211 protein-coding genes, 2 tRNA genes and 3 rRNA genes (2 of these 216 cut by a window edge) are annotated in these 230,686 nt (G+C 55.4%); 85 read left to right on the forward strand and 131 right to left on the reverse strand.

Going from position 1 to position 230,686, the window contains the following annotated elements; translation table 11 throughout:
* Nucleotides 1–312 carry the 5' portion of an acyl-CoA dehydrogenase family protein gene (locus AC2Q8J_RS05280; protein WP_204996940.1) on the reverse strand. It extends 876 nt beyond the left edge of the window, so 312 of the gene's 1,188 nt are visible here — the first part of the coding sequence; it begins with the start codon at nt 310–312; the stop codon falls past the left edge of the window.
* Nucleotides 313–560: 248 nt separating this feature from the next.
* Here AC2Q8J_RS05280 and AC2Q8J_RS05285 point away from each other — a divergent pair, with 248 nt between their 5' ends.
* Nucleotides 561–995, forward strand: coding sequence for a Zn-ribbon domain-containing OB-fold protein (locus tag AC2Q8J_RS05285; RefSeq protein WP_424144287.1), 435 nt, complete (start codon nt 561–563; stop codon nt 993–995).
* A gap of 28 nt (nt 996–1,023) precedes the next feature.
* Entirely contained in the window at nt 1,024–2,211 is a 1,188-nt protein-coding gene (locus AC2Q8J_RS05290; protein WP_486452310.1) for a lipid-transfer protein, read from the forward strand.
* 76 nt (nt 2,212–2,287) lie between these two features.
* On the opposite strand, the gene msrA is transcribed toward AC2Q8J_RS05290, so the two are convergent.
* Nucleotides 2,288–2,929 carry a peptide-methionine (S)-S-oxide reductase MsrA gene (gene msrA / locus AC2Q8J_RS05295; RefSeq protein ID WP_424144286.1) on the reverse strand — a complete coding sequence of 214 codons (642 nt, stop codon included), beginning with the start codon at nt 2,927–2,929 and terminating at the stop codon, nt 2,288–2,290.
* Nucleotides 2,930–3,143: 214 nt separating this feature from the next.
* On the opposite strand from msrA, the gene speD reads away from it, so the two are divergent.
* The 6 genes from speD to AC2Q8J_RS05325 all read left to right on the forward strand — a co-directional run bounded on the left by speD (nt 3,144) and on the right by AC2Q8J_RS05325 (nt 11,078).
* Complete coding sequence (speD, locus tag AC2Q8J_RS05300) at nt 3,144–3,599, forward strand: adenosylmethionine decarboxylase (RefSeq protein WP_027872911.1); 456 nt, start codon at nt 3,144–3,146, stop codon at nt 3,597–3,599.
* Nucleotides 3,592–4,446, forward strand: a complete 855-nt coding sequence (speE, locus tag AC2Q8J_RS05305) for a polyamine aminopropyltransferase (protein WP_204996937.1) — start codon at nt 3,592–3,594, stop codon at nt 4,444–4,446. Before speD ends, speE begins: the two co-directional genes overlap by 8 nt.
* 155 nt (nt 4,447–4,601) lie before the next feature.
* Nucleotides 4,602–6,866, forward strand: coding sequence for an Orn/Lys/Arg family decarboxylase (locus AC2Q8J_RS05310; protein ID WP_486452311.1), 2,265 nt, complete (start codon nt 4,602–4,604; stop codon nt 6,864–6,866).
* Nucleotides 6,867–7,041: 175 nt separating this feature from the next.
* A complete protein-coding gene (locus AC2Q8J_RS05315) occupies nt 7,042–7,257 on the forward strand; it encodes a hypothetical protein (RefSeq protein WP_486452312.1) in 216 nt (71 codons plus the stop codon).
* Nucleotides 7,258–7,353: 96 nt separating this feature from the next.
* Entirely contained in the window at nt 7,354–9,336 is a 1,983-nt protein-coding gene (locus tag AC2Q8J_RS05320) for an OmpA family protein (protein WP_486452313.1), read from the forward strand.
* Between the two features lie 56 nt (nt 9,337–9,392).
* On the forward strand, nt 9,393–11,078 hold the full coding sequence (locus tag AC2Q8J_RS05325; protein WP_286838505.1) for a ShlB/FhaC/HecB family hemolysin secretion/activation protein: 1,686 nt from the start codon (nt 9,393–9,395) through the stop codon (nt 11,076–11,078).
* Between the two features lie 71 nt (nt 11,079–11,149).
* Here the strand turns inward: AC2Q8J_RS05325 and AC2Q8J_RS05330 are convergent, their stop codons facing one another.
* Nucleotides 11,150–12,313, reverse strand: a complete 1,164-nt coding sequence (locus tag AC2Q8J_RS05330) for a type III PLP-dependent enzyme (protein WP_486452314.1) — start codon at nt 12,311–12,313, stop codon at nt 11,150–11,152.
* Nucleotides 12,314–12,492: 179 nt separating this feature from the next.
* On the opposite strand from AC2Q8J_RS05330, the gene AC2Q8J_RS05335 reads away from it, so the two are divergent.
* A complete protein-coding gene (locus tag AC2Q8J_RS05335; RefSeq protein WP_204996932.1) occupies nt 12,493–12,675 on the forward strand; it encodes a hypothetical protein in 183 nt (60 codons plus the stop codon).
* Here the strand turns inward: AC2Q8J_RS05335 and AC2Q8J_RS05340 are convergent.
* On the reverse strand, nt 12,650–13,585 hold the full coding sequence (locus tag AC2Q8J_RS05340; RefSeq protein ID WP_424145996.1) for a type II secretion system F family protein: 936 nt from the start codon (nt 13,583–13,585) through the stop codon (nt 12,650–12,652). The two genes, AC2Q8J_RS05335 and AC2Q8J_RS05340, sit on opposite strands and share 26 nt — an antisense overlap.
* A gap of 124 nt (nt 13,586–13,709) precedes the next feature.
* Here AC2Q8J_RS05340 and AC2Q8J_RS05345 point away from each other — a divergent pair, with 124 nt between their 5' ends.
* The 5 genes from AC2Q8J_RS05345 (at nt 13,710) to AC2Q8J_RS05365 (ending at nt 17,254) form a co-directional block, all read left to right on the forward strand.
* Nucleotides 13,710–14,192: a DnaJ domain-containing protein gene (locus AC2Q8J_RS05345; RefSeq protein ID WP_486452315.1), complete on the forward strand. Its 483-nt coding sequence runs from the start codon at nt 13,710–13,712 to the stop codon at nt 14,190–14,192.
* A gap of 166 nt (nt 14,193–14,358) precedes the next feature.
* A complete protein-coding gene (locus AC2Q8J_RS05350) occupies nt 14,359–14,643 on the forward strand; it encodes a hypothetical protein (RefSeq protein ID WP_204996929.1) in 285 nt (94 codons plus the stop codon).
* Nucleotides 14,644–14,727: 84 nt separating this feature from the next.
* Complete coding sequence (htpX, locus tag AC2Q8J_RS05355) at nt 14,728–15,615, forward strand: protease HtpX (protein WP_353743894.1); 888 nt, start codon at nt 14,728–14,730, stop codon at nt 15,613–15,615.
* 2 nt (nt 15,616–15,617) lie between these two features.
* Nucleotides 15,618–16,268 (forward strand): class II aldolase/adducin family protein, encoded by a 651-nt coding sequence (locus tag AC2Q8J_RS05360; RefSeq protein ID WP_288364542.1) that lies wholly within the window; start codon nt 15,618–15,620, stop codon nt 16,266–16,268.
* A 206-nt stretch (nt 16,269–16,474) separates the two neighbouring features.
* Entirely contained in the window at nt 16,475–17,254 is a 780-nt protein-coding gene (locus AC2Q8J_RS05365; protein WP_486452316.1) for a putative porin, read from the forward strand.
* Between the two features lie 59 nt (nt 17,255–17,313).
* On the opposite strand, the gene AC2Q8J_RS05370 is transcribed toward AC2Q8J_RS05365, so the two are convergent.
* Genes AC2Q8J_RS05370 through AC2Q8J_RS05405 form a run of 8 tightly spaced genes read right to left on the reverse strand, consistent with a single transcriptional unit; the run spans nt 17,314 to nt 26,018 of the window.
* Nucleotides 17,314–18,378: an alkene reductase gene (locus AC2Q8J_RS05370; protein ID WP_486452317.1), complete on the reverse strand. Its 1,065-nt coding sequence runs from the start codon at nt 18,376–18,378 to the stop codon at nt 17,314–17,316.
* Nucleotides 18,378–18,998, reverse strand: a complete 621-nt coding sequence (locus tag AC2Q8J_RS05375; RefSeq protein WP_204996924.1) for a nuclear transport factor 2 family protein — start codon at nt 18,996–18,998, stop codon at nt 18,378–18,380. Before AC2Q8J_RS05375 ends, AC2Q8J_RS05370 begins: the two co-directional genes overlap by 1 nt.
* Nucleotides 18,995–19,780 carry an SDR family NAD(P)-dependent oxidoreductase gene (locus AC2Q8J_RS05380; RefSeq protein ID WP_286694778.1) on the reverse strand — a complete coding sequence of 262 codons (786 nt, stop codon included), beginning with the start codon at nt 19,778–19,780 and terminating at the stop codon, nt 18,995–18,997. The genes AC2Q8J_RS05375 and AC2Q8J_RS05380 overlap by 4 nt, the downstream gene beginning before the upstream one ends.
* Nucleotides 19,781–19,807: 27 nt before the next feature.
* A complete protein-coding gene (locus tag AC2Q8J_RS05385) occupies nt 19,808–21,535 on the reverse strand; it encodes an amidohydrolase (protein WP_486452318.1) in 1,728 nt (575 codons plus the stop codon).
* A 51-nt stretch (nt 21,536–21,586) separates the two neighbouring features.
* The gene (locus AC2Q8J_RS05390) at nt 21,587–23,725 is read right to left on the reverse strand and encodes an oxidoreductase (RefSeq protein WP_486452319.1); all 2,139 of its coding nucleotides are present in this window, start codon (nt 23,723–23,725) and stop codon (nt 21,587–21,589) included.
* Entirely contained in the window at nt 23,718–24,734 is a 1,017-nt protein-coding gene (locus tag AC2Q8J_RS05395) for a Rieske 2Fe-2S domain-containing protein (RefSeq protein WP_486452320.1), read from the reverse strand. The genes AC2Q8J_RS05390 and AC2Q8J_RS05395 overlap by 8 nt, the downstream gene beginning before the upstream one ends.
* Before the next feature lie 4 nt (nt 24,735–24,738).
* A complete protein-coding gene (locus AC2Q8J_RS05400) occupies nt 24,739–25,503 on the reverse strand; it encodes an SDR family NAD(P)-dependent oxidoreductase (RefSeq protein ID WP_486452321.1) in 765 nt (254 codons plus the stop codon).
* 11 nt (nt 25,504–25,514) lie between these two features.
* A complete protein-coding gene (locus tag AC2Q8J_RS05405) occupies nt 25,515–26,018 on the reverse strand; it encodes a hypothetical protein (RefSeq protein ID WP_486452322.1) in 504 nt (167 codons plus the stop codon).
* A 132-nt stretch (nt 26,019–26,150) separates the two neighbouring features.
* Here AC2Q8J_RS05405 and AC2Q8J_RS05410 point away from each other — a divergent pair, with 132 nt between their 5' ends.
* The gene (locus AC2Q8J_RS05410) at nt 26,151–27,242 is read left to right on the forward strand and encodes an AraC family transcriptional regulator (RefSeq protein ID WP_286838529.1); all 1,092 of its coding nucleotides are present in this window, start codon (nt 26,151–26,153) and stop codon (nt 27,240–27,242) included.
* A 76-nt stretch (nt 27,243–27,318) separates the two neighbouring features.
* On the opposite strand, the gene AC2Q8J_RS05415 is transcribed toward AC2Q8J_RS05410, so the two are convergent.
* The 4 genes from AC2Q8J_RS05415 to AC2Q8J_RS05430 all read right to left on the reverse strand — a co-directional run bounded on the left by AC2Q8J_RS05415 (nt 27,319) and on the right by AC2Q8J_RS05430 (nt 32,730).
* Entirely contained in the window at nt 27,319–29,841 is a 2,523-nt protein-coding gene (locus tag AC2Q8J_RS05415; RefSeq protein ID WP_486452323.1) for a TonB-dependent receptor, read from the reverse strand.
* Between the two features lie 212 nt (nt 29,842–30,053).
* Nucleotides 30,054–31,151, reverse strand: coding sequence for an aromatic ring-hydroxylating dioxygenase subunit alpha (locus AC2Q8J_RS05420; protein WP_286838533.1), 1,098 nt, complete (start codon nt 31,149–31,151; stop codon nt 30,054–30,056).
* A gap of 12 nt (nt 31,152–31,163) precedes the next feature.
* A complete protein-coding gene (locus AC2Q8J_RS05425; protein WP_486452324.1) occupies nt 31,164–31,925 on the reverse strand; it encodes an SDR family oxidoreductase in 762 nt (253 codons plus the stop codon).
* A gap of 43 nt (nt 31,926–31,968) precedes the next feature.
* Complete coding sequence (locus tag AC2Q8J_RS05430) at nt 31,969–32,730, reverse strand: SDR family NAD(P)-dependent oxidoreductase (RefSeq protein ID WP_286838537.1); 762 nt, start codon at nt 32,728–32,730, stop codon at nt 31,969–31,971.
* A gap of 243 nt (nt 32,731–32,973) precedes the next feature.
* Here AC2Q8J_RS05430 and AC2Q8J_RS05435 point away from each other — a divergent pair, with 243 nt between their 5' ends.
* The 3 genes from AC2Q8J_RS05435 to AC2Q8J_RS05445 all read left to right on the forward strand — a co-directional run bounded on the left by AC2Q8J_RS05435 (nt 32,974) and on the right by AC2Q8J_RS05445 (nt 35,511).
* On the forward strand, nt 32,974–33,840 hold the full coding sequence (locus AC2Q8J_RS05435; RefSeq protein WP_486452325.1) for a TIGR03619 family F420-dependent LLM class oxidoreductase: 867 nt from the start codon (nt 32,974–32,976) through the stop codon (nt 33,838–33,840).
* Nucleotides 33,841–34,006: 166 nt separating this feature from the next.
* The gene (locus AC2Q8J_RS05440) at nt 34,007–34,672 is read left to right on the forward strand and encodes a TetR/AcrR family transcriptional regulator (protein ID WP_486452326.1); all 666 of its coding nucleotides are present in this window, start codon (nt 34,007–34,009) and stop codon (nt 34,670–34,672) included.
* Between the two features lie 2 nt (nt 34,673–34,674).
* A complete protein-coding gene (locus AC2Q8J_RS05445) occupies nt 34,675–35,511 on the forward strand; it encodes a sterol desaturase family protein (RefSeq protein ID WP_486452327.1) in 837 nt (278 codons plus the stop codon).
* Here AC2Q8J_RS05445 and hrpB read toward each other — a convergent pair.
* Together hrpB and AC2Q8J_RS05455 are read right to left on the reverse strand one after the other, a co-directional pair.
* Nucleotides 35,508–38,027, reverse strand: coding sequence for an ATP-dependent helicase HrpB (hrpB, locus tag AC2Q8J_RS05450; protein WP_486452328.1), 2,520 nt, complete (start codon nt 38,025–38,027; stop codon nt 35,508–35,510). The genes AC2Q8J_RS05445 and hrpB overlap by 4 nt on opposite strands.
* A gap of 46 nt (nt 38,028–38,073) precedes the next feature.
* Entirely contained in the window at nt 38,074–38,949 is an 876-nt protein-coding gene (locus AC2Q8J_RS05455; RefSeq protein ID WP_486452329.1) for an alpha/beta fold hydrolase, read from the reverse strand.
* 155 nt (nt 38,950–39,104) lie between these two features.
* Here AC2Q8J_RS05455 and AC2Q8J_RS05460 point away from each other — a divergent pair, with 155 nt between their 5' ends.
* Entirely contained in the window at nt 39,105–40,127 is a 1,023-nt protein-coding gene (locus AC2Q8J_RS05460) for an SAM-dependent methyltransferase (RefSeq protein WP_486452330.1), read from the forward strand.
* A 4-nt stretch (nt 40,128–40,131) separates the two neighbouring features.
* Here AC2Q8J_RS05460 and AC2Q8J_RS05465 read toward each other — a convergent pair whose 3' ends face one another.
* The gene (locus tag AC2Q8J_RS05465) at nt 40,132–41,787 is read right to left on the reverse strand and encodes an AMP-binding protein (RefSeq protein WP_486452331.1); all 1,656 of its coding nucleotides are present in this window, start codon (nt 41,785–41,787) and stop codon (nt 40,132–40,134) included.
* Nucleotides 41,788–41,916: 129 nt separating this feature from the next.
* Here AC2Q8J_RS05465 and AC2Q8J_RS05470 point away from each other — a divergent pair, with 129 nt between their 5' ends.
* Nucleotides 41,917–42,957, forward strand: a complete 1,041-nt coding sequence (locus AC2Q8J_RS05470; RefSeq protein WP_204996907.1) for an AraC family transcriptional regulator — start codon at nt 41,917–41,919, stop codon at nt 42,955–42,957.
* Here the strand turns inward: AC2Q8J_RS05470 and AC2Q8J_RS05475 are convergent.
* Complete coding sequence (locus AC2Q8J_RS05475) at nt 42,954–43,319, reverse strand: MerR family transcriptional regulator (RefSeq protein ID WP_486452332.1); 366 nt, start codon at nt 43,317–43,319, stop codon at nt 42,954–42,956. The genes AC2Q8J_RS05470 and AC2Q8J_RS05475 overlap by 4 nt on opposite strands.
* 81 nt (nt 43,320–43,400) lie before the next feature.
* Between AC2Q8J_RS05475 and AC2Q8J_RS05480 the strand changes: the two genes are divergently transcribed.
* Complete coding sequence (locus AC2Q8J_RS05480; protein WP_486452333.1) at nt 43,401–44,465, forward strand: SDR family oxidoreductase; 1,065 nt, start codon at nt 43,401–43,403, stop codon at nt 44,463–44,465.
* 37 nt (nt 44,466–44,502) lie between these two features.
* Here the strand turns inward: AC2Q8J_RS05480 and AC2Q8J_RS05485 are convergent, their stop codons facing one another.
* From AC2Q8J_RS05485 to AC2Q8J_RS05505, 5 genes are all read right to left on the reverse strand, one after another.
* Entirely contained in the window at nt 44,503–44,946 is a 444-nt protein-coding gene (locus AC2Q8J_RS05485) for an SRPBCC family protein (protein ID WP_486452334.1), read from the reverse strand.
* Nucleotides 44,947–45,017: 71 nt separating this feature from the next.
* The gene (locus tag AC2Q8J_RS05490) at nt 45,018–45,527 is read right to left on the reverse strand and encodes a LysR substrate-binding domain-containing protein (protein ID WP_486452335.1); all 510 of its coding nucleotides are present in this window, start codon (nt 45,525–45,527) and stop codon (nt 45,018–45,020) included.
* Nucleotides 45,528–45,572: 45 nt separating this feature from the next.
* The gene (locus AC2Q8J_RS05495) at nt 45,573–46,751 is read right to left on the reverse strand and encodes a thiolase family protein (protein WP_486452336.1); all 1,179 of its coding nucleotides are present in this window, start codon (nt 46,749–46,751) and stop codon (nt 45,573–45,575) included.
* Nucleotides 46,752–46,792: 41 nt separating this feature from the next.
* The gene (locus tag AC2Q8J_RS05500; RefSeq protein WP_486452337.1) at nt 46,793–47,944 is read right to left on the reverse strand and encodes an acyl-CoA dehydrogenase family protein; all 1,152 of its coding nucleotides are present in this window, start codon (nt 47,942–47,944) and stop codon (nt 46,793–46,795) included.
* Between the two features lie 14 nt (nt 47,945–47,958).
* The gene (locus AC2Q8J_RS05505) at nt 47,959–48,720 is read right to left on the reverse strand and encodes an SDR family NAD(P)-dependent oxidoreductase (protein ID WP_486452338.1); all 762 of its coding nucleotides are present in this window, start codon (nt 48,718–48,720) and stop codon (nt 47,959–47,961) included.
* 297 nt (nt 48,721–49,017) lie between these two features.
* Between AC2Q8J_RS05505 and AC2Q8J_RS05510 the strand changes: the two genes are divergently transcribed.
* The 3 genes from AC2Q8J_RS05510 (at nt 49,018) to AC2Q8J_RS05520 (ending at nt 51,043) form a co-directional block, all read left to right on the forward strand.
* Nucleotides 49,018–49,794: an EAL domain-containing protein gene (locus AC2Q8J_RS05510; protein ID WP_486452339.1), complete on the forward strand. Its 777-nt coding sequence runs from the start codon at nt 49,018–49,020 to the stop codon at nt 49,792–49,794.
* A gap of 187 nt (nt 49,795–49,981) precedes the next feature.
* The gene (locus AC2Q8J_RS05515) at nt 49,982–50,635 is read left to right on the forward strand and encodes a peroxiredoxin (RefSeq protein ID WP_204996889.1); all 654 of its coding nucleotides are present in this window, start codon (nt 49,982–49,984) and stop codon (nt 50,633–50,635) included.
* 27 nt (nt 50,636–50,662) lie between these two features.
* Nucleotides 50,663–51,043 (forward strand): rhodanese-like domain-containing protein, encoded by a 381-nt coding sequence (locus tag AC2Q8J_RS05520; protein ID WP_204996888.1) that lies wholly within the window; start codon nt 50,663–50,665, stop codon nt 51,041–51,043.
* 80 nt (nt 51,044–51,123) lie between these two features.
* Here the strand turns inward: AC2Q8J_RS05520 and AC2Q8J_RS05525 are convergent, their stop codons facing one another.
* From AC2Q8J_RS05525 to fabV, 20 genes are all read right to left on the reverse strand, one after another.
* The gene (locus tag AC2Q8J_RS05525; protein WP_204996887.1) at nt 51,124–52,326 is read right to left on the reverse strand and encodes an acetyl-CoA C-acyltransferase; all 1,203 of its coding nucleotides are present in this window, start codon (nt 52,324–52,326) and stop codon (nt 51,124–51,126) included.
* A 92-nt stretch (nt 52,327–52,418) separates the two neighbouring features.
* Nucleotides 52,419–53,207 (reverse strand): SDR family oxidoreductase, encoded by a 789-nt coding sequence (locus AC2Q8J_RS05530; RefSeq protein ID WP_204996886.1) that lies wholly within the window; start codon nt 53,205–53,207, stop codon nt 52,419–52,421.
* 70 nt (nt 53,208–53,277) lie between these two features.
* Nucleotides 53,278–54,468, reverse strand: coding sequence for an acyl-CoA dehydrogenase family protein (locus AC2Q8J_RS05535; RefSeq protein ID WP_486452340.1), 1,191 nt, complete (start codon nt 54,466–54,468; stop codon nt 53,278–53,280).
* A gap of 85 nt (nt 54,469–54,553) precedes the next feature.
* Nucleotides 54,554–55,705: an acyl-CoA dehydrogenase family protein gene (locus AC2Q8J_RS05540; protein ID WP_486452341.1), complete on the reverse strand. Its 1,152-nt coding sequence runs from the start codon at nt 55,703–55,705 to the stop codon at nt 54,554–54,556.
* 34 nt (nt 55,706–55,739) lie between these two features.
* On the reverse strand, nt 55,740–56,279 hold the full coding sequence (locus tag AC2Q8J_RS05545; protein WP_204996883.1) for a YfaZ family outer membrane protein: 540 nt from the start codon (nt 56,277–56,279) through the stop codon (nt 55,740–55,742).
* 35 nt (nt 56,280–56,314) lie between these two features.
* Complete coding sequence (locus tag AC2Q8J_RS05550) at nt 56,315–57,199, reverse strand: SDR family oxidoreductase (protein WP_204996882.1); 885 nt, start codon at nt 57,197–57,199, stop codon at nt 56,315–56,317.
* Nucleotides 57,200–57,395: 196 nt separating this feature from the next.
* Nucleotides 57,396–58,544 carry an acetyl-CoA C-acetyltransferase gene (locus tag AC2Q8J_RS05555; RefSeq protein WP_486452342.1) on the reverse strand — a complete coding sequence of 383 codons (1,149 nt, stop codon included), beginning with the start codon at nt 58,542–58,544 and terminating at the stop codon, nt 57,396–57,398.
* Nucleotides 58,545–58,588: 44 nt separating this feature from the next.
* Complete coding sequence (locus tag AC2Q8J_RS05560; protein ID WP_486452343.1) at nt 58,589–59,638, reverse strand: acyl-CoA dehydrogenase family protein; 1,050 nt, start codon at nt 59,636–59,638, stop codon at nt 58,589–58,591.
* Between the two features lie 10 nt (nt 59,639–59,648).
* Nucleotides 59,649–60,821, reverse strand: coding sequence for an acyl-CoA dehydrogenase (locus tag AC2Q8J_RS05565; RefSeq protein WP_027872963.1), 1,173 nt, complete (start codon nt 60,819–60,821; stop codon nt 59,649–59,651).
* Nucleotides 60,822–60,867: 46 nt separating this feature from the next.
* Nucleotides 60,868–61,623: an enoyl-CoA hydratase family protein gene (locus AC2Q8J_RS05570; RefSeq protein WP_204996878.1), complete on the reverse strand. Its 756-nt coding sequence runs from the start codon at nt 61,621–61,623 to the stop codon at nt 60,868–60,870.
* Nucleotides 61,623–62,690, reverse strand: a complete 1,068-nt coding sequence (locus AC2Q8J_RS05575; protein WP_486452344.1) for an NAD(P)H-dependent flavin oxidoreductase — start codon at nt 62,688–62,690, stop codon at nt 61,623–61,625. Before AC2Q8J_RS05575 ends, AC2Q8J_RS05570 begins: the two co-directional genes overlap by 1 nt.
* 75 nt (nt 62,691–62,765) lie before the next feature.
* The gene (locus tag AC2Q8J_RS05580) at nt 62,766–63,569 is read right to left on the reverse strand and encodes a CoA-transferase subunit beta (RefSeq protein WP_486452345.1); all 804 of its coding nucleotides are present in this window, start codon (nt 63,567–63,569) and stop codon (nt 62,766–62,768) included.
* A gap of 21 nt (nt 63,570–63,590) precedes the next feature.
* Entirely contained in the window at nt 63,591–64,466 is an 876-nt protein-coding gene (locus AC2Q8J_RS05585) for a CoA transferase subunit A (RefSeq protein WP_338061855.1), read from the reverse strand.
* Nucleotides 64,467–64,603: 137 nt separating this feature from the next.
* Entirely contained in the window at nt 64,604–65,095 is a 492-nt protein-coding gene (locus AC2Q8J_RS05590) for an Lrp/AsnC family transcriptional regulator (RefSeq protein ID WP_204996875.1), read from the reverse strand.
* Nucleotides 65,096–65,098: 3 nt separating this feature from the next.
* Nucleotides 65,099–65,611 carry an Lrp/AsnC family transcriptional regulator gene (locus tag AC2Q8J_RS05595; RefSeq protein WP_486452346.1) on the reverse strand — a complete coding sequence of 171 codons (513 nt, stop codon included), beginning with the start codon at nt 65,609–65,611 and terminating at the stop codon, nt 65,099–65,101.
* Nucleotides 65,608–67,260, reverse strand: a complete 1,653-nt coding sequence (locus AC2Q8J_RS05600; protein ID WP_486452347.1) for a FadD3 family acyl-CoA ligase — start codon at nt 67,258–67,260, stop codon at nt 65,608–65,610. Before AC2Q8J_RS05600 ends, AC2Q8J_RS05595 begins: the two co-directional genes overlap by 4 nt.
* A gap of 132 nt (nt 67,261–67,392) precedes the next feature.
* Nucleotides 67,393–68,502: an alanine dehydrogenase gene (gene ald / locus AC2Q8J_RS05605; RefSeq protein WP_486452348.1), complete on the reverse strand. Its 1,110-nt coding sequence runs from the start codon at nt 68,500–68,502 to the stop codon at nt 67,393–67,395.
* A 113-nt stretch (nt 68,503–68,615) separates the two neighbouring features.
* Nucleotides 68,616–69,449 (reverse strand): MBL fold metallo-hydrolase, encoded by an 834-nt coding sequence (locus tag AC2Q8J_RS05610; RefSeq protein ID WP_486452349.1) that lies wholly within the window; start codon nt 69,447–69,449, stop codon nt 68,616–68,618.
* Between the two features lie 52 nt (nt 69,450–69,501).
* A complete protein-coding gene (locus tag AC2Q8J_RS05615; RefSeq protein WP_486452350.1) occupies nt 69,502–70,884 on the reverse strand; it encodes an MATE family efflux transporter in 1,383 nt (460 codons plus the stop codon).
* A 134-nt stretch (nt 70,885–71,018) separates the two neighbouring features.
* Nucleotides 71,019–72,209, reverse strand: coding sequence for an enoyl-ACP reductase FabV (gene fabV / locus AC2Q8J_RS05620; protein WP_286838998.1), 1,191 nt, complete (start codon nt 72,207–72,209; stop codon nt 71,019–71,021).
* 336 nt (nt 72,210–72,545) lie between these two features.
* Between fabV and AC2Q8J_RS05625 the strand changes: the two genes are divergently transcribed.
* The 4 genes from AC2Q8J_RS05625 (at nt 72,546) to AC2Q8J_RS05640 (ending at nt 78,989) form a co-directional block, all read left to right on the forward strand.
* Nucleotides 72,546–75,017 carry a TonB-dependent receptor gene (locus AC2Q8J_RS05625; protein WP_486452351.1) on the forward strand — a complete coding sequence of 824 codons (2,472 nt, stop codon included), beginning with the start codon at nt 72,546–72,548 and terminating at the stop codon, nt 75,015–75,017.
* A gap of 178 nt (nt 75,018–75,195) precedes the next feature.
* Nucleotides 75,196–76,686, forward strand: coding sequence for an FAD-dependent oxidoreductase (locus tag AC2Q8J_RS05630; RefSeq protein WP_486452352.1), 1,491 nt, complete (start codon nt 75,196–75,198; stop codon nt 76,684–76,686).
* A gap of 111 nt (nt 76,687–76,797) precedes the next feature.
* Nucleotides 76,798–78,579 carry a sensor histidine kinase gene (locus AC2Q8J_RS05635; RefSeq protein ID WP_486452353.1) on the forward strand — a complete coding sequence of 594 codons (1,782 nt, stop codon included), beginning with the start codon at nt 76,798–76,800 and terminating at the stop codon, nt 78,577–78,579.
* Nucleotides 78,580–78,590: 11 nt separating this feature from the next.
* A complete protein-coding gene (locus tag AC2Q8J_RS05640; protein ID WP_286694727.1) occupies nt 78,591–78,989 on the forward strand; it encodes a response regulator in 399 nt (132 codons plus the stop codon).
* A 28-nt stretch (nt 78,990–79,017) separates the two neighbouring features.
* Here AC2Q8J_RS05640 and pbpG read toward each other — a convergent pair whose 3' ends face one another.
* The 5 genes from pbpG to AC2Q8J_RS05665 form a co-directional block, all read right to left on the reverse strand.
* Nucleotides 79,018–79,926: a D-alanyl-D-alanine endopeptidase gene (gene pbpG / locus AC2Q8J_RS05645; RefSeq protein WP_486452354.1), complete on the reverse strand. Its 909-nt coding sequence runs from the start codon at nt 79,924–79,926 to the stop codon at nt 79,018–79,020.
* 136 nt (nt 79,927–80,062) lie between these two features.
* Nucleotides 80,063–80,461, reverse strand: coding sequence for a hypothetical protein (locus AC2Q8J_RS05650; protein ID WP_204996866.1), 399 nt, complete (start codon nt 80,459–80,461; stop codon nt 80,063–80,065).
* 5 nt (nt 80,462–80,466) lie between these two features.
* Nucleotides 80,467–80,928 (reverse strand): ribosomal protein S18-alanine N-acetyltransferase, encoded by a 462-nt coding sequence (rimI, locus tag AC2Q8J_RS05655; RefSeq protein WP_486452355.1) that lies wholly within the window; start codon nt 80,926–80,928, stop codon nt 80,467–80,469.
* Nucleotides 80,921–81,670 carry a hypothetical protein gene (locus tag AC2Q8J_RS05660; protein WP_486452356.1) on the reverse strand — a complete coding sequence of 250 codons (750 nt, stop codon included), beginning with the start codon at nt 81,668–81,670 and terminating at the stop codon, nt 80,921–80,923. Before AC2Q8J_RS05660 ends, rimI begins: the two co-directional genes overlap by 8 nt.
* Complete coding sequence (locus AC2Q8J_RS05665) at nt 81,670–83,217, reverse strand: 2-isopropylmalate synthase (RefSeq protein WP_486452357.1); 1,548 nt, start codon at nt 83,215–83,217, stop codon at nt 81,670–81,672. Before AC2Q8J_RS05665 ends, AC2Q8J_RS05660 begins: the two co-directional genes overlap by 1 nt.
* Nucleotides 83,218–83,437: 220 nt before the next feature.
* On the opposite strand from AC2Q8J_RS05665, the gene AC2Q8J_RS05670 reads away from it, so the two are divergent.
* Nucleotides 83,438–84,880, forward strand: a complete 1,443-nt coding sequence (locus tag AC2Q8J_RS05670; RefSeq protein WP_204996862.1) for a succinylglutamate desuccinylase/aspartoacylase family protein — start codon at nt 83,438–83,440, stop codon at nt 84,878–84,880.
* A 9-nt stretch (nt 84,881–84,889) separates the two neighbouring features.
* Here the strand turns inward: AC2Q8J_RS05670 and AC2Q8J_RS05675 are convergent, their stop codons facing one another.
* The gene (locus tag AC2Q8J_RS05675) at nt 84,890–86,368 is read right to left on the reverse strand and encodes an amidase (RefSeq protein WP_486452358.1); all 1,479 of its coding nucleotides are present in this window, start codon (nt 86,366–86,368) and stop codon (nt 84,890–84,892) included.
* A 41-nt stretch (nt 86,369–86,409) separates the two neighbouring features.
* Here AC2Q8J_RS05675 and AC2Q8J_RS05680 point away from each other — a divergent pair, with 41 nt between their 5' ends.
* The 3 genes from AC2Q8J_RS05680 (at nt 86,410) to AC2Q8J_RS05690 (ending at nt 88,873) form a co-directional block, all read left to right on the forward strand.
* Nucleotides 86,410–86,739, forward strand: coding sequence for a TIGR02647 family protein (locus tag AC2Q8J_RS05680; protein WP_486452359.1), 330 nt, complete (start codon nt 86,410–86,412; stop codon nt 86,737–86,739).
* A gap of 77 nt (nt 86,740–86,816) precedes the next feature.
* Nucleotides 86,817–87,887 carry a metal-dependent hydrolase gene (locus tag AC2Q8J_RS05685; protein ID WP_486452360.1) on the forward strand — a complete coding sequence of 357 codons (1,071 nt, stop codon included), beginning with the start codon at nt 86,817–86,819 and terminating at the stop codon, nt 87,885–87,887.
* The gene (locus tag AC2Q8J_RS05690; protein ID WP_486452361.1) at nt 87,884–88,873 is read left to right on the forward strand and encodes an LLM class flavin-dependent oxidoreductase; all 990 of its coding nucleotides are present in this window, start codon (nt 87,884–87,886) and stop codon (nt 88,871–88,873) included. The genes AC2Q8J_RS05685 and AC2Q8J_RS05690 overlap by 4 nt, the downstream gene beginning before the upstream one ends.
* On the opposite strand, the gene AC2Q8J_RS05695 is transcribed toward AC2Q8J_RS05690, so the two are convergent.
* The 7 genes from AC2Q8J_RS05695 to AC2Q8J_RS05725 all read right to left on the reverse strand — a co-directional run bounded on the left by AC2Q8J_RS05695 (nt 88,870) and on the right by AC2Q8J_RS05725 (nt 94,314).
* Entirely contained in the window at nt 88,870–89,274 is a 405-nt protein-coding gene (locus AC2Q8J_RS05695; RefSeq protein WP_204996857.1) for a PaaI family thioesterase, read from the reverse strand. The genes AC2Q8J_RS05690 and AC2Q8J_RS05695 overlap by 4 nt on opposite strands.
* Before the next feature lie 27 nt (nt 89,275–89,301).
* Complete coding sequence (gene chrA / locus AC2Q8J_RS05700; RefSeq protein ID WP_204996856.1) at nt 89,302–90,423, reverse strand: chromate efflux transporter; 1,122 nt, start codon at nt 90,421–90,423, stop codon at nt 89,302–89,304.
* A gap of 62 nt (nt 90,424–90,485) precedes the next feature.
* On the reverse strand, nt 90,486–92,303 hold the full coding sequence (locus tag AC2Q8J_RS05705) for a DEAD/DEAH box helicase (RefSeq protein WP_204996855.1): 1,818 nt from the start codon (nt 92,301–92,303) through the stop codon (nt 90,486–90,488).
* Nucleotides 92,304–92,466: 163 nt separating this feature from the next.
* The gene (locus tag AC2Q8J_RS05710) at nt 92,467–92,862 is read right to left on the reverse strand and encodes an acyl-CoA thioesterase (protein WP_204996854.1); all 396 of its coding nucleotides are present in this window, start codon (nt 92,860–92,862) and stop codon (nt 92,467–92,469) included.
* Between the two features lie 10 nt (nt 92,863–92,872).
* Nucleotides 92,873–93,163 carry a hypothetical protein gene (locus AC2Q8J_RS05715; RefSeq protein WP_486452362.1) on the reverse strand — a complete coding sequence of 97 codons (291 nt, stop codon included), beginning with the start codon at nt 93,161–93,163 and terminating at the stop codon, nt 92,873–92,875.
* 254 nt (nt 93,164–93,417) lie between these two features.
* The gene (locus tag AC2Q8J_RS05720; protein ID WP_204996852.1) at nt 93,418–93,699 is read right to left on the reverse strand and encodes a hypothetical protein; all 282 of its coding nucleotides are present in this window, start codon (nt 93,697–93,699) and stop codon (nt 93,418–93,420) included.
* Between the two features lie 156 nt (nt 93,700–93,855).
* Nucleotides 93,856–94,314: a MaoC family dehydratase gene (locus AC2Q8J_RS05725; protein ID WP_204996851.1), complete on the reverse strand. Its 459-nt coding sequence runs from the start codon at nt 94,312–94,314 to the stop codon at nt 93,856–93,858.
* Between the two features lie 144 nt (nt 94,315–94,458).
* Between AC2Q8J_RS05725 and cls the strand changes: the two genes are divergently transcribed.
* From cls to glpE, 7 genes are all read left to right on the forward strand, one after another.
* Nucleotides 94,459–95,946, forward strand: a complete 1,488-nt coding sequence (gene cls / locus AC2Q8J_RS05730) for a cardiolipin synthase (RefSeq protein WP_486452363.1) — start codon at nt 94,459–94,461, stop codon at nt 95,944–95,946.
* A gap of 10 nt (nt 95,947–95,956) precedes the next feature.
* Entirely contained in the window at nt 95,957–96,571 is a 615-nt protein-coding gene (locus tag AC2Q8J_RS05735) for a paraquat-inducible protein A (RefSeq protein WP_204996849.1), read from the forward strand.
* Complete coding sequence (locus tag AC2Q8J_RS05740) at nt 96,568–97,200, forward strand: paraquat-inducible protein A (RefSeq protein WP_036255498.1); 633 nt, start codon at nt 96,568–96,570, stop codon at nt 97,198–97,200. The genes AC2Q8J_RS05735 and AC2Q8J_RS05740 overlap by 4 nt, the downstream gene beginning before the upstream one ends.
* A complete protein-coding gene (locus tag AC2Q8J_RS05745) occupies nt 97,187–99,487 on the forward strand; it encodes a PqiB family protein (RefSeq protein ID WP_486452364.1) in 2,301 nt (766 codons plus the stop codon). The genes AC2Q8J_RS05740 and AC2Q8J_RS05745 overlap by 14 nt, the downstream gene beginning before the upstream one ends.
* A gap of 137 nt (nt 99,488–99,624) precedes the next feature.
* Nucleotides 99,625–100,851 (forward strand): efflux RND transporter periplasmic adaptor subunit, encoded by a 1,227-nt coding sequence (locus tag AC2Q8J_RS05750; RefSeq protein ID WP_204996847.1) that lies wholly within the window; start codon nt 99,625–99,627, stop codon nt 100,849–100,851.
* Nucleotides 100,848–103,994, forward strand: coding sequence for an efflux RND transporter permease subunit (locus AC2Q8J_RS05755; protein ID WP_486452365.1), 3,147 nt, complete (start codon nt 100,848–100,850; stop codon nt 103,992–103,994). The genes AC2Q8J_RS05750 and AC2Q8J_RS05755 overlap by 4 nt, the downstream gene beginning before the upstream one ends.
* A 63-nt stretch (nt 103,995–104,057) precedes the next feature.
* Entirely contained in the window at nt 104,058–104,378 is a 321-nt protein-coding gene (glpE, locus tag AC2Q8J_RS05760) for a thiosulfate sulfurtransferase GlpE (RefSeq protein WP_486452366.1), read from the forward strand.
* Nucleotides 104,379–104,407: 29 nt separating this feature from the next.
* Here the strand turns inward: glpE and AC2Q8J_RS05765 are convergent, their stop codons facing one another.
* Nucleotides 104,408–105,040: a TetR/AcrR family transcriptional regulator gene (locus AC2Q8J_RS05765; RefSeq protein WP_288364106.1), complete on the reverse strand. Its 633-nt coding sequence runs from the start codon at nt 105,038–105,040 to the stop codon at nt 104,408–104,410.
* Nucleotides 105,041–105,206: 166 nt separating this feature from the next.
* Here AC2Q8J_RS05765 and AC2Q8J_RS05770 point away from each other — a divergent pair, with 166 nt between their 5' ends.
* From AC2Q8J_RS05770 to AC2Q8J_RS05780, 3 genes are read left to right on the forward strand one after another with little or no spacing between them, the layout of a single operon-like run.
* Complete coding sequence (locus AC2Q8J_RS05770; protein WP_486452367.1) at nt 105,207–107,591, forward strand: PEP/pyruvate-binding domain-containing protein; 2,385 nt, start codon at nt 105,207–105,209, stop codon at nt 107,589–107,591.
* Between the two features lie 50 nt (nt 107,592–107,641).
* Nucleotides 107,642–108,643 carry a DUF7064 domain-containing protein gene (locus AC2Q8J_RS05775; protein WP_486452368.1) on the forward strand — a complete coding sequence of 334 codons (1,002 nt, stop codon included), beginning with the start codon at nt 107,642–107,644 and terminating at the stop codon, nt 108,641–108,643.
* Between the two features lie 15 nt (nt 108,644–108,658).
* Nucleotides 108,659–109,675: a TIGR03617 family F420-dependent LLM class oxidoreductase gene (locus AC2Q8J_RS05780; RefSeq protein ID WP_486452369.1), complete on the forward strand. Its 1,017-nt coding sequence runs from the start codon at nt 108,659–108,661 to the stop codon at nt 109,673–109,675.
* 59 nt (nt 109,676–109,734) lie between these two features.
* Here AC2Q8J_RS05780 and sppA read toward each other — a convergent pair whose 3' ends face one another.
* Genes sppA through arsC form a run of 4 tightly spaced genes read right to left on the reverse strand, consistent with a single transcriptional unit; the run spans nt 109,735 to nt 112,927 of the window.
* Nucleotides 109,735–111,549, reverse strand: coding sequence for a signal peptide peptidase SppA (gene sppA, locus AC2Q8J_RS05785; RefSeq protein ID WP_204996840.1), 1,815 nt, complete (start codon nt 111,547–111,549; stop codon nt 109,735–109,737).
* Nucleotides 111,550–111,565: 16 nt separating this feature from the next.
* Entirely contained in the window at nt 111,566–111,943 is a 378-nt protein-coding gene (locus AC2Q8J_RS05790) for a DUF2069 domain-containing protein (RefSeq protein ID WP_204996839.1), read from the reverse strand.
* Between the two features lie 23 nt (nt 111,944–111,966).
* Complete coding sequence (wrbA, locus tag AC2Q8J_RS05795; RefSeq protein ID WP_027873006.1) at nt 111,967–112,563, reverse strand: NAD(P)H:quinone oxidoreductase; 597 nt, start codon at nt 112,561–112,563, stop codon at nt 111,967–111,969.
* A gap of 10 nt (nt 112,564–112,573) precedes the next feature.
* The gene (gene arsC, locus AC2Q8J_RS05800; RefSeq protein WP_424143332.1) at nt 112,574–112,927 is read right to left on the reverse strand and encodes an arsenate reductase (glutaredoxin); all 354 of its coding nucleotides are present in this window, start codon (nt 112,925–112,927) and stop codon (nt 112,574–112,576) included.
* A gap of 72 nt (nt 112,928–112,999) precedes the next feature.
* On the opposite strand from arsC, the gene AC2Q8J_RS05805 reads away from it, so the two are divergent.
* Nucleotides 113,000–113,428 carry a TlpA family protein disulfide reductase gene (locus AC2Q8J_RS05805; RefSeq protein WP_286694699.1) on the forward strand — a complete coding sequence of 143 codons (429 nt, stop codon included), beginning with the start codon at nt 113,000–113,002 and terminating at the stop codon, nt 113,426–113,428.
* A gap of 3 nt (nt 113,429–113,431) precedes the next feature.
* On the opposite strand, the gene AC2Q8J_RS05810 is transcribed toward AC2Q8J_RS05805, so the two are convergent.
* Complete coding sequence (locus tag AC2Q8J_RS05810; protein WP_486452370.1) at nt 113,432–113,944, reverse strand: O-acetyl-ADP-ribose deacetylase; 513 nt, start codon at nt 113,942–113,944, stop codon at nt 113,432–113,434.
* A gap of 2 nt (nt 113,945–113,946) precedes the next feature.
* Nucleotides 113,947–114,195: a CPXCG motif-containing cysteine-rich protein gene (locus AC2Q8J_RS05815; protein WP_414711285.1), complete on the reverse strand. Its 249-nt coding sequence runs from the start codon at nt 114,193–114,195 to the stop codon at nt 113,947–113,949.
* A 231-nt stretch (nt 114,196–114,426) separates the two neighbouring features.
* Between AC2Q8J_RS05815 and AC2Q8J_RS05820 the strand changes: the two genes are divergently transcribed.
* From AC2Q8J_RS05820 to AC2Q8J_RS05830, 3 genes are all read left to right on the forward strand, one after another.
* A complete protein-coding gene (locus AC2Q8J_RS05820; RefSeq protein WP_204996826.1) occupies nt 114,427–116,277 on the forward strand; it encodes an alkaline phosphatase PhoX in 1,851 nt (616 codons plus the stop codon).
* Between the two features lie 91 nt (nt 116,278–116,368).
* Nucleotides 116,369–118,099 (forward strand): hypothetical protein, encoded by a 1,731-nt coding sequence (locus AC2Q8J_RS05825; RefSeq protein WP_486452371.1) that lies wholly within the window; start codon nt 116,369–116,371, stop codon nt 118,097–118,099.
* 66 nt (nt 118,100–118,165) lie between these two features.
* On the forward strand, nt 118,166–119,737 hold the full coding sequence (locus tag AC2Q8J_RS05830) for an alkaline phosphatase family protein (protein WP_486452372.1): 1,572 nt from the start codon (nt 118,166–118,168) through the stop codon (nt 119,735–119,737).
* A 7-nt stretch (nt 119,738–119,744) separates the two neighbouring features.
* Here AC2Q8J_RS05830 and AC2Q8J_RS05835 read toward each other — a convergent pair whose 3' ends face one another.
* Entirely contained in the window at nt 119,745–120,323 is a 579-nt protein-coding gene (locus AC2Q8J_RS05835; RefSeq protein ID WP_486452373.1) for a hypothetical protein, read from the reverse strand.
* Nucleotides 120,324–120,426: 103 nt separating this feature from the next.
* Between AC2Q8J_RS05835 and imuA the strand changes: the two genes are divergently transcribed.
* From imuA to AC2Q8J_RS05865, 6 genes are all read left to right on the forward strand, one after another.
* The gene (gene imuA, locus AC2Q8J_RS05840; RefSeq protein ID WP_424144882.1) at nt 120,427–121,185 is read left to right on the forward strand and encodes a translesion DNA synthesis-associated protein ImuA; all 759 of its coding nucleotides are present in this window, start codon (nt 120,427–120,429) and stop codon (nt 121,183–121,185) included.
* 3 nt (nt 121,186–121,188) lie between these two features.
* Entirely contained in the window at nt 121,189–122,652 is a 1,464-nt protein-coding gene (locus tag AC2Q8J_RS05845; RefSeq protein WP_486452374.1) for a Y-family DNA polymerase, read from the forward strand.
* A 7-nt stretch (nt 122,653–122,659) separates the two neighbouring features.
* Nucleotides 122,660–125,743 carry an error-prone DNA polymerase gene (locus AC2Q8J_RS05850; protein WP_486452375.1) on the forward strand — a complete coding sequence of 1,028 codons (3,084 nt, stop codon included), beginning with the start codon at nt 122,660–122,662 and terminating at the stop codon, nt 125,741–125,743.
* Between the two features lie 102 nt (nt 125,744–125,845).
* Nucleotides 125,846–126,994, forward strand: coding sequence for a sensor histidine kinase (locus AC2Q8J_RS05855; protein ID WP_424143283.1), 1,149 nt, complete (start codon nt 125,846–125,848; stop codon nt 126,992–126,994).
* Nucleotides 126,981–127,379: a response regulator gene (locus AC2Q8J_RS05860; RefSeq protein ID WP_204997556.1), complete on the forward strand. Its 399-nt coding sequence runs from the start codon at nt 126,981–126,983 to the stop codon at nt 127,377–127,379. Before AC2Q8J_RS05855 ends, AC2Q8J_RS05860 begins: the two co-directional genes overlap by 14 nt.
* Complete coding sequence (locus tag AC2Q8J_RS05865) at nt 127,372–127,743, forward strand: Hpt domain-containing protein (RefSeq protein WP_424144886.1); 372 nt, start codon at nt 127,372–127,374, stop codon at nt 127,741–127,743. Before AC2Q8J_RS05860 ends, AC2Q8J_RS05865 begins: the two co-directional genes overlap by 8 nt.
* Before the next feature lie 769 nt (nt 127,744–128,512).
* On the opposite strand, the gene rrf is transcribed toward AC2Q8J_RS05865, so the two are convergent.
* The 9 genes from rrf to ilvY form a co-directional block, all read right to left on the reverse strand.
* Nucleotides 128,513–128,627 (reverse strand): 5S ribosomal RNA (gene rrf / locus AC2Q8J_RS05870).
* Nucleotides 128,628–128,793: 166 nt separating this feature from the next.
* Nucleotides 128,794–131,689: ribosomal RNA gene (locus tag AC2Q8J_RS05875) — 23S ribosomal RNA — on the reverse strand.
* Between the two features lie 251 nt (nt 131,690–131,940).
* Nucleotides 131,941–132,016, reverse strand: a tRNA-Ala gene (locus AC2Q8J_RS05880).
* Between the two features lie 53 nt (nt 132,017–132,069).
* A tRNA-Ile gene (locus AC2Q8J_RS05885) sits at nt 132,070–132,146 on the reverse strand.
* 160 nt (nt 132,147–132,306) lie between these two features.
* A 16S ribosomal RNA gene (locus AC2Q8J_RS05890) occupies nt 132,307–133,840 on the reverse strand.
* Together the 16S, 23S and 5S rRNA genes with 2 tRNA genes alongside form the textbook arrangement of a ribosomal RNA operon.
* Nucleotides 133,841–134,510: 670 nt before the next feature.
* The gene (locus AC2Q8J_RS05895; RefSeq protein ID WP_486452376.1) at nt 134,511–135,122 is read right to left on the reverse strand and encodes a protein-methionine-sulfoxide reductase heme-binding subunit MsrQ; all 612 of its coding nucleotides are present in this window, start codon (nt 135,120–135,122) and stop codon (nt 134,511–134,513) included.
* A gap of 11 nt (nt 135,123–135,133) precedes the next feature.
* Nucleotides 135,134–136,099, reverse strand: a complete 966-nt coding sequence (msrP, locus tag AC2Q8J_RS05900; protein ID WP_486452377.1) for a protein-methionine-sulfoxide reductase catalytic subunit MsrP — start codon at nt 136,097–136,099, stop codon at nt 135,134–135,136.
* Between the two features lie 52 nt (nt 136,100–136,151).
* The gene (pssA, locus tag AC2Q8J_RS05905) at nt 136,152–136,979 is read right to left on the reverse strand and encodes a CDP-diacylglycerol--serine O-phosphatidyltransferase (RefSeq protein WP_204995347.1); all 828 of its coding nucleotides are present in this window, start codon (nt 136,977–136,979) and stop codon (nt 136,152–136,154) included.
* 44 nt (nt 136,980–137,023) lie between these two features.
* Complete coding sequence (ilvY, locus tag AC2Q8J_RS05910) at nt 137,024–137,935, reverse strand: HTH-type transcriptional activator IlvY (RefSeq protein WP_486452378.1); 912 nt, start codon at nt 137,933–137,935, stop codon at nt 137,024–137,026.
* A gap of 128 nt (nt 137,936–138,063) precedes the next feature.
* Between ilvY and ilvC the strand changes: the two genes are divergently transcribed.
* The gene (gene ilvC, locus AC2Q8J_RS05915; protein ID WP_204995345.1) at nt 138,064–139,539 is read left to right on the forward strand and encodes a ketol-acid reductoisomerase; all 1,476 of its coding nucleotides are present in this window, start codon (nt 138,064–138,066) and stop codon (nt 139,537–139,539) included.
* 75 nt (nt 139,540–139,614) lie between these two features.
* Here the strand turns inward: ilvC and AC2Q8J_RS05920 are convergent, their stop codons facing one another.
* A complete protein-coding gene (locus AC2Q8J_RS05920; RefSeq protein ID WP_486452379.1) occupies nt 139,615–142,179 on the reverse strand; it encodes a methyl-accepting chemotaxis protein in 2,565 nt (854 codons plus the stop codon).
* Between the two features lie 198 nt (nt 142,180–142,377).
* On the opposite strand from AC2Q8J_RS05920, the gene AC2Q8J_RS05925 reads away from it, so the two are divergent.
* From AC2Q8J_RS05925 to AC2Q8J_RS05940, 4 genes are all read left to right on the forward strand, one after another.
* Nucleotides 142,378–143,592 (forward strand): BaiN/RdsA family NAD(P)/FAD-dependent oxidoreductase, encoded by a 1,215-nt coding sequence (locus AC2Q8J_RS05925; protein WP_424144239.1) that lies wholly within the window; start codon nt 142,378–142,380, stop codon nt 143,590–143,592.
* A gap of 67 nt (nt 143,593–143,659) precedes the next feature.
* Complete coding sequence (locus AC2Q8J_RS05930) at nt 143,660–144,193, forward strand: DUF2058 domain-containing protein (RefSeq protein WP_486452380.1); 534 nt, start codon at nt 143,660–143,662, stop codon at nt 144,191–144,193.
* Nucleotides 144,193–146,310, forward strand: a complete 2,118-nt coding sequence (recQ, locus tag AC2Q8J_RS05935; RefSeq protein WP_486452381.1) for a DNA helicase RecQ — start codon at nt 144,193–144,195, stop codon at nt 146,308–146,310. Before AC2Q8J_RS05930 ends, recQ begins: the two co-directional genes overlap by 1 nt.
* A gap of 81 nt (nt 146,311–146,391) precedes the next feature.
* Nucleotides 146,392–147,408, forward strand: coding sequence for a 1-acyl-sn-glycerol-3-phosphate acyltransferase (locus AC2Q8J_RS05940; protein ID WP_486452382.1), 1,017 nt, complete (start codon nt 146,392–146,394; stop codon nt 147,406–147,408).
* On the opposite strand, the gene AC2Q8J_RS05945 is transcribed toward AC2Q8J_RS05940, so the two are convergent.
* Nucleotides 147,386–148,078 carry a TetR/AcrR family transcriptional regulator gene (locus tag AC2Q8J_RS05945; RefSeq protein WP_486452383.1) on the reverse strand — a complete coding sequence of 231 codons (693 nt, stop codon included), beginning with the start codon at nt 148,076–148,078 and terminating at the stop codon, nt 147,386–147,388. The genes AC2Q8J_RS05940 and AC2Q8J_RS05945 overlap by 23 nt on opposite strands.
* A 96-nt stretch (nt 148,079–148,174) precedes the next feature.
* Between AC2Q8J_RS05945 and AC2Q8J_RS05950 the strand changes: the two genes are divergently transcribed.
* The 4 genes from AC2Q8J_RS05950 to AC2Q8J_RS05965 are packed head-to-tail and all read left to right on the forward strand — an operon-like array spanning nt 148,175 to nt 152,300.
* Nucleotides 148,175–149,650, forward strand: coding sequence for a flavin-containing monooxygenase (locus AC2Q8J_RS05950; RefSeq protein ID WP_424142766.1), 1,476 nt, complete (start codon nt 148,175–148,177; stop codon nt 149,648–149,650).
* An 8-nt stretch (nt 149,651–149,658) separates the two neighbouring features.
* Nucleotides 149,659–150,474 (forward strand): SDR family NAD(P)-dependent oxidoreductase, encoded by an 816-nt coding sequence (locus AC2Q8J_RS05955; RefSeq protein WP_486452384.1) that lies wholly within the window; start codon nt 149,659–149,661, stop codon nt 150,472–150,474.
* 39 nt (nt 150,475–150,513) lie between these two features.
* Nucleotides 150,514–151,461 (forward strand): alpha/beta fold hydrolase, encoded by a 948-nt coding sequence (locus tag AC2Q8J_RS05960; RefSeq protein ID WP_486452385.1) that lies wholly within the window; start codon nt 150,514–150,516, stop codon nt 151,459–151,461.
* The gene (locus AC2Q8J_RS05965; protein ID WP_288362369.1) at nt 151,458–152,300 is read left to right on the forward strand and encodes an SDR family NAD(P)-dependent oxidoreductase; all 843 of its coding nucleotides are present in this window, start codon (nt 151,458–151,460) and stop codon (nt 152,298–152,300) included. The genes AC2Q8J_RS05960 and AC2Q8J_RS05965 overlap by 4 nt, the downstream gene beginning before the upstream one ends.
* Before the next feature lie 53 nt (nt 152,301–152,353).
* Here AC2Q8J_RS05965 and AC2Q8J_RS05970 read toward each other — a convergent pair whose 3' ends face one another.
* From AC2Q8J_RS05970 to AC2Q8J_RS06040, 15 genes are all read right to left on the reverse strand, one after another.
* Entirely contained in the window at nt 152,354–153,226 is an 873-nt protein-coding gene (locus tag AC2Q8J_RS05970; protein WP_204995334.1) for a hypothetical protein, read from the reverse strand.
* A 126-nt stretch (nt 153,227–153,352) separates the two neighbouring features.
* On the reverse strand, nt 153,353–154,072 hold the full coding sequence (locus AC2Q8J_RS05975) for an SIMPL domain-containing protein (RefSeq protein ID WP_486452386.1): 720 nt from the start codon (nt 154,070–154,072) through the stop codon (nt 153,353–153,355).
* Between the two features lie 72 nt (nt 154,073–154,144).
* Nucleotides 154,145–154,558, reverse strand: a complete 414-nt coding sequence (gene rnk / locus AC2Q8J_RS05980) for a nucleoside diphosphate kinase regulator (protein WP_027874731.1) — start codon at nt 154,556–154,558, stop codon at nt 154,145–154,147.
* Nucleotides 154,559–154,653: 95 nt separating this feature from the next.
* On the reverse strand, nt 154,654–155,004 hold the full coding sequence (locus tag AC2Q8J_RS05985; RefSeq protein WP_286694541.1) for a DUF4870 family protein: 351 nt from the start codon (nt 155,002–155,004) through the stop codon (nt 154,654–154,656).
* 64 nt (nt 155,005–155,068) lie between these two features.
* Nucleotides 155,069–155,497, reverse strand: a complete 429-nt coding sequence (locus AC2Q8J_RS05990; protein ID WP_486452387.1) for a lipocalin family protein — start codon at nt 155,495–155,497, stop codon at nt 155,069–155,071.
* A 160-nt stretch (nt 155,498–155,657) separates the two neighbouring features.
* Nucleotides 155,658–157,358: a Na(+)/H(+) antiporter subunit D gene (locus tag AC2Q8J_RS05995; protein ID WP_288362364.1), complete on the reverse strand. Its 1,701-nt coding sequence runs from the start codon at nt 157,356–157,358 to the stop codon at nt 155,658–155,660.
* On the reverse strand, nt 157,348–157,599 hold the full coding sequence (locus AC2Q8J_RS06000) for a hypothetical protein (protein ID WP_027874727.1): 252 nt from the start codon (nt 157,597–157,599) through the stop codon (nt 157,348–157,350). Before AC2Q8J_RS06000 ends, AC2Q8J_RS05995 begins: the two co-directional genes overlap by 11 nt.
* Nucleotides 157,596–159,068, reverse strand: a complete 1,473-nt coding sequence (locus tag AC2Q8J_RS06005; RefSeq protein WP_372878881.1) for a proton-conducting transporter transmembrane domain-containing protein — start codon at nt 159,066–159,068, stop codon at nt 157,596–157,598. Before AC2Q8J_RS06005 ends, AC2Q8J_RS06000 begins: the two co-directional genes overlap by 4 nt.
* A complete protein-coding gene (locus AC2Q8J_RS06010) occupies nt 159,065–160,540 on the reverse strand; it encodes a monovalent cation/H+ antiporter subunit D family protein (RefSeq protein WP_486452388.1) in 1,476 nt (491 codons plus the stop codon). The genes AC2Q8J_RS06005 and AC2Q8J_RS06010 overlap by 4 nt, the downstream gene beginning before the upstream one ends.
* Entirely contained in the window at nt 160,534–160,890 is a 357-nt protein-coding gene (locus AC2Q8J_RS06015) for a cation:proton antiporter subunit C (RefSeq protein WP_486452389.1), read from the reverse strand. Before AC2Q8J_RS06015 ends, AC2Q8J_RS06010 begins: the two co-directional genes overlap by 7 nt.
* Nucleotides 160,883–161,875: a Na(+)/H(+) antiporter subunit B gene (locus AC2Q8J_RS06020; protein ID WP_204995366.1), complete on the reverse strand. Its 993-nt coding sequence runs from the start codon at nt 161,873–161,875 to the stop codon at nt 160,883–160,885. Before AC2Q8J_RS06020 ends, AC2Q8J_RS06015 begins: the two co-directional genes overlap by 8 nt.
* A 28-nt stretch (nt 161,876–161,903) precedes the next feature.
* On the reverse strand, nt 161,904–162,218 hold the full coding sequence (gene mnhG / locus AC2Q8J_RS06025; protein WP_204995365.1) for a monovalent cation/H(+) antiporter subunit G: 315 nt from the start codon (nt 162,216–162,218) through the stop codon (nt 161,904–161,906).
* Nucleotides 162,218–162,499: an MrpF/PhaF family protein gene (locus AC2Q8J_RS06030; protein ID WP_204995329.1), complete on the reverse strand. Its 282-nt coding sequence runs from the start codon at nt 162,497–162,499 to the stop codon at nt 162,218–162,220. Before AC2Q8J_RS06030 ends, mnhG begins: the two co-directional genes overlap by 1 nt.
* The gene (locus AC2Q8J_RS06035; RefSeq protein WP_486452390.1) at nt 162,499–162,969 is read right to left on the reverse strand and encodes a Na+/H+ antiporter subunit E; all 471 of its coding nucleotides are present in this window, start codon (nt 162,967–162,969) and stop codon (nt 162,499–162,501) included. Before AC2Q8J_RS06035 ends, AC2Q8J_RS06030 begins: the two co-directional genes overlap by 1 nt.
* Nucleotides 162,970–163,177: 208 nt before the next feature.
* Nucleotides 163,178–164,734: a fatty acyl-CoA reductase gene (locus tag AC2Q8J_RS06040; protein WP_424144227.1), complete on the reverse strand. Its 1,557-nt coding sequence runs from the start codon at nt 164,732–164,734 to the stop codon at nt 163,178–163,180.
* A gap of 270 nt (nt 164,735–165,004) precedes the next feature.
* Between AC2Q8J_RS06040 and AC2Q8J_RS06045 the strand changes: the two genes are divergently transcribed.
* The 3 genes from AC2Q8J_RS06045 to AC2Q8J_RS06055 all read left to right on the forward strand — a co-directional run bounded on the left by AC2Q8J_RS06045 (nt 165,005) and on the right by AC2Q8J_RS06055 (nt 166,778).
* Nucleotides 165,005–165,952 (forward strand): glutathione S-transferase family protein, encoded by a 948-nt coding sequence (locus tag AC2Q8J_RS06045; protein ID WP_486452391.1) that lies wholly within the window; start codon nt 165,005–165,007, stop codon nt 165,950–165,952.
* Nucleotides 165,953–165,965: 13 nt separating this feature from the next.
* On the forward strand, nt 165,966–166,379 hold the full coding sequence (gene arfB / locus AC2Q8J_RS06050) for an alternative ribosome rescue aminoacyl-tRNA hydrolase ArfB (RefSeq protein ID WP_204995325.1): 414 nt from the start codon (nt 165,966–165,968) through the stop codon (nt 166,377–166,379).
* 117 nt (nt 166,380–166,496) lie between these two features.
* Nucleotides 166,497–166,778, forward strand: coding sequence for a late competence development ComFB family protein (locus tag AC2Q8J_RS06055; RefSeq protein ID WP_204995324.1), 282 nt, complete (start codon nt 166,497–166,499; stop codon nt 166,776–166,778).
* A gap of 12 nt (nt 166,779–166,790) precedes the next feature.
* Here AC2Q8J_RS06055 and AC2Q8J_RS06060 read toward each other — a convergent pair whose 3' ends face one another.
* From AC2Q8J_RS06060 to AC2Q8J_RS06085, 6 genes are all read right to left on the reverse strand, one after another.
* Entirely contained in the window at nt 166,791–167,888 is a 1,098-nt protein-coding gene (locus AC2Q8J_RS06060) for a protein-glutamate methylesterase/protein-glutamine glutaminase (protein WP_486452392.1), read from the reverse strand.
* Nucleotides 167,889–167,944: 56 nt separating this feature from the next.
* Complete coding sequence (locus tag AC2Q8J_RS06065) at nt 167,945–170,881, reverse strand: methyl-accepting chemotaxis protein (protein WP_486452393.1); 2,937 nt, start codon at nt 170,879–170,881, stop codon at nt 167,945–167,947.
* Nucleotides 170,882–170,941: 60 nt separating this feature from the next.
* Nucleotides 170,942–171,790, reverse strand: coding sequence for a CheR family methyltransferase (locus tag AC2Q8J_RS06070; RefSeq protein WP_486452394.1), 849 nt, complete (start codon nt 171,788–171,790; stop codon nt 170,942–170,944).
* 102 nt (nt 171,791–171,892) lie between these two features.
* A complete protein-coding gene (locus AC2Q8J_RS06075; RefSeq protein ID WP_353743900.1) occupies nt 171,893–172,252 on the reverse strand; it encodes a DUF454 family protein in 360 nt (119 codons plus the stop codon).
* Nucleotides 172,253–172,287: 35 nt separating this feature from the next.
* Nucleotides 172,288–172,755: a hypothetical protein gene (locus AC2Q8J_RS06080; RefSeq protein WP_204995319.1), complete on the reverse strand. Its 468-nt coding sequence runs from the start codon at nt 172,753–172,755 to the stop codon at nt 172,288–172,290.
* 12 nt (nt 172,756–172,767) lie between these two features.
* Nucleotides 172,768–173,127: a response regulator gene (locus AC2Q8J_RS06085; protein ID WP_204995318.1), complete on the reverse strand. Its 360-nt coding sequence runs from the start codon at nt 173,125–173,127 to the stop codon at nt 172,768–172,770.
* Nucleotides 173,128–173,282: 155 nt separating this feature from the next.
* Between AC2Q8J_RS06085 and AC2Q8J_RS06090 the strand changes: the two genes are divergently transcribed.
* Nucleotides 173,283–174,131, forward strand: coding sequence for an HDOD domain-containing protein (locus AC2Q8J_RS06090; RefSeq protein WP_204995317.1), 849 nt, complete (start codon nt 173,283–173,285; stop codon nt 174,129–174,131).
* 88 nt (nt 174,132–174,219) lie between these two features.
* Here the strand turns inward: AC2Q8J_RS06090 and cheD are convergent, their stop codons facing one another.
* Genes cheD through AC2Q8J_RS06120 form a run of 6 tightly spaced genes read right to left on the reverse strand, consistent with a single transcriptional unit; the run spans nt 174,220 to nt 178,751 of the window.
* A complete protein-coding gene (gene cheD / locus AC2Q8J_RS06095; protein WP_239547620.1) occupies nt 174,220–174,834 on the reverse strand; it encodes a chemoreceptor glutamine deamidase CheD in 615 nt (204 codons plus the stop codon).
* 38 nt (nt 174,835–174,872) lie between these two features.
* Nucleotides 174,873–175,301, reverse strand: coding sequence for a hypothetical protein (locus AC2Q8J_RS06100; RefSeq protein ID WP_204995315.1), 429 nt, complete (start codon nt 175,299–175,301; stop codon nt 174,873–174,875).
* Nucleotides 175,302–175,334: 33 nt separating this feature from the next.
* Nucleotides 175,335–175,757, reverse strand: a complete 423-nt coding sequence (locus AC2Q8J_RS06105) for an STAS domain-containing protein (protein ID WP_204995314.1) — start codon at nt 175,755–175,757, stop codon at nt 175,335–175,337.
* A gap of 9 nt (nt 175,758–175,766) precedes the next feature.
* Nucleotides 175,767–176,294 carry a chemotaxis protein CheW gene (locus AC2Q8J_RS06110; RefSeq protein WP_204995313.1) on the reverse strand — a complete coding sequence of 176 codons (528 nt, stop codon included), beginning with the start codon at nt 176,292–176,294 and terminating at the stop codon, nt 175,767–175,769.
* A 17-nt stretch (nt 176,295–176,311) separates the two neighbouring features.
* Nucleotides 176,312–178,378, reverse strand: coding sequence for a chemotaxis protein CheA (locus AC2Q8J_RS06115; protein WP_486452395.1), 2,067 nt, complete (start codon nt 178,376–178,378; stop codon nt 176,312–176,314).
* A 10-nt stretch (nt 178,379–178,388) separates the two neighbouring features.
* Entirely contained in the window at nt 178,389–178,751 is a 363-nt protein-coding gene (locus AC2Q8J_RS06120; protein WP_204995311.1) for a response regulator, read from the reverse strand.
* A gap of 448 nt (nt 178,752–179,199) precedes the next feature.
* Here AC2Q8J_RS06120 and AC2Q8J_RS06125 point away from each other — a divergent pair, with 448 nt between their 5' ends.
* The 4 genes from AC2Q8J_RS06125 (at nt 179,200) to AC2Q8J_RS06140 (ending at nt 186,108) form a co-directional block, all read left to right on the forward strand.
* Nucleotides 179,200–181,605: an ATP-binding protein gene (locus AC2Q8J_RS06125; protein WP_486452396.1), complete on the forward strand. Its 2,406-nt coding sequence runs from the start codon at nt 179,200–179,202 to the stop codon at nt 181,603–181,605.
* Between the two features lie 3 nt (nt 181,606–181,608).
* Nucleotides 181,609–182,499: a diguanylate cyclase gene (locus tag AC2Q8J_RS06130; protein ID WP_486452397.1), complete on the forward strand. Its 891-nt coding sequence runs from the start codon at nt 181,609–181,611 to the stop codon at nt 182,497–182,499.
* A 120-nt stretch (nt 182,500–182,619) separates the two neighbouring features.
* Complete coding sequence (locus tag AC2Q8J_RS06135; RefSeq protein WP_204995308.1) at nt 182,620–183,393, forward strand: alpha/beta fold hydrolase; 774 nt, start codon at nt 182,620–182,622, stop codon at nt 183,391–183,393.
* A 171-nt stretch (nt 183,394–183,564) separates the two neighbouring features.
* Entirely contained in the window at nt 183,565–186,108 is a 2,544-nt protein-coding gene (locus AC2Q8J_RS06140; RefSeq protein WP_486452398.1) for a TonB-dependent receptor, read from the forward strand.
* Between the two features lie 75 nt (nt 186,109–186,183).
* Here AC2Q8J_RS06140 and AC2Q8J_RS06145 read toward each other — a convergent pair whose 3' ends face one another.
* From AC2Q8J_RS06145 to AC2Q8J_RS06155, 3 genes are read right to left on the reverse strand one after another with little or no spacing between them, the layout of a single operon-like run.
* A complete protein-coding gene (locus AC2Q8J_RS06145; protein WP_486452399.1) occupies nt 186,184–186,858 on the reverse strand; it encodes a ChrR family anti-sigma-E factor in 675 nt (224 codons plus the stop codon).
* Nucleotides 186,855–187,361, reverse strand: coding sequence for a sigma-70 family RNA polymerase sigma factor (locus AC2Q8J_RS06150; protein ID WP_286838021.1), 507 nt, complete (start codon nt 187,359–187,361; stop codon nt 186,855–186,857). Before AC2Q8J_RS06150 ends, AC2Q8J_RS06145 begins: the two co-directional genes overlap by 4 nt.
* 57 nt (nt 187,362–187,418) lie before the next feature.
* A complete protein-coding gene (locus tag AC2Q8J_RS06155) occupies nt 187,419–187,826 on the reverse strand; it encodes a DoxX family protein (protein ID WP_486452400.1) in 408 nt (135 codons plus the stop codon).
* A 155-nt stretch (nt 187,827–187,981) separates the two neighbouring features.
* On the opposite strand from AC2Q8J_RS06155, the gene AC2Q8J_RS06160 reads away from it, so the two are divergent.
* The 4 genes from AC2Q8J_RS06160 to AC2Q8J_RS06175 are packed head-to-tail and all read left to right on the forward strand — an operon-like array spanning nt 187,982 to nt 191,107.
* Nucleotides 187,982–188,983: a cysteine synthase A gene (locus AC2Q8J_RS06160; protein WP_204995304.1), complete on the forward strand. Its 1,002-nt coding sequence runs from the start codon at nt 187,982–187,984 to the stop codon at nt 188,981–188,983.
* 38 nt (nt 188,984–189,021) lie between these two features.
* On the forward strand, nt 189,022–189,597 hold the full coding sequence (locus tag AC2Q8J_RS06165) for a LemA family protein (protein ID WP_204995303.1): 576 nt from the start codon (nt 189,022–189,024) through the stop codon (nt 189,595–189,597).
* Nucleotides 189,598–189,603: 6 nt separating this feature from the next.
* Nucleotides 189,604–190,500 carry a GIDE domain-containing protein gene (locus AC2Q8J_RS06170; protein WP_486452401.1) on the forward strand — a complete coding sequence of 299 codons (897 nt, stop codon included), beginning with the start codon at nt 189,604–189,606 and terminating at the stop codon, nt 190,498–190,500.
* 10 nt (nt 190,501–190,510) lie between these two features.
* Complete coding sequence (locus AC2Q8J_RS06175) at nt 190,511–191,107, forward strand: TetR/AcrR family transcriptional regulator (RefSeq protein WP_051171304.1); 597 nt, start codon at nt 190,511–190,513, stop codon at nt 191,105–191,107.
* Between the two features lie 5 nt (nt 191,108–191,112).
* On the opposite strand, the gene AC2Q8J_RS06180 is transcribed toward AC2Q8J_RS06175, so the two are convergent.
* Nucleotides 191,113–191,586: a DUF2489 domain-containing protein gene (locus AC2Q8J_RS06180; protein WP_486452402.1), complete on the reverse strand. Its 474-nt coding sequence runs from the start codon at nt 191,584–191,586 to the stop codon at nt 191,113–191,115.
* A 97-nt stretch (nt 191,587–191,683) separates the two neighbouring features.
* Between AC2Q8J_RS06180 and mtnA the strand changes: the two genes are divergently transcribed.
* The 10 genes from mtnA (at nt 191,684) to AC2Q8J_RS06230 (ending at nt 201,639) form a co-directional block, all read left to right on the forward strand.
* Nucleotides 191,684–192,742, forward strand: coding sequence for an S-methyl-5-thioribose-1-phosphate isomerase (gene mtnA / locus AC2Q8J_RS06185; protein WP_486452403.1), 1,059 nt, complete (start codon nt 191,684–191,686; stop codon nt 192,740–192,742).
* Nucleotides 192,739–193,362, forward strand: coding sequence for a methylthioribulose 1-phosphate dehydratase (locus tag AC2Q8J_RS06190; RefSeq protein ID WP_204995299.1), 624 nt, complete (start codon nt 192,739–192,741; stop codon nt 193,360–193,362). Before mtnA ends, AC2Q8J_RS06190 begins: the two co-directional genes overlap by 4 nt.
* Before the next feature lie 15 nt (nt 193,363–193,377).
* A complete protein-coding gene (locus tag AC2Q8J_RS06195; protein ID WP_486452404.1) occupies nt 193,378–193,926 on the forward strand; it encodes a 1,2-dihydroxy-3-keto-5-methylthiopentene dioxygenase in 549 nt (182 codons plus the stop codon).
* Nucleotides 193,923–194,603, forward strand: coding sequence for an acireductone synthase (mtnC, locus tag AC2Q8J_RS06200; RefSeq protein ID WP_486452405.1), 681 nt, complete (start codon nt 193,923–193,925; stop codon nt 194,601–194,603). Before AC2Q8J_RS06195 ends, mtnC begins: the two co-directional genes overlap by 4 nt.
* Nucleotides 194,604–194,683: 80 nt before the next feature.
* Nucleotides 194,684–195,163, forward strand: coding sequence for a MerR family transcriptional regulator (locus AC2Q8J_RS06205; RefSeq protein ID WP_486452406.1), 480 nt, complete (start codon nt 194,684–194,686; stop codon nt 195,161–195,163).
* A gap of 1 nt (nt 195,164) precedes the next feature.
* Nucleotides 195,165–196,334, forward strand: a complete 1,170-nt coding sequence (locus AC2Q8J_RS06210) for an isovaleryl-CoA dehydrogenase (RefSeq protein WP_204995295.1) — start codon at nt 195,165–195,167, stop codon at nt 196,332–196,334.
* 17 nt (nt 196,335–196,351) lie between these two features.
* Nucleotides 196,352–197,959, forward strand: coding sequence for a carboxyl transferase domain-containing protein (locus AC2Q8J_RS06215; protein WP_204995294.1), 1,608 nt, complete (start codon nt 196,352–196,354; stop codon nt 197,957–197,959).
* Between the two features lie 11 nt (nt 197,960–197,970).
* Nucleotides 197,971–198,765: an enoyl-CoA hydratase/isomerase family protein gene (locus AC2Q8J_RS06220; protein ID WP_486452407.1), complete on the forward strand. Its 795-nt coding sequence runs from the start codon at nt 197,971–197,973 to the stop codon at nt 198,763–198,765.
* A gap of 1 nt (nt 198,766) precedes the next feature.
* Nucleotides 198,767–200,737: an acetyl/propionyl/methylcrotonyl-CoA carboxylase subunit alpha gene (locus AC2Q8J_RS06225; protein ID WP_486452408.1), complete on the forward strand. Its 1,971-nt coding sequence runs from the start codon at nt 198,767–198,769 to the stop codon at nt 200,735–200,737.
* A 2-nt stretch (nt 200,738–200,739) separates the two neighbouring features.
* Complete coding sequence (locus AC2Q8J_RS06230) at nt 200,740–201,639, forward strand: hydroxymethylglutaryl-CoA lyase (RefSeq protein ID WP_486452409.1); 900 nt, start codon at nt 200,740–200,742, stop codon at nt 201,637–201,639.
* A gap of 14 nt (nt 201,640–201,653) precedes the next feature.
* On the opposite strand, the gene AC2Q8J_RS06235 is transcribed toward AC2Q8J_RS06230, so the two are convergent.
* The 17 genes from AC2Q8J_RS06235 to AC2Q8J_RS06315 form a co-directional block, all read right to left on the reverse strand.
* Complete coding sequence (locus AC2Q8J_RS06235; protein ID WP_486452410.1) at nt 201,654–202,379, reverse strand: sulfite exporter TauE/SafE family protein; 726 nt, start codon at nt 202,377–202,379, stop codon at nt 201,654–201,656.
* Nucleotides 202,372–202,545, reverse strand: coding sequence for a cbb3-type cytochrome oxidase assembly protein CcoS (ccoS, locus tag AC2Q8J_RS06240; RefSeq protein ID WP_204995289.1), 174 nt, complete (start codon nt 202,543–202,545; stop codon nt 202,372–202,374). The genes AC2Q8J_RS06235 and ccoS overlap by 8 nt, the downstream gene beginning before the upstream one ends.
* Nucleotides 202,538–204,976, reverse strand: a complete 2,439-nt coding sequence (locus AC2Q8J_RS06245; protein ID WP_486452411.1) for a heavy metal translocating P-type ATPase — start codon at nt 204,974–204,976, stop codon at nt 202,538–202,540. The genes ccoS and AC2Q8J_RS06245 overlap by 8 nt, the downstream gene beginning before the upstream one ends.
* Nucleotides 204,969–205,487: a FixH family protein gene (locus AC2Q8J_RS06250; RefSeq protein WP_286694512.1), complete on the reverse strand. Its 519-nt coding sequence runs from the start codon at nt 205,485–205,487 to the stop codon at nt 204,969–204,971. The genes AC2Q8J_RS06245 and AC2Q8J_RS06250 overlap by 8 nt, the downstream gene beginning before the upstream one ends.
* A gap of 15 nt (nt 205,488–205,502) precedes the next feature.
* On the reverse strand, nt 205,503–206,957 hold the full coding sequence (ccoG, locus tag AC2Q8J_RS06255) for a cytochrome c oxidase accessory protein CcoG (RefSeq protein ID WP_286694511.1): 1,455 nt from the start codon (nt 206,955–206,957) through the stop codon (nt 205,503–205,505).
* 6 nt (nt 206,958–206,963) lie between these two features.
* On the reverse strand, nt 206,964–207,854 hold the full coding sequence (ccoP, locus tag AC2Q8J_RS06260; RefSeq protein WP_486452412.1) for a cytochrome-c oxidase, cbb3-type subunit III: 891 nt from the start codon (nt 207,852–207,854) through the stop codon (nt 206,964–206,966).
* Entirely contained in the window at nt 207,847–208,017 is a 171-nt protein-coding gene (locus AC2Q8J_RS06265) for a cbb3-type cytochrome oxidase subunit 3 (protein WP_084498078.1), read from the reverse strand. Before AC2Q8J_RS06265 ends, ccoP begins: the two co-directional genes overlap by 8 nt.
* A 9-nt stretch (nt 208,018–208,026) precedes the next feature.
* Complete coding sequence (ccoO, locus tag AC2Q8J_RS06270) at nt 208,027–208,635, reverse strand: cytochrome-c oxidase, cbb3-type subunit II (protein ID WP_027874686.1); 609 nt, start codon at nt 208,633–208,635, stop codon at nt 208,027–208,029.
* Nucleotides 208,632–210,065, reverse strand: a complete 1,434-nt coding sequence (gene ccoN / locus AC2Q8J_RS06275; protein ID WP_286694509.1) for a cytochrome-c oxidase, cbb3-type subunit I — start codon at nt 210,063–210,065, stop codon at nt 208,632–208,634. The genes ccoO and ccoN overlap by 4 nt, the downstream gene beginning before the upstream one ends.
* A gap of 188 nt (nt 210,066–210,253) precedes the next feature.
* On the reverse strand, nt 210,254–210,862 hold the full coding sequence (locus tag AC2Q8J_RS06280; RefSeq protein ID WP_486452413.1) for a Yip1 family protein: 609 nt from the start codon (nt 210,860–210,862) through the stop codon (nt 210,254–210,256).
* Nucleotides 210,863–210,970: 108 nt separating this feature from the next.
* On the reverse strand, nt 210,971–211,708 hold the full coding sequence (gene fnr / locus AC2Q8J_RS06285; RefSeq protein ID WP_486452414.1) for a fumarate/nitrate reduction transcriptional regulator Fnr: 738 nt from the start codon (nt 211,706–211,708) through the stop codon (nt 210,971–210,973).
* A 138-nt stretch (nt 211,709–211,846) separates the two neighbouring features.
* Nucleotides 211,847–213,238 (reverse strand): oxygen-independent coproporphyrinogen III oxidase, encoded by a 1,392-nt coding sequence (gene hemN, locus AC2Q8J_RS06290; RefSeq protein WP_486452415.1) that lies wholly within the window; start codon nt 213,236–213,238, stop codon nt 211,847–211,849.
* 17 nt (nt 213,239–213,255) lie between these two features.
* The gene (locus AC2Q8J_RS06295; RefSeq protein ID WP_486452416.1) at nt 213,256–213,819 is read right to left on the reverse strand and encodes a hemerythrin domain-containing protein; all 564 of its coding nucleotides are present in this window, start codon (nt 213,817–213,819) and stop codon (nt 213,256–213,258) included.
* 158 nt (nt 213,820–213,977) lie between these two features.
* The gene (locus AC2Q8J_RS06300; protein ID WP_027874681.1) at nt 213,978–214,748 is read right to left on the reverse strand and encodes an acetoacetate decarboxylase family protein; all 771 of its coding nucleotides are present in this window, start codon (nt 214,746–214,748) and stop codon (nt 213,978–213,980) included.
* Between the two features lie 50 nt (nt 214,749–214,798).
* Nucleotides 214,799–215,773 carry a Rieske 2Fe-2S domain-containing protein gene (locus AC2Q8J_RS06305; RefSeq protein WP_204995277.1) on the reverse strand — a complete coding sequence of 325 codons (975 nt, stop codon included), beginning with the start codon at nt 215,771–215,773 and terminating at the stop codon, nt 214,799–214,801.
* 164 nt (nt 215,774–215,937) lie between these two features.
* Nucleotides 215,938–216,540: a TetR/AcrR family transcriptional regulator gene (locus AC2Q8J_RS06310; protein ID WP_486452417.1), complete on the reverse strand. Its 603-nt coding sequence runs from the start codon at nt 216,538–216,540 to the stop codon at nt 215,938–215,940.
* 68 nt (nt 216,541–216,608) lie between these two features.
* Complete coding sequence (locus AC2Q8J_RS06315; protein ID WP_486452418.1) at nt 216,609–217,487, reverse strand: SDR family NAD(P)-dependent oxidoreductase; 879 nt, start codon at nt 217,485–217,487, stop codon at nt 216,609–216,611.
* 154 nt (nt 217,488–217,641) lie between these two features.
* Here AC2Q8J_RS06315 and AC2Q8J_RS06320 point away from each other — a divergent pair, with 154 nt between their 5' ends.
* On the forward strand, nt 217,642–218,889 hold the full coding sequence (locus tag AC2Q8J_RS06320; protein WP_486452419.1) for a cytochrome P450: 1,248 nt from the start codon (nt 217,642–217,644) through the stop codon (nt 218,887–218,889).
* 95 nt (nt 218,890–218,984) lie between these two features.
* Nucleotides 218,985–220,409: a Na+/H+ antiporter NhaC gene (nhaC, locus tag AC2Q8J_RS06325; protein WP_486452420.1), complete on the forward strand. Its 1,425-nt coding sequence runs from the start codon at nt 218,985–218,987 to the stop codon at nt 220,407–220,409.
* Here the strand turns inward: nhaC and AC2Q8J_RS06330 are convergent.
* The 6 genes from AC2Q8J_RS06330 to AC2Q8J_RS06355 form a co-directional block, all read right to left on the reverse strand.
* Nucleotides 220,406–221,179, reverse strand: coding sequence for a 4'-phosphopantetheinyl transferase family protein (locus AC2Q8J_RS06330; RefSeq protein WP_486452421.1), 774 nt, complete (start codon nt 221,177–221,179; stop codon nt 220,406–220,408). The genes nhaC and AC2Q8J_RS06330 overlap by 4 nt on opposite strands.
* Complete coding sequence (locus AC2Q8J_RS06335) at nt 221,124–222,437, reverse strand: glycosyltransferase (protein ID WP_486452422.1); 1,314 nt, start codon at nt 222,435–222,437, stop codon at nt 221,124–221,126. Before AC2Q8J_RS06335 ends, AC2Q8J_RS06330 begins: the two co-directional genes overlap by 56 nt.
* 5 nt (nt 222,438–222,442) lie before the next feature.
* The gene (locus AC2Q8J_RS06340; protein WP_486452423.1) at nt 222,443–226,498 is read right to left on the reverse strand and encodes an amino acid adenylation domain-containing protein; all 4,056 of its coding nucleotides are present in this window, start codon (nt 226,496–226,498) and stop codon (nt 222,443–222,445) included.
* A gap of 469 nt (nt 226,499–226,967) precedes the next feature.
* On the reverse strand, nt 226,968–227,963 hold the full coding sequence (locus AC2Q8J_RS06345; protein WP_204995270.1) for a sulfotransferase: 996 nt from the start codon (nt 227,961–227,963) through the stop codon (nt 226,968–226,970).
* Nucleotides 227,964–228,131: 168 nt separating this feature from the next.
* Nucleotides 228,132–229,595: a M20 family peptidase gene (locus AC2Q8J_RS06350; RefSeq protein ID WP_486452424.1), complete on the reverse strand. Its 1,464-nt coding sequence runs from the start codon at nt 229,593–229,595 to the stop codon at nt 228,132–228,134.
* 105 nt (nt 229,596–229,700) lie between these two features.
* On the reverse strand, nt 229,701–230,686 hold the final stretch of the coding sequence (locus AC2Q8J_RS06355) for a TonB-dependent receptor (protein ID WP_486452425.1). 1,534 nt of this gene lie beyond the right edge of the window; only the last 986 of its 2,520 coding nucleotides appear in the window; the start codon falls outside the window, past its right edge — the gene reads right to left on this strand; its stop codon occupies nt 229,701–229,703.

The raw sequence follows: 230,686 nt of genomic DNA on the forward strand, positions 1-230,686 counted from the left end.
GTGCTCGGCCAGCTGCGGCCCGACCGACTCGGTTGTCAGGAACGGGAAGGGGTAACCCGCGCGCATGACTTCTTCTACGAAAATAAACTGCTCGATGGGGCTCATACCGCGACCACCGAGCTCTTTTGGCCAGCCAACACCTATCCAGCCATCGCGCCCCATTTGCTTGAGCGCCTCGCGCCATAGCGGGCCACCGCCCTCTCCCATGCTCTCGTCGCACTCGGCCTTGAGCTCCGGCGTCATCAATGCCTCGAAATACGCGCGTAATTCTTTGCGCAGCGCATTCTGCTCTGCGCTAAACTCAACTTTCATTGTTGCCTTCCTCTGTGTCGCCGCCAGTCGTTGGCAGTTTTGGTTGACGCTTGTCACCATAATAAGCGGCCGGGTCACCGCGACAATTGCAAAAGCCGTCACCCACATGACATATGCGTTCATAACGCCTTTACGCTGCCACTCAACCATTCAGACGATAGCTCGCGCCAGCAACACTTGCGATCATTTGCGGCTGTTTACCCCTCACTCAATGGTGCCAAAGTTGCACCCTCAAGCGGAGATTCGGCATGAGTGACAAGCCTGTACAGGCGGCAATCGAAGGTTGGTATACCCTCGATACTGATACGCCTCACCTTATCGGCGCAAAGTGCGACGACTGCGGCACCTACTACTTCCCCAAAAATTTGTCCTTCTGTCGCAACCCCAACTGCGAAAGCGAGACATTTAGCGAGGTACAGCTCAGTCGCACCGGAAAAATTTGGTCCTACACCGATGCGTGCTACAAGCCACCCGAGCCCTTTGTCGCGGAAGAGCCCTTCGTTCCCTACGGCATTGCCGCAGTGGAACTGGAAAAAGAACAGATGATCATTCTGGGACAAACGGTCAAAGGCGTCGGCCCCAAAGACCTGAAAGTCGGCCAGGAAGTCGAATTGGTATTAGAACCACTGCACGAAGACGACGAGTCGGTAAAAATTACTTGGAAGTGGAAGCCACTGGGCTGAGCCGCAGACTCGATGACGGGAGAATTCAATGAGTAACGATATCGCCATCTTGGGCGTCGGCATGCACCCCTGGGGCAAATGGGGCAAGAACTTCAGCGAGTACGGCGTGCACGCTGCGCGCGCGGCACTGAAAGACGCCGGCATTCCCTGGCAGGATGTGGGCTTTGTTTCGGGTGCAGCAACCATGCGCTGCGGCTATCCCGGTTATGTTGCCGGGGCGACCTTCGCCCAGGCATTGGGCTGGCAGGGCGCGCAAGTAAATACATCTTACGCCGCCTGTGCCTCCGGCTCCCAGGCGCTCGCCGCCGCACAAGCAAAAATTCTTGCCGGCGAATGCGAAGTTGCCCTAGTTGTCGGCGCCGACACCACCCCCAAGGGCTTCCTCGCGCCGGCCAAAGGCTACCGCCCGGAAGATCCGGATTGGCTGCGTTTTTACCTGGGAATTACCAACCCCACCTACTTTGCACTGTATGCCCGCCGTCGCATGGATTTGTTTGGCGACACAGAAGAAGACTTTGCACGGGTAAAAATTAAAAACAGCGAGCACGGTTTCACCAACCCCAATGCCCGCTACAAGAAAAAATTCACCATGGAAGATGTGATGAACTCGGCCATGGTGGCTGATCCATTGCGTTTGCTGCAAATTTGCGCCACATCGGATGGCGGCGCGGCAATGATTGTATCTAGCATGGACTACGCAAAGCGCCTGGGCAAAGCCGACGCCGTTCGCGTGGCGGCCGTATCAACCGTCACACCCACCTTTGCCAGTGCCGTGGTGGAAATGCCCGATATCGCCACCGACTCAGCGGCCGCAGCGGGCGTAGAAGCCCACCGCTTCCGCGCGGCATTGCCAGCAAAGGCCTATGAGCAAGCGGGAATCGGCCCGGAAGACGTCAACGTTGCCGAAGTCTACGACCTCTCCTCTGCACTGGAAATGGACTGGTATGAAGACTTGCAGCTGTGCCCGCGCGGTGAAGCCGCACAACTGGTGCGCAATGGCGACACCAAGCTCGGCGGCCGTCTGCCCGTTAACCCCTCGGGCGGTCTGGCATGCTTTGGCGAGGCTGTGCCCGCTCAAGCGCTGGCACAGGTCTGTGAGCTGACGTGGCAGCTGCGCGGCGAGGCGGGTGAGCGCCAGGTTGTAGGCGCCCGGGTGGGCATTACCGCCAATCAGGGCCTGTTCGGCCACGGCTCATCGGTAATTGTTAAGAAATAGCCACGACGGCAAACCATAAAAAACGGGGCTCAGGCCCCGTTTTTTTATGCGTATTATTTCAGTCCGACAGAGCCCACTACGAACACGACACACCTGTGCCACCCAAGCCGCAATACCCCCCGGGATTCTTATCCAGATATTGCTGGTGATACGCCTCCGCGTAATAAAACGGCCCCGCTGGCACAATCTCGGTCGTGATCTCGCCATAGCCCGCTGCGGTCAGCTTTTCCTGATACGTCTCGCGGCTTTGCTCAGCAGCAGCGCGCTGCGCGTCCTGGTAGGTATAAATGCCCGAGCGGTATTGCGTGCCCACATCATTGCCCTGACGCATTCCCTGCGTGGGGTCATGGCTCTCCCAAAAGCAGCGCAGCAGGGCATCAAGGCTTAATGCCGCCGGATCAAATACCACCAACACCACCTCGTTGTGGCCGGTCATCCCCGAGCACACCTCCTCGTAGGTGGGATTCGGCGTATGCCCACCGCTGTAGCCCACCGCCGTGGTGTACACACCGGGTAGTTGCCAAAACTTTCGCTCCGCCCCCCAAAAACAGCCCAGCCCCACAACCACTGACTGCAAATGGTCGGGAAACGGCCCCTTAAGCGGTGCCCCCAACACCGTGTGCCGCTCCGGCACAGGCATTTCCTCACGGCGACCGGGCAGTGCTTCGCTCGCCGCTGGAATCGCACTGGGTTTGCGCAAACGGTCGAAAATACTCATCAAAATGCTCCTGTCGGTCACTTGTGGGTAGGCCCACTATGCCCTGATTCACATGGCCCTGACTAGCCCTGAAACCCGCTAGGCCCCTGGCGCTGGGCAACACTGGCCGGCATTGAAATAAACGCCTAAAATTCACCCAGTTTTTTTATTGCTATTTGCCAATAAAACGGTTTAAATCGCCGCCTCTTTCAACCCTGCGGAGGATTTATGCTAGATGAAAAGCTTGGATCTTATGCCTTCTCTGGAGGCGGGCGCTGCCACGACTAACCCGATCACTGCATCGGATGAAAATCTCGATCACTTCATCGTGCGCGATGGCGTTGCCTACGCCGGCACACACCTGATCATCGACCTCTGGGGAGCCTCCCATCTCGATGATATCCCCCGTATGGAAAAAGCCTTTCTGGACTGCGTTAAAGAATGCGGTGCAACCCTGCTGCATATTCATATGCATCATTTCACGCCCAACGGCGGCGTGTCCGGTGTTGCGGTCTTGGCGGAGTCTCATATCAGCGTACATACCTGGCCGGAGCGCGACTATGCCGCCTTCGACGTCTTTATGTGCGGTGACGCCAAACCCGAATTAGCTGTCGGCATCCTGCAAAAAGCCTTCTCCCCCTCACGCATTGAGGTCGGGGAAAATCTGCGCGGGAGAATGGACGATGTCTGAATGGTTCGACGAGACCCTTCACAGCGGATACCACCAAGGATTCCGCGTTAAAAAGGTGCTGTTCGAAAGCAAGACCGAGCACCAGCATCTCGTCATCTTCGACTCTGTCGATTTTGGCCGGGTGATGGCCTTGGACGGTGTTATTCAGACCACCGAGCGCGACGAGTTCGTCTACCATGAAATGCTCGCCCACGTGCCACTTTTGGCCCACGGTAAGGCGAAAGACGTGCTGATCATCGGCGGCGGTGACGGCGGCCTGCTTCGCGAAGTGCTTCGCCATGCCAGCGTTGAGCGCGCCGTGCAGGTCGAGATTGACCAAGCGGTTATCGATATGTGTGTCGAGTACCTGCCGCGGCACTCCAGCGGTGCCTACGATGACCCGCGCGCTGAAATCGTCATTGGCGATGGCATCGACTACGTGCAAAATTGTGGCCGCCAGTTCGATGTTATCTTGTCAGACAGCACCGACCCCATCGGGCCAGGCGAGGTGCTATTCACATCACCCTTCTACGAAGGGATTAAGCGCTGCTTAAAACCCGGTGGTGTATTCGCTGCGCAAAACGGTGTTGCCTTTATGCAACCCGAGGAAGTGCGCACTACCCACCAGCGCCTCTCGCCGTTATTTGCGGACTGTCACTTCTATGCTGCCGCTGTGCCCACCTACGTTGGTGGCATTATGACTTTCGCTTGGGCCAGCGATGACCCCAGCTTACGAGAGCTCGACCTGGAAACGCTGCAACAGCGTTTCGCTGACAGCGGCATCACCAGCCGCTACTACACGCCGGCCCTGCATCACGGCAGCTTTGCCCTTCCGCAATATATTCTCAATATATTGAAAGGCGACTGAAGCCCCGGCCTGTCCACTGCGTCCAGCTGGCAGGCCCAGCCAAATATAGGCGGCCGCCGAAATATCGCGCCGCCCTCTCATTTTTTTTGCAAATCGACTAGTCTAGTGACAGCATCGCCCGTCGACGAGCACTGATATTTTAAAGAGCACCCGCTATGAAATTTCGTTTTCCCGTTGTTGTCATTGATGAAGACTTCCGCTCGGAGAATATCTCCGGCTCCGGCATTCGCGACCTCGCTGACGCCATCGGCCGCGAGGGTATGGAGGTTGTCGGCTTTACCAGCTATGGCGACCTCACGGCCTTCGCCCAACAGGCGAGCCGCGCATCTTGTTTCATCCTTTCAATAGACGATGAAGAATTCTGCGACGGCAGCGACGAAGCGGCTAGTCACGCGCTGAGTGCAATTCAGGATTTCTTGCAGGCTGTTCGTCATCGCAACACCGATATTCCGGTTTTTTTATACGGCGAAACACGCACCTCGCGCCATTTACCCAATGAGATTCTGCGCGAGCTACATGGCTTCATCCATATGTTTGAAGATACGCCGGAGTTTGTTGCCCGGCATATCATTCGTGAGGCCAACAAGTACCTGGAATCACTGGCACCACCGTTTTTCAATGCGCTGATGAATTACGCCAGCGACAGCTCATACAGCTGGCACTGCCCCGGTCACTCGGGCGGCGTTGCCTTTCTGAAGAACCCTGTTGGGCAAATGTTTCACCAGTTTTTCGGAGAAAACTTATTGCGTGCCGATGTGTGCAACGCGGTAGAAGAACTCGGCCAATTACTCGACCACACCGGGCCGGTGAGCGACAGTGAGCACAACGCCGCGCGGATATTCGGCTGCGATCATCTGTTTTTTGTCACCAATGGCACCTCGACGTCAAACAAGGTCGTTTGGCATTCAGTAGTTGCGCCTGGCGATATCGTGGTGGTTGACCGCAACTGCCATAAATCGATTCTACACAGCATTATTATGACGGGTGCGATCCCGGTATTCCTCACGCCAACACGCAACCACTACGGCATCATCGGGCCAATTCCAAAAAGCGAATTTTGCCCGGATGAAATTCGCAAAAAAATTGAAAGCCACCCCTTCGCCCGTGATTTTGCCGACCGCAAGCCGCGCATTTTAACCATCACACAGAGCACCTATGACGGCATTGTCTACAACGTAGAGGAAATTAAAGGCATCCTCGGCGCGACCATCGACACCCTGCATTTCGACGAGGCCTGGCTGCCTCACGCGGCCTTCCATCCGTTCTACAAGAACATGCACGCCATCGCCAATGATCGTCCTCGCGCCGATGACACACTGGTCTTCGCCACGCAATCCACACACAAGCTATTGGCGGGTTTGTCGCAGGCTTCACAAATTCTGGTGCAAAACGCCGAACACAGAAAGCTGGACACCCACCGCTTTAATGAATCTTATTTGATGCATTCTTCCACCAGCCCGCAGTACGCCATTATCGCCTCCTGCGATGTAGCTGCCGCCATGATGGAGCCCCCCGGCGGCACAGCGCTAGTCGAGGAGTCTATTCTGGAAGCCATCGACTTTCGGCGCGCTATGCGCAAAGTCGATGCCGATCACGGTGACGACTGGTGGTTTAAAGTCTGGGGACCGGAGTATCTGGCTGAAGAAGGGATCGGCGAGCGCGACGACTGGGTGATTCACTCCGGCGATCGCTGGCACGGCTTCGGTGATATCGACTCGGGCTTCAACATGCTCGACCCGATCAAAGCGACAATCATCACCCCGGGATTGGATGTCGACGGCAACTTCGACGATACCGGTATACCGGCGTCGATCGTGAGTAAGTACCTGGCGGAACACGGCATCATCATAGAAAAAACCGGCCTGTACTCGTTCTTCATCATGTTCACCATCGGCATTACCAAAGGCCGCTGGAACTCCATGGTGACAGAGTTACAGCAATTCAAAGATGACTACGATGCCAACCTTCCTCTGTGGCGTGTGATGCCGGCTTTCGCTCGCAAACATCCGCAATACGACAAGGTCGGCTTACGCGATTTATGTAACGATATTCACAGCGTATACAAGGAGTACGACCTAGCTCGCATCACAACGGATATGTATACCTCGAAAATCGAGCCCGCGATGATACCTGCTGATGCGTGGGCAAAAATGGCACACCGCCAAATTGAGCGGGTCGCCATTGACGAACTGGAAGGGCGCACAACCGCCATGCTGGTAACGCCCTACCCCCCTGGCATTCCTTTGCTGATTCCCGGCGAGCGTTTCAACCGAACGATTGTCCGCTACCTGCAGTTTGTCAGGGACTTCAACTCGCGCTTCCCCGGCTTTGAAACCGACTGTCACGGGCTTGTGCGAGAAAACATTGACGGTGAAGATCATTACTTCGTCGATGTCGTCATTAACGAGGACAAAGCGTGACGACGGTCACACTTTGACACCCTAGACAGCACTTATTCCTCCAGCGCCCTCACTACGTCACAAAACGCAGCGATAATTGCATTCACAGCGTGTGCGGGGCGCTACCGCTTTTTTTCGCGATTACGCCCTTCCGCAAATACCCAAATGCTAAGCTCTGAGTTATCTTGGGTAGCGTATGACACACAATTTGCGACGCAAGTCGGTATTTTTCACAGGTAAGCTGTTAATTCCTGCGGAAAATACTTATAAAATAGAGAGAGCTTTAACGCTTTTGCTAAGCTGCGGCGATACTTCACAAAGCTACCCCGATGCGCCGCTGACCAGAATCACCATCTGCCACCACTGTCAGGAAGACCTGTTGGCAGCAACGATTGCTAAAAACAAATTTTGACTGCTCGCTCCTTATTCTCAGCGAGCGGGTCGATATCAGTTTCGTTTTACATTAAAGCGCAGCGCATGCTGCAGAATGACCAGAGAGGCAACGGATATGTTCCCCCCATCACGTTTTAAGCTACGCAAATTGCTGATCGCCACCGCGGTTTGCAGCCTTGGCGCCAGCCAGTTAGCGAACGCGCAGCTATTGGGCATCATCGGTATTGGCAATGACGGTAAAGGAGCCGTGCTTATCGACCTGCCAGCGCTGCTCGGGCCCATTACCGAACCCCTCGGAGCGTCCTTAAACCCCTTAGTCGACGCACTGGATACCACGCTAGACCCCGTCACCGACACGATAGACCAGCAACTCGCACAGCCCTTATTGGGCGCACTGAGCCCCTTGACCAGCCCTCTTCTCACCGGACTCGACCCCATTGTGGCACCCGTAGACGGCATTGTTGAAGATCTCACCGGCGGTTCACTGAGAGACGCTCTCACGAATGACGACATGTTTAACCCCGGCGACGGTGACGGCCTTGTCAATGACTTACTCGGCGCCGACGAGAACCCCAATAGCGGCACTGAGGCGGGAGAACTTTCCCCTCTTCCGGCAATCACCGCCCCCCTGGGTAAAGCGCTCACCCCACTGATCGACGCACTCGACAGCACTCTCGACCCGCTCACCGACGCGCTGGATGACACCCTGCTTGAGCCCGTTCTGGATGGCCTGAGCCCGGTTACTGAGCCGCTGCTTGATGTACTGGAGCCCGTGACCGACCCCGTTGACGGCCTGGTTTCCGACCTCACCGGTGGTAGTTTGGAAGACGCCTTAACCAATAATGGCGACAACCCAGGCGATGGCAATGGCGTGGTAAACGACCTGCTGGGTGGCCCGCAAGATCCGAACAGCGGTACCGAAGCAGGTGAGGCGTCACCGCTTCCCTTAGTAACCGGCCCACTCGGCAAAGCATTGACGCCGCTGGTTGATGCGCTGGACAAAACACTCGACCCAGTGACCGACGCCCTCGACGACACTTTGTTAGAGCCCTTGCTAGACGGCTTGAACCCTGTGACAGAACCGCTGCTTGATACCCTGGCACCGGTGACCGACCCTGTCGATGGCCTGTTAGCAGAAGTGACCGGCGGCAGCCTGGAAGACGCCCTGACCAACAACGATGACAACACCAGCGATGGTAACGGTGTTGTTAACGACCTGCTGGGTGGCCCTGAAGATCCGAACAGCGGCACCGAAGCGGGTGAAGCCTCACCCCTACCCCTCACGGCTGGCCTGGGTGAAGCCCTTGACCCGCTGCTGGAAACTGTCGACACGTTGCTTGACCCACTCACCAATGTTATCGACAACCAAATTGGTGAGCCGCTGTTGGGCGCGCTGAGCCCGGTTGTTGACCCGGTTACCGACCTGCTGGAGCCCGTTACCGACCCCGTTGACGGACTGATTGGCGATGTCACCGGCGGTAGCCTGGAAGACGCCCTGACCAACAACGATGACAACACCGCCGATGGTAACGGTTTGTTAAACGACACCCTGGGCGGAAATGTTGACGCTATCGATAATGGCAACGATCTCAACGGCAACAACAACCCCGCGCTAATTGGCTTGGTCGATGCCGACAGCCTGAACGGCGGCCAGTGTGCTGACGCCGATGCCGACGGTGTCTGCGACAGCCGCGACAAATGTGCCGATACGCCAGCTGGCGCCGCTGTCCTGCCAAATGGCTGCCACCTGGACGACCTGCAACCGCTGCGTCTGGAAGGCGTGTTCTTCGAGTTTGATAAGGCAGTACTGACCCCAGAGTCGGTAGCAACACTCGACGCCGCGATCAAGGTCATCCAGGCTTCAGGCGCCGAGCGCCTGGAAGTTGCTGGCCACACTGACAGCAAAGGCAGCGATGACTACAACATGGACTTGTCACACCGCCGCGCCGCTGCTGTGCAGCTGTATTTCATTGAACACGGTATTGAAAGCGAGCGTTTACAGGCTCGTGGCTACGGTGAGAGTCAACCTACCAGCGACAACGACAGCGAAGAAGGTCGTGCACAAAATCGCCGCGTAGAACTCAAGGTTTTGAATTGATAGCGCGTTCGTCGCGCTACCCATAATTTGCTGAATACAGTTTAGGAGAAAATCACATGGCAATCGATCTGCCACCCGTAATGCCACCGGTCAATGCCAGCGTTGCACAAGTGCAAGCAGCAAAAAGCGCGTCGGCTACCGTAGTAGAAGCTGACGTCAACGGGACCACTGTGCGTGTTTACGGCAATGAGTACCTGAGTGATAGCGATCTGCGCGAATTGTTGGCCAGCGCAAAAACCCCAGCAGAAGCTGTTATTGGCCTTGCGAAGCGCTACTACCAAGACGGCCACCTGCTGATGAAAGTGGACTACGCACGCATGCTCGACAGCGTGGCGATCATAGTCAAGCAGCTGAAACTCAATGAAGTGACCGGCGCCGAAGAAATGCAGCCGTATTTCGCAGGCCTGAGTGGCGATGCAGACCTCAGCATTGCCGAGTTCCATCGCGCTAAAGTGCTTGCCGACCTGCGCTCTCGCCGCGCTGGCTACGACTATGACATCAGCTATGTTGAACAGGGCGACGACGCTGTCGACATTCAACTGAGCCGCAAGGCGATCGAAAATCACGATGCCACCGAGATCATCGTCGAAGCCAACAACAAAGGCAGCCGCTTCCTTGGTCGCTACTTCGGCTTGGCTGGTGTTAAGCACAAGTTTGAGTCCGGCACCCAGGCCTCAGTCTCTTACCAAACCGCCTTCACCGATTTGGGTGAATCGCGTGACGGCGAAGAGCTGAACCAAGTCAGCATCAGCGTTGACCACCCTTTTGCTAGCGGCCTCTACGGCATTGATATCAACTATGTTGACTATCTGCGCGAGCCAGAAGCGCGGGTAACCACGCCAGGCTCATGTTTGATCCCACTGCTCAACCTGGGGTGTACACCTGCCCAAAGTTCAATGGTGGGTATCGAACTGGACGCAGAGATCCTCCAGGCCAGCCTTCGCGGCGAGCAGGTGCTTTACAGCACGCCTTGGCAGCAATTCAGCCTGACTGAGCGCATTGAGTTCATCGACTCAACCATCGACCAGGAAGGTCGCAGCGAGAAGCTACTCGACGAAAATTACCAAGTTGTCGAGCTGGGTGGTCGCTACACGCTCAACCGCTTCCAGAGCGAGGAGCAAAACGCCGCCAGACTGAACGCGTCGCTGAAACTGCGTGCCGGCTTTGGTGACGGCGGCACCCTCGACCGCTACGACGAATATCGCGCTGCCTACCAGCAGCAAAACCCCGGGCAGCCCGTGCCCGACATCGTAGCGCCTGCACGCACAGCAGAGTTCATTGCCCTGCTGCCCTCGCTTAGCTACGAACAGCGCATTACCGACGGCGTAACCATGAAAACCACCGCCCGAGGCCAGTTCGCTGACGAGCAGCTGCCACAGCAGCAACAGTTTGTGTTGGGTGGCATGGACAGCATGAGCGCGTATCTGCCAGGCGTCCTGATTGGTGATGAGGGTTACCACCTCAAGGTATCGCTGAACAAGGCCATTAAAGCCGCTGAAGGCCTGAAACTTACGCCTTCGCTGTTCGCCGAATACGGTGGCAGCTGGTACAACAATACCAACAGCGACTTTGGTGACGAGCAAGCGCTTGCCGATGCCGGTCTGCGTCTGAAGCTGGAATACGGCGACTTCCTTTACTCTGAGCTGGTTGCCGCCAAATCCATTTACGACGATGTGGTTAACGATGACTTTATCGAAGAACTTGAAGCCGACTTCTACTGGCGCCTTCGTCTAACCTTCTAAGATAGAGATAACGCCCGGTTCGCCGGGCGTCTTATTAAAAACCACCGCCTGCCAAGCAGCCGGTGGTTTTTTTATGGCGCATCCAAAATATAGCTACGCAGCGGCGGAATGCCGTTAAACTCCACTGAACTATAACTGGTGGTGTAAGCGCCCGTAGACAACCAGTACAAGCGGTCACCTTCCTGAAGGTTTACGGGTAGCTGATAGCGATGATCCTCGTAAAGAATGTCCATACTGTCGCAGGTGGGCCCCGCAAGAATGACTTCATCCTCACCGTCACTATCCACCTCCCACAACACGGGATACTGTATCGCCTCACCGAGGGCCTCAATAAGGCCACCAAATAAGCCAACATCCAGATACACCCACCGGTCGAGTGAGTCGTGTGATTTATAGGACACTTGCACGACTTCGCTCACCAACACCCCCGCTTCTGCAACCAGAGAGCGACCGGGCTCAATGATCACCTGAGGAGGCGAGTCACCAAAATCTTCCTCCAAGAAACGCGCAATGGCGCGACCATAGGTCTGCAAGTCCTGCGAGCGCTGTTTGTAATTGGCGGGCATACCGCCGCCCATATTGACCATTTTTAGCGCAATCCCGGCCTCGCGGAGCTGGTCGAAAATAAAATGCACCTTCGCAATCGCTGCGTCCCAGCTACTAATATCCCGCTGCTGGCTGCCCACATGAAACGAAATGCCATAAGGCTCCAGGCCCAGCTCCCGCGCAAGTAGGATCAGTTCTATGGCCATATCGCGCTGGCAGCCAAATTTTCTCGACAAGGGCCAATCAGCGGTCTCCGAACCCTCGGTTAGCACCCGCACACACACTCGACTGCCTGGCGCAAATTTTGCTAGCTTACGAATGTCCGATTCACAGTCGCTGGCAAAGAGGCGCACGCCCTGCTCGTAAGCAAAGGCAATATCCGTGGCTTTTTTAATGGTGTTGCCGTAACTGATTCGGGCACTGTCGATATTTAAGCCGCGGAGTTTTTGCAACTCATAGATGGAGGCGATGTCAAAGTTCGCACCCAGCGCGTCCAAGCAGCGAATAATATCGGCATCGGGGTTAGCCTTGACGGCGTAGTAAATATCGGCAAACGGGAAAGCACCCTCTAGTTCAGCGTACTTTTCCCGCAAGGTAGGCAGATCGAAGATCAAACACGGCGTCGGCTTATCGCAGGAAAAACGCTGAATGCGCTGCCAAGTCGCAGCCGCCAGCAATTGTTGAGACATGGCAGGTCGCCTCTCCAGAGTACACAGGGCGAAAAAACGCGCAGTCTAGCGCAAAGTGACACAAGTTGCTCGGTTGTCATAACACTGCAATGCACAGCCGCCATGATTAGTCACGCTGGAAACAGAAAGACAAAGAAAGGAAAGTAACGCAGCGAATAAGCGCTGCCAGGAGAACAGAAGTGAACAACCAGAATACTGAGATAGACGTTAAAAACCTATGCAGCCGTAAGCTTTGGGAGCTGCTTAAAAATGCCGAATGGCAGAATTCTAGCGAAAAATTTGCCATTGAGCAGGAGCTGTCCGGCCGTCGTCACTATATTGATGAGCTGGAGACCCTTACCGCAAAAGAAACCAGGCATTAAGTACCACTAAATAGGGGATCAACCCCAATAGTAAGAAGGGCAGGCTAGACGCCCAAAAGTTTAACTGCTCTTCACAGCTCTGATGTATCGCCAGGCTTAATTGCGCCGGCACTTGCCGAGCATCCCCCGCTCCCGCTGCAGGCAATGCCACCCCCGCTAACGCGCCACTTCTCATGAGAGCGACAGAGAACTTTTCTCCCGCGCCCACCTCACTGGCAATGCGCTCATAGCGCGCTCTCACCGGGCTATCGGGCATACGGCGGGCCGCTTGCTTTAGCGCCTGCGCCAGCGGCATTCCCGCGGCAATACATTCACCCAAGTGATTCACGTAGTGATAACTTTGATAGCCGGCTAACGCCCGTCCGATGCCCGGCAGCCGGTAACAAAAACGCTGCACACACGGCGACTCGCGGCGATGCCAAAGCGCTGCAGCAATAGCACACAACAGCCCCAACGGCGCCAAACCAAACACTATTGCCACCAGCGCCTCACTCGGCTGCAGTTGACGCGATACCAACAACAGCAAGGGCACCAGCAAGATAAAACCACCCACCAACAGAAGCGGTAGGCGTGACGCGCGACGAAAGCGCTGCTGAAACTCGGTAAGCAATCGATAATGCTCGGCCAGGCGTCGATATACATTCGCCAAATTCCCGACCGCCAAGCCCAGCTGCATAAAACGCAGCTCCCAATCCAGGAACAGCCCGCCACTGCGCAGCTCGTCTAATACCACCTGCTGACCACTGGCAAACTTTTGTGCCAAGGCATCGAGCTGAGCGCGGTGCGCAGCCTGCTCGCCCTTGCTAAGCAGGGCAATTAGTTGATCCCAGTTGTTATCACCTGACTGGCTGGCTGTGTGCAGCGACTGAAACAGCATAAAACGCTGCGCCGAGGAAGAGGCTGAGCCCATAGCATCCCATAATTATTGTGTTTGCAGCTGCGACGGTAGGGTTGCGGCCGAGAAAGCCCTATACTCTACCACAGCTTGTTTTTAATCGGCCCGCCCGCTGGCCAGCACTGCGAACGGAACCACCATGATCATTCGTTTACTCATCGCCGCCGCCATCCTCTATGCCCTGTACCGCTTTGTGAAGCTAGTGCAGAGCAAACCACCACAGCAACGGCGTTCCTACTACATCACCCTGCTAGTCAGTATGGCCGGCGCCGGCTTGATATTGCTTTCCATAACCGGTCGCGTCCACTGGCTGGCCGGGCTGGTTGGTGGCGCCATGCCCTTCGTGCGACAGTATGTGCTGCAGCATATCTATCATAAAATCAGCAACAAACCACAGGGTGAGGCCGAGGCAAACGCCACCACACCGCCACCCCAAATGGATATGGATGAGTCCCAAGCCCTGTCTATTTTGGGGCTAAAGGCAGACGCTAGTGACGACGACATCATCGCCGCCCATCGCAGCCTAATGCAGAAGTTGCACCCCGACAGAGGCGGAAACGACTACCTCGCCAGCCAACTGAATGCAGCCAAAGACGTCCTGCTTAACAAGAGAACGGGCTGAGGAAAACGCTACCGAATTGTGCGACGCGGGCTCACTCTTGCCCGTAGCGGCTAGATAATCACTCACGCTCGGAAACCCCAGCCAGGCGGACGCGGCTCCAGCACTTGAGTCACCCCACCGCCACGCTAAAATGGGGCCCTCCGACTTTGTATCTGTGGAACAGGCCATGACCAACGTTTTCGTCATTCAAAATCAACACGGCCACTACCTGGGCAAACAGCAACAGTGGCTGGACGGCCGAGACCGAAAACTGCTTTACCGAACCGAGCACCACGACGAGGCGATAAACACCGTCTTTGAATTAAGCAGCAAGGATATCTGGCTGCGCGCCAATGCCCTGGCATGCCCGCTTGATGAGCATCGCCAGCCGGACGTTGAACCCGGGCCAGCGATTCCCGATGACACCGAGGTGGACTCACCAGAAAGCGCGATAGTAGAGGGTGAAAACTAAACGATAATTCATCCTTATACTTGAAACCCAGAGCACTCCCCCCCATCTAAACCAAGAGTTTTTAATTCGAGGGTCCACGCAACCATGATGCGCATTTTTCTCTTTCTTGCCACCAACATCGCTATTTTGGCCGTGGCGAGTATTTCGCTGAGTTTACTCGGTGTCGACAGCTACATGGCGTCGAACAATGTCGATCTCGACCTTCGCGCACTGCTGATTTTCTGTGCGGTATTCGGCATGAGTGGCTCACTGGTATCACTGCTCATCTCTAAGTGGATGGCCAAGCGCTCAACGCGCACGCAGGTAATAACACAGCCGCGCAATAGCGAAGAGCGCTGGCTGCTGGAAACCGTTGCCGAACTCTCCCAGAAAGCCGGCATCAACATGCCAGAAGTAGGCATATTCCCCTCTCCGGCTGCCAATGCGTTCGCCACCGGCTGGAATAAAAATGCCGCGCTGGTGGCGGTTTCTGAAGGTCTGCTGCGACAAATGCGTCCCAATGAGGTTCGCGCTGTGCTGGCCCATGAAATCGGTCACGTTGCCAACGGCGACATGATCACCCTGAGCCTGATACAAGGGGTCGTAAACACTTTTGTGATGTTCTTTGCTCGGATTATTGGTCACACCGTCGACCGAGTGGTATTTAAAACCGAGCGCGGTCACGGCATCGGCTTTTACGTGGTCACCTTCATCACAGAAATGGTGTTGGGCATTCTGGCATCAACCATCGTCATGTGGTTCTCTCGCTGGCGCGAGTTCCGCGCCGACGCGGCGGGCGCTCACTTGGCGGGCAGGCAAGATATGATTGCGGCCCTGCAACGCCTGCAGGCGCAACAAGGCTTGCCCAACGATATGCCCGATGAACTTACCGCGTTTGGCATCCGCACGGGCGCTAAGAAAGACTTTGCCGCCCTGTTCAGCTCCCACCCGCCGCTCGAGAAGCGTATCGAAGCGCTTCGCAACGGTAGCTAACGGTGATTGCCGGCCACCGCGCCCTGTTAGATGCGCTCCATGAAATGGGTGCGGCGGGCCTGAGCCCAGGAGCATCGGGCAATATCTCTGTGCGGGTCGACGATGGGATGATAATCAGTGCCAGCGGCGCCGTTGCCGGTAAGGCCACTGACAACGACATCGTGTTTGTTGCCGAACAAACCACCAGCCTTGTCGACTGGCCGGACGATCAGCCCCGCCCGTCCAGCGAATGGCAAATGCACCAGGCCCTGTATCGCAGCCACCCGCATATCAACGCCGTCGTGCACTGCCACTCCACCCACGCTACCGCGCTGGCCTGCATGCGCCGCCCGATTCCCGCCTTCCACTACATGGTCAGTGTTGCCGGCGGCGACGATATTCCGTGTTGCGACTACGCCTTGTTTGGCAGCGAGGCATTGTCGACAGCGGTTTGCCAAACGCTGGAGCATCGCCACGCTTGCCTGATGGCCAACCACGGGCAGATCTGTATCGCTGACGATGCCACTCGCGCCCTTGCCCTCGCCAAAGAAGTCGAGGCATTAGCAGCAAGCTATTTACTGTGCCTGCAAAGCGGTGAGCCCGTGCTGTTGAGCGACCAACAAATGGCTGAGGTCACGAACGCTTTTTCTCACTATGGCCAACGCCTGAAATAGTCGCTAGCTATTTTTAATCTGCCTTACTTTCACCCTTACATCGACTGTTGCACTGCCATAAAACAGTGGTAAGCTCAGCCTCGGACGCACTAATAGCGTGCAGGTAATGCACCGTAACAAGGCGTTCATCTTTGATCAGTATAAACACAACAAGAAATGTAACGGGCCAAACTGGTGCCGACAGTAAAACCAAAACGGGGAAAGACATGAAAAAAACGCTACTGGCTATCGCCATTTCAACTGCTGCTGCCGCAGCGAGCGCTGATTACCAAATGGAAGCGGGCGCTTTCTACGGTCAGGGTGAAGTGGGTGGTGCCGTTGACTACGATGTAATGGGTGTTGCCGGCCGCTATAACTTCGAATCTGTCGACACTAGCAAAGGTCCTCACGCTGAAGCCGCGTTCTTGGATAAGAGTTCATCTGTTGGTTTTGGCTACAACAGCCTGGAGCCTGATGTCGCAGGTGCCGACGACGTAGATAGCTTCGACTTCGATGTTCGTGTCGTTACAGATACCAACCTGATTATTGAAGCGGCCTACGAAGAGTCTGAAGCCGGTGATGACGAATCTGATACATTCGGCGTGGGTGTGGGTACCTACCTGAATGACAACACCGATATCGTTGTTAGCTACCAAACTACTGACGATGACGGCGAAGATATCGACCAGCTCAATGTCGCCGTTCACGGTGTAAACCCGCTGACTCAGGGCGCAACACTGGCCTATGACGCGGCACTGTCTTACGTCGACACTGACGATGACAGCGGTCACATGATCGAATTGGGTGCAACTTACTACTTCAACAAAGACCTCGGTGTTGGCCTGTCAGCCGACCTGACGGAAGTGGGTGACTACAACACTGACACCGTGTCTCTGGACGTAAGCTACTTCCCCCAGCCAAATGTCGAGCTGATGGCTGCGTACTTTGACCAGGGCGGTGACGTTGACGCCGACGGCATTATGTTCGGCGCTGCAGTGCGTTTCTAAACGCTAGCGCAACGAAAAAGGGCTGCTCTCGGGCAGCCCTTTTTTATGCCTATAAAAACCTATTCCGTTATCCGGTTTGGGTAATCGATATAACCTGCGGGCCCCGGCGTATATAGCGTTTTAGGGTCGATATTGGCCAACGCCCCTCCCATCGCCAAACACCGCGGTAAATCAGGGTTGGCAATAAATGCCCGACCAAACGATACCGCTGCGATCTGCGAATCGCCACACAAGGCGCCCTCTGCTTCGTCAGCGGTATAGCTGTCGTTAACGATCAATGGACCGGAGAAATTCTCTTTGGCCAACGCAATGTGATCGCCAATCTTGGGCATGCGAATCACATGCAAGTAGGCCAGACCGATCGCGTCCACCGCTTTTAACAGCGCCGCAAACGTCTGCTGGTAATCCTCGTCGTGTAAGTCGTTAAAGGGGTTCCCCGGACAGATTCGCATGCCGACCTTTGATGCTCCGCCGACCTCCGCCATCGCCTCGAGCACTTCCAGTACAAACCGCAAACGATTAGCCAAGGTGCCACCGTAGTCATCGCCACGCTGATTGGTGCCTGTGGAGAGAAACTGCGCGGGCAGATAACCGCTGGTGCAATGCAGCTCCACACCGTCAAAACCTGCCGCATAGGCGCGCTGTGTCGCCGACGCATAATCGTTAATCGTACGCCGGATATCCGCGCGACTCATCTCCTCGGGCACGGGGAAATCCTGCATACCTTGCTCGGTATATATCTGCCCTTTTGCGGCAATGGCCGATGGCGCCAAGGTACGCACACCCGGTGCTTTATTGTCCGGGTGAGCCACGCGACCACAGTGCATTAATTGCAGAACAATTTTACCGCCCTCGCCGTGTACTGCCTCGCAAATCTCGGCCCACGCGGCCTGCTGCGCATCAGTGTATATTCCTGGGGTTCGGCAGTAGCCCTTACCTTCGGCACTGGGGTGGGTACCCTCGGTGATAATCAAACCCGCTGTGGCGCGTTGGCGGTAGTATTCGCGCATCAGGTCATTGGGCATGTCACCACTCTCATCGGCGCGCGAGCGCGTCATGGGCGCCATCACAACACGGTTGCTGAGCGCTAAACCGCCCAGTTGCACCTCGCTTAATAACTTCATCATCTCACCCGAATTTTCGGTGCAGGCGCGCCGCGCCGCATGCGATTTAAAAACTCATTTACCGGCGCAGGCTCGGCCACTTCGGCCAGCCCCTCAGGGCGGTTTAGCCAAAACTCCTTCCAGCTGGGAAAGAGCTCATGAAACGCCCCTTCATAGGGTTCGCGGCCGGGCCAACGCATTTTCATATCCCCAATCGGTGGTTTATTGAGGTCTGTGGCATACCAGTAGCACGGTAAGCGGCGACGGAAAAACCAGCGGCCGTCTTTGCGCTCGTAATCGTCCCAGTAGAGCATTTGCATAATTACCCACTCACCGCCGCATTCGTGCTCGTTCTTGGAATACAGCACGCCGTGGGCATGGTCAGGGTCACTGAACTCGATAATGTGGTTGCCGGTATGGTGAGACGTGCCGGTAAACTGCAGACGTAGGGTATCATCGACCCACGCCTTCAAATGCGCGCGACCGCTGTGCTCGCGGCTCACACGAATATCCTCAGCAAATAGATTCACATGGGCGTCCAGGTCGCGCATATCCAGCGACAGGGCATACTTCGCCACCAGCTGGCGAATCTCGTCCAGCGACTCAAGGCGGTCAATACGTTGTTCCAGAGAGTGTGTCACGCCTTGTCCTCCCAGCGCGCGCTACCGGTATTCAGTTCTGCCATGCGCCCGCCGTCGACATTCAACACGGCGCCGGTTACGTAAGACGCTTCGTCACTGGCGAGAAATAAAATCGCGTTGGCACATTCACGCGGGTCGCCAATGCGGCCCAGTGGAATCGTTTTCCCCGTAGCGCGCTGAGTCTCTTCGTCCGGGTTCACCGTTTCCAAGGCCGGTGTGAGAAACGCACCCGGTACCACCGTGTTGACGCGGATCGCAGGCGCCCATTCAATCGAAGCACTCTTACTCAGGGCAATTACGCCCGCCTTGGCCGCGCTGTAGCCAGCCGTGGCCACCGAGCCCGCCAAACCGCATACCGACGACACATTGACCACGGCCCCGCGGTGTTTCTTGAGCTCGCTGTAAGCCTCGCGCATGAGGAACATCGCGCCATCCAGGGAAACCTGAAAGTTTTGATGCCAGGCCCTGGTGCTGTGATTCGCCAGCATACCGGGCACCATCAGCACCGCATTATTCACCACAATATCGATGCGACCGAAGGTCGATAGCGTATCTGCCACCAACTGTTTTACTGCCGCCTCATCGCTCACATCCACCGACAGGGGCAGGCACTCACCACCGGCCTCGCGAATTTGCTCGGCAACAACTTCCAGCGGCTCCAGGCGGCGACTACAAATCACCACCTTGGCCCCTTCCTCGGCAAAGCGCAGCGCCGTTGCCGCACCGATGCCCTGCCCGCCGCCAGTGATAATCGCCACCTTGTTGTGCAGTCTATCCGCCATATCTCTCTCCTTAATTAAATCGATATTTCAACGCAGGCACTGCTGCTGATCGCGCTGGTAATAACAGCGCCCACCGATCCACAGCTGGTCCACCTTGAAATTGAGTAATTGCTCAGGGCCTCGCAGAGGGTCGCGATCAAGCAACACCATGTCGGCCAGTTTGCCGGGCTCCAGTGAACCCAGTTGTTCTTCTTGGAAGCTCTGCCATGCGGCATCGATCGTTACCGAGCGCAGAGCCTGCATAATGGAGACTCGCTGATCGCCACCCAATACCTTGCCGCTGCGGGTTTCCCGTGTAACGGCTGACCACAACAGGCGGCCAATATCCATTGGCACTACGGGGGAGTCTAAGTGGGTGGTGAATCGCAGCTCGCGATCCAGGGCGTTTTTCAGTGGGCTGATCGCGGCGGCGCGCGCTGGCCCAAGAAATTGATCGCGGTGCCGGTCGCCCCAGAAGAAGGTATGCGCCACAAAGAAACTCGGCGTCATTCCCAATGACTTCATCCGGTCTAACTGGTCGGGCCTCGCTGTTTGCGCGTGAACCACGATCGCTCTGGGGTCGGCGTTTGGGCATTGCTGCTGGGCACGCTCGAAGGCGTCCAACAGCATATCGATAGCCGCATCGCCATTGCCGTGGATGGCCAATTGATAACCGCGGCAGTGATACGCAGCCACATCGTCGTCGAGCTGCTGCTGGGTATAACGGGCGAAGCCAACAAAATCGGCATCGCTATGACGGTGATAAGGCATTGCCAGATATGCGGTGTAGCCCTGAATAGAGCCGTCCGCCACTAACTTAACTGCCGGTGTCGCGAATTTATTTGACTGAAAACGCTGTAGGTTCAATTCACCCGACAACAGCTGTTCACCCACCTGTTGCCCCATCGGCCAGGCAATCACACGCTGGGGAACGCGGTTCAGCATCGACAAACCGTAAAGTCCCTGCAACATTCGGCTATCCACGCCGCCGCTCTGCACCGTGGTGACACCCGCTTGCAGGTATTGTTGGGTCGCCATGTCTGCCATGGCGACAAAATCCAGCAAGGTAAAATCCATCGCCAGCGGCGCAACCAGGTCCGTTGCATGCTCTAGCAATAGGCCGGTAGCGCGACCACTCTCATCGCGTTGAATTTCGCCGCCCTCGGGGTCAGGAGTCTCCGGGCCAATCCCCGCCAATGCCAGCCCGGCACTATTGGTCACCGCCAAGTGACCGGAGCTGTGCATCAGATAAATTGGCCGCTGCGTTGACACAGCATCTAATTCGTCGCGGGTGGGGTGGCGCGCCTCGGTCAACAGCGAATCATCATAGCCGAAGCCAAACAACCACTGCCCCTCTTTCAAGGCCGACTCCGCGGCGCGCAACCGCGATTGAATATCGGCTATCGAATTCACGTTGCCGATTGGCGGGCTGCTTAAGTCGACACCCCGCGCGGAAAGTCCGGTGCCGGGAAAATGGCCGTGGGCGTCAATAAAGCCGGGAAGCAAGGTTCGGCCCTGCAAGTCGTAAACGGTAACATCGTCATCGATCAACGTGCGGATTTCTGCGTTATTCCCCACGGCCTCAATGCGCTCGCCGTTCAGCAGCAGTGCTTCGGCAATGCGATTTTCCGCATCCATCGTGAGAATGTGGCCGTTAACGAACGCTTGCTGGCTCGGTAATGGTGGCTGCGGCCCCCGCCAACTGAACCACAATGCCGCCGCCAGTAAGGCGAGTAAAACCAGCAGCAACGACAAGCTCTTTATCACTAAACGCATCAGCGCTTCTCCTTGTGCCGACCTAACCTCGATCAACTAGCTATAGTTCACTCACAGAGAAACCGCCAACTCACGTGCACTGCGCACCGCGCCTTCGATGTAGCCGATCTGCGCGCTGTCGCCAATATTGTGCACATCCAGCCCGCTTGCACGCAGCGCTTCTTCAAGTGCGGTGTTCGCGTCTGCGCCCTGAGCAATAATGACGGTGTCAGCAGCGACGCGCTGGCTCTCACCTTCCTGCTCAAACACCACCTCACTGGGCGTGATAGCACTCACCGTGGCATGAGCCAACAAACGCACGCCGTGCTCAGACAGGCCGTGCAATACCCGCCAGCGGCGCACTATGCTGAGCTCAGAGCCAAAGTCCCGACCGGGCTCAAGCACAGTGACATCCCGGCCACGCTCTACCAGCAGTTCCGCCACTTCCACACCAACCAGACCGCCGCCAATGATCACCACGCGGCGACCAATGGGCATATACAAGCGGCTGAGACGGCGCATGCGTTCAATATTGCGGTTCAGGCGAAACGCGTGCATCAACCGCAGCATCAACCGCTGCACAAGCGTCAGCTTGCCGTGGGCATCCCCTGCAAACAACATATCGCGTAGCGCCTCACCATCTAAAACGTGTGGTAGGTCCTTACCTTGCAGCGGCGGTGCCTGGCGACGTGCACCCACCGCAAGCACAACGGAATCCGGGCGCGCCGCTCGAATATCGTCAGCACTTGCCATTTTATTCAGCACCACCTGGGCAGAAGAGGCCTCAAGCCCGCGCGCAAGATAATCGATGAGTTTGCCATTGGGCTCATAGGCGAGCGCCGCCACGCGCAAGGTGCCGCCGAGCTGGTCGTCTTTCTCCCACAGCGTCACCGTATGACCGCGCTCGGCCAGCACCCGCGCCGCCTCCATTCCCGCGGGACCGCCGCCGACAACCAATATGCTCTTAGGCTGCGCTGCAGGCACGCTGCGCATCAAGCTTGCCTCCTCACCCGTCGCGGGGTTCACTGCGCAGCACAGCGCCTTGTTGATAAAAATCTGACTGACGCAAACGTAGCAGTATATACAGGGGCGAATATCCTGCTGACGGCCGTCGCGCAATTTATTGGGCAGCTCCGGGTCGGCAAGCAATTTGCGCCCCATTGCCAAAAAATCAAAATCGCCTTGGGCAATGTGCCGCTCCGCAACATCGGGCTCTATGCGACCCACCGCAATAACGGGAATAGTAACCGCCGAGCGAATCGCCTTGGCAAAATCGATATAGCCACCGGGCTGGTGAACCAGCGGCCCCTCGGTAAAGCCAATGGCGCTGTTGTTTGAATACGCACTCACATTTATTGCGTGGCAACCGGCTTTGTCCAACCACTGCGACACCTGCACGGCATCGTCGAGCTTTATCCCGCCCTCGGTGCGATACTCACAGGCATCGAGTCGCACCATAATGGGAAAATCATCCCCCACGGCAAGCTTGATCGCGTCCACCACCTGCAGCAGCAAACGCGCTCGGTTGGCTAACTCACCGCCGTATTCATCCTCTCGGCGGTTGGCATAGGGTGATAAGAAAGACGACAGTAAGTAGCCGTGACCGGCGTGAATTTCCACCGCATCAAAACCCGCCTTAGCAACACGCGTAGCGGCAGACGCGAAACATTCGATTACCCAATCGATGTCCGCCTGGTCCATTTCTTTGAAACGCGGGCCCTTGCCATCAGGCCCCGCAGCGCGAACAAAATTGGCCATCTCAGCCATCGTCAGACCATTACCCATATCGTTGGCTGCGGGCTTGGGTATAGACGGCACCAGTATTTGCCGCCCTTCGACCACATCGTAAGCAGAGACTTTTCCGCTGTGATTTAGCTGCGCAGCAATGCGGCAGTCATGGCGATGAACCCGCTCAGCGAGGGTGCGCAAGCCCGGTAGAAACTCATCTGAAGACAGGCCCAACATGCGCGGCATCGACATTCCCAACGGCCACGCCACCGAGCTGGTTTCCAGCACGATCATACCCGCGCCGCCAGCAGCCCGCGCTTCGTAGTAGTCCATCGCTCGGTCACCGAGGCTGCCATCTTCCAGAATATACTCGGTGCCCATTGCGGCTAATATGGTGCGGTTGCGCAGCCGCATACCGGCGATATCACCCTCAGACATTAAGTGTGGATGGCGGCACTCGCCCACTTCACGCACATCAATCATCGCGGGTCTCCGCTACCAGAAATTGTCCGTACCAGCGCCGAAACTTGGCAAAGGGGCCGTCGCCATCGCACAGCATTGGTTTTTCCAGATAGCGTTTGCGCGCCCAGATAATACGGTCTTCTTCCATTTGCTGGCGAATATCATCAATAATCGCCTGCCCCACGCGGCCCACTTTTTGGCCATTGCCATCGCGCTGAATAAAGGCGTACATCGCCTTGGTGTTGTGGGCATCAATCGGCGTTAGATTCGCCATTAGCACCGTCTCACAAATGCCGCTGAAGCGCACAGTGGAGATCCCCGGGCCGATACTGCTGTTCTCAATCCGGCCTTCGATACGCCCCTTGGGAGTTTCCATTTCCGTTTCAAGCAAACCAAAACGGCAGTGTTCTTCGAAGCGCATCACCGTCGGCTCAGGCACTTCCGGTGTGCCGTGCACAAAGCGAAAGTGGGCAGCATCCACCGCATTTTCGCCAATCTCTTGCGGGTGAGTCGCAATATCCCATTCATAGATTTTTAGCTCTCCCCAATCATCTGTATCGGGCATCGCTTCATCAATCTGCGGCGGCTCAAACAGTGGCTCGATCCCCTCGGGGTGATACCAAACATAAATACACTGGTTTTGCTCGCGCACCTGCCAACTGGGTATCACCTGCTCACACTTGGCAACCCGCGGCGGCATTCTTTCAGCGTAGGGAATGCCCGTGCACTCACCGTCGCCATTAAATTGCCAACCGTGAAATGGGCAGACAATACTGTCGCCCACCACACGCGAGCCTCCACCTGCGTGGTCGCGAATACCATAACCAAGGTGCGCGCCCATGTGTGGGCAATAGGCATCTAGTACCTTGGCCTCACCGGCTTCGGTACGAAAAATCACCAATTCCTGGCCAAAGTATTCCAGCGGCAGCGACTGCCCCACTGCCAGTTGCTGGGAGTACAGCACCTGAAACCAGCCGTAGGGCATGGGCAGCTCAACGCGAGGCCGTTTCGTAGAAGCAATAATCGTCATAATCCTATCCTCGCACTGCACCGCCGCCGTCGACAGACAGCAGCTGACCGGTAATAAAAGACGCTTTGTCAGAGAGCAAAAACGCCACGGCATTGGCAATTTCTGCGGGCTCACCCAGGCGTTGCATCGGGGCGACCTTCCGCAATTGCTCCGCCATTTTGGGCTGCTCTTCAAAATACTTTTCCAAGCCTGGAGTACGAATAACGCCGGGCGACACGGCATTAATGCGAATACCCTGTGTGGCGTATTCAGTGGCGGCACTTTTCGTCAGAATATTCACACCACCTTTTGCCGACGCGTAAGCAGTATTAAATGCCTGGCCACGCAGCGAGGCGTTGGACGAAATATTCACAATACTGCCACCACCATTGGCGAGCATGGCGTCGATCTCATACTTCATACACAGCCAGGTATTGGTCAGACACAGCTCCAGCGTTTGGTCGAATACCTTGCGCTCAAACTGATGAATGGGGCCACTACCGCGACTCACCGCCGCGTTATTGCATGCCAGGTCGAGTCTGCCAAAGCGCGCCAGTACGGCCGCAACAACTTGCTTCACCTCGTCCTCGGCACTGACATCACAGTGCATATATACCGCACGCTCCCCTTCCTGATTTAGCTCCGCAACACAACGCTGACCGGCTTCATCATTCACATCCAAAACCGCAACCTTGGCCCCCTGAGCGATCAATTCCTCGCAAATCGCGCGGCCAATTCCCGTTGCGCCGCCGGTAACTAATGCGACTTTATCCTGCAATGCTATAGACACTTTCTATCTCCTTAGGAAGCATGAACGCGGCGCACAGGGTGCATCGCGAATAAAACAATAAGCGGCACCACCAGCGCGGCGATCACCCCGGTATACACCGACTTCAACAAGGTAAAATCGACTCGGCTGAGCGTCTCCACGCCTGCCACAGAAAACAATGCGGCGAGCACCGGTACGCTCAACAAGGCCGCCACTAGCGCCAGCGCTAGGGCTTTTAGCGCATCGCGATGGGGCGCCAGCCAGCCCAGGTAGCGAATAAATGCGAATGGCGGTTGCACTGCCGCCAAGCCCAGCTTGGCAACTTTGCGGCGCTGCAGAGGCAGTACGATCAAACTAAGAATAAAAACCAGAATGGCGGCCGTTGCGATAAAGTCGACGATCACGCCCTGACCGCCCCACACCGCAAGGGTGGTTTTTTCCTCGCTGAGGTACCAGGCAAAGGCGCCGTTTACACAGCCATTAATCACACCGTTGGTGGACGCTTCCTTATAAATATGGCGGCTACCTGAAGTCATACCTACTCCAATTGCGTAATTGCTTTTAATTATTAGGCTCTTAGTATTGTTGGGTACACGCATTTGCTAAAGCACAAAAACTTTCAGAAACGCCGACATTAAATACCAATAACGCGGCGCAAAGAGTGTCCTATGACCATGCCTCAACCGACAGCCATGCACGAAATGCCCGTGCGCAAATTCCTGCGATTGCTCGACTATTTGGACAAAGTCGGCATCGACCAGCGCGCCATCGCCAAACGCTCTGGCTTGAATATCGACGATTTAATGGCGGCCGACGACGATAAAATGCTGCCCGGCTACCGTTATTCCAGCCTCTATGAATTGGCTGCCGAAGCCATGCAACAACTCAATATTGCGGTGCCCTGGGGCTCAGGAATAGGCAGCGATGTGTTTCGCTTTATGTGCTACAGCATTATCAATTGCCAAACCCTTGAAGATGCCCTGCACCGCGCACAGCGCTATCAGGAAATGCTCTACAGCATGACCGGCTATCGCATAGAACTGATTGTTGATGCCGGTACTGCAGAGCTGATCTATCACTTTGATGCCGACAAAATCAGCCCAGAATTTTTGCCTGACAGCTGGGATCGCACGGAGTTTTCAGACACCGTTGCGAAAGCATCGGGTATGCGGGTATGGCACGCCTTTATGGGCTGGCTGGTCGGGCGCGACATTGAGCTGAGCGGCCTGAAAATTGCCGCGCCAGAATTCTCCTACGCCTACTCAGACAGCGTGAACAGCGTGATGGGCGTGCCGCCGCAATACGACTGCGACTACACCGCGATTTGTTTCCCTGCTGAGTGCCTACGCTACCGCACAGTTCACACCAACGAATCGCTGGAGGCCTTTTTGCGCAACGCGGTTTACGCCCTCATTTCACAAGACTCGCGGCCTGCAAGTACCGGCGCCGCTATCCGCTCCCTGTTGGCCAAAAGCGGCGCAGGGGCACTGCCTAGCTTTGAAGATATGGCCGAAAACCTTCACATGTCGCCGTCCAGCCTGCGCCGCCGGTTAAACAGTGAGGGCACCAGTTACCAGGAACTGAAAGACCACTATCGCCGCGACATCGCCATGCGCCACTTGCGCGATGACAAACTAAAAATTCACGAAATCGGCGAGCTACTAGGCTTTCTTGAATCCAGCTCGTTTATTCGCTCATTCCGCAACTGGACCGGCCTAACGCCAAAGCAGTACCGATCCGAGTTCATTGAAGAGCAATAAAAAACGCCATCTTTCCTCAGATACAAAAAAGGCGAGCCTAGGCTCGCCGAAATACTGGGGGGAGGTAATTCAACAATTAAAAGCGGTAACGCAGCTCTAGACCATATGTACGAGGTGCGCCGTATTGCTCTGTTTCGAGTCCCAAGGCCTGAAAGTTAATGCCATAGGCGGGGTAATCATCATCTGTCAGGTTGTTACCCCAAAGCGAAACCATCAACTCACCTTTGTCCACGGGAATGTTGCTCAAGCTCAAGCGACCGTTGATAACCGTCCTTTCGTCCATTGAGCGCACAGGGAAGGAGTAAACACCTTGCCCGCCCATGCCGTCAGAGATAATCGCAGGCGCCAGACTGACTTGCTCCCACGAGTCCTGCCAATTGGCATCCACAAACACACTAAAGTCACCGATAGCGGTTTGCGCGAAGGTGTAATCAACACTCAGATTCACCTTGTTACTTGGGGAATTACCGCGTTTCGATTCTTTTGAACCGTTAATACACTGACCATTTAGGCAGGTACTTGGGTACTCGGCAAAATCACCGTGAATATAGGAATAAGCTAGGCTTACAACCATCGCTTCAATGGGCGCAGCAGAGATCTCGATCTCGCTTCCCCAACGCTCCGCGACACCAGCATTGATGATGCCCGACGCCGCGGTGCCGCTAGAAGTGTCGATCACACTGGTTTGCAGGTCATCATATTTATAGCCGTATAGCCCGGCGTTAACACGCAGGCGATTATCCAGCCAGTCTGTTTTCACGCCGACTTCAACTTGCTCAATGGTTTCTTCTTCAAAGCCATTTCCGAAAATCTCACCATTGTAGCCACCGGAACGATACCCCGTGGCATAGCGAAGGAAGCCATTGATGTTATCGGCAAAATCATAAGCAAGGGTGGTGTTATAACTAAAATTGTAAAAATTATTGTCCAGGCTTGTCGAACGCGCAGGCGTTGTTCCGAAGGGGCTGACGACCTGTCCAAAATTGTAATCAACGGCTTTTTTCTCTTCGGTATATCGCATGCCAATGGTCAAGGCTAAGCGGTCTTCCAGCTGAGCAAAGCGGTAGGTACCCTGACCATACACTGCCAAAGCATCCGTATTGAGCGTATATTTCTCTGCCTGACGGCCCGCGAGCGGTAAAGCAAAAGCCGCGCGGCGGTCGTAGTTCGACTCGTCTTCAAACCAAAAAAGCCCCAAGGTGTAATCCAGCTGAGGGGTAGAGCCAATCAACTGAAATTCTTGCGAAAACTGCTCATACTCTGAGTTGGTATCTTGCAGAGAGTGCCCCGCTCCTAATTGGTCAACCGCATTCCAAACACCATCAACGAGAGGATAGGAGAAACCTCCACTACCCCCATAAAGCTGCAGCAAAGCGCCGTGTAAACTGTCGTTATACGCTCCGATACCATTTACATCTAAACTGCTATCAATATCGTCAAGGTCACCAAATACATAGGTCTCAATGTCTCGATAGGCGGTTATCGACTTAAAGGTCACCTCCCCAAATGTCTCATGCTTGCCTAAGAATAGTTCAGCAGTAATTGAATGACCATTTGAGTCATTTTCACTGATTGGCGCATTTTCTGCCCAACCGCCCTTGGGTCGCCCTTCACCGCGCTCAAGCGCTCGCTCATAGGCTTCGATCGTTTTATTAATAGAGGGAATCCAACGGCTGGAAATTCTTGGATCAGAGCCAGGAACCATGGCCAAGCCCTGAGCATTAGGCAAAACCGTGTTTTTCAAAAAATCTAAACGACTGGTTCCCTGAGTCGTCAACGCAGTAAAACCAACCACTTTTTGCAGGGCACCCACCTCTTCAAGCTCACTGTGGTCGTAGATATAATCTACCGTTAGATCTTCTGTCACTTCCCAGCGCAGGGCCGCGCGCCACGCCGTGCGATCCATGCTGTCGAAATCACTACCGCCGGAGTAGTTTTCGTATAAACCATCGCGATCTTTTTTCAGGAAATTAAAGGCTGCACTCAACTTCCCTGCGCCCTCTCCAACCGTGCCCACCGAATCCAGGTCGACACTACCTTTCAATGTCCGCAGCCCGTAATTACCAAGGCCCCCGGTAAGGTCTACCGCGAATTCCCCCAATGGCTTGCGCGAAATCACATTGATGGCACCGGCGGTTGAGTTGCGCCCATAAAGCGTGCCCTGCGGGCCACGCAACACCTCAATACGCTCAATTTGAGCGACATCCATCGCGCCACCGAGCATTTTGCCCACGTAGACACCATCCATGTACATGCCGACAGCAGGGTCTAGTGAAATATTCGAGGCCACCCCGCCAGAGATACCACGAATACTTAAACTGGTGGCGCCCCGGGAACCTGGCGCAGAATATCCACCCATACTAGGCATGGACGCAAACATGTCATCCGTACTGGTTATGCCACGCTTTTCAATACCATCGCTGGTTATGGCCGTTATAGAAATAGGTGTGTCTTGCAACGACCCCTCTCTGCGCTCAGCAGTTACCAGCACCTCTTCCAAGGCCTGTGCTGATGCTGTCGATACCCATGCAGGCATCGACAGTAGTGACATCGCTAATGGCAACATTTTCATTTTGCCTGTGGACGAATAGTTTTTCATGCCATGACTCCCTTTTCATTATTAGAGCTAAGAGCGGCTACCTCTCAACCTGTCTTGCACGTAGCGACTGTGGGCATCGCTAACATATTTACTTATTTATTTTAGATGCTAAAAAATTTAACGCCGCGGCAATTAAAAAACGACAACATAATCATTCATTAAGATATGCCGAAGCGTTCATTTTTTGTACAACACAAAAAGTTTAAAATGTGCTATTCCACCAAGCTTGGAAAGGCTGCTTCTACCAGTCGGCTTCCGGCAGGTGGCTCCTCCAGCCCGGGAATATGACAAATGCCGTTAACCTCGTTTGCACATTGAACAGCTGCTTCAACTGGCTGATAAAACTGTTTGTACCAACGCCGCCCTCGCGCAAACGGCCCATCACTTTTTAGTTGTAATACCCGCGTCGCCGCCCGCTTGTTTTGCCAGATACCAAAGTCAGACGCCAACGAATCCAAGGCCCCCGCCTGAATTTGACGGGCCTGCTCCCGCTCCGCCTCGCCCGGCGAGCTGTTGCCACTGTTCACTAACACGCCGTGCCAGAGTTTGGTCACACCGTCTTCCACCGGTGTATTGGCAATGAATTCAATGCTCTCCACCTCGGCAAATAACTGGTGAGACAGCAACAGGCCGGGGCCGGTGTACCACGTGGTGGTTTGCAGCATCGCCTGGTATTCCTTGTGAAAACCGCCCTGACGCTGAATGTAGATGTGGTCGCGCCACTCATTCTCGAAGTATTCGCAGGGTGCACCGTGGGTCGGCCCTAAGTGCCGGGCATCCGCCATATTATCGATCACCTCCTGAGGCTGAACGGGCAGCTCACCGAGGTGATCCATTTGCCACTGAATCCACTGTGGCTGGTGCCACTGGTCCAGCGCCGGTGCCGGGTATTGCGGCTGGCTACCGTCTTCGTCAAACCACATCCAGATACCGCCAATGCCCTCCTCCACCGGGTAGCTGGTAAGCTTAGCCGAGCGCGGCATGGGGCCGTCGTGATAGGGAATGTCATCGCAAACTCCATCCGGCCCAAAGCGCCAGCCGTGGTAGGGGCAGCGAATCGACGAACCTTCGATTTGCGCGCCTTCTTTAGCGATAACAGCGGTATCGCTGGCGGCGATGTGACACTGCATATGCGGACAATAGGCATCGAGCAGCACCGGCTTGCCATCCTCGCCGCGATAGAGTGCAAAATCGCGGGCAAAAAAACGCAAGGCCAGCGGCGACTGTCCAAGCTCGCTCGACTCTGCAATTAAAAACCAACCTCTGGGAAAGGTGTTTGGACCCAGTCCATAGTCTGCGGCCTTCGCCATTGATTACTCCTTTTAAATACTATCGGGGCGGAACATGGCGTCATGACCGCCGTCCACATACAGCAGAGAGCCGCTGACAAACGCCGCCTCTCCGCTCAGTAAAAATCCGATGGCGTTGGCCATATCCTTCGTCTCACCCGCGCGCCCGAGGGGGATGCTGGCCAGAAACTCTTTGATCGCCGGGCCGTATTCCGGGTGGTTTTCCGTCTCGGCTGTCATCGCAGTGCGGGTGTAACCCGGTGCCACCGCATTCAAACGCACGCCGCGGCGCGCATAATCAGGCGCCTTATGACGCATCCATCGCGCCAATGCTTGCTTGGAACCGCTGTACGCGGCATGGCCGCTCACCGCCGACAAGCGCGCCGTCATCGCCGCATGGTCACCGGCGATAAGCGCTTCGATATACACGTCGTCGCTGGGCTGGGGCGCAGAGTTAGAGGACACCAGAACCACCGCGCCGTGGCGCTGCGCCAAGGCATCAGCCAGGCCCTCCACTAGCGCGACCGATCCAAAAAAATTCACCTCGGGGATCAGCTCAACACGTGGACTAGTTCCGCCGATGCCTGCGCAACAGACCAAGCCATCCAGACCATCGGGGAAGGCGCTCAATATTTGGCTGACCGCGCCGCGGCGGCCCGACTCCGTCGATAAGTCTGCGACAATATCGGCATCCTGGCGGTCCAGGCCGACCACTCGCTCGCCATCACTCACCAAGCGCTCACACACCGCCGCACCAATGCCTGATGCGCTGCCTGTTACCACGTATCCGCCCATGATCTTCCCCTTTGTTATTCTGATTGCTTGGCTGAGGCAAACCTCAGCCGACTCTTGATTGGCCGCCGTCCAGCGCGATGCTTTGACCATTCACGTAGCGACAGGCATCGCTGCATAAGCTGGCGACAAACTCACCAATATCCTCTTTGCACTCACCGATGCGGCGCATGGGGATAGAGGCAACAAACTCGGCAGCTTCCTCTGGCCGGTTCTCTGTCCACCATTGCAATGCCGGCGACATCGCGTGGGGCAAGATGACATTCGTGCGAATACCCTCAGGCCCCCACTCGCAGGCGGCGGCTCGGCTGTAGGCGCGAATCGCTTCCTTCACCGCCGCATAAGCTCCGTACCCAGACATATCCCAACGCATCGCCGCCGACGACGCCAAATTCACAATCACGCCATCGCCTTTCAAATGGGGGTAGCACAACTTCATCAGGCGCAGCGTTGCCACCGGCCCGGACTGCCAGCCCGCCTCAATCGCGTCTTCGCTCACGTCGAGCAAATTCCCCAATGGCACTTCCTGGGCATTGTTCACTAGGATCTGAATGCCACCCAGCTCCGCCACGCAGCGTTCAACCGCGGCGGCTAACTCCTCTGCACTCTTTACATTGGCGCTAATCGCCAAGGCCTCGCCGCCCGCTGCCGCAATGCGCTCACGTGTTGATTCGAGCTTGTCGAGGCTGCGCCCGAGCAGCGCGACCGCGGCGCCGCGTTCGGCTAACGCCAGCGCAATACCCTGGCCAACGCCTTGCCCGGCACCCGTTACCAGTGCCACTTTATTTTTCAAAAACTGTTCTGCCATAACTCCCCCTTGGCATTTTTAAGGATGGTAGCCCCCTGTCTCGGCGAACCCGACGACAAAAAACACTATTTTTATGCACATTTTCGTCACCCCATCGGTGCTGAATTTTTTGGCCAACGAATCTGATTGGAAATGTGCTCAGCAAGTGTAGTGCGCCTCTCTACTATGGGCGCCACCCATCGCGGTGAGCTCGCCGTGACCCTTCGACGACTATCCTGCAACGAATAACGAGAAGCGCGAATTATGAAGTTTTGCTACAACCCAAGTATGTGTCCGGTAGACCAGTACACAGCGCTTGCTCACAGCGCCGAGCAGCTCGGCTTTAACAGCTTGGCACTGCCAGACAGCCTGAGCTTTCCCGAACACTCATCGTCGAAATACCCCTATAACGGCTCCGGCTCGCGAAATTTTCTGAAGGGTCAGCCGTTTGTCGAACCCATGGTTGCTATTCCCTTTCTTGCGGCACATACCAAAACACTGCGTTTTGTCACCTCGGTCTACAAGCTGGCGGTTCGCCAACCATTGGTGGTGGCCAAACAGTTGTCGAGTCTGCTGTCACTGTGCGGCGACCGGCTGGACTTCGGCGTTGGCATCAGCCCCTGGCCAGAAGACTTTGAAGGCTGCCAAATTCCCTGGGAAAAACGCGGTCAGCGCCTGAACGAGCAAATCGATATTCTTCGCGGCCTGCTCAGCGGCGACTTCTTTAGCTACCAAGGGCAACAGCTGTCGATCGACAGCATGCAGCTCTGCCCCACTCCCGAATTCGCCTTGCCGATTTTGATTGGCGGCCACTCCGACGCCGCCTTAAAACGGGCCGCAAGACTTGGCGATGGCTGGGTTGGCGCCGGCGCCAGCCTCGACGAATACCGCCAGCTTATCGACAAGCTTAAGGAATACCGCAAAGTCTACGAGCGCGAGCACCTGCCCTTTCGTATTCAAGTGGCCTCGGGTGATGTATTTAGCCAACGAGGACTCGACGCGCTCACTGAAATGGGCGTGGATGAGTGCCACGTCGCCTTCCGCAATGCTTATGAAGATGGCATCGACCGAAGCAGCCTTGCACAAAAACAAGACCAACTGGCGAGCTTCGCGCAGCGATTGATCCGCTAAACCGAATCACTCTTGCACCTTTGCAGATAGGTGCGTCCCGCTTGCCGGCTTATGCCGGCTTTTTTTTGCTTGGCGCACTGCCAAAGCAAAAAATGGTGAAAGCAAAAACCCCCAGCCCAAAATAAGACACTTGACTTATTAAGACGATCGTCTTATCTTGCCCAGCATGACAACAGACCAGCACGACAATCTCAGCTTAAGCAGCGGCGCCTTGCAGCTCGTACTCAGCGCCGAACAATTGATCGCCGACAAGGGCATAGACGGGGTATCCAACCGCGAAGTTGCCCGCGCCGCCGGTCACAAAAACCACTCTGCGGTGAACTATAACTTCGGCTCCTTCGACGGCCTGATAGAAGCGATCATCGACTATCGGGTGCGGCCGATTAATCAACAGCGGGAAGTGCTGCTCACCGCCTTGCTGGAACAACAGCAACAGCCAACGCTTTACGCGCTGGTCGATTTAATGGCCAGACCACTGGCCAGTGAGTTGCTTCGCGGCAATGGCGAGAGCCGCTACCTGAGTTTAATTGCTCAGCTGCTATCGCGCGGTCACTGGCGCGAGCTGTTCCTGCGCAATCGCTCGCGCTCTTCGGCCTTGATCAAAATCAGTGAGCTTATGGCCGCGCAATTGGCCGATACGCTGCCGAGTGAGATCTACAACGAGCGCGTTCGCTTGCTGGGTAGTCAGATTATTTACAGCATTGCCGAGTGGGACAACTTGCAGCACAAGGGCCAGCTCGCACTGGACGAAAGCAGCTTGGAGTGGCGCCTGCAAAACCTGATCGAATACGCGATAGGCGGCCTGACCGCCAACCATAATAAGAGGAACTAAGCATGGAACTCATGCCGCACATCGAACTCGTTATTCTCAGTATTTTCCTGATCGCCTTCATTGTTGAGCTGGCGGGGGGTCGTCTTAAAAAATCGCCACGGCCGCTGCGCGATTTTGTATTTATGTTATTTGGCATGTTTTCCAACCTGCTGCTGGCTGGCGCGGTCATCGGTAGTGTGATCGGCTGGCTGCTAGCCAAGCAGTTTCCAGACAGCGCTGGCAGCCTCGCTGGCACGGCCTTCTGGTTGGCCTTTCCGGTTATTTTCTTTATTGAGGAATTTGCCCATTACTGGCTGCACCGCGCCGCCCATGAATGGCGCTGGCTGTGGAAAATTCACCGCACCCACCACAGCGCCGAGCACCTGAATATTTCTGTGGTCTACCGCTACAATTTCTTCTGGGTATTCATGTTGCCGCAAACCTGGATGGGCGCTTTTGCCGTGTATTTCGGCCTGGGAGAAGCCTTCCTGGCAGCGGTGTTTGTCACCTACCTGGTGAACCTTGGTACCCACAGCAGCTATCGCTGGGATTTGTGGCTGCGCAACAAAGCCCCCGTATTGGAACCCGTATGGAAGGTGATTGAGCGCGTCGTGACCCTACCCGACACGCATCATGCCCATCATGCCTATGGCAAGTCTGCCCACCCCAATGGCAACTATGCCGTCACCGTGTTCTTGTTTGATATGCTGTTTGGCACCGCCAAAATTCCCAATGGCCGCCAAACCCGCTACGGCTTGCCCATTTCCCCGCGCTTGCACTGGGCTGAGGAACTGCTGTGGCCGGTGGTGCGTAAACCGCTGCTGCCCAAGCCCGAGCAAACTGCGAAAACCGACGCCTAGCGAGCCGCTCGCGCCTTGGTATAGGCGGTGGCCTGTGCCGACAGCGGATCGTCTGGCCAGGGGTGTTTGGGATAGCGCCCCTTCATTTCTTTTTTTACCGCCTCGTAACTACTGCGCCAGAAGCCTGCCAGATCACCGGTAACCTGCAACGGTCGCCGGGCCGGTGACAATAAATGCACCAACAATGGCTGCCTGCCCTCGGCAACGCGCGGGGTATCTTCGCAGCCAAACATCTCTTGCAGCTTCACCGCCAACACCGGCGGCGAAGCACAATAATCGACGCGAATTTTCGAGCCTGACGGCACACTAATACGTTCCGGCGCGGCGCGCTGCAGGGCCTGCTGCTGCGGCCAGTCCAACTGCGCCAACAGCATGGCCTCAACATCCAGGGCCTGAATATCACGTAATTTGCTCACCCCGTTTAGATACGGTGGCAACCATTGTTCCAGCGAGTCCAACAGCGCGCTATCGCTAAAGTCGGGCCATTGCCCGGGCGCGCAGTCGTGATCGGCCAGCAAGGCCACCCTCCCCTGAAGCTGACGCGCTGTCTCCGACCAGCGCAGCAACTCCAATCCTCTGCGACGCAACAAGGCCATCAGTGCCTGCTCGCGCAGGGACTCGTCCAACGCGGTTTCTGGTCGGCTGTCGAACAGTAACTTGCCCAGCCAGCGCTGGCGCTCGGCAACAAAACGCTGCTGAGCATCATCCCAATCTGCCGACACCCGCTCGCTGATTAGCGGCGACAGTGCGTCTTCTAATACCGACTCAGGCAGCGGACAGGCCAGGCGAATGCGGTCATTGCTGTCGCCGACATTGGCACTGAGTTCAATGGCCACTATGTATGGGCTGCCGCGCAGCGGATCATCACTGGCCAGGAATGCCGAGCGGCCGTTACTTAATTGAAATTCATGGCTGCCTGCAGCGCGCTGACGACCAATGCGGTCGGGAAAGGCCCTGGCGGTCGCGATTGCCAGCGCTCGCTCGGTGTTGCCATCAAAGACGCCGTCGCTATTCGCGCCCGCCAACAAGCGCTGATACTGCGCGCTCTGCTGCAGGATACGGCGGTAGCGTTTTGGCTCGCGAGATACCTCGGCCATGCGCAAGGCAATGTCAGCCCCCGCCATGCCCGGCAGATCGCGCTCACCCAGCAGCGCTGCCAACAAGCACGCCGACTCGGCAACACCCAGCGCATGGCCATGCAATAACATGTGCGCCAGTCGCGGTGGCAATGGCAGGCGCGCCATTGCCTCGCCGTGCTCGGTCAAGCTCAGCGCCGCGCCGCCCTCGTCCACCGCGCCGCAGGTTTTCAGTAGTGCAAGCGCCTGCTCGCAGTGCGCGGGCGGTGGCGCATCCAACCACAGAAGTGCCTCCGGGGAACTGCCCCACTGCAGGCATTGCAATACCAGGGCACTCAGGTCACTTTGCAGAATTTCCGGTTCGCTGTGGGCCTGCAAACGCTGTTGCTCGGCTTCGCTCCACAAGCGGTAAGCCACCCCCGGCGCCTGCCGACCGGCGCGGCCAGCGCGCTGCGCTGCCGACGCCGCGGAGATTCGCTGAGTGTGCAAACGGCTGCTACCGTTGCGCGCATCGAACACCATTGTCCGCTCTAGACCGCTGTCGATGACAATGTTTACGCCATCGATGGTCAGACTGCTCTCGGCGATATTGGTGGCCAGTACCAACTTGCGCTGACCCGGCGGCGGTGTGGCGATGGCCCGCCGCTGCTCGGCCAGACTCAGATTGCCATACAGCGGCGCGATCAAGGTGTGCTTGTCGAGCGCTGGCGCTAATCGACTGGCCAGACGATGAATGTCTGCCTGCCCAGGCAGAAAGGCTAAGATATTGCCGGCATGCTGGCTGTGAGCCGCTACGATACAGCGCTGCATCTGCTCCAGATAATCCGGGGCACGACCGTCGCGCCGCTTTGCCAGTGCCTGGTAATGAATATCGACCGGATATTGCCGCCCCTCACTGCGCAGCACCGGGGCGTTGTTTAAATACTCGCTCAGTACGTCGCCATTCAGGGTGGCCGACATCAGCAGTAATTTCAGCGGCGCATCGCGCAGCTCGGAAAATAAGCGCCGTCCTTCCAAAGCGAGCGCCAAGCCCAGGTCTGCATCCAGACTGCGCTCGTGAAACTCGTCGAAGATCAGCAGGCCCACCTGCTCCAGGCTCGGGTCATCCTGTAGCATGCGCTGCAGAATCCCCTCGGTGATCACTTCAATGCGAGTCTTATTGGAGACTCGGCTCTCCAGGCGCACGCGATAACCCACGGTCTCACCCACCGCCTCGCCCAACAGCTGCGCCATGCGCTCGGCGGCGCCCCGCGCGGCAATACGACGCGGTTCCAGCATGAGTATTTTGCGCCCGGCCAGCCAAGGGGCATCGAGCAGCGATAGGGGTACTTGGGTTGTTTTACCCGCACCTGGCGGCGCTTCCAGCACCAGCTCATCACGCTGCGACAGCGTGTCTTTAAGCTCGTCGAGCAAGGCAAAAATGGGCAGCACGTCGGCCATAGAAAACGGTTCAAGCAAGGCGGCGGCATGCCGCCGCAGCAAGGGTTTAGATAAAGGCTTTCAAATCGCGCAGAAAGTCTTCCAACTTATCGTGGTGTACCCAGTGGCTGGCGCCGGGGTAGCGTTTGATTATCGCATCTTTGAAATAGGCCAAACGGCCGCTTTCTTCCGGGTCTTCAACAAAGGTTTCTGTTCCCCAAGCCAGGAAAGTCGGGCATTCGATATTGGTGAAAATTTCCTTCAGTTCCTCCTCACCACTTTCCAGCCGGTTCAGCTTGCGGGTGTAGTTATCAAACTTCCAGCTGTAGGTACCATCTTCATTCTGGCTGGCACCGTGACAGGTCAGGTGCCGAGCCTGCGCCTCGGTGAGGTGGGGGTTTTCCTCGTGCATACGCTCAAAGGCGTCGTGGAGGTTGGCGTAGCGGCGCGGCATGCGCGATGACATGCCGTGGCGTACTTTCACCCAGTCGCGCATTTTTTGGCGATAACTCATGGTATCGCACACTTCGGTCTCATCTTTGTTCGGCAAAATGCCTTCAATGTTGACCAGCTTCTTTACGTTCTCTGGATAAATAGACGCGTAACGGCTGGCGATATTGCCCCCCATCGAATGGCCAACAATGGTCGCCGGGCCTAATTTCTTCTGATTAATCAGCTGCGCGATATCGCACACGTAAGCTTCGAAGCTGTAGTGACCATCGGGAGACCAAGCACTGTCGCCGTGGCCACGCAAATCGGGCGCGATAATATGCCAGTCGTGGCGCAGCTCTTCGGCGATCCAGTCCCAATTTCGGCAGTGGTCCTGGCCTCCGTGAATCAAGATCAGTGGTGGCGCGTCCGGGTTGCCCCAGTCCACGTAATGCAGCCTCAGGCGCTGGGAAATATAAATATGCGACGTCGGGCCATGTAAATCGGGAATCATCACTCTCTCCTTATCCAATGGCCCCGGGCGGGCTGCCACCCGAGGCCCTGACCATCATAGGACGCAAGACTAAATGAAACTAGGGCCTGTTAACATCCAGCCGGGCGCTTTTACCGTACACATTTTATAAACCTAGAGCCCAATGGAGCGTCGCTATGCTAGATCCCATTTCACTGGCTGAGCGCGGGTTAATCCCTGACCCCCTTATTCGCCGCGGCATCCGCCGCCAACTTCAAGACCGTCTGACCCAAGAGGGCCGAGACGACATCGATGCCAGCGAGCAGCGTCGTCGAGAATTTCGCGAAGCGCTGCGTCACTCAGAAATTGCCATCAACACCGACGATGCCAACGACCAGCACTACGAGGTACCTGCTGCACTCTTTGAATTGATGCTTGGCCGTCGCTTGAAATACTCAAGCTGCTGGTGGGGCGATGGTATCGACAATATTGACGATGCCGAAGAAGCCATGCTTGAGCTCTACGCAGAGCGAGCTCAACTGCGCGGTGGCCAGCGTATTCTGGAGCTCGGCTGCGGCTGGGGGAGTTTCTGTTTGTGGGCCGCCGAGCGCTACCCCGGCAGCCATATTACTGCGGTATCCAATTCCCACGGACAGCGCGAATACATCGAGGCACAGGCGCGACTGCGTGCGCTGGATAACCTGAAGGTAATCACCTGCAATGTCGCCGACCTAACGCTCGACCAGCGTTTCGACCGCGTTGTTAGCATTGAAATGCTTGAGCATGTGCGCAACTACCGCGAGCTGCTGAAAAATGTCGCAAGCTGGCTGGAGCCAGAGGGACTGATGTTTGTGCACATCTTCTGCCATGCCCACCTGCACTACCCCTTTGATGGCGGCTGGATGACCGACAACTTTTTCGCCGGTGGTCAGATGCCCGCCTTCGACACGCTTATGCACTTCTCGGAGCATATGCGTGTCGCCGATAGTTGGCGCGTGAACGGCCTGCATTACGCGCAAACGTTAGAGGCCTGGCTAGAAAAGTTAGACCAGCAGCGTCCGCGGGCAATGCAAATTCTCGCCGATGCACCCAACCCTCGCATTCAATTCCAGCGCTGGCGCATGTTTATGTTGGCCTGCGCGGAGTTGTTCGCCTATCAGGGCGGCAATGAATGGCTGGTGGGCCATTATTTGCTCACCCCTGGGCAGCAAGCCGACTGAGCCATTAGGCGCTGAGTTGAGCCTCCTGCTCAGCGCGTTGACGCAGCACGAATCGCTGAATTTTGCCGCTGGAGGTTTTCGGCAGGGCGTCAACAAATTCAATTTCACGCGGGTAGGAATGCGTCGACAGGCGGCTGCGCACATGTTGTTGTAGGGCTTCCACCAGAGCGTCGTCGCCAGTGCTACCTTCAGCCAATACCACATAGGCTTTCACAATCGCGCTACGCTTGGCATCGGGCTTGCCCACAACACCGCTCTCTACCACGGCCTCATGCTCCAGCAGACTGCTCTCCACTTCGGCAGGGCCGATGCGGTAACCCGCTGAGGCAATAATATCATCATCGCGACCGGTGTAAGCGTGCGACCCGTCACCGTTACTGATGACCACATCACCCGTTAGGTAGTACTTGCCGTGATAGGGGCGTTTTTCATCCCAGGTGTAGCCCTGGAAGAAGTACAGCGGCGAATTTTCCATATCAATCGCCAGCTCGCCCGTCTGCCCGGGCGCCACTTCATTAAAGTTTTCGTCCAGCGCCACGAGTCGATAGCCGGGAATTTGGTAGCCCATGCTGGCCTCGTGCTGAGGGTGCGACAGCTCGTGGAAATTGGCCGACGTCATGCCCGTTTCCGTCTGGCCGTAGTGGTCACACACCGTGCAATCAAAGGCGCGTTTTACCCAGCTAATCACCTCAGGATTTAGCGGCTCGCCGGCACTGCTGGCCACTCGCAGATCGATCTCAGGGTAGTCTGCCAACAGCTTGTCGTTCGCCATCAGCAGGCGGTAGGCAGTGGGCGCCGCCGCCAAATTACTGATCTTATATTTGCGTAAAAACTCAAAGGTATTGTCGGCCGTAAAGCTGGCCTCGTTAAAGTGTGTGGTGCAGCCTAACAACAGCGGGCCCACCACCGCGTAATACAAGCCGTAAGCCCAGCCGGGGTCGGCCACATTCCAGAAATTGTCGTCCTCACGCAGGCCGACGGCGTAGCGCATATACATCCAAAATGCCGCCAGTGCGCGGGCAGGCACCGCTACGCCCTTCGACTTGCCGGTGGTTCCCGACGTAAACATCTGCAGGAAAGGCTCGTCAGCCGAAATTTTAACCGGCGCGAACTCTTCGCTCTGGCGCTCAATTTCCGGCCAGTAGAGAAAGTCTGCTTCGCTGGCCAGCGCATCACCTTCATCTGCCAATAACAGCGATGTCGGCAAGCCCTTAACCTCGCGCAATTTCGACCACTGCTCGGTATTGGTAACAATCAGCTTGGTTTTCGCGGTTTGCAGGCGATATTCAATTGCACCGGAACCGAAGGCGGTAAACAAAGGCTGATAAACCGCGCCCGCGCGCAGTGCGCCCAGCACACATATCAATAGTTCAGGCGTGCGCGGCAACAAACAGGCAATGCGATCGCCACGGCCAATTCCGCGGGCCTGCAAAAAGCCGGCGAACTGCGCGGATCGGCGCTGCAACTCAGCAAAGGTCATCTCTCCAGGCTGACCATCAACGCGCTCGTAGCGCAGCGCCACGCGACTCTCGTCGGCGGCATAGCGGTCACAGATCTCCTCGCAAACGTTCAGGCCGTCGTTAAAATCACCGACAAAATTCTGTACTATTTGCTCCATGGAAAAGTTTTTAGCGAATTCCTGATAATTGCTCGCGTTCATGTTCCTGCCCGTTTGTTAATGCGTGTTTTATAACTATTGTGTGCTAGCGCCAACGCGCCAGACCGCGAAGAAAAAACTCAGCTTAGGCAATGCACCGCCCGAACAGAATGACATGTTCCAGCAGATAATTTGACAAGTTTTGCAGCACAGGACGGCCGCCATTTGATGAAAAATCTCACCTTTTCGTCACACTATGCCCGCGCGATCCTGTGGGGTTTAGAACAACAGGGGCTGGACACCGACGCCCTGCTGCAACAGCGCGGCATCGACCCTCAGCTGGTGCGCCAGCCAAAAGCCCGCGTGCCTACCGACCAATTTATTCGCCTGTTTAGACTGTGCTGGAAGGTCCTTGATGACGAGTTTATGGGCCGCAGCACGCTGCCCTGTCGCGTCGGACACTTTCACTTGATGAGCGCCCTGGTCGTTCACGCCGACAACCTCGAGGAAGTCCTCAGACAGAGCATTCGCGCCTACAGTTTATTTTCCGATGATGTCCGCATTGAGTTGCGACACAGCGGCGACGAAGTGGAACTGAGCCTCAACCACCTGCGCCCCGAGCTCGACCCCGATAACTTTCTGGTTGAATGGTTACTACTGGTTTGGCACCGCTTGGTAGGCTGGATGATCGGCCGAAAAATCGTCCTCAGCCACGCCAATTTTAAACATGCCCTGCCCGCGCATTTTGACGAGTATCGCTTTATTTTCCCCTGCGAATGCCACTTTGAGCGCGAGCGAAACAGCCTGTTCTTCAGCAAAAACTACCTGAGCATGCCGGTATGCCGCAGCAAGGAAGAGGTCGATGAATTTGTTCTGAGTTCCCCCCGCGACCTGCTGATCTGGACCGACGAAGACAACAGCCTCAGCACCCGCGTGCGCCAGCTTCTCGAAGCCCAGGAAGAGTCGCGCCTACCCAACTTGGAATGGGTGTCAGAGCAGCTGCATATGACCTCCTACACCCTGTGTCGCAAGTTAAAAAGTGAGGGCAGCTCCTACCAAAAAATTAAAGACAACCTACGCCGCGACCAGGCTATAGTGATGCTCACCCGACAAAATCTCAGCGTTAGCGATATCTCGACGAAACTGGGCTTTGCCGAACCGGGTGCCTTTTCCCGCGCCTTCAAACACTGGACAGGGCTCAGCCCGCTCAGTTACCGCAAGCAAGACCACTAAACCCGGGCCGCCGCTGCGCTGGCGAGTAAGCGTTGTTGCTCCCGGTCGAGCATACGACTCACCTGCTTTAGCTCGCGAATCTTGGCATCCACCGCGGCTTTTTTCTCCGCCATCAACAACGCGCCCTGCTCACAGTCGATGCGGTCACTGCGCAGCGCGTCCAGCACATCGGAAATCTCGGCGAGTGAGAACCCCAGCTCCTTAAGTTGGCGAACCATCGCCACCCGCGCCACGGCTTTTTCCGGGTAGTCGCGGTAGTTGTTGCCGCGCCGTTGCACTTCTTTTAACAGGCCCGCCTTCTCGTAATAGCGCAGCGTATGGCGGCTAACACCGGTGCGCTGCTCCAGCTCGGCTATTCGCATCTACCTCTCCACAACAGGGTTTGACATTAGAGTGGACTCTACACCTTAGGGTAGCTTCACCGTCAAGCGAGGAGCAATACCATGACCATACTGATTACCGGCGCCACGGGTTTTATTGGCTGCCACGTCTGCGCTGAATTATCGAAAAACCAAACCCTTATCGCGGTGCTGCGCCAACCCGAGCAACAACTGCCGCTACTTCGCCAGCAGGTCGATGCACTGGGTGGCAACGGCGCCCACATCCAGGCGGTCGCCGGCGATCTGGAGCGGCCGAAGCTGGGAATTAAAGACTCGTTGCCCACGCTAGACGCCGTCATCCATCTCGCCGCCCGCTTCGCCTGGAAGTTAGCCCCCAGCATCGCCCACATCAGCAATGTAGGCGGCAGCCTGGCGGCGGCCGAACTGGCGCGGCAACATCAGTGCCGATTGGTTTTTATCAGCGGTTTTATGCTGGAAAATCACCAACACCTAAACCGTCTCGGCATCCACCCGATCGATCCCGAGCGCACCGACTGGCGCAGGGTATACCGCCGCGCCGGCGCCTACGAGGCCAGCAAGCTGGAAGCGGCGTTCCGCGTTCGCGCTTTTGCACAAGCCAACGATATGGATCTTGTCGAAGTGCAACCCGCCACTGTTGCGGGCCATAGCCAAACCGGCATGTTGGATGCTCAGCAGCCGCTGTTTAATTTGCTGGATAACCTGGCTCATGGGCGCCTGGCCATGGTGCCGGGCAGCCTCGAACATTGGCTGCCGCTGGTCGCTGTTGATGTATTGGCAACGCTGATTGCCCATGCCACCACCAGCGAAAATACCCCCGGGCGATTGCTGGCCCTGGACGCCAATACGCCAAACTTACGAGGCACACTGGCAATTGCCGCGCAGGCCCTCGACATCGCTGCGCCTAAACGTCACTTACCTCTGCGCCTACTGGCATGGCTGCTGCGCATTCCCGGTATGCCCACGGTAATGAACACCTCACCAGAGGCACTCAATTTTATCCAAACCACCCGTTTCGATACCCGAGACACTCAGCAATTCATGCAGCAACAGGGCATTGAAACGCCGGATATCACGCAAGTGATTACTCACTCGGCGCAGTTCTATCACCACCTTCAACAGGCTGCGCTGTCCCCTGCCGCAAGCTGACACGCCCTTCCCCGCTACGCCGTGTTGCCGTTGACGCTCAAGCAGCGGCTTCAACAAACTGCTTCAAGGCAAGGTTCTCGGCCACCATGCCCTCGCGCACTGCCTTACCGGTAAACATATCGGCCAGTGCGCGCAGCGGCCCCGTTATCGGCAGCTCATTTCTATAGCGCACGCCACCACCGGGCAACGCTTCTATCGAGCGGCTGCGCTCACCGTAAGCGAACAGGGTGAACCACCCCATATCGCACCAGCGCAAACGCTTTCCGGGCACCACTTCCAGCACCTTGTGTTTCACTTTCATCGTCTTGGCGCCCAAGCGAACAGTTACATCGGCGATTTCGCCCTCGCGACACTGGCCCTGCGCCTGAATCAGCCACGGATTCCAACGGTGGTAGCCGTCAAAATCGGCAATCACTGCAAACACATCGTCCGCATCCGCATTAATATCAATGTGCGTGGAATAGAAAATCTTCCGAAACATAAGCAACCTCCGTAACGCCGTTGCCATCACCTTCAGCACGGCAAGAACGCAATAAGATAGTTATCGCCGTTTTACAGCCAGCGCTCCGCTTCCGCTATGACCGTTTCCGTTCGGTGGGCCAGTGCACCACGCCGTGGCACGCATAGGTATAGACTTTCGCTGACGGGCTGGGCAAGGCGGTGAATGCGAATCTTCTTCTGGTTATGGAAGGCTTCAACCGCATACGCTGGTAAAACAGTAAACCCCAGGCCCATACTCACCGGCTCTAAAATCAGGCCAATTTGATTAGAAAACCCCCTTCGCTCAAACTGACCACAGTGCTGGAACTCGGGAAAATTAGCGCCGAGCAGTAAGTTCGCGTGATGGCTTCCATCGGGGTGATCAATAAAACCGAGGGCAAGCAGCGACTGCCAATTCGGTTTCTTAAGCGAGGCTGGCGTGACCAGCAATAACGGCTCTTCAGTCACTGGTCTGGCGCTCAGTTCGGCAGTGGTCGGCCTGACGCTCATAAGGTCGCGCACGCTCAGCGCAACGCGGAAGGCGCGACGCTTGGCTTTTTGTAGGCAACAAAAAGGCCTCATGGCAAGAGGCCTTGTGGGGATGTACTACGTTGGTGGGGTTTGCGGTTACAGCAGTTCTATCGCGACTGCTGTGCCCTCACCACCACCGATACACAGGGAGGCAATGCCGCGCTTTAGGCCGCGCTGTTTCAGCGCGTTGATCAGGGTAACGATTATTCGTGAGCCGGAGGAGCCGATGGGATGGCCGAGTGCGCAGGCGCCGCCGTGTATGTTGACCCTGTCGGTATCTAAACCCAGCTCTTGAATAGCCAGCAGCGTGACCACGGCAAAGGCTTCGTTAATTTCAAACAGGTCCACGTCGTCGAGACGCCAACCGGCTTTATCCAACACTTTATTGATGGCGCCGATGGGAGCCAGGGTAAATTCTGCCGGTAGTTGGGCATGGCTGGCGTGGGCGACGATCCGCGCAATGGGTGTTGCACCGGCTTTTGCCGCCGCGCTTTCCGATGCCAACACCAATGCGGAGGCACCATCGCTAATGGAGCTGGAGTTTGCCGCCGTTACGGTGCCGTCTTTCGCGAAGGCGGGTTTCAGGCTGGGGATTTTTTCAGGCTTCGCTTTGGGCGGTTGTTCGTCGGCATCGACGACCGTGTCGCCACCGCGACCGGAGACGGTGACCGGCACAATTTCATCGTTGAAGGCGCCACTTTCCATTGCTGCCACGGCTTTGCTTAGCGAAGCGATGGCGAATTCGTCCATGGTTTCGCGGCTGATGTTGTAGTCGTCGGCACTACGCTGGGCAAACACCCCCATTAAGCCGCCCTCGTAGGCGTCTTGCAGGCCGTCGAACAACATGGAGTCGATCACTTCGCCGTGACCCATACGCATACCGCCACGCGCTTTGGGTAACAGGTAGGGAGCCTGACTCATGTTTTCCATACCACCCGCAACCATAATGCCGTTGCTGCCCGCTTTGATGGAGTCGTGGGCGGCAATGACCGCCTGCATACCGGAGCCGCACATTTTATTCACGGTGGTACAGGGCGTAGCATCGGGCAGGCCGGCCGCCCGCGAGGCTTGTCTGGCAGGTGCCTGGCCCAGACCAGCGGGCAACACGCAGCCCATAATCACCTCGTCCACAGCAGATGCGTCCAGGCCTGCTCGCGACACGGCCTCGGCGATACACGCCGCGCCCAACGTCGGCGAGGCAACACTGCTCAAGCTTCCCATCAGGCCGCCCATAGCGGTGCGCGCGGCACCGAGAATAACAACGTTATCTGTCATAATTGGTTTCCTATTCGTGTGCGTTTAGCGTGGATGGGCCACTAGCCTCTACCCAGCAGTGAGCGCGCAATCACTTCTTTCATTACCTCTGACGTACCGCCGTATATTCGCTGTACGCGGGCATCCGTAAAGGCGCGGGATACCGGGTATTCCGTTGTGTAACCGTAGCCACCAAACAACTGCAAGCAACCATCTGCAACGCGGCACTGCATTTCCGTTGCGCTGTATTTGGCCATAGAGGCGGTGGCGGCATCCAGTTCACCACGCTTGTATTGCTGTATGCACTGCTCGACAAACGCCGCATTTACCTGGGCATCACTTTCCATTTCGGCAATGCGAAAACGGGTGTTTTGCAGTTGGCTGAGCGTTTGTCCGAACAGCTCGCGCTCTTTGGCGTAGTCGATAGTCAGGTCCAGCACACCGCGCGCCGCCCCGCAGGCGATCACGCCAATCACCAGGCGCTCGCGCGGTAGCTCTTGCATCAGATAGGCAAAACCCTTGCCCTCTTCCCCCAGCAGCGCCGAAGCGGGTACGCGGCAGTCTTCAAAGAACAGCTCTGAGGTATCGCCACAGTGCTGGCCAATCTTGCTGAGGTTTCGGCCGCGTTCAAAGCCCAGCAAGGAGGTATCGACCAGGAACAGGCTAATGCCTCGGGCACCGGCCGTGGGGTCGGTTTTCGCGGCCACAATGACCATGCCGGCGTGCTGGCCGTTGGTGATAAAGGTTTTGGAGCCATTGAGAATATAGTCGTCACCGTCTTTTTTGGCGGTGGTGCGCATGGCTTGCAGGTCACTACCCGCCCCGGGTTCCGTCATGGCGATGGCACCTACCACCTCCCCGCTAACCATTTTCGGCAGCCAGTATTGCTTCTGCTCCTCGTTGGCAAGATGGCTGATATACGGTGCAACAATATCTGAGTGCACCATCACGTTGGTGGCCAGGGCACCGTAGCCCATGCGCGCAATTTCGCTGGCAACCAGTGTTGAGTATTCAAATGGAACGCCGCAACCGCCACAGTCTTCCTCTACATCGACGCATAGCAGGCCAGCTTCACCCAGGGTGTTCCAAAACTCGCGGGGTACAATGCCCGCTTCGTCCCAGCGCTCGTAATGGGGCGCTACTTCGGCTTCCAATACCTTGCCGAGCATGTCGGCAAACATAGCCAGTTCTTCGCGATTTACCTCGTTTGTCATTGCGCTTCTCCGAATTAACGCGGGGCCATGCGCAGCGCGCAGTCCAGGCGAATGGTTTCACCGTTGAGAATGGGGTTTTTAACGATCTGCTCAACCAACATGCCGTATTCCTTTGGCTGCCCAAGGCGCTGGGGGAACGGCAGTGTAGCGGCGAGGCTGTCTTGCACCTCTTGGGTGAAGCCCGCCATCATCGGCGTCATGAACAAACCCGGCGCGATGGTGTTTACACGAATGCCCTCGCGCGCCAATTCACGGGCGGCTTGCAGAGTCATGGCCACAACACCGCCCTTAGAGGCGCTGTAGGCAACCTGACCGATCTGGCCTTCAAACGCTGCCACTGAGGCGGTATTGACGATTGCGCCTCGCTCACCGTCGGCATTGGGCTCGCGACTGGCCATATCTGCCGCCGCCAAGCGCATAACGTTAAAGCTGCCGACCAAATTTACCTGAATCACCTTGTCAAAATTTTCCAGCGGCATGGGGCCGCTCTTACCCAGAATGCGTGAACCCGGCGCAATGCCTGCACAGTTCACGGCAATACCGCAGGGGCCGTGGGCCTCGCGCGCGGCGGCAAAAGCCGCCTCAGCACTTTCTGAAGACGACACATCGCAGCGCACGAAAATACCGCAAAGTTCATCGGCAACCTGGCGACCGCGCTCTTCCTGCAGGTCAAAAATGGCGACCTTGCATCCCTCTGCTGCCAGGGCACGTGCGGCCCCCTCGCCCAAACCCGATGCCCCGCCGGTCACTACTGCTGCAACGCCGTTAAACTCCATGATTTTCCTCTTTGCTCTCTCGTTATGCTGGCCGCATACAGCACCACCGCTGGCGGCCAATTTTCAGTGACAGCAGTGTCGCCCAGCCCCCAGCGGCAAGCCATGACATATTGCGGCAGGAAATTTGTTAAAAAATGCAGCTTAGGCCTTTCAACAAACGGGAAGCGTTAGGCAATATACTAATACCCATATATACTTTATGTGTATTAACCCGTTCGGCTCAGCATTGGCATAGCAGTAGTGGCGCCTGTTCAGCCTCGGTTTTGCGCCATTGGCAAACGGAGAGCCCGGCCACCGATGAACACCGACATCAGCATTGATGACATTATTAACGGGGTAGACAAGCACGAGTTCGAATTGCGCTTCTCTCCTCAGGTTGACCTCAGTAAGGGGGTTGTCACCGGCATGGACACCAATCTGGTTTGGGCAAAAGATGGCTACGAAACCTTAACCAAGTCAGCCATATTGGGCATTCTTGATCGCCACAATAAGCGTATTAGCTTTTTCCTCTACTATTTGCTGCGCGCGCTCAAAGCCCATGCCGAGCTGCTGCGTTTGGGCCATCACTTTCCCTTGAGCATCACCCTGCGGCCCAGCGAGCTGGCCAGCGAGGGCTTTTTTAATGCTGTGACACAGATATTTCACGACAGCGGCGCCTCAGCGCAGGACATCACTCTGCAATTACCCCCCACCTTGTTCGACGACTTCTACAACCATTTGCCAACACTTGGCCGACTCATCGACTTTGGTTTTAAAATATCGATTCGGGATTTCTATCAAGACCCAAACACCCTGAGCAAAGTAAGCAGGGATGTTATTCACGAAGTGGTGACACCTCCGGGCCTCGGCCAACGGCTGACCACCAGCACCAAAGCCTCCGACAACTTACGCAAACTCGTTGACGCGGCCACAAGCCAGCAATGGCGTTGCGTGGTGGACGGTATTGGCAACCGACACTGCCTGGACGCCGCCGCCGCGCAGGGTGCCCGTGTTGTACAAGGCCGCTACTTTGGCGAAGGCCTGACCCTCGAGGCCGCGCGACAACTCATGGACTCCCAGCTCAGCAAGCGCTGACTCTGCCAGCTCGCTGGTATTCCCCCTGCATAAATACTGTCCTTAGCGTTGATTTAGCCGCCCCCACCGGCACGACCTCAGCAAATGTAAAATCATATATTCCAAATTAGAATAACCATATTCCTTGAAGTTATTACACTAAGACACTACGTTAGAGGCTCACTTTTCACTGCCGGAGCCTATTGCGATGGAAGACACCCAACAGCCCGTGGCCGGACTACCGCGGATCAACGAACCTGCTCCCGACTTTAATGCCCTGACGACCGACGGCCAAAAGCAGTTGAGCGATTACCGCGGTAAATGGCTGGTGCTGTTTTCCCACCCCGCCGACTTTACCCCGGTGTGCACAACGGAATTTATCGCCTTTGCCAAAGCGGCCCCCGACTTTGCCGCACTCAACTGTGAATTACTCGGTCTATCGATCGACAGTATTCATTCCCACATCGCCTGGATGCGTAATATTCAGCAAAACTTCGGTGTGGAAATTCCCTTCCCGATTATCGAAGACCTGAAGATGGACGTTGCCAAAGCCTACGGCATGATCCACCCGGGTGCGGGCGATACCTCGGCAGTACGCGCGACCTTTATCATCGACCCCAACGGCGTGCTGCGTGCAATGGTGTACTACCCAATGAGTAACGGCCGCTCAATTCCCGAGTTTTTGCGCCTATTGGAAGCACTGCAAACCAGTGAAGAACACGGCGTAGCCACCCCCGAAGGCTGGAAAAAAGGCGACAAGGTGATTGTTCCACCCGCCAAAACCGCCGCTGATGTAAATGCCCGCATGGCGTCCAACGACTATGACTGCACCGACTTCTACTTCTGTACCAAGTCTTTGTAAAACGCAGCCACGTGTAAGGGAGAAACCATGAAAACCGTTCACGATATGGTTGAAGAGGCAAAAGGCCACATTCAGGAAGTTAATGTCGACGAGGCCAAGCAGGCGATAGCCGATGCTGACTACTTAATAGACGTGCGTGAGGAAGATGAATTTCACGCCGGGCATATTGAGGGCGCAATCAATATTCCACGCGGTGTGCTGGAGTTTAAACTCAGCAGCGAGGAGGCCCTGGCTGACCGCATGCAGAAAGTGGTGCTCTATTGTAAAAGTAGTGGCCGCTCAGCGCTGGCAGCCGCAGCAATGAAGGAAATGGGCTATCAGCAGGTGGTCTCGCTTGCTGGCGGTATCGAAGCCTGGCAAGCGGCCGACCAAGCGGTGGTCACACCAAACCTGCCGGATTTTGAATAAGTCGCTGGTATAAAAAAACCGCTATGGCTCTCACCATAGCGGTTTTTACTTCCTGCCAGTTTTGGCTTTTTTATAATTTCTTAGAACACTTCAAACAGCGCTGCAGCGCCCATACCGCCACCGATACACATGGTCACCACGGCGTATTTTTCACCGCGACGCTTGGCTTCCAGCAAGGCGTGGCCCACCAGACGCGCACCACTCATACCGAAGGGGTGGCCAATAGAGATACCGCCGCCATTCACGTTCAATTTGTTGTTGTCGATACCCAACTGGTCGCGGCAGTAAATTACCTGACAGGCGAAGGCTTCGTTAAGCTCCCAGATGCCGATATCGTCGACTTTCAAACCCTGACGCTTAAGCAGCTTGGGAATCGCAAACACGGGACCAATACCCATTTCGTCGGCCTTGCAGCCGGCAACGGCCATACCGCGGTAAGCGCCCAGAGGTGCCAGGCCCAATTGCTCGGCGCGCTTGGCTTCCATCAATACGCTGGCTGAGGCGCCGTCTGACAACTGCGAGGCATTACCGGCAGTAATGAAGCGACCTTCTTTCACCCACTGGCCGTCTTTCCAGACCGGGGCCAGACCTTGCAGACTTTCCAGTGTGGTGGAGGGGCGATTGCACTCGTCGCGATCCAGCACCACGTCTTTGTAAGTAACTTCTTTGGTTTCTTTGTTAAACACCGACATGCGCGTCGCAAAGGGCACGATCTCGTCGTTAAACAAACCGGCTTCCTGCGCCGCCGCAACACGCATCTGGCTTTGCAGCGCGTATTCATCCTGCGCTTCACGGCTGATGCCATAGCGCTCGGAAACAATCTCTGCGGTTTCGATCATCGGAATATACGCCGTGGGATCGATTTCCGTCACAGTTTTTGAAACGTTGCGGTAGGTGTTCTTGTGCTTGGTTTGCACCAGCGAAATCGACTCCAGGCCACCGGCAACGGCAACGTCCATTTCGTCACACATAATCGACTTCGCGGCCCAGGCGATGGTCATCAAACCAGAGCTGCACTGGCGGTCGATAGTCATGCCCGCCGTGGTGTCAGGCAAACCCGCGGCAACGCTACACAGACGGCCCAGGTTGTAGCCCTGTGTGCCCTGCTGTGCAGCGGCGCCCATGATCACATCTTCAACCGACGCGGGGTCGATACCCGCTTTTTCCACCGCGGCTTTTACCGCGTGACCACCCATTGCCGGGGCTTCGGTGTCGTTCAGGGCACCGCGAAAGGATTTACCCATGCCGGTACGGGCGGTAGAGACGATGACGGCTTCTTTCATGTTGAACCTCGTTCGCTTAGGCGCCGCATGTCCGTGCGACGCCGGGATTGAATTCTATTAGCTCTGTGCTGGCTGCGATAGCCTAACGCGCCTTAGGCCCGTTGCGAAGAGCAGCTGATGATTTCTCCGGTCAGGTAGCTGGAATAATCCGACGCCAAAAACATCATGACGTTAGCCACTTCCCACACCTCGGCGCCGCGCCCGAAGGCTTCGCGGCCTTCCAGTTCGGCCAGCAATTCTTCTGGCGCTGATTTCTTCAGCATCGGGTGAACCGCCAGCGATGGCGACACGGCGTTAATGCGCACACCAAAATCGGCTGCTTCCAGCGCCGCGCAACGCGTCAGCGCCATCACACCCGCCTTGGCAGCGGCATAGTGAGATTGCTCTTTTTGCGCGCGCCAGCCCAGTACCGAGGCATTGTTAACGATCACGCCAGCACCGCGAGCCTTCATGGTGCGCATCATCTGGCGAGTCATACGCATAGTGCCATTTAGGGTAACGTCGATGACCTTGTCCCACTCGGCGTCTTCCATGTCGATCAATGACTTGGTGGTGCCAAGACCCGCGTTGTTAATCAGCACGTCCACGCCACCGCAGAACTCTTCAGCAAAGCCGATCAGCGCCTGAACATCGTCCTCGACGGCAACATTGCAGACTTTACCAGCAACTTGCTCCAAGCCCGTTTCGCTTTTTAAACGCTCCACGGCATCGTTCAAGCGGCCCTCGTGGATGTCGCTAATAACAATACTCCGACAGCCCTCTTCCACGGCGCGCTTAGCCGCCGCAAAGCCAATGCCGGCACCTGCCGCGGCGGTAATCAATACCGACTTGCCCTTGAGCAGGCCGTGGCCTGCCACGTATTCTGGAATCTTCACACTCATTCTATCGCTCCATTGCGCGCCGACCAGCGCGGCGCGTTTTTAACTGTCGTTGTGGTTGTTTGTTACGGCTTTACCACTTGGGTTCTTTGGGCATTCCCAAGCCGCGCTCGGCAATAATATTGCGCTGAATCTGGTTGGTGCCGCCGTAAATGGTATCTGAGCGGGTAAACAGGAATAGCGACTGCAGACGGTTTAGCTCGTAGGGCCCCTCCGGCAAAATCGTCGCCTCTGGCCCCATAATATCCACCGCCAGCTCACCGAGGTCGCGGTGCCAGCTCGCCCAGTACAGTTTGTAGATAAGCGCTTCTTTTTGCAGGCTGCCGTCACCCTTGTCGCCAGACAACATACGCATGCTGTTGTAGCGCATGATTTTCAGGCCAATGTGAGCCTGGGCAATTCGCTGGCGGATCTGAGGGTCGTTAGCCGCGCCGTTTTCACGGGCCAGTTTTACCACCTCGTTAAGCTCATTTTGGAAAGCCATTTGCTGACCGAGTGTGGACACGCCGCGCTCAAAACCGAGCAAGCCCATCGCCACTTTCCAGCCGTCGCCGGGTTCGCCAACAATGTCATCGGCATCGCACTCGGCGTCGTCAAAGAACACTTCGTTAAACTCTGATGTGCCGGTAATTTGCTCGATGGGGCGCACCGTCACACCGGGTTGATCCATTTTTACCAGGAAGAAACCCAGCCCTTTATGCGCTTTTGAATCAGGGTCGGTGCGGGCGATAACAAAGCAGTATTCCGACTCGTGGGCCAGTGAGGTCCAGACCTTCTGGCCATTGATTACCCACTTGCCTTTCGCCTCGTCAAAGCGGGCCTTGGTTTTTACATTGGCCAGGTCTGAGCCAGCTCCCGGCTCGGAATAGCCCTGACACCAGAACTCAGTACCCGCTAGAATACCCGGCAGATACTTGGCTTTTTGTGCCTCGCTGCCAAAGGCAATTAGTGTTGGTCCGGTAAGGCCGTCGCCGATATGGCCCATACGACCGGGCGCACCAGCGCGGGCGTATTCTTCATAAAAAATAACTTGCTGCTCGATAGACAAACCACGGCCGCCGTATTCCGTTGGCCAACCCACACAGGTCCAACCGCCTTCGGCCAATTTCTGCTCCCAGCGTTTCCGCTCCTCGGGGAACATATGTTCGTCGCCGGGGCCACCGCGAAATTTGAGCTGGGTAAACTCACCGGTAAGATTGTCGGCCAACCAGCCCGCAATCTCTTTGCGGAAGGCTTCGTCTTTTTCGCTGAATTGTAATTTCATACTTGCTCTCGCTTAGCGTATTCGTTGCACACGCAGATCGTCGCGCGATCTATTTGCCTGCCAATGGCTGCTTATTACTTTGTGGCTATTCGCCGTCGAGCAGCAGGGCGGCAATGTTTTCGCGGTGTTGATCGCTGTTACCCAGCAGGTGTTCGCTGGCTTTGGCGCGTTTGAAATACAGGTGAACGTCGTATTCCCAGGTGAAGCCCACACCGCCGTGCATCTGCATGGCTTCGCCAGCATTTTTGAAATACGCCTCGGAACACCAGGCCTTGGCGATACTGGCGGCTTCGGGAAGTTCGGCGCTAAGCTCGCCACCAGTGAGGGCTTCGTCGGCAACACAGGCCGCGTAGTAAATGGATGAGCGGGCCACTTCGTTGCGCATCATCATGTCAGCCGCTTTGTGCTTAATCGACTGGAAGCTAGCAATCGGGCGATTAAACTGCTTGCGCTCTTGGGTGTACTCCACCGCTGAAGACAGCAATTGCTGCATGCCGCCCGCTTGCTCTGCTGCCAGGGCAACAGTGGCCAGTTGCAGGGTTTTATTCAGTGCATCGGCAGCATCGCCTGACTCACACGCCAGCTTGGCACCGGCAGACACGCGTAGGTCTTTAAGCTGTATGGCTGCCTGGCGACGCGTCTGGTCCATGGTCGGTAGTGCTTGGCGTTCAATACCGGCCGCTGCGGCATCCACAGCGAACAACTGCACCGCATCGCTACCTTCTTCTTTAGCCGCAAAAATCAGCAATTCGGCACTGGCGCCGTCGATAACATAGCGGTAGTCACCGTTTAACAGATAATCGTCGCCGTCCTTGCGCGCACTGGCGCTGACCGAGTCGGCCGTCCAACCGCCAGTATTGCTCCACGCCAGCGTGGCAGTTTTACCTTCGCAAATCGCGCCCAGGTGCTCGGCCTTTTGCTCTTCGGAACCCGCACACAGCAGTGCATTGGTGGCCAGGCACACGGTTGAGAAATACGGCGCGCACAGCAGATAGCGGCCCATTTGTTCAACAATGGCGATCAGCTCGATATAGGAAAGCCCGAGACCACCGTAGGCCTCAGGAATATGAATGGCTTGCCAGTACATCTCACCACACAGGCGCTGCCATAGCTCGGCATCGTAACCCAGCTCAGACACCATTGCGGTGCGCACCGCTTCGCTGGTGGATGTATCTTTAAGAAAGGCCTCCGCCGTATCGCGGATCATTTGCTGTTCGTCGGTAAACGCAAAATCCATACAGACTCCAGTTCACGACGGAGACCCCGTGACCTTACAGCCGCAGCTGCAAGCGCACAAAGGGACCGTCTTCAAAGTCGAACTCACCGCCCTTCTCGGCGTCGAATTCGATGTCACCAAATCCCAGCTGAATTGCTGAGTTTTGAAAGATTGATATTTCAGCGCTAAGCGACCATTCGCTGTAGCCGTCCACGTCGCTAAAACCAGTAGCTTCAGGGCCGTAGTAAATACCGCCGCGCAAACGTAGTACGTCGTTCAATGGCAGACTCAGATCACCGCCAAAGGCCATAACGCCACCATCGAAACCGCTGTCGTCGGCCGTCAGCGTCACGGCTTTGGCACCCACGCGGCCGGTTAAGGCGCCGCGACGGCCGTTGGCATACAGGCCGGCAGACAGCAGGTCTGCATCGTCTTCGTGGTGCAACCAGTCGAACTGCGCACTGGTTTCCGGGCCGATGTCGCCGGCAATCGATGCTCCAAAGCTCTCATCGCCAAAACGGAAGGCAACGCCTCCCGCCAGGGCGCTATGCGCGGTGGTGGCAAGCAGTACTGCAGCGAGTAGCGGTGATTTCATGGTGTTGATTCTCCGTGGATTGATGTCCTAGAAAATCAGCTACCATACACTTTCTGCGCGGGAACTGCCTCTGCCAATAGCTTCTCGACAGCCTGGCCAACTTCCGCTGGTGCCCAGCGATCGCCTTTATCGACCTCGGGGCCTTTGCGCCAGCCATCGGCAATGGAAATTTTGCCGCCCTCGGCTTCAAACACTTTGCCGCTCACTGAGGCTGCTTCTGCGCTCGCCAACCACACCAACAATGACGACACGTTTTCCGGTGCCCAATAGTCAAAGCTGCCATCGTCCGGCTTAGCCATACGCTGCGCCATGGATTCAACGGCGGTTGTCATGCCCGTGCGGGCCGCTGGCGCGATGGCGTTGGCAGTAATGCCGTAGCGCGCCAGCTCGGCGGCCTGGTTAAGCGTAAGCGCCGCAATACCAGCCTTGGCCGCTGCGTAATTCGACTGACCGACAGAGCCTTGCAGGCCAGCGCCGGAGGTGGTGTTGATAATGCGTGCGTCCACGGCCTTGCCCTCTTTGGACTGACCGCGCCAGTAGTGAACCGCATGGGAGGTGATGCAGAAATGCCCTTTCAGGTGAACCGCCATAATGGCGTCCCAATCGGCTTCGGTCATTGAGGCGAACATGCGGTCGCGGTTAATACCCGCGTTGTTCAGCACCACATGCAGGTCGCCAAAGGTATCAATGGCCTGCTTCACCGCATTGAGGCTATCGTCGTAGTTGGTGATATCTGAGGTGTTAACAATCGCGGTGCCGCCAGCGGCCGTAATCTCATCGACCACTTTTTGCGCAGCGTCTTGATTAATATCGTTAACGATCACCTTGGCGCCTTCACTGGCAAATACCTTGGCGTGTGCCGCGCCCAAACCACCACCGGCACCGGTGATAATCACTACACGATCCTGACAAATACCCATTGCAGATCCTCTCTTGTTTCTTCTCTGCGCCGATCACACGGCGCGCTTAAATTTGAATGACCACAGCTACTGAGAGCGTCAGCTGCGTGTGGCTGGCAAGGCGCCGAGACGTTTTAAGTCGGGAGTTTACAAAGCCGTAAATGACCGTCTTAAAAAGGCTTGGCAACACCGCCAGCCGCTTGCAGATGGCGTTCCGCTATAGACGCTCGATGATGGTGACATTCGCCTGGCCACCACCCTCACACATAGTCTGCAAACCATAGCGACCGCCGCTGCGCTCCAGTTCGTGCAGGAGGGTGGTCATCAGCTTGGTGCCGGTGGCACCCAGTGGGTGACCCAGTGCAATCGCGCCGCCGTTGACATTAGTTTTCGCGTGGTCGTAGCCGGTTTCCTTAAGCCACGCCATTGCCACCGAGGCAAAGGCCTCGTTGATTTCCACACGGTCGATATCCGCCATCGTCATACCGGCTTTTTTCAAGGCGTATTCAGTGGCAGGAATCGGCGCGGTAAGCATCCAGATAGGGTCGGCCGCACGGACACTCATGTGATGAATACGTGCACGCGGCGTGAGGTTGTAACGCTTAAGCGCATCTTCACTCACGATCAACATGGCGCTTGAGGCATCACAGGTTTGGCTGGAGACCGCAGCGGTTACCTTGTCGCAGCCGAACAGGTAGTCCAGCTCAGCCATTTTTTCCAGGGTCGACTGACGCGGGGTTTCGTCGGTGGTGACGCCAGCCAAAGGAACAATCTCGCGATCGAAACGCCCCTCTTCAATGGCCTGCAATGCACGGCGGTGAGACTCAAGTGCAAATTCCTCTAGATCGCGGCGCGACAGTTCCCATTTGTCGGCAATCATTTGCGCCGACTTAAACTGTGTAGGTGGCTCTGCACCGTAGCGCTCAACCCAGCCTTCTGAACCAGAGAACGGGTCTTTAAAACCCATTGGCTCTGCAGCAATCATTGCCGACGAAATGGGGATCTGGGTCATGGTTTGAACGCCGCCAGCAATCACCACATCTTGGGTGCCAGACATTACCGCCTGCGCCGCGAAGTGAACCGCCTGCTGCGAGGAACCACACTGACGGTCAATAGTGGTGCCCGGCACCTCTTGGGACAGGCCCGCTGCCAGCCAAGCAGTGCGCGCGATGTCACCGGCCAAGGGGCCGATGGTATCGACGCAGCCGAAGATCACATCGTCGTATTCGTTATCGGGAATGCTGTTGCGCTCAACAATGGCTTTGAGCACGTGAGCACCGAGGTCGGCGCCGTGGATCTGCGCCAAGCCGCCCTTGCGACGCCCGGTGGGGCTTCTCACTGCATCGACAATATAGGCTTCTGCCATGATAGTTTCCTCTTATTGCCCGCTTAGCAGGCGATAACCGTCAATTAAAAAGTTGCGCCAGCACCGAGTGCGGCGTTATCCGCCAGCAGTGCGGAGGCCACACGATTTTTATGGAAGCCTGCCGTGCCATAACTACTGTTAAACGCCCAGGCGCGCTTCATGAAAATGTGCAGGTCCACTTCCCAGGTGTAGCCCATCGCACCGTGAACCTGGATGCTGTTTTTCGCCGCCAGGTCGGCCACTTCACAGGCGGCCAGTTTCGCGTGGCTCACCGACAATTCTGCGCGCGGCGTGTCGTTGGCAATATCATAAGCAGCGCGATAAACCGGTGTTTTGGCGTATTCCAGTTTGTAGGCGATATTCGCCATGTGGTGCTTAACGGCCTGGAAGCTGCCAATGGCCACGCCGAACTGCTTGCGCTCACTGGTGTATTGCACCGACAAATCGATCATTCGTTGAGCCAGACCCAGCGACTGCGCGGCCACACCCAGTGCGCCGCGATTCAACGCTTTGTTGATCAGCGCCTGAGCAATATCGCCGTCGGCCAGGCAAACCGCCGCCGCAGGGTCGAAGTCCACAGCAAACAATTTGCGACCGGGGTCGACAGATTCGTTGGCGCGCAGGCTGGCATTGGCGGCTTCTACCGCATAGATCGCGCCGTCTTTTTCCAGTAGCAGCAGGTCGGCGCAGTGGGCGTCTTCCACTAACTTGTTGACCGCCAGGCCCACCACGGCACGCGCCTCACCCGAGGCAATTTTTGGCAACCACTGCTCTGCAATCGCGCTATTACCACACTCACTAAGCAGCGGCGTTGCCACTAGCACGCTATTCACCAGCGGCTCAGATAGGGCGACGTATCCGGCTTCCTGAGCCAGCAGGACGAAGTCCAGTTCGTTCATGCCCAGCCCGCCGAAGTCTTCGGGAACTGTCAGCCCGGTCAGGCCCAACTCGGCCAATTGCTGCCACAGTTCATCGCTGCGACCGCTATCGGTTTCCCACAGCTGACGAATTTTGTCGGGGGTAATTTCATTCACCAGAAAGTCGCGCACTGATTCCTGAAACAAGAGCTGATCTTCGCTAAAGGTAAAGTCCATGTCAGTCTCCTTATTTGCGCGGCATGCCGAGCATACGCTCTGCAATGATGTTGCGTTGAATCTCATTGGTGCCGGCGTAAATAGGCCCGGACTGGGCAAACAGCCAACCGTCTAACCAGCGGCCAACGTCACCGGCATCGGGCGACTCGGGCAGCAGCTCGCCGCGGGTTTCAAGAATTTTCAGCGCGGTGGCGTGCATTTGCTGGTCGAGCTCAGACCAGAAAATTTTATTGGTCGAGGCCTCGGCACCGATTTTTCCACCCTGCATTAGACGGCAGGCCGTTTGGTAGGTCGTCAGGCAGTACGCCTCGGCATCCATATAGGCGCGCAGCACTGCTTCGCGAATGCTGGGGTCTTCATCGGCCGTTTCTTGGTTAGCTTTGTAGAGCTCTACCAAGCGTTTAGCCGTTTCCTGGAAACGCGCCGGTGAGCGCAGCATCAAACCGCGTTCAAAACCCGCGGTGGCCATCGCCACGCTCCAGCCTTCACCTTCACCGCCCAGGCGGCAGTCGACAGGCACTTTGACATTGTCGAAGAAGATTTCAGCAAAGCCCGGCAAGCCGTCCAACTGAGGAATAGGACGAACGGTAATGCCTTCGCTGTCCAACGGCACCAGAATAAAGGTCAGGCCGCGATGGCGCTCTGACTCGGGGTCGGTGCGGAACATACCAAAACACCAATCGGCCCATACCGCGCGGGTCGACCAGGTTTTTTGACCGTTGATAATGTAGTGGCTACCGTCTTCGCTAAGGTCTGCTCGCGAGCGGATGGCAGCCATATCAGAACCGGCGTTCGGCTCAGACCAACCCTGACACCAAATATCTTTGCCGGTGGCCATGCCATTGAGGAAGCGCTTTTTCTGCTCTTCGGTGCCGTATTCCATCAAAGTGGGACCAAGCAGGAAGATGCCGTTTTGGTTTACCCGCAGTGGCGCAGACGCCGCGTAGTACTCTTCTTCAAAGATCAACCACTGTAATAGGTCGGCGCCACGGCCACCCATTTCTTCCGGCCAGGTGATCATTCCCCAGCGGCCTTCGTACAATTTGGCCTCCCACTCGCGGTGCTGCTGGAAGCCTTCTTCGGTGTCGAAGGACTTCAAGGGCTCGGCGGGAACATTGGCCTTTAACCAGCTGCGAACTTCTTCGCGAAAGGCTTGGTGCTCTGCGGTGTATTCGAGTTTCATGGGTGATTCTCGTCTCGGTTCAGCGGCGGGCGATACCCGCCGTTAATCAAAATTTGGCGTCGCGCTTTTCAACAAAGGCGTCTTTGGCTTCCTGCGAGTCTGGCTCGGCATAAGCTTCTTGCGTAAAGCCCTGCTCCCAGCGGTATTTGTCTTCGAGGTTGCCGTCTTCCACACCGTTGAGGGCTTCCTTAGCCAGCTCGATCATGCGCGGTGATTTCTCGGCAATTTTGTCGGCAATATCGCGGGCAGTTGCCATCAGTTGATCACGTGGAACCACCTTTTCAATGGCGCCCAGACGATAGGCCTCTTGCGCATCGATAGCCTCGCCAGTGAAGTACATGTAGCGCACTTTCTGCACCGGGAACATGCGCTGCAAGTGAGCGCCGCCGCCCATTGCCCCGCGGTCAACTTCCGGTACGGCAAAGGTCGCACACTCCGATGCCACAATGATGTCGGCGGCACCACTGATACCAATACCACCACCAAGTACGAAGCCATGCAGCGCGACAATGACCGGCTTGCGGCAGCGGTGAATGGCTTTGAAGGTGTCGTAGTTACCCTTGTTGACGCGGGTAATCATGGCGGGGTTTGCCGCCAGCTCTTTGATATCAACACCGGCGCAAAAGCCGCGACCCTCGGCAGCGATAATCACTACGCGCACCGCGTCGTTGTCGCTCAGGGTATTGATCTCGGCAGCGATGGCCAGCCAGCCGTTACTGTCAAAGGCGTTAACTGGTGGCTTATTGAAGATTAGTTCAGCAACACCGCTGTCGCTGATGCTCAGGGTATATGGCTTGCTCATTATGCGTTCCCCATTTTTGCGAAGCGCGACTCGGCTTCGTCGACAATGCTGCGAATCAGGTCTTCACAACTCAGTAATTCATCGATAACACCTGCCACCTGGCCAGAGGGCAACACGCCTTCGTCCGGGCGGCCATCGACCATGGCTTTTTGAATAATCATCGGTGCATTCGCCGCCATAATGGCCTGCGACTTAGTAATGTCGCCGCTGCTGGTCATGGCGAGCGCAGAGCGCAGCAGGGAGGTCATGCTGGCGCCGGTGAACTTGCGAAAGGCCAGGCCATTGCGCAAGGCGATAATCAGTTTTTTCAGTGGGCCGGCTTTCTCCAGCTCGCTGAGGAAGTCATTCAAAATCATGCGCTGCGGCAGTCCGTCGAGGGCTTCACTGCGAATGATGGCACCGGGGTCTTTGCAGGCGAGATAGCGCTGCTTGGTCGCTTCGGGAACAGGGCTTTCTTTGGTCAACAAGAAGCGTGTTCCCATGGCGATGCCGTCAGCCCCATAGGCTAGTGCCGCCAGCAAACCGCGACCATCTTTAAAGCCGCCCGCCCCCAGGACCGGCACTTTGTCACCCACGGCGTCCACCACTTGTGGCAGTAACAGAGTCGTGGGGATCGCGCCGGTGTGACCGCCACCCTCGCCGCCTTGAACAGCAACGGCATCGGCACCCATCTCTACTGCCTTGATGGCGTGCTTGGGCAAACCCACGGTTGGCATGCAGACCACGCCAGCCTCTTTCAGGCGAGCAACCATCTCTTTCCCTGGCGAGCGCGAGTAGCTCACTGCCTTCACGCGGTGCTTGATCACCAGGTCAATAATCTCAGCGGCGTTGGGCTGATACATATGGAAGTTCACGCCGAAGTTCGCATCGGTTAGCGACTTCACTTCCAGAATATTGGCTTCCATTTGCTCGGGCGGAATGGTTGCCCCAGCCAGAAAACCAAAACCACCGGCATTGCCAGTGGCCGCAACCAGTTTCGGGTCGGCAACCCAGCCCATCGCGGTTTGGATAATGGGGTATTTACAGCCCAGTAATTCGGTAATGCGGGTATCGAGTAGCGTCGACATAAATAATTAGCTCTGCGTTGAATCGACAAAGCACCGACCTGCATTACAGGCCGGTGCTTGTTGCGCCTGGCCGTATTAGCCGCGAACGCCCGGAGGGTTATCCTTCAACTGCTTGGCGCGCAGGTTGTGCGGGTCAATGCGGCGGATAATGTCCAGCTGCTCTTCTGTGGGAGCCGGCGTTGTTGGAATAGACTCGGGAACATGCACCGGGAAGCCGGTATTCTCCTGAACCTCTTCCACGGTAACACCGGGGTGAAGGCTAACGATCTGCATCTGGCGGTTGGGACCGCGGAAGTCGAACACACCCAAGTTGGTGTAGACCTGACGCACATCGATCTCGTCGAAGCTGTAACCTTTAGGCAGACGATCCGGGTTGTAGCCAATGGTGCACACCACGTCGCACTCACCTTCTACAAACACGCGTTTGCTGTGCATGGGCACCAGGTAGCTGTTGGCATGGCAAATCGAGTTACCGGGGAAACCACGCACACCCAACATTTGTACCTTCGGCTTGCTGTGATCGCCACCCAGCGCTGAGATGTTGGCCTGCGCGAAGCGGTCGATTTGCGTTGGCCCACCGGTCAGGTGACGACGGCCGCTCCATACGTTGTCAAAAATGCGGGTAAAGCCCATCCAGGTTTCCGCCTTCGGCTGGAAGTCGGCGTCGCGTTTGCCGACGGGGTTGGGCTCCGACAGCAACCACGCTTCGGAGTCGGTCATCAGGATGTCGGTATTGCTGCTCAGCATGGCGAGACTGGCGGCGATACGCGGCAGCACACCGATGCCGGTGACCAGGACTTCGCCGTCATTGTCATAAGCGCTGGCATTGGCACAAATCATCAGCTCGGCCAGGCTGTATTCTGTTGCAGGGGTAGTCATAACTAGAATTCCTCAGACCGATCAGTAAACAGGCAGCGGCAGTTGACGGATGGCGTCGATACCACCCACAGCTTGCTGGTATTCCGCTTCACTGCGACCCTTGATGTATTTGTCGAAGTAGGCTTCAAAGCCGCCCTCTTTCGCCGAGGCGTTGTACTCTTGGAAGTGCGGCACATCGAAGCCGTATTCAGGCGTGCATGATGTGGGGTGAGCACCGCCGGCAACCGGAATAACCGCCGAGGTCATGGTGCGTTCCCAGAAGACGTAACGCGCTTCGTCGCCCTGAGCAAAGTATTCGGTGTCGACCAGCTCTTCACAGCTGACGATAGTCTTGTCAGCCGCGCGCGCCATCCACTCGTCCATATACACATCGGGGCCTTTGATCTGGCAAACGCCACGACGGTCTGCGCGGTCAACATGCAGTAGCGCCGCATCGAGTTTCAGTGCGGGCATTGCCAGCCACTCTTTCTCATCATAGGGGCTGTCGACCAGTTTGATGTCTGGGTTGAGGTTAACAACATCGGTTCCCAGACCGAGGCGAGAGGGAATATAAGGACAGCCCCACGCTGCCGCGCGCAGGCCCAGCAGCATCATGCCCTCGTCAATTTCCATCACCTCAATCTCGCCATTTTGACGAGCCTGGCGGAAATAGGGCTCCAGCGGAATAAAGTCCAGCGACACGAAGGCGAACACCACTTTTTTCACCTTACCGGCAGCACACAACATGCCGACATCTGCACCGCCATAGGCCACGATCGTCAGGTCTTTAAGATCAGACTTGAGAATCTCGCGAATCAGCGCCATTGGCTTACGACGCGGCCCCCAGCCGCCAATACCGATGGTCATGCCATCGCGTAGCTCGCCAACGAGCTCCTGCAAAGCCATTTCTTTATTCACGTCCACTCCTTAATACAAAGCGAGGTTTGCCGCTTGAGACAATCCGTCATACGCAGCCCTGCTACGCATAACATTAGAAATTACAGCTTACCAATGAAAAAAACCTAAGCCATAAGCCAAATAGATTACGCAAAAACTTATTCTGAGCCATTATCAGGCTCTGGGCCGACGATCCGGCTCATGCGGTAATCATGCTTAACAAAATTAACCCCCAACGAGCATTCGGTGCGCAGTACACCAGGCAGGCCGCTGATACGCCGGTGCAAGAAGGCCGCGAGCTCCGCGTGGTTCTGCACCAGCGTAATGGCGAGCAAGTCAAAGCGGCCCAGCATCTTGCCGACAAAGCCGATTTCCGGCACCGCCGCCAACTGCTTGGCCAGCTCGTCGCACTGTGCGCTGCGCTCTACTTCCACCCAAATGTAAGCCAGTATCGGATTTCGCAGCCGCGCGATGTTGGTCATCGCGGTGATACGCACCAAGCCCTCGGCCTCCATGCGCTTGATGCGCGAGCGCACCGTGCCCTCGGTAATCCCGAGCTCTGCAGCAATTTTGCGGTTGCTGGTGCGGGCGTCATGGGCCAGGCCATCGAGAATTTTCAGATCGAGCTCATCTAGCTGTTTCTTCTGCATGGCCTAGTCCGCCTGCCCGAAGGGCACCCAATTTGACTGATTTTTGAGAACGTCCAGCGCGACGGATGGCTCCAGCTTTCTCACACCGGGCACAGCAGCCAACTCACTGAGCAGCTGGTTGAGGTCTTCCTGATCACGCGCCACCGCCAGCGCTTCAATATCCAGCGTGCCGACCACCTGGCACACGGAGAAAACCTGAGCAAAACTCGCTAAATCTTCTGCAACCTCATCGGCGGCGCGGCCCTCCACCTGGATACCGACCGCCAACATCATGCTGTAGCCCACCGCCTCGTAGTCGGTAACCGCAACGACCCGCAGGCTGTCGGCCTCCTCCATGCGACGCACCCGCGAGCGCACAGTGGCTTCGGTTAGACCGAGGTCGGCAGCAATCGCTTTGAAGGGCATGCGCCCGTCGCGGCGCAGCAAGGCCACAATGCGAAAGTCCACCTCGTCCATGCCCTGGTTGGACTCATCCCCCGCCAGCGGCGGGATGGCACCATCGCTGCCAATATTCACGCCTGAGCCTCAATATGCTGGGCGGCCTGCGCAGCCAGTTCCGTTTTCAACACCTTGCCCGAGGCGTTCATTGGCAGGGCATCGACGAATGCCACGTAGTAAGGAAGTTTGTAGCGCGCCAATTGCTCAGCACAGAAGGCTTTTACCTGTTCAGCCGACAGCTCGCTGCCCGCGCGGCGCACAATAAAGGCCATACCCACTTCTCCCTGTGGAGCCTTGGGCACACCGATGACGGCAGCCTGGGCGACGCCATCCAAACCGTAGAGCAGTTTTTCAACTTCTGCGGGATAGACGTTTTCACCGTTCATGATGTACATATCTTTTAAACGGTCGGTAATGCGCAGGTAGCCGCGCTCATCCATAACACCAATATCGCCGGTGCGCAGCCAGCCATCGCTGGTGATGGCATCGGCAGTCGCCTCGGGCATATCGAAGTAGCCTTGCATAACGTTGTAGCCCCGCAACCACACCTCGCCCTCTTCGCCGGCAGCGCGCGCCTCACCGGTTTGCGGATCGGCGCATTTAAGCTCGACACCGGGCATCGCGCGGCCGCAGGTGTTGGCGATTGTCTCGGGGTCATCATCGGGGCGGCAGATGGTCACCACCCCCGTTGACTCAGTGAGTCCATAGGCGGTCACCACCGTTTCAAAACCCAGTTCGCTGCGCATATCCTCTACCAGCTTTACGGGTACCGTCGCGGCGCCGGTTACGCCGAGGCGCAAGCTTGAGAAGTCATAATTACCCCGCTCGGGGTCGGCCAGTAGCATCTCGTAAAGTGAGGGAGCACCGGGCAACATGCTGATGCGGTGACGAGAAATTGCCTCCATTACCAGACGGCGATCAAACTGCGCCATGGGGAAAATCGTGCACCCGCTAATCAAGGCCGCCAACCACCCGGCCTTGTAACCAAAGGAGTGGAAGAAGGGGTTGATGATCAGGTAGTTGTCGTCGGCGCGCAGGCCAACAGTGTCGCTCCAGGTAGCAAATACGCGAATGTTTTGTTCGTGACTACACAGCACGCCCTTGGGCTTGCCGGTGGTACCCGAGGTAAACAGCATGTCGGCACTGTCTTCGGGACTAATCGCGCGCTCCAGCGCAATGAAGGCAGCGTCGTCGGCTTCGCTGGCCTTCGCCATAAATGCCGCCCACCCCAACTGATCCGTGCCGTTGTCGTCGCTGTCCAGTCGAACACTGTGGCGCAAGGCCGGTAGGCTTTCGCTTTTCACCACCTCGGCGGGAACCGCCCCCTCCAGCGCACCGACAGTCAGCAATACACTCACTCCGGCCCGCGCGAGAATATCGGCAGCCTCAGGGCCCTGCAGACGGGTATTAAGAGGCACCAACACGGCGCCCACTGACTGCAAGCCCAGCGCGGCAATAATCCAGCGCGCACTATTCGGCGCCCAAATAGCCACCCTGTCACCCGACTGAACCCCCAGCGCCATGAACGCGCGACCGGCGCTGCGGCGAAGGTCATTGAGTTGCCGATAACTGAGCACCTCGTCATCTGCCTGTATTGCCGTTTTTGCACCGTACTGCTGAGCGGCCCACCCCATCAAACGGGGGACAGTCAGCGGCGGCAAGGTGAGATCAGCAAGCTGATCAGCGCGGCCAGAAGCATTGGAAGAAGGCGATTTAGACGATGGCATGTTCAAGCCCCTAAACATCGGCGAAAACATAGAGTCTAGAAGCAGAACCGCAATACAACAAGACTTTGCGTAGCATTATCTATTAAATACTACGCATAACACTGATAACTAATCCCTTCGGATGACGTTAACCTAGGCTGTGAGTGACGCCAGATCGGCCAGCGGCCGCTGCTGCGCCTCGGCCACCGCCGGGCAGTAAACGGCACCACCGGCAATATTGATACCGTCGCGTATCCCCGGCGTTGCCGCAATGCTAGGCAAGTCACTGCCGGCGATGCGCTGCACATAGGGCAGCGTTGCCTGACTCAATGCCAGGCTCGCCGTTCGCGATACTGCACTGGGAATATTGGCGACGCAGTAATGGACAATACCCTGATCAATAAATGTGGGCTGCTGGTGACTGGTCGGACGACTGCTTTCAAAACAGCCGCCCTGATCGACCGCAACGTCGACCAATACCGCACCGGCATTCAGCAGTTGGAGATGGCTTCGCTTAAGTAGCTGCGGCGCTCGCGCGCCCGGCACCAAGGCCGCTCCAACCACCATATCGACATTGGGCAACACGGCCTCGCAATCGAGCTCGGCCAGTACCGCCAGGTGCGCGCTGTTGTAATGAGCGGCCAACTGATCCCGGCGCTGTCGCTGCTTTTCAACCACCGCGACCGTTGCGCCCATTCCCAGCGCCACGTCGATGGCCTGACTGCCCACAACGCCCCCACCGAGCACCAGCACTTTTGCCGGCGGCAGCCCGGCAACAGCACCCAGCAATACGCCCCGACCGCCCTGCGCAGTTTCCAAACAGTGCGCCCCGGCCTGCACTGAGAGCCGCCCCGCAATTTCGCTCATGGGCTTTAGCAGGGGCAGTCGGCCCGCGTCGTCGGTAATCGTTTCATAAGCGATAGCCGTCACGCCGCTGGCAAGCAGGTCATCACATAGCGCAATGTCGGGGGCGAGGTGGAGATAACAGAACAAGCGCTGACCCGCGCGCAGCAGGTCAATTTCCCCAGGCTGGGGCTCCTTCACTTTGACGATAAGCGCCGCTTGCGCGTAGACCTCTTCAGCGCCTGACAACACGTTAGCACCAGCTTGCCGATATTCGTCATCCAGATAGCCCGATCCCTGACCTGCGCCCTCTTCAACAACGACTTGGTGACCCTGCTCAGTGAGCTGACGCACCGCGCTGGGCGTCAAACCCACACGATATTCCTGCGCTTTTTGCTCTTTTGGCACGCCGATACGCATATCGATCTCCCGTTACACCGCACTAAGGGCAGCTTTCTCACAGGAAATATGGCTGATATCTACAAGATTACCAATTTGCTGAGCGGGCAACGGCCTTATCGCGGCTTACGGATTTACACGCGCTGCCATAGACCGTCGCGCTCTATCGCTTCGCCGTCTTTTTGCAATTTCAACAGATGGGCCCACAGCGAGAGCTGGGCTATGGGGTGCAGGGCGGGGTCAACATCGTCGTAGGCGTGTACCACCAAGCCATCCAGCGCCAGGGGGCGTTGCTGCGACTCAAGTGTTTGGCGCACTTTGTGCTCTCGCCCCAGGCGGTGTTTTATCAGCGCCTCGATTTCCGCGCGGGGCTCGTCAATAAGACGGCCGTGCCCCGGCGCCAGGGCCTGAAGCGGGTATTCCAGCATGCGTTCGAGCGACGCAATGTAATCGGCCATATCGCCAGCGGGAGGGATAATCACCACCGTCGACCCCTCCATAATATGGTCGCCGGTAAACAGCAGAGCGCTGGCTTCATGGAGAAAGCAAAAATGATTATCGACATGCCCGGGGGTATGCACGGCGATTAAGCGCTCACCGTCGACATCAATATCATGCTCGTGCTGCAGCTCAATGTGTGGCGAAAAGCTCGTGTCCTGATGACCATCATCAGCAATGGCCCGTCCAAGCAGCGGCACATCGTAACGCTCTGCCAGCATGGCCGCCGCGGGAGAGTGGTCCGGATGGGTGTGGGTCACAACAATTTGCGTAAGCTCGCCGCCAATTTGGCGCAAAGCGGCCTCCAGAGCCTCCACATGTTCGGCCATTGGCGGCCCCGGATCGAGCAGGGTTATACGGCGACGGCCAAGTAAGTAGCTATTGGTGCCGGGGCCGGTCATTACGCCGGGGTTTGGCGCGATCACTCGATGTACCGTCGGTCGCAATTGCTCGAGAATTCCACTTTGCATTGTCTGTGCTCCGCCTTTCACGCTACAAGTGTGTCGATTTCGCAGTGGGCCGTCAAAGCAGAGGCGCTTTGTTGTGCGCCGCCTGCAGTGGACTGCGCAAACGCCATAGCAACCGTGCACCCAGTAACAGCGCCGAGCAACTCAGCCCGGCACACAAGCCCAACCAGTAGCCGCTTGGCCCCATCGGCGACAGCTGCCACTGCCCGGTTGCCAGCACATAGCCCACCGGCAAACCCACGCCCCAATAGGCAAGTAGCGTGAGTAACATCGGCACACGGGTATCTTCAAAACCGCGCAGGCAGCCATTGGCAGTCACTTGTAGAGCGTCTGAAACTTGATACAGCGCGGCGAACAGCAGCAGATAACTGGCCAGCGCAATAACCTCTGCGTTGTCGGTGTAGATGCGGGGAATCCACTGCCGCGTCAGCACCAGCAAGCTCGCCGCCGCAAAACCGATAAACAGCGTAATGCGAAAGGCGACGTTTATCGCGGTGCGCAGCGCTTGTTCGTCCTCGCGACCGCGCGCATGGCCGATGCGCGCCGTTGCTGCCAGGGCAAAACTGAGCGGCAGCATAAAGACCAGCGAAGTGAAATTCAGGGTCAGTTGATGGCCCGCCACGATGATGGGGCCGGACTGGCTGAGCAACAAGGCTATCACCGCAAAAATGCTGACTTCAAAAAATATCGCCAAGGCCACAGGCAAGCCCAAGCCAAATAAGTACCTCAGGGTCGCCGGTTCCAGCCGCCACGGGCTCAGTTTGAAGCGGTCATCGGAGTTTGCATAACTGGGATGGCGCAATACGTAAAAAATCATCAGCGCTGCCATCAGCCACATCACCACCGCCGTGGCCCACCCGCAGCCAACGCCGCCCATTGCGGGAAAACCCAATTTGCCGTAGATCAGCACGTAGTTCACCGGGATATTGACGAGCAACCCTATCACGCTAATCCACAATACGGGTCGGGTGTCTCCCCTCGCCTCGGTGTAACTGCGCAGCGCCAATACCACGGCAATGGCCGGCAAGCCCCAACTCAGGCCCCGCAGGTACTCTCGCACCATTGGACGCATCGTCTCATCAACATCCATCCAGGCCAGCACAGGGGCCGTGTTTCGCAACAGGAAAAATGCCAGTACCCCAAATAGCAAACCCAGCATCACCGCCTGCTGCATAATCGAGCTCACCCGATGGTGCTGACCTGCCCCCATATGGCGGGCCAGCACCGAGGTCGTGCTCATTAGCAAGCCGGTCAAAAACAGAAATACCGGCACCCAGATACTGGCGCCAACTGCCACAGCGGCCAAGTCCAGTGCCGAGACGCGGCCCGCCATGACGGTGTCTACAAATCCGTTGGCAGACTGGGCCAACTGGCCACCAAAAATAGGCAGAGCAATACGCAGCTGGCTGCGTAATTCCTGTTGCTGGGAGGACGACATTGAGACTCTCGGTGGGACAGATTCGGCCTGCACTCTAACGCAGCCAACGCGGCGCCGCAAACCGCCCGAATCAATTTTTTCTGTACAAATAAAAACGGGAGCTAATGCTCCCGTTGCACGGCTAATTCAGCGGCTTACACCATGTTTTTTATCGCCACCACGGGGTCGACATCGGCGTCGTAATCCACGCCGTCGATATCAAAGCCAAACAACTTCAAAAACTCGTGCTTGTAGCCCGCAAAATCGGTGAGGTCGTGGAGGTTTTCTGTCGTCACCTGATCCCAGGCCTCAGCCACGGCTTGCTGAATCTCTTCACGCAGCTCCAGACCATCGGCGCGCAGCCGGCCCTCGTCGTCCAGCACTGGCGCATCGCTGTAGAGGCTGTTGCGAAACAGCCCGTATACCTGTTCGATACAACCTTCGTGACTGCCGTCGGCTTTCATCACCTTGAACAACAGCGACAAGTACAAAGGCATAATCGGAATCGCTGAGCTCGCCTGAGTCACCACCGCCTTCAACACTGAGACTCTGGCGTCGCCACCCTTGGCCGCCAAGCGCTGGCGAATGTCGACCACGCGTTTATCCAGGTCTTTTTTCGCCTGACCGATGGTGCCATGCCAATAGATATCCCAGGTGATGCGCTCACCGAGGTAGGTGTAGGCAGTCGTCTTGGCGCCATCAGCAAGCACACCGGCCTCATCGAGGGCGTCGATCCACATCTGCCAATCTTCACCGCCCATCACGGCCACCGTGTTGTCGATGTCTTCCTGAGAAGCCTCGGGCAGCGTGACTGTTTCGATGACTTCTTTATCGGTGTTCACGCCGCGCTGGCTGACCGCCTTGCCGATGGGCTTCAAGGTCGAATTATAGATCTCACCGGTTTTGGGGTGCTGACGACGCGGCGCCGCCAAGCTGTACACCACGAGGTCAACCTGCCCCAGGTCTTCCTTTATTTGCGCGATGGTTTTTTGCTTTATTTCATCGGAGAAAGCGTCGCCATTGATGCTCTTGGCATACAGCCCTTCGGCCTCGGCGAACTTGTGAAACGCCGCCGAGTTATACCAGCCTGCGGTGCCCGGCTTTTTCTCGGTGCCCTCTTTCTCGAAAAAGATACCCAGCGTGGCCGCCCCACTACCAAAGGCGGCACTGATCCGCGAGGCCAAGCCGTAGCCAGTGGAAGAACCGATCACCAACACTTTTTTAGGGCCGTTTTCGATAGCCCCCTGCGCCTTCACATAGTCAATTTGTTCGCGAACATTCGCCTCACAGCCTACGGGGTGAGTGGTTACACACATAAAGCCGCGCACACGGGGTTTAATGATCATTCGCTGTCCTGCTCCATCGTTATTAGCCCTGAATTGTGGGGCATTATACGGCCTGCTTTAGTCGGCGACTAATATGCACTGTCAACTTTGAAAGCCCCACTGGCTACGGCGACAACGAGCACAATTTTTCTAGCCAATGACCGCGGCACATAATCGTTTCAGACTACCCAGCTACCGGGAAACGCTGTGCTATGATTCCTCTCATAAAAGTAACAATAGTGTAACTAATTGCACAAAATCTGCTTTATGCGCAATAAGAAATAACCATAATTCCGAATAATCAAGGGAAACTACGCAGTCGCAATCGCATTGCGTCTTACAAAAAAAGGGTGATATATGAAAGTCAGTAAGCTTAAATCCCTCGCTGCACTGGGCGGGCTGGGCTTGTCGGCGTTTGCGCCATCGCTATACGCACAAGCCGCGCTCGAGGAAGTTATTGTAACGGCTCAAAAGAAAGCTGAGTCACTGCAGGACACGCCTATCTCATTGACCGCGTTCAGCGAAGACCGCCTCGAAGTTGAAGGCATCAGCAGCCTGGGCGATATCGGCTCTAAGGTTCCAAGCCTGACCATTGAACCCTTCCCAATCAATAATGCCACACTGCGTATCTTTATTCGCGGTATTGGTATTTCTGACGCGCAAATCACCCAGGATCCACCGGTTGGTATTTATGTAGACGGCGTCTATATCGCCCGCTCAACAGGCACCGCACTGGATGTCGCGGACCTGCAACGTATCGAAATTCTGCGCGGCCCGCAGGGCACTCTTTATGGTCGCAACACCACAGGTGGCGCGATCAACCTGGTGACCAAGAAGCCCACCACTGAAGGCATCGAGTTTAAGCAGAAATTCACCGCTGGTAACCGCGACCTGTTTACATCAAAGAGCACCCTGAACCTGCCACTTAGCGATACCATCGCGGTGAAGTTGGCGGCGATGCGCACGATGCAGGATGGCCACATTGAAAATACCGGCCCAGGCGGTGACTTTGGTGACCGCGACGTAGAGGGCTACCGCGTCGATCTGCGTTGGGATATCACTGACTCACTGGCAATGGACTTTGCCTACGACAAGTCGGATTTCGACTACTACAACACGCAGTATCAGCACGTTCGTCCACGTACACCGATCCCTGGCAGCCAGGCTGACCTAGTATCGGCAGGCCAAAAAGCGAGCTATTCGGACTCTCGTCAGAAGCGCGTCGGTACGGTAATGCCTTTCGAGCCTTCAACCACCGATATTGAAGGCTTCGCTTTCACGCTGACCAAAGACTTTGAAAACACCCAAGTGAAGTACATCGGCGCCTACCGCGAGCTGTTCGATAAGTCCTATGCCGACCTCGGTGGCGGTGTACCCCTGGAGCCAGGTGAAAGCCCACATGGCGACAATTCTGAAAGTAAAGATATCTTCCGCCTGGACTCGAACGAGTACTGCGGCGCGGCCGCAGAAGCGGTAATGGGAGCAGGCCAATGCTTGCCACTGGTCTACCCCAAGGTAAACCAGGAGCAGTACTCTCACGAATTGCAGATCAGCGGCGACCTGTTTGAAAGCCGCGTAAACTATATTGTTGGCGCCTACTACTTCCACGAAGAAGCAACTGAAGATAACGGCCCACTTCACCACCAGCTGAGCGGCCCAATCAATATCGACATTCCGGTCATCGGCGGCCTGCTTAGCAGCACTCGCGCGGTAAACATGCTTAGCCAAGTTTACGATATTGAAAACGAAGCGGCAGCAGTGTTTGGCCAATTCACCTGGACGCCTAATATTCTGGAAGACCGCCTGCACTTGACCTTCGGCGCACGCCACTCCGAGGACAAGCGCTCTACCGTTAAATTCCAGATCGACCGCACTTACGCAGAAACCCCCGTCGGCCCCATCGATGTTTCGTTTGCACAGTGTGGCGGCGACATTACCAATGGCACATGCCGCGATTTTGACAACATTCCTGCGTCTCAGGACTTCAGTAACGACTCATTCAGCTTTGTTGCCGAGTACGACCTGACTGACGACATCAACATCTACGCCAAGCGTGTAGAGGCCTACAAGTCTGGTGGTTTTAATACCCGTGACCCGCAGCAGGACGGTAACCAAGGCCCTGCGACTGACGGCAACGACTACGGCTTTGGCTACGCTGATGGTTTCGACGCTGAGTACGTGACCTCCTACGAGCTGGGTATTAAGAGCGAGCTGATGGATCGCCGCCTGCGTATCAACGCCGATGTATTCTTCAGTGAATACGAGGACATGCAGCTGAACTTCATCCTGGCGGGCACAGTGGCAGATACTAAGGTCACTAACGCTGGTGAAGCAGAGATGTTCGGCTTTGAGGCTGACGTGACCTTCCTGGCCACAGAAAACTTGTTGATGATGTTGAACTACGCCTACCTCGACACCGAGGTTACCAAGGCCACCGACATCAATGGCAACGACGCCTCTGACCAGTTCGTGTTCTTCTCAGCACCGGAGCACAGCTTCACTGCCTCGGCTGACTACACTCTGCTGCAAGCCGACTGGGGCCGCACCAGCCTGAACGTCAGCGTGAACTACATGGACGAGCGCAACGGCGGCTCGCGTGCTGAAAACGTTAAAAACACGCAGCTGCGTCAGTACGAGCTGGTTAACGCTCGCCTTAGCCTGACCGACGTTCCCTTTGCTGGCGGCCGCCTCGCTGCGGGCCTGTGGGCGAAGAACCTGCTGGATGAAGAGTACGAGCTGACAGCGGTCGACAACCTGCCTCAGGCAGACCGCTCGGTAATTTGGGGTGAGCCCCGTACCTACGGCATCGACATCTTCTACGAGTACTAAGTAATTGGTCTTACTTGGGCTGCTTATGCAGCCCTTTTTTTTGCCTGCAACATGCAGAAAAGTCATCGCCAGCAACATTAAACCCTGGAAACGCAAGCACTAGGCGGTTGCCGAAAAAGGCGAAAAACAGTAGATTAGACGCAGCTTTTAATACAGACATATTAAACGAGTCACCACTATGAGCGATAAAGATAAAAGCAGCCCCAGCAAACCCCTCCGCGCCAGCGATGTGAGCAACTGGGATATTGAAACAGATGTAGCCATTGTCGGCTTCGGCGGCGCAGGTGCTTGCGCGGCGATTGAAGCAGCCGATGCAGGCGCCTCGGTCGCCCTGTTTGAGTTAGCCAGTGCCAGCGGTGGCTCCACGGCACTCTCAAGCGCTGAAATTTACATGGGTGGCAATGGCGGTACGCCGGTTCAGAAAGCCTGTGGCTACGAGGACGACACTGACAATATGCTGAGCTATCTGCGCGCATGCTTTGGCAATCAGGCCGATGACGCGAAATTACAGCACTACTGTGAAAACAGCATCAAGCACTATGAATGGCTTACCGGCATGGGCGTTCCCTTCAAAATGAGCGAGCTAAAAGAGCGCGCCATTATGGCCCTGACCGATGACTGCCTGCTGTTTACCGGCAATGAAAAAGCCTACCCCTTCTACGAGCAGGCAAAGCCCGTGCCCCGCGGACACAACCTTGAAGTAGAAGGTGACAACGGCGGCCCGCTGCTGATGAAAATTCTCACTGACGCGGTGGAACAGCGCCCGGCGATTAACGTTCATTACGAAGCCCGGGCATTGACCTTGATTCAAAGCGATGAAGGCGAAGTCGTTGGCATCGTGGTGCGTATCAACCAAAAAGAGCAGTACGTGCGAGCGACTAAAGGCGTAATCCTCTGTGCCGGCGGGTTCTGCATGAACGAAGACATGCTGCGCCAATATGCTCCCCAGTTTGACTGCGGCCTGACACCAATCGGCAATCCCGGTGATACCGGCAGCGGCATCCGTATGGGCATGGGTGCAGGTGCAGCGGTCACCAATATGCACGAGTGCTTTGTCAGCCTCCCATACTACCCACCGTCGTCACTGACTTACGGCATTTTAGTCAACGACAAGGGCCAGCGCTTTATCAACGAAGACTGCTATCACGGCCGCGTTGGCTATAACGCTTTGCTTCAGCAGCAAAATTCAAAGCGTATCTACCTGATCACCGACGTTGACGGCTACGGCGACTACGAAAAGATGAGCTACCTCGGTGCCCAAGTTGCCGGCACCGGTGAAAGCATTGCCGAGCTTGAACAGGAACTGGAATTGCCCGAGGGCAGCTTGCAGCACAGCCTGGATACCTACAACCAAAATGCAGAGCGCGGAGAAGACCCGCTATTCCATAAATCAGCGGCCTGGCTGCGGCCAATTCAAGCGCCTTACGTTGCCCTGGACTGCACTCTGGGGCGCGGCCCCTTCTATCCATTCTTCACACTCGGTGGACTGGAGAGCTTACCGACCGGAGAAGTGCTGAACGGCGACAAAGAGGTCATTCCCGGCCTTTATGCTGCCGGCCGCACCACTGCGGGTATTCCACGAACAGCAGCGGGTTACGCCAGTGGCATGTCAGTGGGTGACGCAACGTTCTTTGGTCGCATGGCCGGCAAGCAAGCCGCTCTTCGTTAAATTCAGCGGCAAAACCACTAACCCCTGCCTCGGAAACTACCTACGTTTTCGAGGCAGGCCTGCCACACCATTTATGTTAGCGTAGCAACTAAACATAATTACACGTTTGCTATGTCCAGCACGACAACTGAACAACAAGAGCTAGCCGACGAACGGCGCAGTATCGAACGCTCAGGTCGCTTACACGGCGCGCACTGGAGTGTGCTGGCACTTTCGCTCGTGCTCACTTTTTTTGTTTGGCAATACGCTGAGCGCCAAGCACAGGACAAGCGCGAAAGCCGCTTCCAACGCTACAGCTCCCAGGTTGCTGGCCTGATTCAGGAACGGCTCCACAAGTACGAAGATGCCCTCTGGGCAGGTGTCGCCGCTAAGCACTCCCATAGTCAAGCGGTCGACCTGGCAACGTGGCGGCGCTTCTCCTCGGCCTTACACATTAGCGATAAATATCCGGGTATTAATGGCATTGGTGTTATCGACTATGTGCCTCGGCAGCGGTTAGACGACTACCTTGCTACGCACCGACGGGACCGCCCGGCATATAAGGTGCACCCGCAGCACACACTACCCTTTTTGCTGCCCATCACCTTTATCATGCCGGAAGATAAAAATGCCGCAGCCATTGGCCTCGATGTCGCCCATGAGGCGAACCGATTGCGCGCCGCACTTAACGCCCGAGACAGCGGCAAGGCACAAATTACCGGCCCCATCGTACTGGTTCAGGACGCTAATAAAACACCGGGGTTTCTTTTCTACGCGCCATTTTATCGCCAACACAGTGAAACATTAGAGGAGCGCCGCGCCAATTTCGCAGGCATGGTCTATGCGCCTTTTGTGGTCGCCGAACTGATGCGCGGAACACTGGAGCAGCAACAACGGGATATATTTTTACGCATTTCTGATGGCGATACCGTGCTGTACGATGAGTTCCCTGACAACCATGAGGAACAGAGCCTGTTCGCCGAATACAAGCTGAATATCTACGGCCGTGAATGGCAGATCGCGACGGCCAGCAGCCCAAGTTTCTGGCGTAATAATGACGATTCTCAGCCCAAGATCATCCTAGTCTGTGCCCTGGTTATTGATGCCATGCTCCTGCTGCTGTTTATCAGTCTGAGCCGCGCTCATCGCCGCAGTTTTAATTTTGCGCAGCGCATGTTGGCCAGCTCAGAGAAAAACGCCGCCGCCCTGACCCAGACCATTGATAAGCTGGAGCAAAGCAACCACCAGTTGGAGCGCTTTGCGTTTATTGCCTCACACGACCTGCGTGAGCCGCTGAGAAGCCTGGGAAATTACAGCGAGCTGCTCAAAAATGATGATGGCAGTATGACAGACGAGCAGCGCGGCAAGGCCATCGGCTTTATACAGGCAGCTGCTACGCGCATGGAAGAGCTTCTCACCGCCCTACTCAACTACAGCCGCATAGACTTCAGCTACCAAGTTGAAACGGTAGACTGCACTGAATTGCTCGCCGAATTGCGCGATGATCTCGGCCGGCAACTAGCGGACGGTCAAGTAGATATTCGCGTTGGAGCAATGCCGACCATTCAGGTTGGGCGCAATGAGATCCGCCAGCTTTTACAAAACCTGATTACCAATGCGATAAAATTCCGCGCAAACGACAGGGCCGCACAAGTAGAGATCGAGTGCACCGAAAAAGAGAGTACATGGTTATTCAGTGTTTGCGATAACGGTATTGGTATAGACAGCGCGCATCAGAATGCTATCTTTGATGTATTCAAACGACTACACCGACACGAAGATATCCCCGGCAGCGGCATAGGCTTGGCCAGCTGCAAAAAACTTTCAAAACTGATGGGTGGCGAAATTTGGGTGGAAAGCGAGGTCGGAAAAGGTAGCTGTTTCTATTTCACCGTACCGAAGGGCGAAAAATAATGAGTCCGAGTGTGAATTCCATACTGTTGGTCGATGACAGCGACGCCGACAATTACTACCACCAGTTATTACTGGAGCAGGCCGGTATAGCGACGCAGATCACCGCTTGCACCTCGGCATTAAGCGCCCTCGACTACCTGATTGCCGCCTTGGATGGCGAGCACCCCATGCCGGACATCATCTTCCTGGATATCAACATCCCCTCGGTCGACGGCTGGGAATTTCTCAATCACTACAGCCGTTGTCTGACCAAGGAGCAGCGAACAGCGGATATTTACATGCTGTCAACGTCGACCGACCCGAAAGACCGTGAGCGTGCGGAAGCGCACCCGCTGATTGAAGGCTACATCAGCAAACCGCTACAAAAAGATTGGTTGGACGGCCTGACTATGCAGCTTGAACCGTCCTAATTACCGAGAAATCACTGAAGCGCCAGTCCTAACGCAGACTCGCCGTTGCTTGCTTAGCCATATAGCCCGCCAGTTTATTGCGCTGATAGCTCAGCGCTGACGATGCCACGCGGCCACTCTCACCACTTTCAATCCAGCGCTTGATCCGGCCTGCATCCCCCACCGGGCTACTCTTACCGAATGAATCCAGCATTACCATGACGACCGGGCGATCATCCACTTCGGTTTTCATTACCAGACAGCGTCCCGCCAGATCTAAGTAACCGGTCTTACTCACTTCGGCCTGCCAGCGCTCATAGCGCAGCAAAGGGTTCGTGTTGACGTAAGCCAGACGGTATTGCGGACGGCTAAAATTTGCCGTGTGAACGGGCGTTGTGGAATATTCTTTGATTTCCGGATATTCGGCAGCAGCAGCCACCATTTTTGCGAGATCAAGCGCCGTCGAGGTATTTTTAGGCGACAGGCCGCTACTGTCGACGAACCGTGTGTTCTTCATCCCCAATTCGGCGGCCTTAGCGTTCATCGCCGCTACGAATTGCCGCTCCCCGCCCGGATAATTATTCGCCAACGCCGCTGCAGCAAGGTTTTCGGAGGACATTAAGGCAAGCCTCAGCAGTTCACCTCTAGGGAGCTCTGAGCCAACGCGAATACGGGAGAAGTAGTAATTGATCGCCCGACGATCTACGTCGCTGAAGCGAATTTTTTCATTTAGGGGCTGAGCACTATCAAGGATGACCATCGCCGTCATCACCTTGGTCAGCGATGCGATCGGCATGCGAAGATTAGCGTGCTTTTGGAACAAGAGCTCGCCGCTTTCCGCATCCATTGCCAATGCGCTAACGGATGCCAGCTTTAATCGTTCCTGCGTGTTCCCAGCAAAAACACTACCGCTGAATATAATAACTATGGCGGTGATGAGAGAACTCAAACTTCTCATAGACTTTGCCCTAACGTTTTTATTTAGCCAGACATTAGCACAGCTCAGGGGCCGCAACTGTGCGCGCTGTCGCCTTTCTTAACACAAACGCTAGGTTACAACAACTTCGCCAAGTGATTTTAAACCATTGGTATAGTTATGCTTTCAAACGAAGACTGTCCAGAATCTCGTCTACGGCGCCGCGATCCATGTCTCGATCCTCCATGGCGCAGGTATAGGTGACAAGCAGCAAATGATCCTCCGCCATCAGATACCATTCACGTATAAAGTCGCCTTGGTCTTCGCCAACAAACTCCCAACCACGCCATGCTTCACCAACCTCGACTCGCTCGCCATCACTCAGCGAGTGTCCCATTTCCGCGATCAGTCGCTCAAGCCCCTGTGGGTCGACCCTGCCGTCATCGGATTGCAGGTTGCTGAGGCAGATACAACCCAGCTCGTCTTCATCGAAGATTAGAATACTGTCGTCGTCACGTTCGCTGTGCCACTGCTCAGGCAACGCAATAAACCAAAAATCACTTTCGACTTCACGCATGGGAATTATCCTGTATACAAGGGCAACGGCGTCGACATGAGGATGGCATCTTCGCGACCGTTGGCCGAGGGGTAATAGTTTTTCCGGATACCGTCTTCGGTAAAACCCAAAGCCCGATACAAGGCACGCGCCGGAACGTTGGATTCACGCACCTCCAAAAAGCAGCGTTGGGCGCCTATTTGCTGCATCCACTCCAACCCGTCACAGAGGAGCTGTCGTCCAAGACCGCGACCGCGCTGTTTATCGCTAACGATAATATTGAGCAGACTGAGTTCGTCTAGAACCAGGGAAAATGCCGCAATCGCGATCAACCCACTACCCTCGCGCAGCGCAAAGCAGTAGTCGTCCCGCAGGCTGCGCCGCCAATTTTCATCTTGCCAGGGATAGGGGTCGCTGTGGCGACTAAGCATTAGGCAGGCCGGCAAATCGACACTGCGTAGTTCAACGAAGTCGAGCGTCTTAGACACTTGCCTGAACAGCCCGTAATGCCGCCCATAACTCGGCTTTCGCGCCGAGGCGCGTCTGTAAAACCTCGACACTGGGCGCCTGAATCAGTTTCGCAGAATGCGCGGCCAGATAGTCGCCATCGACATAGGGGCGCAATGAATCCCCGAACACAATAACCACATTCGCGGTGACAGTGCTGCCACGCTGCGCAATAAGGTAGGCACTCAGCGCCTCGCGCGCTTCTTCTTCGCTCGATAGCAAGCCCGGCACTTTCACAATAGGCCAATCAAACACGGTGGCCGATAGCGACAGTTGCTGCTCACGCTGCCAGTGCCGCGCCATCGCTCGGGCAATATTGGCGACAAGCCGTTTACTGGCCGGTGATAGGTCCGAATTGCTGCAGTCAGCCAAGAACCGTATACCGATGCCACTGTCGACCAGGCTAGCAGTAAAACGCAGCGCGGTGCTGCGCTCAGTCTCGGCAGTCGCCGCCGTGGCAGAGCGCTTCTCAACCGGCTTCTCTGCCGGCGAATCTTTACTTGCAGTCAGCTCTCCCAGCGCACGGCGCGCAGACGCCGTATCGATATTCGGTGCCCCGGTTTCAAGTGGCTGCTTGGATTCAGCTACGGCATCGCGCGGCGGCTCAGGCGCCTGCGCGTATTCAGCACGAACACTGGGCTTGGCGCCCGGCAGACAAAAGCGCGGCACATAGAGCGGTAGCCCCATGGCCTTTAAGTAAGCATGCTGAAGCTCAGCGCTCACTACACGCCCTCGCGCTGGGGATGAGCACGGGCGCTGTCCAGCTCCAGCAGGTTCAATGCGTCCAGATACGCTTTGACCGAAGCGACAATGATATCGGTATCCGCACCATTGCCATTGACGATACGGCCATTCTTGGCGAGACGCACCTGCACCTCGCCCTGCGAGTCGGTGCCCTGAGTAATGGCATTAACTGAGTAAAGTTCCAGTTTTGCGCCGGAGTTTACCGCCGACTCAAGCGCTTTAAACGCCGCGTCGACAGGTCCGTCACCCTCCGCGCTGACACTGTGAGATTCACCATCAATGCTCAATAAAATATCGGAGCGAGGCTTAAAGCCACTGCGCGACACCGCCTCCAGGGTTTGCAGCTGGTAGCGCTGCGGTTTATCACCCGGCTGCACATCGCTCATTAACGCCTGCAGGTCCTCGTCGAAGATCTCGTGCTTCTTGTCCGCCAGTTCTTTAAAACGGGTGAAAGCGAGATCGAGCGCACCTTGATGAGCGACTTCTATGCCCAGCGCTTCAAGCCGCGCTTTAAAGGCAGCGCGGCCCGAATGCTTACCCAGGACCAGCTTGTTGGTGTGCCAACCCACATCCTGAGCGCGCATAATTTCATAGGTTTCGCGATGCTTCAGCACGCCATCTTGGTGAATACCCGACTCGTGGGCAAACGCATTGGCACCGACAATCGCCTTATTAGGCTGCACAGGAAAGCCCGTAATCGACGAGACTAACCGCGATGTCGGCACAATTTGCGTAGTGTCTATTCCCACATGAACCGGGAACACATCGCGCCGGGTGCGAACAGCCATAACGATTTCTTCAAGAGAGGCGTTACCCGCGCGCTCACCCAAACCGTTGATGGTGCACTCCACCTGGCGAGCACCATTCATCACTGCCGATAATGAGTTGGCCACTGCCAGGCCCAAGTCGTTGTGGCAGTGCACAGAAAATATGGCTTTGTCGGCGTTGGGAATGGTGGTTATTAAGCGCCGAATCAGCTCGCCATATTCACCGGGCTCACCATAACCCACGGTATCCGGCAGGTTGATCGTTGACGCACCGGCGTCGATGACCTGCTCGATAATTCGGCATAAAAAATCAAACTCGGAGCGAGACGCATCCTCGCAGGAAAACTCCACATCGCCAACGAGATTGCGTGCGTGCTTAACCGCCGATACAGCGCGCTCGACCACGTCATCTGGCTGCATCCGCAACTTATACTGCATGTGGATAGGCGAGGTTGCTATGAACGTGTGGATACGACCCTGCTTGGCCGGCTTCAATGCCTCGGCAGCGCGATCAATATCCTGCGCACCCGCCCGTGACAAGCTACATACCGTACTCTCACTCACGGCCTCTGCAACGGCTTTTACCGACTCAAAATCTCCGACACTGGCAATTGCAAAACCCGCCTCGATAACATCCACACCCATGCGCTCAAGCATCTTGGCAATGCGAACCTTCTCCTCTCGCGTCATTGACGCACCGGGGCTTTGCTCGCCGTCTCGCAAGGTTGTATCAAAAATTACCAGCCTGTCTTGTGCCACTCCGTGCTCCTTCTGCCACTGCACTGATGAGAATGGCCCAATTATAGACTTTGTGGACCATTACCGCGCCCCCAATTTAACACTCGCTGCGCGCTCTGCGGAACTTGTCGGCGTATCGACATCAAACATGCACATAAGCCTGTCGTGCACTTGACCTGCGCCGCCGGGCACGGCTAAGTAGCCTTTTAAACCTCGAATCGACCGTCGGAGCTGTTCAATTATGCGTGCACTGCCATTGACGATAAGCCTCATAGCACTGCTTGCACTGCCTACTGTGACTAGCAGTGCCTTAGCTAACGAGCAACAGAGCAAGTCATTGGAAGAAGCCGCCGCCAAGCCCAGCAACGGTCTGCAAACGCCACGGCAAAAACGCTCCGCGGCGATCATCGCTCGCGCTGAAGTGCCCGAAGCCGACCCCAATATCGCCTTAAACATACTCGGCCACGATATTCTGCGCGGCAGTTTTCAACGCCTCTATTGGACCGCGGGGCAAGCCGTAGCCGGGCTCGCCATGCCCACCCCGGTTTTGGTTGCCGCTGGCGTGAACCCCGGGCCCACACTGTGCCTTACGGCGGCGGTGCACGGCGATGAACTCAACGGCGTGGAAACTATTCGCCGCGTGATGTTCAGCCTGGAAAGCGACAAGCTAAATGGCACCGTCATTGGCGTACCGATCGTCAACATGCACGGTTTTCTGCGCACCTCTCGCTACCTGCCTGATCGCCGCGATCTCAACCGCTATTTTCCCGGTGATGCACAGGGCAGTTCCGCCGGCCGCATTGCTCACAGCTTTTTCAATGAGGTGATTTCCCACTGCGACCGCCTTATCGATATTCATACCGGCTCCTTCCATCGCACCAACCTCACTCAGCTGCGCAGTGACCTGGGCAAAGAGAGCGTGCAGCAATTTAGCAAAATGTTTCACGATGTCACGGTATTAGATGGCGCCGGTGCCAAGGGCACCCTTCGCCGCGCCGCGGTCGACGCCGGCATTCCAGCCGTTACGCTTGAAGCCGGTGAACCCTTGCGAATGCAGCTCAAAGAGGTGAAGCAGAGCGTCAACGGTATTAAAGCCGTTATGCACTACATGAAGATGATCGACGACAAACCCGTTCGCGCTCCCAAACAGAAAGTCTTTTATAAATCACTCTGGCTACGCGCCGAGCAAAGCGGCGTTTTTCTGTCGGAGAGCAAGTTGGGCGAAAACGTGAAAAAGGGCGATATCCTTGGCACCGTTACCGACCCAATCACCAACCGGTCCAGCGTGATCCGCAGCAGCGTGGACGGCCAGATCATCGGTATGGCGCTCAATCAAATGGTCATGCCGGGCTTTGCCGCCTACCATGTGGGCATCGCTGCCGACGAGAAGCGCGTCACGGCGGAAAAGGTCGCCGACTCCGTGGTAGCCGAAGCGCTGGAACCGGTTGCCGAAAATATGAAAGAAGCAGCGCGTGAGGCGGCGAAGTCTGCCGCCGAGCGCAGCGATGACCCGAAAACGGTTAGCGATGCTGCCCGCGAGGCGGTGAAAGAAGCCGCCAAGGACGCTGGCCGCCTGCTGGAGGAGAAGCCCGCCAAACCCAAAGCGGGTGACCACCTCGCTCCCGATGCGGCGTCATTGCCTGAAGACGCCCAACACCGCGAGATAGACGAGCACCCGGAATAACGCCGCGCGCTAGGCCAGCAGCGGGAGGTCGGTAAAGCCCACTTCTCGCTCTAGCTGCCCTGCCAAGCTAAACAACAACTCTTCTTCACACATACCGGCGATAAATTGCATACCAAACGGCAGCCCGGTGCTGGTTTTATGCAGCGGCACCGACATGCAAGGCAGGCCCGTAATATTGCCAAGCAGGGTGTAGGCCATTTTCCCGAGCACCGGCAAGGCCATTTTTTCCACCAATCCGCTACGCATTAACGCTCGGCCTATATTCATACGGTGAGACGCCAGCATTTGTGCAGCCTCCCAGGGTGACGGCGGTAACTGACCGTGTGGCACAGCAGCGGTGGGCGTTGTCGGGCAAAGTAGGACATCGTAATCGGCCATCAACTCACCCGCGGCACGTTGCACTTTGTGCCAGCCGTAGCGCGCCTCCACGAGGTCTGCCGCGGAAAAAGAGCGCCCCATCATTGCCAGATTTTTGGTTGAGGGTTCACAGCGGCGGATGTCACTGCCGGGGTAATCTCGTTGAATACGGCGCAGCAAACCGGCTACCTCTGCCCCGACAATAACCAGAAAGTCGCGCCACATTTGGTCTCGATCGACCGACAGCTCAGCTTCCTCCACCCGGTGTCCCAGCGCCGCCAGTTGCTCAGCGGTTTGTTCCAGCCCGGTCAGTACCTCGGGGTCAACATCGGTCGGCACCAGCGGCTCTCGGCACAGGGCAATGCGCAAAGGCTTTGGATCCCGCTCAGCAGCCGCAAGGAAACTGCCCTCAGGCGGCCGAATATTGTAGGGCGCCCCCAGCTCCGGCCCGGCTGTGCAGTCTAGCATGGCGGCACTATCGCGAACGGTTCTACTCAACACATGCTCTGCCACCGCCCCCTGCCAATCCTCCCCCAAGTCGGGCCCCATTGGGTTGCGGCCTCGTGACGGTTTTAAACCAAACACACCACACCAGCTCGCAGGGAAGCGAATCGAGCCGCCACCATCGCCACCGTGGGCAATGGGTACAATGCCCGCCGCCACAGCTGCTGCACTCCCCCCTGAGGAGCCACCCGTGCTGTAACCCTGCCGATGCGGGTTGTGAGACGGGCCAAAACGCTTGGGCTCGGTGGTGATAATCAGCCCAAATTCCGGCGTATTCGACTTCGCAAAAATATTCAGTCCGGCCGCTTTATAGCGCTTTACCAGCTCGCTGTCATAACGGGGGGTATAGGACAACGCGCGACTCCCCATACAAATCGGTTCACCGGCGAACATCGCCATTAGATCCTTCAGCACAAAGGGCACACCTTGAAAGGGCCCCTCTGGCAGACCATCAGTAATCTGCTGTCTGGCGCGATCGGCAAAACTGTGGATCAGCACATTTAACTGCGGGTTACAGGCGGCGGCCCTGGCCAGTGCCGCATCCAATAATTCCTGTGCCGACACCTCTCCACGGCGCGCCAGAGCCGCCAATTCCATCGCGTCGAACTGAGAGTATTCGCTGAACATGATCGTTATCCTAGTTAGTGTCGCGGCCCGGACGCCGAACAATGGAAAAGTTGCTCGATGCTGGCTACATTGATTCAGGCCTGCCAGTTTTTGTTAATTTGGAGCCTTCGCCCATGAGAATGTCGGACAGTATCTTGCAAGAAATTCGTGTGCTTTCCCAGTTCAATCCCGCCTCGGGCCTGGAGGGCATCAAGGTCCATCACGATGCCGACCCCGCGCTGATTGCCGCGACCGAACGCTTGTTTAGCAAAGGCATCATCAGCCGCATAGACGGCGGTTATCTCACCGACGCCGGCATTGAGCTTATGCGTCACCTGGATAGCCTGACAACGGTCTTGGGTACCCATATGGAAAGCGCGTCGCTGCACTAGGTGTAACAATTCACTCACTGGCGACCACACTAGCGGAAATCGCGTTACACTGAGGGCTTTGCTTCCCTGAGCCTGATATGGATCCACTCACACAAGGGTTACTTGGCGCCAGCGCCGCGCAAAACCTGTCGCCACCGCGGCGCTATGCCGTTGCCGCCGCCACGCTGGGCTTCCTGTCTGGTATGGCGGCAGATCTAGACGTACTGATTCGCTCTCCTCACGACTCGCTGCTGTTTTTGGAATTTCACCGCCAATTCACCCACTCGCTGGTCTTCATTCCCGTGGGCGCCCTACTCTGTGCCGCAGTGCTGAGGCTATTCTTCCGGCGCCGGTGGCCAATGTCCTTCGGCCGCAGCGCACTATTCTGTGGTGCCGGCTACGCCACCCATGCACTCCTCGACGCCTGCACGACCTATGGTACGCAGCTACTCTGGCCATTTAGCGACACCCGCATTGCGTGGAATATCCTGTCGATTATTGACCCCCTATACACCCTGCCCATCGCCGCGCTGGTCGCGCTGGCATGGAAGGGCAATCGCCGCTGGGCTGCGCGCCTGGCTCTGGCCTGGATACTCACCTACCCATTGCTGGGTGTTGTGCAGCGCGAACGCGCAGAGGCCGAGGGCTATCGGCTGGCAGCAAGTCGCGGCCACGAGGTCGAATCACTGGAGGCCAAACCCTCTTTCGCCAACTTAATACTGTGGAAAACGGTGTACCGCAGTCACGACCGCTTTTATGTGGATGCCGTGCGCGTGGCCCGGGATATCCGTATCTACCCCGGCGACTCGATTGCCGCGCTAAATATTCCGCGCGACCTGCCCTGGCTGCCGTCAGTCTCGCGTCAGGCGAATGACGTAAAGCGCTTCGACTGGTTTTCCAAGGGCTATACCGCCCTGCAACCCGGTAATCCAAGCAAGATCATCGATATTCGCTACTCGATACTACCCCACGAACTCGATGCCCTGTGGAGCATCCAACTCTTCCCCGATGAGCCACAACGCGGCGTTGAGTATCAGGCGCACCGAAATAGTCGAGAAAAAACCGCTCTGTTCTGGGCAATGCTTCGCGGTGAAGACCTTCCCTCTGCCCCGGGGCACTCGCTGGCAGCAAGTGGTAATGAAAACGCTGAGGAAAACAAAGCACTGTGACCAAGCTCTCCGTACTCGATCTGGCACCTGTCGCGCAAGGCAGCGATGTCGGTGAAACACTAGCGCGCAGCGTAGAACTGGCCCAGCGCTGCGAATCCCTCGGCTATCAACGCTACTGGATCGCCGAGCATCACAATATGCCCGGTATCGCCTCCGCCGCCACTGCCTTGGTCATTCAGCACGTGGCCGCAGCCACCTCGCGCATTCGGGTAGGCGCGGGCGGTATTATGCTACCCAATCACGCACCGCTTATTATCGCCGAGCAATTCGGCACGTTGGCATCACTGTATCCAGGGCGCATTGACCTCGGTGTGGGCCGCGCGCCCGGCACCGACCCCGTCACGGCTCGTGCGCTGCGACGCAACTTACATGCTGATGTTGAGCAGTTTCCGCAGGATGTTGTCGAGCTGCTTAATTACTTCGACGGCGACCCCCAAGCAATGGTGCGAGCCATTCCCGGTGTCGGGCTGGATATTCCTGTGTGGGTTCTGGGCTCTTCGCTTTTCGGCGCGCAACTCGCTGCGAAACTCGGCCTACCCTACGCCTTTGCCTCGCACTTTGCGCCTGGGCAACTGCAACAGGCTATTGCGCTGTACCGCCAGCAGTTCACACCATCAAAGTACCTCGATGCGCCCTACGCGATGGCCGGTTTCAATGTGTTTGCCGCCCCGGAGCAGTCTGAAGCAGAGTACCTTGCCAGCTCGATGCAGCAAGCCTTCGTCAACCTGCGTCGCGGTACACCTGGCCAATTGCCGCCACCAAAACCCAACTACCTGAATCAGCTCGCCGCCCCTGAGCGCGCGCTGATTCAGTCAGTGATGAATTGCTCCGCAATTGGCGATGCCCAGACTATTGCCCTGCAGACCCGGCAGTTCATTGAGGAAAATAATGTCGATGAGCTGATTATCAGCTGCCAAATGCACAACCACTACGCCAGAGTGCGCAGCTATGAAATACTGGCTAACGCACTCGCCGATTGCGTTTAGCCCCTGGGAATCGCGTAGCTGGCCGATGCATAGGCCACCGGGTGTTCGTCACCCTCAGAGAAAATTTCAACGTCGGCAACCGCAATGCTGCGCCCGCATTTAATTAGCCGACAGTGCGCCAGTAAGTCTTTTCCGGCGGCGGGCTTCTTTAAGAAGTGAATATTGAGGTTGGTCGTCACGGCCAGCGGCACAATGCCGATACGCGACAACACCGCCACATAGACAGCAAGGTCGGCCAGCGCCATCAATGTTGGCCCGGAAACCGTGCCACCCGGGCGCAACGAGCTGTGGTCAACCGCCTGCCGCACCACCGCTCGGCCGTCGCTCAGGTCTTCGATAACTGCGCTGCACTGGGGGAATTCCTGTATCAGAAACTGACTTATTGCTTCCTGACTTGCCATGAATGGACGCTCCTTGGAAATGGGGGCTTAGAGAAAAAACAGCGAGTAGACGACCACAACCCCGATCAGCGCCAGCAATGGCACTTTGCCGCTACGCAGCGCTGCGAACAGCGCAATCGCCATCCCAATGCTGGCCGCCTCTCGAGGCAACTCTAACAGTAAGGGGTCAACCCAGGCCGCGGCCAACATGCCCACCGCCACCGCATTGACGCCGGCCACAGCGGCGCGCACCCGCGGCCGGGCTGCCAGCGTATGCCAGGCCCGCGACAAACCCAGCACCAACAGGAAACCGGGCAAAAAAATTGCCGTACAGGCAGCCAATGCACCAACGAGCGGTTGCGCTGGGCTCAACATCGCCCCCAGGTATGCCGACATAGAAAACATCGGGCCCGGAACGGCCTGCGCCGCCGCATACCCCAAAATAAACTGCTCGCTACTCAACGCGTTACCCACAAAGGCGTTGAGCAGCGGTAGCGCGACGTGACCACCGCCAAAGACCATGCTGCCAACGAGATAGAATTCGCTGAACACGGCGTCGGGAATCAGCGCTGCCACGGCCAACAAGACAACAAATAACAGCAAGGGAATGCGCGCCGGCCGCGCCGAGGGTAGTGGGTCACACTCAATCTTCGGCGATCGAAAATAGGCCACCAGCGCCGCGCCAAGCATTAGCGACAACTGCAAGGCAGGGTGCATCATAAACAGCAGCGCCAGCGCACTTAGCGATGCGGTGGCCCAAAGCCAGGGCCCTGAACAAAATTGTCTGGCCATATTGATTAGCGCATCAGCGACCACCACCAATGCTAATAACTTCATCCCTGCCACAAGGCTCTGCATCCACACCGGTGTCTGCGCTAAGCTGAACACAGCAAGGCCGTACATCAATAGAAACGATGGCAGTGTAAAGCCGATGAAAGCGGCGAAAGCCGCGGGAATGCCGCCGCGCTGAAGGGCTATGGCAAAGCCGAGCTGGCTCGATGCCGGCCCCGGTAGAAATTGACACAGCGCCAGCTGGCGGGCGAAGTCTTCGTCAGTGAGCCACTGGCGCTGCTCAACAAATACTTTGCGGAAGTAGGCGATATGCGCCGTAGGCCCACCAAAGCTGACGCAGCCCAACAGAAGAAAGTGCAGAAAAATCCGCGCGCTCACAGCACACCCTCTCAAAAAAACTCGCGGAGAGTGTACGTGAGCCGGGCGGCAGGGCCTAGCCCCTAGTCTTTATTGCGGAGTTTGATCGGCCGTTTGCTAGGCGCCTTTCCCGAGGCTTTCGCCTTGGCGCCAGACTTGTCGGCTTTGCGCGGTTTTTTGCCCGACGGAGAAGGCCCCTTGCGGTGCTTGCGCACAGGGGTATCCGGCAGCTCTCCGCTGAATCGAGACATGGTCATTGGCTGCCCCGCTACGCGAGGAGACTGCAATGAGCTCAACACATCGTCCGGCATTTCCGCAGGTAGGTCGACGGTGCTGAAGTTGTCGAAGAGCTGGATACGGCCAATATAATCACTATCGATACCCGCTTCGTTCGCGATTGCGCCGACAATGTTGCCCACACCAACGCCGTGCTTGCGGCCCACTTCTATGCGGAAACGCTCCATCCCCGACTCTGGTCCGGCACCGCGAGGGCTGCGGCGCTCAGTGCGCGTGGCCTTGCCACGGGCGGGTTTATCCGCCAGTGCTTTACTGGGTTTCGGGTCGCCTTTAAGCAGCAGGTCTTTATCGCCCTGAGCCAAGCGGGCCAGTGCCGCCGCAACATCCAGGGGGTCGACACTGTGCTCTTCACAAAAACCCTGAAGCATTTCGCGATACAGGTCTTTGTCCCGCCCCGCTTCGAGTGTCGCCAACAATTTTGCCTGAAAACGCTGTATACGCAGGGCATTAATTTCGGCGGCACCGGGCAGGCCCATTTCTTCGATACGCTGACGTGTGGCACGCTCGATTGATTGCAGCATCCGGCGCTCGCGCGGCGCAACAAACAAAATAGCATCGCCGCTGCGCCCCGCCCGACCAGTACGGCCAATGCGATGCACATACGCTTCGGTGTCGTAGGGAATGTCGTAGTTAATCACGTGGCTGATGCGATCGACATCCAAGCCCCGCGCAACCACGTCGGTCGCAACCAAAATATCCAAGCGCGAACCCTTGAGCATTTCAACGGTGCGCTCACGCTGCGCCTGGGCGATATCGCCGTGCAATTCTGCCGCCGCATAACCGCGGCCCTGGAGCTTCTCTGCCAACTCAGTGGTGGCCAGTTTGGTGCGCACGAAAATAATAATGCCGTCGAAGTCTTCTGCTTCCAAGACGCGGCACAGGGCATCAAACTTGCTCGCACCACGCGCCAACCAATAGCGCTGACGAATGCTGACCGCGGTGCTTGTGGCGGTTTTGATCGTTACTTGTTCGGGGTCATTCAGGTAGGTATTGGCAATGCGTCGAACGGCGGCGGGCATTGTCGCCGAGAACAGGGCTATCTGCCGGCTTTCAGGCGTTTGCGACATGATCCATTCGACGTCGTCAATGAAGCCCATACGTAGCATTTCGTCGGCTTCATCGAGCACGAGGTGGGTCAAACCATCCAGCTTGAGCGTACCGCGACGGATATGATCCATAACCCGGCCAGGGGTTCCGACAACAACTTGCACGCCGCGTTTCAATGCATCGAGTTGTTCCCGATAGCCTTGACCACCGTAGATCGACAGCACGCGCAAGCCTTTCAAATGCTTGGCATAGCTTTGGATTGCCTCGGCAACCTGAATGGCCAATTCACGCGTCGGTGCCAAAATCAGCGCTTGTGTGGATTTGCTCTTCACATCCAGCATCGACAGCATGGGTAGTGAAAACGCCGCGGTTTTTCCCGTGCCGGTTTGCGCCTGCCCCAGGACGTCGCGCCCTTCCAGCAACAGCGGAATGGTCGCCGCCTGAATCGCCGAGGGGCGCTCGTAGCCCAGCTCTGAAACTGCCGTTTCCACGGCAGGCAGCAGGCCAAGTTCAGTAAATAAGGGAAGCTCCGCGTCTGCGGTTACAGTGTTGCTCATAATGTGGACCTGATCTGGTGGTCGAGGGTGACGCTCGGTTAAATTCGGCGTCAGACGAACACAGTACCGGCGGGGGCGCAAATTATACGCGTTAGCACCAATAAATGCCCGAGCTAATCGATGCTCATTGCGGTATTTATGCGCAGCCCCTGCCCACTACGACTCAATCGTCTTTTACTATCTCCTTAAGCGCGCTGCGGCAATGCTCAGGAATAACACCCTTCTGCTGGGCGTTATAGTCAAAGTACACGAGCACTGCCGTGCCACTTGCTGTCATTTCACCGCGCTGCCATAGCTCGTGGCTCACGGTGAATGAGGTGTTGCCAACATGACTGACCCAGCTGCGTACCTCTACCGGATACTCGTGGTAGGTTTGCGCAATAAATTCCACGTCAATCTTGCGCAGAATCAGGTTCCATTGATCAAGGCTGAGCTCGGGATTAAAGATCTTAAATATCGGCGTGCGCGCCGTTTCAAACCACTTGGGCACGACAGTGTTGTTGATATGCCCCAGGCCATCGGTTTCGTAGAAGCGAGGCAATAATTCGCAGCGCAGCATTCATGACTCCTTAGTTTATAACGGCTTGCTGTAACCAGTAAGCAAACATACAAACCCAAAGCACCACCGCCATAACTGCTGCAGGAAAGGCCTTCTCTGCTATCTCGCCGCCCTGACGGCGCTGCTCGGCGGCATACAATAGCAGACATGACAACAAAACCTGCAGGGCCAGCAGCAAAGAGGCGCTTTTCCAGGAATACTCAAGCCCCGCAAAACTCATCGGGTGCACAATTACCAGGGCCGCGCTGGCCAGACCCGACACCCCGATGCATTTTGCCACCACTACTGACATCGCCTTCATTAACACTCTCCAAACCCTGGGCCAGGCAACATCCAATACCGACCTCGCCCATCGCCGCCCATACACGCCAAACACCGCAAGAAAACTGGCCGCATTTAGCCACACACATTGCATACGATGCCCACAAAATAGGGGATTCTGCCGAAGAGTGATACGACAAATAACAAGAAAGGCGCCAACAGCGCGCTGAGAAATGAAAAAAAGGGGGACACGCATCCGATGGCAGTGCGATGACCACTCAGAAACCGAAGCGCTTACCCTGCGCGCCGTTGCGCTAGCTCGCCGCGCCCTTCAAAGAGCACCTCCAGGTGATGGGCACCGTTGGTAGAGATCACTTTACGAACGACAATATTGCCGAGCCGACCATCGCGCAAACGAATTCGATACTCCCCAGAGCGCAGCAAATCGCCATTCTGGCGCTTGAGGTGCAAGCAGCCGCCCCACTGTGCATAGCCGTCGTCGGCCGAAATATACATGGGCACATTACTCAGCAGCTCTTTACCGCCGTCAAGCACATCGCCGTGGGTCAAATCCATTGACAACCTCCATGCGGATAGGGACTATCTCGTATCGCCTTATAGCAACGCTTTTGTTATACCACGGCGGCCCTGACCGACCTATCACTTCCTTATATCAAAGGTTTTTAACGGCCGCCGTTAATATTCACTTTGCTGATCCCAGCAGACGAGCAATTACTCTGGGAAATAGCGGCTAATGGTGTCTACCACACAGGCTGGGCGATCGCCGCCCTCAATCTCAATGGTCACCCGTACCACCGACTGTACGCCGCCCTTCAACTCTTCTGCAGAGAGCAACTCGCCCACCCCGCGCACTCGCGAGCCAACCGGCACCGGCGCCGGGAAACGAATACGCTCGCAGCCGACATTCACGCCCATTGAAATGCCCTGCACATCGATAATTTGTGGCAGGAATAAATTCACCAGTGACAAGGTCAAATAGCCATGGGCAATACACTTGCCAAAAGGCCCATCCTTCGCGCGCTCTGGGTCAGTGTGAATCCACTGATGATCGCCGGTGGCATCGGCAAAAAGGTTGATACGCTGCTGGTCAACCTCCAGCCATTCACTGGCCCCCAAATGTTCACCCACTGCGTCCAACAGGGCCGAGGGTGTGGCAAAAACTCTACTCATAATGACATTCCCATTCTGCAAAACTGTGAAAGCAACACGCACAGTCGTATTCTCATGGCAATCACTTTACCATCGGCTACGCAACACTCGGCATCGTCTATGCGGGTGAAGGCCACGGCGTCGCGACTACTTGCATGAGGGCACATGGGAATCAGTGACTTTTTTTCGAGCAGCACAGCCTGGGTGGTGGCGAACCAGTCAGGGCTGGCAGCCGCTGTGGCTGCGTTTATTGCGCTGCTCGGTATACTCTCGGCCCTGGAAGCCATTCTTAAAACCCGCACCGCTCAGGGTGCGGTGGCATGGGCCATTGTGCTAATTGTTCTCCCCCCGCTCTTTGTGCCGCTCTACTGGATATTCGGCCGGCGCAAATTTCGCGGCTACGCGATCGCCAAACGCGGCGATACACGAGCGATCGAAGACTTGATCCGCGAGCTTGCGCCGCAGCTCTCAAATATCGAGACCTATCCGAGCCGCCAAGACTCGCGGCTGCTCGGTCTCAACCGCCTCAGCACCCTGCCATTCACTCGTGGTAATCACGCTCGCCTGTTGATTGATGGTGAACAGGCCTTCGCGGATATGTTTGCGCATATCCGCGCTGCCAAACACTATGTACTGCTTGAGTTCTACATTCTGCGCAACGACCGTATCGGCAATGAACTGGCAGAGATACTGATAAAAAAAGCCGAAGAAGGCGTGTCGGTTTACTTTATTTACGACGAAATCGGCAGTCTAAAATTGCCGCGCCAATACGTGCAGAGACTGCGCGCTGCCGGCGTACAAATTGTCCCCTTCAATAGCACCAAGGGCGCAGGCAATCGCCTACAGTTGAACTTTCGCAACCACCGAAAAATTGTCATTTGCGATGGTAACTACGCTGCCATTAGCGGTATGAACATTGGCGATGAATACCGTCATCAACACCCCGTCCTTACACCCTGGCGCGATACCGGCCTGGCAATAACAGGGCCAGCGGTGCAAGCCGTACAATTGAGTTTTGTCGAAGACTGGTACTGGGCACAGGAGTCACTACCACCTCTGAACTGGACACCTACACCCTGTGACGCCGCCCCCGGTGACCATAGCGACCAACAAATGTTGATTATTGGCACCGGCCCCGCCGACAGCATTGAAAGCTGCGCATTGTTTTTTGAAACGCTCATTCACCAAGCCCGAGAGCGCCTGTGGATCGTCAGCCCCTACTTTGTTCCCGACACCCCCATTATTCACGCCTTGCAACTGGCCGCGATGCGCGGCGTGGATGTACGCATTATGCTTCCCGAGCAGCCCGACAAACTGATCATCAAATTGTCGTCTTTCTCAGCAATTCGAGAAACCTTGCCCCACGGCGTGCAGTTTTATTACTACCAATGTGGCTTCTTGCATCAAAAAGTCATGCTGGTGGATGATGAGATTTCCGTCGTGGGAACGGCAAACCTGGATAACCGCTCCTTCCGGCTGAACTTTGAAATAAGTGCACTGGTCTATGATCAGGGTTTTGCGGGGGAACTCACTCACATGCTCGAAAATGACTTCAAGCAGTGTCGACAGCTGCTGCCAAGAGAGGTTGCCAGCTGGTCGCTGATCCGCCGCCTGGCTAGCCGCTGCGCCTACTTATTCGCGCCACTGCAGTAAACGCCAAACAATGACGCAACAACCCCACCTTCACGCCTGCCCCGACTGCGATTTGTTGCAAACGCTGCCACGGCTCGAGAGTAAAAAGCGCGCCCACTGCACGCGCTGCAATGCGGTCTTAGCCGAGGCGCCGCCACGCTTGCCACAGCTCAGTTTGGCCGCCGGTTTGTGTGGCCTGATTTTATTCATTCCCGCCACCTGCCTGCCACTTTTACAATTTACCCTGGCCGGGCAAACCGGCAGTAACACCCTTGCAGAAGGCGTACTCAGGCTGTGGCAACAGGACTTCAAACTGCTGTCTCTGATTGTATTACTCTGCTCGCTGTTAGCGCCGCTAATGCACTTACTCCTCAATACCTTTATCGCTCTTTGCCAGCACCTTAACTACTGCCCGCCAAGCTTTTCTCGAAGCATCAAGCTCGGCAACTTTATGCAGGAGTGGAGCATGTTGGAGGTCTATGCGATCGGAATTTTAGTGGCCTACGTGAAGATGATGGACGACGGTGAGATACACATTCTCAGCGGAAGCTACTGCCTGGCCGGTTTAATGATCAGCCTTATCCTTTGCGCGCAGAGCTTTAATGCCGAGCAAGCCTGGCAGTTTTGGCAGCGGAGGCAGACATGAACGCAGCAACGGCCAAGCAACACGGGCTCGCCCGCTGCCAGCACTGCGGCTTACTCAGCGCCATGCCTGCGCGCGACCAACATCACCTGGCACGCTGCCCGCGCTGTCATGCCCACCTCTACTTCCGCCGCCATCACAGTCTGCAGCGTTCACTGGCGCTGTGCCTCGCCGCCGCCGTGCTGCTGATACCGGCGAATGTCTTAACCATTATGACGGTTGTCAATCTAGGACAGGGCGTGCCCGACACCATTATGTCGGGGATCATTCGCCTGTGGCAGGCAGATCTGCGAGCGATCGCCGCCGTTGTCTTTATTGCCAGCATCGTTGTGCCAATTATTAAAATCGTTGCACTGCTATTACTGATGATGGTGGTGCAGTTTCGCCTTTCGCTGAGCAAGCAGCAATGCACCGCACTCTACCGTTTTGTGCACCTTATCGGCCGCTGGTCGATGCTGGACCTATTCATGATTTCGATACTGGTTACTGTTGTCAGTCTTGGCAATATCGCCACCGTCGATACCGGCCCCGCCGCCACTGCCTTTGCTGGTGCGGTGGTATTGACCATGCTTGCCGCCAACAGCTTTGACCCGAGACTGATTTGGGATTTGGAACACCATGACAAACACTGAACAAAACTATCCCCAAGCCGAATTAAAAACCAAAAAACGGCTGTCGGCAGTGTGGTTACTTCCTGTGGTGGCCGCAGCCATTGCAATGTGGTTGCTCTACGAAAACCTGAGCAGCAATGCCCTGCAGGTGACCGTACACTTTGACAATGGCAGCGGCATTACCGCTGGCAAAACGCCCGTGGTATACCAAGGAATTACCGTGGGTAGCGTCAGTCAACTTCAACTCGACGACGCGCTAAAAGGGGTAAATGCCACGCTGGACCTGCAAACACAGATCGAGCCACTGATTAACGAGAACACCAAGTTCTGGCTGGTTAAACCGCAAATCTCGCTCTCTGGCGTGTCGGGGCTCGACACCCTGGTCGCCGGCAACTACATCAGCTTTCAACCCGGCGACGGTCAAGCGGCGCGCAGTTTTACCGCGCTACTCGAACCCCCGGCCACGCCTCGCAGCGACTCGGGGCTCCAAATCACCTTGCACGCCAAAGAGCTGGGCTCGCTATCTGTTGGCGCCCCCGTGCTCTATCAGCAAATCGACGTCGGTGATATTGAAGGCTATACACTGCTTGACGACGGTGTGGAGATTACTGCCCACATCGACCCACGCTACACCCATCTCATTAACCATCGCAGCCGATTTTGGAACCACAGCGGCGTTAAAGTCACAGCGGGACCGCAAGGCGTCCAGCTTGAAACCGGCTCATTGGCGAGCATTCTTGCGGGCGGTGTGGCCTTCGACAGTCCCGAAGACGGCGACGCTGTCGACAGCGGTCACCGATTTACGCTGCATCAAAACCGCGCGCACGCCGAAGGCGGCAAGCGCATTGTGGTGGCCTTCGACAGCGCCGAGGGCCTGAACCAGGGTGCGGACCTTCGCCTGCAAGGTATTCGCATCGGCAGCGTCGAGAACTTGCGCTTTAATGAGGCTGGCCCTACCGCCGGTGCCGAGGCCGAGCTGCGCATCAACGCCCCCTATTACGACTACCTCAATGAAAATAGCCAGTTTTGGCTAGTCAGCCCCAAAGTGTCGGGTTCAGGTGTTGAGGGACTCGACACCCTGCTGGGAGGGCCGTATATCGCCGTGAATGTCGACGGCGAAGACGGCGAGCTGCAGGAACGCTACACGGCACTGCGCGACGCCCCCAGCCAGCGGATCAGTGCGCCTGGGGTCAGGGTGGTGCTCGAGGCCGACGAACTGGGCTCGGTGAAAATTGGCAGCAAGGTGTATTTTCGCAAGATCGCTGTCGGACAAGTGGAAAGCGTGTCACTACAGCGCAAAGGTGTTGAAATCGGCGTATTTATTCATCAGCGCTACGCCCACCTATTGCACCGCGAATCGCTGTTCTGGAACGCCAGCGGCATTAGTATCAGCGGTGGCCTCGGCGGCCTGGACGTAAAAACCGAGTCGCTGGCGACCATTGTCAGTGGCGGCATTGCCTTTCACACTCCTGAAGTGGCTCGCCCGCAAGCTGCCTGGGAGGGACTGCGTTATACCCTGCACGAGGACTACGAAAGCAGCTTTGCCGATAAGGGCAGAGAAATTCGCCTGTACTTCTCCAGCGGCGCCAGTCTAAGTAAGGGAACCGAAATTAAATACGAGGGAATCAAGGTCGGCGAAGTGACCGCCGTTGAGCTGGACCAGAGCATGCAAGGCGTTGTGGTCAGTGCCCGCCTGGCGCCTTCGGCAAAAGCTATCGCCCGCGAAGGTAGCCGCTTTTGGGTGGTGAAGCCGCAACTGGGCTTAGTAGGTACGCGCAATCTCGAAACCCTGGTAACCGGCGCCTATATTAGCGTACTACCGGGCAGCGGCGACGTGCTCACAGAGTTTATCGGCTTGGAGCGCGCGCCACCGCTGCGGGCGCCTGCCAAAGGGCTGAATGTAATATTGAGTGCTGATCAGCGCGGCTCACTCAAAGAGGGTGTGAAGGTCTTTTATCGCGACATTCCTGTGGGTGAAGTCTACGGCTTTGAACTGTCTAGCGATGCACGCCGTACCTTAATCCATATTAATATTGAGCCCCGCTACGCCACGCTGGTGCGGCGCAACACCCGCTTTTGGAATTCCAGCGGCGTCGCCATTAATTTTGGCCTATTCAGCGGCACGACCATCCGCAGTAAGTCGGTCGAATCGCTGCTTGAAGGCGGCATCGCCTTCGCCACCCCAGAAGGGCGGGGCGAGGACGGTCTGGCACCCCCGGCAGAAGCCAGCCAGCACTTTCCGCTGCACGCCGACGTGGAACCGAGCTGGTTACGCTGGGCGCCCGCTATCCCACTGGGCGACGAATAGTCGCCCAAAGTGTGACAAAGACGCCGCTCTTACCAAGATTTCACACTGTTAGATGGCAGATAAGGCTAGAATAACGCCCCAATAAACCATCGACTCGCCGGCGGCATTGCCGCCACCGACAAAAAGAGAACGTTGTTTTGCCTAATTTGCCCAAGCAGGCCATTGCCGTGGCGTCAATCATCGGCCTTTCCATTGTCGTTGCCGTGATCCTTTTCGCGCTGCGCCCAGCCCCCGAACAGCAGGACGTTGAGCAGCACTCACTGATCATTGACGTCGCCATTGCGACCAAACAGGCGCTGACGATAAACGTGAGTAGTCAGGGCACCGTGCAGCCGCGCACAGAAACCAGCCTGGTCACCGAAGTATCGGGGCAGGTCATGGACGTTTCTCCCAAGTTCGAAAATGGCGGCTTGGTAGAACAAGGCGAAGTGCTGTTGCGCATTGACGATCGCAATTACCGCGCTGAACTCAAACGCGCTGAGGCCGCCGTGGCCACCGCCCACAGCAACCTGCTCCAGGAAAAAGGGCGCGCGGCAGTCGCGAAGGAAGACCTACGCAAATACCCCCGCCGTCACGCTAGTAAAGAAGCGCGCGCGCTGGCGCTTAGGCTGCCGCAATTAAACGAAGCCAAAGCCAGACTGAACTCCGCACTCGCGGACCGCCGCCAGGCCAAGATCAACCTGGACAGGACGCAAATCAAAGCCCCTTATCGCGGCTTGATTAAAATGCGTCAGGTCGACCTCGGGCAATTTGTTAGTACCGGTACGCCGGTCGGCCAAATGTTCTCCGTTGACACTGCCGAAGTACGGCTACCTGTGCCAACGGACCGCCTCGCTTATTTGGAGCTACCCAATAATAGCCAGGACGACACCTACCCCCGAGTCATTCTGGAGAATGATATTGGCGATCGCTGGCCCGCCGAAGTCGTGCGCAGCGAGGGCGTTCTCGATGAACGCAGCCGCGTGTTATTTGTTGTCGCCCGCGTGAATGACCCCTACCGCTTGGAGAACCCGGGCAAGCCCCTGCTCAATGGCAGCTTTGTAAAAGCCGATATAGAGGGCAAAAAAATCGATGGGCTAATCGCCGTTCCTCGGCATATCCTGCGCACCGGCAATCAGCTGTGGGTGGTCGACGACAAGCAGACCCTTCGCAACCGCGATATCAAAGCATTGCGCACAGAAGGCAAGCTGGTCTACGTGTATGAAGGCCTTGAGGAAGGTGATCGGATTTGCCTGTCATCGGTGCCCAGCGCCATCAGCGGCACCCCCGTTAAAGTCAACAGCAGCATGTCGACCGCCGAACTGGTTAAGCCCCAGAGCGAATCAGGCATGGCTACCTTTACCGAGCTTAGCAGCGTCCAATGACTATTCCCGAGCACCTAGACACTCGCCGCGGCATCATTCCGTGGTTCGCACGCAACAGCGTTGCCGCCAACCTGTTGATGATCGTCATCTTGTGCGTGGGGATTGGCTCGGCACTGAATATTCAGCGCACCCTGCAACCCGACTTCGAAATCAACATCATCCGCATCACGGTTCCCTACCCCGGCGCAACGCCGGAGGAAGTTGAAGACGGTGTCATTCTCAAAATTGAGGAAGCGCTGCAGGACATTGATGCGATTGAGAGCATAGAGTCCACTGCCGACGAATCACTGGCAACGATCAGTGCCGACATCTACAAAGACTATGACATCTTGGCCGTGATGGACGAGATCAAAAGCGCGGTAGATGGCATTGTCAGTTTTCCCGAACAGGCTGAGCGCCCCATCGTAAAGCGCTTGGAGTTTCAGAAGCACACCGTCAACGTTGAGCTTTACGGCGACCTGGATGAGCGCAGCCTGAAATCGCTAGGCGAGCAAGTCAAACAGGAGATGCTGCAAGACCCCGACATCGCCTTTGTTCAGATCAACGGCGCCCGCGACTTTGAGATCAGCATCGAAATTCCCGAGCACCGCTTGCTCGAGTACCAGCTGACCCTCAGCGATGTCGCCGATGCCATTCGTCGCTCGTCGCTTGACCTGCCCGGCGGCACCATTAAAACCAGTAACGGCAATATTTCCCTGCGAACCCAAGGCCAGGCGCGCCAGCAACAGGAGTTTGAGCGCCTGGTTGTAAAAAGCTTCCCCGACGGTACCCGCTTAACGCTGGCCGACATTGCGACGATTAACGACGGCTTTGAGGAAGTTGACGGCTTTGCATACTTCGACGGCAAGCCCAGCCTGGGCCTGCAAGTCTTCTCAGTAGGTAGCCAGGATTTAATCCGCGTTGCCGAGGCGGTAAGCCGCTATGTGGAAAACAAGCGCGAGCAATTGCCGGAGGGCGTTGAAATTGCACAGTTTGCCGACATCAGCTACTACCTGAAAGGCCGCATGAGCATGATGCTCGACAACCTCAGCATGGGTGCCTTATTGGTATTTGTGGTGTTGAGTTTGTTCCTGAATATCAAACTGGCGTTCTGGGTAATGGTCGGCTTGCCGATCTGCTTCCTCGGCACCTTTGCGCTGATGCCAATGGTCGATATCAGCCTGAATATGCTCAGCCTGTTTGGCTTTATTTTGGTGCTGGGTATCGTGGTTGATGACGCGATCATTATTGGTGAAAGCGCCTACGCGGAAGCGGAAAAAAGCGGCCACTCCGTCGATACCGTTATCAAAGGTGCCTTGCGCGTGGCCACCCCCGCCACCTTTGGCGTGCTCACCACCATAATGGCGTTTTCGCCAACCCTGTTCGCCAGCGGTACCTTCGCGCCGTTCCCGGAGTCCGTCGGCTGGGTTGTTATTCTGTGCCTGGCATTTTCACTGGTGGAGTCAAAGTGGATTCTACCTGCTCACCTGGCACACAGTTCGCCCGGCACTGGGCCCATTTGGCAAAAGCTCGACCGCATTCCGGCAAAGTCCAATGCGATACTCAATAATTTTGTCGAAAACACCTACCGGCCTTTTATTAAGCGGGCCATTGCCCAGCGCTATATCACCGGCGCGAGCTTCACCGCGATGCTCATCGTCACAGTAGGCCTGGTCGCTGGTGGTATCGTACATTTCGTTATGATCCCCGAAGTGCCCGGCGACTTCGTTCAGGCCAACCTAGAAATGGTTGAAGGCACCCCCGAGGAAGAAACGCGCCGCGCCTTCGAACATATGGACAGCAGCCTCCGCAAGGTCAATGAGGCCTATTCCGCGGCCCATGCCAACGACGACAACCGCGCCCTAATCAGCCACGTTGCCGCCTTTGGTCGCGGCGGACGTCACGTGACGTTTATGGCCGAGCTCACCAAGAATGACATGCGCGATATCGACGGTGCGGAAATTGCGCGGCGCTGGCGCGAAGAAATTGGTGATATCCCCGGTGCCAAGGTGCTGGCAGTGAGTATTGCCGACCAACAGATGGGCCCATCGATCTCCCTAAAGATCAGCAGCCCCCACCCGGAAGACCTTACCGCTGCCGCAGCACAAGTGGAAAATGCTCTGCGCCGCTATGAGGGCGTTTACGATATTCGCAATGGTGCCAGCGCGCTTCGCGATGAAATTGTCCTGGAAATTCTCCCCGAGGCGGAAACCCTGGGTCTCAGCTCAGCCGCACTAGGACAGCAGATTCGCGATGCCTTCTATGGCGCGGAAGCCCAGCGCGTTCAGCGTGGCAACGACGAAGTGAAGGTGATGGTTCGCTACCCGCGCGATGAGCGTGCGGCGGTGTCCGACCTGCAAAACATGTTTATTCGCTCCGCCGAGGGAGCCTTTGTGCCGCTCTCTAACGTGGCGAAAATCACCATCCAGCCCGCCTACACAACCATGACGCGTATCGATGGCGAGCGCTCGATCAGTGTGACCGCCCAAGCCGATAAGTCTCGTGTTGAGCCGGATAAAGTCACCTCCAGCATCCTTAAAAACCTGCTGCCCAGTTTGCAACAGCGCTACCCCGGCCTGAACATCAAACTCAGTGGCGAAAGTGAAGAAGTGGGCACCCTTATGGTCAGCCTACTGATCGGCTTTGCCCTCGCCCTGTTTGGCATTTATGGTTTATTGGCCATTCCCCTGCGCTCGTATCTGCAGCCGCTAATCATTATGGGGGTAATCCCGTTTGGCATTATCGGCGCGGTGTTCGGCCATATTGTGACGGACCTGTCCTTCAGTATGATGTCGTTCTTCGGCGTTATCGCGCTATCCGGCGTTGTCGTCAACGACAGCCTGATTATGGTGGACTTCATTAACTCGGCGATCGACCGCGGCGAGCGCCTGATCGACGCCGTTGTCGACTCGGGCTGTCAGCGCTTTAGAGCCATACTGCTGACGTCGCTAACCACCTTCTTTGGCCTGTTACCCATGTTGATGGAAGACAGCTTGCAAGCCCAGTTCGTGATTCCCATGGCGGTGTCACTCGGCTTCGGCATCATCTTCGCTACGGTCATCACATTGATATTAATACCCTGCCTGTATATCGTGCTTGAAGACGTGAAAGTGCTGTTTGGCAGTAAGTCTGCTCGCGAGCTCGAACCGGCGCTGAGCGAGTAGCGCCCCGCGCACTCGCTCCGTTATTTCACCAGTAATTTTCCGACTGACCTGATAAGAACGCTTATGTCCTTTAAACGCATCTCGATCTCAGACGCCGAACAGCTGCTGCGCCAGCCCTCGACACAACTCGCCGACATTCGCGACGAGCAGTCCTACCAGCTGGGGCACATCAAGGGCGCCAGCCATTTGGACAACCACAACCTACAGCAGTTTATTGAAGACGCCGACCCGGACGCACCGCTGATCATTTACTGCTACCACGGCAATAGCAGCCAGAGCGCCGCACAGTTTTTCGTTGAGAAAGACTTTACCGAGGTCTACAGCATGGACGGCGGGTTTGAAGAATGGCGGCAGCACTACCCCCATCAAAGTTGCGAGCAATAAGGCCTGAAGTCCACGCGAATGCCCGGGCCCTAGGCGTGCTGCCGAAGGATGCGTGTCAGCGTATCAACATGATGGTCAATGTAGTCATTGGAATCCGGCCGCAGCCCCAACACTCGCTCAGTTATCGGTGCAACGCTGACCAAATACAGCAACGCGCCGGACAGAATGTGCAAAAGGTCCATCGCATCCACTTTTGGCAGTAAACCGTGATGCTGGCCCAGCTCTATCATTGCGCGCCCTTCAATAAAGTCCGTGCCGATAAATTCTTTGACGAGCCAATCCAAGCGCGGCCCAGGCGCCGATGCTTCCTGAAACATTATTTTTACCCACTCGGGGTGAGCAAACGTGAAGTGCAGTATTTTTCGGCACAAGTCACGAATCATTTTTTCCCTGTCGTCGGGCGCACGCTGCAAGGAAACATCTTCAATGTAGCGCGGTAAGGCATTATTTCGCTGCAACCAAACATGCGACACAGCCGCTCGCCAGAGTACCTCTTTATTTTGGAAGTGGTATTGAACAAAGGTTTTCTGTTCACCCGCTTTCTCCGCCACCAACGCAAACGACGTCCCGTCAAAACCGAGTTGTCCAAATAACTGCGCGGCTGCCCGGAGTACCCGCTCCCGGCGCTCATTCGTTTTCGGCGCTCCGCTACCGGCCTTCATCGGAATTTAACTTACCCCAATTCATTAGAAAAATGCTTTCAATTTTAGGAAGTTAGCACTGCCCTTGACACAAAGCCAACACTATACGATCGTATAGCAAAGATAAGCTTGCCGCCATCACCGGTAGAAGCAACACCACACATAACAATAATGAGCTGAGAAAACGATGATCACCGACAGCGTGACGACTATTCACTGGCTAAACGATACCGATACAAGCCAAGATGCATTGCTTGCCATGGGCGGTAAAGCCAGCGGCCTCAACCAACTGATGCGCTGGGGGCTTACGGTGCCCAGTGGCTTTGTTATCTTTAATGCGCAATGTGGCAAGCACCCTGAAGCATTGGCCGACTATTACCAGAAGCTCGGTGGCCCAAAGGTCGCCGTTCGATCATCGGCAATGGGAGAAGACGGTGCGGAGAGCTCCTTCGCCGGCCAGTATGAAAGTATCCTCAACGTCGAGGGCCTCGACGACCTAAAAGCCGCAATAAACCGCTGCGTCACATCGCTACACAGCCAACGGGCAAGTGCTTACCAAGGCAAGAACAATATTCATGGCGTGCAAATGAACGTTGTTGTGCAAACCATGGTAGATGCCAGCGCCGCCGGTGTGGTATTCACGGTCGACCCGGTATCGGGCCGCCACGACCGTCTTGTCGTGGACGCCGTGGAGGGGCTCGGCGAATCACTCGTCAGCGGAGAAGCGACACCCGATCACTACGAATTTAACCGCAGTGGCAAGCTAACCTACTCCGAGCTTATCGGCGATACGCCGATACTCTCCGACGCGCTACTCGACGCCCTCGTTGCTCAGGCCAAGCACGCTAGCCAACAGGCCGGTATCCCGCTTGACCTGGAGTGGGCCGCTGACAGCCAGGGCCGCATCTTCTGGCTGCAAGCTCGGCCGATCACCACCATCGGGACTGACCTAAACGAGTTAGATACACCAATCAACGCCACTGACGTTGTCACGCGCTGCAACGTCGGCGAAATGATGCCGGGCGCCGTCTGCCCCCTAACCTTTTCAACCACGGGGCGAAGCATCGAAAATGGCATGCAACACATGCATGTGAGCTATGCCGGTCGCAAAGCCGTAACCGATGACTGGACGCAAATAGCAATGAGTCACGGCAAGCTCTTTATCAACCTCAGCGGATCAATCGCCGCCGCTGCCAACGTACTCGGGGTGGACGCAAAATCGATGGGCTACAGCCTGTGCGGTGGAGTGGTGGAAGAGCTTCAAGAGCCCCCCAAGCGCCCCTGGTGGATACGCCTGATCGGCACCGTAAAAATGCTCCGATATCTGCAAAAAGCCGATGACGTCATCGCAAGATTCAGCAAAAAGGCCAACGACTTCGACCTACCAATTTCTGGCAATAGCGTGGAAATCGCTCAGGCGCTGGACACAGCCTTGCCCTTCTATTCCGAGGCAATGGCCGTCCACCTTCAATCCTCCACAACCTCAGGAGTGGCCAGCAATATCCTCCAGTCCATGATCTCTGGCGGGCAGGAAAGCAACGCGGCAGAACAAGCACAAGCAGCAAACTTAATGGCTGGCGCAAGCGGCGTAGAAAGCGCGATCCTCGTCGAGCAGCTGGATGCCATTGTCGAGAAAATCGCTCAACATGAGCGCGACGCTCAGGCTTTCGTCGAAGCCTCGCCAACTGACGCTGTCGAGTGGCTAGCCAGCAGCACAATAGTGTCTGGCGACTTTAAGGCGTTTTTACATCGCCACGGTCACCGTGGCTATCGGGAACTCTGCATGCGAGAAGCCTGCTGGGCAGATGCGCCCGAGACACTGGTCACCACATTGCAGGCCTCGGTAAGCGCGCGCCGTTCAGGCAAGACGGTGAACCCAAAGCCTCAGGCAGTCGACACTAGCCAACTGAGTCGAGGCGTACGCTGGATATTGCCCAAGGCGCACGCGGCTATTCGCCGACGAGAGGCAACGAAATCACTACTGGTCGACATCGCCAACCGTTTCAAGCGCAGCTACCGGGCGCTAGGTGAGCAACTTCACCGCGAAGGAAAGCTGGACGACGCCGATCAGGTTTTCTTTTTCACCCACGATGAACTCATGAGCGTCGTCCGCTCCGCTGACACAGCGCTGGAGAAAGAAAAAGCCAGCAATCGTCGAACCGCCCTCGCCTTTCAAAATAAACTCGATTTCAATGAAATCTGCGTGGGCCCTCCACAACCACTCGACCGTCGACTAAAGAGCGCGGACAGCGGTGGCGACATTCTCGGGCGGCCGGTTTCCTCTGGCCTGGTCGAGGGCAAGGCCAGGGTGGCGTTTAGCGTTAGCGATGCCGCTGGGCTTCAGCCCGGTGAAATCCTTGTGGCGCCCATCACCGATGTAGGCTGGACCCCGTACTTCAGTTCAATAGCCGGACTCATTACCGACGTGGGAAGCTCAGTCTCCCATGGCGCGGTCATTGCCAGAGAGTACGGCCTGCCGGCAATCGTAAATACCCGCGTTGCCACCCAACGAATAAAAACCGGCGACAGTATCCGCCTCAACGCTGATACCGGCGTGGTATCACTTCTGTAAGTGCGGTCTTGCTGATTGCCATAACCAAACACTACCGAGAGCAGAGCACAATGCTAGACAATAAAACGCTGACGCAATTTGGTATTCAACTCGACGACGAGTTTCCACACCCTTTTAGCAGCGATCACCCTGACTGGAATGAATCGTATTTTTTCGATTGGTATGACGCCAATGGCCACATTGCCGGGCACTGTCGAGTCGGTTGGCACCCCGTACAACAACGCGTGCTATTTTGGCTGTATCTGCTCGATGGTGAAGAATGGCTAGCGATCGAAGAGTATCGCCTCCCCTTCTCGGCGTTGACATTACACAGCGACAAGCAGGTTTTCGCTTATGAGGGCTGGGGCTTAGCATTTAGTTATCAGGCCGGTGAGGCCCTGCAAACCGGAACGCTGAGCGTATCAGGCTTTGCAAGAGTCCTGTCAGGGCAACGCCAAGGCCTGGTGCTGCCGGTCGCCGTCCAGCTAACCATGAATGCCCTGGGCCCTGCCCACTCTCGCGGCGGTGGCACCGTTGAAGATCATCAAGCGGAGGGCTTTAGTACCAATCGCTATGAACAGCCAATCGCCGGCGCCTTGACGGTGAGCATCGATAAGCACACACAGGACGTTACCGTTAGGGGCGAACGCGACCACTCATGGGGCCCCCGCCCCTGGGATATGCAGTGGCAGTTTCTGGTCATTAATACAGAGAAATTCAGTTTGCAGTCCACCGTGGTGAATATTCCGGAGTGGCCGGAAATCAAGGTTGGTTACTTCCAGGAAAACGACGGCGAGATGGAAAATCTGGAGGGCGTTGAATTCGACCTCTCTTTTGATGCGACCTCCCCACATCGCTCCGTTGCCGGGCACTTCGACCTCGCCTGCAGTAGTGGTAGGCTGATCAGCGGTCGTATTGAAACAATCTCCGGTGTGGAAATCGATATTACCCACACCTTCTCACCGCCCAAGCGCACCGAGTATCGACGCTCTTTAGTACGCTGCTATATCGGCGATGAGGCGCCCGTCATCGGCTGGTTTGAATGCAATCGCGACAGCAATCCAAGTAAATAGAACAAGGTAAAAATAATGAAGATTGACGGCCCTTTTTATGCGCAAATGAGTGGCGCAGCGGTGGAAGCCAAACGCCTGGCAGCAATCGGTTATGACGGCGTGTATTCACTGGAGGGTAGCTGGGATCCGTTCTTCCCTTTAGCGCTCGCCTCAGAGCATGCCCCCGAACTGGATATTGCCACCGGCATTGCCGTGGCCTTCCCCAGAAACCCCTCTCACATTGCCTACCAGGCGTGGGACCTACAAACGTTTTCAAAGGGTAAATTCAGCCTGGGGATCGGCTCACAGATTAAAGCGCACATAGAAAAGCGCTTCGGTATAGACTTCAATCCACCCGCGGCGAGAATGCGAGAGTATATCTTAGCGGTCAAAGCGTTTTTCGACTGTTGGCAACATGGCAACAAACTCGACTTCCAGGGGAAGTATTATCGCCACACATTGATGACGCCGATGTTCAATCCCGGGCCAAATCCTTATGGAATTCCACCAATCATGCTGGGCGCACTGGGACCAAAAATGACCGAAGTCGCCGGCGAGGTTGCCGACGGTTTGATCGTCCACCCCTTCAACAGCATGCCCTTTCTGGAAGAGAAAGCCCTACCTGCCGTGAAAAAGGGCTTAGAGAAATCGGCGCGCTCACTGGATGACTTCACCTTACAGGTTAATGCCATCATCATCACCGGAGAAACCGAAGAGGAATATGTTGCGGCGGAGAATAGCGTGAAGAGCTTGTTGGGGTTCTATGCCTCGACGCCAGCCTATGCCCCGCCGATGGAGGCGGTAGGCCTGGGCGACTTACAGCCGATAATGAATCGCCTCTCCAAGGAAGGCAAATGGGATGAGCTGGGCAGCTATGTGGACGATGATTTTCTCGACGCGTTCTGCACTCGCGGCAAACCTGAAGAGATCGCCGGTTTGCTGAAAAAGAAATATGCTGGCTATGCAGACCGATTGGCTATTTATGCTCCCTACGCCGCGCCAGATGCTATGTGGGCATCGATTATTCAGAAGCTAAAAACCAGCGCGGAGTAACGGCGTTTCGCTGTTACTCCGGCGCCAATGCAAGAGGGTGTCAATGCCTGTATTTGCGGCTACGGGCTCACACACACTGGACAGTAGGCATACATACCACGCGGGTCGTTCAGCGTGGGGAGCGCTGCGGTCGCAGGCAGCCACTGCTGAATTAACGCAGAGAGAGACTGGGGGAGCAAAGGCGCCGCGACCCCCGAGCTTAGTATCCAGCGCATCAGCTCTTCTTCCGGGCTCATCGGCAAGCGCAATTCGCGGTGTCGGCTGTCACTCAGCCCGGCTAGTTTCGCAGCCGACTGAATGGCTTGTTCTAAGGTGCCCAGCTTATCTACCAAGCCGAGTTCATGAGCATCCATACCACTCCATACTCGCCCTTCGGCAATCGGCTCGACTTGTTCTGGCAGCTTGCCGCGGCCCTCGGCAACCACATTAATAAATCGGCGGTAGCCATTATCGATACTGCTTTGAATGGATCGCGCCACAATAGGGTCTAGCGGGCGGTCAACACGCAGCTTACCGGCAACTGCCGATGTGCCGACACCGTCGGTGTTTACACCCAAATCAGCCAGTAATTCCTCAACGGTGGGAAAAGCACCAAAGATGCCGATAGAGCCTGTCAACGTAGCAGGGCTCGCCCAGATCTCATCGGCACCTGCCGCTATCCAGTATCCACCTGATGCCGCCAGGCTGCTCATTGACACCACGTAGGGCTTGCCCGCCTGTTGCAGGGCCTCGAGTTCGGCGCGAATAATTTCAGATGCAAAAGCGGAGCCCCCACCGCTGTCGATGCGCAATACCAGCGCCTTAACACTCTCATCCAGCCGCGCGGTACGAACCAGACGCGCAAGGCTATCGCCGCCAATGCTGCCCGCAGGCCGCTCACCATCCACAATATTGCCGCTCGCAACGATTAACGCCACACCCGCAGTATCGTCGGGTAAGGTTATACCCCGCTTAAAGCGCAGATAGTGCTTGTAATAAACCTGGTTAAAATAGCCATCTTTATCCCAACCGACCTGCTCAGCCATCATTTCGCTGAGCCTTGGCCGACTGACAATACCGTCGACCAAGCCATAATCCAGGGCAGCTTGTGCGGCATCGCCACCACTACCAGCCAGCACGCGATCGATATGGTTCACGTAGTAATTAAAGTCTTTAACAGCAATATTGCGGCGCTCAACGACGCGGTCGCGGTATAGATCCCACAGCGGTTCCAGCCAGCCTCGGTTCGCTTCACGCGCTTCCGGCGACATATCATTGCGAATAAATGGCTCGAGTGCCGACTTGTAGCTTCCCACTTTAAATACGTGGAAGTTGACCTTTAATTTATCAATCGCCTCACTCAGGTAGTTGCGTACCACGGCAAAGCCTTCCAGGCTGACGCCGCCCATATTGTGCAGCAGTATTTGGTCAGCCTCGCTCGCCAACAAGTACTTGTCCTGATCGTAGTGCCCCGACATCGCGACAATTTGCTTGCCCGACTCGCGAAAACGCCGCAGTGCAGCTGACAATTCCAATGAGCGGGCCATACCGATGTGCTGCATATCATCAAGCAATAACAACAGTACCTGGATGCTGCTGTCCTCGCGGGCGTAATCCACACTATCGATCAGGTCTTGCAACAGGGTTTCTATCGGCAGACCACTGCCGCTGATTTGCGTGAATGCGTCAACGGCGGTGTATTGCTCAACCACCACCCCCTCAGGAGCCAGTACCAGAACGCCACCGTTTGGCACTTCAACACGGAAGGCATTCACAATATTGAACAGCAGCAAGCCGATAAACAACAAGAAGAACAGGTTTAAGGTCCAGCGGCGCACACCGTCCAGCACATTGCCCAAACGGCTAAAAAAACCGCGCTTATTTGCATCGCTCATACTGTGTCCTTACTCCTCATACTTCTTGTGCGGCGCGCATCGCCTGCGCATGCCAGCGAATAAACGCCGTCGCGCTGCAGAACAAAATAACTACCAACGCCAGCTCAATATAATTGATCCAAATAACAAAGGGCGACATGGCCTCGGTAACCGCCGAGGCAAAATACAACAGGCTTACAAAACACATCCAGGCAATGCCTTTGAGCTGCTGGCGAAAAACCGGCAGCACAAAAATCAGCAGTGGCAACACGCGAATCAGCCAGATGGTAACGCTGGGCTGGCGTCCTTCTTGCACCCACACCCACGTACTCAAACTCAATGAAATTAACAAACCGACGTAGGAAAACTTCATCAAAGCCGCCGTGACGGCCGCGCGCTTTTCCAAACTTGTCATACCTGAAGTTTCCTTATGTAGAGTTAATCAGCCAGTCGCTGAGCCAGTAACGCAAGACGCTTGCCCAGGGCAGTCGCCAACGCCAGCTCGGTGGCATCGACATCGCGCCCGTCACTGCCGGCAACGTGGCTTGCTCCGTAGGGCGTCCCACCTGTGGTTGTTGTGCTCAGCGAGGACTCGCTGTAAGGCAAACCGGCGATCACCATACCGTGATGCAGTAGTGGCAACATCATCGAGGTTAGCGTCGTCTCCTGACCGCCATGCAGACTGGCGCTGGATGTAAAGACCGCAGCGGGCTTCCCTATCAGAGCCCCACTCATCCACAGCGCCGAGCTACCATCTATAAAGTACTTCAGCGGCGCCGCCATATTGCCAAAGCGCGTAGGGCTGCCCATTGCCAGGCCCGCGCAATCGCGTAAATCTTCCTGACTGGCGTAGAGGTGCCCCTCATCCGGAATATCCTCTTCGACGGCCTCACACACGGTGGAAATCGCGGGCACCGTGCGCAGCCGCGCTGCCATACCCGCCTGCTCCACACCACGCGCTATCTGCTCGGCCAAGCGCCGGGTTGCGCCGTGACGGCTGTAGTACAGCACCAAAATGTAGGGGCCATCTGTCATTGAAGATTCCTTAATCGATCAAAGCCAGTACGTTCTCAGGTGGACGCCCGAGCACCGCCTGATCGCCTTTTACGACAATCGGCCGTTCAATCAGTTTCGGCGCTTCAACCATCGCCTGAATTAAGGCCTCATCACTGAGGCTGTCATCCGCCAGGCCGCGCTCCTTGTATTCTGCCTCGCCCTTGCGCAACAATTGCCGCGGAGAAATACCCAGCTTCGCCAGCAAGTCTCGCAGCGTATCCGCACTCGGGCTGTCTTCTAAATACAGGACGACCTCTGGTGTTATCCCATTGTCTTCAAGCAACTGCTTGGTTTGACGTGACTTGGAACAGCGAGGATTGTGGTACAGGGTGTAAACAGACATGGCTCATCCAGCGTAGTAAACGATGAGCGACATTATACACAGCGCATTGCTGGCCACCATTTGGAATAGGAAATGATACAACTGCGATCAATCTTGCTACTGCTTACCTGCTCTTTATTAATCGCCTGCAGCCGCAGCGAAACCAGCGCAGCGGGCTTGCCTGATACCGGCAACTGGGTACTGATTAATTATTGGGCGACATGGTGTGGCCCCTGTCGCGATGAAATTCCCGAACTCAATAAACTTGATGCCGAACACAGCGACATCGACGTTTACGGCGCAAACTACGACCGCCTGCAGGGCCCGGCGCTAGACGAGGCCATTGCCGAATTGGATATTCAATTCGAAAGTATGCTCGCCGACCCCGCCCAATTGCTCGGGCAAGAACGCCCTAAAGTATTACCAACCACCTATATCCTCAGCCCACAAGGTGAACTGCACAGTGTACTCACGGGGCCACAAACGGAAGCCAGTTTGCTCAAGGCTTTAGGCCGCCAGTAAAACCTAGCCGTGCGCTAAAGCCCGCTGCCAGTGGGCCAGCATTTCCGGACTGAACGCCACCAGAAAGATCTGCCGGAGGCTGCGCGGCTCAAGCAAGGCCTCCCGTAAACTGGCCACCGCAATAGCGCAAGCCTGGTCGTGAGGGTAGCCATATACGCCGCAGCTAATGGCCGGAAAGGCCAGAGTAGCGAGCTCCAGTGCCTTGGCCTCTTCAATACAGCGGCGGTAGCAACTCGCCAGTTTATCGGCCTCGCCCTGTTCACCGCCGTGCCACACCGGCCCTACCGTATGAAGAACATATTGAGCTGGCAGTGCAAAACCGGGGCTGACTTTGGCATCGCCGGTCGCGCAACCCTGCAAGCCGCGACAGAATTCCAACAACGCCGGCCCCGCCGCCCGGTGAATGGCGCCGTCGACACCGCCCCCGCCGAGCAAGCTGTTATTGGCGGCATTAACGATGGCATCAACCTTCAGCTGGCAGATATCTGCTTCTATCGCTCGCAGTTCACAGGGCATCGTTACACCTCATCTTCGCGTTGAAGCTGAACCTGCAAACCGGAGTCGGACGCTGACGCGGGCAGCTCCTCTATCGCCTGCGCCCAGCTATCAGCGCCCAGTGGCGCGTCGCCATCGCTCACGCTGACGCGCATGGGGCGACAGCAAACCTCGCAGTCTTCAACGTACGGCTCCCCTGCCAGGCTCGGGTCGATCAGCAGTTCGATACGCTCGCCGCAGTAAGGGCAATAATCTTTCCAGCTTTCCAACATGGTTCAGCGATCAAAGTAAAACCACCATGCTGACATGTTATAAGCTGCAGAGGTAGGCCCGTCCACACCCTGCCTCTTGGAAATACAGCCGCCGTGTTATCAAGCTTAGATGTCGACTGTCACAAATTCGTCAACACTTCGACATGTTTTCTTTGTTAAACCGTCATAGTCCGTCCCTAGACTGGCCCCCCGTTATAACTAGACCAATCCACCTCTTTCTAGGGAACTGTTATGAACAAGAAGTTATTGAGCGCTTCCATTGCCGCTATTCTGGCTGCAACATTGTCAGCCTGCGGCGGCGATGACGGACGAAATGGTAGCGATGGCCAAGACGGCGCGGTAGGCCCACAAGGTCCTGCGGGCGTAGATGGAAGCAATGGTGCAAATGGCGCTGATGGGCAGGATGGCGCAGACGGTCAAGATGGTGCTGATGGCGTCTCTACGGTGACACCTAAAGGCCTCAAACGGTTTGCTACCGCTCCGCTCGGCGCTGAGTTTACCGGGATATTCGTTAACGAAGACGGCAAGCTGTTCTCCAATATTCAGCACCCAAGCAGCTCTAATACAACCACCGATTCGGCTGGCAAGGTCTTTAACGTAGGTACCGTTGGCTACTTTAACGCCGACGTTAACAACATGGGCGATATCGCCGCTCTGGATTTCCCCATCACCACGGCACAAAAAGAAACTGTACAAAGCGCCGCTGGCAGCTACATTGTGTTGGCACAGCAGGGTGACAACCTCGCCGATGGCAACAAAATGGGTGACATCCTCAGCGCTAACGGCAGTTTAATCAAAAGCTCTAACGACCCCGACTTTAACGGCGCCGTCTCCGATGGTGGCACCGGCTACTACCTGTATACCAACTGGGAAGACCGCCCAGGCAGCATGAGCCGTATTCGCTTAACGGATACCTACAGCCCGACCCAGGAAGGTATGCTGGACTTCTCCAGTGTCGACGGCACCTGGGTTAACTGTTTTGGCACCGTAAGCCCCTGGGGCACGCCACTGTCGGCAGAAGAACTGTACTTTGACAATACAGCCGACTGGTTCAATGCCAATGCCAATTATTTCTCCAATGCCGAAGCGATTGCTGAATACAAAGGCTACCCGCTTGATCGCAGCGGTAACTGGGGCAACCCTTACGACTACGGCTACATTGTCGAGATCGGCACTAACAACACTGCAGCGACAGCCAATGTTGCCGATGTTGAAGTGAACAAACTTGAGCTGATGGGGCGCTTCTCACACGAAAACCCCGTGGTTATGCCAGACCGCCGCACCGTCTTCCTCAGCGACGATGGCACCGGCACAGTGCTGTTTAAGTTTGTGGCCAACGCCGCTAACGATATGAGCGCAGGCAAGCTCTACGCCGCAAAAGTCACCCAGTCCAATGGCATCACTGACCCAGCGGAAGCTGCCTTTGCTGTGGAGTGGATTGAGATCGGTGCTGGCAATGAGGCCGATATCGAAAACGCCATTGCGAGCTTCGACGGCACGTTTGCCGACGCCAAGCACATTAGCGATGCGCAAATTCAGGCCTTCGCAGAATTCAAGTCAGGGCAAGACCTCGACAACAGCGGTAGCGTTGCTGCCAACCCCTTTGCCGACGAGCGTGTCGCCTTCCTTGAAAGCCGCAAACTCGCTGCGGCAATGGGCGCGACGGCTGAGTTCCGCAAGATGGAAGGCATCAACATCAACTTTGGCTTGGCCGACACATGGTGGAATAACGGCGCTGCAGATGGTGCCCAAGCCTACATGTATCTGGCCATGTCTTCGTTCGACGCCACTATGGCTGACGGCGCCGGAGACATTCAGCTAGACGGCACTCACGGCAAGTGTGGTGTGGTCTACCGCATGAAGCTCGTTGAAAAGGATGGCCTGGTGGACATCAACACCCTCACCCCAGCGCTTGTCGGCGGCCCCTACTACGGCGATCGCGCAGCAAACCGCTGTAACACAAATAACATCTCCAACCCCGACAATCTGGTGATCTTGGACGATGGACGAGTGTTGATTGGCGAAGACACTGGCAACCACGAGAACAATGTGATCTGGCTGTTTGAAGATCCTGCTCTGTAGTACGACGCGCGGCCGATGGGCCAAGCAACAGTAAACAAAAGGGGCGGATTCTTCGCCCCTTTTTTTATTAGTAAACATGTTGGTATCCGCAATGAAAAAAACCTGGATGATTCTTCTCAGTGCCTTGCTGTATGCATGCAGTGGTGACAACGCCCACACAACGGCGCCCCCTGGCCAGCAAGCGCCGGGGCAATCGGGGGACAAGCTCCCGGCGGCAGACCAGGAACTGCTGAGCAGTCTTTCGTTTCCAGGCGAGATTGCCACCGCTTCACCAACACCGACCCTGCGCCAGCCCAAACCAGAAACCATTTACAATGCAGAGGCGGTTATCCCACCCCAGTGCTATACCAAGCACGAAGCCAAGTACAACCCGTGTATGACCTGCCACCAAACCTACCCCTATCGCAGCAGGCCCAACACCATGGACGATGGCAGTCAGCAGGTCGCGTACCTGTTCTCTGACATTGGCGAAGTTAACCACTGGACCAACCTTTTTGAAGATCGCCGCGAACGCATTGAAAAAATCAGCGACCAGCATGCGCTGGACTATATCCATACCGATAATTACAGCCCGCTGATTGAACAACTTAAAAATACCCGCGACTGGCAGGGCCCCATTCCCGAGCTAAAAAATTTAGCACTGGGGGCAAAGGCTTTCGATGAACTGGGCTTTGCCAAAGATGGCAGCCACTGGGTGGCCTTCAATTACAAACCGCTGCCCAGCACATTCTGGCCAACCAATGGCGCAACCGACGATGTCATGATTCGCCTGCCTGCCAAGTTTCGCCAAGCCAGTTGTGGCGGTGACGGCCAATATTCAAAAGACGCCTATCTGGCAAACCTCTCCATACTGGAAATGGCTATTAAGGATCTACACGATATTTCGACCCCGGACATCGACGAGCGGGCCTTTTGCGTCGATCTAAACGGTGACGAAGAACTCAGCGTAGTCAACCGTATCAAGCGCCCTGAGCACTATGTGGGTGACGCCGCCGATGAAGTGGTAGCAACCATGCTATACCCCCTGGGCACGGAATTTCTGCACAGTGTGCGCTATGTCGGTATCAACGAGGACGGCGAGATCACCGTGCCTCCTCGTATGAAAGAGCTGCGTTACATGAATAAGTTTGTGTTCTATCCACCAGAGCACTTGGTATCGATGTATGGCAATGAGCGCCAAGAGAAAGTCGATGAGTTGATTCCCAAATATATCAACCGCGGAGACAAGGGAACCGATAACAGCTTTGGCTGGATGATGCTCGGTTTTATCGAAGATGAGCAAGGCAGCCTGCGGATGCAAAGCGAGGAAGAGAACTTATTTTGCATGGGCTGCCACACAACCGTTGGCACCACCATTGACCAAACCTTCGCCTTTGCTCGCAAGGTGACTGGCAATAAGGGTTGGTCCTATATCAACCTGAAAGGTATGCAAGATGCACCTTACGTTGGCCAACAAAAGGTCGATGGCGAAGTGATCGGAGAAATCGCTGACTACCTGGCAACAGTGGGCGGCGGCAATGAGTTCCGAGAAAACGCCGAAATTCGTCAACGCTTTCTCAATGAAGATGGCAGCTTAAATACCGCTGCGCTGGCCGGCAAAGATGTTTACCAACTTATTACGCCCTCCCTGCGCCGAGCACTGGACTTGAATAAAGCCTATATGACGATTGTTGCCGACCAAGACTTTGTGCATGGGCGCGACCCCAATATTGCGCCGGCGGTGAATGTCTACCGGGAGATCGACCCTGAAACAGCCAGCGTGTTACCCGCCGACAAAGTGCGGCATTGGGACCTGCGCCTGAACTGGCAAGCGGAGCCCTAGCCACTGGGATTACCCCCTAAGCAGCCCTATACTTCGGTGCTATCTACCGGCTGCTCAGGGGGCGCTATGCGCTTGTATCTTCGGTTTGGGTTACTTCTCGGCGTTATTGCGGGTGTTGGCTGCAGCAAAACACCGCCACCCCCGCACCTCTCATCACCACTGTTAGAAAATACGCTAACCAACCCCTGGTATCAGCAAGCGCAGCGCCAGCTACTCGACAAAACAACCTATGCCCAGGCTCACGGTAAAGCCAAAAATATTATCCTGTTTGTCGGCGATGGTATGGGGGTTTCCACTATTACCGCCGCTCGCATTCTCGACGGCCAGCAGAAGGGAATGGCCGGGGAGGAAAACAACCTGAGCTTTGACCGTTTTCCTTTCAGCGGCCTGGTAAAAACCTACAATGTGGATGCTCAAACCCCAGATTCGGCCGGTACCATGACCGCGATAGTCTCGGGCGTTAAAACCAATATTGGTTTGCTAGGCGTTGACGAAAATACTCGCCGCGGCGATTGCAGCAGCGCCACGGGAAATGCGCTAGTTAGCCTGCTCGAACTCGCAGAAATTGCCGGCAAGACCACAGGTCTGGTGTCCACCGCACGTGTTACCCACGCCACACCCGCGGCGACGTATGCCAAATCGGCTGACCGTAACTGGGAAGACAACAGCACCTTGCCACAACAGGCAATTTCAGCTGGCTGTGAGGATATTGCCAGTCAACTAATCGGCTTTGAAAAAAACCTGGAGGCCCGCTTTGCCAATGTGGACGTTGACGGCATTGACGTGGTTATGGGCGGCGGACGACGGCATTTCTTACCCGCCAGTATCGATGGGGGCCAGCGCACTGACGGGCGCAATTTACTCGCTGAGTGGCAGCAGCAATACCCAGCAGCACGCTACCTCGATAGTAAAGCAGCGCTGAATGCACTCGACTTAGCGGCCACAGAAAAACTGTTCGCGCTTTTCAGTGGCTCACACATGCAGTATGAGCTAGAACGCCGCGACGAACCTGACAACGAGCCATCGCTAAGGGAAATGACCGAGGCGGCCCTCGCATTACTCAGCAAAAATGAGCAGGGCTTTTTCCTTATGGTTGAAGCGGGACGCATCGACCACGGCCACCACGCTGGTAATGCCAGTAAGGCCTTGCATGACACCATTGCTTTGTCTGAGGCGGTGGCACTTGTCGTAGAGCAAACCAGCCCCGAGGACACACTCATTGTCGTCACAGCGGATCACAGCCATGTCTTCACGATTGCAGGCTATCCTCGGCGGGGCAACCCGATACTGGGTAAGGTAGTCAGCGTGGGCAGCAGTACTCCAAGCACCGCGGCAGATGGCCTGCCCTACACAACCCTGGCTTATGCCAACGGCCCCGGCTCTGAGTATTTCAGCTCCCAAGAGAAGACGGCAGCTAGTAGTCGCCGCGATCTGCACGGCGTTGACACCCAGGCCAGAGAGTTTCAACAGGACGCTCTCGTTCCTCTCAGTAGTGAAACTCACGGCGGCGAGGATGTTGCTGTCTACGCCATTGGCCCCGGTGCAGCGCTGCTATCGGGCACAAATGAGCAGAATTTTCTCTTCCATGTAATGGCCTATGCCAGCGGCCTATTGCCACAACCAGCGTACGTGGAATAGCCAGTCCCTAAGGAACCAAAGGCTCGCTGAGCCAGTCGCCATTGATCCGTCGATATAGGCGGCGCTGGTGTACCCCATCCGCTGCTGCGCACCAGGACTCCAGATAGTCCACTGCCAGAACCACTCCCCGCGCGTTACCGACAAAGGGAATGTCGGCGCCAGCAAAGCGTTGTCGCAAGCCATCGAGCTCCTCTCGCAGCTGTGCAGCTGAGGTTAGCGTCGAGCTTTGCGGGAGGCGCTGGTACAGGTGATCCAACAGTTTTGCCGCATCGGGTTTATTCTGCCAATGCTCAAGCATCTCGTTCTCACCCAGCACCTGCCATGTACCGCGCAGGCGGTATTGGCGCATTTGCGAAGGCCAGAACAGCAATACCTCGCTGCCACCTGCCATCAGCACCGGCCACTTTGGCGAGCTATCGTTGATAAAAATCATTGGCCCTAAAGTGGTGATATCACGCAGTACCACCGTTCTTGTGCTCGCCTGCTGACCATCTACCGTCGCCACACTGCAATAACGTGCCGCCGTATCACTTTCAGACAGGGCTAGGCGGTAATCGTGGATGAGTGACGCTAGGGGGCATTGCATACCAGCTCCTGATTTGTCATAGAACGACGCGTTGGATTTATTGACTTTCCAGCCAGTTGATATACTGTATATGTATACAGTATATAGATTCGCGCCATGTCCAATGCCTAGTAAAACACTTGAACAACTTATCAACCGACAGCAGCTGTGGCCAGCCAAACAACGTCGCCGCCACACAGTAGGCGGCCAGAGTAACGCGACGGGCTTTGCTCCCCTAGACCGAGCCTTACATCAAGGCGGCTGGCCGAGCAGCGGCAGCAGTGAATTTTTGTGTGATACACCCGGGATAGGCGAGCTGGAATTGGTCATGCCTACGCTGAGCCAGCTCAATCGCGATCGCCCCATTGCCTGGTTAAACCCGCCTTATCTCCCCTTTGCCCCTGGGCTTGCTCAGCACGGCCTGGCTGCACAACAGCAGTGGCTGATTCATGCCCATCGTCAACACCAGCTTTGGGCCGCCGAAGAGGCCTTGCGCAGCGGGGTCTTTTGCGCGCTACTCAGCTGGTCGGCAAATTGTTCGCCGAATGACAAGCAGCTACGGCGATTACATTTGGCAGCACGTGAAGGTCACTGCTGGCACCTTCACTTCCGCCCAAGCCGCTGCCAACCACAAGCCTCGCCTGCCCCGCTGCGCGTACAGGTCGAAGGGGGGCCTCGAGACATTAAGTTGGTCATTCTTAAACAATATGGTGGTCATGCCGGCCAGCAACTCACACTGCCGCGAAATAAACAGCTAACTGAAGCCCAGCGCCCTGTTAATGAGTGGCCAACAAACACCAACCCGCGGCGGCGCCTTGCGGTCAATCTCCATGTCGCTGGACGTCCGTCAACACCCTCTAGCCACCCAGTAATACGGTCATAATCCATGCTGTATGTGTGCTTACGGTTCCCACTACTGGGTTTGGAGGCCTTGCCCGGCGCACCGCTGAGCGAGCCCTGCGCCCTGATTGCACAGCAACAGGTAGCACTGGTGAACGCCGCTAGCAGGCTCGCGGGCGTGACCGAGGGAATGTCGTTAACCACTGCTTTAGCGCTTTGCCCCTCGCTCTACTGCCAACCGCAGCAGAGCGAGTGCGAACAGGCCCACTGGCAGCGCCTGGCTCTTTGGGCCTATCGCTTCAGCGACGACATCAGTCTATCGCCGCCCAACGCACTCTTATTGGAGGTGAGCCGCTCGCTCAAGCTATTTGGCAACTTGCAGCGTTTGTATCGCGCCCTGCTTTCCGCCTATCGAAAACGCGGCTTACAGTTAAATATTGGCCTGGGCAATACCCCTTTGGCAGCAGAACTCTTAAGCTTGCAAGGCATTCGCCCCGCTCATCTAGTAAATGCCGAGGGCGAGCTCAAACGCGATGCACTAAAGCGCGCACTGGCGTCACTACCCTGCCGCCAGCTCCCGCTGCCAAGCGCCCAATTAGAAGCGCTGCACAATATGGGCCTGAGGCGACTAGGGGATGTTCTTAGCCTGCCGCGCAAGCAACTGTTGAGCAGCTTCGACCCGGTTATGGCCGACTTTGTCGCCCGCCTAACTGGGCGCAAGCAGGATCCGAGACAGCGCTACCAACCCGCTGACGTTTTTGTCAGTGAGCGTCAGTTTGATGGCGGCTTATTTCAGAGTGATCAGCTGCGCTTTCCGATGTCTGCCATGCTCAAAGAACTAGAGGTCTATTTACGTCTGCGCCAGTGCTTAAACCGTGACCTGCACTGGACCTTCCACTATTTGAGCGGCGAACGCCAGCACTGGAAAACGCCGGTTAATCACCGCCACTTTCACCGCAAAAACCTTCTCGAACTCATCGCTCTGCAGCTGGAAGGGTTTACCTTAGCTGGCGCTGTAGAAGGCATTACTTTGGAATGCAGAGAGTTTGTCAGCCTGGAAGCCACCAAACAGCAACTTTTTGACGAGCATAGAGAAGCCACCGAGCAGAGTGACGCCCAACTTCGCCTAATCAACAGCTTGCAGCTGCGCCTAGGTGACAACGCGCTTCAGCAGTTGAAGATAGACGACCGAGTGTTACCGGAACAACAAGGCGTTGCGTGCCCCGTCAGCGACTATAACTGCGAACACCGTGACCACGAGGCAAGCAGTGAAGCGCTCAGACCCAGTTTGCTGTTGCCGACGCCTCTGCCCCTTCAACGCACTACCACCGGATTGGTCTGGCAGGGCCCCCTTGAAATACTTCAAGGCCCAGAACGCCTGGATAGTAATTGGTGGCAGCAACGCCAGGTTCGCGACTACTACATCGCCCGACACAACGACCACGGCCTGTGCTGGCTGTTTAAAGACTGCCTCAGTCAGCAGTGGTACCTGCACGGCTTTTTTTCCTGAAAGCGCCATGGCCACACTGCTGAACTGTCAGAGCAACTTCAGTTTCTTACGCGCGGCATCCCACCCGGAGGAGCTGGTTGCCCAAGCCGAGGCGAATGGCTACAAAGCAATCGCCCTGTGTGACGAAGCTTCTCTGGCGGGAATAGTGCGGGCCTGGCAAGCGGCCAAAGACGCAAATATCAAGCTGATATGCGGCGCACGCTTCCAGTTTCAAGAAGGGTTCCAACTGCTACTCGTCGCGCCCTGTCGGCAAGCTTACAGCGAGCTATGCTCACTCATCAGTTACAGCCGTTTGCATAGCGCCAAAGGCGATTATTCCCTGAGTGTGGAGGCACTTCAGCGCTTCAACCGGCACCTACTCGCGATTTATCTTCCTGAAAGTAAATGTGGCGCAACTGGTTTGAAGGATTTAAAGGCCTTGTTCCCAGCGCGCCTGTGGCTGGGTGTCGCGCTGCACTGCACTGCCCAACAGGAAGCGTATTACCTCAAACACTATGACCTGGCGTGCCGCTACCAAATTCCGCTTGTGGCCGCCCCCCATATTTTGATGCACTGTCGCAGCCGCCACCCCCTATTCGATGTGCTTCGCGCAATTCGCCTGCATTCAACGGTTGGCCAACTCGGCCGCAACACCTTGATGAATAGCGAATACTATATAAAACCTCGGGAGCTATTATCGCGCGACTACCCTCAGGCCTTGTTAGACGAAAGCGACAAACTTGCCGCTCGCTGCCAGTTCGATCTAAAAGAGGTAAAGTACCAATACCCCACCGAGCTGGTACCCAAGGAAAAAAGTGCCACCGTTTTTTTGCGCGAGCTAACCCAAATGGGCGCCGAGAAACGCTGGCCGCAAGGCATTCCAGGCGATGTTCAGAGCAGTATTGATAAAGAGCTAAGCCTCATTGCTGAGCTACGCTATGAGCACTATTTCCTCACTGTCTACGACATCGTCCAATTTGCCCGCAGTCAGGGCATTCTTTGCCAGGGCCGGGGCTCCGCGGCAAACTCAGCAGTGTGTTATTGCTTATTCATCACGGAAGTCGACCCAAGCCGGAGCGAGCTGCTATTTGAACGCTTTATTTCACGGGAGCGCGATGAACCTCCGGATATCGATGTCGATTTCGAACACGAACGCCGAGAGGAGGTGATTCAATACATTTATCGCAAGTATGGTCGCAGCCATGCTTCTTTAGCTGCCACCGTTATTAGCTACCGGCGCCGAAGCGCTGTGCGCGATGTGGGCAAGGCACTGGGCTTGGACAACCAGCTCATCAACCAACTCAGTAAAAATATGGCGTGGTGGGACAACCAAAGCAGCTTAGCCCTGCGCCTCAGTGAACTGGGTATAAGCACATCGGATCATCGCGGCCAGCAATTCATCGATGCGGTCAATGCCCTTATCGGATTCCCCCGGCATTTGTCTCAACACGTTGGCGGCTTTGTTATCAGTCGTGAGCCGATCAATACCTTGGTGCCCCAGGAAAATGCCGCCATGCCCGAGCGCACCATTATTCAATGGGACAAGTCCGACCTGGAAGCCTTGGGCATGTTGAAAATTGATATCTTGGCCTTAGGAATGCTAAGCGCCTTACGCCGAAGCCTGCGGTATATCAGTGATGCCGCGGGCACAGATATCAGACTAAGTGATATCCCTGCAGAAGATGCAGAGACCTATGCCATGCTCAAAGGCGCAGACAGCATTGGAGTCTTTCAGATTGAGTCCCGGGCACAGATGACCATGCTCCCCCGCCTTCAACCAAACTGCTTCTACGATTTAGTGATTCAAATAGCGATCGTACGTCCTGGCCCCATCCAGGGCGGTATGGTGCACCCCTTCCTTCGTCGCCGGCAGGGTTTAGAAGCTGAGCACTACGCAAACAAGGAGATTGAAAAAGTACTCAAGCGCACTCTCGGGGTGCCCATATTCCAGGAGCAAGTGATTCAACTTGCCATGGTCGCCGCTGGCTTTAGCGGCGGTGAAGCCGACCAATTACGGCGGGCAATGGCCAGCTGGGGGAAGAATGGCGACTTAGCGGGTTTTAAAGATAAATTGGTGAACGGCATGCTTGAGCGCGGCTACGACCTCGACTTTGCAGAGCGCTTATTCAGCCAAATGAAAGGGTTTGGTGCCTACGGTTTTCCAGAGTCACATTCAGCGAGCTTTGCTCTCCTCGCCTACGCCTCGGCCTGGATCAAGTGTCACCATCCTGCCGCCTTTTACTGCGGCTTACTCAATAGCCAGCCGATGGGCTTCTATTCTGTTTCTCAGCTTTGTCAGGACGCTCAGCGGCACGACGTAGCCATTCTCCCAGTCTCTGCCTGCCACAGTGACTGGGAACACCGTGTGGTGTTTAAACAAGAAAGCTCTGCAATTCGCCTCGGCTTGCGAACCATCAAGGGCCTGTCTTATGAAAGCGCACAAGCACTTTGCCAGCTACGCCAGCAACAAGAGTTTACCTCAGTGGAGAGCTGCCTTCAGCGACTTCGCAGTGAAGGCGATTTCAGTACAAGCCAGCTCAACCTACTTGCGCGCAGCGATGTATTTCACGACTTCGAAATAGATCGCTACCGCAGCTATTGGTACATACAGCAGCACCGCGGTAGCGGCCAGCTAGTCAACACCCACAATACTGAAGCACCCGCTACCCTGCCGATACCCTCGGAGAAGGAGAACATTCAACATGACTATGCCTACAACTCTCTAAGCCTCCGTAGCCACCCTATGGCGTGGCTACGCAGTGAAGGGTATTGCGAACACTATCAGCAAGCGGCTCGCCTGAGCGATATTAAAGATGGCCAATGGCTGACCGTTGCGGGCATCGTCAGTTGCCGGCAACGCCCCGGTAGTGCTTCTGGCGTACTGTTTATGACACTCGAAGATGACACTGGGAACATCAATGTCATTGTGTGGCCAGCGAAACAAGCGGAAAACCGGCAGGCCATCCTGTCGGCGCGAATACTGGAAGTGACGGGTGAAATACAGCACAGTGACCAGCAGACAGGTAGTAGAGTGACGCACATCATCGCACACACCCTGCGTGATATCGGTGCGCTCTTCCCGCTAAATGTGGACTCTCACGACTTCCATTAAGGCCTTATTCGGTAAGTACAATTCCCAGTTAAAGCCTTGCGGGACAAGCACTAAGCTCGAATGACACCGTGGCAACCCTATTGATTGTATGATCTGAATTCGATGCCAAAACCCGATGCTGTCACAGATTTGCTAAATCGTAGCAAGGCCATTCTAGAAACGATGGTCGACGGCGTTATAACGATTAATAATCAAGGACTTATCGATACCGTAAACCCTGCTGCAGAGCGCATATTTGGCTATCAAAGCCAAGAATTAATTGGCCGCAATGTCAGTATGTTGATGCCGAGTCCCTACCGTGAAGAACACGATGGTTACATTCACAGTTACCTGACCACCGGCACCAAAAAGGTCATTGATATCGGTCGAGAAGTACGCGGCCAACGCAAGAACGGCGATGTTTTCCCGATGGAGCTCGCCGTCAGCGAAATGCTGATCAAGGGCGAACGAATGTTTACCGGCATCGTTCGCGACATTTCAGAACGCAAGGACACAGAAGAAAAGCTGCGTGAGGCGATGCGGCGTGTTCATGAGCAGCGCATCAAAGACGAATTCATCTCGACAGTCAGCCACGAACTACGCACGCCCCTGACGTCGATCAAGGCTTCTCTGGACATTCTCAAGTCAGGCGCGCTGACCAATGATCCTGAAAAAAGTGAAGCACTCATAGATATCGCCCAAAAAAATAGCGAGCGCCTGCTTTTACTTATTAACGACATCCTCGATATCTCTAAAATCGAGTCGGAAAAGATGCAATACCGCATCACCCGCATCCCGCTAAGATCCTTCCTGGAAACCGCTATCAGTGACAATCGTGTCTACGGTGACAAATACCAGGTGCGCTATGTGCTGGGCGAGTGCCCCGACCACCTGAGTATCGATGTCGACCCTGACCGAATGATGCAAGTAATGAGCAACCTATTGTCTAACGCTGCGAAATTCTCACCGTTGAACACCGAAGTGTATGTCTCAGCAGAGGAGACTGAACACGGCATAAGAATCGTCGTGAAAGACCAAGGTAAAGGTATACCCGAGGAGTTCCAACCTCATATTTTTGAAAAGTTTACCCAGGCAGATAGCTCCAACCAACGCGCTATCGGTGGTACTGGTTTGGGGTTGCATATATCTAAAGCGATTGTCGAGCACCATGAAGGGGAACTCAGCTTCAATTCCAGCGTAAAAAACGGCACCGAGTTTTATATCGACTTGCGTAAAAAGGACCGGACAGGGGCTTACAATGTCACACAATGAAAGCCTAGAACGCGTACTGTATATTGAAGACGAAGAGGACATTCGAATCGTCGCCGATATCGCCTTAAAAACGATAGGCGGCCTCGACACGCGCTGCTGTGCAAGCGGACCAGAAGGCCTCGCTACGCTGGAAACATTCCCGGCCCAGCTAATACTATTGGATGTCATGATGCCCGGTATGGACGGCCCCAGTGTGCTGTCAGAAATTCGCAATAACGAGCAATATCAAAACACACCTATCGTATTTATCACCGCGAAGGTGCAAGCTGACGAAGTCGATCAGCTACTCAGCTTGGGCGCAAATGCAGTGATTAGTAAGCCCTTTGAGCCAATGGATATGGCGCAAAAATTGAAGGATATATGGGAGGATTTTCACCGTGCCTAACCCATCACACCAAGATATAAATGAAGAGTTGCGGCAACTACAACGCGACTACATTAAAAAACTACCCGGGCGAGTAACGCAATTGGTTGAGGCCTGGACGAATAACTTGGCTCAACCTAAGGAAAAGACATTACAAGATATCTATCGCCAAGCCCATACGATTGCCGGAACATCTGGAGTACTGGGAATAGATGAAGTCAGCCAAGCGGCACGCGCTATAGAGCAGGTAATCAAAGAACGAGAAAGTAACGACTCATTGAGTGCAGAGGAGATCAGTGCTGCCCAGCACTCTATCGATATTCTTCGTGAACTCTCTACAAGCAGTGAAATTAAAATCCGCGAAATTAACCTACAGCGCCGCTAGGTAAAGTTAGCGATTTATCCGTCTGTGCCCCCCTAATTCTTTCTATCCCGCCTTTTATCCGAGCTATTTATCGAAACGCAGGACTCTGTATAGCGCCTTGTTTTTAACAACCTGGCGAGTGCTTTTGCCATGACCTACATAGGGTTGCATGCAATGCATGCAATCGCTGCGCGACGCCTATCGGCGCCCCAACCCTGTACCTTCGGTACATGAGTTCCGGGGTCGCGCGCGACTCACATGGGCCCAATATTTAGTGGCAGAAGCTCCTCGCATCCTAAATAAAAAACCCCGGACAGCTAATGCTGACCGGGGTGTCGGTGTGGCCCATGACTAGAAGGAGTGCTTTGGCCATTTATTTAGAAGCCTGGCGACAAACCTGTGCAACAGGTTTGGACAGCCGCAGGCTGCCCGTAGGGCGAGCGCTACAAGCGCGAGTCATTGCCGTCGGTCAGCGCCAGTTGCCCAACTTTTTCTAGCCACATAGCAAAGTGCCCCAACCGAACTCGGCTGGGGCACTCAGTGTGGCCCGCGACCAACGGGAGTGCTTTGGCCATTAGTTTAGAAGCCTGGCCATGACCTACATTGGGTTGCATGCAGTGCATGCAATCGCTGCGCGACGCCTATCGGCGCCCCAACCCTGTACCTTCGGTACATGAGTTCCGGGGTCGCGCGCGACTCACATGGGCCCAATATTTAGTGGCAGAAGTTCCTCGCATCCTAAATAAAAAACCCCGGACAGCTAATGCTGACCGGGGTGTTTTATTTAGAAGCCTGGCGATGACCTACTCTCACATGGGGAATCCCCACACTACCATCGGCGATGACACGTTTCACTTCTGAGTTCGGGATGGGTCAGGTGGTTCCATGTCTCTATGGTCGCCAGGCAAACTGGCTTGTGTTGCTTCGAGTCTGACTGTCACGTTGACATGCTCTCACAATCACAAATAGGGCGGTAAATAAGCTGAATACTGTTTTCTCATCCTGTTTCCAGGGTTGCAACAATCCGCTGCAGTTTCTTGATTTCTTTCGATGGCTAAACCACTTGATTATATGGTCAAGCCTCACGAGCAATTAGTACAGGTTAGCTCAACGCCTCACAACGCTTACACACCCTGCCTATCAACGTCCTGGTCTTGAACGGCTCTTTAGGGGAATCAAGTTCCCAGGGAGATCTTATCTTGGAAGAGGCTTCCCGCTTAGATGCTTTCAGCGGTTATCCCGTCCGAACATAGCTACCGGGCAATGCGATTGGCATCACAACCCGAACACCAGAGGTTCGTCCACTTCGGTCCTCTCGTACTAGAAGCAGCTTTCCTCAAATCTCCAACGCCCACGGCAGATAGGGACCGAACTGTCTCACGACGTTCTGAACCCAGCTCGCGTACCACTTTAAATGGCGAACAGCCATACCCTTGGGACCGGCTTCAGCCCCAGGATGTGATGAGCCGACATCGAGGTGCCAAACACCGCCGTCGATGTGAACTCTTGGGCGGTATCAGCCTGTTATCCCCGGAGTACCTTTTATCCGTTGAGCGATGGCCCTTCCATACAGAACCACCGGATCACTATGACCTACTTTCGTACCTGCTCGACTTGTCAGTCTCGCAGTTAAGCGCGCTTGTGCCATTACACTAACCTCACGATTTCCGACCGTGATTAGCGCACCTTCGTGCTCCTCCGTTACACTTTGGGAGGAGACCGCCCCAGTCAAACTACCCACCACACAATGTCCTCGAACCAGATAATGGTCCAGAGTTAGAACCCCAATAGTACCAGGCTGGTATTTCAAGATTGGCTCCACCTAAGCTAGCGCCTAGGTTTCAAAGCCTCCCAGCTATCCTACACAAGTAATATCAGAGTCCACTGTGAAGCTATAGTAAAGGTTCACGGGGTCTTTCCGTCTAGCCGCGGGTATACGGCATCTTAACCGCAATTTCAATTTCACTGAGTCTCGGGTGGAGACAGCGTGGCCATCGTTACGCCATTCGTGCAGGTCGGAACTTACCCGACAAGGAATTTCGCTACCTTAGGACCGTTATAGTTACGGCCGCCGTTTACCGGGGCTTCGATCAAGAGCTTCGCTTACGCTAACCCCATCAATTAACCTTCCGGCACCGGGCAGGCGTCACACCCTATACGTCCACTTTCGTGTTTGCAGAGTGCTATGTTTTTGATAAACAGTCGCAGCCACCTGGTCACTTCGGCCAGCCTCAGCTTAGGAGCAAGTCCCATCACCAAAACCGGCGTACCTTCTCCCGAAGTTACGGTACCATTTTGCCTAGTTCCTTCACCCGAGTTCTCTCAAGCGCCTTGGTATTCTCTACCTGACCACCTGTGTCGGTTTGGGGTACGGTTCGTTATAACCTGAAGCTTAGAAGATTTTCTTGGAAGCATGGCATCAACGACTTCGCTCAAAAGAGAGCTCGTCATCACCTCTCAGCCTTAAGGACCCGGATTTGCCTAAGTCCTCAGCCTACTAGCTTAAACGCGGACAACCAACGCCGCGATCGCCTAGCCTACTCCGTCCCTCCATCGCAGTTATAACAAGTACGGGAATATTAACCCGTTTCCCATCGATTACGCTTTTCAGCCTCACCTTAGGGGCCGACTAACCCTGCCCTGATTAGCATGGGGCAGGAAACCTTGGTCTTCCGGCGAGGGGGTTTTTCACCCCCTTTGTCGTTACTCATGTCAGCATTCGCACTTCTGATACCTCCAGCAAGCCTCTCGACTCACCTTCGCAGGCGTACAGAACGCTCCTCTACCATGCACATAGTGCATCCGCAGCTTCGGTTCTACGTTTAGCCCCGTTACATCTTCCGCGCAGGCCGACTCGACTAGTGAGCTATTACGCTTTCTTTAAAGGATGGCTGCTTCTAAGCCAACCTCCTAGCTGTCTGAGCCTTCCCACATCGTTTCCCACTTAACGTAGATTTGGGACCTTAGCTGGCGGTCTGGGTTGTTTCCCTCTTGACGACGGACGTTAGCACCCGCCGTCTGTCTGCCATGATTGTACTCCGCGGTATTCGGAGTTTGCATGGGGTTGGTAAGTCGGGATGACCCCCTAGCCCAAACAGTGCTCTACCCCCGCGGGTAAGACATGACGCTCTACCTAAATAGATTTCGAGGAGAACCAGCTATCTCCCGGTTTGATTAGCCTTTCACTCCGATCCACAGCTCATCCCCAAATTTTTCAACATTTGTGGGTTCGGTCCTCCAATGCCTGTTACGGCATCTTCAACCTGGCCATGGATAGATCACCGGGTTTCGGGTCTAATGCCAGCAACTAATTCGCCCTATTAAGACTCGGTTTCCCTACGCCTCCCCTAAACGGTTAAGCTCGCTACTGACATTAAGTCGCTGACCCATTATACAAAAGGTACGCAGTCACAGAACAAGTCTGCTCCTACTGCTTGTACGCATACGGTTTCAGGATCTATTTCACTCCCCTCTCCGGGGTTCTTTTCGCCTTTCCCTCACGGTACTGGTTCACTATCGGTCAATTGGTAGTATTTAGCCTTAGAGGATGGTCCCCCTATCTTCAGTCAAGATAACACGTGTCCCGACCTACTTATCGCAAGCTTAGTACCACAAGTGCGTTTTCGTGTACGGGGCTATCACCCTGTATCGCCGGACTTTCCAGACCGTTCCACTAACACACAAGCTATCACTTGCAGGCTGATCCCCGTTCGCTCGCCGCTACTAAGAGAATCTCGGTTGATTTCTTTTCCTCAGGGTACTTAGATGTTTCAGTTCCCCTGGTTCGCCTCTCAAGACCTATGTATTCAGTCAAGAGATACCTAGCTTATGCTAGGTGGGTTTCCCCATTCGGACATCTCTGGATCAAAGGTTGGTTGCCACCTCCCCAGAGCTTTTCGCAGGCTCCAACGTCCTTCATCGCCTCCAATTGCCAAGGCATCCACCGTATGCGCTTAGTCGCTTGACCATATAAGCAAATAGACTAGCCATCGTTATATCATCAAGAAACTGCTATCTGATTACACGCGACTTGCTGCGTAATCAGTTTTCGCCGGATTATTACAACACTTGAGAAAACAGTGTTTTATTTCAGCTTATTTACCTTGTTAAAGAACATCTGATTGTAAAAACCAGAAACAAAAACTCTTCACATACATGCAAAAGCTTTTCTTTCTGACTTCTTGGCGATAATCTGGTCACCCTCCCCAAAGCGGGAAGTGGTGGAGCTATGCGGGATCGAACCGCAGACCTCCTGCGTGCAAGGCAGGCGCTCTCCCAGCTGAGCTATAGCCCCATGTCAATGCCCAACTCTACCCCGCTTACTTTTCAGTAACTGCCGCGAGATAGTGGTGGGTCTGGGAGGACTTGAACCTCCGACCTCACCCTTATCAGGGGTGCGCTCTAACCACCTGAGCTACAGACCCAATCTTGCATATCCAGCCAACCAACAGCTGAATCAAGCAATTCTGCATTCTCATGCAGAGGGCTTTATCACGTAACCCAGTGGCCCGTGAAATTATCGCTTTCAATCAATTGAGATCTAAGTAATTCGTGTGAGCACTTGCCAACTTCTTGCGCTCAAGTTAAGGAGGTGATCCAGCCCCAGGTTCCCCTAGGGCTACCTTGTTACGACTTCACCCCAGTCATGAACCACACCGTGGTGAACGTCCTCCCGAAGGTTAGACTATCCACTTCTGGTGCAATCCACTCCCATGGTGTGACGGGCGGTGTGTACAAGGCCCGGGAACGTATTCACCGCGACATTCTGATTCGCGATTACTAGCGATTCCGACTTCATGGAGTCGAGTTGCAGACTCCAATCCGGACTACGAACGGTTTTAAGGGATTGGCTTGCTCTCGCGAGTTTGCAGCCCTCTGTACCGCCCATTGTAGCACGTGTGTAGCCCAGGTCGTAAGGGCCATGATGACTTGACGTCGTCCCCACCTTCCTCCGGTTTGTCACCGGCAGTCTCCTTAGAGTTCCCAGCATTACCTGATGGCAACTAAGGACAAGGGTTGCGCTCGTTACGGGACTTAACCCAACATCTCACGACACGAGCTGACGACAGCCATGCAGCACCTGTCACTGCGTTCCCGAAGGCACTAATCTATCTCTAGAAAATTCGCAGGATGTCAAGACCTGGTAAGGTTCTTCGCGTTGCATCGAATTAAACCACATGCTCCACCGCTTGTGCGGGCCCCCGTCAATTCATTTGAGTTTTAACCTTGCGGCCGTACTCCCCAGGCGGTCTACTTAGTGCGTTAGCTGCGCCACTAAAGAATCAAGTTCCCCAACGGCTAGTAGACATCGTTTACGGCGTGGACTACCAGGGTATCTAATCCTGTTTGCTCCCCACGCTTTCGCACCTCAGCGTCAGTATTGGTCCAGACAGTCGCCTTCGCCACTGATGTTCCTCCAGATATCTACGCATTTCACCGCTACACCTGGAATTCCACTATCCTCTACCATACTCTAGCTCCGCAGTATCAAATGCAGTTCCCAGGTTGAGCCCGGGGCTTTCACATCTGACTGACGAAGCCGCCTACGCGCGCTTTACGCCCAGTAATTCCGATTAACGCTCGCACCCTCCGTATTACCGCGGCTGCTGGCACGGAGTTAGCCGGTGCTTCTTCTATAGGTAACGTCACAGTTGCAACGTATTAAGCTACAACCTTTCCTCCCTATTGAAAGTGCTTTACAACCCGAAGGCCTTCTTCACACACGCGGCATGGCTGCGTCAGGCTTTCGCCCATTGCGCAATATTCCCCACTGCTGCCTCCCGTAGGAGTTTGGGCCGTGTCTCAGTCCCAATGTGGCTGATCATCCTCTCAGACCAGCTATAGATCGTCGCCTTGGTGAGCCATTACCTCACCAACAAGCTAATCTAACGCGGGCTCATCCAATAGCGCGAGGTCCGAAGATCCCCCGCTTTCCCCCGTAGGGCGTATGCAGTATTAGCTCGAGTTTCCCCGAGTTATCCTCCACTACTAGGTAGATTCCCACGCGTTACTCACCCGTCCGCCACTCTACTCACACCGAAGTGCTTTCGCGTTCGACTTGCATGTGTTAGGCCTGCCGCCAGCGTTCAATCTGAGCCATGATCAAACTCTTCAGTTCAATCTTTTACATCAGCCAAAGGCATGATGAGATGGTTACGCAAAACCTGCTTTACCATCTAAAATCTCGGCTCAGAGACGTGTTAATCGATTCTTCAAAATTTGAATTGTCGAGTTACTTATCTCTGAATATTTAATGTCGCAATATCCATCAACAAGTACCCACACGAATTACTTGATCTCATCTTTTTAAATAACTCAAAACCGCCAGGGCTTTGATATTCGCTTCAAGTTATCCCCGAAGCGAGGACGCGTATTATAAATACTTCGTCCTGTTTGGCAAGCGTTTTTTGAAAAGTTTTTAAAGCGTTTTCAAAAGCCGTTTTGCCGTTTCGCTTACCTCTTCAACCAGCACTTCCAACCTCAGCTGAAAGCCCGTCTCCGTAAGCGAGGGAGCGCATTATAGAGCCGCCCCTGGTAGAGTCAACCGCTTTTTGAAAAAGTTTTTAAACCGCCTCAAAAGCACCTTGAAACCACCCTCGCAAACCTCAGCAACACCACCTTCCAAACTTCCCGAAAGGCCCGTCTCCGTAAGCGAGGTGGCGCATTATAGAGACCCAAACCCCAGAGTCAACACACCGCAACAAACTAATTACAAAAAAATGACAATCGATCAAAACAACAGCAATTAACGGTCAAAACAGCAGCAGGTTGATCAGCTCTTGAGCAGATTAGCGCGCGAGCTGGAAGCGCCGTAGACGCGGCAGGGCCAATACTACGATAAGCAGGCCATAAATCAGGGCCTCTAGATAGCTAGAGCGAACCTGCCAAACAACATGCAGCCACGCCAAGCCCATTACCGGATACATAAGCTGGTGAAGTTGACGCCAACGGCGCCCAAAGCGACGAACCGAATAGTTGTTAGAGGTGACTACCATTGGCAGCATTAGTAGCCAAGCTGCGAAGCCGGCGATGATGTAGGGGCGTTCGCTAAGCTCTTCCAAAACAATGGTCCAGTCCCATGCGAACAGGTAGGTGGCAACAACCAGTATGTGAAGACTGGCATAGAAGCCGGCAAATAAGCCTAACATACGTCGAAACCGGAGCAACCGCGACCACCCCAACCAACTGCGTAGCGCGGAAACTGAAAAAACCACCAGCAGGGCACGGATCGCCCAGTCACCGGTCATCACTATTAACGCTTTAACCGGATCGGGCCCCAAGTCACCAAGGACGGCACCATAAACCACCGCAGCGAGCGGCAGCAGGCATAGCACGAACACCAGGGGCTTACCCCACCCCATCCCAAACGGTTGCCGGGCCTTTTCTGTCACATCAGCCATCAAGCCAACCTTCAGTAGTAGCGCCGCAGGTTCATACCTTTGTACAAACTGGCGACCTGCTCTTCGTAGCCATTGAACATTTGCGTGCGAATGCGGTTGGGAGACAACAAGCTGCTGGGCAGGCGTCGCTCATAGCGCTGACTCCAGCGCGGATGATCCACCTTGGGGTTCACATTGGCGTAGAAGCCGTACTCGCGCGGCGCAATACCCTGCCAGCTGGTTTTGGGCTGACGCTCGGTAAAACGAATTTTTACGATCGACTTAATACTCTTAAACCCGTACTTCCACGGCACCACCAAGCGAATTGGCGCGCCATTTTGATTTGGCAACTCTCTGCCATACATTCCCACACTCATTAATGTGAGGGGGTGCATGGCCTCATCCATCCGCAAGCCCTCAATATACGGCCAATCGATGGTTGAGAACGCAGAGCGCTGTCCGCGCATTTCAGAGGGGCGATACAGGGTTTCAAACTGGATATATTTGGCTTTACTTGTTGGCTGCCACTGTTTGATTAAGTCACTGAGGGGAAAACCAAGCCAGGGAATGACCATTGACCATGCTTCTACACAGCGCAAGCGGTATACCCGCTCCTCTATGTCGACACTCTTTAAAATGTCTTCCAGTGCATACTTGCCCGGTTTATCAACCTCGCCCTCAACGTCGATTGACCACGGGTCGACTGTCAGTGCGCTGGCGTATTTAGCAGGGTCAGATTTATCGGTGCCGAACTCGTAGAAATTGTTGTACCGGCTGGCATCTGAGAACGGCGTCTGCGCCTCGCCTGTATAGAAAGGATTGTCCGCCCGCGCGTCCACCGGCGTGTGCGGCAGCGGCGAAGGCGCAGAAAACGTCACCGGCGCCACGGCCATTGCCGCAATGGCTGCAGCCCCCTGCATAAACTCTCTGCGGCGGAGGTAGACCGCCTCCGGGGTAATTTCGCTGCTTGCAATATCATCCGGCTTTTTTATCAGCATCGTCGCACTCCTCAACCATAACTAGTGATACGACGCAGCCACAGCGCCAGCGTTACACTTTTGGCGCTTTTACTCGTCGATAAATCGCTTGTACGGGACCGGACAAGGCATAGAGCAAGACAATCCCCAGAAGTATCCGCGCGGGGTCGACCGAAACCAGGCCGAAGGCCAGCACAACCAATATCATCACTACAAAGGGAACGCGTCCGCGGAAATCGATGCCTTTGAAGCTGTTATAGCGGACGTTCATAATCATCAACATACCAACGACGGCCATTAACACACCGACAACCGCCGCTAACTCAATGGGCAGCGCCGCGCCGATCCAGCCCTCCTCGGCAGAAACCCAGACCACCCCCGCCATAACGGCCGCTGCAGCCGGACTTGCCAGGCCAGTGAAGTAGTTTTTGTCGGCGGTATCAATTTGGGTATTAAAACGCGCTAGCCGCAGCGCCGCACAAGATACATAGACGAAGGCGACTGCCCAGCCGAACTTGCCGAGTTCCGATACGCCCCAGCTAAAAACAACCAGCGCCGGGGCAACACCGAAAGACACCATATCGGCAAGGCTGTCGTATTCCGCGCCAAACTTGCTCTGCGCATTCATCAAGCGCGCCACCCGACCGTCGAGGCCATCGAAAACCATGGCCACGAATATTGCCATCGCAGCCGCTTCAAAGCGGCCATTCATTGCCGAAACAATGGCGAAGAACCCCGAAAACAGCGCCGCGGTTGTAAACAAATTCGGCAGCAAATAAATGCCACGCTTACGCACCGTTTTGCCGTCGACGGAGACTTCCTCTTCATGGTCGTCAATCAGCAGTAGCGCCTCTTTATCAAAGGCCGGCATCGACTTCTTTCCGGTTTGTTCGTCAGCCATAGTGTCCTTATCCGTTCAAACAGCAATTAAGCGTGCATGATAAATTAAATAGTGCTGCGGTACGATGACTGCGCACAGTCCCAAAATGCTTTTACCAGCGGGTCGGCCAGACGCTGTTGCCGCACCACCACGCCGATGTCCATACTCGGCAGCTCAGGCAATATTGTCACCACGCGCACCTTGTCGCGCAAAAAGGACGTATCGAGCACCAAGTCGGGCACGACACCAATTCCCAAACCCAAGCCCACCGCACTGACAATCGCCTCGTGACCACTCACTTGCGCGTAGACATTCGGCCGCAGGCGCTGGCGGCGAAACCACTGCTCGATCAGGCTTCGTGCGACGCCCCGCTCAGGAAGAATAAAAGGTAGTGTATTGAGCAGGGACGCGCTGAACTCCCCACCGTGGCCAGCAATTTGCTCACTGAGGGCGCAGGGAATATTCGGCACCAGCAACTGCAGTGAAGACCGGCTCAGCGGTAAGTAGTCGAGCCGACTAGGTAATTGCGGCGGGCGAACAGTAATTCCGAGGTCTTCGCCGCCATCAGCGATCCGGTCAACGGCATCAGCTTGATCGCCGGTATGCAGTTTGAGGTCAATGCCGGGGTAGCGCTGACGAAACGTCTCCAAAATCGTACTGAGCACGCTGTAGGCCGCGGTCACCGAACAGAACAGACTGACCTCCCCCTGCAGAGATTCTCCTTGTTGCCGCAGACGCTGAGAAAGCGAGCGCCAACTCAACACTGCCTGCTCAGCGTAGCGCAAGAACTCTCTGCCGGCCGGTGTTAATCTGACACTGCGCCGATCCCGCTCAAACAAAACCACGCCGGCTTCGTCCTCCAAGCGCTGTATCGCCCGGCTGACGGCTGAAACGCTGAGATGCATTGCCTCACTCGTTTTGCCAAAGTGCAGCGACTGGCTCAGGTGAATATAGATCTCCAGCTCTTTGGTTTTCACGGCGGCTTTAGTCTCGAAAAATGCAACACAGTTTCCACTATATATCAATTTACGCAACAATAAAGACTTGCTAGAGTGCCTCCCACTAAAACCCCTTTACTACACGAGCACATATCAGGAGCCTCACCATGGGTCAGAACTACTTCAACAGCTTGCCGTTGCGCCTGCAGCTCGAAGAGCTGGGTAAATGCCGTTTTATGGATCGCAGCGAGTTTGCAGATGGCTGCAACTACCTGAAAGGTAAGAAAATCGTGATTGTTGGCTGCGGCGCCCAGGGCTTGAACCAGGGTCTGAACCTGCGCGACTCTGGCCTCGACGTATCCTATGCCCTGCGCGCAAGCGCGATCGAGGAAAAACGCCAAAGCTGGAAAAATGCAACCGAGAACGGTTTTACCGTCGGCACTTACGAAGAGTTGATCCCCACCGCTGACGTGGTGATGAACCTGACCCCAGATAAGCAGCACACCCCTGTGGTCAACGCGGTAATGCCGCTGATGAAAGAAGGCGCTTGCCTCGACTACGCGCACGGCTTCAACCTCGTTGAAGAAGGTATGCAGATCCGCAAAGACATCACCGTTGTTATGTGCTGCCCGAAATGCCCAGGCACCGAGGTTCGCGAAGAGTACAAGCGCGGCTTTGGTGTACCGACGCTCATCGCTGTTCACCGCGAAAACGACCCCAAAGGCGAAGGCATGGCCATTGCCAAAGCGCTGGCATCCGGTACTGGCGGCGACCGCGCTGGCGTATTGGAGTCCTCGCCAATTGCCGAAGTTAAGTCTGACCTGATGGGCGAGCAAACCATCTTGTGCGGCATGCTGCAAACCGGCGCGATCCTGTGCTTCGACAAAATGGTTGCAGAAGGCATTGAGCCCGGCTACGCCTCAAAGCTGATTCAGTACGGCTGGGAAACCGTTACCGAAGGCCTGAAACACGGCGGCATCACCAATATGATGGATCGCCTCAGCAACCCCGCCAAAATCAAAGCGTTCGATTTGGCCGATGAGCTGAAAGACATCATGCGTCCGCTGTACGAGAAGCACCAAGACGACATCATCAGCGGTCACTTCTCGAAAACCATGATGGAAGACTGGGCTAACGACGACAAAAACCTGCTGAACTGGCGCGCCGCTACCGCTGAAACCGCGTTTGAAAAGACGCCCTCTGGCGATATGGAAATCAGTGAGCAAGAGTTCTACGACAACGGCATTCTGCTTGTGGCAATGGTTAAAGCCGGTGTTGAGCTAGCCTTCGAGTGCATGGTTGCCGCTGGCATGAAGCCCGAGTCAGCCTACTACGAGTCGCTGCATGAAACGCCGCTGATCGCTAACACTATCGCGCGTCGCAAACTGTATGAGATGAACGTGGTTATTTCTGATACCGCAGAATACGGCTGCTACCTGTTCGACCACGCTTGCCGCCCATTGCTGCAAGACTTTATGAGCAAGGTCTCTACCGATGTTATCGGCAAAGGCCTTAACGTCAAAGACGGCGGTGTTGATAACGCTGAGCTGATCGCGGTTAACGCAGAAATTCGCAACCACCCTGTTGAGGTCGTTGGTCAGAAATTGCGTAGCTACATGACGGCGATGAAGAAAATTGTCTAAACACTTTTAAGGCTTAGACAAAAGGGCGCCTACAGGCGCCCTTTTTTGTTGCATGCTTTGGTAATCGCGTTGATGTCAGCGCGGCGTATTCATCGCCGCTCTCTGATCGCTGGTGCCAACCGCGCTCCCCAAATCGAAATCGCCAACCATGTTATTGAGCTCTTCCGCTTGAGCAGCCAACTCCTCGGCAGCACTGGAAGATTCCTCAGAGTCCGCAGCGGCTGATTGCACAACCTTATCCATTGCCGCCATTGCCTTGGTGATTTCATCAATGCCCTTCGCCTGAATCTCACTGGAGCTGAATATTTCATTCACCAGCTCGGTCACCTGCCCAATGGCCGAAATAATGTCTGAAAAACCGCTATTGACCTCACTCGACAGCGCGCCGCCGTCCTCCGCAGATTCGGCGCTTTGCGCAATCAATGACTGCGTTTTATCTGCAGCGGTCTTCGCGCGAAGCGCCAGGTTCCTCACTTCTTCCGCAACCACTGCAAAACTGCGGCCTGCCTCTCCCGCCCGAGCAGCTTCAACCGCCGCATTTAGAGCCAGCAAGTTGGTTTGGAAAGCAATCTCGTTGATATCGCTGATAATGTCCTGGGTATCTTGCGTCGCACTTTTAATTCGCGTCATCGCCGCCAGCATCTTCTCCATCGTCTCGCTGCCTCGCTCAGCAAGCCCCTGGGTCTGCGCCGCCCGGTCTTTGGCCAATCGCGTGCTATCCACATTCTTGCGCGTTTCCTCACTGAGGCTCTCTAAGGAGCGCCCGGTTTCCTCAAGGGAGGCCGCCTGCTGCGACGCGCCAATGGCCACCGAGTGACTACTCGATGCAATCAATCCTGCGGCAGACGACACCTGTTCCGACGCCACCGATACGTGGCTGAGCGAGCTTCGCAGCTGGGAAACCGCCGAATTCACGTAGCCCTTCAGTTCACCAAAGCGCCCCTTAAAGTCGCTCTTCACCCTGCGCGTAAGCTGGTTGCTCGCCACGGCTTGCATCACGTCTGCCACCTCATTGATCGGCAGCGTTATGGCATCGAGCATAAAGTTAATACTCGACAACAACTCTAAGCTATCACCCTGGAAGCCATCTAAGGTCGCTCGGTCATCAAGATAACCTTGACGGGCGGCGTCGATCAGTCGCGCAACCTCTGACATTGCCTGTTTGCGCTCGGTGATATCCGTCGCATATTTCACAACCTTGAAAACGCGCCCCCGCAGGTCTTTTATCGGCGTATAAGACGCTTGTATCCATATCTCACGGCCGCCCTTCGCCAAGCGCTTGAATTCACCAACGCGGGCTTGACCCTGCGCCAGAGAACGCCAGAACTGCGCGTAATCTGCCGATTTGGCGTACTCGCCATCAACAAAAAGCCGATGATGCCGGCCTTTTATTTCCTCCAGCGAATACCCCATCGCCTGAAGAAAATTGTCATTTGCCGACAAGATCGTGCCATCGACTTCAAATTCGATAACTGCCTGACTCGCAGAAATACCCTCGATTTGCCCCTGATAATCGGCATTCACCCGCTTTTGTTGAGTGATGTCACTGGCATATTTCACTATTTTGAATACCTTGCCATCGACATCGCGAATCGGTGTATAGGACGCCTGAATCCAAACATCGTCACCGCGTTTATTGAGCCTGCAAAACTCGCCAAGTTTCGCCTGCCCCTCAGCCAAGTCGAGCCAGAATTGCCGGTACTCCTGACCGGCTCGGAAAGCCGGGTCAACAAATATGCCGTGGTGCTTGCCAACCACCTCGTCAAGGCGATAGCCCATCACCGAAAGAAAGTTGTCATTGGCATCAATTATCGTTCCGTCGACATCAAAATGGATAACTGCCTGCACTGAGTTAATTGCATCGATCTGACCTTTAAAATCGGCATGCAGCATTTTTTGCTCAGTGATATCAGTGGCGTATTTCACCACCTTCACCACATCACCTTGAACATCTCTGATTGGCGTATAGGAGGCTTGAATCCACACGACTCGGCCACCCTTGGCAATGCGTCGATATTCACCTACCTGCGCCTCACCGCGAGCCAAGGACTGCCAAAACAGTGCATAGTCGCCAGAATTCCGCGTTTCAGGCGAAACGAACAGCGAGTGATGCTGGCCTTGTATCTCGTCAAGCTGGTAGCCCATCGTTTGCAGAAATAAAGGGTTGGCATCAAGGATAGTGCCACTGGGGTCAAACTGAATGACTGCCTGGCTGGCATTGATCGCCGTAATCTGCCCCAAATAGTCGAGGTCGAGCGCCTTCTGCCGGGTAATATCGCTCGCGACTTTAATAATGCGCGTAACGTGCCCCTCGTCATCAAGAACCGGGTTATACGAGGCCTGAATCCAGAATACTGAACCATGCTTGTCGTAGCGGCAAAACTCCCCGCTCTGCGACTGGCCGCCGCGAAGTGACTGCCAGAATGCACGGTATTCCTGCGAGGCAGCATAGTCGGCGCTGACAAATACCCGATGGTGCGAGCCCTTCAGCTCGTCGCTACTGTAACCGGATACGTCTAAGAAATTCTGATTGGCTCTTAGAATATTGCCGTCGGGGTCAAACTCTATGACGGCCTGAGACTCTTCTATCGCCGCAAGGGTCTGCAGCAACTGATCTCTGCTGGGTGCTGAGGGGGCCATGACAATGCGTCCTGATTATTTATATTGGTGTTTCAGGGAAAGCAGTAGCAATACTTTCTTGACGAGTGTGGTTAAAAATCAAGCGACTGACTATACGTAAAGTCCGCGCGCAAGCCGCCAGCGGATAATTCGAAAATGGCCCCCAATCATCGCCGATATCTGCGATAATTCAGCGTTTTCAACGGCCTCTCAGCAATTATGCAAAACGCGCAAAATTACGATGTTATCGTCCTTGGCGGTGGCGCCTCGGGCCTGCTTTGCGCTTTCACAGCCGCCCAGCGCGGACGCCGTGTATTGGTGCTTGAACGCGCAAACAAGGTCGGCAAAAAAATCCTAATGTCCGGCGGCGGCCGCTGCAATTTCACCAATTACTTCGTCGATGCAAACAACTTCATTTCAGAGAATCGGCACTTCTGTAAGTCGGCCCTAAAACGCTACGGCGCCTGGGACTTTATCGGCATGGTCGAGCGTTATGGCATCGCCTATGAGGAGCGCAAACACAGCCAGCTTTTTTGCCTGAACTCTGCCAAAGATATCCTGAACATGCTTCTTGAGGAATGTTCGCAAGCGGGTGTTGAGATTCGCTGCAAGATCGAGCTGGAGGGCGTTCAAGCGCTAGAGGCGCGCGCGGGCTACCAATTGCACATCCGCAAGGATACCAGCGCTCTTTCTCTGCACTGCCAGTCACTTGTTGTGGCAACGGGCGGGCTTTCCATACCCACCCTGGGTGGCAGTGGCGTCGGTTATCAACTCGCCGAGCAATTTGGCCTTGGCGTGACGCCGCGCAGAGCGGGCCTGGTGCCCTTTATGTTTAGCGACCAGAGCAAAGCGCTGTGCGAACGCTTGGCAGGCCTGGCTGTTGATGTCTCAGCAACGTGTAATGACCAGACCTTTCGCGAAAATTTGCTTTTCACTCACCGCGGCCTAAGCGGACCGGTGATGCTACAAATCTCCAACTATTGGCACCCCGGTGACGCCCTTCACATCGACCTGCTGCCGGATATCAACGCCGAGCAATGGCTCATTGAGGCGAAGTCACAGCAGCCTAAATCGCTATTGCGCAGTGTCCTGGGGCAACGCTTGGCGAAAGGCTTGGTGCAGGAATGCCAGACCCTTTGGTGGCCAGAGCACGCCGATACCCCTATGGCTGGGCTCAGTGAGAAATTGCTACGCCGCATCGCCGCACAGCTGAATAACTGGGTCGTCAAACCCTCGGCAACCGAGGGCTACCGGACAGCAGAAGTCACCCTGGGTGGCGTGGATACCGATGGCATCAGTTCCAAAACCATGGAGGCGACGTCACAGCCTGGGTTGTACTTTGTCGGCGAAGTTCTCGATGTCACCGGCTGGCTGGGTGGTTTTAACTTTCAATGGGCCTGGTCTTCGGGTTACGTCGCAGGATTACACGTATAGGGTGTTCGAAGCACGGCGCAATACAGGATAGAATATCGCCCTCTTTACCCAACGCTTGAGGCCCAGCATGGCATCGCTGCAAGAACAGCTACTTAAGGCAGGCATCGCCGACGAAAAGAAAGCCAAAAAAATTAAGCAGGAGCAGCGCAAGGCCAAAAAAGCCAACAAGGGTAAGCCTCAGGTCGATGAGGGCAAGCTCGCCGCGCAACGTGCACTGGCAGAAAAGGCCGAGCGCGACCGCGAGATAAATCGCCAGCGCCAAGCCGAAGTGGAGAAAAAGGCTATTTATGCGCAGATTTTGCAGTTAGTCGACATCAATAAGATCGATCGCAAACAGGGTGATATCGCCTTCCAATTTACCGATGGTAAGAAGATCAAGCGCATTTACGTCACCAATGCTCTACAGGAGCAACTGGTAAAAGGCCTGCTTGCCATCGTCAAAGTCCGAGACAGCTTTGAGCTCGTGCCTGCCGTCATCGCTGATAAAATCAAACAACGCGATGCCAGCGTGATCGTTCTGCACAATGACAAACCTGCGGACCAGCCCGAGGAAGACGATCCCTACGCCGATTACCAAATCCCTGACGACCTGATGTGGTAATGACAGACACCACCCTAAGCACTCAGGACAATGCTCGACAGGTATTGCAATCGGTATTCGGTTATTCGGACTTTCGCAACCACCAAGCAGAGATTGTTGAGCAACTGATCGACGGCGGTGATGCGCTGGTGTTAATGCCCACAGGCGGCGGTAAGTCACTGTGCTTTCAAATCCCGGCATTGATCCGCAACGGCACGGCTATCGTGATCTCGCCATTAATTGCGCTGATGCAGGACCAAGTTGATGCCCTGCAGCAAAATGGCATTCGCGCGGCCTGCCTGAACTCTGCACTAGACGGTATGGCCGTACGCGAAGTCGAGCAGCAGTTAACACGCGGCGAGCTCGACCTACTTTACATCGCCCCAGAGCGGTTGATGATGCCGCGAATGCAGCGTTTGCTTTCGCAAGTGCATATCGCCTTATTCGCCATCGATGAAGCACACTGTGTATCCCAATGGGGGCACGACTTCCGCCCCGAGTACATCCAGCTTTCAATCCTTCATCAGCATTTCCCCGACGTGCCGCACATCGCCTTAACTGCAACGGCCGACGAGCGCACCCAACAGGAAATTATTCAGCGTCTCGGCTTAGAGCAGGCACGCGTCTTCAACAACGGTTTTGACCGCCCGAATATCCGCTACCGCATCGCTGAAAATAATGGCAATGCCCGCGAACAATTGCTGCGCTTTATACGCAATGAACACGACGGCGAGGCCGGCATTGTCTACTGCTTATCACGCAAACGTGTCGACGACACCGCAAAGTGGCTCAGCGAGAAGGGGCTTAGGGCGCTGCCCTATCATGCGGGTCTCTCCAACGAGACTCGCCAACAAAACCAAAGCCGATTTTTACGCGAAGACGGCATAATTATCGTGGCCACCATTGCGTTTGGCATGGGTATCGACAAGCCCGACGTGAGGTTTGTTGCCCACCTTAACCTGCCAAAAAGCATCGAGGCCTATTACCAGGAAACCGGCCGCGCCGGGCGCGATGGCTTACCCTCTGACGCCTGGATGCTCTACGGCCTGCAGGATGTCATCACGCTGCGTCAAATGCAGGAAAGCTCCGACGCCGATGACAGCTACAAACGCATAGAGCGACACAAATTAGATGCCATGCTTGGGCTTTGCGAACAGGAAAGCTGTCGGCGGCAGGCCCTGCTGCACTATTTTGGCGACAGGCTGGACAAGCCCTGCGGCAATTGCGACAACTGCCTATCGCCACCGGAAACATGGGATGCCACCGTCGCTGCGCAGAAGGCACTATCTTGCGCCTACCGAACCGGCCAGCGCTTTGGTGTCAATTATCTGGTAGACGTTTTGCAAGGTAAGGCCAATAGCCGCATTCAGCAATTCGGGCACGACAAACTCACGGTTTTCGGTATTGGCAAGGAACTGAATACTAGCCAATGGCGGGGCCTGTTTCGCCAGCTTATCGCCAGGCGCCTGCTGAGCGTAGACCTGGATGGCCATGGCAGCGTGCAGCTCAGCCAAAGTGCCAGACCGATTCTGCGCGGCGAGCAAACCTTAACCTTGCGCAAGTTGGCGAAGGTGAGCGCCGGTAAAACACGCTCCAGCAACTTCGCCAATACCGCCCACAGTCAACTGTGGGAGGCTCTGCGCGCTCACCGCAAACAACTGGCCGACGAGCAGGGCGTTCCCGCCTATGTAATCTTTCACGATGCGACACTGGCTGAAATGGCGGAGAGGCAGCCGCAAAACCGCGAGCAACTCGCACTTATCTCCGGGATTGGCGAGCGCAAGCTCGACGCCTACGGAGACAGTTTTCTCGAGGTTATTCACGAGAATATTGGCAGCCAACCTCAATCCGGTGACAGCAATGCAGAGACTGTGCTGCTGCTCTGTCAGGGTATGACCCCGCTGGAAATTGCCCACCGCAGAGAGCTTACCGTCGCGACCGTATACCGCCACCTGGCAAAGGCGATCCGCGAGGGCGAATTGGAGCTCGCTGACGTGGTCGCCCTCGACGAGGCCGAGCTGCAGGAAATTCGCTTTGCCTTCGAACACAGCGAAGACAAGCGCCTTAAGCCGATCTACGAGGCTCTTGGCGGCGAATACGACTACGGTATATTGGAGTGTGTACGCGCCGCCAGTTAAGCCAACTGCCAACAAGATCCAGCATTGCCTATACTGCGTACTACACAGTTTTGCAATTTGTATCACAGAGAGGATCTGACTTTGGTTTCCTGGCTTAGCCAACACACCCTTCCCCGCCGGCTCCTCTCCATTTTGCTTATCACGACTCTCGCCGCGCTTATGCTCTCCACCGCCGTTATTTGGGTGCCGCTCTTTTGGCTACTTGGATGGGGCTTTCCCGCAAGCCGGTCGGGCCTGCGTTGCCTTACATTTATCAGCCTGTTCCTCTTCTGCGAGGTCGCGGGCATTCTCGCCAGCACTTGGCTGTGGTTGCGCTACGCCATAACCGCGAACACCGAGTCCGAGGGCTACTTACGCGCCAATAGCGCGCTGCAATACTGGTGGGCAGACACCTTGCGACGCGGCGCAGAACGCCTGTTTCGCCTGCATTTTGAAGTCACCGGCCAAGAGGCCCTGGAAGGTAACGCCGCGATACTGCTGCCACGGCACACAAGTATTGGCGACACGGTATTGCCCATGTCTTTCTACGCCATACCGAAGGCTTTTCGCGTGCGCTATGTTTTAAAACGCGAGCTGCTCATGGATCCCTGCCTGGATATCGTGGGTAACCGCCTACCCAACGTGTTCCTAAACCGCGTAGCCGAGGACATGGGGCCAGAACTCAGCGCTCTGAGCACCCTGGCCGCCACCGCCTCCGAGCAAGAGACGCTGATTATTTATATGGAAGGAACGCGGTTTTCGACGGCCAAGCGCCAGCGGCTGCTTGAGTCCTTTCAAAAAAAGAACGATCAGAAAGCCCTGCGAAATGCCGAGCAGTGGACCCACCTCTTGCCTATTCGGCCTGCCGGCGCACTGGCACTGATGGCCGGCGCCCCGGACAAAGACCTCGTGTTTTTTGCACATAGCGGCTTCGAGAAGTCATCCAGCTTCGCCAGTTTGTTCAACGGCGGCTGGATGGATACCACCGTTAAACTCAAGTTTTGGCGCATACCCGCAAGTAGCATTCCTGCCGACGACGCCGGCCGACGCGAGCTACTGATAAACCAATGGCATCGAATGCAAGATGAAGTCGATGCTATGCATCGCGGTGTGGGCTAGTCTGCTCGGCAGCAATATTTTCGATAAGCCCCATCACTAAACGCACCGCAGCGCGCACCACGGTCCCTTTTGCAATGGCATAGTCGCTGCGCAACCAGTGCGTTGCCGCCTGCCGCATGGCGCCAACCAACGACATACCCAGCATCAGTGCCTCCTCATCGTCGAGCTGCCACTGAGGATAGACGTAACGTGCCAGCTCCAGAATCAAGTCTGAAAAAGACATTATGTAACCGTGGTACAACTGCTCAACTTCAGGGCTGATTCCCTCTAACTCCACCATACATACGCGCGCGACGCGGGGATCTTCCAGCGCGGTGAAGTAGGCTTCCAGCATTCGCTCAACAAGCTGCCTTACCGACATGCCAGGCGGCGCATCCATCACACTGTCGTAAATGCGCTGGCGTATCTGCCCCATATGAAGCTCGTACACTTCGGTTAATAGCGTCTGTAAATTGTCAAAACTTTCGTAAAAGTAGCGATCGGTTAATTTTGCTTGGCGGCACAATTTGCGCACCGTCGCAGCGCGAAAACCCTCTGTGCCAAAGATTTCTAATCCTGCCTCAAGGAATTGCTGCCGCCGAGCAGCCCGCCTCTCCTCCGCCTTTACACCGCCGTATACCCGGCCACTGGTCGCATTTTCAGCGACGGTTTTCACACTGTCATTTGCCATGACAGCAATTTGACATCACGCGTCGTCAAAAGTAAAGTGAAGACACTTGTCATCAGATGAAGCCAAATGGGCTGCTCACAGATAGGAAAAACAACGATGAGTGAACAACAGCAGGCAAGCCGCCATCAGGTTGTGATTATTGGCAGTGGCTTCGGGGGGCAGTGCGCGGCAATAAACCTGAAGAAAAATGGTATCGATGACTACGTCATCCTCGAACGACGCGACTTTATGGGCGGCACCTGGTGCCAGAATACCTACCCCGGCGCCGCGGTAGATGTGCAATCAGCGCTCTACTCCATCGCATCAGAGCCCTATGACTGGTCACAAATGTTTGCCGACGGTGACGAGCTACAACGCTATACCAATCACGTCATCGATAAACACCGTCTCAGAGAGAAAACACGCACTGGCTGCAATGTCAGCAGTATTCGCTGGCAGGAAGCGTCACAACAGTGGCAGGTGAGTTGTGAGGACGGCCGCCGCTTTCTCGCGCAATTTATCATTAATGCCTCTGGCCCGCTAAGCACCCCGGTTATTCCGGCTTTCAAAGGTCGCGAGCGCTTCCAGGGGCACAGCTTCCACACAAATAATTGGGATCACAATTACGACTACCGCGGTAAAAAGGTGGCGATTATTGGCAGTGGCGCCAGTGCTGCACAAGTGATTCCCGCTATCGCAGAAGACGTTGCGCAATTGCATGTCTTCCAACGCAGTCCCCACTGGGTGATTCCACGCCCAGACTATCGATTCAAACCTTGGCAACGCGCGATTCTGCGGCGCCGCTGGGCGTACAAGCTACTTCGCCAAGCCGTTTATTGGGCACTGGAGAGCCGCGTTATTGGCTTTAAATACTCCGAAGCCATGCTGAATATTCTCGCCAAACGCCGCGCCCTCAAGCACATTAACAAACAGATTGCCGACCCTGAGCTGCGCGCTAAAGTAACACCGGACTACACCATCGGCTGCAAACGTATCATCTTGTCAGATACCCTCTACCCCGCCTACTGCCGCGATAACGTCACGCTTCACAGCAGCGAAGACGGCATTGCCGAGATTACCGAGCGCGGCATTCGCACTCAGCAGGGCCAAGACCTGGATCTGGACTTGATCGTCTACTCCACCGGCTACGATGCCACCGACGGTGTTATCTCATACTCCGTTGAAGGCCGCGGCGGCCAAACCTTGCAGTCGGCATGGGCGGAGTTCCCACGGGCGTACTTGGGCACCAGTATGCCCGGCTTCCCGAATTTATTTGTGGTGACAGGACCGAATACCGGCATCGGCCACACCTCGGCCATCGTGATCATCGAGGCGCAGATGGACTACATCATGAACAGCATTCGCGCGGTTCAACGCAGCAATAGTAAGACTATTGAGGTCAATCGCGACGCAGAGAAGCGCTACACCGAGCACATCCACAGCGAAATGGAGCGCACCGTGTGGAAGTCCGGCGGCTGCAACAGCTGGTATCAGAGCAAAAGTGGCCATGTCATCGCCATGTTCCCGGGCTTCAGTTTCACCTATCGGCGCTGGACACGGAATTTCCGCCCCAACGACCACCAACTTTCCTAGGCAAAATAATGAAAAACCTGATTAACAAAGTTGTTGTAATCACGGGGGCCGGCTCGGGTATGGGTCGCGCCTACGCCCATGCCTTCTCCGCTAAAGGTTGCAAACTCGCACTGTGTGACCTCGACAGCGACGGCCTGACCGAGACCGTGGCGCAGCTAGACACCAACTCGGCAGATGTCTTTCATCAGGGCGTAGACGTCAGCGACCCTGCCGCCATGACGGATTTTGCCGACGCGGTGAAACGTCAATTGGGGCCGGCACATATTGTTATCAATAACGCCGGCATCGAAGGCAGCGCCAAACCAACCTGGGCAACAGACCTTAGTGACTATCGCCGTGTAATGGATGTGAACTACTTCGGCGTTATCCACGGCTGTCAGGCCTTTCTCCCCCACCTACAGGCCAATAATGAAGGCGCCATTGTCAATATTTCCAGCATCTTCGGTTTGGTGGGCACCCCGAATCACAGTGACTACTGCGGCAGTAAATTTGCAGTGCGCGGCTACACCGAAGCACTGATGGCGGAACTGCATACCAGCCCCATTCAAGTCCACCTCGTGCACCCGGGCGGCATCGACACAAATATTGCGCGCCAGGATCGCAGCCGCGCTTTCTCCGACCACTTCCTCAGTACCAAACCGGAGGCAATTGCCGCCAAACTCATCACCTGTATTCGCCGCAACCAGCCGCGCCTGGTGTACGGCAACGGGTCGGGCAAAACCTGGTTGGGCGCGCGCTTCGTCCCACTTAAGTGGCTAAGCAGTATCATATGGCGCGAAATGCGCTCGGTCATCGACCTAAGCGAATACCCCAAACAACCTTAACCCGCCATTATAATTCCAACACAATAAAGGAACGCGCTCGTGAAAAAGTTTCTGCTGATTGCATTTGTCACCCTGATTGCCGGTGGACTGTGGAGTTATCACAGCTACCCCGCTTTAGGACACCTCCTGTACACCGCCAGCATGGCAGGCGAGGCATCGATCTATGGCTTCAAAGAGCGCCGTGTCGATATCGGCGAATTGGAGATGAGCTTGTATCAAGGCGGCAACCCAGAGCAGCCCACATTGCTGATGCTGCATGGCTACAGCGCCGACAAAAATGTCTGGCTACGCTTTGCCAAACACTTCGTCGACGACTACCACATTATTATCCCGGATATGGCCGGTCACGGTGACACCGCATTTGTCAGTGGCGGCGACTACAGTATCACCGCGCAATCCCGGCGCCTCCAAGGCCTGTTGGATGCGCTGAACATCGACCAGGTGCATATCATCGGCAACTCCATGGGTGGTTTCATCAGCGCCGACTTTTCACTCAGCTACCCAGAGCGGGTATTAACGACCGGGCTCGTAGACCCAGCGGGAGTGAATTCGCCTGAGCCCAGCACAATGCAAAAATTACTCGCCGAAGGGCGCAACCCCTTCCTCGTTGAAAAACGCGATCAGTTCCGTGAGTTCTACGCGATGACGATGGCCAAGCCGCCGTGGATGCCCGGCGTCGTGCTGGATGCAATGGCTGAAGACTACCAGCAGCGTCGCACTGAACTCTCTGAAATCTTCAACGACTTTCACAGTACCGCTTTGCTAGAACCACGATTGGCAAGTCTGCGCTCGCCTGCTTTATTACTGTGGGGCAGTGAAGACCAACTTATCCATGTAAGTAGTGTCGACACCTGGCGCGCGGCGATTCCTACGCTGGAAATCACCGTGTGGGAAGGCATCGGCCATATGCCCATGCTGGAAATTCCCGCAGAGAGTGCCGCGCGCTACCAACATTTTTTGACCAAATACTCGGAGTCAGCCCAATGAAAAACCTAGCCGGCAAGGTCGTCGCGCTTACAGGTGCTGGCTCGGGAATAGGCCGGGCCCTCGCCCTGCAACTAGCGGAAAAGAAGTGCCACTTGGCGCTGGCCGATATCGATGAAACCGGGCTCGAGGAAACGGTCCGCCTTATTCCCGCCAGCGATCTAAAAGTCACTCAGCAGGTGCTGGATGTCAGCGATAAAGCAGCGGTATTCAACTGGGCCGACACCGTGCAGCGCGATCACGGTCAAGTGAATATCGTCATCAACAATGCGGGCGTTGCATTGTCGGGCACCGTAGCGGGCTTAAGCCTGGAAGAATACGAGTGGATTATGGACATTAATTTTTGGGGAACGGTCTACGGCAGCAAGGCCTTCCTCCCCTTGCTGGAGCAGTCCGGAAGCGGGCATATCGTCAATATATCAAGCGTGTTTGGCTTAACCGCACAACCACTAATGAGCGGCTACAACGCCAGTAAGTACGCGGTGCGGGGCTTTACCGAGTCACTGCGGCAGGACCTGGAGCTAACGGACTCCAGCGTTAGCGCCACCTGCGTCCACCCCGGTGGGATTAAAACCAACATCGCAAAGCGCTCAAAGGTGAACGCCAGCGTGGCCGCGGCCACCGGCAACAGCGCCAATGACGCCGTAAATCAGTTTGAAAAGCTATTCTTCAATACGCCGGAGAGTGCCGCCAAAGTAATTATCAAAGGCGTGGAGAAAAATCGCCGCCGCGTACTGATCGGCCCGGACGCCCGGGTTTTTGACTTTTTAGCGCGCGCCTTCCCGGCGGGCTATCAACGCCTGTTCACATTTGCGGTGAAATCACGCCGCCAAGCTCATTGATGACGGCGCGGAGGTTGGCAGTGCCCCTGCCAGCCTCCAAACAGCGGGCTGCCTCAGTTACCGAAGAGTTTATTAAAAGCCTTATCTAACGCCTTATCGACAACGTTATCAGTTTGTTTGTCGACTTCCTCTTCCGTTCTATCCTTTGCTCGTTCTTGCTGGCGTTCAGCCTTTTGTTGAAAGATGCTGCCAAAACTAAAGCCGGCACTGCCCTGCGCGTTCTGCTCATCACTTTCCACTTCAGCACCTGCTGAAATCGCCGCGCCAAAGTTGCCCAAGTTGGGCATCTGCATCGGCTCTGCAGGCAACGCAAAACGCCCCTTATCGATTTTCTTGCCCGACAACGCGACAACTTTCATGTCATTGCCGACACGAAGATACCCGTAGCCGCGCTTTCGCAACTGCTCGAACATCTCATCGGCTTGATCAGAATTTGATCCACTGGCTTTAATCATGCTGCGCATGAAGCCCATCATGGCATCGCGCATTTCCCTGGCGGCGGCATCCTTTGATAGCACCATTTCCACCTGATGCCGGCCCTCTTCATCAGTGTAATCGGCGATCCACACCTCGCCTTTCACACCTGCCACCGTTTCTTTTCGGCCGGTATTTCGCAAACTGTGAACGCCCGTCGCGCTCGGGCCTACATCGGGCATCATTCCCCCGAACATTTTCATCGCCGCGGAGGCGTCAATAACGGTCTCCTCGCCCTCGGCACCACTGACAACATAGAGCGTGCCGTTTCTGTGTAACATGTAGCCATCGCGGTCTGTCTGCATACGCAGGTACTCTTCACCGCGAAACTCCAGAGTATTTCGCTCCCCATCTGATTCGATAGTTGCCGTACCGGCGGTCACATTCGCGCCCACCACAACGAATGACATAGCGAGACAATAGCGGAGGGTTTTATTGATTGGTGTGTTCATTGTTATCGTCCTTGAGAGTGCGTTCCATATCCTTTGGCAGCGCAGGGAGACAGCGCTAGCTCACGATGTAGAATGTATCAGGAGAAGGAGCGATTCACTAGCGCCAACCTCCCCCTGCTGTGAACCTTAGTCAGACAGGTAGTATTCTACCGTCGACACAACCCGCAAACGCTTTATATGCGGATTGTTGCGATCGCGGTCGCTGATCGAGAACTGGCCTTGGCTCGCGCGTTTGATTTTGCCCAGAACGCTCTGTGAGTCTGCAGCAAACTTTAGTGCAACCTCTCTGGCTTTCGTCGTGGCTTCCTCGATCATCACCGGTTTGACTTCATTCAAGCGCGTAAACAGATACTCGGTCTGCGACTGGTAATCACCGCCCGTTAACACAATCCCCTGCTTACCTAGCTGCGAAACCTGGCCCATCAGCTCACGGACGGCGTCCACCTTCGTGGAATATACCGTTACCGACTGGCTCGCGGTGTAGCGAAACTCCGCGCGTCCGCCGCCACCGTATTGTTGTGCCGATTTATCGATAATGACGGGTGCCGCCCGCGTGATCTCCTGCGCGGTAATGCCATTTTCAAGCAGAAAGCTGCTAACTGCTGCCGCATTCGCTTCAAGCTGATCATAGAGCGCGCCGAGCTGATTGCTGGCCAAGGTATATTGAATGGGCCAGATGACAATATCAGCTTTATACTCACGTTCAGACAAGCCTTTCACACGCACGCTGCGCTCATACTGCTTAAAGTCATGAACGGCACCGGCAAGCAACACCCCCAACGAGGCCAGACCGATTATCAGGCTGACGCCCAGCATGGCGGCACTGCTTCGGGAAAAGAGATTCATCGTATTGTCCTCGTTAGGGGCGGCATAGTGATAGCTAACAGACCCTCATCGCTGGAATAAATTCCAGTTGTACTAGCGATGAAGCTCGCCTGCCCGCTCGGGCTGATAAATCACTTCTTCTATTCGCACCTGCAATACACCACCAGAGGGCTTTGGCCACTCGATAGTATCGCCCTGAGAAAGCCCCAGCAGAGCGCTTCCTACCGGCGCCAAAATCGAGATTTTATCACCCTGACCATCAGCATCCCGCGGGTATACTAAGGTCATACAAAACTCGCGGTCAGTCGAAACTTCTTTAAAGCGCACCGTCGAGTTCATACTCACTACTGAGGGCGGCATGTCGCTTGGCGAAACAATTTCTGCGCGCCCCAGCTCGACCTCCAACTCCTCGCAGCCCGGCGCATTGGCCGCCGCCGGCGAGTCCAGCAAAGCCTCAAGACGCTCCGCGTCCAAGGATGAAATAGTAATATTTGGCCTGATATCCATAATGTCTCTCTTTGTTACGTCCAGCCTTTCCACCTATGCGACATAGCGAACACCCTCGCGCTGCGAGCGTGTCTGTGGAGGAAATTGAAATGAGGTTAAAACAGCCAGCCGAGGGGATCCGGGTATGGCTCGCGTGCGTCCAGAGCTTTGAGCCCTTTGATACAGCGCACTACCAGCCATATTAGACAAAAAAATAAAATAAGCCAGCCCACCAGCACCAAGGACAATACCGTGCCCAGCGTGACGTAAAGCGCGCCAATCCAAAATGTGCGTATTTGAAATTGATAGTGACTTCGCAACCAGGGGGCGCTGTCATCTCGATTGATGTAGGCAATTACAACCGCAACGATGGCGGTGATACCAAATACCAGACTGACCAGATACAGCACATAGACGACCTTGGCCATATTTTCCGCCGACGATGAAGGCATCGCAGCTTGCGTCATATCATCCTCTCCTTGTTGATCGATGCGCTTAACACAATCGCTATCTGCTGACCTTAGATCACGATTAAGGGCGTATCAACGCCCCAGTGTCAAAACCCGCTTGCTCAGCCTTGAGCAAAAAGGAGTGCCAAACGTCCTCGCTAACCACAGGCTCCCTCGCCAGCAACCACAAATAGTTGTGGTCTGGCCCAGAAACGAAGGCGTGCTGGTAATTCTCGTCCAAGCCAAACACGACATAAGACGCATAAAAAGGGCCAAAAAATGACACTTTCAAATGTGCAACCGACGCATCCCCAACGAAATAGGCGCGACCTTCTGCCTCTTTCCACTCGCCAGCCTCCGCGTCAAAGCCTCGGTTAATCACGCGTACCCCGCCATCGTCTCGGCATTCGTACTGTGCGGTAACCTTGCTTAAACCGCGCTCAAAGCGATGATCCAGCCGAGCAATTTCATGCCACTGCCCGAGATAGCGATCGAGTACAAAGTTATTCACCGGCGGCGCCCCGGCAGGATATGAGGTACAGCCGCACAGAAAACAGATCAGTAGACACAACGACACGCCACGCATGGCTGGCACTCCTCAATTATCCAGTGATCACCCAAACAAAAACGGGAGCCAAAGCTCCCGTCACAACGCCTAATCTGGGAACAGCTTACCAGTAAAAGCTAAAGAATAAATACAGCGCCAAGAATACCGACAGCCAACTTACCATGGTGCCCGTAGACAAGTTGCGCGACATCACTCCGCCCGGTCCGTGGCTCTGGGCCACTTTCTCTATAACGGCATGAACGGCCTTCATAGCCACAGCACGCACTGCCGAATCGAGTCGCCACATCCACGCTAACAGTTTCTTCACGACGGCCGGCAACAGACGTCTGTATACCCAGTCGAAATCCAGGTTCGTTGAGCGAATCTCCTCCGGGTACCAGCCTTTGCGAATTAACACGCAAAACGCCAGCGCGGCAAACATCAGTAGCTGCAACTGCGTGATGATGTGATAGCTGGTATAGGGCTTGTAATCCACCGGGAAAGGCAGAATTGCGTATAAGGGCTCAGGCCAAACACCAATAGCAATACACAGGAAGGCCGTTACCCCCATTGCCAGCAGCATGTTCCAGGGTGCTTCTTTCACGCGGTGCCCGGCGTCGTGATAAAAGAAGGAGAAGAACGGAACCTTTATGCCCGAGTGATCCAATACCCCGGCTGAGGCAAACAGCAGCACCGTCCACACCAACCACTGATGCTCGGCAGCTGCCGCGGTAAGAATCATTGACTTGGTAACAAAGCCAGAGAACAGCGGGAACGCTGAAATTGACATACCACCAATAATACAAAACAGCGTGGTCCACGGCATGGATTTATACAAGCCGCCCAGCTCACTGGCCTTAACCGTACCAACTCTCAGCAGCACAGCCCCCATCGACATAAACAACAAGGCTTTGTAAAGGATGTGCGCAAAGGCGTGGGCCGCGGCGCCATTCAACGCCAGTTCGGTGCCCAAACCGACGCCAACAACCATAAAGCCAAGCTGGTTATTCAGGCTGTAGGAGAGTACCCGCCGCAGATCGTTTTCAATTACTGCGAAGAAGATCGGGAACGCCGTCATCACCGCGCCAATGGTGATTAATATATCCTCGCCGGCAAAGCCCCGCGCCAGAGCGTAAACCGCCAACTTGGTGGTGAACGCCGACAGGACCACGGTCCCCGTTGCGGTGGCCTCTGGATAGGCGTCTTGCAACCAATTGTGCAAAAGTGGAAACGCACATTTGATGCCGAAGGCCAGGAAAATAATCCAGCCACCGGGGCTGTCTAAGCCGAGGTGATCAAAGGCCAACGAGCCTGTCGCTTGATAGTGAACAATCGCGCCGGCCATTAATAACAAACCGGAAATCACCTGAATAACCAGGTAGCGCAGGCCCACGGTATACGCGCGTGCCGTGCGGTTTGCCCAGATCAAGAGCACAGAGGAAATGGCTGTTAACTCCCAGTACAAGAACAAGGTCAGTAAGTCGCCAGCCAACACGGCGCCAATCGCGGCACCGGCATATACCAGCGCTGCAGATTGCTGCATGCGATCTTTCACATGCCAGGCATACAGCCCCGCCAGTATCGCAGCAATATGAAAGATCACCGCCCATACGAAACTGAGGCCGTCCACTCGCAGCGTTGTCAGTGTTAGACCGTATAACGAAACAATCCCCTGCTCACCATTGGGCAACTGGCAAAGCATTAGCAAGCCCAATGCCGGAGTTACCACCGCCAGGGGGCCCAGCAATTTCGTGGGAAGGCGAATCGCCAGCAGCCCTGCCAACATCATCAACAGAGCGGGATTCATCAGCCAATCATTCGCCATAATAATCCTCGCTACGTTTCAACACACGACGCAGCGCCTTTGCAGAGAAAACGATCGTGCAATACGCCAAAAATCCGAAGCCCGCGTAAAAGCCGAAAGATCCATCAAAGCCAAAATAAGGGTGCTTTTCGTAAAAAAATTCAGCGACGAGTAAGACGCCACAAATCAGATAGACCAGGTAGACCAACTTGTCGACATTGGCCGGCTGCTCCAGCCATGCTTTTTTGTCCGATGTCTTCATGTCAGGCTAATTCCTTGCAGAAACTGCATAATGGGCCCTGCGGTAAAAAACAGCACAATACAACTGAGCGCCGTTACGCACAGCGCCAATAGTGATGGCCACGGCGCTTCCCCGCCATGGTGGTGATCGTTTTCACTAGCAGGAGCAGCGCGTAGAAAGGCCCGCGCCGGTAATTCCAAAAGGTAAACAATATTCAACAGCGAACTCAGCGCTAACACAGCCAATACAAATAACTGATCGCTATCAACAGCTCCCAGCATCAGCGTCCATTTACTCCATGTGCCACCCGTGGGTGGCAAGCCAATAATCGACAAGGCCGCAATAGTGAACGCCGCAAAGGTATAAGGCATCTTTCGACCCAACCCGTCCAGCTCACTCACCAGCGTTTTATGCGCGGCAACATAAATTGCCCCTGCACAGAAAAACAGGGTGATTTTGCCCGCCGCATGCATGGCAATGTGCAAGGCACTTCCCAACACGCCATTGGCGCTGGCAAGGAAGGCGCCCAAGGTAATATAGCCAAGCTGACTGATGGTGGAATATGCTAATCGCGCTTTAATATTGTCCTGGCGCATGGCCACTAGCGACGCAAGCAGAATAGACGCACATGCCAGATAGATCAGCCACTGCGTGACCGGTAGCGACTGCACCGCATCAATACCAAAGATAAATACCACGACCTTCAGCACGGTGAAGACCCCGGCCTTCACCACCGCCACGGCGTGAAGCAACGCTGAAACTGGCGTCGGCGCCACCATCGCACTCGGCAACCATCGGTGGAACGGCATCAATGCGGCCTTGCCGACACCAAAGGCAAATAGCAACAACAACACCGACAGCAAAACAACGGACGTCCCTTCCTCGAAAACGCCTCCCGCTGTGAAGCTCAGTGTGCCGCTTTGCATCCACGTAATGATCATCGCCGGCAGGAAAAACGCGATGGACGTACTCAACAAGATGCCCAGATACACACGGCCGCCGTGCTTCGCTTTATCCGTGCCTGCATGGGTAACAAGTGGGTAGGTGCAAAGCGACAGTACTTCGTAGAATACAAATAACGTAAACAGGTTCTCGGCAAGGGCAACACCCATCACCGCGGCGATCGCCACAGCAAAGCAGGCATAGAATCGTGTTTGATTCTGTTCGTTATGGCCGCGCATATAACCGATGGCGTACACGACTGTCACAAACCACAGCGAGCTCGCTATTAGCGCAAACATCATCCCGAGGGGCTCGACATGGAAGGCGATCGTCAAGCCTGGCAAGAGCTCCCACCATTGCACGGCCAGCACGGTGCCCGCCTGCAACTGCTGAAAGAGGTTCACTGACAGCCAGGTCAACGCCGCGGCGGCAATGAGTGATACCGCTTCACGCAGGTTTTGCTTGTTGCCAAACAATAAAATACCCGGCACGGCCAATACAGGCGTAAGAATCGTTAGACTGATCAACAGCTCTGTGGTCATTGTCATTTGCCCCACCCCAACAGCGCTTGGGCCGCATCAGCCGTCACGGATACGGGTAGCGCCGTATCGATACCGAAATAAATATTGGCGACCACCAGCAACCAGAGCGGCAGCAATACACTGACGGGAGCTTCTGAAACCTGACTCGATGCCGGCGGGTCGCGGAAGTACATCACCTCCACAACGCGCCAAATGTACATAACGGCAAGTAAAGAGCCGACCAGTATCAGTGCCGCAACCGGCCACATGCCCATTTCCAGTGTCGCGATAACCAAATACCACTTGCTAATAAACCCGACGGTCAGCGGCACGCCGATGAGGCTCAAACCACCGAGGACAAATGCCATTGCCGTCAGCGGCATACGCTGAGACAAGCCAGCCAAGTCATCCAGGCGTGTGCTGCCCATACGCAGCGCCACGGCTGACAGGCTCATAAACAACGCACCTTTCATCAGCGCGTGGTTAAATAAATGCAGCAGGGTTGCCTGCAAGCCCGCCGCACTGCCGAGCCCCAAACCGATAATCATGTAACCGATCTGAGCGACACTTGAATAGGCGATCGCGCGCTTAATGTCGATCTGCAGGATTGCCACCAGCGACGCGCTGAACACCGCAATCAAGCCTAGGGCAATAAATAGCTGATGAAGGGGTATATCCATGGCGCCGAAGTCGGCACCAAATACCGTAAAGCTAAAGCGAATTAGCAAGTACACCGCAACTTTCGTCGCTGTCGCCGCGAGAAATGCGGTAACTGCCGACGGGGCATAGGCATACGCATTGGGCAACCACAGGTGCAGCGGAAACAGCGCCAACTTCAAACACACGCCAACAATCACAAAGGCATAGGCAGCGAAAACCGTGCGAGTGTCTGCAACAACAGGCAGGCGCTGTGCGAGGTCCTGCATATTGAGGGTGCCGGTCATCATGTACATGAGACCAATACCAATCAGGATAAAGGTCGCGCCGATGGTACCCACAATCAGGTATTGGTAACTGGCCCACAGCGCTTTGCGGTCACGACCTAGGGAGATTAGCGTGTAGGTCGACAGCGACGACACTTCCAGGAAGACGAAAACATTGAACGCATCGCCTGTTGCGAGAATGCCGAGTAAACCGGCGAGACATAACAACCACGACACGTAAAACAGTGTCTGTTTATTCGGCTCGACCTCTGCCGCCACGCTCTGACGGGTTCCCGCCAACACTACCGTGCTTAACGACGAGACGATCAGCAGTAAAAAGGCATTGAGCAGGTCTATGCGGTATTCGATCCCCCAGGGCGCTTCCCAGCCGCCGAGAAAATAGCTAACAGGCCCCTCTAACCAAACCTGTTGCAGCAACAGCATGCTAATGAGCATGGCGGCAGCACTGGTAGCAAAGCTAAACCCCCACGCCAGCGCCGGGCGACCAAGAATTAAGCACGAGGGCGCCGCAAGAAGCGGTAAAATAACCTGCAGTATGGGAAGGTGACTCAACACTGATTCTGTTCCTGAATATCTTTTTCTTCCGCACTGCCGTATGCCTCGCGCAGGCGAATAATCAGCGCCAGCCCCAGTGCAGTGGTCGCAATGCCCACAACAATCGCAGTCAGAATTAATACGTGGGGCAGCGGGTTTGAGTAGACCGAAATCGCGTCATCCAAAATGGGAGCACTGCCGCCCGACACCTTGCCCGCGCTGATATACATAATGAACACCGAGGTCTGGAAGATGTTCAAACCCACCAGCTTTTTGACCAGATTGCCCTGGGCGATCACGATATAAAAACCAATCATCATCAACACCATCACAACCCAGTAGTTGTAATGAGTAAGCAGCATGTCAGTCATCTTGATGTCCCCTGTCGACCAAGCGCCCGGCAAAGGAGAAATAAATCAGCACCATTACCGCCGCAACGGTAATGCCAACGCCCAGTTCGATAACGATGATGCCGTAGTGTTGGCCATGGAGTGGATCCTTAGCCAGCACATCGTAGTCAAGAAAATTGCCACCGTTAACCATGGAGACCACACCGACGGCGCCATACAACAGCACACCGACCGCCGCCATCACCCTTACCCAGGCTTGATCAATCACCTGGCGAGCGGAATCCAGCCCGAACAACATGGTGTAAACAATAATCGCCGCGGCAAAGATCACCCCTGCCTGGAAGCCGCCACCGGGACCATAGTCGCCGTGGAACTGGACATACAGAGCGAAAAGCAGAATAGGCGCGATCAGCACCTTGCTGACGATACGCAGAATTTTATGTTGACTGGCCTTCAGTAAGTGACTGGAAAGCGGTTTGGTCGCCCTGTCGCCAACCATCAGCAATGACAGCACACCGACGCCGGCGGTAAAAATCACCGTGACCTCACCAAACGTATCGAAGCCGCGATAGGTCGCCAGCACCGACGTCACAATGTTGGGAATACCGACTTCTTGTCCCGATTGCTCGATGTAGCGCGGCGCAACATGCTGCTGTGCCGGCGCATCCGGCGCACCAAACGCGGGCATATCCATGGTAGCCACTAACAACAATGCACCAGTGATGCTCACCAACACCAGGGCAGACAGCGACCAGCGATGGGGAAGCTTTTCGTAACGTCCGACAATCGCCATGGTTGTAAACATAAGCAGCGGCGAAATTCCGGCACCCACGGCCGCCTCAGTAAACGCCACATCCACGGCATCCATTGTCACAAAGAAATTGGCGGACAGCAGTCCGTAGATCGACGACAACATCACCACAGACAGCAGGTCGCGATTCACCGCTATACCAATCGCGGTGGCAATCAGCATACTCAGCAAACTGATATCGATAAAAAGTTCTATGGCGAAATCCTCCGGGCCTCTATCACATTCACCGCTGCAGCGACTTTCCGGTTAACGGCTTTACGCCTGCCTTCCACGCCGCCTTGCCCAAAGCATGGCTGGATGTTGGGCCGGTAATCAGCAAAAACGCCAGTATCATCATCAATTTGAGAAGTACCAGGCTAAAGCCAGCGAGCAACATCAGCGCCAGCAGTATCAGGCATGCACCGAGGGTGTCAGTAATCCCGGCTGCATGCATACGGCTGTACACATCGGGAAAACGTAACACGCCAATACCGCCAGACAATAATAAGAAGCTGCCAGCGGCGAGCAGGACGGCGCTCAATAACTCATAGGTCTCCATCACGCGTCCTCCTCTTGGCTACTGCTATTTTCATCTTCCAGGTACTCAATAAGCCTGAGCATACCGATCACGCCAATAAAGTTAATCAGCGCGTATACCATCGCAATATCTAAAAATTCTGGCCGACCAAATAGAAAGCCAATCACCGCTATCAATAGGACGGTTTTGGTTCCGAACATATTCGCTGCAAGAATGCGATCAAATACGGTGGGGCCTACAAACGCTCGGGACAACGCCAAGGCCATAACCAGTAGCAACGTCACTGTGGTAACTGTCAGCATCACTCTTCCAACCCGCAAACTCGTCGGCTCATCTCACCGCTTTTCAGCTCAGCCATGCCGTCACTACTGAGGGAGTGCACCAAAATATAATCGTCTTCAACCACCACAGAGAGCGTACCCGGCGTCAGGTTGATGGAGTTCGCGTAAATCACCCGGCCGATATCCGTATTCTGAGGGGCCGGTACTCGCTCGAATTGCGGGCTGATTGACGACGGTCCCCGCCAGGCACGTATCACCACGTCGATATTGCTGGCGACGATTTTTTTGAACAACCAGAAGTAGTAAGCAGGAAGTTTTGTGGTGAGATGCAGCGGCTGTGACTCGTGATCGACAACATCCATACGATGAGTGATCCACAGCACGAGGGCGATGGACACAACCCCAAAGCTCAGTAACAGCGCATCATAATGGCCGGAATTCCCCAGCCAAATAGCGGCCAACACCAGAGTTACACTGGCAGTATGTCGCATAAGTCTCCTAACAGCACAGCGAGTCGTTGCCTTGCGAAAACCTGAGGTGCATCGCCCCACGAACTCCGACAACGGATTGTTATTTTATTGACCTAGATCATACCAAAAGCGCGAAAAATCGTTGTTTTTGGTCGCCAGGGCCCTTGGATTGTAAAAAAGGTTCTCTCACAGAGTCCAGAAAAATCGGTTCTAATTGCCCACCGCCCACTCAAGCCTCGGTCGCCGTCAGGTTTTTCGACGCCGTTTTCACTTCCTCGCGCCGCTGCTGTGCCCTCACTGAAGGCTGCCCCTGCAGCGCATAGTGGTTTAATCCCGGCATATGAACCTGGCGAATGTAGTGCTGCCAATCAATGACTCCGGCATCCACGGGAAACAACTCCTGATCGACAGCGCCCATCGACTTCGATAAAGAGAGCAACTTGTCGCCGTGAAAGCAGTAATTGGGCTGAGCATAGAAAGAGAATATTTTGGAGAGCTCGACGGCGGTGTCGATATTTCGCCGCGCCCTGAGCTTGCCCCGCCGCCCGAGGCGACGCAGTATCGCGCCAACAATCGTCAGCGCCACCTGAACGCACATTGCGACGCTACTGAATACGCGCTTATCCACCGCCGTGAATCGCCGGCGGGGCGGCGCGTTAAACAGCTTGTCGTAGTCACCGTGATGACTGCTGGCCTCTGCCACCAAGTGGTCAATAAAGTCTCCCAGCATTAGTGGGTTACGGCCACCGCTACAACATTGATAGATGCGATGCTGGCCCGGCTCGAGCAGCTGCTCGGCTGTCGAGAGCAATACCGCATTGGCTACAAGATCGGCCGGAATAATGTCGATCACCCCGGCCCGCTTACCGGGAAAGAACGCAACCTTGCCGCGCGCATATGCCATCAACACCGCGTCTGCGACCTTGACCCCCTCAATCCACCCAGGGCTTGGCTCGCGCAGTGTGCTCTCAATGATCGACGGACGAACAACCGTCAGCGAATAGCCTCGCATCACTTTGTACAAATATTGCTCACCCAGCCACTTGGTAAAGGTGTAGGTATCGTTCCAGCCCGCAGCTTGCGCTTCCTTCGCGCCATGCTCTATGAGCTTGGCCTTTAGCGCCCGCCCCTCGTATTGCCCGCGCAACGCCTCAACAAGGCGTTGCAAGCGCTCAATCAAGGCCGAGGTTTCGTAGAATCTACCCGGCCCCTCAGGTAACGCCAGCCCAACAGGCCCCTCGGACGTCTCGTGGATATCACCCGCTCGATAGCCGTTTACATAACAAGTGGACACGTGAACAAGAGGTATATTCCCCCCCAACTCACAGAGTTTGGCGACGTTTTCCAGGGAGAACGTGTTGATTTCCAGCGCTCGATCCAACTCTTCACGAAAATTTACACTCGCTGCGGAATTGATCACCACATCGAGCTTGTCAGCCAGCGCCGCAAAGTCTGCACGCGTCAGACCAAACCGCGGTGCAGTAATTTCCCCGGTCACACAGTGAACGCGACTTGCAATCAGCGCCTCAAAGCCTTCTTGCCCCAGTTCATGTCGCAAGGTGTCAAAAATGGAGGAGCGGATCACTTCTTCCCGAAAGCGATCAGTGGCATCACGAAAATGCCGATTGCCCCGCATGAGCAAGTAAATACCGCCCACACCGGGCGTGGTGCGCAGAATCTTCTCCAACAACACTTTGCCCAGGAACCCTGTCGTACCGGTAATCAGCACCTGCTTACCCGTCAGGGCCGCTATCGTCGACGACTTGTCTCGATTCAGATCCCGCATCCTCATTACCCCCTATCGCGAATTTCACCGCCACATTGATCGGCCTATAACGCTAGCAAGCGCAGTTGACGACCACATGACACCTCGCCGGCATCCCCTCTGCCGCTTTGTAGGCAATTCACTTGCAGGAAACACGCCAGTTATCGTGTTACTCAACGAACCCTGTAGAAGAGGCATCGGTTTTTTCGATCGGATTCAACAACAAACACGACCCATACTGAATCGCTCCGGCCATACACTATCCCTGAACACTGAGATACGGAGAGAACGATGGGTTTACTCATAGACGGAAAGTGGCACGACCGCTGGTACGATACAGAGGACAATCAAGGGGAATTTAAGCGCGAACAATCACAGTTTCGCGGCCAAATTGGTAGCGATGAATTTCCGGCAGAAGCCGACCGCTATCACCTGTATGTATCGCTAGCCTGCCCATGGGCACACCGAGCGCTGATTTTTCGCCGCTTAAAAAAGCTTGAATCGCTGATCTCTGTTTCCGTGGTAAGCCCAATCATGCTTGAACACGGCTGGACCTTTGATATTGACCAGGGCAGCAGCGGCGATCCGCTGCACAACGCAAAGTACCTGCACGAACTGTATACCCGAAACCAGCACGACTACAGCGGACGCGTTACCGTGCCGGTGTTATGGGATAAAAAACAACAGCGTATCGTGAATAACGAGTCCGCCGATATTATTCGGCAATTCAATGACGCCTTTGCAGACCTCGCTGAAAAAACGCCGGACTACTACCCTGAGTCGCTGCAAGCAGATATCGATGCCATCAACGACGAGATCTACAAAAACGTAAATAATGGCGTGTATCGCTGCGGCTTTGCGACAACGCAACAGGCCTATGAAGACGCCTACGACGCGCTTTTTGCAGCCTTAGACACGATTGAAAACCAGCTTGGTACACAGCGCTTTCTGTGCGGCGACACGATAAGCGAAGCCGACTGGCGGCTTTTCACCACCCTTATTCGCTTTGATGCCGTTTATCATGGGCATTTCAAGTGCAACCGTCAGCGCCTCGAGGACTACCCTCACCTGTCAAACTACCTTCGCCACCTATACCAATGGCCTGGCGTGGCCGATACGGTGGATTTTTCTCATATCAAACGGCACTATTACGTCAGCCACCCGATGATCAATCCCACGCAGGTCGTACCTGTCGGCCCAGACATCGACTACAGTCGCCCACACAATCGCAACGAATAGCGCTTTACCGAAAATGCTGGAAATTTCTAACGCCGTCCGCTTACCTGATAACGAAATTGAACTGAGTGCGATTCGCGCTCAGGGTGCGGGCGGCCAAAATGTCAACAAGGTGTCTTCGGCCATACACCTCCGCTTTGATATTCGCGCGTCATCGCTGCCTGAGTTTTATAAAACAGAACTTCTGGCGTTGAAAGATCAGCGCATCAGCAAAGACGGTATTGTGGTGATTAAAGCTCAGCAGTTTCGCACTCAGGAGCAAAATCGAGAAGATGCCCTGCAACGCCTTCAGGCACTGATCCGCAGCGTCGCCGTCACCCGCAAAACACGTCGCCCCACCAAGCCCAGCAAAAGCGCCAAAGCAAAAAGGATGGACAGCAAAACCAAACGGGGAAACATCAAAGCCCTTCGCAAGAAAGTGTTTGATTAGTCCCTCTCCCACGCGCCCCTCGGATATACCGTATACCGTCCTCGACCGAAGCACCTGACACTATCATTAATAGCGTCAGCACGGCCCAAGGCGATAGCGAAATCCAAGGAGAGCACGATGCGTTTGGCAGAAGATATTAAAAATTACATGGAAACGCTGGTGGAAGAAGAGATTGCCCTGCGTGGACTGGCCGAAAAACATGACAACGACTATCTGCAAGACCTTTTTTGTCTGACGCTAAACGCACTGCCGCCAAAGTATGTTCGTTATGCTATCGATATTCTTATGTACATGAGTAACGAAGAGCGTGCAGCCCTGCAAAAACAGGTTACCCGAGCATTGAATGACGCAACGATTGTGATGGGAAGCAACCGTCGAAAAGAGTCGCGGTCGGAATAATATCAGGCAACACTAATGCCCCTTCACCACCGCCAGCTCCTTGCTGGCTTTAGAGGCGTGGTAAAGCTCAGAGAGCCTAGGCGCAATTTTCTTCAGCGGTAGCAATTCCTGTACAGCGCCCAATTGATATGCCGCGCCCGGCATCCCCCATACCACCGAACTGGCTTCGTCCTGAGCAAGTGTCAGGGCGCCTGCCTCACGCATCGCCAGCATGCCAGCGGCGCCATCTTTTCCCATGCCGGTGAGCAATACACACATTGCATTTTTGCCCATCTCACGGGCCACTGACTCAAACAACACATCGGCAGAGGGCCGATGACGATTGACCGGCTCAGTCTCATCAACCACGCAATAATAGCGCGCACCGTCGCGTCGCAACCGTAAGTGCTTGCCCCCTGGCGCAATATATACGTGACCATGCAGCACCCGCATACCGTCTTCCGCTTCACATACCGTCATCTCGCTGCAGCCATCCATACGTTTGGCGAAAGCCGAGCTAAACATACCGGGTATATGCTGAACGATGACCGTGCCAGGTGTGTCGGCAGGTAGCCCTTGCAGGACCTCGCGAATCGCCTCGGTTCCCCCCGTGGAAGCGCCAATCGCCAAAATCTTATCGGTAGTACCAAAGTTCAAGGCCGTTTTCTTCGCCTTTTTACTCGCTACCTTTTTGTGCTCCACCTCGCTCGCTAAGCGGCTTACATTGGCGACACTCGCCGCCTTAACCTTCTCAATTAAGTCGTCGGCATAGGCCTTGATCCCCTCTGCAACATCGACCTCGGGCTTCGCGACAAAATCCACCGCGCCAAGCTCCAAGGCCTCAAGAGTAACTGCCGCCCCTACCTGAGTTAAGGATGACACCATCACCACAGGCATCGGCCGCAGGCGCATAATATTGCGCAAAAACTGTAAGCCATCCATGCGCGGCATTTCTACATCAAGGGTAATCACATCTGGGGATAGCCGCTTAATTTTTTCTCTGGCGATAAACGGGTCTGAGGCCACGCCGACCACCTCAATACCCGGGTCTGCAGACAGAATATCCGTCAGTAAATGCCGAATCAACGCTGAATCATCAACCACCAATACCTTAATACGCTGCTCCGGCATAAACACCTCTAACCAATGAACGCCTTATCCCCTTCCCTGAGTGACTTTCAATGCACTCAGAATTCCTCCCACTCGTCGCCGCCGGATACGCGCTTACCACTTACGCCGTGATAGTTTGCATTGCTTCCCGCTGCCTCGGGCTTCGCTCTGGAGGGGCTACGCAGCGGTGCCACCGTCTTGCTTGCAGGCGCTACGCCATGGCCCATGGGCGCCTCGGCCTGGTCACCAATTTTGAAGTAGTTCATCCGGTCACTGAGGCCAGAAGAGAGGGTATCCATTGACTGACTCGCCGCCGCAGCCTGCTCTACCAGTGCCGCATTCTCCTGGGTCACTTTATCCATCTCTGATACCGCTTTATTCACTTGCTCAATGCCAGCTGCCTGCTCCTGACTGGCCAGCGCGATTTCAGAAATAATGTCCGATACTTTTTTCACGCTTTGAACAATTTCTTCAAGCGTTGAGCCAGACTCGTCGATCAATCTTGAGCCTTCCTCGACCTTCTCGACGCTGTCTTTAATCAGGGTTTTAATCTCTTTGGCGGCCTCCGCACTGCGTTGCGCCAAATTACGTACCTCTGATGCCACCACAGCGAAACCACGCCCCTGCTCTCCGGCACGTGCGGCCTCAACGGCGGCATTAAGCGCAAGCAAGTTAGTCTGGAAAGCTATCTCATCGATCACCCCGATGATGTCGGAAATACGTTTCGAAGAAGAATTAATCTCGCGCATTGCATCGACCGCGCGGCCAACCACATCGCCGCCTTTCTCGGCTTGGCCCCGTGCGCCGGAAGCCAGGTTATTTGCCTGTGAGGCATTCTCAGCGTTCTGCTTAACCGTCGCAGTAAATTGCTCAACGCTGGATGCCGTTTCTTCCAGCGACGCGGCCTGAGCCTCCGTGCGGTTCGATAAGTCGAGGTTCCCTTGCGCGATCTCAGACGCGGAGCTGCGAATACCCATCGCCGCCTCTCGAATCTGCACCACCATGTCCTTCAGGTTACCCACAGAGGTGTTGACCGCATCCTGCATCGACGCGAACTGGCCTTGATACTGGCCGGCCATCACTTCCATCAAATCACCTTCGGCAAGCGCCTCCATAACCCGAGAGCTTTCTCTAAGCGGCTCAGCAATGGTGTCCATAAGGCTGTTCAAACCCGCACCGAGACGCTGCAGGAATCCGGTCGTCCCCTCCAGATCGATCCGTGCTTCAAGCTGGCCAGCAATGGCGCTATCTACCAGCTCTTTAATTTGCTGTTCGGCATTATTCTGATCATCGACAATGGCATCCATTAGCCCATTAACAGACTTACCGAGCCGCTGCATAAAGCCAGAATAATTCTCCGCGTCCAAACGTTGATCAAGTTGCCCCTCCGCCGCCGCGGAAATCAGGCTGGCAATCTGCCGCTCGGCGTCCTTCTGCTCCGTAATATCCTTCCACTCGACCATATTCCCCATATAGTCGCCGTTTGCATCCAAAATTGCCGTGGCGTTCACTTCAAACTCCAGGTCAGCAATTTTAATTTCCGCCTTCGCCGGCAGCGCGGCCAAATTGGCAAGCAAGCCACGCTGATGCGCGGGGTTTTTGTGGAATTGGTCAATGGACTGGCCGACAAGATTATCTGCCGAGAAACCCGGGAAATGCTCGCGTAATATTGCTTCGCGGTTTTTCAGCATTTCAACAACCGCCGGATTCGCATAGGTAATATTCAGATCAGCGTCGCACATCATAAAATTAGCATCAGCGCCGTTCACCGCAGACTGTAACGCCGCCACCTGAGTTTCGCGTGCGCGCTGCTCGGTAACATCGAGCCACTCTAAGGTGTTGCCAATGTAGTTACCCTTGGCGTCAATTTGCGCCGTCACATTAATATTGAAAGTCAGGTGCCCTACGTGAATATCGGCCGAATGCGGCAGGTTGGATGGGTCGGCGAGCATTTTACGCTGATGAGCGGGATTCTTGTGGAAGATATCAATGCAAGTGCCAACGATATTGTCGACATCAAAGCCTGGGTATATCGCCGCCAAAGCCTCTCGGTGACTACCCAATAGGGTCTGCGTAGATTCGTTGACATAGGTGACGTTAAAATCACGGTCAATCATCATAATCGCTGTCATCGCCGAGCCAACAGCTGTCTGCAGACGTGCAACCTCCGTCTCCTTAGCTCGAACGTCTGTCACGTCGAGCCACTCTAAGGTGTTACCGATGTAATTACCTTTGCCATCTATCTGCGCCGTTACGTTGATATTGAAGGTGAGGTCGCCCACATGGATATCGGCCGAGTGCGGCAGGTTGGCGGGGTCTGCCAGTAAGCGCCGCTGGTGTTGGGGGTCCTTGTGAAAAATATCGATGCAAGTGCCGACGATATTTTGCACGTCAAAGCCCGGATATACCGATGCCAACGCAGTGCCGTGCTTCTGCAGTAATGCCTCAGTTGCCGTATTCACATAGGTTACCGTCAAATCACGATCGACCATCATGATAGCGGTCATGGCACTATCTACCGCCGTTTGTAGCCGCGCAACCTTATCCTCATGAGCACGTTGAGCAGTGACATCTAACCACTCAAGCGTATTACCAATATAATTACCGCTATCGTCAATTTGAGCAGTCACGTTGATATTGAAAATAAGTTCGCCAACATGAATATCGGCCGAATGTGGCAGGTTGGCTGGGTTAGCGAGCAAGCCGCGCTGATGGGCGGGATCCTTGTGAAAAATATCGATGCAGGTACCCACAATATTATTCGCATCAAAACCTGGGTAGGTGGCCGCCAACGCATCTGCGTGCTTAGCAAGTAACTTTTGCGTGGATTCATTCACATAGGTAACCACGAGGTCGCGGTCGACCATCATGATGGCGGTCATGGCCCCACCGACGGCCGTTCGCCAACGCGCCAGCTCCTGAACTTGTTGTTGGTCGGCTTTGCTGCGACGGGGGGTTTTCGCAGTGCCGGTAGTACGGCGGGCTGTTGCGGATTTTGTATTCTGCGCTGCCATGTGACTTCTCCTGAACCTATCTATGCTGCCCTATCTCAACCCTTTGGTCATGAGAGACGGCTAATTATCTAATCGTTGGTATATTGTTCTTCCGATCAGTGCGTACTTGTCGGTCACTCCCGCAAGATTTTCAGAGTGGCCAATGAGCAACACGTCACCAGGTTGTTGTAGTTTTGCAATTTTGCTGAATATTTTTCTTTGCGTGTCTTTATCAAAATAGATAATGACATTACGAAAAAAAATCAGATCGAAACCCTTCTTAAACGGGAACTCATCTAAAAGATTCAGTTGGCGAAACACCATATTGGTGCGCACCTCATCGCGAATCTTCACTAATCCTTCACGCGCGCCTTTTCCGCGCAGAAAAAAACGTGGCCGCAGACGCTCATCAACACCTTCTACACGCGCTGCGTCATAGACGCCCTGTTCTGCTTTGCGCAATACCGACGTATCGATATCGGTGCACAGAATCTTTATATCCCAGGCATCCGGGTTAGCAATGCTGTCCAACACCGTCATCGCGATACTGTATGGCTCTTCACCGCTACTGCATCCCGCTGACCAAATACGACAATACCTCGACGCCATCTCGCGTTCGGCAATAAAGTTTTTAAGAAACTCGAAATGATGTGGCTCTCGGAAAAAGCTGGTGAAGTTCGTCGTGATGGCGTTAATAAAATCGGTGACTTCCGATTCCTCATTTTTCTCAAAGTACTCGATGTATTCCGAAAAATTTTGAAGATTCAATTTGCGGATACGCTTGGCAAAGCGACTGTATACGAGCTGGCGCTTTTCTTCCCCTAAGGTAATCCCTGTACGCGCGTACACGATCTCTTTCAGCTTATTGAAGTCGCGATCTTTGAATTGATATTCAAATTTCACGTCAGACAGATCTTCCGCAGCACTCACAGCAACGCCCCTTGATTAGGCACTGAAACTTCAATTTGAGTACATCACAGCGATTGCCTCACAGACCATAAGTAATGGCACCTACCGCGATTACGATAAACGTCAGTGGGGAATACAAGTCTTCAGAGAAATCACCACCGCGCCACCAACAGCCATTAAGGCAGCACAGGCGATTTGTCCGGCGAGTGTTGGCACCGCAAAGACAACCGAGCATCCCCCAACCGCAAGCATTGACAAAACGGCGATCCATTTTGTTCGACAGTTTACGCAGCGCTGACGCTCCCAGCGTTTTATCGTCGGACCGAACAGACGGCTTGCCAACAAGCGTTGATGACAGCGCTCAGAACTCTTTGAAAAACATGCTGCGGTAAGCAACAAGAAGGGAGTGGTCGGGAGCAATGGCAAAAACACGCCAGCCAATGCCAGCAACAGGAATAATAGTCCCGCAGACAAATAGAACATCCGTGCGACGCCAGTCGCTTCTACCGCTCTCATCGCTACGAGACGACGAAATACAACTTGCCATTACCATAGCGTGGAATCGGCACAGTAAAACCGATCACCGCTGAGCCCTCTAGGGTGCCAACGGCATCTGCCAATGCAGCGCCTTCGACTAGCTCTGCCAGCTTTATATGGGTGGATTGATCATTCATCAGCAATCGCGAACAAATGTTTGCCACTTCGTAGAAGTTAGCCCGTACACCTTCGGAGAGATCCTCGTCCTTAGCCATGTCCTCAGCGCCACCTTTGGGAATCATAGAAAGTGCGGCCCCCGAAAATGCGGCGAATGAATAATCGGCAACGAGCATAGCAACCAGTGCACCCTCATCATCGACATAGCTCGCGCCTATCGCAGATGATGGCAAAGACGCATCACCGTCGCCGACCTCTAAGTCATCGACGCCGAAAAGCATGGCGAGCATACTCGCTACCGAACCGGCTTTGGGTTTTAACAGTGATGCCATGGGATTTACCTTCTACATGATTGCACTTAGTACTTTTTGAAAGGAGTCCACAGAGAACGGTTTTGAAATCAAAAACTTCGCGCCACCGGCTGTGGCCTTGGCACGCATTTCCGATGTGGCTTCGGTTGTTATAAACCCAAATTTGGTTTTCAGCCCTTCCTCGTTCATGGCTTCTAAAAGCTCTATGCCGGTCATATTTGGCATGTTCCAATCTGCGAGGACTAAATCAGGCAACTGGCCTTTCACCATTTCCAAGGCGATGGCGCCATCTTCAGCCTGAGAAACGTCATTGCCGTCGAAGCCTGCTTGACGCAATGTTCTGATAATCATATTTCTCATCGCCGCACTGTCGTCGACCACAAGTATGTTCATGCTTAGCCACCTTTTTTCATCGAAATTGCGCAATACTTCTATGCTGATAATTTGAGCACACACATTGCGAAACTCCCAATTAGTGAACATACCTATTGTTGAAAAGGCGCTGCGAATGAGACTGTTTGTAAAATAACTTGTCCGGGATTACGCCAATGGAAAGTGCAAAATCACTGGTAACAAATGCGAGTTCTCTGGTGTCTTTTCCCAGCATCGCCATTGAAGTTGGAAAAGTGATTAATAGCGAAGATGGATCCGTTCGAGACGTCGCAAAACTCATTGAATCAGACCCTGCTTTAACCGCGAAGTTACTTCGAGTGGCAAACAGTGCTGCCTTCCCCAGTGTCTCAGAGGTCGACACCGTCCCTAAAGCCATTACCCGCATTGGTTCGCGCACGATCAATCAAGTACTCACAGGAATCGAGGTGGCACGCTGCTTCGAAGGCGTCGAAAACGCCGCCTTTTCGATTGACGAATTTTGGCGCCACAGTATTTATACCGCGCTTATCGCCCAGAATATTGCCAACATCTGCCGGAAGGTTGAGCCCGGCGTGGCGTTTACCGCAGGCCTGCTACACGATATTGGCGATCTTATTTTATATAACGCGACAAAAGAGCGTGGCGAACAATGTTTCTCACAGTCGCTGCTCGACAACGACGGTCTGGAAACTTATAAAACTGAGCAAGATTTTTTTGGCTTTGACCACAGCGACGTCGGATACGAATTAGCCAGTCAGTGGTCACTGCCGACGTCGATCCAAGAGAGTATTCTTGCTCACCACACACCGAATAAACTGGAGGATATTCCAGACCTGGTATATGTGGTGCATATCGCAAATAGCCTCGCTGTATTATGTGAGCTAGACAGCGACGATTTTTCTGAGGCGGCGCCGATTCTGGACACGGCGTGGCAGACTTTAGGTCTGGACCCAAGTCAGGCGACAGAGATTATCGGCGACATCAAAGCCAGCGCTGAAGACATTCTCCAGGCATTTTCCGCTTAAATATTCAGGTCCACCAAACGTCGCTTCTCCGCCCAGCGATAGGCGAAACATCCTTCAGCAGGTGAAATTCAAACGGTATTAACCGGCCCTAGTCAAAGAGTTCAATATCACCGTACTCCGGCTGCTCAACCAATGTTTTACCGTAATCGGTTTCTTCTCTGGCAATTTGCTGTGCATGTAGAGAGCGCAATCTCTTCACTAGCACCTGCCCCGTAGTGGGGAAATAATTCACCTTCCTGGAAAAGCTCTCACCCAAGTCAGCGGCAGCTATCGGATAGCCTTCCACACTGAGGAACTCTCGAACAAATTTGATATTTTTTGCACCAATATCAGTGAGTCCTCGCATTATTTTGCCGCCGCCGAACAGCTTGATCTCCAAGCGCCTTTTATCGCCGCCACGACGGATAATGTCGTTGATTAAATGCTCCATTGCGTAAATACCGTAGCGCGCCGCCACGCCATCTGCAGCGACGTCACCACCAGGCAGCATAAAGTGATTTAAACCACCCACCCCAATCTCCGGATCGCGAATGCACGCTGCGATACACGACCCCAGCACGGTTGAAATCATTTGATCACTGCGGTCTGTCACGTAGTATTGGCCAGGCAGAACGCGAACCGCATACACGTTGTGTACGCTGTCCCAGTGACAGGATACGCCTGGATAGTGTTCGGAGATTTCACTTCGATTGCGATTTGGCATATTCAAGCAAACGCGCTCCGCCCGTTGTCATGGCTCTACTATTTGTCTGGTGCGCCGCCAGCCTCATTACATACCTGGCCATGCACCTCATGTTCTACCGGACAGCTGTAGCTGCTGGCTAATGTTGCAAGCTCAGAATGGTCGCTATCCAATGTCTTCATTCGCTCAGCGCTGTCTGCAATATGCCCAAGACGCTGAGCACTGCCATCAAACATCTGTAAGCGCTCTGTAATGGTATTTAATGCGCTGCGAACCGCCTCAACGGCCTCGGGCTCACTACCGCCATCGCGCTCCATCCGATCCAATGCTGAAGTAATCTCCATGAACAGAAGAATAATGTCACAGGCTTCCTCTTCCAGCTCCGATGCGACCGCGCGTAATTGAGCAGCATATACAGACAGTACTCGCCGGTCCTCTTCCGACCTCGGTAACATACCGTGATTTACCTCTCGACTGAGTACCACCATTAAAGCCTCTTTCGCGGGTTCCCACTTGCGGGGTCATGCGGCCAACAACGAGGCGAACCCTGCACGACGTATCACGGTATCGATGTCGTCAGGAAAGCCTTGATAGCTAACCTCCCGACCGGTTTTCTGTTGACTCTGGCGAAACAGCGCCAATAACTGCAGACCGGCACTATCGACCTGCTCAACGGCCGACGCATCAATGCTGATATCGCCGTCTGCCGCGGCAGCAAATTCTGCCAAAACCTGATAGAGAGAACCGGCACTGGCAATAACAAGTTCACTGGGAAGTGACTTACCACCGGGCTCACCGTCTTCGCTGCCAAGCAGGACAACAAAACCGTCGTCTTCGGTGTTCGGAGTGGCCGCTCCTTGTTCTGGTTCTGGGCTGTTTATATCGCTGCCCGAGCCCTGTTCAGGCTCATCACCCAATAGAATAATAAATTCTTCATCTGCCATCGCGTTTTCTCACGCTGTTTTCGCCATAGGCGTCGGCGCGTCGTGGTTGAGTTCATTGCCGGAGAAAAGCTTGTCGATATTTAGAAGAATGAGCATCTTTTCATCGACGGTAGACAAGCCTTTTACATAGTCACTACTCACGCCGCTCGCCCCGACTTCAGGCAAGGCCTGTATATTGGCATCATCCAAGCGATACACTTCCGATACCCCGTCCACCACCATGCCAATGGTTCTCGGCTTGTCAGCGCTCTCGACTTTGACAACAATAATCACCGTAGTCGGACCGTGGGGTATGGTCTCCATATTAAAACGCTTTCGCAGGTCGATAATTGGAACGATAGCGCCCCGCAAATTCATGACACCAAGCACAAAGTCAGGCGAATTCGGAATTGGCGTCACGGTGTCCCAGCCCTGAATACCTTGCACACGCAATATTTCGACGCCGTATTCTTCACCATTCAGAACAAAGGTCAGATACTGATTGGCATCGCCAGCGCTCAACTGATCGTCAGGGCTGTTGCTATATTCACTTGTCATTCGATTTCCCCTACTTTTTAAGCGGCGTTAGAGTCATTGGCTTTGGCATCGCCTGCGTCGCGTACCAGGCCCGGTACGTCGATAATCATGGCAACGTTGCCGTCCCCCAAAATTGTTGCGCCCGCTAGGCCGGTGACCGGCATGTAGTTTTCCTCAAGACTTTTAATGACGACCTGCTGCTGATCTAACAGCTCGTCGACAAATAGCCCCAAGCGCTTTCCATCACTTTCCACGACGACCATCAACTCGCCATCGCTCTCGAGGTAAGTTTTTCTTGGTGCAGAGCAATTTAAATTAAAGCGCTCACGCAATCTCACCACGGGGATGTAATCCTCCCGCAGCCGATAGACAACAGAGCCCCCAGCCAAACGCTTTATCTGGTTTGGCGGCACAAGCACCGTTTCGACAATGGACCTTAGTGAGAAGATGTAGACATCATCGCCCACACGCACGAGCTGACCATCGAGAATAGCCAGTGTGAGGGGCAGGCGAATTTTCAGACAGGAGCCTTTTCCTTGCTCGGAGTGAATATCAATCCGGCCACCCAGGTCGGCGATATTTCTTCGCACGACATCCATACCCACACCGCGGCCAGATAAATCGCTCACGGCCTCGGCTGTCGAAAAGCCTGGCTGGAAGATTAGGTGATGAATTTGCTCTTCACTGAGTTGCTCGGTTTCGCTCACCACACCACGCTCTATGGCGATTTGGTGAATTCTTTTGGCATTCAGGCCCGCGCCATCATCTTCAACTTCAATAACGATACTGCCGCCTTCGTGGTACGCGCTCAGTTTAAGCGTGCCCACTTCCGGCTTACCGGCCGCGAGGCGCTGCTCAGGCATCTCTATGCCGTGATCTAAGGAATTTCGCACCAGGTGTACTAACGGGTCGCTCATCTTTTCGAGAACGGTTTTATCCAGCTCAGTGTCTTCTCCGGATAATACGAGCTCTACTTTCTTGCCCAGCTTACTACTGATATCCCGAACCAAGCGCTTAAAGCGACTAAAGCTGCTGCTTATTGGCAGCATGCGTATTTGCATCGCACTCTCTTGCAGCTCCCGAGTGTGACGTTCCAACACCATAAGCCCATCGCGCAGACCGGAGTTCGCACCTCTCTCACCACCATCCTCGCCAAACCGCGCCAGCATGGATTGGGTGATAACCAGCTCACCAACGAGATTCAACAGAGCATCAATTTTATCGATATTAACGCGAATCGACCCCGAGTCCCGGCTAGCGGCGGCGGGCGCGGCTGCCGGCTTCGCGGCGTTAGATTCACTTTTTGGCGGCTCAAGTTGGGTGACGGTATTGGCGCTTTCAACAGCACCCGTATCGGCTGTTGCATCAGCTTGCGGGTTCCGGCAGTGTATTTTTAAATCACACTGCTCTTTCACCCATTCAAACGCTGCCTCAATCGCCTCTGCGTCTACGTCGGCTTCCAATTCCAGAACCCAGCCGCAGTAACAATTTTCCGGGTCGACGGAATCAAACTCGACATCCTCAGCCAATTCAGCGATGACATTTAGCTTCCCCAGTGACTCCAGCTCTCTAAAAATGCGAATAGGCTCATTGCCGGTTTTGAATATATTCGCATCCGGTCTGAACTCGATGTCCCAGGTTTTTACGCCCGGCTTTTGCGCCATTGCCTCATCGGTGTCAGCAACAGGCTCCGCCGCTGCAGTAGCCGGTGCACTACCCAGCAGGGCATTTATTTTCTCCTGGCACTCCGTCACGGAATTCAGGTCGAGCTCAGCATCGTCCTTAAGCGCAGCGAGCATACCGCGCACGCAATCAACGGCGCCGAGTAACACTTCGATAAGGTCTTCACTCACCGCCCGCTGATTACTACGCAGCTGGTCTAAAAGTGTTTCAACACCGTGAGTGAATTCTGAAATTGCTGTGAAGCCAAACGTTGCGGCACCACCTTTTATCGAATGTGCCGCTCGGAAAATCGTATTGATAAGCTCTGGGTCAGCATTCCCAGGCTCCAGCCCCAGAAGCCCGGACTCCATAACATCGATACCTTCCTCGCTTTCTTCGAAGAAGATGTCGTGGATTTCCTTCATATCCATATCAATGGACATATCTCAACTCCTAGCCGAGCACGCGATCAATAACCTTTATCAGCGACTCAGGGTTAAACGGCTTCACTATCCAGCCTGTTGCACCGGCCTGTTTGCCACGCAGCTTCATATCAGACGCCGACTCGGTCGTCAGGATTAAAATGGGGGTAAACCGACAGGTATCCAGCTTGCGAAGATTTTCGGTAAGCGTAATACCATCCATTATCGGCATGTGGACGTCGGTAATGACCACGTCGTAGGCATTGGCTTCCGCCAGCTCCAATCCTTCTTGACCATCGCTTGCCGATTCCACACTATGGCCGGCCTTACTCAGCGTGGCAGACACCAGCTTCCGAATAGATGGTGAATCGTCTACCGCTAAAATGTTCGCCATAGCCCCGCTCCGACTTTCTCGCTGCACTGCTGATTTTTAGAGTCCCCAACGCTATTCAGTACATAGATTTCACGAAAGCCTAAGTATTCGTAATTGTACTAATCTGAGCGGGACATCACGCAGGCAGAGGGCGGACACACGCAATGATTTGCCGGCATCACGACTCGGCGAAGCCCCAACTTCGTTATGCGAATATCAGCTAGGTACAAACTCGAATCCCCTCTCTGATAAACATCTCAGATACTCTAATTCACATTGAACGCCACAAGGGATTCGCCGCTATGGAACGCAAGCAACCACCGGGACTGGCTATCTTCGCAAACGTCTTACTTCTGTGCGTAAGTGCGGCTGTCGCGCCGACTGAAATTAGCATCATGAGCAGCATCGCTATGCTAGCGATCTTGCTTCTCAGCGCTGCGGCGTTAAGTGGTTGGCACCGACATAGCTAATGTCATTACGCAAGCAATTAACGCTGATCTTATGCGGCTTCGCACTCCTGCCGCTGCTGTTCTTTGGTGCGGTGGACTACTCCATGTCCGTCGCTCACCTAAAGGCCGCCGCTATGCGGGAGCTAACAGCGTTAAGTGACATCCAGCGAGAACGCCTACTCAATCAAGTTAATCAACACAAACAACAAATGCTGATGATTGCCCAGGCACCCGCTGTGACGCAGGCGGCCTACGCGGTGTGGCAGGGCGATGCCGACAACAACAGTTTGGGCTCAGCGCTGGAAGAGGCGCTTTCCCTAGCGCCAAACGTGACCGAGGCGCATATCTATGGCCCCGCGAATACACTGCAAAGCCGCGTGTTTGGTGCGGGATATCATGCCCAGACACCAACCGACGGCCGCCGATATTCTGAGATCTCTTTATCCCACGACACCAATGGGCAGGCGCTGCTCGTCGATGAAGCCCCTATCTACCACAGCGGAAAATTTGTCGGCCGGATTCGTCTGTACACAAATGCTGAGCCACTACTGCATATATTTACCGACTACAGCGGCATGGGTGAAACCGGCGAATCGATACTGATCCAACCCGACCAGGACCTTCGAGTCAAAGCGCTACACAAACGCCGATATAACGACAGTGGCGAATTGACCTACAACCCCTTTCGCGCGCCCTTTAATAGCAACGATAAAGAGGCTTACGACGTTTTTGATTATCGCGGCGAAGCGGTGCTCTTAGTGGGGCAATTCCTTCCCGAGTTGAACTGGGGATTTATTGTTAAGCGCGATATCAGCGAGATACTCGGTCCTGCCAAAGCTATGCTATCGCGCCTCAACATATTCATTATTGCGATTGCCGGGCTCAGCATAATTATTGCCCTGCGTGCAGCAGCGATCATTCATCGCCCTGTGGCGAAGCTTACGCAAACCGCAGAGCGCATTCGCACAGGCGATCTGCGCAAGCGGGCCGATGAGAGCGGTCACAATGAAATGGCGGTATTGGGTCGCGCGATTAACGGCATGCTCGACCAACTTATCGACGACAATACCCAGCTCGAGAAAGCCGTCGCGCAGCGCACGTTCGAGGCAGAGTCAGCAAGAGAGCGAGCCGAGGAAAATAGCCGACTACAAAGCGAGTTCCTGGCCAATATGAGCCATGAAGTTCGCACACCACTGAATGGCATAATGGGTATCGCGAGCATACTCAAACGGTCGGTCAGTGACGACCGAACACAAGAGTACCTCGACATCATCGAAAACTCTGGGCAAAACCTGCTTGTCATTATCGACGACATATTAGAATTGTCGCGCGCAAACACCGGGCAACTCTGTCTTCACAACGACGACTTTGTCGCCCGCGATGCCTTTTCAACGGTACTGAAATCATCTGCTGAAGCGGCCAAGGAGAAAGGGCTCGCATTTACAGTGGCGTTTTCCAACAATGTGCCACACGCCTTACACGGCGACGCCACACGACTTACGCAAGTGCTAAAGCAGTTACTTAGCAATGCGTTGAAATTTACCCGGTCAGGTAACATCGAGGTTAACATTAGCTGGTCGGCAACGTCCGCTTCTCGCGGTCAGCTTTGCCTGTCGGTTACCGATACCGGCATCGGTATCCCGCCATCAAAACAGCAAGATGTCTTCAAGCCCTTTGTTCAGGCTGACGGTGGCAGCACTCGCCGCTACGGGGGCAACGGCTTAGGATTGAGTATCGCCTCCCACATCGTCGCCCTCATGGACGGCCGTATTGACGTCACCAGCGCGGAGAACCGCGGCACGACATTCACCGTAACTACCGACTTACTCGTTGCTGAGTCAGCGCCACTGGCAAGCCAGAGAAGGGAGCGATTTAGTAGCAAACCTGCCGATGCGGGCGCGACACACATAGAGCCCGGCTCGCCAGCGAGTGGGAACGTACATCAACTACAGCCGTCGGCCCAGCGAGCGGCGCCAACCAGAATGAGACCTGCAACGGCGAAACTCTCATCACAAGCGGCTACACTGGCGTTTATGGATGACTGCGCATCGTTGGCAGAACCAGCGGTAGAGGACGATAGACACATGATACTGGATGAACAACGCCTGCGTGATATTACCCGCAACAAGCCTGCACTCATCACCAGCATTTCTCAGCTCTTTATCGATGAGCTTCCAGATATGTTGCAAAGTGTCGATGACGCCTACACCAAAGGCGAACGCGACGAGCTCGCTCAGGCCGTACACAGGCTGAAAAGCGCGCTGGGGAATTTCGCAACGCAGGAATACTATCGTGACATTAGCGGGCTGGAGGCAATGGCCAAGGAGTCTGGCGAACCACTATCCCTGTGGCGCGAAAAATGGGATACAGTCACCCTAAAACTACAATTACTGGAAAATGAGTTAAAGGATATAGCGGGCCTCTAGCCGATGGATATATTACTGGTCGACGACGACCCAATCACTCGCCTCGCACTTTGCGCCGCAGTAGAAGACTGGGGCTTTACGCCCGTTGTCGCGAAAAGTGGTGAACAAGCGCTCGAGATCCTGAATGAAGACAACCCGCCTCACCTTCTTATCATCGACTGGTCGATGCCGGGAATGAGTGGCCCTGAACTTTGCGAAAATATACGGCTGCGAGATGACGGCCAGTTCTTCTACATTCTTATGCTCACCGGCAAAGAGGGCAACGAGGCGGTTATCGAAGCGATGGAGTCCGGCGCCGACGACTTCTTGAGCAAACCCTTTGATCACCGCGTACTCAAGGTACGGCTCGCCGCAGGCAGCCGCATCGTTCGCCTGGAGCAAACGCTCAATCAACTGGCTTCCCGCGACTCCTTAACCCAGTGCTGGAATCGTCGGATGATCGATGAGCTACTCGACTCAGCGATCGCAGAAGCCCGCCGCAAAACCTCAAATCTGTCGCTGATGGTGCTGGATATCGACCATTTTAAGAAAGTAAACGACACCCACGGCCACGCCGCCGGCGATGTTGCCCTTAAGCATATGGTCAATATTCTCAATACAAATCTGCGCGAGTACGACCAGGTCGGGCGCTATGGCGGAGAGGAATTTGTGGTGATCTTGCCCTCGACCGACAAAGATTCCGCCTGGGGCGTTGCCGAGCGTATCAGGGCCTCTCTGCAATACCACCCAGCACAGGTTGATGCCGAGCTCGATATATCAATGACAGTAAGCATTGGTATTACCGAGTTCCGACACGACGGCAGCGACAGCCGCATAAGCCTGTTTGAACGGGCCGACCGGGCTCTGTATACCGCTAAGCACTCGGGCCGGAACCGCGTCGTCTATGGTGATTAGGCGGTGAACTTTCTTTGGTATCGCGCTCGTTTTAATATAGGCGAATTAAAAACACCATAACAAATCTCACTCGCCACGAGTCGCGTATAACGCCGTATCACCAACACAATGGAAATGATCATGCCTAGCCCCAGTCTCACATTGAGCCATGGCTCTGATATTCGGCCTCCGCGTCTCTCGAACACCCTCGGAGAATTCGGTCGCGCCGCCAAGGAATGTAGCTTGCTAGTTTCCCGCCACCGGCAGCTAGCAAAATTACCCAGAGGCGACGGCCACCCCGTTATTGCCCTCCCCGGCTACGGTGGTGACGATGGCAGCATGTCGGCATTGCGTTACTGGCTGCGGCGCTGGAACTACCAGGCCGAACCGTGGAAGCTTGGCCGCAATATTCCCGCCGGGCGCATCTCACAAATGGAGCACATGCACGAGTTTCAAGAGCATATGCTCAGCCGCATCCAGCAGCGCGTAGATGATTTATACGAGCTGTGCGACAGGCAGCCCATCAGTCTAATCGGCTGGAGCCTGGGGGGCATTTACGCCAACGCCATGGCGCAGCGTGAGCCAGAGAAAATCCGTCGCGTGATTAGCCTGGGCACCCCCTACGGCGACCCGAAAGGAACCGCCGCCTGGAATGTTCTCAAGTTACTCAATCGCAGCACAACGCCCGACCACGAGCAAAACACGGATCAGTGGGTAGAGTTGAATGCAGGGCCGCGCACCGTGCCGACAACGGTGATCTACAGTCCCTGCGACGGGATTGTGTCGCCCTCTATCGCCCGACTTGAGGGGCCAAATATCGACAATATCGAGGTCGAATCCAGCCACCTCGCCTTTGCCTGGAATCCCGCTGTTATGGAGAAAGTTGCCGAGGTTCTCGCTCGTCCCCTCCCCTGAGCACATCATCGCCGCCACGATGCGGCGATCTCCCCCCACATCGTAGCGGCGCGCTCCCCCAGCGCGGTGTGCCAACAGCCTCTAGTACAAATGGGCTGTTGCGTGCAGTAGTCGAATATGCTTTAACTGCACACTGCAACATAACAATAATCAGCACCAATGGAGCACTACGTGAAGAACACAACCCCTATTGCAGCAGGGCTGTGCCTGCTCGCCAGCTCAATCGCCCAGTTAAGCTACGCCCAAGAGAAAAATACGCCTCGCGGCCTGGAAGAGGTGATTGTGACCGCTCAGAAAAAAGCGGAATCCCTACAGGATACGCCCATTTCGCTGACGGCCTTCGGCGAAGAGCGCCTAGAAATTGACGGCATCAATAACTTGAACGATATCGGCTCCAAGGTCCCCAGCCTGACGATTGAGCCATTTCCGATCAACAATGCAACACTGCGAATCTTTATCCGCGGTATCGGCCTGTCTGACGTTCAGGTAACGCAGGATCCACCGATCGGGATTTATGTAGACGGCGTTTATATCGCACGCTCCACAGGCACCGCGCTCGACGTTGCTGAATTACAGCGTATAGAAGTACTCCGCGGCCCCCAGGGCACACTATACGGCCGCAACACCACTGGTGGCGCCATCAACCTAGTGACTAAGCGCCCAACGACTGAGGCCTTCGAATTCAAAGAAAAACTCACATTCGGCAACCGCAACCAGTTCACCTCTAAAACCACCGCGAACATTCCTATCAGCGATACCTTGGCGGCAAAGGTCGCCTATCTGACAACGGAAATGGACGGTTTCATCGAAAACACCGGCCCCGGCGGTGATTTTGGCGACCGCGAAGTCGAAGGCTATCGCATCGACTTTCGCTGGGATATCAGTGACACCATGACCTTGGATTACGCCTACGACAAATCCGAGTATGAATACATAAACTACATGTATCAGTCGATTCGCCCCGGCGAACAAAATAAAGGGCAAGCGGAGCCCGTTAGAGAGTTTTCGGTAAGCCAAGCCAAACACAGTGAAGACCGCTTCGACTCCATGGAAACGTTCCGCCCGATGGAGACGTCAGAAACCGAAATTGAAGGCCACTCCCTCATCCTGACCAAAGATTTTGAAAATGTTCAGGTGAAGTACATCGCGGCCTATCGCGAATTGTATGACGCGTCGTATGCCGACTTAGGCGGCGGAATAGGCTCAGGCCGCTACCGCACCGATTCGCATGAATACTGCGGACCCGCAGTCGAGGCACAAACTGGCGAGGAATGCCTGCCTCTCGTCGTGCCGCAAATCTCTCAAGAACAAACCTCTCACGAGCTGCAGTTTGCGGGGAGCTTGTTTAAAGATTCTGTAGACTACATCGTGGGCGCGTACTACTTCGAAGAAGAAGCCACTGAAAACAACGCTCCGCTCCACCACCAGTTCAGCTCAGAAATCAGTGATAACGTTATTCCTATCCCCGTTTTGGGACAAATTCTGGGAAGCACGCTACTCACGGCTGGCGACGTTAAGATCGTTAATATGTTGTCGCAGCGCTACGACATCGAGAACACCGCCAAAGCGGTATTCGGTCAGTTTACCTGGACACCTGGCATTCTCGATGAACGCCTACACCTGACCTTCGGCGCTCGCTATTCCAAAGACTCCCGCGAAGCACTGAAGAATCAGACGGACAAGACCTACTTGGAAATCCGCACCTTGAACCAGGCGATCGACATGCAGAACCTCGGCCCCTTGCAACCGGTGCTGGGTGCAGGTGGCTTCTTATTACCGGGCGATCGCGCCTTCGATAATATCTACGCATCGAAGGATTTCACCGATAGCTCCTTCAGCTTTATTGCCGAATTTGACCTGACCGAGGACATCAACCTCTACGGTAAATTTATCCAGGCCTATAAATCAGGCGGCTTCAATACGCGCGACCCACAGCGCGGCTCCACAGGCACACCCTCAGGGCCAACCACACCAGAAGGACGCGGTGATGACACAGATCAGCCCGCGCCAGATGGCGTCGTCTACGGCTACGGCTTTGCTGACGGCTTCGACGAGGAACACGTGGACTCTATTGAAGCGGGGATCAAGAGCGAGCTTCTGGATCGCCGTCTGCGCATAAATGCCAACCTGTTTTACAGCGAGTACACCGACATTCAGCTCAACTTTATTCTCGCCGGCACCATTGCCGACACCAAAGTAGCGAATGCGGGTGAAGCGGAAATGCGCGGCCTCGAAGCAGACATCACCTTCCTGGCGACAGACAACTTGATGCTGATGCTGAACTACGCTTATCTCGATGCAGAAGTGACCAAGGCCGTGGACAAGGCCGGTAATGATGTTACCGATACCTTCGTGTTCTATTCCGCACCCGAGCACAGTTACACCGCGTCTGCGGACTGGACGATCGGATCGTGGGATTGGGGCGTGCTGTCGGCCAACGTGAGCTATAACTTCATGGACGACCGCAACGGCGGTGTGCGTGAAGCCAATGCCGTCAACACCTTCATTGGTAGCTACGGCCTGTGGAATGGTCGTTTAAGTCTCAGCCAAGTGCCGGTAAGTCGATTTGGTACATTAAATATCGGCCTATGGGGTAAAAACCTCGGCGATGAGGAATACGAAATCACGGCTATCGACAATCTGCCACACAGTGACCGGGCCGTTATCTGGGGAGAGCCTCGGACCTATGGTATCGACGTAATCTACGAGTTCTAAATACCCACACCGAGTGTGATACTAAGCAATAAAAAAGGCAGCCCATGGGCTGCCTTTTTTACTATGCAGTCCCTTTTAGATCTTAATAAAGGGTTGCACCAATTTAGCGATCCACCCGCGGAACTCCAGTGGCGCATCCATCCCTGCCAAACAGATGCAGTCCTGGTCTGCATCGGCGATCGGCTGGTGCTCAACCGAACCGTCCAAATCAGCAAAGTCTCCGGCGTTGAACTTACCGAGACTGTCGCTATAACCACCGCGCAGTATCAGTGTCAGTTCGTGGCCGCGGTGGGTGTGAACGGGCATTTGCTTGCCAGCCGCAATTCTCAATAACTTGGCATCCCCTTCCCCGCACTTCAGATCCACTTGTTTCATACCGGGCACGATACTTTTCCACGGCAGAGAATCGAAGTCGTCTTGGTCCACCAGATTGCGCAGCAAGCGAGGTAACTCGCTTCGCGACGCCGCCGCAGGTGAACTTTCAGGAGCCGCGGCTGGGCTTGCTTCGCCGCCCGGGTTCGCATCCAGCAACGCCATCATGGATTCGCGTCGCCCGTCTGAGAGCGGCTTCTCCTGCAACTGCGACATCAAGCTACCGCCAACGGCGTCAGCCTGCGCTACTCGTTCCCGGCATGCGCTGCAGTATTGCAAATGGCAACCCACAACCAGCGCCATGGCGGCTGGTAACGAGCCGGCCGCGTAGCTCAAAATTGTTTCATCGTTTGGATGATGTTCGATGTGCCCCATCATTCATTATCTCCAAAGTGCTGGCGAAACGCTCGTATCGCCAGCCGTAAACTAGATTTCACACTGCCTAGAGGCATCCCGGTCTCTAGCGCTATCTCACTGTGGCTTTTGCCCTCGTAATACGACTTGTACACCACTTGAGCCTGGTTGTTTGGCAACTGCTCAATGACTCTCAAAAGTCGGTCGCCGTCTGCATTAATGCTCGGCTCGGGTTCGTAGGTCTCTGTCAAATTCTCGTCAGATTCATACGCTATCCCACGTTGTTTACGCAAACGATCTATCCACAGATTTCGCGCCACGCGAAAAAGCCACGTGCTTACCGCGGCTTTTTCGCGCTTATACAAATGCGCTTTATTCCACAAAGCGAGCAGTGCATCCTGCGTCAAATCTTCCGCTAGTGAGGCTTCCACGCCTTGGCCCAGCAAATAGGCGTTCACCCTCGGTGAAAAGTGATCAAAAAGCAGCATAAAGCTCTTTTTATCCCTCTCACCGGCAACGCGCTCCATGCAATCCGCCCAGAATGCCCCTGTGCGCTCTTGTTGTGTGGCTTCTTTTGCCATGTATTAACCTCTTGAGGCCTCGTTTACGTTGGAGGACTGATTACGGATCATCCCTGATGTTGCCCATAAAATGGCGGCTATCAGCACAAATTGCAGCGGTATGCGCAACCATAGAACCGTGTCAGGCAGCTCGCCGCCGGGGCCTGCAACGCCCGCCATAGCCTGGTAGATATTGGCGGGCAGAACAGCGATGCAATACAGCGCCATAATCTGGCCAACTCGCTGGCGCCAGCTAGGTAAAAATATCAGTGGCGCAATCAGCAGTTCGAACACACCGGTTAACCAAACAATCCAAACTGGGTATGGCAGAAACGGCGGCACGATAGCAGCAAACTCCTGGGCAAACAGAAAATGTGCAACCCCGCCCGCTAGAAAGAATAAACAGATCAAGCCACGAATTACTGCCTTCACCCTAATCTCCATTTTTGCAAAGGTGTACCCTAGCACCGCGCTGGCAGATTCTACACAGATGCTATCGGCATTTATCAACAATAGTCTAAATACAGGCGCTTGTGACCGCGTCCACCGCTCGTTAACATGGACGTATTCGCTGTGGAGAAGTAGTAATGACCTATAAGAGCATGCCGGAGCTCATCGGCAACACCCCTTTAATACAGCTGAAGGGAGTATCAGAACTCACCGGCTGCACTATTCTTGGCAAGGCGGAGTTTCTTAACCCCGGAGGCTCCGTCAAAGACCGCACAGCACTCGGCATTATTCGCGAAGCAGAACGCGACGGCTCGCTGCGCCCCGGCGGCACAATTGTAGAGGGCACAGCTGGCAATACGGGTATTGGTTTGACACTGATCGCCAATGCTCTGGGTTACAAAAGTGTTGTTGTAATGCCGCAAAGTCAAAGCCGCGAAAAGATTGAATTACTCGATCTCTATGGTGCAGATTTGCGGCTCGTTCAAGCCACAAGCTACAGCGACCCCAATCACTATATTCATACTGCCCGCCGCCTCGCTGAAAGCCTCAATGACAGCGAAGCCAACGGGGCCATTTGGGCGCGCCAGTTCGATAATACGGCCAATGCAAAAATTCACCAGGAAACCACCGGCGAGGAAATTTGGCGTCAGACCGACGGGCAAGTTGACGGCTTTATCTGCGCCGTGGGTACTGGCGGAACACTGGCCGGCGTCAGTCGCGCACTCAAAGCCCACAACAAGGACATACACATCGGTCTTGCCGACCCACAAGGCTCTGCACTCTACAACTACTACACCCACGGCGAGCTGCAGGGCGAAGGCCGTTCCATCGCTGAAGGCATTGGTATTAGTTTAATCACCGACAATTTACGCTTGGCGGAAGTCGACAGTGCCCACCAGATCGCGGACGCGGAAGCGCTGCCCTACATCTTTGATTTGCTCCGCAATGAAGGCCTGTGTCTTGGCGGCTCATCGGCAATTAATATCGCGGGCGCCGTTGCACTGGCCCGCAAGTTGGGTCCCGGCCATACGATTGTCACGATTCTTTGCGACTATGGCGACCGTTACAAAAGTAAGCTCTACAACCCGGTATTTTTGGAAAATATGGGCCTGCCCGCTCCAGATTGGCCGGTGAACTGAGTCCTGCAATAACAATACAACACGGAGAGCACATCGCCATGGCCGTAGGCACGATGGTATTTCTAGCAGTACTGGTATTTACCGTACTCTATTTGGTTCTTATGTATAACGGCTTGGTGAATCTCAAGCACAACGTTGCCAAGCACCTCGCCAACATCGATGTGCTGCTCAAACAGCGCCACGACGAACTCCCGAAGCTCGTCGAGACCTGTAAACAGTATATGCAGTTCGAACAGGACACCCTGCAAAAGGTTATCCTGGCTCGCCAACAAGTTGCTGACGCACAAGCTCAACACGACATAAAAAGCCTCGGGCAAGCGGAAAATGGCTTGCGCAGCAGCCTCGGGCAGCTCTTCGCTCTCGCGGAAAATTACCCAGAGCTCAAAGCAGATGGGGTATTTCAAAATCTCCACACCCGCATTTCTGCGCTCGAGAATGCCATTGCGGACCGCCGCGAGGTCTACAACGAAGCCGTCAACAATAACAACGTGCGTATAGAACAGTTCCCGGACGTACTGATTGCCCGAGCATTTAACTTCAAGGCCTTCGACTTGTTACAGTTCGAAAAAGCAGAATTGAAGGATGTGAATATCAGCACCTTGTTCAACAGCTAGCGCAATATGGAAGGGCTTTTCCATATTGCCTTATTGGGCGTAATAAGCACTGTTGCCGCCGTTGCCAGCTTTTCTCGGCTGGGACGCGCGCGCCTCATTGAGGACACCCCAACATCCAAGATCCGCTCAGCCTCGCAGGGCTATGTGGAGCTAATCGGCAGCGGCGAGCGCCCGGAGCAAACCACGCCGTTGCTTAGTAAGCTATCGGCCAGCCCCTGCATTTGGTTTCGCTATCGCATAGAACGCTATGAGCGCAGTGGCAAAAACAGCCGCTGGCGTAAAATAGAAGGCTTCAGCAGCGAGCAGCCTTTTTTGCTCAACGACGGCAGTGGTCGCTGCTACATCTTCCCCGACAAAGCAGATATATCCAGCCACCGCAAACGCAGCTGGTATGGCAGTAGCCGCTACCCGATTTCGGGGCACAAGCACTCGCTGTTTGGCCGGCGTTACCGCTATACCGAAGAGCTTCTCTGCGAGGGCGACCTACTCTACGCGCTGGGCCTTTTTGAAACCCGCCACCCGCCGAGCGACGCTCAGCGCAATCAATCGCGAATGGCGGAGATTCTCAAGGACTGGAAACAGGACTACGACAAACTCGTGCAGCGCTTTGACCGCGATAACAATGGCGAGATAGACCCGGCTGAGTGGGAGCTGGCGCGCAGGGAGGCCCTTCGCATGGCAGAGCGAGAAGCGCGTAAAAGCTCGCCGAGCCAAGCAGTGAATACGCTCCGTCACTCGCCCAATCGACAACAACCGTTTATCATCGCCACCTCAGAACCCGAATCCCTGAGTCGACGCTACCGCTGGCAGGCGCTAGCATGGTTAATAGTGAGTGTGGGCGGCGCCGCTGGCGTGGCCTGGCTTTTGCTTCAGGAAAACCTGTCGACGATAGGCGCAGTATAGGACCAGCACCATGACAACGCGGCGCAATACCCGTGAGCGCATTTTACAAGTGGCAGAGGAACTGTTTGCACAGCAGGGCTTCGCCGCGACTTCTATCAGTGAAATCGCCGTGCAGGTTGGTATCAGCAGCCCCGGGATCTACAAACACTTCAGCAACAAACTCGCCATTTACGAGGAAGTTTGCGAACGCCTGATGGCCCCCCTGGTGGAAAAAACCAGCAAACTCCACACGGCTGCCAACTTCCTGGAGATCCGCGAGCAAATTCACACCATCATGAGTGACCTGAGCGCTCGCCCCAATATTGCTCGCCTGGTGCAACACGCCACACTGGCGCAAGATGAAACGCTGACTCTGCTCAGCGAGCGCTGGTACCGGAAAATATTCGCCTTTATCAGCGACGGCGCGAACAACCCCAATATCGAGTGGATACACGCCCCCACTGCGATGGCCTTCCACTGTATGATTTTGGGCTACGTGACACTGGCCCCATTACATCAATCCATCTTTGGCATAGACCCGATGGAGCCAAAACAGTTAGAGGCACAATTGCAGCTGCAGCACGATATGGTCGACGGCTTCAATTTACTGCTGCCCGAGCAGCAATAAACCCATTACCTGGCTAATATTTCCGCCGCCTCTCGCATGGCAGCGGCGTGTTTCTCCTCGAGCGCAGCCATATGCTTGCGATAGTTCTCACGCTCGGTGCGACCCAGTGATTTCCAGGCATCGTGAGTGGGGATATCTGCCAGTTCTGCCGCCATTTCAACAAACACCTCGGCTTGCTGCCGAACCCCAGCATCGATAGCCGGCTGATCAACCAGCACAGCGACCCGCAAGCACAGCTCACTGCCCCCCACCTGCCCGTCGAGGAAACACTTTGCCAACACGCGAATACTCTCGCGCGCCCCCAAGGCGTGCTCGTTACTCGCTGGCTGAAATTCTACCACTGCGTCGTCTGCGGCCTGCACTGCAGCGCGCTGGGCCTTGGATAGCGCGCGCAACCGCATAAGCAGTATCGCCGCGTAACTGGCCAATACCAAAATGATCACCGCGCCTGCCACAAGCCACACTGTGTAGCCTTCCATAATTCCCCCAAGCCGTTTCGTAAAGGCGAGCATTTTACCCGCTATCAGCGGAGAACGCCCTGCCTTATAATGGCGCCCCCAAAAACGGAGGCTTGCCGTGTCTACGCCAGATGCTATCCGCTGGAACAACAACCAGCTAGAACTACTCGATCAACGCGCACTGCCCAATACCTGCGCCTACTTGAGCTATGACCGTGCTGAAGACGTTGCCCACGCCATTCGCGACATGGTCGTGCGCGGCGCACCGGCCATCGGCATTACCGCCGCCTACGGCATGGCATTGGCGTGTAGACAATGTGGTGAGCAGCCCAGTGTTGCCGCTTGGACAAACGCCTTAGCGGCACCTCGCCAGGCCCTAGCAGACAGTCGCCCCACTGCCGTGAACCTGTTTTGGGCGCTGCAACGTTGCGATCTCGTCGTGGAACAGTACGGCAACGGCCCGGACCTTGGATCGGCGATGCTGGCATTGGCCCAGCAAATCCACCAGGAAGACATCGATATTAACCGGCGCATCGGCGACCACGGCGCGACATTAATCGAGCCCGATAGCCTGGTGTATACCCACTGTAATGCCGGCGCGTTGGCGACCGGCGGCTACGGTACAGCGCTCGGCGTCATTCGCTCTGCATGGCGTGAAGGCACTCTCCGCGGCGTGATTGCCGGAGAAACCCGGCCGTGGATGCAGGGTGCCAGATTAACCAGCTGGGAACTCATGCAAGACGCTATCCCGGTAACGCTGGCAACCGAGGGTGCAGCCGCTCAATTAATGCGCGAATTGACACCCAGCTGGGTCATTGTCGGGGCCGACCGCGTCGCCGCCAATGGCGATGTCGCCAACAAAATCGGCACCTACAACCTCGCCATTATCGCGCGTCACCACGGCGTAAAGATGATGGTGGCCGCGCCAACGAGCACCTTTGACCGCACGATGGATGGCGCTGAAATCCCCATCGAGCAGCGCAGCGCCTCGGAGATCACTCACAGCCAAGGCACTGCCATTGCGCCGCAAGGTTGCCCGGCACACAACCCGGCCTTCGATGTCACGCCCGCGTCACTCATTGATGCCATCGTGACCGAACACGGTGTCATACATCAGCCAGGGCGAGACACCATCGCCGCTCATCTCGACAAAGCAGCAACCGGGAGCGCCTCATGAAAAAGACCAAGACCTTTTTCGACAAAGCGATCGCGCTGGCTGCCGCGGGCGCCGAGCTGTATCAGCGCGGCTGGGTGCCAGCCACTAGCGGCAACTTTTCGCTCCGCCTGGACAGTGATAGCGCGCTGGTAACCGCCTCAGGTAAACACAAAGGCCAGCTCGGCCCCACCGACTTTATTGCCGTCGACTTCGACGGCGCCGCGCTTAGCGACGGCAAGCCCTCGGCGGAAACCCTGCTCCACACCGCCCTGTACCGCCGCTTCGCAGACCTCGGCGCGGTCCTGCACTGCCACAGCGCAACGGCGACCATTCTGTCCCGGCTCCACGCCAGCGACGGCAAAATCACGCTGCGTGACTACGAGTTGCTAAAGGCTTTTCCCAACATTGACAGTCACGCGACGTCGGTTGATATTCCGATCTTTGCAAATACGCAAGACATCGCCGAGTTGGCCATAGAAGTAGATCAGTACCTTCAGGAATACCCAGCGTGCCCAGGCTATCTGATAGAAGGTCACGGTCTGTACTGCTGGGGGCAAACCCTGAACGACTGTTTACGCCACCTGGAAGCCCTTGAATTTATGCTGGACTGCGAGCTGGAAATGCATCGCTTGCGCCGCTAACCGAGGATCAACACCATGACAGCATTGCGCGTGTACCGCGACGATAACAGCGACAACATCGTTACCCAAAGCACTGACGCTGCCGAGATTCAACACCAGCTCGCCGCGCTCGGCGTGCGCTTTGAACAGTGGCGCACACGCAGCGAGGTCAAAGCCGGTGATGATGCCGAGACGGTGTTAAAAACGTATCAAGCCGAGGTAGACGCCCTGGTTGCGCAACAGGGCTACCAGAGCGTCGACGTTATCAGTCTTGATAACAGCCACCCCGACAAGGCTGCCCTGCGCGAGAAATTTTTATCCGAGCACTGCCACAGCGAAGACGAGGTGCGCTTCTTTGCCGACGGTTGCGGCCTGTTTGCACTGCATATTGGTGCCATGGTCTACGAAGTGCTTTGCGAGCGTGGCGACCTGATTAGCGTCCCGGCAAACACCCCACACTGGTTTGACCTGGGACCCACTCCGGCATTGCTCGCGATTCGATTTTTTAACAATCCCGACGGCTGGGTGGCGCACTACACCGGTAGCGATATTGCCCAGCGTTACTCTCGCCTGGACACACTATGATCAAGGCTATTGTCACCGACATCGAAGGCACAACCAGCGCCATCGACTTCGTTACCCAAGTGCTGTTCCCTTACGCCCGCAAACATCTGGGTGACTTTGTCGTCGCGCACCATCGCGAGCCGAAAGTCAGCGGAATACTTAAAGAAACCGCCCGCATTGCCAAACTCAATGCAGATGACCACTCGGCCATCATCCGTGTTCTGGAGCAATGGATAGATGAAGACCGAAAAATAACACCTCTGAAAAGCTTACAGGGCCTAATCTGGGAGCACGGCTATGCGAATGGCGACTTCCGCGCCCATGTCTACAGCGACGCTGTCGCCGCCCTGACGCAGTGGCATAAACAGGGCATCGCCCTCTGTGTTTACAGCTCGGGCTCGATCCTTGCTCAGAAACTTTTTTTCGGGCACAGCGAGGCAGGTGACCTTCGCAAGCTATTCAGTGACTACTTCGACACGACAACCGGCCCCAAACGCGACGCCGCCTCCTACCGGGAAATCAGCCGCGCACTGGACATACCAGCCGCGCAAACGCTCTTTTTGTCCGACATTGTTGAAGAGCTCGACGCCGCCGCCCAAGCGGGTATGCGCACGGTCTGGGTTCAGCGCAGCGGTGACCTTGTCGGTCACGCAACACATCAGTGCGTTAGCCACTTTGGCCAAATCCAGCTGAATTAACGCTACTCTCTTGGCGCCGTTTGCGTTCAAGCGACGGCTCCCTCCCCCCTTTGCTCAGTGCGTTACAGCGCAGCGAAAAAGTGACACAAAAAGTTGACGTTAACGTAAACGTAATCTATAACATCCAACACAACCGCCTGAACCCATTCAAAATGACGCAACAGTACAGCATCTCCGACCTCGCCTCGGAGTTTGACATTACCACCCGCAGTATTCGCTTCTACGAAGAGAAGGGGCTCCTGCGCCCCATACGCAGGGGCCAAACGCGAGTGTATAGCAGCGCTGACCGCACCAAGCTGAAACTGATTCTGCGCGGTAAACGGCTAGGCCTGTCACTGGAGGAGAGCCGCGACATTATTGAAATGTACGCCCCCCAGCGCGACAACAGCCCGCAGTTGCAAAGACTGATCGACAAAATTCGCGAAAAGCGCCAGCAGCTAGAGCAACAACTCAACGATATTCAAACCCTATTACAAGAACTCGATGCCGCAGAGACGCGATGCCTTGACGCTTTAGACAACGCCTCGCCTGACCAGAGCATCACTGCTAAGGAGCCCTGATATGAGCACCGCCTACCCCAGCCTTAACTTCGACCTCGGCGAAGACATCGATATGCTCCGAGAAACCGTTTATCGCTTTGCACAGGCCGAAATTGCCCCGCGGGCAGAGAGCATAGACAAGGACAACCAGTTCCCCTTGGACCTGTGGCGTAAATTCGGCGACCTCGGCCTGCTGGGTATCACCGTCAGCGAAGAATACGGCGGCAGCGATATGGGCTACTTGGCGCACGTTGTGGCGATGGAAGAGATCAGCCGCGCCTCGGCCTCTGTGGGCTTGTCCTACGGCGCGCATTCCAATTTGTGCGTAAACCAGATCTTTAAAAACGGCAACGCGGCACAGCGCGAGAAGTATCTGCCCAAGCTATGCAGCGGCGAGCATATCGGCGCGCTGGCGATGTCAGAACCCAACGCCGGCTCAGATGTGGTGAGCATGAAACTCCGGGCAGAGAAAAAAGGTGACCGCTATATCCTCAATGGCAACAAAATGTGGATCACCAACGGCCCCGACGCTCACACCTATGTGATCTATGCCAAAACTGACCCACAGGGCGGCTCCAAGGGAATCAGTGCCTTTATTGTCGAACGCGATTTCCCGGGCTTCTCCCGCTCCCCCAAACTCGACAAGCTGGGTATGCGCGGCTCAAATACCTGCGAGCTGGTATTCCAGGACTGTGAGGTCCCTGCAGAAAACCTCATGGGCAATGAGGGCGACGGCGCGCGCATTTTGATGAGCGGCCTGGACTTCGAGCGCACGGTGCTGTCTGGCGGGCCAACGGGGATTATGCTGGCTTGCATGGACGTCGTGGTGCCCTACTTACACGAGCGCACCCAATTCGGCCAGAGCATTGGCGAGTTTCAGTTAATGCAGGGCAAGGTCGCCGACATGTACTGCGATCTCAATGCCAGCCGGGCCTATTTGTACACCGTCGCCAAAAGCTGTGATCGCGGAGAAGAAACCCGCAAAGACGCCGCCGCCGTCATTCTGTACACCGCTGAAAAGGCCACACAAATGGCTCTGCAAGCCATTCAAACTCTCGGCGGCAACGGCTACATCAACGACTACCCGACAGGCCGCCTACTTCGCGATGCCAAGCTTTACGAGATTGGCGCTGGCACCTCTGAGGTTCGCCGTATGCTGATCGGTCGAGAACTGTTTAACGAAACCCGCTAAGTGATTGGAGACCTGCTATGACCGTGCTTAACACCCGTGTCGACAAACACAGCGCTGAGTTTCAGGAAAACTACCAGGCCCTGGCCAAAGAGGTCGAGGCACTGCGCAACAAGTCGGAAGAAATCGCCCAGGGCGGTGGTGAAAAAGCGCGTGAGCGCCATCACCAACGCGGAAAAATGCTGGCCCGCGAGCGTATTGACGCCCTGCTGGACCCCGGCGCCGCCTTTTTGGAAATCGCTCAGCTGGCGGCTGAAGGAGTCTACGGCGAGTCCGTGCCTGCGGCGGGCGTCATCGCCGGTATCGGGCAGGTCTGCGGCATCGAATGTATGATTGTCGCCAATGATGCCACGGTTAAAGGCGGCTCCTATTACCCCCTGTCTGTCAAAAAGCACCTGCGCGCGCAGACGATCGCCGAACAAAACCACTTACCCTGCATCTATCTGGTGGACTCCGGCGGCGCCAACCTGCCCCGCCAGGATGAGGTTTTTCCAGACCGCGAACACTTCGGCCGTATTTTCTATAACCAGGCGAATATGTCGGCGAAGAATATTCCTCAAATCGCCGTGGTGATGGGCTCCTGTACTGCCGGTGGTGCCTATGTGCCTGCCATGGCTGACGAGACCATTATTGTTAAGCAGCAGGGCACCATCTTTCTGGCTGGCCCCCCGCTGGTAAAGGCAGCAACGGGGGAAGTGGTCACGGCCGAAGAGCTTGGCGGCGCCGACGTGCATTGCCGTGAGTCGGGCGTTGCTGATCACTACGCGGAAAACGATGAGCATGCCCTGCAGCTGGCCCGACAGGCCGTCTCTAAGCTCAATCGCCAAAAGCCGCAACAGCTGGAGCAATGCGAAACCAAAGCACCGCTCTACGCCGCCGATGAACTCTACGGCGTTATTCCCAACGATAGCCGCAAGCCCTTCGATGTGCGCGAAGTGATCGCGCGTATTGTTGACGGCTCCGACTTCGACGAATTTAAGGCGCTGTTTGGCAGCAGTTTGGTCTGTGGCTTCGCGCGGCTATACGGCTACCCGGTGGGCATCGTAGCGAACAATGGCATTCTGTTCAGTGAATCTGCACAAAAGGGCGCCCACTTTATCGAGCTGTGTGCACAGCGCAAGATCCCGCTGATATTCCTGCAGAACATCACCGGCTTTATGGTAGGAAAGCAGTACGAAGCCGGCGGCATTGCTCGTCACGGCGCCAAAATGGTGATGGCAGTCGCCTGCGCCCAGGTTCCAAAATTCACCGTCGTTATCGGCGGCTCCTACGGGGCGGGCAATTACGGTATGTGTGGCCGCGCGTATGAGCCGCGCTTTATGTATATGTGGCCCAACGCGAGAATCGGCGTGATGGGCGGCGAACAAGCGGCCGGTGTACTGGCCGACATTAAGCGCGCGCAATACCAACGCCAGGGCGAGAGCTGGAGCGATGAACAGGAGCAGGCCTTCAAACAGCCGATCCTGGATAAATTTGCTGAGCAGAGCCATCCCTTCTATGCCTCGGCACGATTGTGGGATGACGGCGTTATCGACCCTGCAGATACCCGCCGTGTGCTGGGCATGAGTTTGTCTGCCAGCTTAAATAAAACCATCGACGACAGCCGCTTCGGCGTCTTCCGGATGTAGGAGTGCAGCCCATGACAGATGCGACCCTTATCTGCGACGTCGACCAACGCGGCGTCGCGACTCTTACGCTTAATCGGCCAGCACTTCACAACGCCTTTGACGATAGCCTTATCGCAGAGATACATGCCGCCCTGACGACGCTGGCGACCAACCCCGCGGTGCGTTTGCTGATATTAGCCGCCAACGGTAAGAGTTTTTCTGCCGGTGCCGACGCCAACTGGATGCGGCGCATGGCCAACTACAGCGTAGAGGAAAATCTGCGCGACGCCCGCGCATTAGCGGCCCTGCTAGATGCGCTGAACGGCTTCCCCCATCCGACCATCGCCCGGGTAAACGGCGCGGCCTTTGGCGGCGGTGTCGGCCTGGTCAGCTGCTGCGATATGGCGATTGGAAATACGCGAGCAAGCTTCTGCCTGAGCGAAGTAAAGATTGGCCTGATCCCCGCGACCATCAGCCCCTACGTGATCAACGCTATCGGCGGGCGCGCCGCGCGACGCTACTTTCTTAGCGCCGAGCGATTCGACGCCAACACCGCCACCGAACTCGGGCTACTGAGTGAGTGTGTCGATGACGACCAGCTCGACGACCGCCTGGAGCAACTGGTTGCACAGCTGCTCGCCAATGGTCCCTGCGCCATGCGGGCGGCAAAACAGCTAGTGTTGGACTATCAAAATTGCGAAACCAATAGCGCGCTGATCGAAGATAGCTGTCAGCGCATCGCCGATATTCGCGTCTCCCCAGAGGGGCAAGAAGGCCTGACCGCCTTCCTGGAAAAACGCCAAGCTGCTTGGCATAGCGGAGAGTAAAATGTTCAATAAAATCCTGATCGCCAACCGCGGCGAAATCGCTTGTCGGGTCATCGCCACAGCCAAACGCCTGGGCGTGGCAACCGTTGCTGTATACAGCGATGCCGACCGCAACGCCCAGCACGTTGCCCAGGCCGATGAGGCCTACTATATCGGCCCTTCAGCCGCGGCTGAGTCTTACCTCTGCGCTGACAAAATTCTCGACGTCGCACAGCGCAGCGGCGCCGAAGCCGTCCACCCCGGCTACGGTTTTCTGTCGGAAAACGCTGACTTCTGTCGAGCATGTGATGCCGCTGGCATCGTCTTTATTGGGCCGCCTGTAAGCGCGATTGAGGCCATGGGTTCCAAGTCGGCAGCGAAGGCGATTATGAGCGAGGCCGCCGTGCCGCTGCTGCCAGGCTACCACGGGGACGACCAGGACAACGCACTGCTAAAACAGGCGGCGGCCGATATTGGCTACCCGGTGTTACTCAAGGCCAGCGCCGGTGGCGGCGGTAAAGGCATGCGCATTATCTGGCAAGCCGAGGACTTTGACAGCGCTTTGGCGGCCACCCGCCGCGAGGCCATCAATGCATTTGGCGATGACAAAATGCTGGTGGAAAAATACCTCACCGGCCCTCGCCACGTGGAAATTCAGGTATTTTGTGACGGCCACGGCAATGCCGTTCATGTGTTTGAACGCGACTGCTCGCTGCAACGCCGCCACCAGAAAGTCATTGAAGAGGCGCCGGCCCCAGGCATGAGCGCGTCACTGCGTGAGGCGATGGGCGACGCCGCCGTGCAGGCCGCAAAAGCGATTGGCTACCGCGGCGCGGGTACGGTGGAGTTTCTGCTTAACAGCGACAACAGTTTCTATTTTATGGAAATGAATACCCGCCTGCAGGTAGAACACCCCGTCACAGAAATGATCAGCGGCCAAGACTTGGTGGAGTGGCAGCTTCTGGTCGCAAGCGGTGAGACACTGCCCTGCCAACAACAGGACCTGCAAATTCGTGGACACGCCTTTGAAGCCAGGCTCTACGCCGAAGACCCCGAGCAACAGTTCTTGCCGCAGACGGGACGCTTGAACACCCTGCACTTTCCCACTGAAAACGCCCATACTCGCGTCGACTCAGGGGTCATTGCTGGCGATACCATCAGCATGTACTACGACCCCATGATCGCCAAATTGGTCGTGTGGGATGAAGACCGCGAGCGTGCGCTCAAACGCTTACAACAGGCACTGTGTGAATGTCATATTGATGGCCTGACCACGAACAGAGACTTCCTGTATCAACTGGCCAGCCACACTGCCTTTGAAGCCGCTGACTTTGACACCGGCTTCATCGACAAACACTACGACGATATGCGTCGCGACGAGCAACAGCGTCAAGCGGAGCAACAGCCCCAGCTACACGCCCTAGCCGCTCTCCACTACCTGCTTTGCGAAAGCACTCAGTGCAGTAGCGACTCACCCTGGAAACAGGACAGTTGGCGCTTGAACCTATCCCGCTCACGTGAACTCGCGTTAACGATCGACGGGCAGCGAGTCAATGTTGGCGTCAGCCACCTCAGTGATGGCTGGGCCTTAACCATCGATGGCCAGAGCTTCCACGTGAACGGTAACCTCGATGGCAGCAGTGTGACGGTGGAAATCAATGGCTGTAGAAAACAGCTGCGCCGCAGCACCAAAGACGATTGTCTGTTGTTCACCGAACGTGGCCAGGCATTGCGCTGTGAGCCCCATCGCTATCAAAGTGCCAGCGACGAGCAACATGGCGGGCTGCTAGCGCCGATGAATGGGCGCATCGTCAGTCTGTTGGTAGAGCCCATGCAGTCAGTCCAACAGGGCGATGTACTGATGATTATGGAAGCCATGAAAATGGAACACAGCGTGACCGCGCCATCAGCCGGCCACGTTGCCAGCTTCCACTTCGGCGAAGGTGACCTGGTTGAGGGTGGCGCCAGCTTACTCAGTTTCGAGGAGGCCTAGCCATGCTCCCCAATAGCGTAAAGCTGGTAGAAGTCGGCCCCCGCGACGGCTTACAGAATGAAAAACACGCCATCAGCGTTGCCGACAAAGTGGCTTTGATTCAGCGGCTTGCAAACGCTGGCGTCAAGCATATTGAAGCCGGTAGCTTCGTGAACCCCAAGTGGGTGCCGCAAATGGCCAACAGCGAAGCAGTGTTTGCCGCCCTTCCCGACGACGAGGTCTGTTACAGCGCATTAACGCCCAACCTGCAGGGACTCGACCGCGCGCTCGCCGCTGGGGCAAAAGAAGTGGCGGTATTTGCCGCTGCATCGGAGGGCTTCTCGCAAAAGAATATCAATTGCAGTATTGCCGACAGCCTCAAGCGCTTCGAAGCGGTAATGCAAAGAGCCAACGACGCCAAAATACGCGTGCGCGGCTATGTATCCTGCGTGCTCGGCTGTCCTTATGACGGCAGCGTTTCACCACAGAAGGTCCTCGAGGTGAGCCGGGAAATGCTGGCGATGGGCTGCTACGAAATATCGTTGGGCGACACCATTGGTGTGGGCACCCCCGCGTCGATGAACCGTTTACTCGACTGTTTGCTTGCCGAAATATCACCCGAGCAGCTCGCCGTGCATTGTCACGACACCTATGGTCAGGCGCTGGTCAACATCTACGCGGCAATGCTGCGCGGCATTGCGACCATCGATAGTTCGGTTGCCGGCTTAGGGGGCTGCCCCTACGCAAAAGGGGCGTCGGGCAATGTGGCAAGTGAGGATGTTGTGTACCTGCTCAGCGGCCTCGGCATTCACCACGGCATTGACCTGTCTGCGCTTATCGATGCGGGTAACGCTATCTCGGCGACCTTGGGCCGCCCCAACCAATCCCGAACCGCACAAGCGCTGACGGAACAGTCAGCATAGCGGATCAGTAATTGTCAGTGGTGATGGTGCTCCATTGACTGGCCAGCACCATCAGTCGCCCCCGAGTGACCACCGTGCGAACCAAACAGGGTCGACGCGGAAAAGACCGCCCACAGGATCATGAATACCGCAACGGTATTTCGAAAGAAGCTGTTGCGCAGCCATGCCAGTGCACTGCGCTGCGCGGCACTGACTGCCAACATCGCCGGAAGCGTGCCCAGGCCAAAGAAAAACATCAGTGCCGCCGACTGCGACGCGCTGCCACTGGTACTGGCCCACGCCAGGCTGCTGTATATCAGCCCACAGGGCAAAAAGCCCCACAGTACACCCAGCGCCAGCGCTTTGGGCAAACGATCAGCCGGCAATAGTTTCACGGTAAGCGGCTGGATACGACGCCAAATTTTCGCGCCGCCGCGTTCAATAAGGCCACCACCCCGCCACCAGCCTGCCAGTGCGACGGCGACCATAATCAGTAGCACGCTCGCCAATAATCGCAACGCCTTGCCAACGACCATAAACTCCGCGCCGAGCCACGCGGCAATACCGCCGCCGATCGCGCCAATAAGGGCGTAGCTGCTGATTCGACCAAATTGAAAGCCCAGCATTAAGATTGGCGATCGCCCTGCGCTGGACGCCGCGCTAAGCGCGCTGATGGCGCCGCACATTCCCAAACAGTGCGGGCTGCCCATCAATCCAAGCATAAACGCCGCCGTGTAATTAATGTTACTGGGATCAATCATCGTTTTTGTCAGCGCGCTTCTTGCGGCGTTCGTCATCGTAGAGAATCCGCTGCGCCTCGCGGTCAAGATCGTCAAATTGACGATGATTCACCGCCCAAAAAAAGAGCGCGCAAATGGCGACGAAAAACACCAACGCGACCGGAAGTAGAATATATAAACTAGACACTGGCCAACTCCACATGCTGAGCATTCAGCGATCGCTGTTGTTCTTGCCTATCCAAACGCAGGGCATTTAACACCACGACCAGCGAGCTCAACGACATACCGATTGCTGCTAACCACGGCGGCACCAAGCCCGCTGCGGCCGCTGGCAAGGCCGTGCCGTTATACAGCAAAGCCCAGAATATATTTTGCCGAAGAATACGCCCCATCTTGGCGGATTTGGTAAACAACAACTCGATCAAGCTTAAGCGGTCACTCAATAGCGCCACATCTGCACAGGAGCGCGTCAGGTCACTCGCCCCCGCCATCGCTACTGAGACATCGGCGGCGGCAATAACCGGCGCATCATTAACGCCGTCACCGACCATAAGCACCGTGCCGCCCATTGCCTGCAGTGAGCTAATACGGGCCAGTTTATCGGCAGCCGTGCAGCCCGCTTGATACTCATCAAAGCCCAGCGCGTTGGCGAGAACGGCGACTTGCTCAGAGCTGTCACCGCTTAACAACACACTGCGCACACCGCGCTGCTTTAAAAAGGCAAGCGCCTGCGCAGCGCCTTCACGCAGGGTGTCTTCAAGGAAAAAACGCGCCGCAAGTTTGCCGTTTTTAGCAAGGTACACCGTCATCAGCTCATCGCTGTCACCTTGCTCGGCAAGGCCGCAAAACTCACGTCGGCCAATTTTATAGCTGTCGCCATCAATAACGGCGCTAATTCCCTGCCCGGCCTGCAAATCGAGCTGACTGGGCGCCAGCGCTGTCAGTGTATAGCCTGCAGCACCGAGGGCATCGACTGAAAAAGCCTGCGCAATCGGGTGGCTGGATGGGGCTTCAAGTGCGGCGGCAATACTCAGTGCCTGGCATTCGTCTAACTCGCCGGCAAGTTCCACTTTCAACAGGCGAGGACGGCCCTCGGTAAGCGTGCCGGTTTTATCAAAAATAACATGGCTGATGCCTGCCAAATTCTCAAGCACCGCCGCATTGGCAACCAAGGCTCCGCGACGACGCAGGCCGCTGACCGCCGCAGAATAACTGCTGGGGGTTGCCAGCGACAACGCACAGGGGCAACTCACCACCAGCACCGCAAGCGCGGTGAGAAAAGCGCTGTGGCCAGGGTTGAAAGACCAATAGGTGTAGGCCGCCGCTGCGCAGAACAACACAAACAAGGTGAAGTAGCCACTGATCCGGTCGGCGAGCTCTGCTATAGGGGGTTTAGCAAGGCGCGCACTGTCGAGCAACTGATCAATTTGCGATAAGCGACTTTGCTCTGGGTGGCCCTGAAGGCGAAGACACAAGCTGCCATCAATATTGTGGCTACCCGCCAGTACGGTATCGCCGGGCACTTTACTGCGCGGCATAAACTCGCCGGTGAAGGCGCTATCCTCAACACTACTATGCCCGCTGACGACCACACCATCCACGGGCACCAGCTCACCGGGCTGCACCAGCAGCTCATCGCCATCCTGGAGTGCCGACAGCGCCACCCACTGGTTTGCACCGTCAGGCGCAACTCTCCTGGCGGTGAGGGGAAGTAATGGTCGAATTGAGGATTCGCGGCGCAACTGCACCGCATTTTGCAGGTAGCGGCTGAGCAGCAAGAAAAAGCAAAACATGCTCACCGTATCGAAATAGACGTGACCTTCCCCGCTCACGGTCGCCCTTAGGCTGGCACCGTAGGCGGCGAGCATCGCGATAGAAACCGGCACATCCATGCCCGCTCGGCCTGCCTTGATACCCCGCCACGCGCCGGAAAAAAACGGTTGTGCGGAATACAAAATCACTGGCGTGGCAATCGCCAAACTAAACCAACGCAGCAATTGACGGATGTCGGTGTCGATGCCTTGAAAGTCGCCAGCGTAAAGTGCGATGGCAGTCATCATTAACTGCATCATCGCCACGCCAGCCAAACCAAGGCGCCTTAACAGGCTTTTCTGTCCTTCTTGCAGTTGCTGGAGATGGGCCTCAGCAGACCAGGGTTGAACGCCGTAGCCGAGCTGATGAACCGACGCAAAAATCTCGCTGAGCTGAACCCGGGCGGGACACCACTCTACTGTTGCCATGCCGCGCTGCAAATTGACACGGACTGCGTTGACACCATCGATTGCACCGAGGCGGTTTTCGATCAACCAGGCGCAGGCCGCACAATGCATATCACTGACACTGAGCTGGCTCTGCCAACATTCACCATCGGGGTGGGAGAACTGCTCGAATACGGCGGGAGAATCGTATTGCAGATAATCTTCAGCGCTGGCCGCAGGGCGGTTAGCTTGCTGGTCCCGCATGCGGTAGTAGTCGTCCAGACCCGCTCCCAATATGCACTCCGACACTGCGACGCAGGCCGGGCAGCACATCAACCGCTCTTGGCCATCGATAATTAAACTGTAGCGGCCTTTCGCTGGCAACGGCTCACCGCAATGAAAGCAGCTTGTCTCAGCCACCGATACGGCTCACCAATAGGGCTTCCCGCCGGCTATTCAGATCGACCTCTCCCTTTAAGCGCCAACTTTCCGCCTCGGGCAAACCGACACTCTGTAAGGTCAGATACCAACGTCCCTGCGGAAGCGTGTCGACATCTACGCGATAGCCGCCCTGAGACTCACGAGACAACACCACGCTGTGATCAAGCTCCTGGCTGGTCGGGTGTTGTAACAGCAACTGCACATGGTCTGGCCATGACACGGTATTGCCGGAGAGCTCGAGGAGAATACTGCCACCCGAAGCAAAATCGATCGCCGCCGAAATATTACTCTCCGCGGCGCGGCGATCCTGCGACAAGCGCTGGTTAATCGCCAAACCCTCTTTGTAGTAATCGTCAGCAACCAGGTTATCGGCGTGCTTCATCGAAATGGCGACGGTGGACAGCCCCGCCACCACGACAGCGCCTGGCAGTACAATTAAGAACCACGGCCAAAACTGGCGATACCAAGGGGTGTTAGCGGCGGCATTCATAGGCACAATTTAACCTTAACGCTGAGGAACCGGACCAAAGAAACTGCTTTCAACTTCGGCAACACTGCTCTCCTTGTCCATTTGCCGTACGCTGATCGTGATCGGCGAACGACTGGAAGGAAGGCTGTCTGCGCGAGCCTGCAGTCGCATTGGTAAGTCTAAGAGTTCCCCGGATTGTAAACTGATTTCCTGCTTGTGGAAGTTTTCGAAGTTTATCTCACTCTCGACAACGACCTGATAGCGATGCTCCTGCTGCGTTTTATTCGCGATCTTTACGGTGTAGCTATTTTCAATCATGCCGTCCTGCACTTCGGTGAACAGCGCCTGACGGTCGCGCAGCACGCTTAATTCAATCACATCGCGATCAGCAATATTATAGGCTAACAGCCCCACCATCAGCGTCATCGCTACCACATAACCCAGCAGGCGCGGACGCATGATATGGGTCTTCTTGCCCTTTAAGCTATTTTCCGTTGCGTAGCGAATCAGCCCGGGCTCGTAACCCATTTTATCCATTACCGAGTTACAGGCATCCACACACAAGGCACAGCCAATACACTCGTATTGAAGACCATCGCGAATATCGATCCCGGTGGGACAGACTTGCACACACAACTGGCAATCTATGCAATCACCCAGGCCAACGTCCTGGGATTGCGCTTCCCGTTTCCGTGAGCCACGGGGTTCACCGCGCTTACTGTCGTAACTGATAATTAGCGTATCGGGGTCGAACATCGCTGATTGAAAACGCGCGTAAGGACACATATACATGCATACTTGCTCACGCATCCAACCGGCATTGAGGTAGGTTGCGGCAGTAAAGAACGCGATCCAGAAGAAAGCCCAGCCATTCGCTGAGAGGTCAATAAAGTCGACGGCGAGCTCTCGAACGGGGGTAAAGTAGCCGACAAAGGTGAAGCCGGTTAAAAATGCAAAGCCCAGCCACATAGAGTGTTTGTACGCCTTCTTGCGCAGCTTTTCGAAGGACCAGGGCGCCGCGTCAAGCTTGATACGCTGGTTCCGCGTTCCCTCAGCCTTCTGCTCCATCCACATAAAGATACTGGTCCATACGGTCTGCGGGCAGCTGTAGCCGCACCACACTCGACCAGCGAGGTTGGTCACCGCGAAAAGACCAAAGGCAGCGATGATCAATACCCAGGCCAACATCGTCATATCTTGTGGCCAAAAGGTGAGCCCGAGAACATGAAATTGCCGCGCGGGCAGGTCAAACAGGACCGACTGTCGGCCATCCCAGTTCAACCACGGTAGAATGATATAGCCCAACAACAGCGGCCAACCGGTGAATACGCGAATGCGCTGATAAAACCCTTCAATTGCGCGAGTGTATATTTTTTCTCGCTTTTGGTAGAGGTCGATTTCCCCAACTTCCGCCGGGACTACAATTTCTACCGCTAGGTTTTCTGGCTTTGTTTCACTACCGCCAGCCGGTTGCCGCTCCTGAGTGTTCATAGCAGATTATGGTTCCTCTTCTGCAAGCTGATAAACATAGGCACTGAGTAGGTGGATCTTCGCTGCGCTCAAATTGTCAGCATGCGCAGGCATTTTTCCTGACCGGCCATTGGCGATACTGTGGATAATCTTGCCGATGTCACCACCGTACAGCCAAATGTCGTCATTTAACCGGGGGGCACCCATAGCAATATTGCCCTCGCCCGATGCACCGTGACAGCCCGCACACAGCATGGTGAACTTCTCGCGCGATTCGGCATGCTCCGCCGAAGCACTCGCCTGAGCGTCGCGTAAGCTTTGCACGTAAGCCCCCATCGACTTGACTCCCTCGGCGCCGAGTACTGACTGCCAACCAGGCATCATGCCACTGCGACCATCGCGAATAGAGTGAGCAATTTGATCCGGACTACCTCCGTACAACCAGTCGTTGTCGGTCAAGTTCGGAAAGCCGTAGCTCCCTTTTGCATCATTGCCGTGGCAAATCGCACAGTTATTGGCGAACACCCGCTTGGCAATACGCATCGCTTTGGGGTCGGCAACCAAGGCCTCGGCATCTTTCTGCATAAACTCAGCGTAGAGCGCTTCGTTCTTTTGCTTTGCCGCATCCACATTACCCTGCCACTGCGAAACCGACGTCCAATTCAACAGGCCGGGGAATTTACCCATGCCAGGGTAGGCCAACAGGTAGCCCGCACCGAACACCATGCTGAGCACAAACATCTTGATCCACCAAGATGGCATAGGATTATCGTATTCCTCGATACCATCGTAAATGTGACCTGTTGTCGCACCGTCTTTAGGTTGGTTGGTCTTTCGATTAGACAGCAGAAGCCATGCCAAAAGCACATAGGAGACTGCCGTTAGGACAATGATCCAGCCACTCCAAAAATCACTCATCTCGGCTCTCCTGCTTGGCTTTACTTTCGTCTACAAATGGCAGCTGAGCTGCTTCGTCATACATCGATTTACGGCTTCTTCTATACACGTTGAAACACACACCCATGAACGCCAGGAACAGCAACAACGTTGATAAAGCACGTAGATTGTCTTGATCAAACATACATCCTCCTCAACGCTTGTACTTGATTAGTGTTCCCAGCTGCTGCAGGTAGGCAACCATGGCGTCGATCTCTTTCTTACCTTCCACTTGGGAGGCCGCTGTGGCGATGTCGTCGTCGGTGTAGGGCACACCCACTTTGCGCAGCGCTCGCATTTTCTTCCCTACTTCATCGCCATCGATCTCGTTCTTAAACAGCCAGGGATACGACGGCATAATGGATTCGGGCACGACATCGCGCGGGTTATACAAGTGAGCACGGTGCCACTCGTCGCTATAACGTCCACCCAGACGCGCCAAATCGGGCCCTGTTCGCTTGGAGCCCCACAGGAAGGGGTGTTCGTAAACCGATTCACCAGCAACAGAGTAGTGTCCATAGCGCTCTGTTTCAGAGCGCATAGGGCGAACCATTTGCGAATGACATACGTGGCAGCCTTCACGGATATAGATATCTCGGCCAGTTAGCTGCATCGCGTTTAATGGTTTCAAGCCAGCAATCGGCTCTGTCGTTTGCTTTTGGAAGAAAAGCGGCACGATCTCCACCAAGGCTCCAAAACTAATGGCGACAATGATAAAAATAATCATCAAGCCGATATTTTTCTCGACGACGTCGTGATTCATGCTTCAGCCCCCGCAGTATTTGCCACCAGTTCCTTAGTTTCTTTGCTGGAAATGGTTTTCCAAACGTTCCAAGCCATCAACAACATGCCGACCAGGAACAGGAACCCACCAAACAGTCGCACTACGTAGCCTGGGTGGCTGGCGATAACCGATTCAGCAAAGCTGTAGGTCAGGCTGCCATCGGCGTTGTAGGCGCGCCACATCAGGCCCTGAACAATGCCGTTTACCCACATGGATGCGATGTAAAGCACGGTACCGATGGTGGATAGCCAAAAGTGTGTATTGATCATATTGACGCTGTACATTTGCTTGCGATCAAAGAGCACGGGAATCAAGTGATAAACCATGCCGATGGAGATCATCGCCACCCAGCCCAATGCGCCCGAATGAACATGACCAATCGTCCAGTCAGTGTAATGAGAAAGAGAGTTAACGGTTTTGATCGACATCATCGGACCTTCAAACGTCGACATACCGTAGAAAGAAAGCGACACAATCAGGAAGCGCAGAATGGGGTCAGTGCGCAGTTTGTGCCAGGCACCACTGAGGGTCATCATACCGTTGATCATACCGCCCCATGAGGGTGCCAGTAGGATCAGCGACATCACCATACCCAGGCTCTGTGCCCAGTCAGGCAGCGCGGTATAGTGAAGGTGATGAGGGCCAGCCCAGATGTATACAGAGACCAACGCCCAGAAGTGAACGATCGATAGCCGATATGAGTAGACCGGACGCCCAGCCTGCTTAGGAACGAAGTAGTACATCATTCCCAGGAAGCCTGCCGTCAGGAAGAAGCCCACAGCGTTGTGCCCGTACCACCACTGGATCATGGCGTCGACAGCACCGGAGTAGGCCGAATAAGACTTGGACATGCTCACTGGAATCGCGGCGCTATTGACGATGTGAAGCACCGCAATGGTCACGATAAACGCGCCGTAGAACCAGTTCGCCACATAAATATGCGACATCTTCCGACGCATGATCGTGCCGAAAAAGAGTACCGCATAGGCCACCCAAACTACGGCGATAAGCACATCTATTGGCCATTCAAGCTCGGCATACTCCTTAGCGGAGGTAAGCCCCATGGGAAGCGTAATCGCTGCTAGCAAGATGACCAGCTGCCACCCCCAGAAGACGAATGCCGCGAGGCGGTCCGACAGTAGCGCCGTTTGACAGGTGCGCTGCACCACAAACAGCGAAGACCCCATCAGCGCACAGCCACCAAACGCAAATATAACCGCGTTAGTATGCAGGGGTCGCAATCGCCCAAAACTGAGCCAGGGCGTGTCGAAGTTGAGTTGCGGCCAAACCAATTGCGCTGCGATGAGAACGCCGACGGTCATTCCGACGATGCCCCATATCACAGTCATAATGGTGAATTGCCGCACCACTTTGTAGTTGTAAGTTGGATGTTCTTGCGAAGATGTCATGACAGTTCACGAACCTCAGGTGGACTATGCGCGAACCGGCAACAAGCGCCGTTCGGGCAGACATGATGGAGGTGGGTATTGTCCCAGCAGGTGGGGGCCGCAATGCTGACCCAGATCAACAGAAAGCTAAACAGGCCTGCGACACTATGCCGCAGAAAATTTACCTTCCTACCGACTAATTTATGCCGCTAATCAGTGAACACCGGTGTCATTCCCATATCCCAGAGAATAACCACCGCGCCCATTAGCGCCATAAATATCACCATACAGATTGCGACTACCGCCGAGGCGTACAAAAAGCCGCGCTCTTCAGGAATTCCCATCGCCAGCGGAATACCTAAATACAGCAGGTATACAGACCAACCCAAGGCCAGAATACCCAGGGTCAGATCAAACCAGAAAAGAGGAAAGAAACCGCAAAGCCCCGCAATGAACAGCGGAGTTGCCGTGTATCCAGATAAGACAATGCCCTTGAGCACCGATGATGACGCACCATAGGTCTCGGACATCCAGTGAACGAAATAACCGATCACCGCCAACGAGCCCAACATCGCAAAATAGAAGGCAATAACAATCTGCAGGGCACTCGCCTGCGTCAGGCGTACCACCTCACCATCGCCCACCGTCCAACCCACTTGGCTGGCGCCGTAATACCACGCAACGCATGGCCCAATGGCAAGAATGATGGGGTATAACAGCTTGGCAGCCAAACCCTCATCGCCAGCATCGGCAACCATGCCCCACTGCTTACGGGGACTGAACAAAAAACCTAGGGGATTGCTAATTATTGCGCTCACGGCCTACTCACTCTTTCCGGGGAGATTTATCGAAAGTTTACCGCCCAATGGGCGGCACCGGTTGATCTGAGTCAAGCCTGTGCCACTACAGCACAATGACAGCCACAATTACGGCTGAAGGTTTGCGGCTGCCTTAAGGCCTTCGACATCGAGATCGCTAATTTCCTTATTGTCGATTCGAATTAAGTCTTGTTTTGCAAAACGGCTGAGAACGCGGCTTACGGTCTCGACGGTGAGCCCCAGAAAGCTGGCGATGTCCGCACGCGACATCGGCAATCTAAAAGCGGATGCCGACAATTTACGGCGCGCCTGGCGAGCGGAGATGCTCACTAACAGCGATGCGACACGCTCGTCAGCCGTATTTTTGCTGAGCAAGGTAATGTGTCGCTGATCATCAACGATCTCGCTACTCAACAGCTTGAAAAAGTGTCGTTGAAGATTGGGCAACTGGCCGCTGAGGTCTTCGATCTGCGAAAAAGGAATTTCACAAATCGCCGACACCTCTAATGAAACAGCGGAACTCGCGTAGCGGTTTTGACCAATACCATCCAAGCCAACAACTTCACCCGGAAAATAAAAACCGGTGACCTGCTCCTCTCCAGCATCGGTAATGCTATATGTTTTTACAGCACCAGAGCGCACGGCAAATACAGACGTAAACGCATCGCCTTCACGGAATATATGACGGCTCTTTGGCAGGGGGCGACCGCGCTGCACAATATTGTCCAGCTTAACAATTTCATCGCTTTCCAGAGCCAGTGGCAAGCAGATACCACTTAATCGACAATTGTTACAGCTGATAGCAGGATTGTGGGGGCAGGCTTTGGAGGCTTCCGCGCGTCGCATGTGGTCTCCTTACACATGTCGGGGAGTAATTACTGCCGCCATTGAACGCCTTATCTCCGAGTGGGTCAAGTCTACTTTCGGCGTAGTCGCGATAAAGTTACTACACAATAAAATAGCGCGCCAAAAGCCTGTAAACCGCTACAAGGTTTTGGAATACGCTCCGCGATGCAGAGACAAACTTTCATCAAATAGCATGCAAACATTTCGCAAAACCGCCCGCCCAGCTTCCGTTATTTTTATCCCCTCACCACTGAGTAACAACACGCCCGAATTGTGAAATTCCTCTAGCGATGGCAGGACGTCAGCAAATTTTTCTCTGAAGCTGACCTGATAACGACCGTGCAATTCCTTAAAGTCCAGCTTTAAGTTACAGGCCAACTGCATAATAACGTAGCGACGAAGCATATCTTCTGCTGAAAGCTCTAACCCACGAGCCACTGGCAATCGCCCAGCCTCAATCTCGGCGTAGTACGCTTCGAGATCCTTCTCATTCTGTGCATAGCAGCGCCCCAATGAACTTATGGCCGACAACCCCATCCCCAGTACATCGGGAGAATGGCAGGTCGAATAGCCCTGAAAATTTCGTTGCAGACGGCCCTGCTGCTGATAGATGGCCAGCTCGTCATTGGGCTTAACAAAATGATCCATACCAATATGCAAATACCCCGCAGCTTGCAGTCGCTGGCTCGCCAGAGCAAAAATTTTCAGCTTCTCTTCGCTATCTGGCATTGGGTATCTATCCATCGACTTTTGCCATTTAAAACGCTGTGGCATGTGGGCGTAATGGTAGATGGCAATTCTATCTGGCGACATGGCAATTAATGCGTCCAGCGTCGCTTTAAAACTTTGCTCGGTCTGTAGTGGCAGGCCGTATATTAAATCTGCACTCACCGATCTAAATTTAAAACGCCGCGCCAATGACACCAGCTCGGCGATCATATCTTCACTCTGTACGCGATTAATGGCCTGCTGCACATCGGGGTTCGTATCTTGCACACCAAAGCTTACACGGTTAAAACCCAGGCCTTTAAGCAAGGCCAAATAATCCTCATCGACGCAACGCGGATCCAACTCGATGGAAAACTCCCGGTCGTCACTGTCATCGAGATTGAAGTGACTGGCAAGTTGATGCACGAGCTCGGTCATTTCCGCTTTGTCCAGGTAGTTTGGTGTTCCACCCCCCAGGTGAAGCTGACTTACACGGCGGGACACACCCACATGCCGCGACAGGAGCTGTAGCTCTCTGTTTAAGTGGTCCAGATAACGACGACTTGCTCGCGGGTCTTTGGTAATAATTTTATTGCATGCACAGTAGTAGCAGAGGCTTCGACAAAACGGAATGTGCACATATAAGGACAGCGGCGATGGGCTATTTCTTGCATCGTCAAGAAAGCGCACATAATCGCGATCGGTAAACGCTTCGCTAAAGTTCAGTGCCGTAGGGTACGACGTGTAGCGCGGCCCCTGTACTGCATAGCGGCGCACCATATCAGTGGCGTTATCAAATTCTCTTGCGATCGCAGTCGGCATGTATATTCCCTTCAATACTACTGTTTGAATGCACCAGAGTAAGACGCGTGCTCAGGCTTAAATGTCGATAGATAATTATCTCGCTCGTGCTGACCAACCGGCCCGATGACGGCATCTATCTCGCGCTCAATCGCCTGCCAATCAGCGTCGCCAAATAACTCTCCGGCCATCTGAAAGATGCCTCGCTCTTCATGAATGTGCGATATCTGACGACTGTGATAATGCTTACTTAAGCGAATAATTGCCGGCCGCACGGGCTTTTCACTCAGCCGTAATTCAGAAAATATCAACGACAGCTGATCACTCAGGGCCTCCAGCATGCCGTGGTCTCGCAACACATTTTCCACGGCGTAGTGATTCACTCCGGGCTTGGTGAGTAGCTGCCTAAAAATGATATCTTCAACAGGGTGGTGCCATACTTCGGGGTAGATCTGGATGTAATCCAGGCAACGCATCATTGCGTCGACATCAGCCGGCGCATCATGTAAGCCAAAGTAGCTCTCAATCTGATGATTGAGGTCATACAGCATTCGCTGCATGCGCTGATGATCCGTTTCCAACTGTAAAAAAATGGGATGCATGGCCCGCTCCATATTATTCTAGCCAAGGCATCATAATATGCGGCAACACCATTCCCATTGACCTGAATCAACAGCAATGAGGGAGATCAGCTTATCGGCGCGACAAGCTCACAGAAAAGCGGAAAAAAGCCGGGCGGTGATACCCGGCGAGGGTGATTCTAGGACTGTTTGGGGCCACCATTTTCACCGGGCCAGCGAGAGCCACCGATGGTGTCGGCAAAGGGCATAAAGCCCTCGGGGTCCAGCGGGCCTTCGAGCGTGATGCGGCGGTCGAGGAAAATCGGCGTCCACAGCCATGCCTCTGCTTCCGTGCGCATAGGCAGTTTGCTGGCCAGAGGGTCCCAAGGGCTGTCATTTAGCGTGACCTGGCCCTGCAATTTCTCGATATGCGCCGTGCCGTATTTTGCGTAAACACGCACAACGTGAGGTGGGAAGTCCCAGCTGGGGTTTTCCATATCCACACCGCGCAGGTGCTTTATCCACCACTCATTCGTTTCGTGCTCCGGGGGAATCTCTCCCTCACCGGTCACCTGCCCCTTAAACTCCAGAAAGGTATATCCGCGGTGGCTCACCTTTGCTGATACATAGTCCATCAAGCGGAAGTACTGGGTCTCCCCATAATACTTCGGCTGCCCCCAGCGTTCGTGACTACCGTAAATTGCCGCCTCCTGATCGATGGCAATACCCAGGGTGTACTCGCCTTCAATGCCATTGTAGTTAGCGTCAACATTCACCACGCAACCATACTCGGGCTCATTTAATACCGGGAAGTTATAAATGGTAATGGTCACGCCCGGTTCTTTACCTGGCTCAATACCGGGCGGTAAAAGTTTCGCTATCGCCTCAGCGTCCGTTTTATAGCGAATTTTTAGCATCGGCCAGTTGAGAATATCGCCGGGCTTACCCATAGGGGCGTTGGAGTCAGTCATGGTAGTTATTCCTCGTTATTATGGTTTTGGGACGGGTTGAGCACCGCGATCTACGCCGCGTAAAATTGCTCAAACCACTTACGGTATTTTGCGATCGGGCCGTCGCCATCACACAGCGTGGGGTGCTCCAGATACACTTTGTTTTCCCAGATAGGGATATCCTGACCGACTTGGCGAACTATTTCGTCGCGGAAGGCATTGGCGTATAGGGTGTGCTCACCACTCTGCTGTTTAGGCATAGAGAAGTTAAAGCGCATGTGAATGTTCTGGTCGTCGATAGGTGTGATGGTGCCCATCATGACAATATCGAACATGCGAGAGAATTTTTGGTAGGTTTGTCCCGGGCCAAATGAATAGGTTTCCAGACGCCCCTGGTCATAGTTCTCGCCACTCAGGTCTACATTACCCTCTTCATCGATGGCGTGCTGTAGGCTGTCCATCAGCGTGCTGCGTTTGTAACCGTCGATGGTGACGTGACCATCCGGCATTTCCGGAGACTCATGAACGGTCACAAAATGCGCGATGTCCACGGCATTTTCACCAGTCTCCTGAATGATCGAGTTAATCTGCCAGTCGAAGACATCCATCTCCGTCCACTCATCGGAGTGCAGCTCGGCGTGTCGCTCAACTTCCCACAGCGGCGCCACCCCTTGGGGGTGATACCAGGCCCAAATCATTTGATTCAGCTCCACCACAGGGTAGTTGCCAATTGCCTGCTTGCCATCGACTTTAGGCGGCATATTTTTCGCGTAGGGCACCTTGGTACAAAAGCCCTCGCCGTTAAATTCCCAGGCGTGGAAGGGACAGGCGATGCTCTCCCCCTTTACCTGACCACCGTGCCCTAGGTGGGCACCCAAGTGCGGGCAGTGGGCGTCTAGCAATACTGCCTCACCCGATTCCGTGCGAAACAGCACCAGGTCCCGGCCGAAATACTTCAGCGGCTTCACATCCTTAGGGGCGAGCTCTTTGCTGTACTCAATGGCAAACCAGCCGCATGGGATGGGCTTCTTATATCTATTATTCATTCTCCCTCCTGACCCTTCTCTCAAAAAGGTAACTGTGATGTAAAAAAAGTATACGGTTTCCCTATTTCGGTCAAGCGAGAGCAGCGGAGAAATGATTACTGATTGGTAAGGCGGGAAAAGAAAAGTGCTGACATCGGTCTACCGATGCCAGCACAGCGGCGCTTTCAGGCAAGCATGCTGCTTTTTATAAAGGCGAGTAATTGACGATAACGGGTTTCTGAATCGTAACTTTCATCGTGCACCCAGTTCAGTGTGATGGCATTGAACATGCCCACGGTCATTTCCGCACAGAAAACCGGACTCAGCTCCGGCTTTAAGGCCTGGCGATTGTGCTCATACAAACGCAGGAAGCTGCTGTTAATAAAGGCCAACTGCCCCGCGCCCTGGCTAATATTCGCCGACATTGCGCCGACTGAATAGGCGATCAGCTCGCGCTCGATACCGCCCGCCAACTGCTCGCGATTGATAAACACCTCAATGATGTGACCAAGCTGTTGCTCAAAAGGTTTACCGCTGGCCAGCACGTCATCAATAAGCTGATCGGTGCGTTGCAGCAACTCCTCCTGACACAGCTCCACCATTAAGTCGTGTTTGGTCGCGTAGTAGTTGTAGAAGGTCTTCTTGGCGATATCCACGCAATCACAGATCGCATCGATGGTCAGACCGTCTACTCCGTGGCGGCCGATCAAGCGCAATGTCTCTTTACGAATGGACTCGCGCACGGCCTTTTTTTTGCGCTCTCGCCGACCAAGCTGACTCGCTGGCACCGATGATTCTCCCATCTCTGTCAAAGCGTCGAATGGTAGCGTAAGCCGGTCCGTCACGCGAATGCCTCCTACAGTACGTTTGGCGGCGTTGGCGTTACGCCATTGAGAATGCCCTGGGTGCGCTCAATAAAGGCGGCCCGGGACTTCTCCGACATTGGGGTAATCCAAAACTTGTCTTCGCGCAGCCCGTTGAGCGCAAACGCAGCAACTTCATCCGGCTCGGTGGTTTTCAACTCCATATCGTATTGCGCCATGATCGCCTTCATATCATCGACCGAGTGGATACCTGAATCGGGCTTATTCGGGTCGACGGGCAAATCCTCAGGACGATTGCGCTCAGAGTTAAAGATGCCGGTATTCACCACATGTGGGCCGGGAAACAGGGCATTGACCTTCACCGGCGATTGCTGGGCCTGCAACTGAAAATGCAGGTTTTCCGTAATCGCCTGCGCCGCTGCCTTGGTCGCGGTGTAGATCGGCGTATCCGGTAACATTAAGAACGCGCCATTCCCCGAGCCAGTCACCACAAAGTGCGCCTCTTCGCCCTGCTCCACCAAGCGGGGGACAAAGGCGTTAATGGTGTTAATCAAGCCCCAGGTATTTACCCGGAAGCCCCACTCCCAATCATTGGCGCTGTACTCCCACATGTTGCCGCCTTCGCCCGTCCCGACACCGGCGTTGGCAAAAACGAGGTGCACCCCGGAAAAGTGGGTAAACGCCGCCTCGGCAAGAGCAGCCATCGACTCTGGCTGCGTAACATCAGCGCGTTGCGCCAAACACTGGGCTCCGCGCTCCTCTAATTCCGCTTTGCAGCGCTGCAAGGCATTTTCTTCGATGTCGGCAATCACCAGCTTGGCTCCCTCATCGGCCAGCGCGAGCGCCAATGCGCGCCCCACACCACTGGCCCCGCCGGTAATTACCGCTACCTTGTCTGTAAAGTTTTGCATTACCACTCCTTATTGTTATCGCCGCGACGCGCGGTAAATTAAAAATAATGTCACTTGAGAATAAAAATACACGGTAGTATATTTTTTCGCAAACACCGATATTTTTGCGAGCCGTTGCGGCGGTGCAAAACAATAAAGATAAGGAGTGTACGCAATGCAAACCACCGAACAGCGTGAGCTGCCCCCGATCGAATCTGTCTTCAATCCCAATTCCATGGAATATGCCTTGGACCCCGGCCCCCAGTGCAAGGCACTTTCCGAGCGCGGTCGCTTGGTGTGGTATGCCCCCTGGATGTGCTGGATTATGACCCGCATGCCCGACATTATGGATTGCTGGAAGAATGAGTACCTGAGCTCAGACTTTTACGACTGGGAGTTTGCGCCGCCACGGCCACTGGAAGAAAACTGGAATAACTTCGAGCGCGCCCTGGTGGGCCACAGCCTGCTGGCTGACCCGGACCACCACCGCCTTATTCGCAAAATCACTTCCCCGGCGTTTTCTCGCAATGTTGTTGATAACATCAACCGACGCATCGAGCCCGATATCGTCCGCCTTTTCGAGGGCTTAAAAGACGCCGATGAATTCGACTACATTGAAGATGTCGCGCGGCACATCCCCTTTATCTCCATCACTCGCATGGTGGGTATTCCAGAAAAATACTGGCCCCAGATCAAGCAAACGGTGCTGACCTTTACCGAAACCTGGAACCCGACTATCTCCGACGAGCGCCGGGAAAAAGCCCAGCAAGACAGCAACCTGGCCATCGATATCTTGCTGGAAGTGATCGCCGAGCGCCGCCTGTCACCCGTAGGCGAAGAGGACTTCCTCAGCGCGCTGCTGCAAGTGGAAGCGGAAAACGAAGACTTCGACGAGTGGGATATCGTTACCCTGATCCTGGCACTGATCGGCGCCGGCGCCGACACTACGTTGATGGCACAGCAGTGGTCGGCCTATGCCTTTTTGAAGAACCCAGATCAGATCCCCCTGGCATTGGAGTCTACCGCCACCTTCTCTAACGCCTTTAGCGAAATTATGCGCTGGGCAGGCAACTCGAAAATGGGCTTTGCCCGCTACGTTCCGGAAGACCGTGAACTGCTTGGACAACAGGTGAAGAAAGGGCAAATGGTGTTAATGATGCCCCACCTAAAAGATCACGACCCCGATTTTTTCGACGACCCCTATCGCCTGGATGTACGCCGCGAGTTCAATCCAGACGTACTCTTTGGTTATGGCCCTCGCTATTGCATCGGTGCCGCGCTTGCAAAACATCAGTTGTACTTGAGTATGCGCGAGTTTTTCCGCCAGTTCCCCAACGCTACATTAGCAGAGGAGCCCGAGCGCGACCTGGAGGACCACAACTCCATTAGCTTTAAATCCCTGCGGGTAAAAACCAACCGCTAAGCCTCTGCGGTGGTGCCAAAGTGGCGCCACCGCAACGCGCCCGCTATTCTGGCCACTACAAACAAAAAAACAGCAATGTGTGGTAGCCAACGCCAATGACCCCAGCCCGCTCTCATCATGTCGGCATAGCCCTCCTCCCGCTATGCTTGGTTCTCGGCCTGCTTGGTCTCAATGTCTATCTCTATGGCGATGCCGGTATAGAAGGCCCCAACCAGCTGGCACTGCTGCTGGGGGGCGGCGTCGCGGCCGTTATCGGCCTGCAACGCGGCCGCTCCTGGCAAACCCTGCAAGATGGCATGTTGAAAGTGATCGGCGTTGCGATCATCCCCATCTTAATGCTGTTTATGATTGGCGCGCTGTCCAGCACCTGGACGGTCGCCGGTATTGTACCGACGCTTATCTACTATGGATTGCAGCTGGCCGACCCCAGTTGGTTTTATGCTGCCGCGGCAATTGTCTGCGCCATTGTGTCAACGGCCATTGGCAGTTCCTGGACCACGGCGGCCACCATCGGCATTGCCATGATGGCAACCGGGGTGGGACTCGGCATGAGTGAAGCCATCACCGCTGGCGCCGTCATCTCTGGCGCCTACTTTGGCGACAAGCTCTCTCCCCTTTCCGATACCACCAACCTGGCCGCAGGTGTGTGCAATGTCGAGTTGTTCAGTCATGTGCGCTACCTCGCCCTCACCACACTGCCCTCGTTTGCCATTGCCCTGCTTATTTTTGTTGGGCTGGGTATACACCACAGTAGTGGAAGGGAGGTCGCCGAGACGCAAGCGATTATGAATGCCTTGAGCACCAGCATGACCCTGTCGGGCTGGCTATTGCTTGCGCCGCTGCTCGTCGTTGTCATGATCGTAAAACGCGTTCCGGCGCTGCCCGTGATGTTTATCGCAACGCTGATCGGCACGGTGATCTCCGCCTATGTGCAGCCGGAATTGGTCTATCAAATTGGTGGCGAGCGCTCGGCAAGCGGGCTGTACAAGGGGCTGGTGCAAACCATTGTAGGAAGTAGCGAGATCATCACCGGTCACAGCTTTAGCGATACCTTGCTGGCCAGCAGCGGCATGGCAGGCATGCTCAATACAATATGGCTTATTTTAAGCGCTGTGGTTTTCGGTGGCATGATGGAAGCCTCGGGCTTACTCGGCGACATTACAAGCGGACTAAAAAGACTGGCGCGCAGCCGGACGTCGCTCGTGGCAACCACGGCTGGCAGCTGTGGGGTGCTCAATCTCACGGCGGCCGAGCAGTATCTGACCATTCTTATTGGCGGGCGAATGTACGGCGACATGTACGCCCAGCAGGGGCTGAGTCAGCGCAACCTCAGCCGCACGCTGGAAGACGCCGGAACCGCCACCTCAGTACTGGTTCCCTGGAACACCTGCGGCGCATTTCATGCCACCGCCCTCGGCGTTGCAACGCTCAGCTACCTGCCCTTCTGCTTTTTTAATTTGATCAGCCCCTTTATGTCGATGCTGTATATGCGCTTCAACATTGCCATAGAAGAGGCTTAGTCGCAGCGCGTGTAACTTAGGCAGCGCTCTCCCAGCCACTGCCAATACACCGTAAATATACAGCCCCTTGGCAAGGCCAAGCCCAGCGCGGAGCGCGGCTTGAACTGGAGCGTGCGCCGCTCCGGATCGACTGCGATAACACGCACTTCGGAAAAGTCGATGTAGCGCTGCAAGCGAGGGAACAGCGCTTTGTACAAGCTCTCTTTGGCAGAAAACAGCAGCGTTAACGCGCGATCGCGAGGCAACATAGAGAGCCGCTGCCATTCCTTGTCATCACCCACCAAGCGCCACAATTCGTCAATAGCATCGCTGGCGACTAATGGCTCAATATCGATCCCCAAATGCCCTCCACGTCCGACCACGCACAGCGCGCTGTCGTCGCAGTGGCTGATGGAGCCGGTAATCCCCTGCGGCCATATGACCTCGCCGGTATCTCGCCTTGCCGGGCTGTGATTCTCTACGTTTTCTATACCCAGCGCATAACAAGCAGCATAACGACCGGCAAGGAATTGCGCCTGGCGCGCGGCGGACACCCGCGCCAAAGAGGCTGGCAAAGCAATTCCCCAAGAGGTCAACAGGTCCGGGGTATAACGGCTTTGTTTAAAACGACAATGCACCGCGTTAACTGCCAATTCGGGCATTGGCAGCAGCGAAACCTGCTCGATAAATCCACTTGCGGGCAGGGGTGATGACAAGCTCAGTGTGTCCGCGCCACTATTGCGCAAGGCTGGGTTCGGCAAGGTCGCGATCAACAGCGGGGCTTGGCTCACTGACGGGGGTCAGGTAGCCCCATTTGGACAACTGAGCGATGGCCGCCGCCACGCCATCCTCGGCGCGAATTTGCGCGCCCACCGTGGCTGCGCGCTGACGCAGCGCCGCGTCGGTTGCCGACTCAATGGCCTGCTCAACATCCGCGACATTCAAGCTCTTGCGATCCAGTGAACAGGTGGCTACCCCAAGTTGCTGCAAGCGCCACGACCAAAATGGCTGGTCGCCAAAAAACGGCATAATTATCGACGGAATCCCCGCCCTTGCCGCTGCCGCCGTCGTACCCGCCCCGCCGTGGTGAATGGCCGCCGCCACTCGCGGAAACAGCCAGTCGTGCGGCGCCGATGTCAGGCAGTACACATTGTCGTCGTCGACATATGCCAAGCCTCCCCAACCGGTGGCAAAAATGGCGCGGCGGCCACTATTTCGCAACGCCTGTAAAAACACCTCACTGAGCGCCGCACTGTCATCACCGAGCATACTGCCAAAGCCGACATAAATGGGTTTGTCCCCGGCGGCTAAAAAGGCTTCCAGTGATTCCGGCGCCTGCCACGTCTGAGCTTCGTCGAGAAACCAGCTACCCGCTACCCGCACCGACTCTGGCCAATAACGCGATGGCGGAATAATGCTCGGGCTAAACCCATACAACACATGGTGAGTCCGACGCCGCCGGTAAAACGGCCCATACCAGGGTAGTGGCGCCAAGTTGAGTTTTTGACGAACCTGACGGTAGGCCGGGCTGAGCATCTGCCAGGTCAGCACGCGACAGGCGTGATACAAGCCTTGGTTTACCATACCGGGGCGCGGGCGGCGCGGCGGTGGCAACATCATCGGCGGAATATCAGGACACGGTGTCACCGGTTGCAAGTGGGTCTCGACCACCGGAATGTCATAGCGCTCGCCAATGGCGGTGGCCAGCGAGGCCACCATGCCACAGCCCAACAATAAGTCAGCCCCGTTCGCCGCCTGCGTGGCCTGTGTGACCCAGTCTGCAGACATTGCCAACAATTCCCGCCGCGCGGTGCGCAGAAGCGCAACGGGGTTCAGGCCGCGCTGAAGTACTTCCGGGTCCTTGGCCATCAACTCCAAAAAGTCTGCGGTCAGCGGCGCGTAATCGAGGCCATGACGACGCACCAACTGTTCACAGCTGTCGCCTGTGACAATGGATACTTGATGCCCCTGCGCCTGCAAACCCAAGCCTAGCGCGACAAAAGGGCGGACATCTCCCTGGGTGCCGATGGAGAAGATCGCGATTTTCATGCTTATCAACCTGCCAGCGCGCGCGCAACGAAGGGTCCGATTACTGCCAGCGGTTCCGCGTCCAGCATTTGCTGGTGATGGCATTCCACCGGATAAATATTGAGACCCGCGACGGCGTCCTGCCAGGCATCGGGGCGGTGGTGCAGCTCCTGTGACGTGGCCGTTTGCACCGCTTGGAAAAAGTGCAACTCCACATCTACAGGCCGCGGCTGGAAGTTCTGCAGCAGCTGCAGGTTATTGCTAATCACCGCACTGACATCGTCAATTAAGGCGCTTTGTTTACCCTGCAACTGTTTGACAAATTCTAGGTTAAGCACGTCGTATTCCCGGCACAGGAGTTCACTCAGCTCCTCCATGGTATCGGGCAGCTCGCCCTCTACCGCGATGTCGAGAAATTCCAAGATGCTGCGCACCTGACCGACCTTGTCGTCACGCTGCTGCGACACGAAGGGGTAGGAATCCAAAGCGCCAAGGAAGCTCACTGACTCGTCCAGCTCACGCAGCTGACGCGCCATTTCCTGAGCGATAACGCCGCCCATCGACCAGCCCAATATACGGTAGGGGCCCTGTGGCTGGCGGTCCCGCATCAATGCAATATAGTCTGTGGCAATTTCCTCGATGCTCGCAGGAAGCTCCTGCCCGCCAGAGAGGCCACGCGACTGAATGCCAAACAAGGCCGTTCCGTCAGGCAGGTATTGATTTAGCCCCGCAAAGCCCCAGCTCAGGCCGAGTACTGGGTGAATACAAAATAGCGCGTCACCCTCGCCACGCGCGGCTAAAGGATTGAGGGCTTGCACGCCTGCCAGGGGATCTATTTGATCACCGCGCTCCAGCTGCTCCGCCAATTCAGCGATCGTCGTCGCCTCAAAGATGGCCGCGAGGGGTACGTCTTTCCCCACGACATCACGCAGACGCGAGACCATGCGCGCCGCGGTAATCGAGTCAGCGCCGAGGTCGAAAAAGCTATCATGGATACCGATACGCGGCAGTTTGAAGATCTCACACCACAGCTCTGCCAGCTGCGTTTCCAACGCGTTACGCGGCGCCGTGTATTCGCTAACAAGTTGCCACTGAGGCTCCGGCAAGGCTTTGCGGTCCAGCTTGCCATTCACATTCAGCGGAAAATCATCCAGCACCTGATAGTGAGAGGGCAGCATGTATTCCGGGAGACTGCGCTCGATCTGCTGGCGCAGTGTGGCGGCCTCCAACGCGGTGTGCTGGGCATCGAAGCCCTCCTCACCAAGCAGGAACGCCACCAGCTTTGGCACGCCAGCGGGGTCGTTACGCAGCACCACTGCCGCACGACGCACACCCTGACAGCGGATCAACTGCGATTCAATTTCTTCAGTCTCAACACGAAAGCCGCGAATTTTAATCTGGAAGTCGTTGCGCCCCAGGTATTCCAGTGCGCCGTCATCACGCCAGCGCGCAAGGTCGCCGGTTTTATACAACAAGCCCTCACCGTGGGGATTGGCAATAAAACGTTCGGCGGTTAAGTCGGGACGTTTGTAGTACCCCAGCGCGAGACCCTCTCCGCCAATATACAATTCCCCGGCAGCGCCATTTGGCAACAACTGAAGATCGTCACCCAGCACATAGACCTGCGTATTCCAGATTGGACGGCCAATGGCCGGCGTGCCGCCCTCCAGCTTGTCCAGGGTCATCATCGTGGACCAAATCGTTGTCTCTGTCGGGCCGTATAAGTTGATAATCGGCGCTCCCAGCTTACGCATTTTGCGCGCCAGCTCCATCGGCAGCGCCTCACCGCCCACCAGCGGTTGAACACCCGTAAAGGCCTCGGCATTATCTTCAAGCAGCGCCTGCCAGTGCGAAGGCGTCGCTTGAATATGCGTGATCGCCTGCTCATTCACCAGCGCGGCCAGCGCCGCCGGGTCTCTGGCGATGTCGCGGGTAGCGACATGGACTTGAGCACCGGCAAGCAGTGGCAAAAACATCTCTAGCACAGCAATATCAAACGAAACGGTCGTTAGCGCCAACATCCGCTGCTCGGGCTGAAGTGCCAAGGCATCCTGCATGGCCAGCAAAAAATTCATCAAGCTGCGATGGCCAATCACCACGCCCTTGGGGCGCCCCGTCGAACCGGAGGTGTAAATGATGTACGCCGGGCTGTTCGCGCCAATATCAGCAAGGGGCACATCGTCGCCGGAAAAGGCGTTTAAGTTGAGCTCTTCCCACAGCAGCGTTTGTATTTCACAGTCAGGCAACTTTTCGGCGGTCTCAACGCTGCTGAGCAGCAAGCTGGGCTTGGCGTCGTCCAATATCATGGCTAGGCGCTCAGCGGGGGTTTCCGGGTCCAGCGGTAAATACGCCGCTCCGCACTTCATAATCGCCAACAGCGTCATCGGCATTGCCGCGGTGCGCGGCAGGGACACGGCCACCAACTTACCCGGCCCCACGCCCAATACATTCAATGCCCGGGCCAATTGATTGACCTGTTGCCCGAACGCTGAATAACTCAGCGTTTGCCCGGCGTCAGATACCGCGGCGTGGCTTGGGAAAGCGGCGACACTTTTGTCAAACAACGCTGGCAAGTGGCTGTCCGGCAACGGCTGCTTGGTATCGTTCCAGGCCTGCAGCTGCAGGTGCCGCTCCTGCTCGGAGAGCAGGTCAAAGTCACCGATCGCGCCCTCAGGGGCGGCAATCATCGCTTCGATTAATCGCGCCAATCGATCGCGGTGCTCATCGAGCTCTCGCTGACTGTAAAGCGCGGGGTTAGCGTCAATCACCACATTCATGCCCTGCTTGGCACCGCGATCAAACACAAACACTGTCATGTCTTCTACGGTGCCATTCGACAGGTTGTGTGCACTGCACTCGTGGCCACCGAAGCCCAGGTCGTAATCAAAGGGTTCAATATTCACCCCCATCCAGGAGATCTGCTGCCCCTGTGCAAGCAGGCCGAGATCACGCCGCAGCTCCTCATAGCGATACTGCTGGTGGCGAAGCGCATTCCTTACGGTTTTCGCTGTTTGCCCAAGCAGGTCAACAAGGCTGGCATCGTCGGCCATCGCCAGGCGAATCGCCACGGCGTTAGCCATCATTGCCGGAATGCTGCGCAGCGTGCGGTTTGCTCGTGCCGTAACCGGCATACCGAAGACCAAGTCCTGCTGCCCCGTCATGCGGTAGGTGTAAACCGCGAGCATGGCAATTAATAACTGCGGTACTGAGCCGCCATATTGCTGGGCGATGTCGCGAATTTTCGCAGAGTGCTCTAGCGACAGGGTAATACCGCTGCGCCGCAGGCCACCACTGCGCTGGGCATTGCGACGCGACAGCGAAATTGCATCGGGCAAGCCACTCAGTTGCTGCTTCCAGTAATCTCGGTCGCGCTCAAAACGTGCAGATTCGCGATAGAGCTTTTCCTGCTCCAACTGGGTTACCAAGGGTAAAAATGGCGACTCACCTGGCTCCTCGCCACTGAGCAGCGCATTATAAATTTCCGCCATTCGGCGCGCGATCAGACCGCCACCAAAACCGTCAATGGTGATGTGGTGGCAGCGGTGGTACCAAAAAAACCGTTCATCCTCGACCTTGATTAGCGCGCTGAACCACAGTGCATCGTCTGCGAGGTCTGCGGGGCGGCGCAACTCATCGTTCATCCACCGCAATGCACGCTGCTCGGCGTCGGCATGGCTACTGAAGTCGACAACCGGCAACTCTCCCATATAGGCCTCTGCCACCAATTGGCGAGGTCCATCGGCGGTTTCAATAATCTGTACTCGCGTTGACTCCGCCTCTTGGGTCAAGATGGAAGTCGCCCGGAGAAATACCGCGGCATCAATATGGCCGCGGATATCGACATACTCGGCAAGTTTATATACCGCATCGGCGGGGCCGATCTTTTCGCCCATCCACATACCGCGCTGCGCTGTTGCAATTGGCAGCAGTTGGGGAACCTGCGTCAGAGGCCTGACGGGTGAGGCTGGCAACTCAAGTGCGCCGCCTGTGGCAACTTTACCCCGGCTTATATGCAGCTCGGCTTCAAGGTCCTTTCTCAGGTACGGGTCTCGCGAATTTTGCGAGCGGGGTAACTTTTCCATCTTCTTCGTCTCTCTGGCTAGGTATCGCACTAAACAGGAAACCTACCGACGAATCGGAAGCAGCCCCTGCTTAATTTTTTCATTTTTATTTCGGCTGTTAAGCAGCCGCATTTTTATATGTGTAAATCGCTAAGACACACAGAGATGATAAGGACATCACTAAACGACCAGCGTGACTTAAGTCACACCTAAGAACATGGGGATAAGAATTTTTACTTATATTTCAATACCTTGCATCACACCGAGACACGAGTGTGACATAGTCAATTCGCGCCTAATGTGTCATAGTGTTTTTTTGAGCAATAAAACACTTGCCATACAGTCGCTTACAAATAGCTATAGGGGTTTATGCGTATATGAGTAAATAACGCCCTGCCGATGGCGCATATTTTTTGTCAATGAGGGGAAATATCTGCGGGAGAATAAGGCCTGTTTCCAGGCCTTGAGGGAATGACGGGGGCCCCCCTTATCAAGCGGCGCCCAGTTCTCGCTCCACTAACCTATCCAGATGCTCGGCGTAATCGCGCAAAACCGGATTAACGGGCCGCCCGGCAGTGACCGCTCGCATACTTTCAGCGCTGGCGCTGCGCGACACGGCCAGTAACGGCGCTAGACTCGCCATCACGGCGTCGGGGCTCTCTCGCAACGCTGAATAATCCACCTCGACCGTCTGGTCGCTCGGCATTGCCGCCAACTCGCGGCGGTAGGCCGCCACTTGCTTGGCCACCGTTCGCGCCAGCAGCGGCCTTGCCAGGCGGGCAATGGCACGGCGGCCAATCAGCTTGCGTAGTCCCCGCAGTCCGAGCCATACGATATAACCGGCGCGATAACTACGGCGCCCGTCACCACGATCCAACAGCATTTCAAGATAGTGTTGAGGCCCCTCTAAATAGGAAAGCAGCGCGTTTAGCATGCTATTGAGCACCGCGATAGGCTCACGGCTGATGTAAATAAACCTCGCCTCGGGGAATCGCTCCGCCATCCAGCGCGCATTGCCGGTGTCCCAGGGGTTCTTAAGCAAGACCGCCTCACTACCGGCATGCACGGTCAACAGCTTTCGGCACATTTCCTCAAAAAACGCGGCGCTGTGCTCGTTGAGCTTAAAACTGCCGAAGCGGCGTCTGAGCAAGTAGCCGTACTCTTCAACTTCCTCGGCGGAAACGGGCACCGAGTCGATATTACGGTCTTTAATCCCGAGCGCGGCGAAGCAGGCATTCAAGCGCTGTGCATCTTGTTTCGCACCGCCCTGCTGATGGTTGCGAAGCAGACGGTCATAGTAAAAAAAATCGTAAAGGGTTAACTGTGCCAGAGGAAAGGCCCTCGCCACACTGTCGTAGAGAAAGGTAGTGCCGGAACGGTGCAAGCCCATAATAAAAATTGGCTTCACCTTTTTCTCAGCAAGATCAGCTTTCAGTGGCGCATCTTCATCGCGCACTGGGAAATGGGGGTCAACGGGATAACGCATGTGGAGTCTCTCGGGCTATTAAACAGCGCTGTTTCACGCTTTGGGCGGCAATGTATAAGAATAGCGGTAAGAAAATCCAAGAACGGATAGACGTTTTTGGGCGCCAACAACAAAAAGCGGGCTTTTTTACCCGCTATAACACACAGAAATAGTGGCGAGAAGCAGCTCTTATAATTCAGCGCTGCGGCGAAGAAGGTGATAGTAAATACGAACCGCCTCAACATAACTGGCAATAGAGACGCGCTCATCGGTACCGTGAATACCCTTCATTTCTTTCGGGCCAACCTCTACTCCGATAAAACGATAACTGTTTTCCGACACCTCCTCGAAATGTCGCGCATCAGTCGCCGCCACCACTAATCGCGGTGCGACTATGGTGCCTGGGCTCACTTGTCGGACGAGATCGGCAAGTACGTTGAAGCCTGCCGAGTCGGGTGAGGCCACCGCAGAGGGGTTGTTCCCGAAGCCGCCGTAGGTCTCAATGCGAATGCGAGGGTCATCAATGATCTCCGCCACCTTCTGCTGCACACCGTCAATCGTATCGCCCGGCAGAATGCGGAAGTTCACCACCGCATAGGCAACAATCGGCAGAACATTGTCCCGCACACTACCCTGCAACATGGTAACGGCCGTTGTTGTGCGCATCCCAGCGTTGATCGGCGCTTGACTGCTCAGTACTTTTTCCAGAAGCGGCTCAAACAACCAGTTATTCGCAAACAGCAAGCGTTGGTAAAAAGGTACGCTGTCACCCAAATAACGAATAAAGTCCACCGTATATTGCATATCAGCAGGTAGCGGATTGGCTTCAAGGCGCGCCACTGCCGCCGCAACAACGCCTGCCGCACTTTGCTGAGGCGGCACGGAGGAGTGGCCACCGCCACCGTCGGCACTGAGTTTCAAACTGACATAGCCCTTTTCCGCCGGGCCGATCAATGCGACGCGCTCCGCGACACCGGGTAGCATGTCCTTGGCGATCACCCCGCCTTCATCTAGTAAGAAGGCCAGCGACTCGCCACGCTCAGCCAACAGTGCCGCCATGGCTTGCGCGCCCTTACCACCCACCTCTTCGTCGTGACCAAACCCCAAATAAACCGTGCGCGGCGGAACAAAACCCTCTTCAAGCAAACGCTCGGTGGCTTCTAAAATACCGATCACACTGGCTTTGTCGTCGATTGCTCCCCGCCCCCAAATGTAACCATCGGCGATGGTCCCCGCGAAGGGAGGATAGCTCCACTGATCTTCGGTACCCGGTATCACGGGTACCACGTCTTGGTGGGCGATCAGCATAATGGGTTTTAACGCTTCACTGCTTCCCGACCAGCGAAACAGCAAGGTACCGCCGGGCAGGCGCTGGTGGGGAATTTGTGCAAACACCTTGGGGAAGCGCTGTTTTAAATAGGCCTGAAAGTCTTCAAATGCCTGCTGGTCTACGGCATCAGCATCGATATTCGAAATGGTGGGAAAACGCAGCGCTCCGGCAAGCCCCGCTGCCAACTCCGCCTCTGACCAATCAACGTCAGCCAAGATTTCGCTCGCCTCAAATTGTGGTGGCGCGAATTGCAGTGTGCGAATTACCAGCACCGCTGTCAGTAGCAGCACTGCACCAAGCAACATGCCAAATATACGCTTCATAGTTCCTCGTCCATTTCTCGTAGCCGGCTGTCGGCCGCGTCCATCTTTACCAACGCAAATGCCCGTAAATGCCCTAACCATCCACGGGCCTGGCAGCATTACAGTTTATTGAAATTGGTAGCTAAACTCTACGCCCACCTCTCGCGGCGTTCCGGGAACGCGATTGGCAACCCCGATCACGCTGGTTACTGCGATCCCGCCAACAAAGTATGGGTCATCTTTTAGGTTATTCACGTAGGCCGACACGCCCATCTGTTCATTGATCTGCCAACGCGCCCTGGCATTGAAAAGCTCGTACTGGCCGATGGTCGAGCTCGCGTAGTCACCGCTGAGGTAATCCGTACCGATGAATATTTCATCGGAATAGTAGTACTGCAGCTGTGGAATAATCAGACCAATCGGCGAGTGCCAATCATATTGCACGACAACGCCGCGAACATTTTGCGGCACCTGGGGAAAGGCCTCGCCGCTGCGGTCAACAATCGCAAAACCATCAGCGGTATTGGTACCCAGGTCATAGTCAATAAAGTCGCCGTCGGTATACCCGGCATTGGCATTGATGGTGAAATCACCCAGCAGGGCGGTAATCTCAAATTCAAACCCGTCGACCACGGCCTCGCCCGCATTGCCGGTAAACTGCACCACTTCTGTTTGAGTGGTGCCGCGCTCATAAAGCGCGACCTGTAGATCGGTATAATCCATCTGGAACACCGCTACATTGAAACGCAGGCGGCTATCCAAGGCGTCTAATTTAAAACCAATCTCTTTGTTGACGACAATCTCAGGCTCAAACTGCTTGATCGACGAATCGGTCTGCGTCGAGCGCACATCCAAACCACCCGACTTAAAGCCCTTGCTCACGGTGGCATAAGCGATAAAGCTGTCGAGATTCAAGGACTCAAGCAGTTCATCATCAGCCAGGTAATTGAGCGTGACCGCTGGCGTAAATTCCGAGAAGCGCGTATCACCGCGCAGCGGCGCCGCATACAGCAGAGGAACCGAGGGCGCCTCATAGGCAAAATACTGCGTCAGCGGTACCGGCGAAAAAATACCGTCCATCACATGGGTGACAGGCAGCAATATCGCGGGGT

It is taken from the genome of Spongiibacter sp. C9W (genome assembly GCF_057370015.1).

Coding starts and splice junctions, on each gene's coding strand:
- AC2Q8J_RS05625 (WP_486452351.1), top strand. CDS start 72,546: ATGAAAGTCAGTAAGCTTAAATCCCTCGCTGCACTGGGCGGGCTGGGC.
- AC2Q8J_RS05670 (WP_204996862.1), top strand. CDS start 83,438: ATGCGTGCACTGCCATTGACGATAAGCCTCATAGCACTGCTTGCACTG.
- AC2Q8J_RS05945 (WP_486452383.1), bottom strand. CDS start 148,078: ATGGCAAATGACAGTGTGAAAACCGTCGCTGAAAATGCGACCAGTGGC.
- AC2Q8J_RS05965 (WP_288362369.1), top strand. CDS start 151,458: ATGAAAAACCTAGCCGGCAAGGTCGTCGCGCTTACAGGTGCTGGCTCG.
- AC2Q8J_RS05405 (WP_486452322.1), bottom strand. CDS start 26,018: ATGACTTCAGGTAGCCGCCATATTTATAAGGAAGCGTCCACCAACGGT.
- AC2Q8J_RS06055 (WP_204995324.1), top strand. CDS start 166,497: ATGCGTTTGGCAGAAGATATTAAAAATTACATGGAAACGCTGGTGGAA.
- AC2Q8J_RS05630 (WP_486452352.1), top strand. CDS start 75,196: ATGAGCGATAAAGATAAAAGCAGCCCCAGCAAACCCCTCCGCGCCAGC.
- AC2Q8J_RS05395 (WP_486452320.1), bottom strand. CDS start 24,734: ATGACGATTATTGCTTCTACGAAACGGCCTCGCGTTGAGCTGCCCATG.
- AC2Q8J_RS06250 (WP_286694512.1), bottom strand. CDS start 205,487: ATGAATGCCGCCGCTAACACCCCTTGGTATCGCCAGTTTTGGCCGTGG.
- AC2Q8J_RS05895 (WP_486452376.1), bottom strand. CDS start 135,122: ATGGCTGATGTGACAGAAAAGGCCCGGCAACCGTTTGGGATGGGGTGG.
- AC2Q8J_RS05550 (WP_204996882.1), bottom strand. CDS start 57,199: ATGGGTATTTGTCAGGATCGTGTAGTGATTATCACCGGTGCCGGTGGT.
- AC2Q8J_RS05570 (WP_204996878.1), bottom strand. CDS start 61,623: ATGAGCAAGCCATATACCCTGAGCATCAGCGACAGCGGTGTTGCTGAA.
- AC2Q8J_RS05775 (WP_486452368.1), top strand. CDS start 107,642: ATGCTAGACAATAAAACGCTGACGCAATTTGGTATTCAACTCGACGAC.
- AC2Q8J_RS06100 (WP_204995315.1), bottom strand. CDS start 175,301: ATGGTGGTACTCAGTCGAGAGGTAAATCACGGTATGTTACCGAGGTCG.
- AC2Q8J_RS06005 (WP_372878881.1), bottom strand. CDS start 159,068: ATGACAATGACCACAGAGCTGTTGATCAGTCTAACGATTCTTACGCCT.
- arsC (WP_424143332.1), bottom strand. CDS start 112,927: ATGTCTGTTTACACCCTGTACCACAATCCTCGCTGTTCCAAGTCACGT.
- AC2Q8J_RS05815 (WP_414711285.1), bottom strand. CDS start 114,195: ATGTTGGAAAGCTGGAAAGATTATTGCCCTTACTGCGGCGAGCGTATC.
- AC2Q8J_RS05705 (WP_204996855.1), bottom strand. CDS start 92,303: ATGAGCAACACTGTAACCGCAGACGCGGAGCTTCCCTTATTTACTGAA.
- AC2Q8J_RS06235 (WP_486452410.1), bottom strand. CDS start 202,379: ATGATTGATCCCAGTAACATTAATTACACGGCGGCGTTTATGCTTGGA.
- AC2Q8J_RS06035 (WP_486452390.1), bottom strand. CDS start 162,969: ATGCGACATACTGCCAGTGTAACTCTGGTGTTGGCCGCTATTTGGCTG.
- AC2Q8J_RS05325 (WP_286838505.1), top strand. CDS start 9,393: ATGGCAATCGATCTGCCACCCGTAATGCCACCGGTCAATGCCAGCGTT.
- AC2Q8J_RS05770 (WP_486452367.1), top strand. CDS start 105,207: ATGATCACCGACAGCGTGACGACTATTCACTGGCTAAACGATACCGAT.
- AC2Q8J_RS05825 (WP_486452371.1), top strand. CDS start 116,369: ATGAAAAAAACCTGGATGATTCTTCTCAGTGCCTTGCTGTATGCATGC.
- AC2Q8J_RS05315 (WP_486452312.1), top strand. CDS start 7,042: ATGACACACAATTTGCGACGCAAGTCGGTATTTTTCACAGGTAAGCTG.
- AC2Q8J_RS06080 (WP_204995319.1), bottom strand. CDS start 172,755: ATGGCATCACTGTTAAAACCCAAAGCCGGTTCGGTAGCGAGTATGCTC.
- msrA (WP_424144286.1), bottom strand. CDS start 2,929: ATGAGTATTTTCGACCGTTTGCGCAAACCCAGTGCGATTCCAGCGGCG.
- AC2Q8J_RS05685 (WP_486452360.1), top strand. CDS start 86,817: ATGGATCCACTCACACAAGGGTTACTTGGCGCCAGCGCCGCGCAAAAC.
- AC2Q8J_RS05735 (WP_204996849.1), top strand. CDS start 95,957: ATGACGCAACAACCCCACCTTCACGCCTGCCCCGACTGCGATTTGTTG.
- AC2Q8J_RS05720 (WP_204996852.1), bottom strand. CDS start 93,699: ATGGATTTGACCCACGGCGATGTGCTTGACGGCGGTAAAGAGCTGCTG.
- AC2Q8J_RS05545 (WP_204996883.1), bottom strand. CDS start 56,279: ATGAAATCACCGCTACTCGCTGCAGTACTGCTTGCCACCACCGCGCAT.
- ccoO (WP_027874686.1), bottom strand. CDS start 208,635: ATGAATCACGACGTCGTCGAGAAAAATATCGGCTTGATGATTATTTTT.
- AC2Q8J_RS05635 (WP_486452353.1), top strand. CDS start 76,798: ATGTCCAGCACGACAACTGAACAACAAGAGCTAGCCGACGAACGGCGC.
- AC2Q8J_RS06340 (WP_486452423.1), bottom strand. CDS start 226,498: ATGGAAAAGTTACCCCGCTCGCAAAATTCGCGAGACCCGTACCTGAGA.
- AC2Q8J_RS06065 (WP_486452393.1), bottom strand. CDS start 170,881: ATGGCAGCGCAGAATACAAAATCCGCAACAGCCCGCCGTACTACCGGC.
- AC2Q8J_RS05425 (WP_486452324.1), bottom strand. CDS start 31,925: ATGGGCGGATACGTGGTAACAGGCAGCGCATCAGGCATTGGTGCGGCG.
- AC2Q8J_RS06265 (WP_084498078.1), bottom strand. CDS start 208,017: ATGTTTGATCAAGACAATCTACGTGCTTTATCAACGTTGTTGCTGTTC.
- AC2Q8J_RS05440 (WP_486452326.1), top strand. CDS start 34,007: ATGACAACAGACCAGCACGACAATCTCAGCTTAAGCAGCGGCGCCTTG.
- pssA (WP_204995347.1), bottom strand. CDS start 136,979: ATGGCTGACGAACAAACCGGAAAGAAGTCGATGCCGGCCTTTGATAAA.
- cheD (WP_239547620.1), bottom strand. CDS start 174,834: ATGCCAAATCGCAATCGAAGTGAAATCTCCGAACACTATCCAGGCGTA.
- sppA (WP_204996840.1), bottom strand. CDS start 111,549: ATGAGCGATGCAAATAAGCGCGGTTTTTTTAGCCGTTTGGGCAATGTG.
- AC2Q8J_RS05495 (WP_486452336.1), bottom strand. CDS start 46,751: ATGACAGATAACGTTGTTATTCTCGGTGCCGCGCGCACCGCTATGGGC.
- AC2Q8J_RS05385 (WP_486452318.1), bottom strand. CDS start 21,535: ATGCGTTTAGTGATAAAGAGCTTGTCGTTGCTGCTGGTTTTACTCGCC.
- AC2Q8J_RS05410 (WP_286838529.1), top strand. CDS start 26,151: ATGACCATGCCTCAACCGACAGCCATGCACGAAATGCCCGTGCGCAAA.
- AC2Q8J_RS05415 (WP_486452323.1), bottom strand. CDS start 29,841: ATGAAAAACTATTCGTCCACAGGCAAAATGAAAATGTTGCCATTAGCG.
- arfB (WP_204995325.1), top strand. CDS start 165,966: ATGCTGGAAATTTCTAACGCCGTCCGCTTACCTGATAACGAAATTGAA.
- AC2Q8J_RS06215 (WP_204995294.1), top strand. CDS start 196,352: ATGACCGTGCTTAACACCCGTGTCGACAAACACAGCGCTGAGTTTCAG.
- ilvC (WP_204995345.1), top strand. CDS start 138,064: ATGGGTCAGAACTACTTCAACAGCTTGCCGTTGCGCCTGCAGCTCGAA.
- AC2Q8J_RS05930 (WP_486452380.1), top strand. CDS start 143,660: ATGGCATCGCTGCAAGAACAGCTACTTAAGGCAGGCATCGCCGACGAA.
- AC2Q8J_RS05650 (WP_204996866.1), bottom strand. CDS start 80,461: ATGCGTGAAGTCGAAAGTGATTTTTGGTTTATTGCGTTGCCTGAGCAG.
- pbpG (WP_486452354.1), bottom strand. CDS start 79,926: ATGAGAAGTTTGAGTTCTCTCATCACCGCCATAGTTATTATATTCAGC.
- AC2Q8J_RS05455 (WP_486452329.1), bottom strand. CDS start 38,949: ATGATTCCCGATTTACATGGCCCGACGTCGCATATTTATATTTCCCAG.
- AC2Q8J_RS06300 (WP_027874681.1), bottom strand. CDS start 214,748: ATGACTGACTCCAACGCCCCTATGGGTAAGCCCGGCGATATTCTCAAC.
- AC2Q8J_RS05330 (WP_486452314.1), bottom strand. CDS start 12,313: ATGTCTCAACAATTGCTGGCGGCTGCGACTTGGCAGCGCATTCAGCGT.
- AC2Q8J_RS06195 (WP_486452404.1), top strand. CDS start 193,378: ATGACAGCATTGCGCGTGTACCGCGACGATAACAGCGACAACATCGTT.
- AC2Q8J_RS05370 (WP_486452317.1), bottom strand. CDS start 18,378: ATGAAGTTATTAAGCGAGGTGCAACTGGGCGGTTTAGCGCTCAGCAAC.
- wrbA (WP_027873006.1), bottom strand. CDS start 112,563: ATGACAGATGGCCCCTACATTTTGGTGCTGTACTACAGCCGTCACGGC.
- AC2Q8J_RS05590 (WP_204996875.1), bottom strand. CDS start 65,095: ATGCAGAAGAAACAGCTAGATGAGCTCGATCTGAAAATTCTCGATGGC.
- AC2Q8J_RS05340 (WP_424145996.1), bottom strand. CDS start 13,585: ATGGGCTCAGCCTCTTCCTCGGCGCAGCGTTTTATGCTGTTTCAGTCG.
- AC2Q8J_RS05520 (WP_204996888.1), top strand. CDS start 50,663: ATGAAAACCGTTCACGATATGGTTGAAGAGGCAAAAGGCCACATTCAG.
- AC2Q8J_RS05810 (WP_486452370.1), bottom strand. CDS start 113,944: ATGCCCTGTGAACTGCGAGCGATAGAAGCAGATATCTGCCAGCTGAAG.
- AC2Q8J_RS05845 (WP_486452374.1), top strand. CDS start 121,189: ATGCTGTATGTGTGCTTACGGTTCCCACTACTGGGTTTGGAGGCCTTG.
- AC2Q8J_RS06030 (WP_204995329.1), bottom strand. CDS start 162,499: ATGCTGACAGTTACCACAGTGACGTTGCTACTGGTTATGGCCTTGGCG.
- AC2Q8J_RS05445 (WP_486452327.1), top strand. CDS start 34,675: ATGGAACTCATGCCGCACATCGAACTCGTTATTCTCAGTATTTTCCTG.
- AC2Q8J_RS06060 (WP_486452392.1), bottom strand. CDS start 167,888: ATGCCGGAGCAGCGTATTAAGGTATTGGTGGTTGATGATTCAGCGTTG.
- AC2Q8J_RS05390 (WP_486452319.1), bottom strand. CDS start 23,725: ATGATTGATGTGCGTGAAGTGGGCGAGTGCCGCCATCCACACTTAATG.
- AC2Q8J_RS06000 (WP_027874727.1), bottom strand. CDS start 157,599: ATGAAGACATCGGACAAAAAAGCATGGCTGGAGCAGCCGGCCAATGTC.
- AC2Q8J_RS06115 (WP_486452395.1), bottom strand. CDS start 178,378: ATGTCCATTGATATGGATATGAAGGAAATCCACGACATCTTCTTCGAA.
- hrpB (WP_486452328.1), bottom strand. CDS start 38,027: ATGGCCGACGTGCTGCCCATTTTTGCCTTGCTCGACGAGCTTAAAGAC.
- AC2Q8J_RS05835 (WP_486452373.1), bottom strand. CDS start 120,323: ATGCAATGCCCCCTAGCGTCACTCATCCACGATTACCGCCTAGCCCTG.
- AC2Q8J_RS05765 (WP_288364106.1), bottom strand. CDS start 105,040: ATGAAGGCCGGTAGCGGAGCGCCGAAAACGAATGAGCGCCGGGAGCGG.
- rnk (WP_027874731.1), bottom strand. CDS start 154,558: ATGGATATCAGGCCAAATATTACTATTTCATCCTTGGACGCGGAGCGT.
- AC2Q8J_RS05610 (WP_486452349.1), bottom strand. CDS start 69,449: ATGCAAAGTGGAATTCTCGAGCAATTGCGACCGACGGTACATCGAGTG.
- speE (WP_204996937.1), top strand. CDS start 3,592: ATGTCTGAATGGTTCGACGAGACCCTTCACAGCGGATACCACCAAGGA.
- AC2Q8J_RS05985 (WP_286694541.1), bottom strand. CDS start 155,004: ATGACGCAAGCTGCGATGCCTTCATCGTCGGCGGAAAATATGGCCAAG.
- ccoP (WP_486452412.1), bottom strand. CDS start 207,854: ATGAGTGATTTTTGGAGTGGCTGGATCATTGTCCTAACGGCAGTCTCC.
- AC2Q8J_RS05575 (WP_486452344.1), bottom strand. CDS start 62,690: ATGTCGACGCTACTCGATACCCGCATTACCGAATTACTGGGCTGTAAA.
- AC2Q8J_RS05790 (WP_204996839.1), bottom strand. CDS start 111,943: ATGACAAGTTTGGAAAAGCGCGCGGCCGTCACGGCGGCTTTGATGAAG.
- AC2Q8J_RS05600 (WP_486452347.1), bottom strand. CDS start 67,260: ATGCCATCGTCTAAATCGCCTTCTTCCAATGCTTCTGGCCGCGCTGAT.
- AC2Q8J_RS05855 (WP_424143283.1), top strand. CDS start 125,846: ATGCCAAAACCCGATGCTGTCACAGATTTGCTAAATCGTAGCAAGGCC.
- AC2Q8J_RS05955 (WP_486452384.1), top strand. CDS start 149,659: ATGAAAAACCTGATTAACAAAGTTGTTGTAATCACGGGGGCCGGCTCG.
- AC2Q8J_RS05755 (WP_486452365.1), top strand. CDS start 100,848: ATGACTATTCCCGAGCACCTAGACACTCGCCGCGGCATCATTCCGTGG.
- AC2Q8J_RS06180 (WP_486452402.1), bottom strand. CDS start 191,586: ATGGAAGGCTACACAGTGTGGCTTGTGGCAGGCGCGGTGATCATTTTG.
- ccoG (WP_286694511.1), bottom strand. CDS start 206,957: ATGAACACTCAGGAGCGGCAACCGGCTGGCGGTAGTGAAACAAAGCCA.
- AC2Q8J_RS05350 (WP_204996929.1), top strand. CDS start 14,359: ATGACCAACGTTTTCGTCATTCAAAATCAACACGGCCACTACCTGGGC.
- AC2Q8J_RS06090 (WP_204995317.1), top strand. CDS start 173,283: ATGGAAAGTGCAAAATCACTGGTAACAAATGCGAGTTCTCTGGTGTCT.
- AC2Q8J_RS06160 (WP_204995304.1), top strand. CDS start 187,982: ATGACCTATAAGAGCATGCCGGAGCTCATCGGCAACACCCCTTTAATA.
- AC2Q8J_RS05925 (WP_424144239.1), top strand. CDS start 142,378: ATGCAAAACGCGCAAAATTACGATGTTATCGTCCTTGGCGGTGGCGCC.
- AC2Q8J_RS06190 (WP_204995299.1), top strand. CDS start 192,739: ATGAAAAAGACCAAGACCTTTTTCGACAAAGCGATCGCGCTGGCTGCC.
- AC2Q8J_RS05580 (WP_486452345.1), bottom strand. CDS start 63,569: ATGACTACCCCTGCAACAGAATACAGCCTGGCCGAGCTGATGATTTGT.
- AC2Q8J_RS06320 (WP_486452419.1), top strand. CDS start 217,642: ATGCAAACCACCGAACAGCGTGAGCTGCCCCCGATCGAATCTGTCTTC.
- AC2Q8J_RS06295 (WP_486452416.1), bottom strand. CDS start 213,819: ATGCATCCCATTTTTTTACAGTTGGAAACGGATCATCAGCGCATGCAG.
- AC2Q8J_RS05290 (WP_486452310.1), top strand. CDS start 1,024: ATGAGTAACGATATCGCCATCTTGGGCGTCGGCATGCACCCCTGGGGC.
- AC2Q8J_RS05475 (WP_486452332.1), bottom strand. CDS start 43,319: ATGCGAATAGCCGAGCTGGAGCAGCGCACCGGTGTTAGCCGCCATACG.
- AC2Q8J_RS06110 (WP_204995313.1), bottom strand. CDS start 176,294: ATGACAAGTGAATATAGCAACAGCCCTGACGATCAGTTGAGCGCTGGC.
- AC2Q8J_RS06170 (WP_486452401.1), top strand. CDS start 189,604: ATGGAAGGGCTTTTCCATATTGCCTTATTGGGCGTAATAAGCACTGTT.
- AC2Q8J_RS06130 (WP_486452397.1), top strand. CDS start 181,609: ATGGATATATTACTGGTCGACGACGACCCAATCACTCGCCTCGCACTT.
- AC2Q8J_RS06350 (WP_486452424.1), bottom strand. CDS start 229,595: ATGAAGCGTATATTTGGCATGTTGCTTGGTGCAGTGCTGCTACTGACA.
- hemN (WP_486452415.1), bottom strand. CDS start 213,238: ATGCCGACTGCGATCGCAAGAGAATTTGATAACGCCACTGATATGGTG.
- ccoN (WP_286694509.1), bottom strand. CDS start 210,065: ATGACATCTTCGCAAGAACATCCAACTTACAACTACAAAGTGGTGCGG.
- AC2Q8J_RS05715 (WP_486452362.1), bottom strand. CDS start 93,163: ATGAAGGCGATGTCAGTAGTGGTGGCAAAATGCATCGGGGTGTCGGGT.
- AC2Q8J_RS05560 (WP_486452343.1), bottom strand. CDS start 59,638: ATGGACTTTACCTTTAGCGAAGATCAGCTCTTGTTTCAGGAATCAGTG.
- AC2Q8J_RS05490 (WP_486452335.1), bottom strand. CDS start 45,527: ATGAGGCCTTTTTGTTGCCTACAAAAAGCCAAGCGTCGCGCCTTCCGC.
- htpX (WP_353743894.1), top strand. CDS start 14,728: ATGATGCGCATTTTTCTCTTTCTTGCCACCAACATCGCTATTTTGGCC.
- AC2Q8J_RS05525 (WP_204996887.1), bottom strand. CDS start 52,326: ATGAAAGAAGCCGTCATCGTCTCTACCGCCCGTACCGGCATGGGTAAA.
- AC2Q8J_RS06085 (WP_204995318.1), bottom strand. CDS start 173,127: ATGAACATACTTGTGGTCGACGACAGTGCGGCGATGAGAAATATGATT.
- AC2Q8J_RS05460 (WP_486452330.1), top strand. CDS start 39,105: ATGCTAGATCCCATTTCACTGGCTGAGCGCGGGTTAATCCCTGACCCC.
- AC2Q8J_RS06105 (WP_204995314.1), bottom strand. CDS start 175,757: ATGGCAGATGAAGAATTTATTATTCTATTGGGTGATGAGCCTGAACAG.
- imuA (WP_424144882.1), top strand. CDS start 120,427: ATGCCTAGTAAAACACTTGAACAACTTATCAACCGACAGCAGCTGTGG.
- AC2Q8J_RS05285 (WP_424144287.1), top strand. CDS start 561: ATGAGTGACAAGCCTGTACAGGCGGCAATCGAAGGTTGGTATACCCTC.
- AC2Q8J_RS06150 (WP_286838021.1), bottom strand. CDS start 187,361: ATGGAGCGCGTTGCCGGTGAGAGGGATAAAAAGAGCTTTATGCTGCTT.
- AC2Q8J_RS05950 (WP_424142766.1), top strand. CDS start 148,175: ATGAGTGAACAACAGCAGGCAAGCCGCCATCAGGTTGTGATTATTGGC.
- AC2Q8J_RS06040 (WP_424144227.1), bottom strand. CDS start 164,734: ATGCGGGATCTGAATCGAGACAAGTCGTCGACGATAGCGGCCCTGACG.
- AC2Q8J_RS06210 (WP_204995295.1), top strand. CDS start 195,165: ATGAGCACCGCCTACCCCAGCCTTAACTTCGACCTCGGCGAAGACATC.
- AC2Q8J_RS06145 (WP_486452399.1), bottom strand. CDS start 186,858: ATGATGGGGCACATCGAACATCATCCAAACGATGAAACAATTTTGAGC.
- AC2Q8J_RS05675 (WP_486452358.1), bottom strand. CDS start 86,368: ATGTTCAGCGAATACTCTCAGTTCGACGCGATGGAATTGGCGGCTCTG.
- AC2Q8J_RS06165 (WP_204995303.1), top strand. CDS start 189,022: ATGGCCGTAGGCACGATGGTATTTCTAGCAGTACTGGTATTTACCGTA.
- AC2Q8J_RS05740 (WP_036255498.1), top strand. CDS start 96,568: ATGAACGCAGCAACGGCCAAGCAACACGGGCTCGCCCGCTGCCAGCAC.
- AC2Q8J_RS05780 (WP_486452369.1), top strand. CDS start 108,659: ATGAAGATTGACGGCCCTTTTTATGCGCAAATGAGTGGCGCAGCGGTG.
- msrP (WP_486452377.1), bottom strand. CDS start 136,099: ATGCTGATAAAAAAGCCGGATGATATTGCAAGCAGCGAAATTACCCCG.
- glpE (WP_486452366.1), top strand. CDS start 104,058: ATGTCCTTTAAACGCATCTCGATCTCAGACGCCGAACAGCTGCTGCGC.
- AC2Q8J_RS05535 (WP_486452340.1), bottom strand. CDS start 54,468: ATGAAATTACAATTCAGCGAAAAAGACGAAGCCTTCCGCAAAGAGATT.
- AC2Q8J_RS05850 (WP_486452375.1), top strand. CDS start 122,660: ATGGCCACACTGCTGAACTGTCAGAGCAACTTCAGTTTCTTACGCGCG.
- AC2Q8J_RS05725 (WP_204996851.1), bottom strand. CDS start 94,314: ATGAGTAGAGTTTTTGCCACACCCTCGGCCCTGTTGGACGCAGTGGGT.
- AC2Q8J_RS05970 (WP_204995334.1), bottom strand. CDS start 153,226: ATGAACACACCAATCAATAAAACCCTCCGCTATTGTCTCGCTATGTCA.
- AC2Q8J_RS05540 (WP_486452341.1), bottom strand. CDS start 55,705: ATGGATTTTGCGTTTACCGACGAACAGCAAATGATCCGCGATACGGCG.
- AC2Q8J_RS05555 (WP_486452342.1), bottom strand. CDS start 58,544: ATGGCAGAAGCCTATATTGTCGATGCAGTGAGAAGCCCCACCGGGCGT.
- AC2Q8J_RS06135 (WP_204995308.1), top strand. CDS start 182,620: ATGCCTAGCCCCAGTCTCACATTGAGCCATGGCTCTGATATTCGGCCT.
- cls (WP_486452363.1), top strand. CDS start 94,459: ATGGGAATCAGTGACTTTTTTTCGAGCAGCACAGCCTGGGTGGTGGCG.
- AC2Q8J_RS06120 (WP_204995311.1), bottom strand. CDS start 178,751: ATGGCGAACATTTTAGCGGTAGACGATTCACCATCTATTCGGAAGCTG.
- AC2Q8J_RS05565 (WP_027872963.1), bottom strand. CDS start 60,821: ATGAAACTCGAATACACCGCAGAGCACCAAGCCTTTCGCGAAGAAGTT.
- AC2Q8J_RS05745 (WP_486452364.1), top strand. CDS start 97,187: ATGACAAACACTGAACAAAACTATCCCCAAGCCGAATTAAAAACCAAA.
- AC2Q8J_RS05860 (WP_204997556.1), top strand. CDS start 126,981: ATGTCACACAATGAAAGCCTAGAACGCGTACTGTATATTGAAGACGAA.
- recQ (WP_486452381.1), top strand. CDS start 144,193: ATGACAGACACCACCCTAAGCACTCAGGACAATGCTCGACAGGTATTG.
- fabV (WP_286838998.1), bottom strand. CDS start 72,209: ATGATCATTAAACCCCGTGTGCGCGGCTTTATGTGTGTAACCACTCAC.
- AC2Q8J_RS05920 (WP_486452379.1), bottom strand. CDS start 142,179: ATGGCCCCCTCAGCACCCAGCAGAGATCAGTTGCTGCAGACCCTTGCG.
- mtnC (WP_486452405.1), top strand. CDS start 193,923: ATGATCAAGGCTATTGTCACCGACATCGAAGGCACAACCAGCGCCATC.
- AC2Q8J_RS05805 (WP_286694699.1), top strand. CDS start 113,000: ATGATACAACTGCGATCAATCTTGCTACTGCTTACCTGCTCTTTATTA.
- AC2Q8J_RS05345 (WP_486452315.1), top strand. CDS start 13,710: ATGATCATTCGTTTACTCATCGCCGCCGCCATCCTCTATGCCCTGTAC.
- AC2Q8J_RS05995 (WP_288362364.1), bottom strand. CDS start 157,358: ATGGCGAATGATTGGCTGATGAATCCCGCTCTGTTGATGATGTTGGCA.
- AC2Q8J_RS05820 (WP_204996826.1), top strand. CDS start 114,427: ATGAACAAGAAGTTATTGAGCGCTTCCATTGCCGCTATTCTGGCTGCA.
- AC2Q8J_RS05975 (WP_486452386.1), bottom strand. CDS start 154,072: ATGAATCTCTTTTCCCGAAGCAGTGCCGCCATGCTGGGCGTCAGCCTG.
- AC2Q8J_RS05530 (WP_204996886.1), bottom strand. CDS start 53,207: ATGAGTGTGAAGATTCCAGAATACGTGGCAGGCCACGGCCTGCTCAAG.
- AC2Q8J_RS05310 (WP_486452311.1), top strand. CDS start 4,602: ATGAAATTTCGTTTTCCCGTTGTTGTCATTGATGAAGACTTCCGCTCG.
- AC2Q8J_RS05615 (WP_486452350.1), bottom strand. CDS start 70,884: ATGTCGTCCTCCCAGCAACAGGAATTACGCAGCCAGCTGCGTATTGCT.
- AC2Q8J_RS06015 (WP_486452389.1), bottom strand. CDS start 160,890: ATGACTGACATGCTGCTTACTCATTACAACTACTGGGTTGTGATGGTG.
- AC2Q8J_RS06125 (WP_486452396.1), top strand. CDS start 179,200: ATGTCATTACGCAAGCAATTAACGCTGATCTTATGCGGCTTCGCACTC.
- AC2Q8J_RS05420 (WP_286838533.1), bottom strand. CDS start 31,151: ATGGCGAAGGCCGCAGACTATGGACTGGGTCCAAACACCTTTCCCAGA.
- AC2Q8J_RS06225 (WP_486452408.1), top strand. CDS start 198,767: ATGTTCAATAAAATCCTGATCGCCAACCGCGGCGAAATCGCTTGTCGG.
- nhaC (WP_486452420.1), top strand. CDS start 218,985: ATGACCCCAGCCCGCTCTCATCATGTCGGCATAGCCCTCCTCCCGCTA.
- ald (WP_486452348.1), bottom strand. CDS start 68,502: ATGCGTATCGGCGTGCCAAAAGAGCAAAAAGCGCAGGAATATCGTGTG.
- AC2Q8J_RS05830 (WP_486452372.1), top strand. CDS start 118,166: ATGCGCTTGTATCTTCGGTTTGGGTTACTTCTCGGCGTTATTGCGGGT.
- AC2Q8J_RS06335 (WP_486452422.1), bottom strand. CDS start 222,437: ATGAAAATCGCGATCTTCTCCATCGGCACCCAGGGAGATGTCCGCCCT.
- AC2Q8J_RS05365 (WP_486452316.1), top strand. CDS start 16,475: ATGAAAAAAACGCTACTGGCTATCGCCATTTCAACTGCTGCTGCCGCA.
- AC2Q8J_RS06230 (WP_486452409.1), top strand. CDS start 200,740: ATGCTCCCCAATAGCGTAAAGCTGGTAGAAGTCGGCCCCCGCGACGGC.
- AC2Q8J_RS05435 (WP_486452325.1), top strand. CDS start 32,974: ATGAAGTTTTGCTACAACCCAAGTATGTGTCCGGTAGACCAGTACACA.
- AC2Q8J_RS06315 (WP_486452418.1), bottom strand. CDS start 217,487: ATGCAAAACTTTACAGACAAGGTAGCGGTAATTACCGGCGGGGCCAGT.
- AC2Q8J_RS05430 (WP_286838537.1), bottom strand. CDS start 32,730: ATGGCAGAACAGTTTTTGAAAAATAAAGTGGCACTGGTAACGGGTGCC.
- AC2Q8J_RS05710 (WP_204996854.1), bottom strand. CDS start 92,862: ATGCTGCGCTGCGAATTATTGCCTCGCTTCTACGAAACCGATGGCCTG.
- AC2Q8J_RS05505 (WP_486452338.1), bottom strand. CDS start 48,720: ATGGAGTTTAACGGCGTTGCAGCAGTAGTGACCGGCGGGGCATCGGGT.
- AC2Q8J_RS06220 (WP_486452407.1), top strand. CDS start 197,971: ATGACAGATGCGACCCTTATCTGCGACGTCGACCAACGCGGCGTCGCG.
- AC2Q8J_RS06075 (WP_353743900.1), bottom strand. CDS start 172,252: ATGTTCTATTTGTCTGCGGGACTATTATTCCTGTTGCTGGCATTGGCT.
- AC2Q8J_RS05510 (WP_486452339.1), top strand. CDS start 49,018: ATGAACACCGACATCAGCATTGATGACATTATTAACGGGGTAGACAAG.
- AC2Q8J_RS05485 (WP_486452334.1), bottom strand. CDS start 44,946: ATGTTTCGGAAGATTTTCTATTCCACGCACATTGATATTAATGCGGAT.
- AC2Q8J_RS05500 (WP_486452337.1), bottom strand. CDS start 47,944: ATGACAAACGAGGTAAATCGCGAAGAACTGGCTATGTTTGCCGACATG.
- AC2Q8J_RS06045 (WP_486452391.1), top strand. CDS start 165,005: ATGGGTTTACTCATAGACGGAAAGTGGCACGACCGCTGGTACGATACA.
- mnhG (WP_204995365.1), bottom strand. CDS start 162,218: ATGGAGACCTATGAGTTATTGAGCGCCGTCCTGCTCGCCGCTGGCAGC.
- AC2Q8J_RS05480 (WP_486452333.1), top strand. CDS start 43,401: ATGACCATACTGATTACCGGCGCCACGGGTTTTATTGGCTGCCACGTC.
- fnr (WP_486452414.1), bottom strand. CDS start 211,708: ATGCGACGCGCGGAAGCCTCCAAAGCCTGCCCCCACAATCCTGCTATC.
- AC2Q8J_RS06175 (WP_051171304.1), top strand. CDS start 190,511: ATGACAACGCGGCGCAATACCCGTGAGCGCATTTTACAAGTGGCAGAG.
- AC2Q8J_RS05380 (WP_286694778.1), bottom strand. CDS start 19,780: ATGGCGGATAGACTGCACAACAAGGTGGCGATTATCACTGGCGGCGGG.
- AC2Q8J_RS05695 (WP_204996857.1), bottom strand. CDS start 89,274: ATGGCAAGTCAGGAAGCAATAAGTCAGTTTCTGATACAGGAATTCCCC.
- AC2Q8J_RS05515 (WP_204996889.1), top strand. CDS start 49,982: ATGGAAGACACCCAACAGCCCGTGGCCGGACTACCGCGGATCAACGAA.
- AC2Q8J_RS06305 (WP_204995277.1), bottom strand. CDS start 215,773: ATGAATAATAGATATAAGAAGCCCATCCCATGCGGCTGGTTTGCCATT.
- AC2Q8J_RS05320 (WP_486452313.1), top strand. CDS start 7,354: ATGTTCCCCCCATCACGTTTTAAGCTACGCAAATTGCTGATCGCCACC.
- speD (WP_027872911.1), top strand. CDS start 3,144: ATGAAAAGCTTGGATCTTATGCCTTCTCTGGAGGCGGGCGCTGCCACG.
- AC2Q8J_RS05465 (WP_486452331.1), bottom strand. CDS start 41,787: ATGAACGCGAGCAATTATCAGGAATTCGCTAAAAACTTTTCCATGGAG.
- AC2Q8J_RS05680 (WP_486452359.1), top strand. CDS start 86,410: ATGGAAAAGTTGCTCGATGCTGGCTACATTGATTCAGGCCTGCCAGTT.
- AC2Q8J_RS06345 (WP_204995270.1), bottom strand. CDS start 227,963: ATGCGTTATCCCGTTGACCCCCATTTCCCAGTGCGCGATGAAGATGCG.